Source organism: Psychrobacter sp. NPDC077938 (assembly GCF_044542635.1).
Classification (GTDB): Bacteria; Pseudomonadota; Gammaproteobacteria; order Pseudomonadales; family Moraxellaceae; genus Psychrobacter.
The window spans coordinates 212,595-386,687 of sequence record NZ_JBITUW010000004.1 but is presented as its reverse complement, the minus strand read 5'-3'; the positions used below and the strand labels follow the sequence as shown (position 1 = coordinate 386,687).

General features: G+C 43.2%; 112 protein-coding genes, 1 tRNA gene and 3 pseudogenes. 56 read left to right on the top strand and 60 right to left on the bottom strand.

Annotated features, from left to right (window positions below):
* The 9 genes from ACIGBM_RS09380 to ACIGBM_RS09340 all read left to right on the top strand — a co-directional run.
* Window positions 1–204 (top strand): TRAP transporter large permease subunit (locus ACIGBM_RS09380; protein ID WP_397477558.1); only part of this gene is annotated, 204 nt, incomplete at its 5' end.
* Between the two features lie 164 nt (window positions 205–368).
* Window positions 369–1,823 carry an aldehyde dehydrogenase family protein gene (locus tag ACIGBM_RS09375; protein ID WP_394123431.1) on the top strand — a complete coding sequence of 485 codons (1,455 nt, stop codon included), beginning with the start codon at window positions 369–371 and terminating at the stop codon, window positions 1,821–1,823.
* Window positions 1,824–1,986: 163 nt separating this feature from the next.
* On the top strand, window positions 1,987–3,033 hold the full coding sequence (locus tag ACIGBM_RS09370) for a TRAP transporter substrate-binding protein (protein WP_397477569.1): 1,047 nt from the start codon (window positions 1,987–1,989) through the stop codon (window positions 3,031–3,033).
* A gap of 295 nt (window positions 3,034–3,328) precedes the next feature.
* A complete protein-coding gene (gene mdlC / locus ACIGBM_RS09365; RefSeq protein WP_397477557.1) occupies window positions 3,329–4,936 on the top strand; it encodes a benzoylformate decarboxylase in 1,608 nt (535 codons plus the stop codon).
* Window positions 4,937–5,365: 429 nt separating this feature from the next.
* On the top strand, window positions 5,366–7,708 hold the full coding sequence (tynA, locus tag ACIGBM_RS09360; protein WP_397477556.1) for a primary-amine oxidase: 2,343 nt from the start codon (window positions 5,366–5,368) through the stop codon (window positions 7,706–7,708).
* Window positions 7,709–7,872: 164 nt separating this feature from the next.
* Window positions 7,873–9,297 (top strand): aldehyde dehydrogenase family protein, encoded by a 1,425-nt coding sequence (locus ACIGBM_RS09355; RefSeq protein WP_397477555.1) that lies wholly within the window; start codon window positions 7,873–7,875, stop codon window positions 9,295–9,297.
* Window positions 9,298–9,519: 222 nt separating this feature from the next.
* A complete protein-coding gene (locus tag ACIGBM_RS09350; protein WP_397477554.1) occupies window positions 9,520–9,669 on the top strand; it encodes a twin-arginine translocation signal domain-containing protein in 150 nt (49 codons plus the stop codon).
* Window positions 9,666–9,941, top strand: coding sequence for an NAD(P)-binding protein (locus ACIGBM_RS09345; RefSeq protein WP_397477553.1), 276 nt, complete (start codon window positions 9,666–9,668; stop codon window positions 9,939–9,941). The genes ACIGBM_RS09350 and ACIGBM_RS09345 overlap by 4 nt, the downstream gene beginning before the upstream one ends.
* Entirely contained in the window at window positions 9,880–11,181 is a 1,302-nt protein-coding gene (locus ACIGBM_RS09340) for a GMC family oxidoreductase (RefSeq protein WP_397477552.1), read from the top strand. The genes ACIGBM_RS09345 and ACIGBM_RS09340 overlap by 62 nt, the downstream gene beginning before the upstream one ends.
* Window positions 11,182–11,670: 489 nt before the next feature.
* On the opposite strand, the gene ACIGBM_RS09335 is transcribed toward ACIGBM_RS09340, so the two are convergent.
* The 3 genes from ACIGBM_RS09335 to ACIGBM_RS09325 all read right to left on the bottom strand — a co-directional run bounded on the left by ACIGBM_RS09335 (window position 11,671) and on the right by ACIGBM_RS09325 (window position 14,690).
* Window positions 11,671–12,492, bottom strand: coding sequence for an alpha/beta fold hydrolase (locus ACIGBM_RS09335; protein ID WP_298810055.1), 822 nt, complete (start codon window positions 12,490–12,492; stop codon window positions 11,671–11,673).
* 614 nt (window positions 12,493–13,106) lie between these two features.
* Complete coding sequence (locus tag ACIGBM_RS09330; protein ID WP_397477551.1) at window positions 13,107–14,366, bottom strand: type II toxin-antitoxin system HipA family toxin; 1,260 nt, start codon at window positions 14,364–14,366, stop codon at window positions 13,107–13,109.
* 18 nt (window positions 14,367–14,384) lie between these two features.
* Complete coding sequence (locus ACIGBM_RS09325; protein ID WP_397477550.1) at window positions 14,385–14,690, bottom strand: helix-turn-helix domain-containing protein; 306 nt, start codon at window positions 14,688–14,690, stop codon at window positions 14,385–14,387.
* A 155-nt stretch (window positions 14,691–14,845) separates the two neighbouring features.
* On the opposite strand from ACIGBM_RS09325, the gene ACIGBM_RS09320 reads away from it, so the two are divergent.
* The 12 genes from ACIGBM_RS09320 to ACIGBM_RS09265 all read left to right on the top strand — a co-directional run bounded on the left by ACIGBM_RS09320 (window position 14,846) and on the right by ACIGBM_RS09265 (window position 38,963).
* Window positions 14,846–16,636 (top strand): ShlB/FhaC/HecB family hemolysin secretion/activation protein, encoded by a 1,791-nt coding sequence (locus tag ACIGBM_RS09320; RefSeq protein WP_397477549.1) that lies wholly within the window; start codon window positions 14,846–14,848, stop codon window positions 16,634–16,636.
* 103 nt (window positions 16,637–16,739) lie between these two features.
* Window positions 16,740–28,670: a hemagglutinin repeat-containing protein gene (locus tag ACIGBM_RS09315; RefSeq protein ID WP_397477548.1), complete on the top strand. Its 11,931-nt coding sequence runs from the start codon at window positions 16,740–16,742 to the stop codon at window positions 28,668–28,670.
* Complete coding sequence (locus ACIGBM_RS09310) at window positions 28,670–29,257, top strand: hypothetical protein (protein ID WP_397477547.1); 588 nt, start codon at window positions 28,670–28,672, stop codon at window positions 29,255–29,257. Before ACIGBM_RS09315 ends, ACIGBM_RS09310 begins: the two co-directional genes overlap by 1 nt.
* A 37-nt stretch (window positions 29,258–29,294) precedes the next feature.
* Complete coding sequence (locus ACIGBM_RS09305; RefSeq protein WP_397477546.1) at window positions 29,295–29,873, top strand: hypothetical protein; 579 nt, start codon at window positions 29,295–29,297, stop codon at window positions 29,871–29,873.
* Window positions 29,874–30,778: 905 nt separating this feature from the next.
* Window positions 30,779–34,120 (top strand): glycosyltransferase family 2 protein, encoded by a 3,342-nt coding sequence (locus ACIGBM_RS09300; RefSeq protein ID WP_397477545.1) that lies wholly within the window; start codon window positions 30,779–30,781, stop codon window positions 34,118–34,120.
* Between the two features lies 1 nt (window position 34,121).
* Window positions 34,122–35,180 (top strand): GTP cyclohydrolase II RibA, encoded by a 1,059-nt coding sequence (gene ribA / locus ACIGBM_RS09295; protein WP_397477544.1) that lies wholly within the window; start codon window positions 34,122–34,124, stop codon window positions 35,178–35,180.
* Window positions 35,168–36,604 (top strand): asparagine synthetase B family protein, encoded by a 1,437-nt coding sequence (locus tag ACIGBM_RS09290; RefSeq protein WP_397477543.1) that lies wholly within the window; start codon window positions 35,168–35,170, stop codon window positions 36,602–36,604. Before ribA ends, ACIGBM_RS09290 begins: the two co-directional genes overlap by 13 nt.
* Window positions 36,601–37,281, top strand: a complete 681-nt coding sequence (locus tag ACIGBM_RS09285; RefSeq protein WP_397477542.1) for a hypothetical protein — start codon at window positions 36,601–36,603, stop codon at window positions 37,279–37,281. Before ACIGBM_RS09290 ends, ACIGBM_RS09285 begins: the two co-directional genes overlap by 4 nt.
* Before the next feature lie 184 nt (window positions 37,282–37,465).
* Window positions 37,466–37,621, top strand: coding sequence for a hypothetical protein (locus ACIGBM_RS09280; RefSeq protein WP_397477541.1), 156 nt, complete (start codon window positions 37,466–37,468; stop codon window positions 37,619–37,621).
* Window positions 37,599–38,108 carry a hypothetical protein gene (locus ACIGBM_RS09275; RefSeq protein WP_397477540.1) on the top strand — a complete coding sequence of 170 codons (510 nt, stop codon included), beginning with the start codon at window positions 37,599–37,601 and terminating at the stop codon, window positions 38,106–38,108. Before ACIGBM_RS09280 ends, ACIGBM_RS09275 begins: the two co-directional genes overlap by 23 nt.
* A gap of 118 nt (window positions 38,109–38,226) precedes the next feature.
* Window positions 38,227–38,409, top strand: coding sequence for a type II toxin-antitoxin system HicA family toxin (locus ACIGBM_RS09270; protein WP_397477568.1), 183 nt, complete (start codon window positions 38,227–38,229; stop codon window positions 38,407–38,409).
* Window positions 38,410–38,552: 143 nt separating this feature from the next.
* The gene (locus ACIGBM_RS09265; protein WP_397477539.1) at window positions 38,553–38,963 is read left to right on the top strand and encodes a type II toxin-antitoxin system HicB family antitoxin; all 411 of its coding nucleotides are present in this window, start codon (window positions 38,553–38,555) and stop codon (window positions 38,961–38,963) included.
* A gap of 92 nt (window positions 38,964–39,055) precedes the next feature.
* Here ACIGBM_RS09265 and ACIGBM_RS09260 read toward each other — a convergent pair whose 3' ends face one another.
* The 5 genes from ACIGBM_RS09260 to ACIGBM_RS09240 all read right to left on the bottom strand — a co-directional run bounded on the left by ACIGBM_RS09260 (window position 39,056) and on the right by ACIGBM_RS09240 (window position 41,705).
* Entirely contained in the window at window positions 39,056–39,535 is a 480-nt protein-coding gene (locus ACIGBM_RS09260; protein ID WP_397477538.1) for a hypothetical protein, read from the bottom strand.
* 201 nt (window positions 39,536–39,736) lie between these two features.
* A tRNA-Arg gene (locus ACIGBM_RS09255) sits at window positions 39,737–39,812 on the bottom strand.
* Window positions 39,813–39,885: 73 nt separating this feature from the next.
* Window positions 39,886–40,713 carry a hypothetical protein gene (locus ACIGBM_RS09250; protein ID WP_397477537.1) on the bottom strand — a complete coding sequence of 276 codons (828 nt, stop codon included), beginning with the start codon at window positions 40,711–40,713 and terminating at the stop codon, window positions 39,886–39,888.
* A gap of 66 nt (window positions 40,714–40,779) precedes the next feature.
* Window positions 40,780–41,304 carry a hypothetical protein gene (locus tag ACIGBM_RS09245; protein WP_397477536.1) on the bottom strand — a complete coding sequence of 175 codons (525 nt, stop codon included), beginning with the start codon at window positions 41,302–41,304 and terminating at the stop codon, window positions 40,780–40,782.
* Window positions 41,305–41,564: 260 nt separating this feature from the next.
* Window positions 41,565–41,705 (bottom strand): hypothetical protein, encoded by a 141-nt coding sequence (locus tag ACIGBM_RS09240; RefSeq protein ID WP_397477535.1) that lies wholly within the window; start codon window positions 41,703–41,705, stop codon window positions 41,565–41,567.
* Window positions 41,706–41,743: 38 nt separating this feature from the next.
* On the opposite strand from ACIGBM_RS09240, the gene ACIGBM_RS09235 reads away from it, so the two are divergent.
* From ACIGBM_RS09235 to recD, 3 genes are all read left to right on the top strand, one after another.
* A complete protein-coding gene (locus ACIGBM_RS09235; RefSeq protein WP_397477534.1) occupies window positions 41,744–46,264 on the top strand; it encodes an exodeoxyribonuclease V subunit gamma in 4,521 nt (1,506 codons plus the stop codon).
* Between the two features lie 248 nt (window positions 46,265–46,512).
* Entirely contained in the window at window positions 46,513–51,045 is a 4,533-nt protein-coding gene (locus ACIGBM_RS09230; protein WP_397477533.1) for a UvrD-helicase domain-containing protein, read from the top strand.
* Window positions 51,046–51,119: 74 nt separating this feature from the next.
* The gene (gene recD / locus ACIGBM_RS09225) at window positions 51,120–53,330 is read left to right on the top strand and encodes an exodeoxyribonuclease V subunit alpha (protein WP_397477532.1); all 2,211 of its coding nucleotides are present in this window, start codon (window positions 51,120–51,122) and stop codon (window positions 53,328–53,330) included.
* Between the two features lie 105 nt (window positions 53,331–53,435).
* On the opposite strand, the gene ACIGBM_RS09220 is transcribed toward recD, so the two are convergent.
* Both ACIGBM_RS09220 and ACIGBM_RS09215 read right to left on the bottom strand, forming a co-directional pair.
* Complete coding sequence (locus ACIGBM_RS09220) at window positions 53,436–53,999, bottom strand: hypoxanthine-guanine phosphoribosyltransferase (RefSeq protein WP_057760160.1); 564 nt, start codon at window positions 53,997–53,999, stop codon at window positions 53,436–53,438.
* A gap of 102 nt (window positions 54,000–54,101) precedes the next feature.
* Window positions 54,102–54,770, bottom strand: coding sequence for a hypothetical protein (locus ACIGBM_RS09215; RefSeq protein ID WP_238069025.1), 669 nt, complete (start codon window positions 54,768–54,770; stop codon window positions 54,102–54,104).
* Between the two features lie 302 nt (window positions 54,771–55,072).
* Between ACIGBM_RS09215 and ACIGBM_RS09210 the strand changes: the two genes are divergently transcribed.
* The 3 genes from ACIGBM_RS09210 to ACIGBM_RS09200 all read left to right on the top strand — a co-directional run bounded on the left by ACIGBM_RS09210 (window position 55,073) and on the right by ACIGBM_RS09200 (window position 58,272).
* A complete protein-coding gene (locus ACIGBM_RS09210) occupies window positions 55,073–56,755 on the top strand; it encodes a carbon starvation protein A (RefSeq protein ID WP_057760164.1) in 1,683 nt (560 codons plus the stop codon).
* 115 nt (window positions 56,756–56,870) lie between these two features.
* On the top strand, window positions 56,871–57,182 hold the full coding sequence (locus ACIGBM_RS09205; RefSeq protein WP_397477531.1) for a cory-CC-star protein: 312 nt from the start codon (window positions 56,871–56,873) through the stop codon (window positions 57,180–57,182).
* A gap of 73 nt (window positions 57,183–57,255) precedes the next feature.
* Entirely contained in the window at window positions 57,256–58,272 is a 1,017-nt protein-coding gene (locus ACIGBM_RS09200) for an ArsA family ATPase (RefSeq protein ID WP_397477530.1), read from the top strand.
* A gap of 25 nt (window positions 58,273–58,297) precedes the next feature.
* On the opposite strand, the gene ACIGBM_RS09195 is transcribed toward ACIGBM_RS09200, so the two are convergent.
* The 3 genes from ACIGBM_RS09195 to ACIGBM_RS09185 all read right to left on the bottom strand — a co-directional run bounded on the left by ACIGBM_RS09195 (window position 58,298) and on the right by ACIGBM_RS09185 (window position 62,676).
* On the bottom strand, window positions 58,298–59,974 hold the full coding sequence (locus ACIGBM_RS09195) for a DUF3482 domain-containing protein (RefSeq protein WP_397477529.1): 1,677 nt from the start codon (window positions 59,972–59,974) through the stop codon (window positions 58,298–58,300).
* Window positions 59,975–60,213: 239 nt separating this feature from the next.
* Window positions 60,214–61,197 carry a sterol desaturase family protein gene (locus tag ACIGBM_RS09190; protein WP_397477528.1) on the bottom strand — a complete coding sequence of 328 codons (984 nt, stop codon included), beginning with the start codon at window positions 61,195–61,197 and terminating at the stop codon, window positions 60,214–60,216.
* A 75-nt stretch (window positions 61,198–61,272) separates the two neighbouring features.
* Window positions 61,273–62,676 carry a DUF2868 domain-containing protein gene (locus ACIGBM_RS09185; RefSeq protein ID WP_397477527.1) on the bottom strand — a complete coding sequence of 468 codons (1,404 nt, stop codon included), beginning with the start codon at window positions 62,674–62,676 and terminating at the stop codon, window positions 61,273–61,275.
* A gap of 219 nt (window positions 62,677–62,895) precedes the next feature.
* Between ACIGBM_RS09185 and ACIGBM_RS09180 the strand changes: the two genes are divergently transcribed.
* Window positions 62,896–63,687, top strand: a complete 792-nt coding sequence (locus ACIGBM_RS09180) for an SDR family oxidoreductase (protein ID WP_397477526.1) — start codon at window positions 62,896–62,898, stop codon at window positions 63,685–63,687.
* 38 nt (window positions 63,688–63,725) lie between these two features.
* On the opposite strand, the gene ACIGBM_RS09175 is transcribed toward ACIGBM_RS09180, so the two are convergent.
* The 14 genes and pseudogenes from ACIGBM_RS09175 to ACIGBM_RS09110 all read right to left on the bottom strand — a co-directional run bounded on the left by ACIGBM_RS09175 (window position 63,726) and on the right by ACIGBM_RS09110 (window position 80,477).
* Window positions 63,726–65,252, bottom strand: a complete 1,527-nt coding sequence (locus ACIGBM_RS09175) for a bifunctional 2-methylcitrate dehydratase/aconitate hydratase (RefSeq protein ID WP_397477525.1) — start codon at window positions 65,250–65,252, stop codon at window positions 63,726–63,728.
* Between the two features lie 143 nt (window positions 65,253–65,395).
* Window positions 65,396–66,022: a GNAT family N-acetyltransferase gene (locus ACIGBM_RS09170; RefSeq protein WP_397477524.1), complete on the bottom strand. Its 627-nt coding sequence runs from the start codon at window positions 66,020–66,022 to the stop codon at window positions 65,396–65,398.
* A gap of 71 nt (window positions 66,023–66,093) precedes the next feature.
* The gene (locus tag ACIGBM_RS09165) at window positions 66,094–67,947 is read right to left on the bottom strand and encodes an ABC transporter ATP-binding protein (protein ID WP_397477523.1); all 1,854 of its coding nucleotides are present in this window, start codon (window positions 67,945–67,947) and stop codon (window positions 66,094–66,096) included.
* A 22-nt stretch (window positions 67,948–67,969) separates the two neighbouring features.
* Window positions 67,970–68,908 carry a 5'-nucleotidase gene (locus tag ACIGBM_RS09160; protein ID WP_397477522.1) on the bottom strand — a complete coding sequence of 313 codons (939 nt, stop codon included), beginning with the start codon at window positions 68,906–68,908 and terminating at the stop codon, window positions 67,970–67,972.
* A gap of 14 nt (window positions 68,909–68,922) precedes the next feature.
* Window positions 68,923–70,176: a 2-methylaconitate cis-trans isomerase PrpF gene (prpF, locus tag ACIGBM_RS09155; RefSeq protein WP_397477521.1), complete on the bottom strand. Its 1,254-nt coding sequence runs from the start codon at window positions 70,174–70,176 to the stop codon at window positions 68,923–68,925.
* Between the two features lie 80 nt (window positions 70,177–70,256).
* Entirely contained in the window at window positions 70,257–70,517 is a 261-nt protein-coding gene (locus tag ACIGBM_RS09150) for a Txe/YoeB family addiction module toxin (RefSeq protein ID WP_037025847.1), read from the bottom strand.
* A gap of 119 nt (window positions 70,518–70,636) precedes the next feature.
* Window positions 70,637–70,885: pseudogene (locus tag ACIGBM_RS09145) on the bottom strand (type II toxin-antitoxin system Phd/YefM family antitoxin); the annotation flags it as partial.
* 218 nt (window positions 70,886–71,103) lie between these two features.
* The gene (gene acnD / locus ACIGBM_RS09140; RefSeq protein WP_397477567.1) at window positions 71,104–73,737 is read right to left on the bottom strand and encodes a Fe/S-dependent 2-methylisocitrate dehydratase AcnD; all 2,634 of its coding nucleotides are present in this window, start codon (window positions 73,735–73,737) and stop codon (window positions 71,104–71,106) included.
* Window positions 73,738–73,869: 132 nt separating this feature from the next.
* Window positions 73,870–74,475, bottom strand: coding sequence for a hypothetical protein (locus tag ACIGBM_RS09135; RefSeq protein WP_397477520.1), 606 nt, complete (start codon window positions 74,473–74,475; stop codon window positions 73,870–73,872).
* A 145-nt stretch (window positions 74,476–74,620) separates the two neighbouring features.
* A complete protein-coding gene (gene prpC, locus ACIGBM_RS09130; protein WP_341609333.1) occupies window positions 74,621–75,748 on the bottom strand; it encodes a 2-methylcitrate synthase in 1,128 nt (375 codons plus the stop codon).
* A 96-nt stretch (window positions 75,749–75,844) separates the two neighbouring features.
* A complete protein-coding gene (locus tag ACIGBM_RS09125; protein ID WP_397477519.1) occupies window positions 75,845–76,501 on the bottom strand; it encodes a DUF2059 domain-containing protein in 657 nt (218 codons plus the stop codon).
* A 107-nt stretch (window positions 76,502–76,608) separates the two neighbouring features.
* The gene (gene prpB, locus ACIGBM_RS09120; RefSeq protein WP_114700000.1) at window positions 76,609–77,502 is read right to left on the bottom strand and encodes a methylisocitrate lyase; all 894 of its coding nucleotides are present in this window, start codon (window positions 77,500–77,502) and stop codon (window positions 76,609–76,611) included.
* A 372-nt stretch (window positions 77,503–77,874) separates the two neighbouring features.
* A complete protein-coding gene (locus ACIGBM_RS09115) occupies window positions 77,875–79,161 on the bottom strand; it encodes an NRAMP family divalent metal transporter (RefSeq protein WP_379544368.1) in 1,287 nt (428 codons plus the stop codon).
* Window positions 79,162–79,445: 284 nt separating this feature from the next.
* Window positions 79,446–80,477, bottom strand: coding sequence for a LysR family transcriptional regulator (locus tag ACIGBM_RS09110; RefSeq protein WP_296206942.1), 1,032 nt, complete (start codon window positions 80,475–80,477; stop codon window positions 79,446–79,448).
* A gap of 241 nt (window positions 80,478–80,718) precedes the next feature.
* On the opposite strand from ACIGBM_RS09110, the gene ACIGBM_RS09105 reads away from it, so the two are divergent.
* Together ACIGBM_RS09105 and ACIGBM_RS09100 are read left to right on the top strand one after the other, a co-directional pair.
* Window positions 80,719–81,669: a hypothetical protein gene (locus ACIGBM_RS09105; protein WP_397477518.1), complete on the top strand. Its 951-nt coding sequence runs from the start codon at window positions 80,719–80,721 to the stop codon at window positions 81,667–81,669.
* A 94-nt stretch (window positions 81,670–81,763) separates the two neighbouring features.
* Window positions 81,764–82,207 carry a hypothetical protein gene (locus ACIGBM_RS09100; protein WP_397477517.1) on the top strand — a complete coding sequence of 148 codons (444 nt, stop codon included), beginning with the start codon at window positions 81,764–81,766 and terminating at the stop codon, window positions 82,205–82,207.
* 107 nt (window positions 82,208–82,314) lie between these two features.
* On the opposite strand, the gene ACIGBM_RS09095 is transcribed toward ACIGBM_RS09100, so the two are convergent.
* Entirely contained in the window at window positions 82,315–83,226 is a 912-nt protein-coding gene (locus tag ACIGBM_RS09095) for a LysR family transcriptional regulator (protein WP_397477516.1), read from the bottom strand.
* Between the two features lie 157 nt (window positions 83,227–83,383).
* On the opposite strand from ACIGBM_RS09095, the gene ACIGBM_RS09090 reads away from it, so the two are divergent.
* Together ACIGBM_RS09090 and ACIGBM_RS09085 are read left to right on the top strand one after the other, a co-directional pair.
* Window positions 83,384–84,574, top strand: coding sequence for an MFS transporter (locus ACIGBM_RS09090; protein WP_397477515.1), 1,191 nt, complete (start codon window positions 83,384–83,386; stop codon window positions 84,572–84,574).
* 54 nt (window positions 84,575–84,628) lie between these two features.
* Window positions 84,629–85,768 carry an MFS transporter gene (locus ACIGBM_RS09085; RefSeq protein WP_397477514.1) on the top strand — a complete coding sequence of 380 codons (1,140 nt, stop codon included), beginning with the start codon at window positions 84,629–84,631 and terminating at the stop codon, window positions 85,766–85,768.
* A gap of 136 nt (window positions 85,769–85,904) precedes the next feature.
* Here ACIGBM_RS09085 and ACIGBM_RS09080 read toward each other — a convergent pair whose 3' ends face one another.
* The 7 genes from ACIGBM_RS09080 to ACIGBM_RS09050 all read right to left on the bottom strand — a co-directional run bounded on the left by ACIGBM_RS09080 (window position 85,905) and on the right by ACIGBM_RS09050 (window position 96,620).
* Window positions 85,905–87,071, bottom strand: coding sequence for a TauD/TfdA family dioxygenase (locus ACIGBM_RS09080; protein ID WP_397477513.1), 1,167 nt, complete (start codon window positions 87,069–87,071; stop codon window positions 85,905–85,907).
* Window positions 87,072–87,328: 257 nt separating this feature from the next.
* Window positions 87,329–90,109: a phosphoenolpyruvate carboxylase gene (gene ppc, locus ACIGBM_RS09075; protein ID WP_397477512.1), complete on the bottom strand. Its 2,781-nt coding sequence runs from the start codon at window positions 90,107–90,109 to the stop codon at window positions 87,329–87,331.
* Window positions 90,110–90,269: 160 nt separating this feature from the next.
* Window positions 90,270–91,727, bottom strand: a complete 1,458-nt coding sequence (locus tag ACIGBM_RS09070) for an alanine/glycine:cation symporter family protein (protein ID WP_397477511.1) — start codon at window positions 91,725–91,727, stop codon at window positions 90,270–90,272.
* A gap of 67 nt (window positions 91,728–91,794) precedes the next feature.
* Complete coding sequence (locus tag ACIGBM_RS09065; RefSeq protein ID WP_397477510.1) at window positions 91,795–93,282, bottom strand: aldehyde dehydrogenase; 1,488 nt, start codon at window positions 93,280–93,282, stop codon at window positions 91,795–91,797.
* A 52-nt stretch (window positions 93,283–93,334) separates the two neighbouring features.
* Window positions 93,335–94,198: a 4-hydroxy-tetrahydrodipicolinate synthase gene (gene dapA / locus ACIGBM_RS09060; protein ID WP_397477509.1), complete on the bottom strand. Its 864-nt coding sequence runs from the start codon at window positions 94,196–94,198 to the stop codon at window positions 93,335–93,337.
* 100 nt (window positions 94,199–94,298) lie between these two features.
* Window positions 94,299–95,561 carry an NAD(P)/FAD-dependent oxidoreductase gene (locus tag ACIGBM_RS09055; RefSeq protein WP_397477508.1) on the bottom strand — a complete coding sequence of 421 codons (1,263 nt, stop codon included), beginning with the start codon at window positions 95,559–95,561 and terminating at the stop codon, window positions 94,299–94,301.
* Window positions 95,562–95,630: 69 nt separating this feature from the next.
* On the bottom strand, window positions 95,631–96,620 hold the full coding sequence (locus ACIGBM_RS09050; RefSeq protein ID WP_397477507.1) for a proline racemase family protein: 990 nt from the start codon (window positions 96,618–96,620) through the stop codon (window positions 95,631–95,633).
* Between the two features lie 234 nt (window positions 96,621–96,854).
* On the opposite strand from ACIGBM_RS09050, the gene ACIGBM_RS09045 reads away from it, so the two are divergent.
* The gene (locus tag ACIGBM_RS09045; RefSeq protein ID WP_397477506.1) at window positions 96,855–97,652 is read left to right on the top strand and encodes a helix-turn-helix domain-containing protein; all 798 of its coding nucleotides are present in this window, start codon (window positions 96,855–96,857) and stop codon (window positions 97,650–97,652) included.
* Between the two features lie 43 nt (window positions 97,653–97,695).
* On the opposite strand, the gene ACIGBM_RS09040 is transcribed toward ACIGBM_RS09045, so the two are convergent.
* Window positions 97,696–98,961, bottom strand: a complete 1,266-nt coding sequence (locus ACIGBM_RS09040) for a tyrosine-type recombinase/integrase (RefSeq protein WP_397477505.1) — start codon at window positions 98,959–98,961, stop codon at window positions 97,696–97,698.
* A 1,316-nt stretch (window positions 98,962–100,277) separates the two neighbouring features.
* Window positions 100,278–100,778 carry a hypothetical protein gene (locus tag ACIGBM_RS09035; RefSeq protein WP_397477504.1) on the bottom strand — a complete coding sequence of 167 codons (501 nt, stop codon included), beginning with the start codon at window positions 100,776–100,778 and terminating at the stop codon, window positions 100,278–100,280.
* Between the two features lie 201 nt (window positions 100,779–100,979).
* Here ACIGBM_RS09035 and ACIGBM_RS09030 point away from each other — a divergent pair, with 201 nt between their 5' ends.
* On the top strand, window positions 100,980–101,648 hold the full coding sequence (locus tag ACIGBM_RS09030; RefSeq protein WP_397477503.1) for a hypothetical protein: 669 nt from the start codon (window positions 100,980–100,982) through the stop codon (window positions 101,646–101,648).
* 88 nt (window positions 101,649–101,736) lie between these two features.
* Here ACIGBM_RS09030 and ACIGBM_RS09025 read toward each other — a convergent pair whose 3' ends face one another.
* The 4 genes from ACIGBM_RS09025 to ACIGBM_RS09010 all read right to left on the bottom strand — a co-directional run bounded on the left by ACIGBM_RS09025 (window position 101,737) and on the right by ACIGBM_RS09010 (window position 105,830).
* Window positions 101,737–101,982, bottom strand: coding sequence for a hypothetical protein (locus ACIGBM_RS09025; RefSeq protein ID WP_397477502.1), 246 nt, complete (start codon window positions 101,980–101,982; stop codon window positions 101,737–101,739).
* A 74-nt stretch (window positions 101,983–102,056) separates the two neighbouring features.
* Window positions 102,057–102,800 (bottom strand): zinc-dependent peptidase, encoded by a 744-nt coding sequence (locus tag ACIGBM_RS09020; RefSeq protein ID WP_397477501.1) that lies wholly within the window; start codon window positions 102,798–102,800, stop codon window positions 102,057–102,059.
* A gap of 166 nt (window positions 102,801–102,966) precedes the next feature.
* Window positions 102,967–105,021, bottom strand: coding sequence for an autotransporter domain-containing protein (locus ACIGBM_RS09015; protein ID WP_397477500.1), 2,055 nt, complete (start codon window positions 105,019–105,021; stop codon window positions 102,967–102,969).
* Window positions 105,022–105,245: 224 nt separating this feature from the next.
* The gene (locus ACIGBM_RS09010; protein ID WP_397477499.1) at window positions 105,246–105,830 is read right to left on the bottom strand and encodes a TetR/AcrR family transcriptional regulator; all 585 of its coding nucleotides are present in this window, start codon (window positions 105,828–105,830) and stop codon (window positions 105,246–105,248) included.
* 119 nt (window positions 105,831–105,949) lie between these two features.
* On the opposite strand from ACIGBM_RS09010, the gene ACIGBM_RS09005 reads away from it, so the two are divergent.
* Together ACIGBM_RS09005 and ACIGBM_RS09000 are read left to right on the top strand one after the other, a co-directional pair.
* Window positions 105,950–107,389 (top strand): NAD(P)-binding protein, encoded by a 1,440-nt coding sequence (locus tag ACIGBM_RS09005; protein WP_397477498.1) that lies wholly within the window; start codon window positions 105,950–105,952, stop codon window positions 107,387–107,389.
* A gap of 38 nt (window positions 107,390–107,427) precedes the next feature.
* The gene (locus tag ACIGBM_RS09000) at window positions 107,428–108,528 is read left to right on the top strand and encodes a DUF2855 family protein (RefSeq protein ID WP_397477497.1); all 1,101 of its coding nucleotides are present in this window, start codon (window positions 107,428–107,430) and stop codon (window positions 108,526–108,528) included.
* A gap of 189 nt (window positions 108,529–108,717) precedes the next feature.
* Here ACIGBM_RS09000 and ACIGBM_RS08995 read toward each other — a convergent pair whose 3' ends face one another.
* Window positions 108,718–109,308 carry a GDSL-type esterase/lipase family protein gene (locus ACIGBM_RS08995; RefSeq protein ID WP_397477496.1) on the bottom strand — a complete coding sequence of 197 codons (591 nt, stop codon included), beginning with the start codon at window positions 109,306–109,308 and terminating at the stop codon, window positions 108,718–108,720.
* A 269-nt stretch (window positions 109,309–109,577) separates the two neighbouring features.
* Here ACIGBM_RS08995 and ACIGBM_RS08990 point away from each other — a divergent pair.
* From ACIGBM_RS08990 to ACIGBM_RS08960, 7 genes and pseudogenes are all read left to right on the top strand, one after another.
* Window positions 109,578–111,167: pseudogene (locus ACIGBM_RS08990) on the top strand (circularly permuted type 2 ATP-grasp protein); the annotation flags it as partial.
* A gap of 854 nt (window positions 111,168–112,021) precedes the next feature.
* On the top strand, window positions 112,022–112,807 hold the full coding sequence (locus ACIGBM_RS08985; RefSeq protein WP_201579743.1) for a transglutaminase family protein: 786 nt from the start codon (window positions 112,022–112,024) through the stop codon (window positions 112,805–112,807).
* 42 nt (window positions 112,808–112,849) lie between these two features.
* On the top strand, window positions 112,850–113,590 hold the full coding sequence (locus ACIGBM_RS08980; protein ID WP_160021730.1) for a peptidase: 741 nt from the start codon (window positions 112,850–112,852) through the stop codon (window positions 113,588–113,590).
* Window positions 113,591–114,198: 608 nt separating this feature from the next.
* A complete protein-coding gene (locus ACIGBM_RS08975; RefSeq protein ID WP_397477495.1) occupies window positions 114,199–117,594 on the top strand; it encodes a BRCT domain-containing protein in 3,396 nt (1,131 codons plus the stop codon).
* 70 nt (window positions 117,595–117,664) lie between these two features.
* On the top strand, window positions 117,665–125,347 hold the full coding sequence (locus tag ACIGBM_RS08970; protein WP_397477494.1) for a HEAT repeat domain-containing protein: 7,683 nt from the start codon (window positions 117,665–117,667) through the stop codon (window positions 125,345–125,347).
* Window positions 125,344–127,584, top strand: coding sequence for a hypothetical protein (locus ACIGBM_RS08965; RefSeq protein ID WP_397477493.1), 2,241 nt, complete (start codon window positions 125,344–125,346; stop codon window positions 127,582–127,584). The genes ACIGBM_RS08970 and ACIGBM_RS08965 overlap by 4 nt, the downstream gene beginning before the upstream one ends.
* A gap of 3 nt (window positions 127,585–127,587) precedes the next feature.
* Window positions 127,588–128,988, top strand: coding sequence for a reverse transcriptase family protein (locus ACIGBM_RS08960; protein WP_397477492.1), 1,401 nt, complete (start codon window positions 127,588–127,590; stop codon window positions 128,986–128,988).
* Window positions 128,989–129,087: 99 nt separating this feature from the next.
* Here the strand turns inward: ACIGBM_RS08960 and uvrA are convergent, their stop codons facing one another.
* The 5 genes from uvrA to yghU all read right to left on the bottom strand — a co-directional run bounded on the left by uvrA (window position 129,088) and on the right by yghU (window position 138,062).
* Window positions 129,088–131,655, bottom strand: a complete 2,568-nt coding sequence (uvrA, locus tag ACIGBM_RS08955) for an excinuclease ABC subunit UvrA (RefSeq protein WP_397477491.1) — start codon at window positions 131,653–131,655, stop codon at window positions 129,088–129,090.
* 232 nt (window positions 131,656–131,887) lie between these two features.
* Complete coding sequence (locus ACIGBM_RS08950; protein WP_201568938.1) at window positions 131,888–133,132, bottom strand: DUF819 domain-containing protein; 1,245 nt, start codon at window positions 133,130–133,132, stop codon at window positions 131,888–131,890.
* Between the two features lie 277 nt (window positions 133,133–133,409).
* Window positions 133,410–135,080, bottom strand: a complete 1,671-nt coding sequence (locus ACIGBM_RS08945) for a DEAD/DEAH box helicase (RefSeq protein WP_201568937.1) — start codon at window positions 135,078–135,080, stop codon at window positions 133,410–133,412.
* Between the two features lie 604 nt (window positions 135,081–135,684).
* Window positions 135,685–136,977: a DUF1176 domain-containing protein gene (locus ACIGBM_RS08940; protein WP_397477490.1), complete on the bottom strand. Its 1,293-nt coding sequence runs from the start codon at window positions 136,975–136,977 to the stop codon at window positions 135,685–135,687.
* A gap of 263 nt (window positions 136,978–137,240) precedes the next feature.
* Window positions 137,241–138,062: a glutathione-dependent disulfide-bond oxidoreductase gene (yghU, locus tag ACIGBM_RS08935; RefSeq protein WP_397477489.1), complete on the bottom strand. Its 822-nt coding sequence runs from the start codon at window positions 138,060–138,062 to the stop codon at window positions 137,241–137,243.
* Between the two features lie 340 nt (window positions 138,063–138,402).
* Between yghU and ACIGBM_RS08930 the strand changes: the two genes are divergently transcribed.
* A complete protein-coding gene (locus ACIGBM_RS08930; protein ID WP_397477488.1) occupies window positions 138,403–139,779 on the top strand; it encodes a DHA2 family efflux MFS transporter permease subunit in 1,377 nt (458 codons plus the stop codon).
* A 183-nt stretch (window positions 139,780–139,962) separates the two neighbouring features.
* On the opposite strand, the gene bfr (ACIGBM_RS08925) is transcribed toward ACIGBM_RS08930, so the two are convergent.
* The 3 genes from bfr (ACIGBM_RS08925) to ACIGBM_RS08915 all read right to left on the bottom strand — a co-directional run bounded on the left by bfr (ACIGBM_RS08925) (window position 139,963) and on the right by ACIGBM_RS08915 (window position 141,573).
* Entirely contained in the window at window positions 139,963–140,442 is a 480-nt protein-coding gene (gene bfr / locus ACIGBM_RS08925; protein WP_101205899.1) for a bacterioferritin, read from the bottom strand.
* A gap of 68 nt (window positions 140,443–140,510) precedes the next feature.
* Entirely contained in the window at window positions 140,511–140,999 is a 489-nt protein-coding gene (gene bfr, locus ACIGBM_RS08920) for a bacterioferritin (protein WP_057760257.1), read from the bottom strand.
* A gap of 382 nt (window positions 141,000–141,381) precedes the next feature.
* Window positions 141,382–141,573 (bottom strand): bacterioferritin-associated ferredoxin, encoded by a 192-nt coding sequence (locus ACIGBM_RS08915; RefSeq protein WP_101205900.1) that lies wholly within the window; start codon window positions 141,571–141,573, stop codon window positions 141,382–141,384.
* A gap of 387 nt (window positions 141,574–141,960) precedes the next feature.
* Here ACIGBM_RS08915 and ACIGBM_RS08910 point away from each other — a divergent pair, with 387 nt between their 5' ends.
* Window positions 141,961–142,290 (top strand): helix-turn-helix transcriptional regulator, encoded by a 330-nt coding sequence (locus ACIGBM_RS08910; protein WP_057760261.1) that lies wholly within the window; start codon window positions 141,961–141,963, stop codon window positions 142,288–142,290.
* A 159-nt stretch (window positions 142,291–142,449) separates the two neighbouring features.
* Here ACIGBM_RS08910 and ACIGBM_RS08905 read toward each other — a convergent pair whose 3' ends face one another.
* The 5 genes from ACIGBM_RS08905 to ACIGBM_RS08885 all read right to left on the bottom strand — a co-directional run bounded on the left by ACIGBM_RS08905 (window position 142,450) and on the right by ACIGBM_RS08885 (window position 147,816).
* Window positions 142,450–143,172, bottom strand: a complete 723-nt coding sequence (locus tag ACIGBM_RS08905) for a sulfate/molybdate ABC transporter ATP-binding protein (RefSeq protein WP_082624600.1) — start codon at window positions 143,170–143,172, stop codon at window positions 142,450–142,452.
* Between the two features lie 96 nt (window positions 143,173–143,268).
* Window positions 143,269–144,219, bottom strand: coding sequence for a sulfate ABC transporter permease subunit CysW (gene cysW, locus ACIGBM_RS08900; RefSeq protein WP_397477487.1), 951 nt, complete (start codon window positions 144,217–144,219; stop codon window positions 143,269–143,271).
* Window position 144,220: 1 nt separating this feature from the next.
* Window positions 144,221–145,105 carry a sulfate ABC transporter permease subunit CysT gene (gene cysT / locus ACIGBM_RS08895; protein ID WP_057760265.1) on the bottom strand — a complete coding sequence of 295 codons (885 nt, stop codon included), beginning with the start codon at window positions 145,103–145,105 and terminating at the stop codon, window positions 144,221–144,223.
* A gap of 223 nt (window positions 145,106–145,328) precedes the next feature.
* On the bottom strand, window positions 145,329–146,420 hold the full coding sequence (locus ACIGBM_RS08890; RefSeq protein ID WP_397477486.1) for a sulfate ABC transporter substrate-binding protein: 1,092 nt from the start codon (window positions 146,418–146,420) through the stop codon (window positions 145,329–145,331).
* Window positions 146,421–146,688: 268 nt separating this feature from the next.
* Window positions 146,689–147,816, bottom strand: coding sequence for a sulfate ABC transporter substrate-binding protein (locus ACIGBM_RS08885; RefSeq protein ID WP_397477485.1), 1,128 nt, complete (start codon window positions 147,814–147,816; stop codon window positions 146,689–146,691).
* Window positions 147,817–148,224: 408 nt separating this feature from the next.
* Between ACIGBM_RS08885 and ACIGBM_RS08880 the strand changes: the two genes are divergently transcribed.
* Window positions 148,225–148,719: a hypothetical protein gene (locus ACIGBM_RS08880; RefSeq protein WP_397477484.1), complete on the top strand. Its 495-nt coding sequence runs from the start codon at window positions 148,225–148,227 to the stop codon at window positions 148,717–148,719.
* Window positions 148,720–148,854: 135 nt separating this feature from the next.
* Here the strand turns inward: ACIGBM_RS08880 and sat are convergent, their stop codons facing one another.
* Window positions 148,855–150,117: a sulfate adenylyltransferase gene (gene sat / locus ACIGBM_RS08875; protein ID WP_397477483.1), complete on the bottom strand. Its 1,263-nt coding sequence runs from the start codon at window positions 150,115–150,117 to the stop codon at window positions 148,855–148,857.
* Between the two features lie 343 nt (window positions 150,118–150,460).
* Between sat and ACIGBM_RS08870 the strand changes: the two genes are divergently transcribed.
* From ACIGBM_RS08870 to ACIGBM_RS08845, 6 genes are all read left to right on the top strand, one after another.
* Window positions 150,461–152,152 carry a nitrite/sulfite reductase gene (locus tag ACIGBM_RS08870; RefSeq protein WP_397477482.1) on the top strand — a complete coding sequence of 564 codons (1,692 nt, stop codon included), beginning with the start codon at window positions 150,461–150,463 and terminating at the stop codon, window positions 152,150–152,152.
* Window positions 152,145–152,765, top strand: a complete 621-nt coding sequence (locus tag ACIGBM_RS08865; RefSeq protein ID WP_397477481.1) for a DUF934 domain-containing protein — start codon at window positions 152,145–152,147, stop codon at window positions 152,763–152,765. The genes ACIGBM_RS08870 and ACIGBM_RS08865 overlap by 8 nt, the downstream gene beginning before the upstream one ends.
* Before the next feature lie 84 nt (window positions 152,766–152,849).
* Window positions 152,850–153,488, top strand: a complete 639-nt coding sequence (locus tag ACIGBM_RS08860; RefSeq protein WP_397477480.1) for a phosphoadenosine phosphosulfate reductase family protein — start codon at window positions 152,850–152,852, stop codon at window positions 153,486–153,488.
* 393 nt (window positions 153,489–153,881) lie between these two features.
* Window positions 153,882–155,522 carry a siroheme synthase CysG gene (gene cysG, locus ACIGBM_RS08855; protein WP_397477479.1) on the top strand — a complete coding sequence of 547 codons (1,641 nt, stop codon included), beginning with the start codon at window positions 153,882–153,884 and terminating at the stop codon, window positions 155,520–155,522.
* Between the two features lie 152 nt (window positions 155,523–155,674).
* Window positions 155,675–157,291, top strand: coding sequence for an exonuclease SbcCD subunit D C-terminal domain-containing protein (locus ACIGBM_RS08850; RefSeq protein WP_397477478.1), 1,617 nt, complete (start codon window positions 155,675–155,677; stop codon window positions 157,289–157,291).
* A gap of 83 nt (window positions 157,292–157,374) precedes the next feature.
* On the top strand, window positions 157,375–161,265 hold the full coding sequence (locus ACIGBM_RS08845) for an AAA family ATPase (protein WP_397477477.1): 3,891 nt from the start codon (window positions 157,375–157,377) through the stop codon (window positions 161,263–161,265).
* A gap of 124 nt (window positions 161,266–161,389) precedes the next feature.
* On the opposite strand, the gene ACIGBM_RS08840 is transcribed toward ACIGBM_RS08845, so the two are convergent.
* Window positions 161,390–166,237, bottom strand: a complete 4,848-nt coding sequence (locus ACIGBM_RS08840) for an NAD-glutamate dehydrogenase (protein WP_397477476.1) — start codon at window positions 166,235–166,237, stop codon at window positions 161,390–161,392.
* A 458-nt stretch (window positions 166,238–166,695) separates the two neighbouring features.
* Here ACIGBM_RS08840 and purD point away from each other — a divergent pair, with 458 nt between their 5' ends.
* Window positions 166,696–168,012, top strand: a complete 1,317-nt coding sequence (gene purD, locus ACIGBM_RS08835; protein WP_397477566.1) for a phosphoribosylamine--glycine ligase — start codon at window positions 166,696–166,698, stop codon at window positions 168,010–168,012.
* Between the two features lie 449 nt (window positions 168,013–168,461).
* Window positions 168,462–169,856, top strand: coding sequence for an AarF/ABC1/UbiB kinase family protein (locus ACIGBM_RS08830; protein WP_201580206.1), 1,395 nt, complete (start codon window positions 168,462–168,464; stop codon window positions 169,854–169,856).
* Between the two features lie 134 nt (window positions 169,857–169,990).
* On the opposite strand, the gene ACIGBM_RS08825 is transcribed toward ACIGBM_RS08830, so the two are convergent.
* On the bottom strand, window positions 169,991–170,665 hold the full coding sequence (locus ACIGBM_RS08825) for an SAM-dependent methyltransferase (protein ID WP_397477475.1): 675 nt from the start codon (window positions 170,663–170,665) through the stop codon (window positions 169,991–169,993).
* A gap of 189 nt (window positions 170,666–170,854) precedes the next feature.
* On the opposite strand from ACIGBM_RS08825, the gene ACIGBM_RS08820 reads away from it, so the two are divergent.
* Window positions 170,855–171,046, top strand: a complete 192-nt coding sequence (locus ACIGBM_RS08820) for a DNA gyrase inhibitor YacG (protein ID WP_397477474.1) — start codon at window positions 170,855–170,857, stop codon at window positions 171,044–171,046.
* Window positions 171,047–171,086: 40 nt separating this feature from the next.
* Window positions 171,087–172,268, top strand: coding sequence for an aspartate aminotransferase family protein (locus ACIGBM_RS08815; RefSeq protein WP_397477473.1), 1,182 nt, complete (start codon window positions 171,087–171,089; stop codon window positions 172,266–172,268).
* 120 nt (window positions 172,269–172,388) lie between these two features.
* Here ACIGBM_RS08815 and ACIGBM_RS08810 read toward each other — a convergent pair whose 3' ends face one another.
* Both ACIGBM_RS08810 and ACIGBM_RS08805 read right to left on the bottom strand, forming a co-directional pair.
* Window positions 172,389–173,288: a LysR family transcriptional regulator gene (locus ACIGBM_RS08810; protein WP_057760292.1), complete on the bottom strand. Its 900-nt coding sequence runs from the start codon at window positions 173,286–173,288 to the stop codon at window positions 172,389–172,391.
* Between the two features lie 232 nt (window positions 173,289–173,520).
* Window positions 173,521–174,093, bottom strand: a pseudogene (locus ACIGBM_RS08805) (DNA polymerase III subunit gamma/tau); the annotation flags it as partial.

The following is a 174,093-nucleotide window of genomic DNA, read 5'->3' as shown; positions in this document are numbered from 1 at the left end:
TTTGGCATCATTGCGGTATTGACGGTGGAGCTTGGTTTGATTACGCCGCCGATGGGGATGAATATCTTTGTGATTAAGGCGATGGCACCGCACATTAAGCTGAGCGATATGTTCCGAGGGGTGGCACCATTCATTGTCTCTGATGTGATTCGCTTGGTTATCTTAGTGATGTTCCCTGCCATCTCGCTTGTGCTGCTCGGGTAGTGTTTGTCAGACAGTTAATAACACGCTCTATTACAAGTCTCATCGTTGAAGTGCACCGTATTATTCATGATGCCGCGTATTGATATACGCAACATCATGTAAAAGAATCTTCGTAAGAAAATAGTAGTACCCCTTAGATAAATAGTTTTTAACAAGGAATTGATATGTCTAACTACACAAATTTACATCATAATTACATAGCAGGCGAATGGCGTGATGGTACATCGAGTCATGAAATCGTAACAAGTAATCCGTTCACTGGTGAAGATATCGCCACGTTTAAAGCTGCCAGCCTAGATGATATTAACAAGTCTTATGAGGCACTAGAGCAAGCACAACAGGACTGGTGTCATACCAACCCTTATGCTGTAAGCCAGATTGTTGAGCAAGCGGCAAAAGTAATGAGTAACCGTCGAGACGAGTTGGTTGACTTGCTGGTGCGTGAGTCTGGTTCTACCGTGATGAAGGCCAATATTGAGATTGATGCCTGTATTGGGGTTATTAAAGTGGCCGCCGAGTACCCGTTTTTATTAGAAACTACGGTTGCACGCTCAGCCATTCCCAATAAGTTAAATCACATTATTCGTAAACCAGTAGGTGTGGTAACGGTTATTGGCCCCTTTAATTTTCCAATGTTTTTAGCCATGCGATCAGTAGTCACGGCCTTGGCAAGTGGCAACACCGTATTATTAAAGCCTGCCTCTACCACACCCATTACTGGCGGTATCTTGCTGGCCAAAATCTTCGAAGAGGCAGGTTTGCCCCCAGGTGTGTTGACAGTGGTTGTGCCAAAAACCTCTGAGATTGGCGATGCGCTATATACACATCCGATTCCTCGTGTGATTTCGTTCACTGGATCTACTGAGGTTGGTCAGCGCATAGGAGAGATGACGGGCCGCGAAATTAAGCGTTCTATTTTAGAGCTTGGTGGTAATAATGCCTTTGTAGTGCTTGACGATGCCGATATTGATTATGCAGCACGTTCTGCAGTCTTTGGTCGTTTCTTACACAGTGGTCAGATTTGTATGTCAGTGAACCGTATCATTGTTCATGAGTCTATCTTTGATGCGTTTGCCGAAAAGTTTGTCGAATATACAAAAGGATTGAACGTTGGTGACCCATCAAGACCTGATGTGTTGGTGGGGCCTTTGATTGATGAGCGCGAAGCTGTGCGGGTAGAGCAGGCCGTACAAAAAGCCGTGCAAGAAGGTGCTGAGATACTTCTTGAAGGTAAGCGTGACGGTGCGCTCGTTTATCCATATGTCCTAAAGGGCAGTAATGACGTTTATTCTGCACGTACAGAAATGTTTGGCCCTGTAGTGACCTTGATTTCACACAAAGGCGATGCTGATGCTTTACGCTTAGCAAACGATACCGATGCTGGATTGAGCGGTGCTGTGCATTCTGCAGATATCTCCCGAGCACAAAGGTTTGCGGCAGGATGGCGCACAGGCATGGTTCATATTAATGATCAAAGTGTCAATGATGAGCCGCGCGTTGCCTTTGGTGGTGAAAAAGCATCAGGGGTGGGCCGCTTCGGTCGTCACATTACCTTCGATGAGTTCACGACTTATCAATGGGTATCGGTACAAACTGAACAGCGTCCATATCCTGTTTAGTGATTTTTAATAATTGACTATCAATAAGTGATTTTGAACTTAAGAATGTAGGCATTAAGGTTCTTATTACCAATCATTCAGGCATATGAGAGCGGCATAGATTGGAAGCTATGCCTATTTATCTATCACAATAATTGTCTACCATCAAAAAAAGGAATTCATGATGAGTAAAACCTTTTCAATCAGCTTAGTGTTGGCGGCTCTAGTGGGTATGACGGCTTGTTCACAATCAGATGACAGCATCACTCAAAGTGCTCAAGAAGTCACCACTCTGCGCTTCTCACATTTTTGGCCAGCCACCTCGACCACAAACACAGAAATATTTGAATACTGGGCAAGAAAAGTAGAGGCAGAATCTAAAGGGAAAATTAAAATTGAGATATTTCCTTCTGCAACACTCAGTAAACCAAACGCAACCTATGATGCAGTTGCCAATGGTGTGGTTGATATTGGGTCTACGCTCCAAGGCTATACCAATGGCCGCTTTCCATTGACTCAAATTACTGAGTTACCAGGGCTGTCAAACTCGGCAACACAACTAAACTGTATGCTCCATAATCTATATGACGATGGTGTGATTGCAAGTGAATATGAAGACACTCATGTGTTGTTCATGATGGGTACCGGCCCTGGTGGTTTTCACACAGTTGACAAGCCGATTCGCACACCAGATGACTTAGCTGGAATGCGTATTCGAGGTCCTTCAGCAATAACGGGCAATATCATTGACGCGGCAGGTGGCACGCCAGTAGGATTGCCAGTGACTGATCTTTATACCTCTTTGCAGCGCGGTGTATTGGACGGCATAAGCTTGCCTTGGGATGCTATGGGTTCCTTTAAGTTGACAGAGATAACCAACACTCATACCAATATCCCTTTTTATAGCTCGCCGATTGTTGTGACTATGAATAAAGATAAATATGAAAGCTTGCCAGATGATCTTAAAAAAGTCATCGATAATAATTCGGGTGCGGCGATGGCCAAAATAGCGGGCAATGTGTTCGATGAAGATGACGCAAGGCATATGGCGGAAGCCAAAGCCAAGGGTGATTCAATCATAGATATTCCCAATCCACTAGAAAACCCTGAATGGAAAAAGCCTTTAGAAGCGGGCACACAAAAATATTTAACAGATCTTGCCAAGCTGGGTTTGGATGCTCAAACAGCCTATCAAAAAACTATAAAAGCCAGTGCCACTTGTCAGTCTTAATGGCTAGGTCGCTTGCTCCAATAGAAGGGTCTGTAAAGCAGTTAAATATTCAACAGACCTTAGGGCGTGTCCTCAATCTGAACAACAAATATGAAATTGGCTAAAAATGGCTAAATATTTGCCAAAATGCGTCAAATAGCTTGCTAATATCTCGATATTATCTGCACTACTTTCCTTGTTTGACTGCTATTTATCTTATTTTTATCGCCATTTTTAAAATGAGGATACGCCTTAGTATTAACAATTTTGACAATCAACGCTTAGCAATAAGCAATTAGTGACAAGGATGTTTTTTATGTCTTCTATCCAGCATACAGATACTGTGCAACAAGTGACGTTTCGTTTGATGCGTGAACTTAATATGACGACAGTATTTGGTAATCCCGGCTCTACTGAGCTTAATTTTTTGAATAACTTTCCTGAAGATTTTGAATACATATTAGCCTTACAAGAGTCATCTGTTGTGGCGATGGCCGACGGCTATGCTCAAGCATCTGGCAATGCCGCTTTTGTCAATCTGCACTCAGCAGTAGGGGTTGGCCATGCCTTAGGAAACATATTCACAGCATATCGAAATCACACACCTTTAGTCATAACGGCAGGCCAGCAATCTCGTAGCATCTTACCTTTTGCACCTTATCTTGGTGCAGATCACGCTGCCGACTTTCCAAAACCGTATGTTAAATGGAGCATCGAGCCTGCGCGTCCTGAGGATGTGCCATTGGCAATCGCTCAAGCGTATCATATTGCGATGCAGCATCCACGTGGTCCAACCTTTGTATCGATACCTTCTGATGATTGGGATAAAACGACCTGTATGCCTCATTACTCAAAAGTGATTGAGGGTACGATACCAACGCCCGCAGCCATTGATCAGCTGTTAGAGGTACTCAAAAATAGTCAAAATTTAGCCATAGTTGTTGGTGCAGATGTCGATAGGCAGGATGCATTTAATACTGCTGTTAAACTGGCTGAGCGGCTACAGGCACACGTTTGGGCAGCACCGTATTCGAGTCGAGCCAGTTTTCCAGAAGACCACACTCAGTTTGCAGGGTTTTTGCCTGCGCTTCCTGAGCAGCTGTCAAAAAAACTGTCTGGGTATGATGTAGTTCTGGTGATTGGCGCCCCTGTGTTTACGTTACACATTGCAGGAGATGTGACGATATTTGATTCAGCAGTCAAAATATATCAAATTACCGATGATCCAAAATATGCGGCATTTGCCTCTGCAACCACCACTTTATTTGGTTCAATCAACCACAGTATTAGTGCCATGTTGGATAAAATCCTTCCTCTATCTGACTCTCAGAGTGACAAATTTGTCACGCCGCTGCGTCCTGCTGCACCCAAGGTAACTGGAGCGACCCCCATTCCAGTGGAGTATGCCATTGATCTGCTGTCGCATGCACGACCATCTGACTCTATTATCGTCGAAGAAGCGCCTTCTCACCGGTCTGTCATTCAACGTTTTTTGCCCATTACACAAGCGCAGGGCTTTTTTACGATGTCTAGTGGTGGTCTTGGCTATGCGTTACCGGCATCAGTAGGAGTCGCGTTATCCACTAATAAACGGGTTGTGTGCTTAATTGGTGATGGATCTTCTATGTATTCTATTCAGGCTGTTTGGACGGCCGCGCAGTTGAATTTGCCTGTGACATTTATTGTGCTAAACAATTTTGGATATGGTGCCATGCATTCATTCGGTAAAATTATGAAGAGTCAGTCTGTACCAGGGCTTGACTTGCCCAATATTGACTTTGTGCAAGTGGCCAATAGTATGGGTTGTGAAGGTGCTTGTATTAAAGAGCACGAAAACCTACCCGAAGCAATTCATAAAGCGGTCAATGCATCGGGCTGTTATCTGTTAGAAGTCATTGTTGACCCAAATACAGGTGATATTTAGCGCCCCATTCTCAGATATGATCACCTATTGTTATATGTGGGCATATCTGAGTATCTATCAGTATTTTATGGGTATGGAAATTCTAATTTAGTTTGGCATTATCAAATATATTAGCGTTGCTATTATGGACAATAAAATCCCCCAAATCACTGATATACTACAACTTTATAGTGAACTATTGTTTAACTATGTAAATACTGTTACAGTATTATTTGAAAATTCTGATGAACTAAAGTTTTGTTTATAACGATTGTGTTCAGCATTATGAAGAGGGTTATTAACAGCCGTCTGTCAACGAGTAGAAAACCTACAATCATCGGTTAATAATACTGATGATAGAAACGTTAAATATAATATTAGCTATCAATATTTAGCGGCTATTACAAAAAATAAAGCCTATATCCATCCACAATAACAAGGAAGTTATCCATGAGACATTTTTGCTCACTCTCAAGCCATCAACAGAAAGTCAACGCTACAATCAGTAAAAACCCTCGCCAGCATACCTCATTGTCATCTACTCTAACAGCATTGGTCGCCAGCTTGGCTTTTATTTATAGTGGACAGGCACTGGCACATGGCGGAGAGGTACATATGGTGCCGATTGAGGCAGCTATGACCACAGCAGGGGCAGAGGTCAGCTACGACAGCTACGCTGATATGTATACCGTCACCAAAAACTCTACACGTGTACAAATCAAACCCAATAGCGCAACTGCCATGGTGAATGGAAAGCCTTTAAAGATCACTAACCCACTGGTCATGAAAGATGGACAAGCTTTGGTGCCTGACACCTTGGCCAATGAAATACTCCAATCCAATTTGGATCAAACATTCAAAATAGAGCAAAGCCCGCATCCCTTGAATGTATTGAGTAGTGACGAGATTAACGAAGTCACAGCCATTATTCGTAAAGCCAAACCTGAACAAAAAAACTCACGGTTTGCTGATATTCGTCTAAAGCAACCCGACAAAGATGCCGTGTGGCGTAACGTGATTGATAGAAAACCTTATACAAGCGACCGCGTGGCAACGTTTACCATCTTAAAAGGCAATACGGTCATTGAAGGGGAAGTCGATTTAAGCAAAAACACGCTGACAAGCTGGAAAGTTTTAGAGAACACTTTTGGCATGGTACTGGTCGATGACTTTATGGCCATACAAGACATCATTCAAACTAGCCCAGAGTATAAAGCCGCACTGAAAAAACATGGGGTAGACGATGTGACCAAAGTGGTGGGCACACCGTTGACCGTTGGGTATTTTGGGGGAGAAGATGGTCTGTTAGACAAGCAACAGAGGATTCTAAAAATTGTCTCTTACCTAGATGTCGGCGATGGTAACTATTGGGCACATCCGATCGAAAATTTAGTAGCCGTGGTCGATTTAGATAAGAGCAAGATTATTAAAATCGAAGAAGGTGGTGTTATTCCTGTACCGATGACCCCGCGCCCAATTGATGGTCGCGATAAAAAGGTTGTGACCAATAAACCATTGAACATTATTGAACCAGAAGGAAAAAACTATACCATCACTGGTCGAAACGTTGAGTGGAACAATTGGAAGTTCCATATCGGTCTAGACAGTCGTACAGGTTTACAGCTCAGTACCGTTACTTTTAAAGACAAAGGTGTAGACCGTAAAATCATGTATCAAGGCAATTTAGGTGGCATGGTAGTCCCTTATGGTGATCCTGATATGGGTTGGTATTTTAAATCTTATCTAGATTCTGGCGAATATGGTATGGGCACCTTAACTTCCCCACTAGAAAGAAATGTTGATGCACCAGAGAATGCGGTGCTCCTTGATGCGGTGCTTGCAGATTACGAAGGTAATCCTTATACCATTCCGAATGCCATTGCCGTGTTTGAACGTTATGCAGGCCCTGAGTTTAAACACCAAGAAATGGGACAAAAAAATGTCAGTACTGAGCGTCGTGAGCTAGTTGTACGCTGGATCAGCACCATCGGCAACTATGACTATATTTTTGACTGGGTACTTCAGCCAAACGGTACCATTGGTATCAATGCTGGCGCTACTGGTATCGAAGCGGTCAAAGGTGTTATTACCAAAACCATGCATGACCCAAGTGCTAAAGAAGACACACGTTATGGCACACTGATAGACCACAACATCGTTGGCACCACGCATCAGCATATCTATAATTTCCGCTTGGATATGGATGTTGATGGCGAGACCAACAACATCAAACGTATAGAGCCAGTAGTCGTACCCAATATGCGCAGTGGCCCGCGTACCAGTGCAATGGAGACTCGTGAGACGACAGTATTAACAGAAACTAAAGCGAAAGAAAATTTTGACCCTACTACTGTGCGTTTAATCAGTAATGCCAGTAAAGAAAACCGTATGGGCAATCCAGTTTCTTATCAAATGATTCCATTTGCAGGCGCCACTCATCCCATTGCGAAAGGTGCTAATTTTGCAGATGATGAATGGTTATTTAAGCGTCTCAATTTTATGGATAAACAAATTTGGGTGACAAAATATAATACGAATGAGTTATATCCAGAGGGTACTTATCCTAATCGTTCTGATAAAGATACGGGGCTAGGATCCTTCGTTGCAGATGACGAAAACATTCATAATAAAGATTTGGTGGTTTGGCTAACCACGGGTACTACTCATATAGCTCGGGCTGAAGAATGGCCTATTATGCCGACAGAATGGGTGAATATTTTGCTTAAACCATGGAACTTCTTTGATGAAACTCCTTCGTTAAATCTTAATCAAAGTAAAGATGAGAGCAAATAAATATTTTGGAACAGTAGTCCATTAGTGCAGCAATATCATTGCTGCACTAATGCTAATTATTTATAAGCACAGATACCCCAAGTAAATAATTTGACTCTATAGCCTAGTTTAAGTGTTTTCAGTCAATCCTATAAATAATATTTACGAGAATAAGAGTTAAAATAATGAGAGAATTTAATTTAATTATCGACGGTAAAAGTGTTGCTACTACCGATTGTTTTGATGTCATCAATCCTGCTGATAAATCTGTTATTGCCTGCTGTCCAAAGGCCAGTGTGGCTCAATTAGATAAAGCAGTCGCAGCAGCCAAAGCAGCGTTCCCTAGTTGGTCAGTACTCACCTATGCAGAACGCCGTGACTACTTAATGCAGCTTGCTGATGCGGTTGAAGCTCGTGCTGATATGCTTATGACGATGCTGACCAAAGAGCAGGGTAAACCCACAAAAGGTTTTGCCGATTTGGGTGCAGGCTTTGAGTTGGGTGGTGCATTGGCTTGGATACGTTCGACTGCTAGCATGGCGTTAGAACCAGAAACTATCCAAGACAATGACTTGGCTAAGATAGAGTTACATCGTAAGCCACTGGGCGTTGTGGGCTCGATTACCCCATGGAATTATCCCTTACTTATCGGCATTTGGCACATCATTCCTGCTTTGCTCACTGGTAATACCGTCGTCATGAAACCGTCTGAGATGACCCCATTGACCGTACTATGCTTTGGTGAGATTGCTAAAGATATTTTGCCAGCAGGCGTATTGAATGTGGTAACTGGCAAAGGTGATATTGGTGCGGCGATGTCTGCACATGTGGATATTCAAAAGATTGTATTTACAGGCTCAACCCCAACGGGCAAAGCCATTATGAAAAGCGCTGCCGTGACTTTAAAACGTTTGACGCTTGAGTTAGGTGGCAATGACGCTGGTATTGTACTGGCGGATGCTGATATTGAAGCCATCGCGGGTAAGATTTTTGCAACCTCTTTTATCAATAATGGCCAAACGTGTGCCGCCCTAAAACGACTATATGTGCATGAATCCGTGCATGATGAGTTGTGTGCAGCCTTGACCACGATTGCCAAAAGTATGAAGACAGGTAATGGGCTTGATGAAGACACCGACTTTGGACCTCTACAAAATGAGGCACAATTGAATATTGTCAAAGCCCTTGCTCAAGATGCCAAAGAGCGCGATGCAAACTTCTTATGTGGCGGTGAAGTAGTAGACGAGACCGGCTATTTTTATCCCATAACGTTGGTGAACAACATCAATGATGGCGCAAGATTGGTTGATGAAGAACAGTTTGGACCGATTCTACCGATTATTAAGTTTAGCGATATCGAAGAGGTGATTGCCAGTGCCAACCGCTTATCTGTTGGACTTGGTGGTTCAGTCTGGTCAACAGACATCGAAAAAGCACAGAGTATCGGCTCACGTTTAGACTGTGGCACTGTGTGGATCAATAATCATGCCATGGTTCAACCCGATGCACCATTCGGTGGTGTTAAAGACTCTGGGTTTGGTATTGAGTTTGGAGAAGCTGGTCTCAAAGAGTTTTCCTCTATACAGACGATGCAAGTTTTTAAATCTTAATAGATATTTATTACATAATAAGTATCTAGTGACCGCTAGTAAATGCAAAAAATATGGCCGAAGTAGAACAGGTAGTGATTACTTATCTTTAGATATGCTAAAAGCCCCAGATTACATGGTTATTAGTAGGAAAGATCAGTTATCTGAAGATGGTTAGTGATTTTAATTGAAATAGGCTCATCTAAAATAAAGGAATATAGCTGACAATAAAAAGGAGTTTTAATGTCTACTAAAAATAAATCAAAAGGTATTTCACGTCGCAATTTTTTAGGATATACCGCAGTTGTCTCAGGTGTACTTATGTTGTCTAAGGGTGCTATAGGTGCAAGTATTAATCCTATAGATAGCCATAGTAAAGAATTCGATATGTGATTATTGGCGCAGGTTCGGCAGGGTGTGTACTTGCGAATCGTTTAACTGAAGACGGTAGTCAGGTACTTATTATTGAAGCAGGAGGTCCCGATAACAGTGAAATGATATCAACACCTATGCGTTTAATTGAGCTATGGGGTACCGAATATGATTGGGACTATAAAACAATACCGCAAAAAAATGCACACTATCGTATCTTAAATTGGCCGCGTGGTAAAACGGTGGGTGGGTGGGTCGTCGTCGTTAAACGCTATGATTTATGTAAGAGGTAATGCGTCTGATTATGACCATTGGGCAAATGAATTAGGTTGTGATGGGTGGTCTTATAACGATGTACTACCATATTTCAAAAAGTCAGAAAATTACTCACGTGGTCCAAGTGTCTATCATGGCGGTGACGGGCTACTTCATGTTACTGCAGATTTTACTCCTCATCCAGTAACGAAAGCGATAGTTGATGCTGCTATAGAGTCTGGTATCTCTTTTAATGATGACAGCAATGGGGAGACACAAGAAGGGGTCAGTTATACTGATTTAAATACGAAAGATGGGAAGAGACACTCCACAGCAGTCGCTTTCTTACGGCCAGCTCTCAATCGTCCTAATTTATCATTAATAACTAACTCACGTGTCCATAAAGTAAATATAACAAAGGGTGTAGCAATAGGTGTTACATATCGTCAAGAAGGCACTATCAAAACAGTCAAAGCTAAAAAAGAAGTGATTGTATGTGGCGGTGCTATTGAATCTCCTCGTATTTTGATGCTATCAGGCATTGGGTCAAAATCAGAGTTAGAAAAGCTTGGTATTAATGTGGTTGTCGATAGCCCCGGTGTAGGTGAAAACCTCCACGATCATAACTTAAGCCCTGTAATATACGAAGGAAAGAAAGAGCTCCCGCCACCAAGTGACATGTCTATTCAAGTATTGCATGCTCATATGTTTGCAAAAACTCAGACAGTTCTACCAGGGGCCGATATGCAGCCACTTTTTTTCCATGTTCCTTATTACGCACTTGGTCAAGATAGTTCCGTTCAAAATGCATTCTCTCTAGTAGCTGCAGGAGTTAGACCGACCTCACGCGGTAGGATTACACTAAACAGTTCTAATCCTGATGATAAGATGAATATCGATCCAAATGTACTTGATACACAATATGATGTTGATACATTAGTGACTTCGATTAAACAAATGCGCAATATCGCAAACCAACCAGCCTTAAAAGAATGGCGTGGTCGAGAAATATATCCAGGTGAAGATGTTAAAACAGATGAACAAATTGCAGAGTATGTGCGTTCGTCAGTTGTAAGTTACCATCACCAGAATGGCACCTGTAAAATGGGAAGTGATGGTTTGGCAGTGGTGACACCACGATTAAAGGTTCGAGGTGTTAAAAGACTGCGTGTGGTAGATGCCTCTATTTTCCCGTTCGTCATGGCTGGTAATACAAATGCACCCACAATTATGGTAGCAGAGAAGGCAGCTGACATGATTAAAGAGGACAATACATAAACTATGTATGGAGTCAGATATCCAAATTGGACTCCATATTAATATTTTTCAGCCTTTAAAAATAAATCTAACCCCAATATTAAGCGCCTTACCTAGATAAAAGCATGTTATCGAAAAAGCCTTTCAAGTTATGAAGTATTAAGCTTGAAAGGCTTTATCAATTTTGGGCAATATGGCAATTAAGATAGTAAGCAATTAATGATTATAGTTGTTAAAAGGCAATAAAGAATCCTTGTGAGAGGTTGTCAAGGGTTTAAATGATTACTAATTATATCTTAACTGGTGTGCTTACTCAGAGTAAGCTGTGGGCTCAATAGTTTTTTACACCAAGCTATGCTTTGTGGAATTGTTGAAATTCCATTTCGTATACACGTCTACAGTTAGCTCTCTGTAATGGCGAACGGTACAATAAAAACGCTGCATCAAATAGTAATATAGTATTTCTGTTCGATGCAGCGCTATGCTATGTGTCTCTGTGTCACTCATGTTTTAGCTTAGAAACTGATTGATATGCTCACCAATTTCATCAGGTTTCTCATCAATCAACCAATGAGCAACATCTTTAATCCAGACAAGCTTTGCGTTTGGAATCGCTTCTGCCAGCTTTGGTGCATATTCCGGTTTTTGGAAAGGGTCTTTGTCGCCCCACATAATGAACGTCTGATGTGGAAGGTTGCTAAGTTCGTCAGTAATGGCCTGAGTATACTCTTTATTCAACCGTCTGAGATTGCGAAAGAAGGCATGCTTGCCATCTTCAGTTGACCAAGGCTCAAGATACATCTCAATAAGCTCATCAGTCATGACACTCTTATCATATACCCCTTTTGGTAGGAAGCCTCGCATCATGCTTAAAAAGTCCTCTAGACTCATCTCTGACTCAGCACCAGGTTCCTGTAGCGGCTCAAAATCTGGGATAGGCCATGAATCGAAGCAGATGCTATCTATCAAAATCAGCTTTCGAACTTTCTCTGGATAATTGACAGCTATCAACTGAGCAACGCCTCCACCAATATCATGTCCAACAATATCTGCTTGCCGCGCACCTAGGACATCCATGAGTTTTACAATCGTGTTGCTTTGTGCATTAATGGACACATCTGCGTTTTTTGGTTTTGCAGATTTCCCATAGTTGAGAAGGTCGGGGGCGATGACCCGATGTGTTTTTGCAAGTTGTGGAATAATATTTCGCCACATGAGGCTATTGGTTGGAATCCCGTGCAGCAGGATTATTGGACTACCTGAACCTTGTTCCAGAAATGCAATCTTATGCCCGTCAATGTATGTATAATTTTCTGTTATTTGAGTACTCATAGCATCCTCCTAAAGATGAATTTTAATAATCGTGAAATCGTTCTACGGAAAGGGGAGACAGATTTTTTCAGCTAAGATAAGGCAGTAACTAACCCAACGTTACAATAGTAATGTGAAGCAATTCTTCAGTAAGTATGCGGTCTTATTGATCAACGGCAACACGGCTATCAAAAATAGCACCAACTGTGTACGGAGCTTTATTTATAAGAAGCTTAGACTTATCCCGCTACTTCCTCTTCTCACTTATTCAAAAGCCTAATGAAATGGCTTTATTGAAATAACGCGACTGTATCAAAGACTGTTGTAATGAAGGTCGTACTGAAGTTAGATAAACCAACCTGATGAAAGTGTTATTAATAATACATTAATAACAAAAGCATTATGGCTTAAGCCGTTATGGGTTTGTAGCTCAACCGTTATTAATCGTTAACTACCGTGTATTAGAAGTAATAAAAAACCCCACAGCGTATAGGCTATAGGGTTTTTTATTACTTCTAATATTATTTGATGGTGCGCCCACCACGCAACGACCAAATTACTGTAAGTCTTTTAATTTAAGGGTTCTAGATATTAATATATTACTTTTAACAACAAATTTAACAACTTCCTATGGTCTATTGATTTGCCATCCGATTGAGATTGGCTTTTATATCACGAATGACCTGATTTGATAATTCTTTCTCGATGTTATTGTCTTTAATAACAGTCAAAAAATCTTCAGCAACTGATGCTACCTGATCAATAATAGCTTGTGCTTTGTTTTGCTTAATATCAGCAAGTTTAGCCAACTTTAATAAGTGTGAAAGGGTAGGATGCTGAGCTTCACCTGCTATGTCCATCTGATGATAACCATTTATACCTGAGTTATAAGCGAGATCATAGACAGGCGATAACGACCACCTGCCAGCCTTGTTCATCATAAAAGAGAAGTTTTTGCTATGATCGTCTTTATTGTTAAAGATGACATTAAACACCGCATGTCTAAAACCCTCTTCTACAGCAACTTGTGATTGGGTCAACATACGCACGCAGCGTAAATACTGCAGATAATCTAGTGATGGGATGCGAAAATCAATGTCTAATAAACCTGCTAGCGTATGAGTATGAACGCGTTGATTGCCCATGCGGTCGAAACGCTCAACCCCAAAAGCAGCATGTTTTTCACCGATATCAAAATAATGATGCGCAGGCATGTTTAGGCCTGCTTGCTTAGCCCTATCAGCATAAAGTGATTCTAATAGACAAACGCTTTTATGCTCAGATTGGGCAGGAAACTTAATCAGCCACGGCGCTGCGGATGGCTGTTCGCTTGTTAAGTCCGTAGTAATAAACTCGGTTGCTTCATCATATAGGACAAGTGCTTTTGGTCTTGCACCTTGTGGTGAGCCACCGATGACGATGAGCTCAGCCAATATGTCACTATCTTGTCCAGATAAAATCGATTGATTGGCAGCGGCCAGTTTGGCTAAAGTAAAATCAGTGATGTCGATATCAGCGCCTGACAGGTCTTGTTGTGGCTCAAAACTAAGTGCTCCCATTGCTGAATTACCAATATAAGCGAGGCGATCTAAAACATTGATTGACGTAGCATGAGACATTGTTTTTCGAAAGAATCTATCCATTAGCAGCATTCCCCAACCATCAGGCAAGCTGTCTGATAATAATCCGCATAGGTAATGGCTTGACGCATGAGCACCATAGTAAGGTGCTGATCGTAATGGCATCTCAATTGGTGACAGCTCCAGTCCATCAGCCAGCCACGCCGCATCATAGCCAAAGGTAGGGCGTCGTCCATCCATCGTTAATTTACCGATAAGACGTTTGTCTCCGAATCCTTGGTAGTAAATATTGACAATTGATATCGGTTGATACATTGAAATGGCTACCTTATATCAGCTTTTATTTGAGGCGCGCAAGCGTGGATTTTGTTTAGCGATAACATCCTCTATATTGGTAGGCACTACATCAAATAATTCAGAAAAGTGATTTACCATGCCAAGAGCCATAGCGAGCCTGATTATATTGTCTAGTGTACCGCCCTGACCCGACTCAATACGAGCAACAGTACTGATACCAGTACCAGCCTTATCTGCTAAAGCGGCTTGTGTTAAGTTTAATGTCAGTCGCTGCATTTTTAAGCGTTCACCTAAAATCTGAGAAATCTCACTTGGCGTATAAAAATCAAATCTTATGTTCATAATATAATCAATCATATAAGAGTATTAAAATACTATTTTAGCACTTAGTCATTCAAATATGAATGCTTGTTCTTATAAAGCTAATAATTAGAAAAAATACTTGCAATAAGTAACTGTTGTATACATAATTCTTTCACTATAAAAATGGTGGACTTATGTATACAAGTATTTTGAGAACAGATATAGCTGGCCACAATTTAAGCCTTTTAACGATTAGTATTATCAGCATTTGTATGGGTGTCAATGCCAATGCGATTACGCCTGAGCAGTATCAAGATCAGCGTAGTGAAGCCTTAAAACAGCAACAATTGGTTAAGCCCAATGTCAATATAAATACTGATACGTATCAACAAGCGCCTTCCACTTCTATAGTGCCTGCCAGTTCTCAGAACACTGATTCCGCTTCAACCCCTTGTTTCGATATTGATCATATTTACCTAACAGGTGAGCTGAGCGAAAAGTTCACTTTCGCACTCATGCCTTATATTAAAGGTAAATCATCCCTACTGGGTAGCTGTCTATCAGTCAATGATATCAACCAGCTGGTCACCAATGTACAGAACCGGATTATCGAAAAAGGTTACGTCACCACGCGCGTTTTGGTACAAAACCAAAACCTCAAATCTGGTCACTTAACGCTCACCCTCATTCCTGGTCGTATTGATCAAATTACCGCTGTCGATGTTCAAGCCAGTCGTCCTGTTTATATTGATAATAGCGGCAACCCCGCCAACTTTGCCCCTGCCATGCCAATGCAGTCTGGTGATTTGCTTAATGTCCGTGATATCGAGCAGTCACTAGAAAACTTTAAGCGCGTACCAACCGCTGACGCGGATTTCTCCATTGCACCTAGCAGTCGAATGACCGATCCTGGTTACAGTGATATCCAAGTTAAATGGCAGCAAAACAAACGCTGGCGTCTGTCTGCTTCTGTTGATGATTCAGGGCAGGAAAGTACAGGTGTCTATCAAGGTAATGTCACGCTATCACTAGACAATCCCACTTGGCACAATGATTTGTTATATCTCTCTTATAATCATGATCTTGATGGTGGTAATGACAAGAGTGATGGTAGCTGGGGCTATAACATCGGTTATGTATTGCCAATTGATAATACCCAATTAACACTGATCCATAGTGGCTATAACTATGATCAGACGGTTGCGGGTGCCAACCAAGACTATGTCTATAGCGGCGAGTCGTATAACACTGAAGCATTAGTCAGCCATTTGGTCCACCGTGATAGCCACAGCAAAACGTATTTAAAAGTAGGTGGTTACACCAAGCAACAAAGCAACTTTATTGATGATACGGAAGTGGAGGTACAGCGTCGCCGTACGGCAGGCTATAAAGCAGGTATTGGCTACGAGACCATCATTGGTAAAACCCAGTGGGTAGGTGATGTCATGTATCAGCGCGGCACAGGTGCCTTTGATGCGATCGATCCGCCTGAAGCGGTTTTTAATGAAGGCAGTGCGCGTGCTGGTATCGTAAAAGTAGGGGTTGATGTGAATCAACCTATGCAAATTGCAAATCAAGCTTTGAATTATCATGCCTCTTTCACTGGGCAATATGCGACTGAGGCATTGGTGCCGAACGAACGTTTGAGTATTGGCGGACGTTATAGTGTACGCGGGTTCGACGGTGAGCGCAGTTTAAGCGGCGATCATGGTGCGATTTTAAAGCAAGAGCTGAGTGCCTATTTAGGTGATAAGCCTCATGCCATTTATGCTGGTGTCGATGCAGGCTATGTAAAACTTGATAATGAAGCTCAAGATGATCTGCTGTTAGGCAATCATCTCGTTGGCGGCGTTGTGGGTGTCAAAGGTTATGTGACGCCGCTACGTACCAGCTACGACTTGTTTGCTGGCTATCCGCTAGCCCAGCCAGACGGTTTCAGTGACAAAGAGTGGGTCACTGGCTTTAGTTTAGGGTGGCAGTACTAACCCTTACTCACTAACTAGCATTATCATTTATACCATATCCAAGATTGGCCATGAACCTGCTTTAATAATCTATTCAATAAACACCCCCTCAAAGGACATCACAATGAACGCTCAATGCTACCGAGTTATTTTTAACAAAGCCCGTGGAATGCTCATGGTGGTGTCAGAGGCGGCACGCTCTCAAGGTAAAACCAGTAACCCTAGCGAGGGTGGTAGCTCAATCAGTCAAACTGCTGGTGGTTCACAGACAACGAATCACACTAATGGTTATTATCAAGGTGGTCAGCTGAATAGTTTGCGATCACATCTACTGCTAGCGCTTGGTATGGCAACCATCATCAGCACTAGTTTTAGCACAAATGCTCATGCCGATAGCACCAAAATAGTCGCTGATCGTAATGCCGCCGCTGCCCAGCAAGCGGCCATCTTAAAAGCATCAAATGGCACGGCACAAGTAAATATTCAGACGCCAAGTGCAGCTGGCGTCTCACGTAATGTCTTTAGTCAATTTGACGTTGGCTCTGATGGTGCCATTCTTAATAATAGCCGTACCAATGCTCAGACCCAGATTGCTGGTTGGGTAGAAGGCAATCCTTATTTAGCACGCGGTGAAGCGCGCGTTATCTTAAATGAAATCAATTCAAGCGATCCGAGCCGTCTAGGAGGCTATACTGAGATTGCTGGTGGCAAAGCTGAGTTGATTATTGCCAACCCTGCGGGCATCAGTTGTGCTGGTTGCGGCTTTATCAACGCCTCCCGTACCACACTGACGACTGGTCAAACCCTCATGGAGCAAGGCAAGCTCACTGGATTTGACGTGACAGGTGGTAAGGTTCGTATAGATGGTGATGGCTTAGATAATAGCAGTAGTGATTACACTCAAATCATTGCTAACACCACTGATATTAATGCCAGCGTTTATGCCAAAAACTTAGATGTCATCACTGGTAGCAATAAAGTCAGCTATGAAGCGGATGCCAAAGATACTGTCATTACTTCTAAGAGTGCGACCAATAGCACCAACCAAGCGACGGGTGTGGCACTGGATGTCTCAGCGCTGGGTGCGATGTATGCAGGGAAGATCCGTCTGATCGGTACAGAAAAGGGCATGGGTGTCACCAATGCGGGTAGTATTATCGCAAGCTCTGGCGGTCTACAATTAGACAGTAATGGCAATTTGATTAATTCAGGCAGCCTCGTTGCCAATCAAAACAAAATAGATATCAATACTCAAGGTTCTAGCATTGATAACTCAGGGACTATCGCAAGCAGTCGTGGCAGTATCGATCTTAAGAGTAGTGCTCTAACAAACAGCGGCGTTATGAGTAGTTATGATGCGTTAACCTCGCAGCAAACTGGCAATATAGATAACTCAGGTGAGATAGCCGCTGGCAGCTTTGATATACAGTCTGCAGCACTAAAAAATAGCGGTAAACTGCTGCAAACGGGTACTGGTAACTTGTCTATTACCGCCCAGCAACTTATCAATCAGCAAGGTGCTGTCATCGGTCAAGATCTATATGCGGATAACACCAATTCGCCTACTGACCCAACGACTACACCGCCAAGCACCGCTACTAATGGCAGCAGTATTGGATCAAGCACGGATGGTAGTTCGCAATCAACGGTGACGCCTGATCCATTGCCTATCATCACTCAAAACGGCCGTATTAATACGGGCAATCTGACCAACACGGGCAGCATTTATACAAATGGCGATATCAACGTGTCGGCAGATAGCGTCGCCAACCAAGATAAGTCCAGCTTAGTGGTCAGCACTCTGGATATCACTGATGATGGTAGTGTTTCGAATACGGACAGTCGCCTGCAGCTTGAGTCAATAGATTGGCAATTAACTGACTTTGATAATACTGAAGGTCAGGTTATCACCAACGCTGGCATTAATATCAGCACAAATAGCGATATCGATAATACCAAAGGAACGCTTGCCAGTAATGGCGATATTACACTAAACGCTAATGGTGACATCAATAATAATTCAGGTGTTATTCAAAGTGGTGCTAAGTTAACTACTGACAGTAATCATACTGATAACAGTAGTGGTAAGTTGATATCGCAAGAAGATTTGACGATCAACAGTCGTGGTGATTTAACGAATACTCAAGGTGCGATTAACAGTGCCAAAGATGCCGTCATTACCAGTATATCTCTGGATAATGACAACGGCCAAATTACCGCGCAAGGAAGTCTGACGACAAGTTCAGATAGCGTTAACAACAGTGGCCAGATCTATGGTAAAACTGACACACAACTAACCGCGACAGATACTATCAACAACAGTGGTACGATTGCCAGTGGCGGCAATGTTGATATGACGACTGGCAGTCTCACACAGACAGACAGTGGTAGCTTGGTCGCAGGGATGAGTGCTGATGGGACACTGCTAGATAACAGCGCAAATATTAATGTCCTAGCGAGCGGAGATATCACCAGTCAGGGCAACCATATTGCCACAGGTGATGTGAGCTTAAGCGGTGATGACATCAATCTGTCAGACAGCAATAGCCAAGGTAGCAGCATTAGTACAACTGCTCGTACTGGTATCAATACTACAAATGCTTCGATAACAGCGACAGATAAGCTTACTTTAAGCAGTACGAACGGCACTTTAGATAATACAGCAGGCGTTCTCAGTGGTGGTGTGTTAGAGATTGATGCCAACCGTTTGAATAATACCGATGGTAAGCTGACACAGACAGGTAAACAAGACCTGACACTTGCACTGGTAGATGGCATTGACAACACACGCGGTGAGATTGCGAGTAATTCAGATAGTTTAACACTGAACACAACGACGCTCGATAACAGTAGCGGAAAAATTGTTCACGCTGGTACAAATAGCAATGATGACAGTCGTTTAAGCATTAATGCAGATAGGGTGAATAACACGGAAGGTGAAATATTAAGTTTAGGTGCACAAACGTGGCAAGTCGCTAAAGATGTAGACAATACATCAGGGGTGATACAAGCCAATCGCTTCACTATTAGCGCACAAAATCTAGATAACACCGATGGGCGTATTGTCGCGGTTAATACCACCCAAGCCGCCGCACAAAATACAGCATCTAGTAATAATCAGTTACAGATACAAGAGAGCTTCACCAATGCAGGTACAGGGATTGTTGCGAGCGATACGGGTAGCCTTATAGTTACTGCTAGTGATATAGACAACAAAGGACAAATTTCAAGCGTCAATGATTTGAGTCTTAAAACTCGCACTTTGACCAACAGTGGCAGCCTATACAGCCAAGCTGACGTAGATATCAACAACCAAGGCGCGATGAGTAACACAGGCAGTATTGCCGCCCAAGGCAATACCACCGTGAATACAGGCAGCCTGGTGCAAAGTGCTGATGGACAGCTGATAGCAGGATTAACGCCAACAGGAGTGCTTAGCAATACAACGTCAAATTTAACCGTTAACAGCATAGAAAAACAAAGCAATGCGGGTACTAATATTGCCACAGGTAACGTTGAGTTAGAAGGTAGTGAGCTTGATTTGACGGATAGTCGTAATCAAAGTAACAACCTATCGATGACAGCGAGCGCGGGTGATATTCGCTTAGATAAAGCCAATACCAATGTGACAGGGTTGGCACGCTTAAATGCCAATGGCAATCTGAGTAATGATGGCGGCGTATTACAAGCAGGTCAGTTTGATTGGCAAGTTAATGAGCTATCAAATGTGGTAGGTACGATCAATCAAACAGGTAAACAGGCTTTTAACTTAGTAACAAATGGCACTATCAATAACCAAAAAGGCGTTATCGGTGGAAATGCTATTTCACTAAATATCGATAGCAAAAGTACGCTTGATAACACGGAAGGTATGATTGTTCATGGTGGAGACGGTTCGGCAAATGTGACAGCCAATCAGCTTAGTAACATACAGGGTACTATTGTCAGCACTCAAGCGTTAACCACTAAGGTATCTGGTGATTTAGATAATTCTGAGGGTGTGATACAAGGTGATACTCTCAATTTGAATGCTAAAACACTGACGAACAATAATGGTCAATTGGTTAGCCAAAACGGTGACCTAAATTTGAGTAGCGAATCAGTCAGTAATCAAGGAGACAAAGCCTATATCCAAAGTGGCAATAACCTGACGATTAATAGTGACCAGTTAACGAACAGTGACAGTGCCACGATCATGGCAAAAGGGTTTGCAGAGATCAATATCACCAATGCACTAGACAATAAGCGCAATGCGATTATTGCCAGTGATGAAAACATGATGCTGCAAGCTGGAACGCTTACTAATTCAGCTCAAATCGCCGCATTGGCTCAAGATTTAACCATTAATGCAACTAGCGTAGACAATCAGATAGGCGGCCAGATTAGTGCTGCTGATGATACTGCAATTGTTTCTAGTCAAGATATCAAAAACCAAGGGATTATAGCGGCCAGTAACCAGTTAGATATTCAAGCTGTTAGCACGATAAACAATAAAGAAGGTGTGCTATCGGGTGGTGCTATCACGCTGAATAGCAATGCTGATATAAATAACGAAAATGGGTTAATCGCACAAACGAATGCCGACCAAGCCCTCAGTATCAATGCTAAGGGCAATCTGAATAATAAAAACACCAATACTGTGAATAATCTGCAAACAGGTATTTTAGCGAATGGTACGGCAGATATTGATGTTGATAGCATTAATAACCAATCGGGCATTATTTCAGCCAAACAGCTCACGATTGATACCGCATCAGATGAGACTGTCAATAACGCACAAGGGTTATTGCAGGCAGCGGAAGCGTTAACGCTAACAGCGAATAAAAGTGATACCTTAGACAATCAAGGTGGTCAAATAGTAGCAGACACTATCAACTTGACGGTAGGTGATGCCAATCGTGGCCGTATTGATAATAACGTTGCAGGCAGCTTGATTCAGGCTGGTACTAATATTGACATAACTACAGGTGTATTAAACAACCAAAACACCAAACAGAGCAGTGAGGATAAGTCGCAAGGTGTTATCGCCAATGACACAATAAGTATTACTGCGAGCACGATAAATAATCAAAGCGGTCAGTTGCTGGCTAATAACAAAGTGATGCTCACCGCGGGTAATCAGATCAATAATCAAGCGGGCAGTATTCAAAGTAATGATATCTCGATTGTCGATACGGACGCTACGAATCGTCGGCTTGCAGTCAATAATGATAATGGTCGCATCGCCGCCAGTAACGATATCATGATCCGCTCAAAAGACTTTACGAATACCAATGGTGAGGTGCTTGCCAATGGACGTGCGGATATCAATATTGTTAATGATATCAGTTATGATAATACCAACACCATAAATGCCAATGAAGTCGTACTTACTACTCAAGGCAGTTTCACTAATAGTAGTCAGTTATCAGGACAAAACGCGTTAACTATCAATGCCCAAAGTATTAGCAACCAAAAAGATGCTGAGCTGACTAGCAATGGTACAACTGAGCTAAATGCCGCTACCAACATTGATAATCGTGGTTTGATCAATGGTGAGAAGACGTATCTGGATGCTGGTAATACAGTCAATAACTATAGCAATGGTCGTATCTACGGTGATCACGTTGCTATAGAGGCAACCACGCTTAATAACACACCAGATGTATTTACTAAAACTCAGGTAGATGAATGTGTCGCTGGGCCAGGGTGTTTGGTAGATATTACAACAGAATTCAATAATGTGCAGGGATGGAGCGATGCATTCATTGAGTTTTATAAGACTCAGTTTCCAGATGCTTATAATCAGCTATTAGTGGATAAAAAGACTTATTACAAAGTTACTTCAGATCCTGCTCCTGTAATCGCTGCTCGTCAGCGCTTAGATATAGGTGTTAGTACCCTTACTAACAATCCAAACGAAGCGCGCGCTGGTTTCTTTAATGAAGACTTTACAGGTCAGGCCAAAATCATCAGTAATGGTGAGCTACATATTGGTGGAAGCTTAGATGACAACCATCAAGCGGTAGGTAGTGCTACTACAGTGACTAATAAAGGTGCTTCTATTGAGTCTGTTGGTGATATGAGTATTGATACTAATACGCTTAACAATGTAAATGCAGATTTTGCTTTAAAACCTACCAAAGTGGAAACTTATAGAGAAGAAGATCAGCACGAGTATCAGTTAAATGGCAGTACAAATAGATATGATGAAAGTGAAATTCAAATATCTAAAGGAGGACATAACGGCAGTTGGGTGACCTATCTTACTACTCCTGAAAACGAGAATAATAGAGCTAAAAAATTCTATGAATGGAAATATGACGTGGTCACACTAGAGGACCAAGTGATGAGTAGCGATCCTTCACGTATCCTCTCTGGCGGCCAACTTAACTTGTTTGATACCAAACTTACTAATGACAAAAGCATTATCATTGCTAGAAAAATAAAGCAAAGGGCTGGTAGCTTAGTAAACGATACTCTACAACCTACAGGGTACAAAGCGACTGAGTATGAAAACAACGGTAGCCAAGAGTATTATATTAAAAGGAAGCGTAAGCACGACGGTTATGGTAGCAAATCAGATAAAACCTATACCAAAGGCGCAGAACTACCTTTCGTAGCATCCAAAGAGATAATAAATCTTCCTATTCTGTCAACTGGAGTTTATGCCGTTGCAATCGAAGGTGTTGCCGATATTGATAAGACGGAAATAGATAATAGTGAAGTGCGTGAACTTCGAAGTATCAGTGACGCCATCCAAACTCTCACCAATGACAAGCCAACTGCCAATGATGCAAATAGTGCTACCACAGTGGGCGCGTCAGGATTGGCAAACGCGGCTAAACTATTAGAAGGATTCGCCAAAGCAGATGACAGTACCCTAACTGATGCGCAAAAGCAGCAACTACAAGCGTTGCTTGACGCTCAAAAGCAAGGAAGCAAAGTTGATCAAGCTGCCATTGATGATCTGATCAATCATATCACTGATCAAATAGCGCAAACGGCTAGCGAAGAGATCCGTAGTAGTGACACCACTGTAAAATTACCTAACAGTAGCTTGTATGGTACTAATCCTGATAGCAATGCTGATTACCTAGTTGAGACCGATCCTGCATTTGCGAACTATAAAGACTGGCTGTCATCGGACTACATGCTAGAGCGACTACAACTTGATCCTAACATTACTCAAAAGCGTCTCGGTGATGGCTATTATGAGCAGCAGTATATTCGTGATCAAATCATGACATTAACGGGTCGCTACTATCTGGGTGACTATCGCAGCTTAGATGAGCAGTACAAAGGTCTGATGGATGCGGGTATTACCACTGCTCAAACCTTAAACCTGCGCCCCGGTATTGCGCTCACCGATAGTCAAGTTGCTCAGCTCACGACTGATATGGTATGGCTTGTACAGCAGCAGATCACTCTCGCTGATGGTAGCAGTCAACAAGTACTGGTGCCCAAAGTCTATACCCGCCAAGCGGTTGGACAAATTGACGGTACAGGCAGTCTAATCGCTGCTGATAGCATTGATATGCAGTTATCGGGTGACCTGACTAACCAAGGTAGTATCGTCGGTCATCAGAGCGTTAATATTAATGCTACTAACCTGACCAATGCCAATGGCGGTTTGATCAAAGGCGACTATGTCCAGATTGGCACGGCTAATGACCTAAACAATCTAAGCGGCACTCTGCAAGCGAATAAAGCTATGCAGCTTGACGTTGGTGGTGACTTAAATAATGAGAGCTTGACCTATACCACCAGCTCTGCCAAAGATATGAGTAGTAGTACCCGTACAGATATTAGACAAATTGCCAGCATTTATGTTGGCGATGGTCTCAAAGGACAAGTAGATGAAAAAGGTAATGCGTTAACGACCTTCATCGCTAATGTGGGTGGTGATACCACTTTTGCTGCTGGACGCTTTGACAACCAAGGTGGTAGTAGCCGCCTCGATACCAAAGGCGACGTTGCGCTTGATGCCGTTAATACCAGTTACCAGTCCAACAGCATTGGTGACGCCAATAACTACTTTAAGCAGGGCGAATCTATCGATGTCGGTAGCCAAATTAATGGTATTGGTAACGTGTTTATCACCTCCGGTAGTAACATTACTGGTACTGCCTCACAGATTAGCAGTAACGAAGGTACCGTCGGGCTACAAGCAGACAATGACATTACTCTCAAAGAAGGTCGTTATACCCAAAACTTAAGCACGGCTACCAAAACGATCAGCAAAGACTTTTTAAGTAAAGAAACCACTCAAGATCGCTATGACATGCAAAGCGATACTGCCATCAGTAGCAACATCGAGGGTAATACTGTTGTCATGCAAGCTGGGGCAGATATCAGCTTAACAGGCACCAACGCCATCAGTGATACAGGCACTGGTCTGACCGCTGGTGATGATGTCAATATCTTAGCCGCTGACAACACTTCAAGCGAAACCAAGTTCAGTCAAACCAAAAAATCAGGGTTGTTCGGCACAAGCGGTGGCATAGGCTTCACTATCGGCAAGCAGCAAACCGATGATAGCAATGCCAAAACAGCACTGACGCATACTGGCAGCAACATTGCTGCGATTGACGGTAACGTCACCATCAATGCTGGTGGTACGTACCAACAGACAGGCAGTAGTATTGTCGCGGGTTTGGGTGCAGATAGTAGTGAAAAGATCAATGACGCCCTTGATAACAGCAGTCGTGGCAACGTTGTCGTACGCGCCCAAGACATCAATATCGATAACGTCATGGATGTCTATACCAATCAAAGCGAGCAGAAGTTTAAGCAAAGTGGTCTGACCGTGTCCGTATCAAACAGCCTCATTGACAGCGCCAAGAGTATCGACAACCTCATTGATGCTGGTGGTAACACAGGTAGCACCCGTATGAAAGGCATGGCAGGCGTCGCTGCTGGTCTTAAGGCAAAAGCTTTAGCCAAGCAAGGATCAGATGTATTAAGTATGCTACAAGAAAGTGGCAAGCTACAAGACATAGGCAGCACTCGCATACAGGCCACCATTGGCTCATCAAAAAGTGAGTCAAATAGCAGCAGCTACACCGAGGTAAACCAAGGATCCAGCATCACCACCAACAATCTTGCCTTGATCGCTACAGGGGCAGGTACAGATAGCAATATCGACATCAATGGCAGTAATCTAAACGTCAATAAAGATGCCTTATTCCAAGCCGATAATGACCTGAATATCAATGGTGTCGCACAAAACAGCAATACTCGTAGTGATAATAAGAGCTCAAGTACCGCCATCGGTGCCTATGCAGCCACCAACCCAGCTAAAGGTGCTAGCTACGGCATCACTGCTAGTGCGAGTCGTGTCAAAGGCTATGCCAACAGCGACAGCACTACCTATGCCAACAGCCAAGTCAATGTCGGTGGCAACACGACCCTTGATATTAATAATGATCTAAACATCAAAGGTGGTGTACTGAATACAGATAAGATTCAAGGCGTTATCGGCGGCGACATGACTATCGAATCGCTACAAGACACAGCTACTTATGACAGCGACCAAAAGAACATGGGTTTTAGTGCAGATCTTGATCTTGCCAAAGGTACAGGCTCTAGTCTGTCGGTCAATGGCGGTAAGACTAACGTTGATTCTGACTACAAGGGTGTTGGTGAGCAATCAGGTATCTTTACCAATGAAGCTGATCTTACGGCAAATGGCAAAGGTAGCTTTACAGGTGCCGTTTTCACGACCTCAAAAGAAGCTCAAGCCAATGGCAAGAGCAACATCGTCTTTAAACAAGGCATTAGCTCACAAGATATTAAAAATACCACGAGTTATGAAGGTGAGGCACTATCAATTGGTCTAAGCATTGGTAATACCACAGGTAAACCACAAGCCACCATGAACGGCATTGGCTACGGCACAGATAGTGACAGTGATAGCAGTATCACCAAAGGTGGTGTCAGTGGCTACAATGATCCACAAGGCATACTCACCACTGACAACCGTGAAGCCCTTGGCGGTAAGCTTGAGAGTGTGTTTGATGCCAACCGAGTGAATGAGGAGCTTGGGGCGCAGACGCAGATTACACAGGAGTTTGGTAAGGAAGCACCTAAAGCAGTGGCTGAGTTTTCACAAAACCGTATTGATGATATTAGAGCCAATCCTAATCTGAGTGCAGATGAGAAGATGGCTGCCATTAGCAAATGGGATGAAGGCGGTATTTACCGAGTAGCGGCTCATACCGCTTTAGGTGCCTTGGGGACAGGTAGCGTAGAAGGGGCTTTAACCACAGGCGGTGTGGCGGCTGCTGCGCCTACTATCAACAATCTTGAAGCTAAAATGAGAGATGCACTTATTGCTCAAGGCATGGACGTGGATACCGCTAGTAATGCAACTAAAGGTATTACCAGTCTGGCATTAGCAGGAGCGGGGGTTGCTGCTGGACTGGATACAGCCAGTACTATTAATGGGGTCAATGTCGATGCGAATAATAGGCAGTTGCACTTTAGTGAAATGCAGAAGCTGAACGAATCAGCGAAAGCACTTGCTAAAAAATATGGAAGAGATGCTGAATATTGGAAAAGTCTTCTCTATGCAGTTACTTACTCAGAACTTGATAAAAAAGGAAATGATAGATTAGCAACGTTCAAAAAAGACTTTGCGAAACCAGCTTATAGTCAAAATGCCCAAGCATTTGAAAAAATCATTGAAAATGATATAGCGATAGCTAAGCAATCTTATAACTCATTGAAAGCTAAATATGGCAATGTAGAGTTAGAGAAAGACCGCCATACCTCTGTAAGCCAAAGCAAGCCGATTTATATGTTTAGTAGTAGTGGTTACTATAATGAAAATAGTATTTATGGCACTTATGGTGGCAGCTATCAAGGTAATAGAAACAACCAAAAAGACTTTAATAAAGTTACTAAAAATCTTAATAGTCAAATGTCAGACATAGCGACTCAGAATGATAGAATAAATCCAATTTATCTAGAACAGTATTACATTCCTTTAAGTGAGCTTAAAGCAGCGGGTGCTACTGGTATAGCTGTCGCAAAAAATATAGCTGGTGCTAAAGCAAAGCAACAATCGGCTAAAGAAGCTGCTGAAACCATCGCTCAGACCTGTAGCACAGGTGAATGTTTCACCGCAGGCACCTTGATTCACACTATTCACGGTTTAAAACCAATCGAAACGATCGATCGTGGCGAACTGGTTTGGTCGCGAGAAGAGTTTGGCAATAAATACGACTATCGCCCTGTTATTGCCACCAAAGTCACCCCGAATATACCTATTTACGAAGTTAAGATAAAGCATGATAATGGTTTAGAAGAAACCATCAATACCACAGAAGAACATCCGTTTTGGATTGATGGTGAAGGCTGGCGTAAAGCATCTATCTTAGAAGCTGGAATGAAGCTGTTAGATAAGCACGGAAGGTCGACAGCCACCGTAGTGAGTCAAACGGCTTTAGACAAAAAAGACACGGTTTATAACTTTGAAGTACAAGACTTTAGCACCTATCATATAGGTGAAATGGGTGTTTGGGTTCACAATGCGAATTGTTGTGACTTAACATCTATCATAGTGAATGGCAAACAAGCCAACGTTATCGGGACAGGTGGCAACAAGATCGTCTATTCCATAGACGAAAAAACAGTCATCGGTAAGCTAAAGTCTGGTAAGCCACTGTCAGCCATTCAAGACGAAGCAGCTAAGCTACAACAGCTTAAAGACCTAGGCTTTCCAGTGGTCAACGCTAGAATCACTACTCATGATGGCGCACCTGCGATGATAATGGACCGCTATGCGCAAGGGTCAAAAGATATTATTGCACGCAATAGTAGAACAGGAAATATTGAGGTAGTTGCTAATGCTAATACTAGCCTATTAAATGGAAATAGCGTTAGAGACTTGCAAGCCATCAGAACTCGTATGGTTGACAAAAAAATAAGCGTTAACGATTTGCAGTTTTTAATCAGCAAAGACGGTCATGTTGTTATTGCTGATCCTATAGATGTTTATACAAGAACAAAACCTTCAAAACCTAGCTTAAGAACCATTGATCTACTAATTATAGAGGCGAGAAAAAACTAATGGTAATCTCAGTTTATGATGAAAACATACCTAGTAATTCGATAGGTCTACTGGCAGGTTTAGTCGGGCGCAAACTTGTTAATATGATTAAATTTAACAATGTACCCGAACAAGAGCTTATCGATAACTACTATATGGAATCTGATGAGTTTTTCCCTCAGGCTTTGGGTCCTATGTTATTTTACTTTGAAGACGGCTTGGTTATTGGTGGCGGTAGTATTCCTAGTAAAAACAGTGTAGTAATGTGGGTAGAAAAGAAGGAAAACGGTAAACATCGCGAATGGCTACAGGAAGAAGATGAAAGAGCGATTCCCTTTTATGCAAAAGATTATGAAGAATGGGATATTTACTTAGATCAATTTGTAGAGTCTGTAACCATTATCAAAGAAATACCTGAAAGCGATAGTAAAAAATTGGGCTTACCGAATGAAAGGGGCGTACTCATTAAATTTGAGAATGGTTTAGATCTCATTATGTCACATGGATTACATGACTGCTCTGATAGCGAGTCTCTAATCAAACTCAAGGATATAAACCCTTACTTTGAAGGCCGATTGGAATTTATATCTATTGGGAAATTTGATTAGAATTTATATATGTTCTGATACAAAAAAAGAAAAGATAATGGCAACTTCAATTTATGATATGAATTTACCTAGTAACCTTACAGAATTGCTTGCTAGCTTAGTGGGGCGTAAACTTATCAATATTATTAAATTTAACGATGTGCCTGAACAAGAGCTTATCGACAACTACTTTATAGAACCTGAAGACTTTTTTAGTGATCCGCTAGGGCCGTACTTATTCTATTTTGAAGATGGATTGGTCATAGGTGGTGTTAGCGACTCTCGTAAAAATACAGTGCTAATGTGGGTCGAAAAAAAGGAAAATGGTGAGCACCGTGACTGGCTACAAGAGGAAGATGAAGACGCCATTCCTTTTTATGCTAAAGATTTTGATGAGTGGAGTATTTATCTCAATCAAGTAGTCAAATCAGTGACCATTATCAAAGAGACTTCTGAGACTTACTCTAAAATACTGGACTTACCAAGCGAGCGAGGGGTGTTGCTTGAATTTGAGAACGGCTCTGGACTTATTATGTCACATGGACTTAATAATAATACTGATGGTCCAACGCTTGCTAAACCTGATGGGATAGATCCTTATTTTGAGGGTAATCTGATTTATATCCCTGTTGCGTAATGTTGTATTTGTTTAGAGTATGATTATATAATTTAATATTTATTTGAGAGGAAAGCCACGATACAAATTTATGTATCGTGGCTTTTTCCATTTATAAACGCCAACAGCTAAATCAAACCCCAATATTAATCAAATCACCTAAGTAAAATACTAACTAGAGAAAGGTTGCTAACACTATGCCTAGTATAGTGTTGGCAATCTTTTTTACTTCTATCAAAATCAGTCATACCGTATATGAATTTATGATCTTGATATTCTTATACCCACACTAACGAAGTAGTTGGCATCTGACAAATATCAAGCCAGCCTATAAAGTGATTTTTCTATAGCGTTAAACTTAGTTAAAGATAGAGTGGATTTTGAGTATTAGTCAAGCTAGATAAGTCATTTTATTATACGAATGAAATGACTTATCTAGCTTGATAGTGGCGAATCCATATATCTGATCAGATAATAAAGAGCTACTTCCAATGCTCTTAACTTAAAGGCATCCGGTCAAGTAAGTCACGTCTGGATCTCCAGTCAGGCATGTACGTATCTAGTAAAGCTTTAGACCTGTCGTTTCTGCCGAATTTAACTGCGGAGCCTTACCCTTCACAGTCATTGTTCAGTTACCCTCGATTAATGCAAAATTAATTGATAAGTAAATAATAATTGTATATTGTTACGGTTTTTCAGGCACTGTGACGTTTGTAAGCCATTGCGCTACTCCCCGTCAGAAAGGGAGTATAAAATCACTAGTAACCTTTCTCATGTAGCTGTAACCCGTATTCGTACCAACCAATAATATGAAAGTAAAAATATTAAATAGTTCTGACCGAATTACTAACTTATTAATACAAGAAGCTTTATAACCTTACTACGCAAGTATAAAATCTAGTTGTGCATTAGCAATGGAGTATTGTGTGAACTCCCCACAAATAGCAGTGATTATTGCGACCAAAAACAGACCAAACCTACTAAAACAACGAGCTATAAACTCAGTATTAAATCAATCCATATCACCGAGCTATATTATTGTTGTAGACGATTCTGCTGAACAAATTCAGTGTCAGAACAAACTGATAGTCGAATCTATTCCATCAACTAATTGCCAAATTAAATATTTACTAAACCAGCGAACTGTCGGTGCTAGTGGAGCATGGAATACGGCAATAGAATACCTTAGCAACAAACAAAAGCAGGACTTCGGTTCACTATTTTTAGCATTTCTTGACGATGATGATGAATGGCATCCTAACTACTTAGAAAACTGCAAATCGTTAGCAATCAAAAAGCATTGTAATATGGTAGCAGCGGGATTTTACCGTTGTGAAGGTAATGAACAGCAGCCTATTAAATGTATACCTCCCGACTCAATAAATGAAGAACTGTTCTTGTGCGGAAATCCAGGTATTCAAGGCTCTAACCTATTCTTATCACTAGATATTATGTTGATGGCAGGCGGTTTTGATGAGCAACTATCAAGTTGCACTGATCGAGATTTATGCATACGCCTCTGTGAATTAGACGCAACACGCTACTGCAATATAAAAAAACCATTACTAAATCACTATGCCGATAGTGACCGTCAACGCCTTAGTACACCAAAATCACCAGCCAAGAATAATGGATTGGCAGTTTTCTGGCAGAAATACCATGGACGTATGAGCGCTGATCAAAGTAACGCGTTCCTTAAGCGCGCACAGCGCCTATTTTTCTGGCAACCAGAAACATTACCAAAATCAATACTAAAACAGGAATCTCAAATAGCATTAACTCTTGGCGTTGAATTAGGAAGTCTTTTATTTAACCAATTAGAGCAAGCTATTGAAAAAGTTCATCATTTAGGCCAAAAAAATCTGGTTAGCTTCAATATCGTTTTGACCGCAACTAAAAAATTAGATCAGATTGATTTGCGTGCGTTTATTGAACAGATGAATCAACTGGGAGTTACTTGCTATAATTTATGCCATCAGCAAACGTGTATTGAAACAGCCACAGCATTTGTTGCCAAAGAAAATATCGGTAATAGCGTATGGGTATTAAAAGATGGTGACTTTCAAAAGCAACGCTCTATTGAAAGCGAGAACGATTTATCAACAATACTGACGTATTTAGGCGCTCGTCATTTATGTACTAACCGCTGTAATGAGCTTCTCTTAAAACCGCATGCAACACTCGCTAATAGAATAAAACAATGCCGCATTGATGCAGCTAATGATCGTATCAGAAGACTATTTGGTATTTATGAGCTTCTACTACTTGGTGTGGGCTCTGAAGCTGTTGTTATGACAGATGGTCAGCGTATTTTTAAATGCATTGACTATTGGAAAACCCACATACCTGCTGAGCAAATCAAATTTTTAAAATGGTTCAGTTCAGAACAGTACAATCTACCTGGTTTGTATACCCTTGAAGAAGTTGTATTAGATGGAAGAACTGTGGTACTCACTTATCCCTTTGAAAATAGTACCCCTTATCAGGGTGGCAACTGCGAACAAGTGATTGACTTGCTACACAGTTGCAGCAAAGCAGGAATTGTATGTAATAACATGCACCCGAAAAACTTAATAAAAACCCAGAGTGAAGTGAAACTGATTGATTATGGCACGGATATTCGCCCATGGAATGAATTAGGGTTCGAACATATGGCTCGGAGGGCTTATCTAAGTATTCATCATGTGGATCATCCAAATCTCGGGCACTTAATGCGACAATCTCTGCATACAATAAATATCCCAGAAATGCAGGGCTATCAAGCATTTCGTCAAAGTTTAACTGGTATTGATTGTAACCTTAAACAAGCACAGGATGCGTGGTTGCCCCTTGGCCCACTAGAAAAACCATCCAAGCCATTTGCCCTAACTATTGGTGTGATTACCGGTGATGCACATAAATTATTGCCATTATTAAATAGTATTGCTGAACTTGCACAATGTGATTTTTTATCCAGTATAAACTCCATAGTACTATGCAACGGTTGCTCAGATACCTCTGTGAAAGAAACGCTTTCATTCAGCAAAAGGTCAGTGGGTGATATAAAAATAATAAGCGAAACACAACAGACAGAAGATGCTGCAAGCGGCCTATTTGGTTCCGACTTGGCAAAACGACCAAAAGGCCAAGTGGGAATTGCACATGCACGGAGCATGCTGCAAAAATATGTTGGTTTAAAATGTACAATGACTCCAAATAACTATGCTTGGATCCTTGATGACGATATGCGTTTAGATGCCCGAGCCAAACAGTTTCTAGCTTGGCTACCAGTGTTTAAGCAAGCAGATGTCGATATAGTGATCGGACAATACGAAGGCTCATCGCCTAATCCTCCATTAAATGGCCTACGTGGCCAATTGGTAGATCTGCTTCATAACTTACGCTGGCTTGATAAACTACCAAACAATATCGAACTGCCTGATCGCAGCCACGAAAATACAATACTTCGAGATAAGTATCCTGATTATTACTATGACTTATCTCGTAAACATACGGCTCATATCGAAGCACCATTTTGGCTTGAACCCGCCTACAAAGGTGAAAGTGTCACTGAAGCTCGCTCTCGATTGATTGCACATGCGCCTTTATTGGTCACGGGCTTCCCGCTCACTCGTGGTATTGTTCCAGCATGTTCAACATCTCCATTAGCTGCAGCAAAAGATACGGTAAACCGTGGAGGCAACACCTTTGTACTAAACGCTAAAGCCTTAATACAAACGCCTAACCTAATTTTTAAGATTAATGGCCGTGAAGCTCGCCGTTCAGACATGGTCTGGGCAATAGTCAATAAACATTACCATGGACTAACTATTAAAAGTGCGCCATTTCCTGTTCAACATACTGGGCGCATACAGCACGAACCAATTTTGAATTTAAGTAAAGTACAGGATGAAATCATGGGATCGGCATTGTATGCTGGTCTGCAAGAATTTCTACGAAACAACGAACGACATAACTTGGTCTTTACTGATATTGAGATTAGCCAAGTATGGAAAGCGACCAAATCAGAATGCAATACTCGTCTTTCACGTTTAAGGCTCAGTTTTTACCGAATCAATGGTTTAACGCAAGCTTTATCCAAATATCCAGAACTGAGCGAGTTGTATAAGTACTTGGCTAGCTCTTTTAACCCAGATGCTTTTACTAAATTAGAAACCCAAGTTAAACAAATGAACGAGTGCCATATTTACGAATTTTTAAATCAAATAGTGCCGCAGAGTGACCTCTTTGCAAAAGCACATCAGAAAACCCTTGAGAGAATAGAATAAAATGCCTTTTAAAAATTACTGCGAACTCCCAACACCACACGGCACATTTAGAATGTACGATACCGGCAACGAAATGTTACGAGTAGTCACCTTTGGTGATATCAATAAACTAGAAAGTAAACCAATACTGCGATTACATTCTTCTTGCCTAGCCTCTGAAGTATTTGAAGCAAGGGACTGTGACTGTGCCGACCAATTGCGCGAATCCATGAAAATAATGGCACACAATGGAAGTGGGATCATTTTCCACTTACATCAAGAAGGCCGTGGACAGGGCCTTTCTAATAAGATTCAAGCAGTATACAAAATGCAGAGTGAAGCTTTAGATGCAGCAGAGTCATTTGAGGCACTGGGTTTAGAACAAGACGTTCGCGATTATGCACCAGCTATAAATGTGCTAAAAGAAATGGCAATAAAACAAGTGCGCTTGGTATCAAACAACCCGCGTAAGCGACGCGCACTAGAACAAGCAGGAATCGAAGTAGAACTACTTAATACACACCCACAAATACGGCCTGAAAATATAGATTACTTGAAAAGTAAAAACGAAAAATTAGGGCACTGCCTGCCTTTAGGTTTCGAGTATGACAATATTAACTCTATTTTATTTTACCATTCAGACCAAACCTGGGGAGAGCTTTCCAACTTTTCAAAACATGCCATATATCTGCATAATAAAATTTGGCCGACAACAGAGCACTTTTACCAAGCACAAAAATTTAGAGACCATACATTGCAAGAGCGCATACGCTGTGCAGCAAGTCCTATGTTGGCTAAACAAATGGCTAAGCAGTTAGAATCACAACACCTACAACCTAACTGGCATAACATTAAGGAAGATATAATGCTGCAAGCACTTACAGCCAAATTTACTCAGAACCCCGAACTTGAAGCGCTATTATTATCAACCCAGCAATATCACATAGCCGAACATACACTCAATGACAGCTATTGGGGCGATGCAGAAGATGGTAGTGGCTTGAATCGGTTAGGTGAACTGTTAATGCAATTGCGTAATCAGCTACAGTTCAACAAAGAATCGCAACTATGTGCGGAATAGTCGTGCTTCACGGTGATACCGCCGAACAGAATATATCAGCTGCTTTAACTCGCCTTGCTCATCGAGGTCCTGATGACCAACACTATTGGATCAAGGGGAAATTAGCTATTGGGTTTGCACGTTTGGCAATTAATGATGAAAGCATTACAGGACGCCAACCTTACAAATCCAGCTGTATGATAGGAGCTTTTAATGGCGAGATTTACAATGCAGATTTACTTGAAAAACAATATAATCTTTTCCGTAATAGCGACTGCGATACACATGTAATCGCACCACTATTCGCTCAACTGGGTGAGCAGGTACTAAGCGAGTTAGACGGATTTTATTCAGGGGTTATCTATCAACTGGAGACAGATTCAATTCTATTGTTTCGCGACCATATGGGTAAAAAGCCACTGTTTTACGGTCACGCCGATAACAACCTATTTGTTGTCAGTGAACTTAAAGCCCTACAAAATATTGACTGGTTCGAGCAAGTGCCCCTTGGTATTAGTCAGCTTGACTTAGCCACGGGCACGCTTACCCAGATAGCACACCACCAACAGTTAACCAGTACAACATCTAATCTGCTTTCAGCAATGGAACAAGCAGTCATTAAACGCTTACCTAAACAGCCCTTCGGTGTTTTCCTGAGCGGAGGTCTAGATAGCTCGATTATTGCGGCTATAACTTGTCAGCATCGCCAAGATGTAACTTATTTTACTCTGGGAGATTCCGATAGTATTGATGTTGCTATGGTTGAAATGCTTGTTAAACACCTAGGATTAAAGCAAGTTATCTACATCCCATTACCAAGTGAGCAAAAGTTACCCGGATTGATTGATAAGGTACTTTACGCAACTGAAAGTTACAATCCATCGATCATTAGCAATGGTCTTGCGACCTATTTATTAGCTCAAGCAGTACAGAGGAAAGGCTTAAAGGTAGTACTAACCGGAGAGGGGGCAGATGAGCTATTTGCTGGTTACCATGAGCAACTATCCGAACAAGAGTGGCAAATTACTCGTACCAAGCTGATAACCGATATGCACTTTACGGAACTTCGTAGGCTTGATAAGTGCAGCATGGCACATAGTATTGAAGCTCGTTGTCCATTTTTAGATCGGACAGTAAAGAGAGTTGCCGATAACCTTGAGCATAAACAGTTCTATATTCCCGGTTACAACAAAATAGCACTTAGAGACGCCTTTAGGCACTTATTGCCTGCCGAGATCGCAAACCGAAAAAAGACCTCTTTTGATGTTGGTAGTGGCATCCGAAAGTTGGTAGTGGACCATTTAACCCGTAATGGTAATACAGAAATAGCAGAACTTAAGGAAATATGGCAAGGCACATTCACATACGATGTAGACGATCCTTACTTTTTTAGCTATACAACATTTGATTCTGCTATTGCTAAACGAGGAGCATCTCACAGATGACAGTGCATTTAGCTCAACAAATACTACTTGCTAAATTTAAGCAAGAGCCATTCCATAGTTTATACCTACTCAACAACGTACACCCTGCAACGATGGCATATGGCGGCACCTGTTCAGACAAAGCTCTAAGCTACTTAGATGCAACCAAAGCAGTTGGGTTAGATGCATACTTGCACTCTGCTCGCATTGGTGGACAAGATATCCACCGATTAGTAAGACTTGAAATAAACAACCAGCGCTATTTTGCAGATATTGGCAATGGGTGGCCATCCATTCAACTTATCCCAGCCGCAACCCCCATTTTATATGAGTGTTACGGTATGCGCTTTAGGACCACGATAGAAAACGGTGTGATCACAGTCTACCACCGAAAACGTAATGTAGAAAAAAAACAAATGGAAATTGATATTGCCGCAAAGTCTGAAACCGAAATCTATCACAGTATTGAAAACCGCTTTTCTGCCGATATTATCTATCCATTTAGTAGCCAGTTACGTTTCTCGATGGTTGTTGGTAAACGCTTTTTATTTATTCGCGATACCCAATTAGAAATTTACAGCAATAGTGGCTACGAGGAGGTGCTGAACATCAGTATGAATAACCTGCAAGACGTTATAGAGGAATATTTTGGCTATGATATTAAGCCACTCGAATCTCAATTTAGCAATAGAAACTAATTCTAAAATTTGATCTGATAGTTTCATTCCACATGTAATACTACTATCTCCCAAGTTGATGTGTACGGATTTGACGGCATAGGTCCCACGTCAGTGGGCCTATCTTCCTGAAGATACAATCATTGTCAGGGTAACGCAAACCACTGATAGCGGCAATTCAGTATGACCGATATAGTGGGTAGATATGCAGCGAGCCAGCTTACCGACCAGTGAGTATATTGGTTCGATTGTAAAAAGCCACAAAGTGGGCGAGCTTGAGCAAGCGATCGCGGATGTATTTGCACAAATGGTTGATGATTATTCTCTTAATGCGCTCAATGGTATTTTCAACTATATTTAACTATAGCGTGCCGTGCCAAGGTCGTCAGTCGGTCGTAGAGTGCTTTACTAAGCTAAACGGTCTGGTGGTATTCAGGCGTGATGATGACGGGCTATCTGATACACTGATGCGGATTATCTATGCCAATTGGCAAGCGCTGGCAAGTGAGCGCTGGCTGGGATTTTTGCAGTTTGTTCTTGATATGCTATACCCCAAACAAAATGAAATTATGAGGCTTTGGCACTCTAAATCCTTAGCGCACAAATATCCCTCATATCTGACCGATACCGTGCGTACAGATAGGTTTTTGACCAGTCGTATTCGTATTAAACTTGATGCAGTGGTAAATATCTGCGAGCTGTCAGAGCTTGCTCCTACATTATCACGGCTTGTGCCGTGGCAGGTTGTGCCAGAGATTGCGGTTAACCTACCATCAACTCAGAATATGGACGTCAAGGTTGCGGTGGCTGGCGAGGTTATCGCAGTAGCTGATTTTTCCCCTTTTTGAAATATTTAAGAATAAATTTGACATATCATAACCCTAGGGTTATATTTTACTTAATAATTAATAACCCTAGGGTTAGGGTTATTACAATAGAAATGAATTTTGATTATAGGAGGTTTTTATTAAGTCATCCGAGCTTATAGATATGCTCATAGCAGATGGATGGTATTGGGTCGCCACTAAGGGTAGTCATTTTCAGTACAAGCATAAAACTAAAAAGGGCAGGGTTACTGTCCCACACCCTAAAAAAGACCTACCGAAAGGTACTGTTAATAGTATTTTCAAACAAGTTGGATTGAAATGATCCAGTGGCTTTAGTAATAGTTAGCTTTGTTTGCAAACGAAGCTAACGTTTGACTACAGCTAATTTGTAAATGCTAATAAAAAATCTGTTTTGAAATAATCTATACCGTTGAATTAATAAAACCTATATAAAGGAGTCTAGCCATGTTTTATCCTATCGCAATCGAGAGAGGAGATAGTCATACAGCGCATGGTATCCGTGTACCTGATTTACCAGGATGCTTTTCTGCTGCTGATAACTATCAAGATGCTGTTGATATGGCGATTGAAGCTATCGAGCTGCATTTAGAGGGCTTGGTAGAAGACGGAGAACAAATCCCACTTCCTTCTGATATCGGTACTTATATGGATAGTCCAGAGTACAAAGGTGTAACTTGGGCTTTAGCGCCAGTCGATGTAAATCGTTATCTCGGAAAAACTGAAAAAATCAATGTAACTTTACCTAGTCGTCTGATTCATATGATTGATGAGAAAGTTGCAAGCAATAAAGAACGTTATAAGAGTAGAAGTAATTTTATTGCATTATTAGCAGAAAAGAATTTTTTTGCACATTGATATTAGTGTTCTAATAAAAAAGCCTCGCATTTGCGGGGCTTTTTTACATATTTTGAAAGTTTTAAAATAAATAAGAGAGTATTATAGAGTATTTACAATTCATTTAATGTAATGTTGTTTTTAATTTCATGATGCAGTCTTTCAATCGTTTTTTCTTCTTTTACTGTTCTAAATTTTACCCCAGTATCTATATATTTTAGTTCTTCATATACTATATTAATCATTTCTCGTCCAGCAAAATCACAAAGGTTAGTAAAGTAACTTTTGATATATCTATATGCCGCAACAGCTTCGTCGGTTGTTGTACCTACAGTTAAAAACTGCTTTTCCTCTTGATTGTCTAGATCTATAGGAACATAGATACTTTTTTGTGCTAAATCAACATGAACTTCTGGTAATCCAAGAGTCATGCTTAATCTATAAGCCATTTGCCAAAATAGGGAACCGTTTGGATGTTGTATTAGATATAGGTTATTGCCATCGCCATGGCGTGTAATCTTATTAGGTGGTGATTGTTTGGCAATAGATTTTACGCCAGCATCCGTCAACTGGTAGTCTTTTCTCTTTGTCATTACTTGGCCTTAAAGGCGTGGAGAGGTTTTAACAACAAAACCTAAGAGAATTTAATAACAAATAACGCTCTTGTTGAATATTTAACAACAGTGTAGTGGTGCTGCTAGGTAATGACAAGTGATGCAGGAAGACGTAATGTAAGTCAATTCGGGGGCTGTAGCGGATTGGGGTAATGCGAGGTTATGTCTGAATACAATAATTGGTGCGCCCACCAAGACTCGAACTCGGATCGATCGCTTAGGAGGCAACTGCTCTATCCTGTTGAGCTATAGGCGCATTATGGAGTGACATTGTAGAAAAAAGCAGTCATAAAAGCAATCAACAAAAGATAAATAAAGACAATTTATCCTTACTCACCATTGCTAAGCGCGTCAGTGACATCTACAGCATGATCACCTGATGCATTTTTTGCCTGTGAGGTTGGTTTAAATAAGTCATTTACACTGTTCTTATAACCACTGATATTTTGATAATCATATTTTTTTAGTATATCTTGACCTGTGCTCGATAGTAAAAAATTACGGAAGTTAATAGCAGTTGTATCGTCTGTCAGGATGACACCCTCAAGCGCTTGTTCATCTTTTAGCGCATAGTTAAAGGGATTTAGAGTGTGTATCTTTTTGTCATTATTATGCGTACGGGTATCATTATTATGCACACTGTTATCACTATTTTTATCAGATGCATCATTTATACCAGAACCCTCAGTACTTTTCTGACTTTGACCATTTCTATCTTGTGCACGTTGCAATTCTGACTGTAGGAGTGATACCTGTTCTGTAGATAGGCTATCGTCATTAGTAATAATCATATCTGTATCAAAGACATAGTCAGAGAGTTTATCTTTGGTAGAATCACTACTTGGTACTGTAAGAAGGTCGTTAGAGGGTACATAGCTCGCTAACACTTGCACGTGCGGATAACGAGATTCAAAGCTCACAATGATATCGTCCAAAGGTATCTGTAACTTCTCCTCTGCTCGAATGTATAAAACACTGTCAGCAATCTCTCTTGATTCATCACCTTTCGTACTAGGGTCTGCTTCACTTTCACTTGCCATGATTGGTAATGGGTCTGTGTTTTTTCGATTACTGGTCCACAACCAAATGAAGACCGCGATAAAGATTGTGAGCAGTAGCAAGATTAGCCCAGCCAGCAGTAGTTTGTAGTCTTTCATATATTACTGCTCTTTTATTATTAGTTGATTCATAGCAACGTTTATATACAGGGTGGTATCTAGCTTTTAGAGCTTTTGTTCTAGTACTTCATCGGTTAATTCAGCCAACATGTCTGCAAAGATATCCGTGTCTGCAGAAGGGGTGGATACTTGTTCTTCATTAACTTTACCACTTTCATCAGTATTACCATTGGTTTGGCGATTTATTAGAGAATCAGGTTGGTTGTTTAATACCTTGGCAGGCGTAGTAGTTTGATGCGCTGCTAACGGCGATTCACCAGTTAACAATCTGTCTTTTAACCATCTAAACCCATGTGCCTCCCACCATGCTTCAAAACGCGGCAACGTGCTACCACGTACCGCTACAGGGAGATCTAGCGTTCTCAATTTCTGCGCAAGGACAGGGTCGCTGATAGCTTGATGGATGCTCAAATAAAGTGAGCTACTATCATCGGTATAGGGTCGTCTGTTCTGCCATGATCTGTCATCAATTTTCATACGTGGCAGTTGCCACAACTCACCGCGATAATACACGACGTATAAGCGTTGTTTTGGATGGACAAAAATAGCATCAATGGGACGCAATGGCATAATATTAAGTAATCCCGTCAATAGAAAGTATTATTTAGATACAGGTTGTAAAGGGCAATTTAAAAACCGCAATGAGATTATTTCATTGTAAATATGAATGATAGTATAAAACGACACTAAATGTCGCAAGCTTATTATAATATCGATATTTACACTAGTAAACGATAACCATCAATGGCACACTGATAGCAAATTTGGCAAGTCAACGTTATCAATGGATATGTAGAATTTGCTACTATGATTGTTTTTGTTTATGGCCCTCATGCTAGCAGAAATGCATCATAGTAACGACCATCAAACATGGATTGATGAGTATCGATTTTTGTTTTGTCTTGACGTTTTATAGCGTTTTTGACATTGGATACAGACATCTCATCATAAGTGAAGCCTTTTTTATTCATCCTAATATCTCACCTTTATTGCAATCAGATTATTGTCTATGTTCACTATTACTCAGTCGCACCGTACCGAAAACCTCGTTGATCAATTGCTTGTACAATACCAGTCCAAGGATCAGCCTGTTTTTGAGCCCTTTATTGTCATTGTACCGTCAATGGTATTGGGTGATTGGTTGGACAAAACTATTGCTAGCCGTGCTGGTATTAGTACCTTGGTGCGTACTAAATTTTGGGGTCAGTATCAATGGACGCTGATGCAAGATGTATTAACCCGCCATAACGCGTACTTACTGGCGCAAAACCCTGAAGCGCAAACCTTGAATGTACCCGAAGTGGCGGTGTTGTCACCAACGGTGATGCAATGGCGATTGTTTGGGTATTTGACTTATTATCAGGAGTCGATTGTTGCAGATGAAAAGCATCCAGTTCATCCTTTGCTAGCGTCTTTGATTGATGACCCACAGGCAACTGCTCAACAAGACAGCTTACAACAGGATAAGGCGCAACAAGATGCTCGCATTTGGCAACTGGCAAGCGATTTGGCTAGGGTGTTTAACCGCTATTTGACTCATCGTGAGGATTGGTTGGCATTATGGTCGCAAAACAAGCCGTTGAGCGTAAGTGAGTTGATAGCGGATAAAGACGCCTTATCCCTGCGCTTTGATAAGTATGCGCGCGGCACACCTGAGTGGTTGGTCGAGCATTATGTTGAGTTAGAAATTGCCCAACGATTCTTATGGTCGCATTTGTTTGCCGATGTTCATCTACACCGTGTGGCACTAGAGCGTGCGTTTTGGTCAGCTTTAAAAGGTAACAAGGCGAATGAGCGTGCTCATTTGCCAACCATACTGCGTATTTTTACCATCCAGCAACTGCCACAGACCGAGCTTGATTTTCTACAGCGCTTGTCACAATACATGAATATCACGCTATTACATTACAATCCATCAAAGCTGTTTTGGGCGGATATCGTCGATAAATCTTGGTTACAGCGTCAGCAGATTATCAACCCTGAGAGTGTCTTTTTACGTGATTATGGTCATAGCTTGCTATCGCGTTTGGGTAAGCAGTCGCGCGATGCGTTTGCGATGCTTGCTAATTTATCAGGTAATGAGCAATACGACGATGCGCTGGTAGAGTGGCAAGATAATTTTGATAATGGTGTAGATGATGCGCTCGTTCAAGGCATGTATGAAAGTGTCTTCCCTGCTGAAGACGCTGTCAGTACTCAAGATGCGCAAGGTAACCTGAGCTTATTAAAACGTTTGCAAAATGATGTATTGATGCTTGATGAGCAATCTACCCAGCAGGCGACAGCCACTACAGTCTCACAAGCGGTAAGTAAGCAAATAGAGTCAAGCTTTGATGAAGCTAAGCCAGCAACGGCTTGGTATGAAGATGAAGCATTAGAGAATAAGCGCTTTGAGAAAGACCGTTTTTGGGCAATCTCTTCTCAAGATAATAGCCTAAGCATTCATTCATGTCATAGTTTGCAACGCCAGCTTGAAGTATTGCGTATTATGATTGGTCATTGGTTGAATGAACCTATTAAGTCTGGTGAGAAGAAACGCCATATCTCCGACATCGTTGTGCTGCTACCTGATGTTGAACGTCATCATGCATTGATTGGCTCTATCTTCGTCAATGGTAAGGGTCAAGACGGTTTGACTTTGCCTGCTAAAGTGACTGGTGTTGTTGACGCCGATATTCGCCAGTTATGGGAAGCGATTATCGGTTTTTATAAACTATTGGGTAGTCATAGCGCTCGTTTTGAAGCAGCTGAAGTCTTAGACTGGTTGATGTTACCGCCCTTGTTTGAAAGCTTTGGACTGACTCATGAGCAAATGAGCCGTGGCTGTGATTTACTGGTAGAGGCGGGCTTTATTCGCGGCTTTGACGAGCTGCATCTTAAGCAAACTTTAGACAGTAATGATTACGACTATCGCTTTAGCTTTGCACAGGCATTAGACAGATTAACTTTAGGTCTGGTCATGCCAGAGGCTGAGTTGAGCGACTGTTTATATGATCTAAATGACGATGAATGGCCAAGCACTGCGTTACCAGAAATGACCTTGCCGCTACCACAAGTCAGCCTAAATGATGCGTTGATTGTTGAAGCGCTTTGCCGCATTTATACTGGTTTGGTTGCACGACGTGATGATCATACACAAAAAATGAAAGCGGAAGATTGGCTCGATCAGATTGAGACACAAGTTATCCATCGCTACTTTGGTGATGTGGATCAAACGCGTACCATGCGCGCCATCTACAACGCGATGAATGGCTTTAAATCAAGTCTGCGAGCCAATCGTCACTATAGGCAGTACGCTAGTGGTGATATCGACAACAGAGAAGTAGAGCAGAGGCTGGCAGGTGTGGAGCAGTTGCCGCTCAAGCTGAGCTTTATGCTAGACAGTATCGAAAACGAGCTTGAAAGTCAGCAGGTCAGTGCGGAGCCGACGGGGGTGATTACCTTTGGTCGGTTTGGTGCACTAAGAAACGTGCCGTTTGAGCTGGTGGTGATGCTAAATATGGATCTCTCTGAGTTTCCTGGGCGTGACCGTGATAACCGCTATGATTTGATGAAAGCGACCAATGCACGCCGTGGTGACAGAGTTAGTGAAGATGACGACAACGGCGCATTTTTAGATGCGCTACTGTGTGCGCGCAGTGCTTGCTGGATGTTCTACAACGGCCAAAGCTTGACGGACACCCATGAGCATTTGCCAGCCAACCCAGTGAGTGAGCTATTGCAGTTTTTGCAAGGCGAGGTGCAATGGCAGGTGAACTCGCTTGAGACATTACCTGAGAATATTGATCCCACCACGGAAAGCCTTAAGCGCTATTTGCCTAAATTGATTAAGCAGTGGTTGGTGACTGAGCATCCTGCGTTGCCTTTTCATGAGAGTCTGTTTGAGACAGAAATCGAAGGCACTGATGTTTTTGAGCAAGCATCTCCTGATATTGATGACAATGCTAATGCCAACGTTAATGCCAACATTAATATCAATGCTCAGGATTCTAGCCCTGTCGATATGATTGATGAGCTGGATACTTTATTAAATACAGCCATGCGCAAAACCAAACTGGCTCAGAAAAAGCAATTTCCGCCTGCGCCGCTTTGGCAAGCGGTGTTTGACACATTAAAAGGTCGAATATCTAGTGAGCATAAAGAGTTGGTGGGCTTACCCACGAAGGCGCAGTATGAGTCAATCGCTCAGGTGCTTGGCAAAGGCTTGGGTCAGCTAGGTCAAGTAGACAATCAAACCTTGTCTGCATTGGTTGAACTGTTGGCGCTAGATACAGCTGTTGACGCTAGCGATGTCAATAACATGACAGAGGTGCTCATCCAAGTGTTATCCGACAGTATATTTAACATCGGAGAGATAGATATTGAAGGGGCATTGGCTTACCAAGTGCGCCATCCTGCCAAAGCATTCTTACGGTCTCAAAAGGTGCATGTGGTACAAGGTGAAGAAGCACTGTCGCATCAAGAGCCGCTATTTCTAAACAGTTTAACTACCTATCAAATCAAAGATCATTTGATTAAGCAGTTGGTCGCCGATGAGACTAAGACCAATGGCGGTGATACAACTGCTGAAACCACTACGCCAATCCTAATGTATCAAAAAATTATGCCAGCTGGTGTCGCTCGCCAAACTACATTACCCAATCAACAAAAGAAGCTACAACAGCAATGCTTGGAGTTTAAAGAGCAATTAATGGCTAATGGCTTTGATGAGAGCAGTATTCTCAACGAGAGTGGAGCAGATGTCGTTACAGTATTACAGCTACTGACGCCAACCGCCGAGCACCCTGTTCAGATAGAGCTAAAAAATATACTGAACAATACTGATAACGAGTCAGGCAATCAGACGAATATAGAGGGTATAGAAACACTGCTTAAGCTGCTGCCGAAAATCATTAAGATCAAAGGCTCAGTACCAATGTTAGCACCCATATCAATTATTCAGGCGGGTGTGCCTTATGCTGAGCAATCACCCAAGCAATGGTTAAACATACTGCCCAATTCTACCAGTCCTAGGCATTTACTCAAGTTTTGGTTGTCACATTTGTATTGGCAAGTGGCCAGACGTACCACTGCCGAGCAAGTGGTATTAAATGATGGCGTGAGTATTTGGCGCTTTAATAAGGCCAGCTCGCAGGTCAAAAAGTATGACAAAGTAATCGCATTTAAACTGAGCCCGATTGTGTATGAAGATGCAGTAATTGAGCTGATAAAATGGGCTGTTTTTGGTAAGTTGACGGGTCAAGTACCTATTACGTTACTGCCAGAATATGCACTTAATTACCTTGATAAGTATCTAAAGCCTGAAGAAGGTGACGGTAATAGCTATTGGCCAAAACGTGCCGACTTCTCCGACTGGTTAAGACCTAACTATAACTCAGACACGGTATACGATACTTGTTCGCAGCATGCCATTTGGCAATATGTACTACGTGACCAAGATGCGTTTAAGGCTTTGTCAGCAGCGTTGACTACATTAGCTCAGCCATTATACGCGCCGATGTTTAATGCGTTAACTAACTTAGATGGTTAGCCCATTATCTAGAGCAGCCTCTAATTAATTTTTGCTATCTTGTTCTAGGGCGTGTCTTCATTTCAAAAATGGTGATAAAAATGAGATAAATTGCCGTCAAACGAGGAAAATAGTGCAGATAATATCGGGATATTAACCAGCTGTTTGACGATGTTTGGCAAAATTTAGCTGTTTTTAGCCCATTTAGATAACTATCGAGTGAATTGAAGATACGCCCTAATAAATAATAATTAAAAGTATGCGCCCATATGACAGACTTTACCGACCCAACCAATACCATTGACTCGTCTACACAACCACATTTATTCGATGAATATTCAGATGAGCTGCCTTTATCTGCTGTGCCTGAACGTAAAAATGATGTCATACCGGCAGTTGACGTCGATCTAACGGGCAAGCACCTGATTGAAGCCTCAGCTGGTACCGGTAAGACTTGGACGTTGACCGGTATTGTACTGCGCCTACTGATCGAAGCACGACGTGCACCAGAGCAAATCATTGCCACGACCTTTACTCGAGCTGCCGCTGCCGAAATGCGTCAGCGTATCCACGATCGTTTGGTAGATTTCTATCAGTTATTACAATGGGTTAATAGCCTAAGTGCTGATACTAGCAACAAAGAGAGTCTCTATCCCAACATACTGCAAGTCATGCCTGAGGGTAATAAAGACGTACAAGCAGGCAGTAATTCAGACGCAAACATTGAGACAGGCATTAACGAGTTAAATCAAGACCTTGCTGCTGATAAGCAAGCGGCGGCAGAGAAACGTAAACAAGCAAAGAAAGATCGTGAAGATTGGCTGGTTAATCAGGCTAAATATGTGTGTTTAGACGGTATCATGCAAGATCCTATTAACTTGCATCTTGTCGGTTATTTGCTCGATCACGTGTACAGTTACCCAATGGCGGAAGCTATCAGGCGTACGGCACTGGTACTCACCACGTTGGATAAGCTATTTGTAGGCACGCTTGATAGCTTGGCGCAAAAATGGCTGACGGAGTACAGCAGCGAAACTGGTCACCAGCAGGGCATGGGGATTATTGAAGACAGCAGTATTGAACAGGTGACTGACAGTATTATCCATGATGAGCTGCGTCAGTTTCAAAGCCGTTTGTATTATGAGCAGCCTAAACTTTACGCGCTAATGGATCAGCAAGGTAAGCTGTCTGCAGTAGGCGATCATAAGAAATATGTGACTCGCTCGCTTAATTTTATCTCTGCGCCGATTGATGAGATAAGGATTGAGAAAGGCTTTGATTTTGATGCATACGAAAAGCTAATCAATGAGTTTTCTCAGTTAGATTTAGCCGATATCCAGCCTTATTTAAATCCTGATTATAGAAAGTCTCAAGGATTCCGTGGTGGTTCTAATTTAACCAAACAGTTTGATGCCATTATTGAGGTGCATCAAAAGATATCGGAATATCAGCTGACATTTAATAGCTATTTAAATGAGAGCGAGAATAAGATTCTGACATCATTGCAGGATTCTAGATATCCCGATGAAGATGGCAAAATTAAGAACTTTAATAAGAATAAAGAAAAAGAGCATCAGACACTTTTTGAGTTAGAGACCATTAGCAAGTTAATGGCTCTCTTAGACATGCTAGACAGTTTAAATCAGCATATTTTGTTGGTATTGGCCAATCTTAACCGTCATATTGTGCTGGCTGTGCGTAATAGACTACCAGTAATTTTAGAAGAGCGCGGCGAGACGACCTTTAGTTTGCAGATGGTACGCTTAAACCAAGCATTAACTGGTCGTCAAGGAGATAAGCTGGCGCGTTATATTCGTCATCACTATCCTGTGGCATTGATTGACGAGTCGCAAGATATCAATGGCGAGCAAGCCATTATGATTGAAAGCATTTATTTGCCAAAGAATAAGCGTAAACAGTCGGACAGTGACAAGCAATCAACCACTAACAAAACCAATCATGAGTTTCTGCTATTGGTTGGTGATCCCAAACAGGCTATTTATGGGTTTCGTGGTGGCGATGTAGCCAACTATAACTACATGAAAGCCCAGTTTGATAAAAGCGCCCTTTGGACACTTGATATCAATCGCCGTTCTAATGCCGGTGTGATTAACGCATTGAACTGTTGGTTTGGTATGGCGAGTGCAACAACTGCTGAGAATAAGCTGTCGCAACTAGGAACTGGCATTCATTACCAACATATTAAAGCAGCAAAACCGGAATATGAGCTATCTTGGTTTAATGCGTCAGATAGGCTAGATGATGTACTGGTGACAGAAGTGCTTTCTGCTCAGCCAGTGAGCTTATTACACCTGCCTTATGACAAGGACAAAGAGTTTGATTACGATGAGCATGAAATAACAGCTCGCCATATAGCTACTTTGCTTAATAGTGGTCAGACACTTAAAGGTAAGCCGATTCAGCCGAGTGATATTGGGGTGCTGGCACGTGCCAAAAAAGATCTGAAAAGGGTCGAAGATGAGCTGGTAAAACTTAATGTGCCGACCTTGACGACCAGTGACGTCAGTATTTTTGAGACTATTATGGCAGAAGATGTGGCAGCATTGCTGAGTGCCATGCTATACCCATATCGTCATGACATGATTAATCGGGTATTGACCAGCCACCTATATGGACTGAGTATCAAAAACATCAAAGCCATGATGACGGATCATGAGTCAGGCATTACCGAGGGTAGCCGTACGCCAAGCGCTCATTCAAACAGTTCTAATTTGAAAAATCTCTCCGCCCATGAAGCTACTGATACTAAAAAAAGCTATCAAGACTTTATTACCTATCTAAAAGAAGGTGCACAGCGTTGGCAGCACTTTGGTATCTTATCGGCGCTACATTATTTATTAGATAAAAGCCCTGTGCAGCCGCAAGGCGTTTGGCAAGCCCTAGCTGCTCATCCAGAAGGCGATCGCCATATCATGGACTTGCGGCATGTGATGGACATCTTGGCGCAGTATGGTCTAGGTATGGGTGAGCATGAGCTACTGGCGTGGTTCAGGCAGCATATAGATGCAGCGCCTAACAGTGACTGGGCTAAGCAATATCCGCTACCGACAGAGTCTGGTGTGCAATTGATGACTATTCATAAGTCAAAAGGGCTTGAGTTCCCTATTGTCTATGTATTGGGAATGGGTGATGCCAGTAGGAAGTCTGGTAATAAGGAAGACTATGGGTTGTACCTATATAACGCGCAACAAGCGCCTTCAGCGCTAGTGCGGCAGTCGATAGAAGTACAGCAGTCGACAGATAATCAATCGACGGGAAATCAGCGCCGCTTCTCACCATTGCAAGGCTCTGCCACGGATGAGGGTTACTATACGAATATCGAGACACAAGAAGGTTTTGATGAGATAAGACGGCTTGGCTATGTGGCATTTACTCGAGCCAGTGAGCAGCTTTATGTTGTGCTACGAGATCCGAGTAACAAAACAGGGTTTGAGCTAAAGCCAGTGTTTTATTGGTTTGAATCGCCAGAAGCAAAGTTCGAGCTACCTGACAGGCTCAAAGGTATTGTAGGCATGCTTAGAGGTCATAAAGTTAATGAGTTCTATGACAATAATTACGCAAACAACAATGCTAACTCAGCAGGTATAAATGACAGTGTTCAGATGGCTGCTACCAAGTCAAATGCTCATAAGCCTACGACAGAGGCTATTGAGTACGCGCCATTTGCTGAGGTGATGAAAACCAATTATTTTTACGGTTGGGCTAAGACCAGCTTTACCGCTTTGGCGCGGCAGCTAGATGAATCTACACAAGCAATGGCGATAGTGGATGAGCGTATTGATGATGCGATAGACATTGATATGACAGAGTCTTCTGTTTCAGACCTCTCTTCACTGAATAGTAAAGAGTCTCTCGAACAAGACAGTGAGCTAAGCCTCAAGTCAGAAGATGATATCCGCTTTACCTTTGTAAAAGGTGCCAATGCCGGTACGTTTTTGCATGAGATATTTGAACAGATTGATTTCACCAATAAAGCCCAGTGGCATCAGGTTATTGATAGAGCGATTAATAGCTATCAGTTGCCGCTGATATATAGCAGTGCTGAACAGCAGAGCCGCAGATCCCAAGGCAAAAAACAAAGAAATAATGATGGGTTTGATCTTGAGTCAATAGGTACAACCAAGCATGAGGCATTAGTTAATTGGATTGAAGAGGTGTTGCATGCGCCACTGTTGGCTTCCAATCAACCCTTGATTGCTCTTGATAAAGGTAAGCGATTTGCCGAGTTAGAGTTCAACATGGGATTGTCAGAGAATTTTAAAGCACAGGATATTAGTCAACTTTTTCAACAGTATTTACCTGACGAGACAGATAAACACGTTACTCTAGTGCCACAAAATAAAGCACATTTGTATCGTTATTTGCGTGGTGAGATTGACTTGGTGTATGAGCATGCTGGCAAGTATTATGTGGTCGATTATAAGAGTAACTTTCTAGGAAATAGCCTAAGCGATTACAATGAAGATACCCTCAAGAAAGCAATGTCCAAGGCGGGGTACTGGCTACAAGCAGCAATCTATCAGGTAGCATTGCATCGGTTCCTTGCTATGAGAATCAGTGATTATACGGGTAACGAAGATAAGTACTTAGGCGCTGTAGAGTACGTGTTCTTACGCGGTGTGTATGATCCAAATGCTAAAATCGCTGACACTACATCTCAAGATAATAATAAGCCTAGCAGTAACAATTTAGAGAATCATAACTGCTATGGATTGGTTACTTGGGATATTCCCATTGCATTCATTAAAGGTCTAGATGCCTTGTTTGGCCTGCCGGACTAATAAACCTTGTATAGCAACTAGGTAGATAAAAATTGTTATAGCAGTTAATCAGATTGATAAGAGATAAATATACGATGAGTAATAATAACAACAAGAGCAAGTCAGCCATTAGTTTACAAGAGAGCTGGGCCAGTAATCTCAGTGATTATATTTTGCTGCGCCGTCAGCAAACACATGTAGCATATGACGCAACAGATGCAAAGACAAACGATGAAAATAGAAGAATCGGTAAGTCAAAAGATAGCGATTTATTTACGGCTCTATTCGTTATTTTAGCGGCTCATTTGGAAGAGGGTCACACCGTATTAACGATTGATACAGCCGATCATGAAGCTCCCATGCAAGGTCAGATTAATGGGGAAATAGTCACGTTATATACATGGCAGCAGCAGTTATTACAGATACTGGCAACACCAATTTTTGCGCTGATTGATACTCAGATAAAAGCGCAACTAGACACGCAATCAAACGATGATACTACAACGGAGACATCGCTATTTGTATTACTAGATACTTTGTTTGGTCAGCGAGATTACCTGTGGGCGCAGCTAGCACTTAGTAATCATGAAAAAGAGACGTTGATCAAACGTTTTGATGCGATAACTACGTTATATCATCGCTTGAAAAATAGCGACTTAAATACTTTCGTTCATTCAATCCATGAGCATGCTTTATTTGCTAATGTTAATGCGAACACTAATTGTAACAACCATCAAAATAGCCTAAGCAAAGATAATCAACCAATTATTTATAACATAACCAAGAATAAAGAGACCCAAAGTTCGAAAATCACATTTTGGCTACACCGCACATGGCAGGCAGAGTTTAATTTAGCACAGCATATCAATCATATTTTGAATCAGCGGATAGTGCCTTTAGACATTACCACGCCTGAGAACTTAAATGACCAACAGATAGCCGCTATCAATGTGGCGAACAATAATGCATTTAGTATCATTACTGGTGGCCCAGGGACAGGTAAAACCTACACCGTTGCTCAATTGGTTATAGCGTTACAACAGGCGACAGAGAGTAGGGGAGACGAGTCTAAACATATTAGATTTAGTACAGACAGTGCTAGTCTAGCATTAGCAGCGCCAACAGGTAAGGCAGCCCAACGTATGCAAGAGTCTCTGCAGGCGGCTTTAGACGACGCAAATGTAGAGCTGCAGTTGCAAGAGGCGAAAACCATCCATCGTCTACTAGGTATCGGTAGAACGGGTAGACCGCGCTACGATGTCAACAACCCACTGGGTGAAGATATTATCATCGTTGATGAAGCATCTATGCTCGGAGTTGAGTTGGCTAATTACCTTGTGAGCGCGGTAAAGCCAGGTGCTAGGCTGATATTATTAGGCGATGCTAATCAGTTAGCAGCCGTCGATGCAGGAGCAGTATTGGCTGATCTCTGTCGCATTCCGCTATTGCAACCTATACATGCAGAGCTAACAGAGAGCCGCCGATTTAGCGCCGAGTCAGGTATCGGTAAACTGGCCACTCAAATCAATAAAGCAGAGACAGATCTTCAAGCTATTTGGCAATTATTAAGGCAAGACGCTGCTTTGAGTTTCCAATATGTTAATACGTTACAAGCAGAGTCCCTATCAAATAACAAGATAGAAAATAGCCTAAGCAAAGAAAAAATTATTTCAAAAATCTCCAATAATTACCAATCATACGTAAATAAAGTTAAGAATTTACTAAAAAATCCAATAGAAAAATCCGTGCCAGAATCAGTTAAAAATACTACCACTTCGTTAATGGAAGTATTTAATCAATTTAGAATCCTCACTGCTGGCCATAATGGTGAATGGGGCGACCGCTATATCAATAACTACCTTACTCAATGGTATCTTGCTGAGTTAAAGTTACCATTGGGTCAAAATATATGGTTCCATGGACGTCCTGTTATGGTGCTACAAAATAACTATGAGCTTGGGCTATTTAATGGGGATATTGGTTTCTGCTTACAAACATCAGATGAAAGGAGCCAATTAGAAGTGTTCTTTGAAAATAAGACACAAGGGATAGCTGTTAATTTGCTAAATGAAGAGGTGATAGCCACGGCATATGCAATGACCATTCATAAGTCACAAGGATCCGAATTTGATCATGTGGCTATTACTTTCGATAACAGCCATGCAAGATTGCTGAGCAAAGAGCTTATCTATACGGCAGTGACTCGTGCTAAGAAGCAGGTAACGATATATAGTACCAAGCACGCTTTAGAAAAAGCAGTTCAAACACCGACTGAACGCCATACAGGTTTGGCATTACAGTTTTAACGATTCATTCAAGTTGTTGTCGGCGCAATAAGTCAGCGCAATAAAAAAGCATCCAATTTGGATGCTTTTTTAGGATTTAACTATTCTAATCAATTAAGTCTAGAATTAAACTTTGTCTTCTTTGATTGCATAGATACCTGGTAGGTGACGCAAGTAACCATGGAAATCCATACCACAACCGTAAACATAGCGATCTGCAACATCAATACCCACAAAATCTACATCGAAATCTGCAACTTTGCGATCATGTTGCTTGTTAAGCAATACACAAGACTCAAGTGATAGAGGCTTTTCTTTGCTTAATTCTTCAACAACTGCTTTTAGGGTAATACCTTCGTCAAAGATGTCGTCAATTAACAATACGTGCTCACCTTCGATACTAACATCAGGCTTGAATTTCCAATCAAGCTCATTAGTACCTTCGTTATCACGATAACGGGTCGCATGGATATAATGCATACGATGGTAGAACGTAAGGTGTGTCAGTAGTTGACCAGCTGGAATCAATCCGCCGTTCATCACGACCATAACAATTGGGTTTAGACCAGCATAATGTAGATTGAGCTGAGCGGCCAAACGCTCATAAGCAGCAGCTACTTCGATACTGCTGATAAGGCACTCTGAGTTGCGTAAGGTTTTTTCAATTTCTTGGTTACTGATTTGGGTCATCGGGTGCGCCTTTGGTAAAAAGTGCCGCTTATTTTAGCAAATTTTAGTGAATTTGCCCAACGTCATATGACTTTTGGGACAAAATTAATCCAACTTTTGGGGTTATTCTGGCTTTTCTATAATAAATGGGCGGTAATAATTGGCCAATCTATTCAATGAATCATTTGGTAGGTCAGGTAATAGCTTATTAAGTGCCATACTCATGCCTTTATCAATTGCCGATTTGGCAACTGGAACTGACTTACGCTTGATCATGCCTAGCTTTAATGTCTCGGCATAACGACTGATGAAGTGGGTCAATGTTTCTTCGTTCATGGTTTCAAGTGCGGTTTTAAATTTGGCTCTATCTACATGTTCAGGCGTGATAGCAGCAAAACCTTCAGTGATGGTATTGGCATCTTTTTCTGATAGTTTAAAGCCGACACGTTTAACACCTTCATTATCAATAAAGGTTGCGTGATCTCTTAGAAAATGAAAACTTGGTAACACGTCTTTGTTGTTTTCTTTACCCAGTAAGATATTGAGCAAAGTATCTGTCGCGCGTTCAATCGTTCCAACAATTTTGCGCATAGAGGCTTGGCGCTCAGGGTTAGGAATAATATCTACCAAACCAACCAATAAATTATCAGTAAGATCGCGCGCTGTCTGATGCGTAAGAGCATCGCGATAAGGGTAGTACTCTACATTCTCATTTGAAGCAACGACTTGTTCGGCCTCACTGATTAAAGCTTTTAGTTTATCTGAGGGTACGAATCCAAAATAATGTGCCATTGCACTTCCTTTATTTGTTGTTTTTTATGTCTTACTTGCGTTATATTTATCACCAAATCGGTTATTATTCAAACAAAGTTTTAGTCTCAGGCTCATCAAACCAAATGCTGATTAGTGACATGCCCTAGTTATAAGATAAATGACTTTGTTGATTGGTAATAATTTTGCAAATCGCTAGAATTTACCTAAACGATAGATGAGCTGAGTCACTCATCGCACACTAATTTAGCATATTTTTCATATTTTAATTCAAAAAGCTTGAACTTATAAGGCTATTGACTACTTGTCTAGGGAGAGATGAGATGAATAGTGCTATCGTACTACTATTCGCCGTTGCCGCTATGCTCTGCGGCTACGTGTTTTATTCAAAATTTATCGCCACCAAAATTTTAGCATTGGACAACAGCCGTCCTACACCCGCACATACGATGAAAGATGGGATTGATTATGTTCCCACCAATAAGTATGTATTGTGGGGGCATCACTTTACGTCAGTAGCAGGGGCTGCACCAATTATCGGTCCTGCCATTGCGGTTATTTGGGGCTGGGTGCCTGCCATTATTTGGGTAGTGGTAGGTACTATCTTTATGGCTGGCGTACATGATATGTCTGCTATTTGGGCAAGTATGCGTAATAGAGGTCAGTCGATTGGCTCTATCGCTGGTACTGTCATGGGCACACGTGTCCGCAGCTTGATGATGGTTGTCATTTTCTTATTACTACTGATGGTTAATGCTGTATTTGGCGTAGCTATTGCCAATATGATGATCAAGACGCCATCTGCGGTATTGCCAGTGTGGGGTGCCTTAGTGGTTGCCTTTATCATCGGGCAGTGTATCTATCGCTACAATATGAATCTGGTCTGGGTTTCCATTATCGGGGTAACGGCCCTGTACGGGCTTATTTATCTTGGCCCTATGTTCCCGATTGTGTTACCTGAGACCGTGATGGGTTTGCCTGATAACGCGGTATGGATCTTGATCTTGTTCGCCTATGCAGCGATTGCGTCGTTGTTGCCCGTATGGATGCTGCTTCAACCTCGTGATTATATTAATGGCTTACAGTTATTTGTCGGTTTGATTCTACTATATGCCGCTATTTTTATTGGCACGCCTAATATTGTCGCGCCAGCGGTTAACACTGCATTACCAGCGGATACACCGTCACTTCTACCATTGTTGTTTGTGACAATTGCTTGTGGTGCCATATCAGGTTTCCATGGTTTGGTCGCAACAGGGACCACTTCTAAGCAAATTGATAAAGAAGAAGACGTTCGTTTCGTTGGTTACTTCGGTGCATTGGGTGAGGGTATGCTAGCACTTGGGGCAATTCTTGCAGCAACCGCAGGTTTTGCAACGCTTGGCGATTGGCAAGCGGTCTATCAAAAGTTCGGTGATGGCTCTATCGGTGCGTTCATCGACGGCGGTGCGACCATCTTGAATGCCGGCGTTGGTATCGACATGGTGCTATCACAGACGATGCTTACGGTAATGGCTGCATTGTTTGCTGGTACGACGATGGATACTGGCGTACGTTTACAACGTTATATTTTCCAAGAATTTGGTGAATTTTATAATTTACCCGTACTCAATAAGAGTGTCGTTGCAACGTTACTTGCTGTCGGAAGCTGTTTGTTATTAGCGTTCGGTGCTGGTGGTATCGATGGCGCGGGTGGTATGATTATTTGGCCGCTATTTGGTACAACCAACCAGTTAATGGCTGCCTTAACCTTGATGATCGTTACCATTATCTTGTTACGTAAGGGCAAGCCAGTTTGGTACACCTTAGCACCATTGTCGTTCTTGTTGGTTATGACTGTCTTTGCACTATTGATTCAGCTCAAAACTTTCTTTACTGATGGTAATTGGCTACTTATTATTATGGATATTATTATCTTAATCGCAACTATTTTAGTGACGTTTGAGAGTTTGTCTGTACTACGAAAAGAGTGGTCACTACATAAAGGTAAAAGCGGTGAGGTTTAAACGTTAAACCATATTGAGTGTCTGTTTAATAAAAAACGCTAGCAGCAATTGCTGGCGTTTTTTGTATCATATAGGCATGATGGATCATAAGAATTAAGTAAAATACGAGCACATTATGGAAAATAAAGACACATCAGATAATATAGAAAATGTTCAACCACTAGAGAACACTCAACCATGGTGGCAACGGTTTAAGAGTGGACTAAATGAGTTTTATCATGCGCCTTATCGTCAGACGATGGCACGCGCGGCACGTGATGAAGAAGATTTTTTTATGTTACTCATGTTTGCTGAGAGCTTGGGTATTGATAATCCCGCCAGCTTTTATACATTAGAGCTACAACCATTATTTTTAGAGAACTTTCATGAGTGGCATACACGTATGGGAATGGATAGATGTCCATTTGACCACGTCGGCTGCTGCTAACAGTAGTGGATTGATTATATAAAAAAGTAGCTAAGCATTTATTAGATAATGATACAAAATACGAGATAACGATATGGCATTACACCCTTTACATGGATTGGTAGAGCAGTTAGAGACACAACCGATTATATTTATCGGCGGCAAAGGTGGTGTAGGGAAGACTACCACAGCAGCAGCTCTAGCCAGCTACTATGCAAGCCAGCAGCAAAAAACCTTAATTGTCTCAACCGATCCGGCACATAGTTTGGGCGATGTATTGAATGTACGACTCAATAATGAGAAAACGGTGATATCACCTTATCTAGATGCGATTGAGTTAAATCCTGATGTGATTGTCGATGAACATTTTGCTCAAGTTGAACGTACAATTAAAGCTTATGCCAACCCAGATATGATGCCAAAAATTCGTGAGCATCTGAGGCTATCTAAGTCGGCACCTGGCGCTCAAGAAGCCGCGATGCTCGAATCCATGTGTCACCATTTAGTCGAAGCGGCAGATGCTGGGTATGAACACATCATCTTTGATACCGCACCGACAGGTCATACTTTGCGATTATTGGTATTACCAGAAATGATGGGGGCATGGACGGATGGGCTGCTTGCACAGCAGCGACGACAAGCCAAACTACGTTCGGTGGCGACGCATTTGGACAGTCACAATCAGAAAAACGGCGCTCAAAAGAACGATGTAGCCAATCCCTTTGCAGCAAAAAAATCAGATCGCTGGGAGCAAGCTGTTTCAGTATTAGAAAAGCGCAAGCAATTGTTCCGCCAAGCAGGATTGCTATTACATGACCGTACACAAACAGCGATTGTATTGGTGATGACCGCTGACGTCTTACCATTGGCTGAGACCAAGCGCGCTATCGAGCAATTAGAAGATAGTAAGCTCATGCCAGCAGCAATCGTCATCAATCAGCTGATATCAACTGCGCAGTCGGATGAGTTTTGGCGACGCCGCGCTGATCGTCAGCAGCATCTACTGCAGGATATCGAACAAAGCTTTACCAAGTACCCGCTGTATCCAATCTATCTGCAACAGACGGATGTACGTGGCACTGATGCATTAAGTGCGTTGTTAAGTGCATAGGGTGCATAGATAGTTAGCTAGTAATTTATGACTCACGCTTATACGACTGTAGTTTGCCTGACAGCGACCATGCCATGTCTGTGCGTAATAACTGAGCTTGTTCAGACTTGCCGCTGCTGAGCGATGACCATTGCGGTTTACCTCGGGCTTTTTTAAGCTCACTTGGTAATTTATGAGCCGGCCATACAGTAATTGGATTATTGTCTTCATCTGCATGGTCACTGTCGTCAGTTAGCGACGTTCCAAGACTGCTGTTTTCGCCTTTATATAATAACTGAGTGGCATCTGTAGCAGCATGACCACGATGACGTAAGGCAGTGAGAAGGTCTAATGCTCGCGTGGCTAATAGCGTCAACGTAGCAGGATCGATATATAAGCGTTTTACCCCAGTAATCCTATCGGCAATACTGCTGGTATTCGATAGCAACCCGCCTGCGATACCGCCTATTGCAGCACCCAACCCTAATGTAGTGCCTAGTGCTGCCGCATCAATGCCCAATCCGAGCAGCGCACCAGCAGCGGCACCAGACGTTGTACGGATGCCATAACTTTTGAGTAGTTCAGGGTCGAATGGGTCTTGTTGATAGGCTTGTAGCTCAAGCGGCGTTGCCGAGACAGCATTATCATAGAACTTGTAGAGGTTAAGTAAGTTATGCTGCATCGCACGCTCACTTTGCCTGACCGCTTCTTGCATTTGCTGTAACACAGGCAATGGGTCGTCATCTTCATTGATCTCGCGTACAAAGGCAGCAACATTCAATAAAAAATCAGCGATGATGATATTGGCCTCGTCATACAGCTGCGCCCAATCCTCCGTTCGACGTTGCATCAGCTGCTCAAGCATTTCAGAGTGAGTAAGCATGGTGGCTAGGTTTTTCCATAGACGCATCTCATCTTCAAACTCAAACGCGACCGAATCGAAACGCGTTGAAATATGCAGATTGCGTCTTGCCAGCATAGTCTGCCAGTCATCGATATTGGCATTCTGACTGTCTGTGAAATTAAAAACGGGCATCACAGGAATCGCAGCCCAAGACAAAATCGCTAGCTCATCTTTATATTTACCCAATACAGGCTCACGAGCATCTACCACGTAAATGGCCATATCACTTGTCAGCAACTGACGAATCACTTTGGCTTCTTGGCTATAATCATAGGGCAAGTCATAGCTGTCTGAACCTTGAGCAATATCCGCCGCCAAAAACTGCTGCAAGCGTTCAATACCATCACGGCGACTGGCGGTATTGTCCTCTAGCCAATCCATAAGCCCTGAAGCATCTTCCAGACCAGGTGTGTCGTATAGTGCAACTAAGACTTCGCCAGTTTGGCTATCTGTCAATTGAGCCTGCTCGACATGCCGTGTGGTCGCAGCTTCGTTTTTGACTTCACCAAAATATACGTCACGCAATAACGTGCGCAATATAGAGGTTTTGCCCGTATTGGTATGACCGACAACGGCTAATTTAAGCGGTTCACCACTGGCAATCGTTTTCTTTGTTACCCTTGACGCTGGTGCTGTCGTTGCTGATGTATCGGTTGATACAGGTTGATTATCCTGAGTAGCTATTGACTGAGCTACTGTGGATTTTGAGGTGTTGTCTGAAGGAATACTTGAAACATCAGGGGTCGGCTCATAAGCTTTGTCCGCAAAGAGACCTGCAGGCTTATTATTCTCACGATTATTGTTATTGTCATTATTCATAGTAACGTCTTATATTTATTGATGGCAAAAACACACAGTAGCCATTTATTGTAAAACAAATATGATTGAGTATCGGTTATGAATGCGTATTGTCATATCATAAATCGTAGTCCACGCATTTATAATCAGGCTTTAGTCAATTCTCTATAAATTGGATACAAGGAAGCCGAGTGAAAGCACTACAAGTAGTAGGCTAAGCGAGACTGACACCGTATCCAATTTATAGAGAATTGACTATATTAGACAGCACTAGGTGGACGCAGCAGTACCTTTAGCTTTTTCTTGAACCCTTTGGCACGAAAAAACCGCTGCCACATACGGTAAAAGACCCCAAATATCAGGCTAATAATATTATCGTGGCTAGTTTCACCAACGGCACCATATTTGACAGGGTTGTTGACCGTATCTTCTTCTACATAAGTGCCAAACCAGCGATCAAAAATAATGAGTACGCCGCCATAATTTTGGTCAATGTATTCGTCGTTGGTGCCATGATGGGCACGGTGGTTGGATGGGGTATCAAAGACATACTCAAACCATTTGGGAAATTTGCCCACGGTTTCAGTATGAATAAAGAATTGATAAATAAGATCAAGCGCGTAAAAGAAAAACACCCACACTGGATGTACACCAAGCAGCATCAGCGGCACAAAGAATAACCACCAACCCGTCACTGAGTACAGCAGGCTTTGACGCATGGCGGTGGACAGATTCATATGGTCATCTGAATGGTGCACGACATGCGCTGACCAAAACCAATTCATACGGTGTGACGCACGATGGAACCAGTAATAGCTAAACTCAACCGCAACGAATATAGGAATGGCGGTAAGCCATGTCACCTCAATAGTAAATAAGCGATATTGATATAACCATAAGCAGATAGGTATGACGATAAGCGCTTGGACAATCAATTCAAACCCTAAATAAGAGCCGCCTAAGCTAAAATTGGTCATCGCACGTCGCCAGCTAAAGCTTTTAGCATTGCCACGCTTGGACTGATACAGCCATTCTGCTAAAAATAATAAGAAAAATGGGCCGCCAGCCAGCGGTAGCAGCCACTCCTGCCAATACGCAGGTAGAATGCTTGCCAGCATTGGCTGCCACGACTCTGGCGCAGCCGTCAATATGCTTTGGTTTAATGCCTCTCGGTAACCATCCAATAATTGACCATACTGACCCAAGCTCATAAGGGAATTATCTAAGGAGATATCTGCTGCCATATTGGGCTCCTAGCCACTATAAAACATCCTTGTCACAATAAGTTTAGAGGGTAGTGCCATATTAATCATTAGAATTTATTGAGCGCTTGAGTCAACCAAGCCAATTTTTCGTGCAGAGAGCGCCGTTTGCCACTGCTGATAGCGAACGGTTTGTTTGTCTAGTGGCTCATCATCCGTACGCGTGTCAGTCAATCTTGTAGAATCGCTATTATCACCAAGCAGTTGTACGATAAGCCCATCTTTGGCGTGAGCAGCGATTTGATCGAGCTTACGTAGCGTACCGCGGTCGGGCAGTGCTTTGCTATGAATGCCAAGCAAGACCTGTACAGGATGGTTATCTAGATAGTTTTTAAGCCGTGCCATATCATCACGGTCATCAACGATACCAAAATTCTCAACCTCACTTAATTTTTCAAGACTATGGCTACTGCCATCAAGCCCTGACTGCCACCATTTGTCCTGATCTGCAGGGTATTCAAGTAGAGCAACTAATTTCTTGCCCGCACTGACCGTCGCTTTTGGGGCGATAGGGGCTAGTGCTTCTGTAAAGTCATCAGCATCCACCACGTGCCGCTGCCAAAAGTTTAGGATTTTTTGATAATACGGCTGTTTGATATCCAAACGCATTTTTTTGCGGCGGAACATCATTGCACAAAACGCCCATGCTATCGCTCGAGGGACAATGCCGTACATCAGCAAGCTACCAACCAACAATCCTGCCCACTGGCGTGCAACAGACAGCGGCATCGCCTCGGTGACAAGCCTGCTCTGTGCGATTGCCGTACTGTCTGGTACACCAAATCCCACCATACTAGGTAGCCAGCCTAATACCTGAGTCAAGCTCACCAACGCTTGATCAGAGAGTAGGGTTGACTCCCAGCTAAAGCTATACTGACGTACAACCAGCAAAAATATAATCGCAAGCAGCATCCCCGTCAATGTCGCGAGCCACAACTGATGGCTAAATCTGCCCAAATACCAGCGCATACCGCTGTGCTGCAACTGGCGTTCATACAGATCGACGGCCGCTTTGGTCACATCGTCCTTACCGCGTATGAGATAACTTGGACTGACAAAGCTCGCAAACCAACTGGGCGATTGCTGATCTCGATTGACAAGGGTCATGACAAGCCAGCCACCAAGCATAATGGTATGAAAACCAAGCAGACAGACCAACACATAAAAGAAATTCACAACATTGGACTGCAATAGGGTAAATAACCCTAGAAATCCGGAGATGCACCACACCACGCTCATAACAATCATGATGCCTTTTATACGGCCGTCAATCTTACCCAGTACACGCGCAAGCGCCCCGTTGCTGTCTATACGTGACGCTCGTCGATGCAGCTTTTGGATAGGCGTACCGTCCTCGCCCTGTAGCTTTTCCGTGATTAATAACGGGTCAGTGGCAAAAACGTGCTGATCGGTCTCTAAGGCACGTACCAGCTCGGTCAGTTGATCTTGGGGTGATAGCATAATGCGATAATATCCGTATGAAAGCGTCAATATAAGAAATAGGAAGCAAAAAATGCGCGTTCTAATCGTTATAGATTATTGTAGCGTATATAGAATAAGGATGACTTGTATTATTTTTATCATAGTAAACGCTTATAAAGTCAGCCAAAATGAATAAATGAAACCAAATCGTGTCAAAAAACGTATAAAAGAGACATATCAAAAAAAGGAAGGTGCCATATGAATAACGAAATGAATAATAAAACCTATCTTATCATCGGCGGAACAGGCGGCATTGGTCAAGCCATGGTACAGCAGCTAATACAAAAAACGACTGTGAGTCAGACGGACAGTCAAAATAAACATAGCCAGAGCACACAAGTATTTGCTACTTATCATCGAAATGAGCCAAACATTGAAGCAGAAAACCTGCACTGGCTACCAATGAATGTCAGTGATGAGGATAGTATTAAAAAAGCTGCCGATACAATCAAACAGATGGTCGGTCATGTAGACTGGGTAATCAATTGCGTAGGATTATTGCATACAGAGACAGCGCAGCCGGAAAAGGCCTTGCGACAGATGGAAACGGAGTTCTTTTTGCAAAACATGCAAATCAATGCGCTAGCCAGTTTGCTGATAGCTAAACACATCAAACCGTTGCTCGCCAAGGCTACTCGCAGCGCCAATCATCCTGCTATTTTTGCGACCGTATCAGCCCGCGTCGGTAGCATCACTGACAATCAACTAGGCGGCTGGTATAGCTATAGAATGAGTAAGGCGGCTCTTAATATGGGGATGAAAAACCTGAGTATTGAATGGGGCAGATCACTTAAAGATGTGTGTGTGGTGGTCATGCAACCCGGCACCGTCAATACCCAACTATCCGCGCCATTTCAAGGCAATGTCGTTGAGGGACATCTATTCTCGCCAGCGTATAGCGCGGAATGCTTATTGGAAGTACTCTCAGGTATGACTGCTACCCAGTCAGGCAGTTTTGTCGATTGGGCAGGAGAGTCAATACCTTGGTAGCCATCAAACTGACGCTAGCGTACTAGTAAGCCATCAATCTAATACGCTTCAAACAGCGCCATAAACTCATTAACAGGCGTCTGCTCCAGTCTTTCTTGATCGTCGCATAACTCAATGATCTGCTGACAGCGACTTTCGATAAAACGAGTGGCTAGACTGGCGTGGAACTTGGCTTCCAGTACAGGGATGCCCTCAGCGCGGCGGCGTTTATGCCCGATAGGATATTCAACAGCCACTTTTTCTGTACTGCTGCCATCGTTAAAAAATACTTGAATGGCATTAGCGATAGAGCGCTTGCTTGGGTCATGATAGTCTTTTGAATACTGCGCGTTTTCTTCTACAAACATCTTGCTGCGCAGCTCATCGATTGACAAATGCTGTTCGTGATAGTCATCCTCGTAGTTCTCTGCCATCAGATCGCCTGTCAACAACGGCACAGCCACCATATACTGCAAACAGTGATCTCGATCGGCTGGATTGGCAAGTGCGCCTTCTTTTGAGATGATGCGAATCGCTGAGTCATGGGTAGTTAGGACAATTCTCTCAATATCGTCGATTCTGTCTTCGATGTGTGGGTGCAGAATCACAGCGGCTTCACAAGCAGTCTGCGCGTGAAATTCAGCTGGAAAGCTTATTTTAAATAAGATGTTTTCCATCACGTAACTACCAAAATCCCGCTGGAATTTAAAGCGACGATCGTCTTCAGGCTTTGTCGCTAGATCCTTATTGGTATGGCTAAATAGCACATCATAGAATCCCCACTGCGGTGCGGTTAATGCGCCAGGAATACCCATTTCACCACGTGCCGTTATATCTACCAGACGTACCGCACGACTGGTTGCATCACCTGCCGCCCATGATTTTCGGCTGCCAGCATTGGGTGCATGCCGATAGGTGCGCAGTGCCTGACCATCGACGATAGCTTGTGAGATGGCTGCCATGATGCGCTCACGTGGCAGCTGATAAAGTTTTGCAACGACTGCTGTTGATGCTAACTTGACCAAAAAAACATGATCGAGCCCCACACGGTTGAATGAGTTTTCGAGTGCCAGTACGCCTTGAATTTCATGCGCCATGATCATGGCTTCAAGCACTGCTCTCATGGTTAATGGTGCTTGTCCTTGGCTGATATTTTTTTGACTAATATAGTCGGCGACTGCCAAGATACCACCCAGATTATCAGAAGGATGGCCCCATTCAGCAGCAAGCCACGTATCGTTATAGTCAAGCCAGCGCACCATACAGCCAATGTCGAAGGCGGCCTTGATGGGGTCTAGTCTATAGGAGGTGCCAGGGACGCGAGCGCCATGCGGCGTTATTTGATCGGGACAATCAGGCCCCAAGTGCTTGGTGCACTCAGGGAAGCGCAGCGCAAGTAAGCCACAGCCAAGCGTGTCCATTAGACAGTGGCGCGCGGTATTCCACGCATCAGTAGGGTTTGGGGACTGCTCGTCTATTGAATAGTTGAGAACGTAATCGGCGATTTTTTGAATTTCATCGTCATATTCTGGACGGATGTTGCTCTCTACCGTTGCATCATTTTTATTTGAATTGGTATTTGACATGGTTGGTTCCTCATCCTGAGTGTGCTACTTCCTTGACTGATTATCTCAGCCGTCCTTTTAAAGGAATCATTATTTAAAAGTAGCACACTCAATATGGAACAACCAATTTGAATTATGTTAAGAATTAAGATGTTAGCAGCGGTCTAAATCATTAAGTACAACAGACCTAAAACAAACAAAGCGGCCATGATAAACAGCAGGAAACTTAACACTTTAGTCGTGGTTGACGCAGTATCCGTGCTCTCTTTTTTGATTTTGTTTTTCTTAGCAACGTATAGCACCATTTTTACATGCTCGATATTGTCCTCGAGGTAGTGCTCGCCTTCAGGCACAAAACCTAACGACTCATAAAAACTAAGTAAGTAAACCTGTGCCGAGATGATAATCGGACGCTTTTTACCGTACTTTTTGCGGCACTGTGCAATAGCCTGATTCATCATTTGCCGTGCTAGACCATCACCTCTATGCTCTGATAGCACAAGCACTCTACCGATAGCAGGCATCGCAGTGTGGTTGGTCTTAATGGTAGGATCAGCTACTGATAGATTGGATTTTAGCTTATTAAACTCAGGTGGGATAATACGGCAATAGCCCACCAATGCTGCGTTTTGATGAGCGATTAGGTGCAAACAATCAAAATCCACTTCATCCATATCTTGATAGGCACAGTTTTGTTCGACGACAAACACTTGCGAGCGCGCCTTTAAAATATGGTACAAATCAACTGAGGTCAGCTCGTCAAAGGTTTTTAAAGAAAATTCACAAGTCATAGTGGGCTAGCTTCTGGCAATAGGCAGTAAAAGATTGGCATTATAACGATTTAGGCAGGCATTAACCATTCCTAACCGTTTAGGGTCTGGCTGATTTTGTCTAAGTTTAGGCTATCAGACATAGCGCTAAAGATTTCAAAGTACTTGCCGCGTTGGGCATAAAGTACTTCATGTGTACCTGTCTCAACCACTTCGCCATTTTCTATCACTACGAGATCGTCGGCATCGATAATTTGAGCGATATTGTGCGAGACCATAATGACGGTACGGTCTTTTTTGATCAAATCTAGGCTTTTTTTGACCTGCTGACTGGCGATAGCGTCTAGACTGGCTGTCGGCTCGTCCAAAAACACAATAGGTGGGTCTTTTAAAAACATCCTTGCGAGCGCAATACGCTGCTGTTGACCACCTGATAAGGACTTAGCAGTGCTCTCATAGCCATCAGCTAACCCTATGATCTGCTCGTGGATAGAGGCTTTTTTTGCAGCCACGATGATGTCATCTTCGCTAGCATTCATATCCCCATAGCGGATGTTTTCACTGATCGTACCCGAAAAAATATGATTACTCTGTAGTACTAGGCCGATGCGCTGACGCAACTCGTGGGTATCACAGTCAGCCAAATCATGCCCATCTAGGCAAATCGTGCCAGCGTCTGGGGCATAGAACTTGACCAATAGATTGATAATCGTGCTCTTTCCTGCGCCAGAAAGGCCAACCAACGCGGTGATACGATTGGGCTTGATAGTAAAGCTGACGTTTTTTAGCGCTTGCGTGCCATTAGGATAGGTAAAATCAACGTTTTTAAGCTCGATATGACCTTTGAGGTTTTCGCTACTGATGCCATCGATGTTTTCGACTTGTTTGTCATCTTCTAAAATATCAAAAAAACCTTCGGCATAGGTCAATGCATTATTTATCTGGTCGTAGATGCGGTGTAATTGACGGATAGGGGCGGCGACGTTCTGAAATAGCATGACATGAAACAAAATCATGCCAATGGTCATCTCGCCTTTTAGCACAAAATAAGCGGTGAGAAGGATGATAACCACCACACCAATCTGCTCGATAAAGGTTTTGATGGCATCATAAATAAAGCCAATACTACGAATGCGTAGTTGATTGTCGGTCATTTCTTTTTGAATGGCTAAGTGCTTCTCAGCCTCAATTGACTCACGGACAAAGGATTTCACCACGCTGATCGAATTAATTAAAGAGATCACCAAACCGCTTTTGGCTTCTCGAAACCCACGCATCTGCCGACGAAACCCTTGCAAACGCCGTGCTTGCTTTTGGCTGATAAAGAAGTAAATGGGTATGATAATAAGACCGACCATGCCAACCCAAAAATTGGTCGAAAACATAATGATAAGTGCCACAATTGCATTGGCAAATAGCGGTAGCATGTCGATAAAGAAATTTTGCACGAGGCTGGTTAAACTGCTGACCCCATAATCAATACGGGTTTGCAATTTACCACTGTCGTTTTCACTACTGGTATAAAACGCCATCCGATAGGTAAGGATGCGCTCAATGATTTTTTGAGACAAGTCACGAGATAAGTTGATACGAATCTTTTCACCAAAAAAACGCTGACCAAAAGAGATAAATATCGACAGGATCTCTTTAGTTAGCAAGACCGCGCTAATAATACCTAACATACGCAAACCTGCCTGCCATGGCTCGGCAAGCGTAGCAATTTCGGTCAAGGTATCGACGGTATAACGCAGTACAAACGCATTGACCTGAGCCGTAAAGGAGCCTAATACGGTCAGCGCCAAGGTAGCGATAATAAGCAAGCGATAAGGTTTAGCAAATACCGCCAGTTTTTTTAAGATATCCCACAGTAGTGCCCGCCGTTCTTTCTTTTCGACTGGAGCTTTCTTGTTTAACTGTACGCGGCGGGGTTGGGGAGATGTTGGCATGTATTTTTATAATTATTAGTAATTAGCTTTCATTATGTACTACTTTATTAGCGACTCCAAAAGGTATGTGAACCGAAGGTAAAATACTAGCAGATTTCAAGTGTAACTTTTGATCATCAAAGAAAATATGTGGTTTTAATATCTCAAGCACCTTAGACTTTTCAACTCCTCCCATAAAAAATGCCTCATTAGCAAGAATATCCCATTCTCTCATAGTATTAATTGCACGCTTATGTGAAGGTGCGTTTCTTGCTGTGACGATGGAAACTCTCAAAACTGGTTCATAATTAGGATTTTTAAGCTTGTAAGTAGTCTCAAGCTTTTGAATATAAGAAATGCGATCAAGAAAGTTTTTTAAAGGTCCTGGATTATGAGCTATATCTACTTTAGAAGACTCGTGAGAGTGGAAATCACCTAATTCATTAGATTTCTTATAAACTGTTTCTGCTTCATCGTCTATCAGCACCCCGTCAAAGTCGAAAGCAATCCTTAATTGCATGTCCTCAATATCATCAGAAATATTACCATGCAAGATTTGACCTGCTGGAAATCCTGCATCTACTGCTTGCTTAACATCTCCTTCATTGGCAGATAAAAATAACTCAATATCAAATGCTGGGATATATTTATAAGCTGATTGGCCTTGCAAAAAAACAGCCCGTGTAATTGACAGCTCATAGTGCTCAATAGAATTCATGACTCTCAACCCTGTGTCAGGATCGTTACGAGACAATAAAATTACTTCAACCAAAGGTTCATCTGAAATTTCATTCAACTTTAATAATATTCTGATGAATGGATAAGCAACGCCTGTGATAAGAGGAATATCTTGGTTTTCACGTTGATAATCCCTATATGCCTGCTCACCTTGTTCCCTAAATACCTTGTCTGACTCATCTAAATCAAACAAAGCACTTGAAGACAATCCAATTACTAACCTTCCTGTAAGGTCGTATGCCATTATAATTTCCTTAATTAAAAACTATCCGCTGGCACAAAAACTTCACCAACCATGATACGCCTTGCTGAGCGGCTCATCGATACTTTTTTGGCTTGCCAGCGTCCATCGACCAGTTCAGTCTTACCACCTACGAGTAATGTACCTGATGGATGGCCAAAACGTACCTCTGTCAGCTCGCCAGCGCCTGCTGCTTGATTGACGAGTGTGCCTTGTGTGGTTGCCGCAGCGGCGATAGCAACTGCTGCTGTACCCATCATGGCGTGATGCAATTGACCCATACTCATGGCACGTACGACTAAGTCAATCTCTTCTGTATCGACCGACTTACCACTAGAGGCGGTATAGCTCTGTGCTGCACCTACCCAAGCGACCTTAGGAATATGCTGGCTGGTCTGTGCCTCGCTCACGTCTTTGAATAATCTCATCGCAACGCCGCCTGTGGCACGGATTTTCTCAAGTTTGGCAAGTAGCTCACCATCGCTATTGATGTCGCCTTGTAATTCAGTACCCGTAAAGCCTAAATCTTCAGCTTTCATAAAGATGGTTGGGATACCTGCGCTGATAAAGGTGGCTTTGACGCTATCAGCATTTAGACCGCAGTCTGTCACATCGAAGTCATCAACCAAGTTACCAGTAGGGAACATATCACTTGTTGCATCAACCGGATCGATGAACTCAATTTTGACTTCAGCAGCTGGGAAAGTCACACCATCTAATTCAAAGTTGCCCGTTTCTTGAACCTGTACTTTATCATTCGCGTCTTTATAGACTGGCACATGAGCAATGATGGTTTTACCAATATTTTCTTGCCAGATACGCACTTCACAAATACCGCTTTCAGCATTGTCATCGATACTATTAGCAATTTTTTCGGCATCAACCAAACCCATATTAATGGCACAGGCACCAACGGCTGCGGTTAAGTTACCACAGTTACCCGCCCAATCAATCATAGGCTTGGCGATATTAACTTGTCCGAACAGATAATTCACATCGTGGTCTAGTCTGTCAGAGGCCGATAAAATTACCGTCTTTGAGGTACTAGAGCTACCATTGCCTAAACCATCAATCTGCTTACCGTAAGGATCTGGGCTGCCGATGACACGTAATAGGAAGTTATCACGTGATTCGCCAGCGACTTGGCAGCGCTCAGGTAAATCAGATAATTTAAAGAAAGTGCCCTTTGAGGTACCGCCACGCATATAGGTAGCAGGGACGGATAGTTGCGGGGCGAAAGAAGCTTTTGATTTAGTATTGGTTTGGGCCACTGTATTAAGTCCTTTTTATATCGTTATAAGATTGGGTATGCTGCCATCAGCAAGTAAATATGCATGATTAAGAGCGCTCGTTAATAATGATAGCGACAAGAGATAATCGTCAGGTAATTATCATCGACGGCATATACCAACCGATTGGCGTCATCGATGCGTCTTGACCAAAATCCGGATAGGTTTTCTTTTAGGGGTTCAGGTTTGCCAATGCCTTCAAACGGATTACGCTTACATTCGGTGATGAGTTTGTTAATACGTTTGAGTGTTTTTTTGTCTTGCGTTTGCCAGTACAGGTAGTCTTTCCACGCAGCGTCTGTCCATGCTAGTTGTTCACTCATTGTTAGACCCTTTGCCTTTGAACGGATTACAGCCTTTGAGTTCAAGCACTTTCAATATCGCCATCCGTATGCTCATTGTCGTCGCTGCGACCGTCACTTTTATCACTGCCTTCTGCTGTATCAATTAGCTCACGCGTCACAGTCTTGCCGGCTTTATATTGGGCAATAGATTCCGCTAAGTGCGCTGCATTGGCAGGAGATTTCAATAAATAGACGGTTTCCATCAGACTGTTATAATAATCAAGTGACATCACAACTGCATCATCAGCATCACGGCGGGTTACGATAGTGGCATTAGCATCATCGTTTACCGTATCTAGGACGGATTTTAGGTGCTTTCTGGCTTCTGAAAAACTAACGACTCTCATGGTTTACTCCTTTCATAATACGCTTCATGACTTGTACAATATATAGTACATATTACGCTATTGATCAAGTAAACTCAATATTTAGCTGCTATCTAGTACTTAGGAGTAAGTAACAAAACTCAGTGTATAGAACGCAAAAGCAAATAAAAGCCGATGTCATATAAGGCTATACAACATCGGCGTCTTCAGAGGAGTTGGTTAATCAGGACACATGACACTTATGCAATATCTAGCGTACCTTCGATAAACTCTTTAGCAAAGCGTTGTAGCATACCGCCAGCATTGTACATTTTGACTTCATCAGCAGTATCTAAGCGGCAGATAATAGGCGTCTCAGTGGTGCTACCATCAGTACGATGAATCACTAGAGTCATCAACCCGCCAGCCGAGACTTCACCTGTGACATCAAAGGTTTCTGTACCATCGATATTTAGCGTATGACGTGTCGTACCTTCTTCGAACTGTAAAGGTAGCGCTCCCATGCCCACTAAGTTTTGACGATGAATACGTTCAAAGTCTTCAGCGACAACGGCTTCCACACCAGCGAGGCGGACACCTTTGGCAGCCCAGTCACGGCTTGAGCCTTGACCATAGCCATCACCTGCGATGATGATCAGCGGCTGCTCACGGTTCATGTAGGTCTCAATCGCTTCCCACATACGCATGACTTGACCTTCTGGCTCAACGCGCGCCAATGAGCCTTGGACAACCTTACCATCTTCATCGCGTACCATTTCGTTCAATAGCTTAGGGTTGGCAAAGGTCGCACGTTGCGCGGTTAAATGGTCGCCGCGATGGGTCGCGTATGAGTTATAGTCTTCGGCAGGCAAGCCCATAGTGTCCAAATACTCGCCAGCGGCAGATGTGCCCAAAATAGCATTCGACGGTGACATATGGTCGGTTGTGATGTTATCACCCAATACTGCTAATGGACGCATACCTTTTAGTTTGTTCATCGCTGCCATTTGACCTTCCCAATACGGCGGACGGCGAATATACGTGGTCATTTCACGCCAGTCGTACAATGGGCTTAACGCTTTGCCCGTGTCTTTTTTAGCTTCATCAAACATTGGGATATATACGGCATTGTATTGCTCAGGCTTAACAGCAGAAGCAACAATGGCATCCACTTCATCATCATCAAACCAGATGTCTTTTAGATAGACGTCATTGCCGTCTTGGTCTTTGCCCAACGAGTCTTTTTCGATATCAAAACGGATGTTACCAGCGATAGCATATGCGATAACCAGTGGCGGCGATGCCAAAAATGCTTGCTTGGCATAGGGATGGATACGGCCGTCAAAGTTGCGGTTACCAGATAGCACTGCCGTGGTAAATAAATCATTGTCGATGATTTCTTGCTCGATGTCAGGGTCAAGTGCACCGCTCATACCGTTACACGTCGTACAGGCGAAGCCGACCACGTCAAAGCCGATCTCTTGCAATTCTGGCATCAGGCCTGCTTCTTCTAAGTACATTTTTACCGTTTTTGAGCCGGGCGCTAATGAAGATTTTACCCAAGGTTTACGTAATAATCCTTTGGCATTGGCATTGCGGGCGACGAGGCCTGCAGCTACCATGTTGCGTGGGTTTGAGGTATTGGTACAGCTGGTAATCGCCGCGATAATCACTGCGCCATCTGGCATGAGACCATCTTTTGGTTCAGGTAGCTTTTGCTCAGGCGCATGGGCGATGCCTTTGGCCACCAAATCATCGGTAGATACCCGCGCATGTGGACGCGATGGGCCTGCCATATTACGACCAACTGATGACAAGTCAAACTCAAGCACACGGGCGTATTCGACCTTTTCCATACCGTCAGCCCACAAGCCAGTTTGCTTGGCATACTGCTCAACCAATTTTATCTGAGGCTCAGAGCGACCAGTCAGACGTAGATAGTCAATGGTTTGCTCATCGATATAGAACATCGCAGCAGTGGCACCATATTCAGGCGTCATATTGGAGATAGAGGCGCGGTCACCGACACTTAGCTGGCGTGCACCATCACCGAAGAATTCGATATAGGTAGAGACCACACCTGCGTCGCGTAAGAACTCAGTCATCGCCAGTACGAGATCCGTACCAGTAATACCTTTTTGCAATTTTCCTGCTAATTTAACACCAACGTAATCAGGTAGGCGCATATATGATGGGTTACCTAGCATGACGCTTTCGGCTTCTAGACCGCCAACACCGATCGATATTACACCTAGTGCATCGACCATCGGCGTGTGGCTATCAGTACCAACCAATGTATCGGCAAAAGCGACTTCTTCACCCGCTTTATTGTGCACGACCTGTACGACAGGTGACATTTTTTCTAGGTTAATTTGATGCATAATGCCATTACCAGGCGGTACGACGTTTACATTGTCAAAGGCATACTGACACCAGTTGATAAAGTGAAAGCGGTCATCGTTGCGGCGCTCTTCAATCGCGCGGTTTTTCTCAAACGCGTCGTCTTCGAAGCCTGCATGCTCAACGGCCAATGAATGGTCAACGATAAGCTGGGTTGGCACGATAGGGTTTACCTTGGACGGATCACCGCCTTGCTCAGCAATAGCATCACGTAGACCAGCCAAATCAACAAAGGCTGTCTGACCCAAAATATCATGACAAACCACGCGGGCAGGGTACCAAGGAAAATCTAGATCTTGCTTGCCTTCGATATGCTGCTTTAGCGCATCGGTCAACTCTTCTGGTGGGCAACGGCGTACTAGGTTTTCACACAATACTTTTGAGCAAAATGGTAGTTTGTCATACGCGCCAGCTTCGATACTCTCGACAGCCTCGCGGGTGTCAAAGTAATAAAGGTCAGTACCGGGAAGTGGTTTTTTAAATTGTTCGTTCATTGGTTGTACTAGGGCGTTGTCCATAAGTCACCTTTAGCGGTTGGCTGGTTGGAATGGGAATTGAGTAATAAAGTTGAAATTTTTAAGAGTCGTAACGTATTGATGAATCGTAACTTGAAGGCTTCTGACTAATCAAATACTTGTGTGACTTCGAAAAATTTGGATTAAAGAATTATTCAAGAAAGCTATTTTATTAGTAACATCTATGTATTCATGAACTAACTTTTGAAAATAATGCATGTAAGATACTTTAGTGATCGGGTTGCTCATCCAACTAGCATAAATTAGAGCCTTTGTCTTGTTTGAGTGAGCTAATGAGCCGTACATAAAAACGTCTTGGATATCTTGTACTTTTAAAGAGTTTTCAAAAGAATGCGTTAGTGGTTGAGGCTGTACAGCTAAAGATAATATATTATTAATACGGAGTCTTAATTTCTCAAATTCATCAGATAAGTTGTGTAGATGATTTGATTCTTTATAGAGTCCTGACATATTCATTAAAGAGGTTTTCTCATTGTTTTGAATAAAGAATCTTAACGTTAGTACTACGGCTTCAACAGCTTCATCTTCGACTTTTGTTTCTTTAACATTAATATTAAAATCATTTTGCGCTTTACATCCCGAAATGGTCAGTGAATTTCCTGGATTTAGATACTTTTCAGTAAAACTGAAGTTTTTTATTTTATTCGCTTTTTGATTAAAAGTTTCTAATACAGTAATAGCTTCATGCAGGTTCATTTATTGTCCGTAAACATTTTAAAAGATATTCAATTTTAGTAGAAAAGTAATATAACTTAAGAACTGTAAGATTTTTGAATTAAGACTACCTTAGTCAATAATTTATAGAATTAACTAAGGTATATTCCTAGGTAACAAGATGAAATTAACGCGCACTCATATCTGGTACAGGACGCAGATCTTCACCAGTGTACTCTGCACTTGGGCGAATGATACGGTTGTTAGCACGTTGCTCAAACACGTGAGCTGCCCAACCAGTCAGACGTGAACAGACAAAGATAGGGGTGAATAGCTTGGTTGGGATACCCATGAAGTGATAGGCAGACGCATGGAAAAAGTCAGCATTACAGAATAGCTTCTTCTCACGCCACATGACTTCTTCACAGCGTACTGATACTGGGTATAGCACTTCATCACCAACGTCCGCAGCTAGCTTCTCAGCCCAGCCTTTAATTACGACGTTACGTGGATCTGACTCGCTATAGATCGCATGACCAAAGCCCATGATTTTGTCTTTACGAGCCAGCATACCCATCATTTCTTCTTCAGCTTCATCAGGTGAGCTAAAGCCTTCAATCATATCCATCGCCGCTTCATTCGCTCCGCCATGCAATGGACCGCGTAGTGAACCGATTGCACCAGTGATACAAGAATGAATGTCAGATAAGGTAGATGCACACACACGAGCGGTAAAGGTCGACGCGTTAAACTCATGCTCTGCATAAAGGATAAGCGAGACGTTCATTACTTTTTCGTGCAGCTCGTTTGGTTTTTCGCCTTTGAGCAAATGTAAGAAATGACCGCCAATGGTGGCATCATCTGTATCGGTCTCGATACGTACATTGTCGTGGGTAAAACGATACCAATAGTTGATAATCGACGGGAAGGCCGCTAGCATACGGTCAGTTTGATCGTTTTGCTGAGCAAAATCCGTTTCGGTCTCAAGGTTGCCGAGCATAGAGCAGCCAGTACGTAGCACGTCCATTGGATGCGCATCAGCTGGGATACGTTCAAGCACGTCTTTTAATGCTTGTGGTAGGCCGCGTAAGCTTTTGAGCTTAGTTTGATAGGCATCAAGCTCGCTTTGAGTAGGCAAGTTGCCGTATAACAGCAAATACGCTACTTCTTCAAAAATACATTTATCTGCCAGCTCTGATACATCATAACCGCGATAGGTCAGACCAGAGCCTGATTTGCCAACGGTAGATAGAGAGGTTTTACCGGCGACTTGTCCACGTAGACCTGCGCCTGAAAGTTCTTTCTGTGCTGCCATGTTTACATTCCTTTTGTTGGTAGCTTTTTTGAGTGAAAACGGTGTTTCTGATAATAAATTTATTGGTTAATGACTGACTATAATGCCAGTTTAGCGTTATGCAGGCTGTTCAGGCTGTGGACCGTCTAAATCGACGTTACAACGCTCAAATTCAGCTTCGATAGGGCCATCTAAGACTTCCATTGCACTGCCTTCGCCTTCTGCATTGTTGATCTTCATATATTTGGCACCCAGTGGTGACTCCATAAATGTCTGAATCTCAGTCATTTCTTCTGGAGTCGGGTCAGCCATTGGCGTTGCTACTTCTTCGCCATTCATGACGCGCAATTGCTCATTGCCAAAAGCAAGTAATTTTTTACCCACGTCCGACGTATAAAAGTCATTTAATTCTTTTAACTCTGCATCAGTAAACTGACTCTTATAAAAACGATCGACTTCCGCTTTACCCAAGTCTTTGTCTCGTGACTCAAGGCAGCTGACTTGCTCTGCACTGAGCGCGCCGCTATTGATAATTGGTGCAAACAATAGGCTGTTGACGGTATCTAACGTAATCGTCGTCATGATCAAGTCATTTTGAGCATCAGTCTCTGATGGCGCAGTTTCGCTTTCGCTAACAACAGTCTCGCTCGTATCACTGGTAGTATCGTCGACGTTTTCTGGTGTTTTATCACAGCCCGTCATGAACAACAGCGCCGCTAGCGTGCTACTAAGTAGTGACGTTTTAACAACAGTATTAGACGTAAAAAATGGCATAAATAACCTAAAGGTAAATAAAGACGGATTTTGAAACGATAAAGTCCACAGAGGTGGTTTATCGTTTCGGTGTTGCTAATTGCTAATTGGTAGTTATTAGTTATTAACTACTTATTATCAGCAAATAGCTTGTCTAGTGTCTGCTCAAACTCATGATAGTTCAAGAAATCATAGAGCTCCATGCGAGTCTGCATGGTATCGACGACTTTGTCTTGAGTGCCATCATCTAACAAATGCTGATAAACGTTCAATGCCGCTTTGTTCATAGCGCGGAAAGCGGATAGTGGATATAGCACCATCTCAACACCCACACTATACAACTGGTCAGTGGTATATAGATCTGTCTGACCAAACTCTGTCATGTTTGCCAGTACTGGAATATCGAGTACATCAGTGAACTTACGATACATCTCGATATCGGTTAGCGCTTCTGCAAAGATCATGTCTGCGCCAGCTTCTTGGAAGGCAACGGCGCGCTCGACAGCAGCGTCCAAGCCTTCTACAGACAATGCATCTGTACGTGCCATCACCACAAAGTCAGGGTCAGTTTTGGCATCTAGTGCTGCTTTCAGACGATCAACCATCTCTGAGATACTAACGATTTCTTTATTAGGGCGATGACCACAACGTTTTTGCGCCACTTGGTCTTCGATATGTACTGCCGCGACACCTGCTTTTTCCATTTTTCTGATGGTCTGGGCGATGTTAAACGCACCACCAAAGCCAGTATCGATATCAACCAATAATGGTGTATCAACGGCATCGGTGATACGGCGAGCATCTTCTAGTACATTATCAAGGCTGGTCATACCGAGATCAGGTAAACCAAATGAGGCATTGGCCACGCCAGCACCGGAGAGGTACAACGCTTGATGACCAACTTGGGTCGCCATCATCGCTGTATAGGCATTGATAGCGCCTGCAATCTGTAATGGTTGGTTGTTATCATTTTTTTGAGTGAGAGCACTGCGAAAGCGCGCGCCTGCTGAAGATGAAGTCATGTGATTGTCCTTACATGGAGGGAAAATATTCTAATGGTTGTAGCTGATTATACTCAATTATTCATGCCTGAAAAGTTTGGGTTATCAATTAATATTTAATTTAAATAATAATTAAATGTAGTATTTTTAATAGTATTCATGATTCAAATATCATTATGCAGTTATTGGTAATTTCTCACAATAAGTATTCATATTGCTTAAAATCACAGCTTTTAGAATATTCTATTTTTTACATTTAGTTACAATTACTAAAGCTGCCTTGCTTTATTGATATAGTTACACCCATTAAAAAGCCCTAATAGCTGAGCTATTAGGGCTTATGTTTTGCTTGAATAAGATTGTTAAGCGATGAGTTTTATATTAATCAAAAGCTTAAGCAAATAGACCTGCCATATTGGCCAAGAACAATAACGCGAAGCCTGCCAAGAATATTAGACCCGCGATAGACAGAGCATTCATACCTGCTGACAGTTTCTTATGCTTTTTAACCAATGAGTAGTTTAACCAACCGAAAATAGGCGCCGAGACGAACGCCGATATCATGGCAAACTTAAGCATAGCGCCTAGTTGTCCTGTGAAGAAAGTGATAATTACTAGACCACCACCGATGGCATAGGTCGTCCAAAAAGCGATCTGCTTTTTATTGATTTCGCTTTCACCTTTTAGCAGGCGCCAGCATTCAGCATTAGCACGTCCATAGCCATCAGCACAGGTGATGGTCGTGCCAAACATACACATAAAGGCGACGAAAGCGACCAGCAATCTCGACCATTCACCAATGGTTGCGGTATACATATTGATTAACTGGTTGATATAAGCACCGCCGACCAACTCAATCTCTTGTCCTGATCCATACTGGACAAACACACCTAACGATAAGAAGAACAAGGCCAATATCGCTGAAACTGCATAGCCAACATTGAAGTCTAACAAGCCTTGGCTATGCGTGGTGTGATCTGCTTTGACTTTGGCAGAGGTCCACATAGAGGTAATTGCAGCAAACTCAAGCGGTGCAGGCATCCAGCCCATGAGTGCTACGATAAAGCCCAACGTGGCTAAATTCCAAGGAGAAGCCGCCACAAAATCTACTGCCATAACGGTTGGCTTGCCAGCTGCAATAATAACCGCAGCAACGGTAGCCGTGGTAAGCGCAATCATAATCCACTTAGTCACACCATCGAGCAATTTATAATGCCCTGCAATCAGAAAGAACCAAGAGACCGCGACGATAATGAGAGATAACGCCATTGTCGACAGACCAAGTGAGGCTGGCAACATAAAGCCCAAAATTACGGCAGCGATAAGTGAAACCGCACCCGTACTAATAACCGCTGACAAGATAGAAAGAATAAAATATACCCAAAGATATACCTTTGAGCGTTTGGCATAGCCTGCAATCAAACTCTCGCCAGTATCGTAGACGTAGTCAGTTGCAAAGCGAAAAAACGGATACTTAAACACGTTGGCCAATACAATCATAATAGCCAATTGCCAGCCATAGATAGCACCCGCCTGTGTTGATGAAATCAAATGCGAACCACCAATGGCAGCAGTCGCCATCAAAATGCCTGGGCCAAAGATGCGCCAGCTAAAGCCCTCTTGTTGCGAGGCAACGCTATCGTCAGGGGCACTTGGGTTGTTGAGTTGTTGTGTGGACATGAATACCTCGAAATGGTTAAAACAGCAAATTATCACTTACCTGTGTCAGCTTGCCAATGATCAGAAAAGAACGTCCTATAAATCGTCTAAATATAAAACGATTTACATCGTATCGACTTTATCACACCAACACTGTCTAGGAGAATGATTATTCTAGTTATTATTACTATTTGTTTGCATTGCTATTCTTGTTAGTTAGCATACTTATAAAATAATATCAATATTTAAAATGAATTATTTTTGGCGGTTCTTTATAACACAATATTCATCGGATATCTGCCCATTTAGGCCTGTGACACAAAATTTTGCTGCCGATAAGTGATGCCGCGCTGTTCGTAGACGTGATAAATAGCTGTGAGCAAGTCAGGTATTTTGGGATGTACAAAGTCTTTGAGGGTGTGTAAATAAATAGGGGAGGTGACATTTTCATGAACCAAACGTTGGTAGCTGATCTGTTCCGTACGTACGGTTTGCAAGCTGGCAGGCACCAATGTAATGCCTTCGCCTGCCGCGACCAGTCCCAATGCTACCTGCAAATCACTGACTGTCGTGGTCATAAAAGGTGAGATGCCATACTGGGCAAAAAGATGTAGTAAAGGCTCAGTAATAGGCTCGCTAGCGCTAGATGATGCTTCATGAGTAGCAGCACGGTTGACTCTATTTGTAGATAACTTGTCGCTCGATTGGGTTCCTGTCTCTGTCGTCACCGTGGACGATACTGGCAAATGTGTTTGATGATATAAAATTAAGCGATTGTTCGCTAGGTCTATCAAGCGCTGCTTACGTACATTGGCAAGCGGATGTGATTTTGGCAATGCCACCACGTAGCGTTCATGACGTAGCAGAATCTGCTGAATCCATGGGTCTTGATGGGCAAATCGGCCAAAACCAATATCAATCTCACCAGACTTGAGTGCATCTATTTGTTGATATGAGCTAATGTCTTTTAAATTAACGTCGATATCAGGGCTGAACTGTTTAAGCGTGGCAATGATTTCAGGCAACAGGCCATATAGTACTGAGGGCACAAAACCTATATTTAAAACGCTGCTGGGTGCTGATAGGCGCTGAGTCATACTGGTTACAGTATCAATCTCGGTCAGTATCGTGCTTATTTTATCGTAGAAAAAACTGCCCGCTTCAGTCAAATGTAGTGGTCTGTGGTAGCGATCAATAAGCACCACGCCCATGTCAGTCTCTAACTGTTTTAGCAAGCGACTCAGGCTCGGCTGTGACAGTCCTGTCTTGGTGGCGGCAGCGCTAAAGCTGCGCAAATCTGCAACCGCGATAAACGCATTAAGCTGTTTTAAATCCATACTATTGAGCCTGTCATAGTCTATGTTGTCTTCATGATATTTGTTTTTACTTCTTATTTATCCTGTAGTTGAAGACAATTTGCACAAATATTCATGACATTAAAAAAATTGTGCTTGAAGATAATGGTATGAGCAACTATATTGAGTGCTGATAACACTGTTACACTCTAGCAAGAAAAATCAAAACTTCATCTTAGCAGTCATTTAATGCCAGTAGAACAAACTGGTTTGGTATTATTCTATGAGCGACGAAAAAGAAGACATCGGTACTGATTTTGACGAAAAATTGGCTAAAATCGTTCACCAGAAGTCGCGTAAGCGTAACAACAATGATATCTATGAACGTTTTATTAGTCGTGTTCATAGCTCTGAAGATAGTAACAGAAAAAATTCGAAACCATTGGAAGGCGCACAAAAACTTCCTGCTTTTGAACCATTAAGTACAGAAGAGTTACAGCTGTTTGAAGATCAAAATATCGACGAAGGATCAAAAGTAAATGCAACTTTTGATTTTTCAAATAAAAATGTATCACAAACTCATATACCGAGCATAGAGGATGACGACTATAGTAGTGTTAGTGATGTCGGCTCACATACTGCAGATTCAGAATACACAGAAAATAGTAACGATACGGACTTGCCTGCTGCTACCGCCCATTACAGTGAACCTACGACAGGTATCATGTCTAACAATGACTCTATAAATATTGAAGACTTAGTAGAATCAACCTCTGTTGAGGAAGTAGTAACCAAAAGCAAGGTAAAGAGTAGCAAAAAACCTATCGTTATTGGTATAGTTGTTGGCTCAATAGTATTGGCTACTATTATAGTGATGCTTATATTTTCAGGAATATTATCAACTTCTGCTGTTGACGATAAAGGTAACAGTGCTGATACTCATGTAGAGAAAGACAGTACACCAGTTATTGACACTGAGACAATAACACCTGTCGAAAGCCAAACAGTTACTGATGACGTTGACCTTATAAGTGAGCAACCAGCATCCATCCAGCAGAGTGCTTCAGGTAATAGCAGACCAGACATGCCAGCTGCTAATGAACTAGAGTTGAATCCTGAAAACTCTACAACAGGAGACGATGTTGCTGTTTCGGAAACTGAGGAAGCTGCTATTACCTATGATGATTTTAGGCAAGAGTCACAAACCACATTGTATAGAGAAACTAACGATTAGAATGGTGATGTTTCGTTTAGTTTAACCCATTAGACAACACATAGGATACACGGTCATGTACCGTTGATAACGTGAGTTGAACTGGTACGTAGCTATGAGTAATTTAAACAAAATTAGTAGCGGTAGTGCTACTAAATCAAAAAACATTAGACCACGCAGGCATTTTTTCTTTATCGCCAGCATGGTCTTTATTGTTCTACTAGCTATGTATCTATTTGACCGTACTGCTTCTACGCTATCTCAAGCATCGTTCACCAATAACGGTTTAACGGCAAGCAATATTGCGACAAAAAGCAGTTTTAATAACATTCCATCACAATCGTATAGCCAAAGCGACTATGTAATCTCTGATATTTATCAAGAGAATGATGTCATTAGTTATGATGACTTCAAACAAGAAGCACAAAATGTACTATTTCGTGATGAAGGACAGCTTAAACAAGCTACCTATAGCACACATGGTATTACGCCTACCATTAGCATTGAAGACTTTAGAGTAGAAGCGCATAAAACCTTATATCGTGAATCCAGTTATTAGGGCTGCTATTAGCGCTATAGTATTATATTGATAGCTATAAATCAGTAAGTGAATAATATTGAGCCCCATTTTTCTATAAACCAGACGAATGGGGCTTTTTTGTGGGCTCAGTGCTCCATGCTTTGCTGTATGTCATCTGTCGCGCTCAACGCAACCGCTACGAAAGCGGCAGCCGTTGCACTGTAATTGGTCTGCTTGTATTGGATATGCACGGGTATGTGTGTGCTGACGTTGTTTAGCATCATAAAGTGACAGCCATCGCTATACAGTTTGCGTACGCAATAAGGCGCAATTGCTACTCCTAAACCGGCCGCTACCTCGGTTACCAATGTCTGCATGTGCTTGGGTTGACTGATGATATTGGGCGAAAACCCAGCTTGTCTGCATAGCATGATGGTTTCATCAAATAGACCAACTGCTTCATCACGGTTAAAAATAATAAACCTATCATCTTTTAGCTGCGCCAAATCAATGGTTTTTTGATTGGCTAATGCATGGCTCTGGTTCACAATCGCCACCAATTTGTCGATATAAATACTGTGGCTAACAAAGTCATTAGCAATAGCGCTCGGCAATGGCCTAGAAAAAGCAATATCGATGCGATCATTATTAAACGCTTCTATCTGTTCGGTCACCGTCATCTCAAACAATGACACATGTACGTTCGGGAACTGCGCTTTATAACTGCGTACCAACGTGGCCATAAAGGTCAAACATGCTGAGCTTAGATGCGCAATATTGAGCGTGCCTACTTGTCCGTCATGTGCCCGTTTAACTTGTGTCTTTGCTTGCTCTGCTAAGCTCAAAATAACAGCAGCGTCTTTCAATAGTTGCTCGCCAGCGGGTGTAATAGTCACCTCACGAGAAGTACGGTTAAACAGCACAACGCCTAACTCTGTCTCTAACGATGAGATATGGCGACTGATGGCAGGTTGTACGGTATACAGCTCACGCGCCGCTTCCGAAAAACTCTGGTGCTTGGCCACGGCCATAAAGCTTTTGAGTGTTTTTATATCCATACCATCAATCCCTTTTATTAACATCTTTCATCAAAATCTTGCTCAGTCTTATTTTTTATCTATACAGTATTTGTATGGATTCAATCATATACTATCATTTTTGTTATGGTTTGATAGGCTCTATACTTGCGGCATGATTTATTGAGCCGAGATAGCAATGGATAAGCCAGTACCCGTACTGAACCAACCGTCAAGCCAGTCGTTAAGCAGATTTATTTTACTGTTAATGACTGCCGCGATTGCCGCAACCGCCGCCAACCTTTATTACAACCAGCCGATTTTACCGCTCATCGGTCATGAGTTTGATTTAAACAACGCGCAACTGGGTAGTATTCCGGCATTGACGCAGTTTGGTTATGCGTTTGCCTTGTTGTTTATCTCACCGTTGGGCGATTCGATTGCGCGTAGACGCCTGATTGGTATTCTGTCGTACTTATTAGTAGCGGCTTGTGTTTTTGCAGCAATATCACCCAGTTTACCCGTACTGCTGCTATCGGTGTTTTTGATTGGTGTCAGCGCCAATATTACCCAGCAGCTCATTCCGTTTGCTGCATCCATGGTATCTCCTGAAAACAAGGGCGCAACCCTTGGTACTCTGATGATGGGATTGACCATTGGTATTCTATTGTCCCGAACTTTAAGTGGATTTGTAGGAGAGCAATTCGGTTGGCGCAGCGTGTTTGTGATGTCTGCAGCACTTGCCGCTGTCTTTGGGGTATTACTGCGGATATTTTTGCCAACCAACACCCCGCATACCACGCTGCGTTACTTTCCGCTTATCAAAAGTAGCTTGTCACTATTTATAAAACACAAATCCCTGCAAAAATTCACCCTTGCAGGTGCATTTTGGTTTGCCTCATTCAACGTACTATGGGCAACGCTCGCGATTTATGTCAGCGATGCGCCTTTTAATTACAATGCACAGCAAGCAGGACTATTTGGTGTGATTGCGTTGGCAGGCGTGATAGGGGCTAAATCCTCTGGCAAATGGGTCAATAAGCTGGGCTCTAAAACCTTAGTGATGATGGCATTGGCACTGGCTGCCATAGGCTTTGCTATTACAGGATTGTTCGCAGGTAATTTGGTGTCGCTGATTGTCGGTATTATCTTAATCGACTTTGCTGTATTTAGTGCGCAAGTGGCCAATCAGGTTCGCGTCTTTAGTATCGATCCCGCCGCCCAAAGTCGCATCAACGGTATTTATATGTTGGGTTACTACACAGGCGGGGCACTGGGGTCTATGGGGGGTGTCAAAGGTTTTGCCCTATACCAATGGCCAGGAGTGGTGGTGGTCAGCATCGTCTTTATTATAATCAGTGCAATATTCAATGCATTCGCCAAAAAATAAGTGATATCAGTACAGTTATATCCGTAATAGATATCGAAACGACTAGGGACACATATGAACCAATTAAAAACCGCAGGTAGTTTTACCTTACTTTGTATTGCCAGTTTGACCATTATGGTTGGCACGTTACTGGCACCTGGCTTGGTCAGCATTTCGGCAGGCTTGGGTATTACCGGCAACAGCGTGCTATTAATCACTTTGCCGTCATTGGGTGCGGTGGTATTTGCGCCACTAGCTGGCAAGTTAATCGATAAATATGGCGCGTACAAACTCTTGATGATTGGTTTGTTTTTATACGGACTTGCAGGTGCCAGTGCTTATCTTCTACATGGACCAGCACAGGTGTTTAGCAATCGGTTTCTATTGGGTGGTATAACGGCAGTCGTCATGGCGAGCTGTACGGTACTAATCTCTACCTGGTATCAGGGGGAGGCTCGCTTAAAGATGATTGCCAAGCAAGGCATGTCCATTGAGCTGGGCGGGGTCATATTCTTATTTTTAGGTGGCTTGCTGGCCTCACAGTTTTGGGCATTACCGCTATCGATTTATTTGATTGCGTGGGTATTCTTAGCCATGCTACTACTGTTTGTACCACGGCATCATGCAACTGCTGTAAACCATGAGCAGATTACCAAGGACGATAGTAAAACCATCATTAGTGGCTTATCGCTAAAAAATGTGTATCTTATCTCAACCTTAGCGATGACCATATTTTTCACCTCAACCGTGTTATTGCCCATCACTATGCATGAGTTGAGCTATAACGAATCACAAATTGGTCAACTGCTGGCCTTTATCTCTTTGGTGGCGGTCGTTACTGCAGGCTTTATGCCAAAAATAATCAAATGGTTGAATGAACCTAAAGTATTGGCACTGGCATTTTTAGCGTTTGCGTTGTCGTATATTTGCTTTACGCAAGCCAGCTCCCTGCTATTAGTATTAGGCGCACTATTGATCGGCATTGGCTTTGGTTTTAGTATTCCGCTGTTGAACCATATGACCGTCGAGCTAAGCGCTGCTAAAGTACGTGGCCGTAACTTATCTTACTTTACGATGGCGGTGTTTTCGGGTCAGTTCTTCACATCATTTATGGAGTACATGCCGGGCGGTGCGCACAACGTGTTTATTATGTGCAGCGTGTTCAGTGTCATCATTAGCATGGTTTTATTTGTGAAAGGTCGTAAAGCTGCTTGATAGAGCGTTTATACTTTCCATAAGAAAACATGAAGGAAGTAGCTTAGAGTCATCAACAGACACTGAGCCAAACACTGTTGCTGTTGCTCTTTATATTACAATCACAATCACAGCATTAGCTAGCTTGCAGGTCGTGTTAAGCCAGTTGCTTTTTAAGCGTTATTAAACGGCTTTTAAATTCTGAGCGGTCAACATAACAGCCTTTGAGACGACGCTCACCGACGTTTTCATCAAATGCGTTACGCCCATGCAGGACTCGGCGGTTATCAAAAACCACCATTTGACCAGCTGCTAGTTTTAATTCAATTTTATAGCGACTGTCTTTTAATCGAGCCATCAGCTCTCGATAAGCAAGATAGTAGTCATGCATTACGTCACTTGGTAAATCGAAAACATCTGCAAGATGCGCGTTGTATTTGATTTCTACAATATTGCCAAAGTTGTCTAGATTGATGACAGGGTGGTGCTCACGGATATCATGGGCGCTGTCATGAAAACGAAAGGGGATGGCATATTCGGCCAGCAAGCGAAAATACTCCGGCTGCTCTTCTCGTAAACCTTCTAACACCTTTAATCCGTCTACGAAAGTAGATTCGCCACCTATGCTTTCATTACTCAAAAAATGCAAAAATTGATAGCCTGGAGGCAGTTCCTGATTGGGCAAGTCGGTATGCAACGGTAATGAGAGCGAGGTATAAGCTAAATTGATCGGCGACTTCTCTGATATCACATCAAAGGTCATACCGAAATTAGTCTGCCGCAGATAATCAACTCGCATGGCGGTCTGTACACCAGCTTCAGAGTCGTCTGGCATATTATCAATGATGGTAAGCCCATATTTATCTAGCGCACTCATCCACTCATATAAAGCGCTGTCACTGGTCATGATGCTCTGCTGGTCATACATGGGAATGTGGTCAATAAACGTGCTATCCCAGCTTTCATAAGGACTGCTATGATCCTTGGCCAATGCACTAGAATACCCAAACTCACGTAACCAACTCTGATCAAAGTGGCTGATATGCGCCTGTTCTGACCATTCAATCGTTAGCGTTGTCTCATCAAAAGAGACAGAGAGTGGATGGATATCTTTTGAGACACTCAGCAAATCAAAGCTACGCTCGCCAGTGTGCGGATGAAAAGCCGATGGGCAGTTATCACGCAGCCAGATATAGTGATACGTACTGTCGATACCATCATTCCAGCGTATTTGAATGGCGTGATCAATGAGCGCAACGGATTCTATTTGATAGTCAGTTGCTACTGCGATGTCTAGAGATGGTGTTGATTGAGGCGTTTCCATTGGAGCAGACCCTACATATACATGAAGTAAAAATATATTTTACGGTATCTTGTTCGGATCGGTTATTCAAACAATGAATTACGAATCACCTAATAGGCAATATCAATCAACGCAGTACTAAACTGCGATTGATATCTGGCGAGATATTTTTTTAAGCATTTTGAATAATATTAAGGCTTCGCGAACGAAGCCCTAATATTTGCGACAATTGGTATAAGCTTTTTATTTATCCGAAAGCTACTTAGCGAAAATCTACCTTAACCAGTATTTCGTAACCCTGCAGCTAGCGCATTGATACTACGGATTAATGGATCTTCTACATTAAGGTCGCCATGTGCCGAATCGTTCGGGGTGTCCTGTTGTCTGGCACGCTTTAACAGCTCAATCTGGATATAGTTAATAGGATCTAGATAAGCGTCTCGCCACTGCAGGGATGAAGCAAGATTCTGCTGATTGGACAATAAAGAGTCTTGCTCAATCAGAGAGTTGAGACCCGAATTGGTCAGCATGTATTCATCGGTGACCGCTGTCATGATTTTTTCGCGTAACGGCTCATCATCACATAGTTGGCTATAAGCCTCGGCAATATTCATATTGGCTTTGGTAAAAGCCATCTCGATATTACTGATAAACACGCTAAAGAAAGGCCAATGCTTATTCATCTCTTTCATCAATGCTTCGTCTTTTTTGACGCTATCTAGCGCACTACCAACGCCATACCAAGCAGGTAAGGTAAAACGTGCCAGTGACCAGCCAAATACCCAAGGAATCGCTCGCAAGGTGGTCTTACTTGGCAGGCCTTTTTTGCGATGGGCTGGACGTGAGCCAATATTTAATAACGAGATTTCTTGTACTGGGGTGACCTCGGAGTAGAATTTATAAAACCCTTCAGTATGATCGGTCAGCTCGCGATAGCGTTGTTCACCTGCGTCCGCTAAGCGTGCAAACAGCGCTTCATACTCTGGCAACTCAGTCGGTTGTACCACAAACCTTGTAGAGCAGGCTTTGAGTGTACCTGTAATAGCCATGGTCAGCTCAAACACAGCGGTATCTGTATTGGCATACTTGGCATAGAGCACTTCGCCTTGCTCAGTTACCTTAATCTGCCCATGCAGCGTGCCTGCTGGCTGTGCCGCAATGGCTTTGTGCGTTGATCCACCACCACGGCTCACAGAACCGCCTCGACCATGGAATAAACGTGTTTTTATACCATATTGCTCAGCAATGTTATTGATGGTTTGCTGTGCACTATAAAGCTGCCATGCAGAGGTGATAATACCGCCGTCTTTTGATGAGTCTGAATAACCCAGCATAATCTCTTGCGTGTTGTCCGTGTTTTGTAGCAGTCCACGATACAGTGGATTGTCTAACACGGCAGGCAAGATTTTATCGATATTTTTGAGATCTTCGATGGTCTCAAACAACGGCGCAACTGGCAAATCAGCAGACAACTGGCCTTCGTCATCAATTCTGCATAAGCCTGCAAACCGCATGAGCAGCAATACTTCTAGTAGCTGGCTAGCATTATTGGTCATCGAGATCACATAGCTACCAAAAGTAGCCTGTCCCACCAGTTTGCGTAGAGTAGCGACCGAATTCATCAGTGACAATTGCTCACGCGTTTTGTCTGTCAGGTTGTCAGTATAGATAAGCGGCGTGCCTGGTTTTTCTAGCAAGCGCGTCAACCACTCTTGACGTTCGGTTTCGCTTAGCGTCTGATAATCAGGCAGGTTGGAGGCACTAGCAAAGATATCGGCAATCACTTCGCCATGGTATGACGACTCTTGACGGATATCGAGCGCCGCCAAATGAAAGCCGCAAGTTTTGACCAAACGAATGACATCTAGCAGTAATCCTTCTGCGTGTGCCGTATCGTGTGTATTGACACTTTGACGGATAATGCGCAGGTCTTCTAGTAATTCTTCTGGATTGGCATAGGCATCTTTTTCAGCTTCGATATCCGTGCCTTTGCTTTGGATGCGGCGATTGGTTGCTTTGACTTTAGTCAGAATGATAGAGAGCAGGCGACGATATGGCTCATTGCTATAGTCATCGAGGTTATAGTCAAACACACGCTGATCGAGCTCATCATAACTTTTAATCTTGGCATATACGTCAGATGAAACGGTGACAATGGTGTCACTATGAATCAGCTGTCGACGCAGTTTTTTGAGTAGCACTTGATAGTGACGCAGTACAGTATCCGCATGCATCAATACAGCAAGTTCTGTGGTCTCAAAAGTCACAAAAGGATTGCCATCTCTATCACCACCAATCCATGAACCAAAGCTCATAAATGCAGGCAGTGGATAGTCTGTGAGCTCTGGATAGATATCGACAATGGCTTTTTTGATATTACGATACACTTTAGGAATGGCATTGAACAAACTGGCATTAAAGTAATGCAAGCCATTGTTAATCTCATCATATACCAACGGCTTACGGGTGCGTACTTCATCAGATGACCATAGTAGATCAATCGTTTGCGCAGTTTGCTCTTTGGCTTGCTCGTAGGCGAAGCTGTTTTCAGACACATTGTTTAGGGCGTCGCTATGCGTGAATAGACTTTGTAAGATATTCATCGTTGTACGGCGGCGCGCTTCGGTAGGATGCGCCGTAAATACAGGTGTAAACTTTAGCTGATCAATCAGCTCTTGCATTTGAGCGGGCTCGATATTGCGTTCACGACACTCAAGTAAGGTACGGCGAAATGACCCTTCCCAGCTTTGCTCAGATTGCATACGCTGCGCATGACGCTGCTCACGCAAGTAATTCTCTTCGCTTAGATTGGCTAGGAAAAAATAGATAGAAAAGCCGCGTATGACGTTTTTTAAGGTTTGATTATCCAAAGAAGCAATAAAATCGATAAGCTGCTGTTTATGTGCCTCATTCGGCTCACGGCGCTGTTGAATAAAGCCTTTGCGCAGCGTCTCAATCGTATCTAGCGTCTGCTTACCAGATTGGCGAGAAATAGCATCACCTAATAATGAACCCAACAAGCTGGTACGTTTACGTAGTACGTTGTTATCTAGTGTCATCTTCAACCTTCCTATCAAATGAGTGGATACAATACTATGGTTATCTTATACGTAATATCCTTATGGTTTTTTGCAATTTAACATAAATAGGTGAGGTCTGCTTGATGTTGATAGCAACTTTTTTACTAGTAGATACTGGCAGACCTCTGATGTACTACTATTAGAGCGATTTTTTATGACCATGCTCATTGCTATATTCTATCCAAAAGTCCGCATTATCCACTCTAGCCTTTCTAGGGTCAAAGACAGGATTTATACCTAATTTCATCTGCTCGTCGTAGTCTTTTAGAACTTTTAGAGCAACTTTGCTTAGCAGTAAGATGGCAATGAAATTCAAGTAGCACATACTGCCAAACCCTATATCACCTAACGCCCACATCATACCGATTGACTGAACACTACCAGTGAAACAAACGATTAAAAAGACCAGTTTGAGTGCATGTTTGAGAATGGGGTAGCGCAGTTTATTGTCCAAATAGACCAACGTAGTTTCGGCAATATAGTAATAAGCAACCAAGCAGGTGAAGGCGAATAAAAAGATAGCAATCGCAACAAAGCCACTTCCATACTGGTTAAAGACAGTAGATACAGCTGCTTGGGTAAATGCCGTGCCAGCTTCAATACCAGGCATATTATCAACTAGGGTTACACCTTCGGGGGTCACCACGTTATACATGCCAGTTGATAAAATCATCAACGCTGTTGCAGTACAGACAAGCACCGTATCGATGTAGATAGAGAAGCTTTGCACTAAGCCTTGTTTAGCAGGATGTGATACTTCGGCTGCCGCTGAGCTAAAGGTCGCCTCGCCAGCACCCGCAACGTTTGAGAAAACAGCACGGCGTACGCCCCAAGAGATTGCGGTCCCAACCATACCACCAAACACTGCATCCATACCAAAAGCGCTCTTAAAGATAAGTGCAAACATTGCAGGGATATTTTGAGCGTTAAATGCCAATACAATTACCATCATGAGGATATAACCGATTGCCATGACAGGTACGACTTTTCCTGCAAAATTAGCAATACGCTTCACACCACCAAATATAATGATACCTAATAGTACGACAAGGATAATTCCTGTTACAACGGGCGGTATATTAAATGCTGTATTAAAAGAGTCTGCAATGGTATTGGCCTGAACACCAGGCACTAACACGCCGTAAGATAGACAGGTCACGATAGCGACGATGATAGCAAAAGGTTTTAGCTTCAATCCTCTTTCAATATAGAACGGGGAGCCGCCACGATATTGATCACCGACCTTATGTTTGTATACCTGCGCTAAGGTAGACTCAATAAAAGCACTAGCGCCACCTAACACACCCATGAAAATCATCCAAAATACTGCCCCAGGGCCACCTGCTGCAATGGCTGTTGCAACCCCAGCAATATTACCCACACCAATACGTCCTGATAGCGCCATACAGAAAGCTTGGAAGGAACTAATCCCTGCTGATGAGCTTTGTTTGTCGAACAACAGCCTAATCATTTCTTTGAAATAACGGATTTGTACGGCGCGAGTCATAATCGTAAAATATATGCCGACGCCTAACGCAAGATAGACTAGGGCGTCACTCCAAATATACCCGACGATAGTATTGATGATATTTTCCATAACTTTACTTCCTTGTAATGTTTTTGGTTATGCTGACTTGGGCGTGGATAGCGGACAATGTCAGTTTTTAGTTCACCAACCAGATAGTTTTGGTTTGGGTATACTGGGACAACGCCTCTAAGCCATTGTCACGACCGCCGAAGCCAGATTGTTTATAACCACCAAAAGGTGTCGTAATATCGCCCTCAGAAAAACCATTAATCGAGACGGTACCAGCTTTAATAGCGGATGCCACGCGGAATGCGCGATGGATATTTTGTGTATAAAAGGAAGCGGCAAGCCCATAATTACTCTGATTGGCGAGCTGAATAGCTTCTTCTTCGGTTTCAAAACTTGTGACAGCTAAAAGTGGGCCAAAAACTTCTTCTTTAAACAGCGTCATATCCGGGCTGACATTATCAAAGATGGTAGGCTCGATATACCAGCCACTACCGAGTTCATCGTGGATACGTCCACCTGCGATCAAACGAGCACCCTCCGTTTTTGCAGTATTGAGATGCGATATTACCTTTTCAAAATGCGCCTTTTCGATCATTGGGCCAATAGCGACCTCGGGATCGTAAGGATGACCAACCTTCCAAGACTGAAGACCTTTTTTTAATAGCGTTAACAATGCTTCTTTTTGGCTAGAATGGACAAGTAGACGCGAACCACAGCTACAGTTTTCGCTCATATTCCAAAAAGCAGCGGATAAAATATGCTCGATGGTTTGTTCATTGATAATGGCATCCGCAAAAACGATTTGAGGGCTTTTGCCACCACACTCTAAGACCACTTCCTTGAGATTGCTTTGTGCAGAGTACTGTAGAAACAGTCGACCGACTTCGGTTGATCCTGTAAAAGAAACCATATCAACATCCATATGCTGACCGAGTGCCGCACCTACTTCTTCACCAAGCCCACAGACTAACTGCAACGCCGCTTTTGGCACGCCAGCCTCGTACGCCAATTGTGTTAATCGATATGCTGAGAGCGAGGTCAATTCAGCAGGTTTAACAATGACTGAGTTGCCGGTTATTAATGCGGGTGCAACTTTCCATGCATACATTTGTGCTGGGAAATTCCATGGTAGTACCGCACCCACTACACCGATAGGCTCTTGTACCACAAGGCCTAGTGCATCAGCACCAGTAGGAGCAACCTTGCCAAAAACTTTATCAGCCGTTTCGGCGTACCATTCAAAGGTTTCAATCGTAGCGGGCAGGTCAGTGTTGAGACATTCCGTAATAGGCTTGCCTGCATCGACGCAATCTAAGGCAGCTAACTCATCCATATGCTCATGCATTAACTGACACCAGCGCTGCATGATAGCTTTGCGCTCTGCAGGAGACATCCGTCGCCACTCACCATGTTCAAAAGCGTCTCGGGCTGCCGCGACCGCCGTATTAACATCTTGCCGACTCCCATTAGCAATGCTACCTATGCAGGTATTATCAATAGGGCTGTAGTTAGGAAGTGTTGTCTCGGATACTGGTGCTGTGGTATCTATTAAATGGCCTGCCCAAAGCTTTTGGTTGCTGGCGAGTTCGAAGACTTGCGCTGTGGTCATACTCATTAGATTGTCCTTTTCTATACAATGGTAGGAACGATAAGAATGGTGCGATGTATCAAGACAGAAGTGCTAAAAATGACTGAGTCTCTTCTTTTGACATATCAGTCAAAGGTAGTCGTACTGACCCAATATTGATGCTCCCGTTAATGCAGCCTGCTTTGGCTTTTTGGTTATAGTTTCCAGACTCCATAGAGTGGATAGCAGGATACATGGCTGTCATCAGCTCTTTAGCACGGTTCCAATCGCCTTTTTGTGTGGCTTCAAACAATGCGACTTGTTCCGCTGGAAATACGTTAGCCGCACCAGCGATCCAGCTCTTAGCACCCCAAAAGAAGAAATCTACTGGTTGGTCGTCACAACCACAAACCACTTCAAAGTTTTCAAAATCAGCCTGTAGCATACGTAATGCATGGCTAAAATCGCCACTGCTCTCCTTAATGCCTACAATGTTGGGATGTTTGGATAAATGCGCGACGGTTTCAAACTCAATGCTCACACCGACGCGTGCTGGAAAATTGTACATAATGATAGGTAGGTCAGTGGCATCAGCGACGGTTTCAAAATGCGCAATAATACCGTCTTGGTCTGGTAGGCTATACGGATTGGCTGATAACATTAAGCCGTCGTAGCCCAAGTTTTTGGCTTGGTGAGCAAGTTCGATAGAATGATTGGTCGATAAACTGTTGATACCTGCAATCAGAGTGACTTTGCCTTTGGCAGCGTCAGCGATAGTGGTCAAAACCAGTTCACGCTCTGCAGGCGAGAACGTGTAATATTCACCCGTTGTACCGCAAGCTACGATTCCGGTAACGCCTTTTTCTATGAATACATTGACCAGTTCGGTTAACTTTTGAGTATCAATATCTCCATTAACATCGAAAGGAGTAACGATAGGGACTAAAACGCCATGAATGTTCATATAAATATCCTTATTTGGAAGTAAAAGCCGTTAGTAAGCCATGAGCTGTTAGCGACGTTGTTGGTTCTATGAGTTGTCATAGAGATAAGATGTTCGATTATTATTTAAAAGACTTAAGTTTGAAGCGGTTTAGACGATAGGCAGTAGGATCTACCATGGCAGTATCGCCAAAATACAACGCTGCAATCATCTGTGCGCTTACGACAGCTTGGGTCAGACCTAGATGCTGATGACCAAAGTTTAAAAAGACTGAATTACGTCTATCTATGATGGGTAGTGAGTCTGCTGTAGAGGGTCTAAACCCCATCCATTGCGTATTGCTGTCACTATCTAATGGGGTCTTTAGCATTGCTTGAGCTTGTTTCAACAGCATATTCGCACGGTTCATATTTGCCGGCGCCTCAAGTCCTGCATACTCAACAGTGCCAGCCAAGCGCAGCCCTTTTTCCATTGGTGTCATAATAAAGCGGCGGTCCATGCTAGAAATAGGGATGTTGAGACGCTGACTTTCGTTAGGAAGCATCAAGTGATAGCCTCGCTCTGTATCCATTGGTACTGAGACGCCTGTTAGCTGTTTGGCTAAGGCCTTAGAATGAGCTCCTGCTGCGAGCATGACTTTGCTGGCATGAAGCTGCTTTTGTGTTGTCGTCAGACGAATACCATCAGTTATTACTTCCGCGCTCAGAACACGGCAATTTTCATAAATTTGACCACCAAGCGATCTAAAAATAGTACTTAATTTATGGGTAATGGCTTCTATATTGGTGATATGACCTGTCTCTGGAAAAAACAAAGCACCCAGTTGATTGTCTTTTAACGCAGGCTCAAGATCTGTCAGTGCTGACTGTGAGAGTAGGTTGTTAGAAACCCCTAAACTATTTAAGCGTTGACCGTGTTCAGTCAGCACTTTTAGGCTGTTGGGCGTCTCTGCAGTTAAGACAGATCCTTGTATTTGTACCCAAGAATGTAACTGCCACTCTTTGGCAAAATCTTGCCAAGCTTGAAGGCTCTGTGCATTTAATGCCAAAAGCGCTTGGTGACTGCGTGCAAATGGTTCGGTACGCATGTTAAGTAATAACTTAAATGCCCATGGTGCTAAGCGTGGAAGGTAGCGCCAATCTATCCGCAGAGGCCCTTCAGGGTTGAGTAGCATGGCAGGAACATGTCGTAAGATACTGGCATCAGCAATAGGGAAAACCTGTTCAGTGGCAATGTGACCTGCGTTGCCATAAGTTGCACCGCGAGCAATTTTATCGGCTTCCAAAATTGCAACTTTTACCCCACGAGACTGTAGGGTAACCGCAGCACATAGTCCGATAATGCCACCACCAATGATATGTATATCAAACACTTGTGTGTCCATGATAGTCTCGCTTTTCTGACCTTGCTGAGCAGTGATTGATTACTTCCTAAAAGCCATACAAACTAGTATTTATAAAGAAATACCCCATTTGAACGGATCGCTGTCTTGAACGATGAGAGAGGTCTCTGCACATACGTAGGCGTACCCTCGGATCGTGGGGATAATAGTATTGACAGGGTGGTTATGAAGAGAGCTATGATGACTAAGTACATCAATAGGCTGATAGCTGGCACTAAAGACACTGCCAATGATGCTTTGCTGATACCAAGTCTTACCAGGTGCGAGTACATTGTCTGCGGCTAAGCAAGCCAATTTGGCACTGGTTCCAGTACCACAAGGAGAGCGATCGTAGGCAGATCCAGGGCATAATACGAAGTTTTTGCTGTTAGTGCCGGCGAGATCGCTCTTGCCAAACAGTTCTATATGATCAATTTCGCCATTGTTAGCACCCGTCATTCCAGATTTATAAAGTGCTTCCTTAATCTGTATGCTAAATTGAGTAAGCGCCTTAACATTATTGGCTTCAATAGCTTGCTTATGATCGTTGACTAAGAAAAACCAATTACCACCCCAAGCGATATCTCCATAGATAGGACCGATATTGGGTACTTGAACTTCTACTTGTTTTTGGTAGCGATAAGAGGGGACATTCTGGACGCTACAACTACCATCATCATGCAAGGTTGCTTTAACTAGACCTACGCTTGTTTCTAGATAGTGATCACCAGCGGTTATTTTTTGTTGATAAGCTAGAGATGCAATAACGCCGATAGTGCCATGGCCACACATACCTAAATAGCCATGATTATTAAAGAAGATCACGCCAGCCGTGGCACGAGGATCGGAAGGCGGGCATAAAAGCGCTCCGACAAGCACATCATTACCACGAGGTTCTAGGATAATACTTTGACGTAAATGATCGAAATTCTGTTTGAAGTCCTGAAGTTTTTCTTGAATAGATTGCCCACTAAGCTCAGGAAATCCTTCATACACCATACGAGTAGGTTCACCGCCAGTATGCGAATCAATAATCTTAAGAGTGAAAAGCGTATCAAACATGACTGCCTACCTGATTCATCCGTGAGTTAATATATTGTTAGCGTTATTCATAAATGAACAAGGCGTAAATATAGAATGACGTTTTTCAGAAAAGCAGTCTTGATGTTTTTATATGAATAAATGCGCATTTCTGCACAGGTTATAAAGATGTTTAGGAGTATAAATATTGTGTAGCACCCTAAAATAATTGAAAAGCTCAACGACAAGCTTGAGATGCTATATGGGAATATACCGATGCGGCCGTTAGTATTAGAAGTACCTACAAAACAACTGTCAAAACACCTACAGACGTATCAACCAGCCAATTTTGATGAGTTTGTTGGCAATATATCGTTATTGATGCCTCTATTTGATACTATGAAAAATGTGGTATTTTTTGTTAAAGATGACCAAGCATGCTATCGATTAGTCAGTAAAACGCTCATTAGACGTAGCGGGCTTAAAAACAAAAAAGCACTAATAGGACTGACTGCAGAGCAAGTGTTTTTGAAGTCTCAAGGCAAGGATTATCTCAATCAGGATCTGAGAGTGTTAAGGGAAGGCAGGGAGATTATTGATAAACTAGAACTTCATAGCTATGCATCAGGACAGCTAGGATGGTGTATCACGCAAAAAATCCCCGTCTATGATGTAAAAAACCATATTGTAGCGATGGTAGGTATATCAGTAGATATTGATGAAGATAACGAGCGGATATTACGCAAACACGCTCGATTGGCAAGCGTAGATCAATACGTACGAGACAATCTTGATCAAAAAATCAATATTGGTCAATTGGCGAAGTTGGCAAATCTTAGTCAATCGCAATTGGAGCGTACCTTCAAAGCAGTGCTCAATATGTCACCCATTCAGTTTGTACAAAAAATGCGTCTAGAGCATGCCATTCGACTATTAGCGAATCATAAGCTAACAGTGACTCAAGTCTCCTTAAACTGTGGATACGGTGATCATAGCGCCTTTAGTCGACAGTTTAAGCAGTTTACTGGCATGTCCCCTGTGAACTTTCGTAAAATACATTTCAAAGAGCCATAAATAAAAGCAAAAAAAATATGGTTCTTGACTCTAAAATAACTCTCTAACGACTCCGAAGGTTATCTATATAATCTGCCCAATATTGCATCATCTGTACCCTAGTATCGATTTCATCAAGTCTGTTGTAAGCCCCGCCATGTGTATCTTTGATTCGATGACCTAGCTGTAATTCTGTAACGATATCTGAATAGCGTAACTCAGGCTGTTCCATGAGCAAAGTTTTAGCGGATGCTCGAAATCCATGCGCACACTGCACATCTTTGTATCCAAGCCGGTGGAATATCTGTACCAACGTCGCTTTACTAATATAAACATTGCTTGAACCGCGCATCGACGCAAATACATATACCTTATGCCCAGTAATTGACTGAATGTTTCGTAATCGCGTAATTACTTGCGTGGCTAAAGGAACAACTAAGTGCGAGACCATGTCGTCACGACCTTCGCCCTTAGTCGGGGAGAATGCCCATGTATTATTGTCCCAATCGATGTCATTCCAACGCATTGAGCGCAGATCGATGCTACGTACGAACACGTAAGGTAATAAGTTCATTGCCTCTAATGTGATCTTACTTGCACCTCTAAAATCAGACATATCCTTTAGAAGCGTCGCAAACTGATCTGGTTTGGTGATGGCTGGCAAGTGATTGCCTGAATTGGCAGGTGCAAGCTCACCACGGGTATCAATTGCCACATTTCTATCGCACAACCCTCGAGCAACAGCGAATGAAAACACTTTTTCAGTATACAGACGAGTGCTTGCACCAACGAAAGTTGCTTGGTTTTTATTGTTTTGAATCGACTCACACACACTCAGTATCATCTCGCTAGTGATATCGTCCATTCTTAAATCACCAATTTCTTGGCACATATATCCTAGACATAAATCCCAGAACTTAAGGGTTGACTCACTGTATGACGGTTTTTTAGATTTACTTTGAGTGCGGCCTGCTGTTTTGTGTTCTCGCCATGCTTTGGCAATCTCAGAAAATGGTGCATTTTTTAGGTGAGTATATTTATTGGTTTGTTCTTTTTGCTGGATAGCTTTTGGGTCAGAGCCTTTGGCAACCATATCAAGAATGGTGTCTGCTTTATACTTAACCTCATGGAGACTGACATCCTCAATCTTACCCAACATCATCCTAGGGCGTTTGCCCTCGATATGCGGATGGGAATAACGTAAGTAGTATTCCTTTTTGCCATTTGGATAAATACGCAGACTTAGGCCAGCCACACCTGAGATACTGACAGAATAATCTTTGTCTCGGCATTCGAGCTTATTGATATCGTTTGCAGTGTCGATAGCCATAATGTATATCCGTAATATGATAATTAAGGTTAATGATAGGTTTATGATTGATGACTTATAAAAAGTCTATTCTGTAGAAAAACACAGAAGTATTGGACACTGTCATGGACACTGGTATCCATTAGTATTTTTAGTAAAACCTTATAGAATAATAGTTTTAACACTTAATTATCCCCAAGTGAAACTTGGGGATAATTATAGCATAGTGACCAAATAGTGAGTAGGCCATACGCTGAATGGGTTACACGGCATTTGTACCAACTATTCCGATACATAATTAAATGCGATTATGGTGTCCATGATTGATTCGGTAAGGAGTTGAGTATATTTTTTATAAAATACATGCTCCTGTACTCGCACAGAATATAAAAAGTAAGGTTATAGTACTGTTCTGTGCAAATTTGGAATGCACCAATTTTGAGTGGTATATAGAAAATATATAACTACAGGTTAAATATATTAAAAAATATCAATAGGTAGCTCATTCCTCTTAAAAATGGCTTGATAACAATAGATAGAGGATGGCTGTTTGTGGGTAGATAAAATTTATCGCTACGTAAAAGAAAATAGAGTCGGTTCTAATGATTTAATAATCTGTTTATGATTTCAATTTAAAAGATTATACATGATGACTTGGGCATAGCGTTTGAAGGATAGATAAGATTAGAAATATTCGAAGGAGTTATAACATTTGGCTGAGTTTTTGCAATTTAATCTATTTTGGCAATATTAGAGGATATCTAACCATACAAATGATGGTTATCAAAAATAGGCTATTAGCATATCTATATTAAAGACTTAGCCGGCGGACACAGATAATAAATAAACTATCGTAGACGAGCAGCTGTGATCATCTCGAATAAAAAGATAAGAACATATTTGGACGTAGCCATTAGTATTTTAGCGAAGCATAGAATATTAATGGCCAATCATACAGAGCATTCAAACCTTAACGTCTAATAAAACGTTAAATGATTGACGTAATAATATGCTTGTCAGAGATGCTTAGCAGTAAAACTGATCAAGCGTGAACTATCACCCAAAAGATTCGGTTTAATTAACAGGAAAGAGTTAGTCGGTGAGAGTTAAACAGTTTGGTAAGATGTTTATATCCAACAGCATCAGAAATACATAATCGTTATGATTCTATATTTAGTAAGGCTTAAGCCTACTACTCAATAGACTTCATTTAACATAATATACATTATGCGAAAACAAACCAACGGTTTGAGCAGTTAAGCGAATAATAATTTATATTGTTTTTCATTTAAGATTTATCTTAGCCCAGATGTTTCTATATCACGTTTGATTATTTGTTAACGACAATTTTTAAGCAAATGTTTGCGCAAAGTTTTACCGTCTTTATCTAATATTACGTCTGCGACTTGGCAAGCAGCATTATCTTTATTACTGTCATCACATGATAACTCATAATAAATATCGCTACCTTGTGCCAAGCTAACCTGAACCAATCCTTGATCAGTTATTGAAAACTTTTTGTCTTGCGTATAGTCAGGATCTTGCGAGTTCCAAAGTACATCGTAATCTATATTGCAGGACATCTGAGTTTTATTAAAATACGCTTGCTCAAGTTGCATCGCTGCTTGCAAGTCAGCATCTGCATATTGTTGCAGCACTACAGGATGACTCATACCTTGGTCATCAATATCTTGTTGGTACATTTTCGTGATGGTCGCAATTTTGATATTAGCCATAGCCGCTTGTTTCTGATCTACTGTTGATACATCAGCTATGGCGTTACCGACAGTCATCAGTCCTATGGTCAATAGTAATGTCAGCGATTTATATGTTGGCATCTTATTCTCTGCTAGCTTTTGTCCTATAAGTGTTACGACTATTACATCATACCTATATTCGGACTCTGCTGTATTATCGTATCATTCAGGTTTACTTGCCAAAATATCGATTACATAGCGCTTTTATGGTATTTTTTACCGGTTCCCATGACAATTTATAGTGATGTTTCTTCCGCTAATAACTGTGCTAAGGATGATTTTATGATGACATTACCTGCTTTTTTTAAGAAAAAATATGCGACATTAGCCTCTAGCAGCCTTCTGTTACTCACGCTAGCTGCGACGGGTTGTCAGTCTGCTTCTGAGTCCAGTGAAGTCATTGTATCTCAGCCAACCAGTAGTTCATCAACACCTAGTAATGCTGATATCAGTCAGCAAACCCTTAAACAGCAAGCGTTACGTATACAGCGCGCACTGGCAAATAAGGACTTTTCTAGAATCACTAATGATATCCATCCAACACGTGGCGTTCGTTTTTCGATGTACGCTTATGTACGGCCTGAGTCAGATAAAGTCTTTAGCCGCGGGCAATTTGCACAGTATTTACAGCAGTCCAATATCCAATTTACTTGGGGCGAAAAAGATGGTACTGGCGATCTGTTGGTCACGCCGTTGCCTACTTATTTGGATACTTGGGTAGATGGCAAAAAGTTCAATAACGCTAGTATCAATGTTAATGAATTTAAAAGTAACGGCAACTCTATCAATAACTTAAAAGAAATATACCAAACATCAGATGTTGTAGAATTTTATTATAAAGGCACGGATGAGTATGATGGTATGGACTGGCGTGTATTACGCTTGGTATTTGATGAGTATCAAGGGAAGCGTTATCTGGTGGCCATTATTAATGATCAATGGACGGTTTAAGGCGTAGAAAACGATTACCCGACAACTTCTATAAGACTTGTTTAAATTGACAGCCTACTCTATCTGGTTATAAATGCTATATATTCAATTAAATATATATAGCAGCTTGTGCTACATGGTTTTTGATATGACTTTTAATGACAATACTTTTTACTAGCCCTCTAAAGACAGCATATTCGTAATAGCGCTGTAACCATACAAACGTCTGCGTATAGCGGCTTATAATCTCAACCAGTTCGCGTCCTTCGTCAGTTTTAAGCTCGGGACTTTGTGCGGTTTTTTTGATTAATTTTAGCGCTTGTTGTAGCTCGCTTAAGTTTTTATAGTTGATCACCTAAGCTTCCCTAATTCCAATATGCTTATGCTGTTTTAAATACAGCTTACTATCACCATCTCTATAAATATCATTTATAACGGCGTCTGACGAAAGAATTTCACCATAATCTCATAAATATCCGGATAAGCATCAACCAGCTTTTGCGGCGTTTCAAAAAATACTTCACTCAGAACCGCAAAAAACTCAGCAGGATTGGTTGCTCCATAACGATCAAGCCCTGACTTGCGATGTGTTTGAAAATCTTCAAAATCGCGGCTCATAATCTGTGTCCAGTTTGCAGGATCCATATCAGGTTGGATGGGCGGAAAGCCGTTGGCACGTCCGTTCATCATATCGAGCTTATGGACAAATTCATGAATGACAACGTTGTGTCCATCACGTTCGCCTGAGTGCTTGGCATCTTTCCATGAAAGAATAACAGGTCCCCGCAGCCATGCTTCTCCGCTACGGTGCTGAGTGCCTTCGTGGACGACACCAAACTCATCTACCGTGGTGCTGTCACTTTTGTACGAGCCAGGATAAATGATGATGGATGACCAGCCAGCATACCAATCGAGACTTAGGTTTAATATTGGCAGGCACGCTTGCAACGCAATAGACTGTCTGACAGCATTGGTAATCTCGAATCCTTGCGCACCAGTAAATGATTTATCAGCCAAAAACAATGTCGCGAGCTCGAATAAATGCGTCATCTCGTCAACACTTAATCTGTCGAGTATCACGATACGTTTAGCTGCCTCCATCCAATCGGCATGGGTAAACTCGCTATTATCTAGTATGCGCTGCTCGCGCCAGTCTTTTATGATGTCAAACATATATGCCACTCCTATTCTTTTAATATTTCGCACACATTGGTATTACTGAATCTGAGTACTGTAACGGTAATCAGTAATACGCACTCATAATTAATATATTGACATGCATAAGTAAAAAACGCTGCTCATAAATGAATTATTGAGCAGCGCAGTCTGACATTGAGATTTAAAATTGATATTGCAAGCCTAGTTGTACTGAGCTGTCTTTATCGTCACGTGCAAAGGTGGTATCGCCATTCAGATACGCATAAACGTTTTTATGAACCTTGTTGCTCACACTAAGCTCAAAACGTCCATAGTCGTCATCTTTATCTGCTTGAGTGAGGCTAACCTCTCTTGTTTGACCATCAGCTAAAGACGTTGTCGATAAACTGTCTGTTAAACCATCGTCGATAACATGCACGTAAGCGATTTTACCTTGAAGTTTGGCAGGCGTACCCATCAAATTAAAACCATACTGTAACTGGTAACCAAGCTCTGAATCCCATGCCTCGCTAGAGGTGCTATCAACCTTTAACGCAGTGCGAGAGTTTGCATTGCCGCTAGTATAGCCATCTATATCTGTATCACTGTAATTCAGACTCAAAAATGCACCATGCGCGACGTTTTTCTTAATAAGAAAATTATAGCCAAACTCATTGTATGCGCTAAACACATCGGCATCCGCATCACCGCGTTCGCTATTGTTGATAATATTGATGCCGTCATTACCATCCAGTTTTACAGTTCTATTAACGTCCAAGTCATGTTTAGATAAGCTCAGAGATGTGGTGTTCCACCAAGCCGTATCTTTTCCGCCCAGTAACGAGTAGGCTTGAATGCCATAGATCGTATCTTTTTTAATACCGTTTTCTACGGTGCTATTGTTTTGATTGGCCGCTTGTACACCTACGCCAACACGCCAGCTCGGCTGTACGGTATATTCGCCATATAGACCAATATTGGCACGAGTGCCCTCTTGCACTTCATCAGCATCCACGTAGCTTTGGGAGCCATCTACCCAAACCTGAGTACGCGACTCGGTATCAAAAGACTCCGCATCATCGAGAGTATGTAATGCCAAAGCATTGGCGCGCTCAAGAACCGCTGAGTGTGAGTCAGTAGCATTAATTTTTAACGCAGCGCCCATCGTGTTTTGAAGATTGAGCGCACTTTTGGTTGATGCGATGATATCAGCATTGGTTTGCTCCACAATCAACTTGCTGATGATACGAGAGTAGTCGCGCATTCTTTGGGCTATGCGTTCTTCACCAAAGGCCGCAGTAAGCACTTCTTCGTTATCTAATGCAGGGTTATGCCACGTATAGCCACCTGGAATATCTGGGTTTTCAGTTTGCGTGTAACCATCATAATCAGGCCCAAGCCCCCAGTTAGTAGCCTCAAATCCTACGACCTGCATGACACTATCAAAAGACTCCTGATCGCTACAGCAGCCAACGCCATAAGGCTCGTATGGCTCTGTCTCACCTGGCGCAATAATGGCTGGATTGACCTCTAGTGTAATACCAAGCTCTTTAGCAATACGCAGTGCATTTTCACGCAAACTTACATTGGCAGCCACTTCGTTGCCATCATTGTCATAAGCATTTCGCCCTGCATTGGCATACATTTTGTCGCCTGTAATCAGACTGTCTAGGTTAATCATACCCAACGCTGTTGATTTTTCCGCGTCCGTTAGTTGATCAACAAACGCCCTTGACCCATTGAGACCGCCCTCCTCTGCACCAAATGCCACAAATTGGATGTCATGCTCTGTCTCAATACCTGTCAGGTTTTTGGTCAACTCAGTTAAGACACCAGACCCAGAAGCATTATCGTCCAGTGCCTCTAGATTTGCATAGTTTGGATAGGCAACGGCAGAATCATAATGTGCGCCGACAAATAGCGTTCTGTTGGTATCAGCCCTGCCTTTTTGAGTCACGACAACGTTATTACTCGTTAACGTCTGACCTCTGAATAGACCACGAGGCGCTACGAAATCAAACGTTTGACGATTGACTTGGTTGTTACTGCCATCGATGGTCATGCGCTGCTGCATATAATCAGCGGCTTGGACTTCTTTATCGGAACCTGTATAACGACCAGCATAATCACGGGCGAGCGTCAGCGCCGTTTCTGTACCATAATCACCGTAGTTGGCCTCTGCAAATACTTGCGAGCCTGTAAGCAGTGTCAGCGCCGCAACCACTGAAATCTTAAGCGGTGATAAATTAGTATCCAAACTGCTTCTCCTTGGTTAAAGAACTATAAACGATACTGAAAAATAACCTAAAATAATGCAGTTTACAAGATAAAAGACATATGTTTGCTTACTTGATTTTTAAGTAAAGCGATGGATTATTTAAACGCTATGTACCTACCTGCGAGCAATATTTACGAATCGCTGTTTAATATTTATTGTCACCTTCATACTGCTGATTTACCGGGTTATTCGGGAAGGCTTTATTAATACTTAGCTTTGGTTAGGTCAAAGGCATCCAACTGTACTTCAACCACACGAAGTGCCATCGTCTTCCAGTCTAGCTCCAGTCCATCGGCGAACACCACATGGTGACTGATACTGACGTACCCATGTACGATTGCCCAGATATCTAACGCTATCTGCCGACGTTGCGTCACGCTAGCATCTTCTGATAAATAAGAACCCGCCACCCGAACCAACTTTGAAAATGCGCTATCTCTTGCTGCAATGGCCTCGATTGAGGGCTGATATCCTGCATCAGATTCCCCAAAAATCAGCCTATAATGCGCTTCATATTTCTCGCCTACATTGAGATACCCTAGGCACGCCTCTAGCACTTGCTCTTTACTTGCCTTGCCTTCTGGAATGACATCCATGGCTTCACGAACGAGATTAAACCCTTCTATGTACAGCGCATCTAGTATGCCTTGCTTACCTTGGAAGTGACTGTATATGCCGATGGTGGACAGTCCTGCCCGCTTGGATATAGCGCGTACACTCAAGGCGTCTCCGCCCCCTTCTAAGAAAAGCTCAGATGCGGCGTTTAGTATTTTGGTTCTGGCATCCATTAGATTCTCACTATGTCTTGACAATTATAACAGTGTTATTCTAGTATATAACACTGTTATGCACAAACGATTATGAATTGATTGTATTGATAAAAACTCAACTTAAGAGTAAGGACGCTATGAGTATTCAACAGCTAGAAACGGATTATCTAATTATTGGTAGTGGCGCGGTGGGCATGGCTTTTGCCGATGTGCTGCTCACAGAAACAGATGCTAATATTATTATCGTTGATAAACATCATAAGCCAGGCGGTCATTGGAACGATGCCTATTCGTTTGTCACCTTACATCAGCCGTCGTCTTTTTATGGCGTTAGCTCACGTGAGCTTTGCGGCGGTATGATTGATAAAATTGGTTTAAATAAAGGCTTGTCCGAGCTGGCATCAGGCGCAGAAGTCATGGCGTACTTCGATAAAGTCATGAAGCACACGTTTTTACCAAGTGGCCGCGTAAAGTACTTCCCGATGTGTGAGTACCAAGGCGACGGCAAGTTTTCATCGTTGCTGTCTGATGCCAGCTATGAAGTTAAGGTCAATAAGAAAATCATTGATGGTACTTATTTTAAAACTTCAGTACCAGCAACCCATACCCCAAACTTTGAGATTGCTAAAGGTGTTAAGTTTGGCCCGCTAAATGATTTGCCGAGTCTAACCAAACCCCGTGATGGCTACGTCATCATTGGTGGCGGAAAAACAGGTATAGATGCGGTTTTATGGCTATTAGAGAATCAAATTGATCCAGACTATATTACATGGATTATGCCAAGAGATGCTTGGCTAATCGATCGTAAAAACACCCAACCCTCTCGTGATTTTTTCACCCATACTATTGGAGCACAGGCCACTCAGGCAGAAGCGATTGCTGAAGCTGAAAACATCGAAGACCTGTTTAATCGATTAGAAAAAGGCGGCGTATTAATGCGTATTGATCCAAATGTACGCCCGCAAATGTTCCATGGCGCTACCATTAGTAGTGAAGAGCTTAAGCAATTACGCCGTGTTAAAAACATTGTGCGTAAAGGGCGCGTGACTCGCTTAGATACTGACAAGATTTATTTTGGTGAGGACAGCATTGCCACCACTCCCAATACCATGCATATCGATTGCTCAGCACGAGCGGTACCAGTGACAGAGACGTACGATGTGTTCAAAGGTGATACTGTGGTGGTGCAAACCGTACGTACCTATCAGCCTGTGTTCAGTGCCGCATTTATCGCCCACATCGAGGCCAATTACGATGACGAAACTGTCAAAAACGAGTTATGCCAAGTGGTGCCAATCCCAAATCATGATACGGACTTTTTAGTTGGGCTTGTTAAACAAATAAAAAACCAGATGCGTTGGTCAAAAGAGCCTGCGCTACGTGAGTGGATGATTAATAATCGCTTAGATGGCTTCACCAAATTGGTACGAGCCAGCGAAGACACCCCGCCTGAAGAGCTGGCTATTCTTAAGCGTTTAAAAGAAGCAGGACCAAAAGCCGCTGCAAACATGCCCAAGCTCATGGGTGAAGTCATGCAAATTACGGCAGCGCGTCAAGCCAAAACTGCTAATGCTTAACCTGATGACCCTAAAGTAAAATAAAAAAGGAAATAACCATGCAAGAATTTCAGACTAATAAAGCAAACCTGACTCAAGCTCGCCTGCAAGAGACGCCTATCCATAATCTTGGTGATGGCGAAGTACGTGTCAAAGTTGATCGCTTTGCTTTTACTGCCAATAATATTACTTATGCAGTCATGGGTGACCAATTACGCTATTGGCAGTTTTTCCCACCAAATGGCGATGAACCTGACAAATGGGGCATTATTCCAGTCTGGGGGTTTGGCGATGTGATCGAATCAAATAGTGATACATTACCTGTCGGTGAGCGCTTATTTGGTTATTTCCCGCCCGCCAATGAATTAATCATAACACCCAAGCGAGTCACGCAGAGCAGCCTGCTAGATGGTAGTGCCCATCGTGCCGAGCTACCACCCGGTTATAATTTATATCAGCGCGTCAATCATGAACGAGGCTATGACCGCGCTCATGACGATCAGCGCATGCTGTTGTTCGTATTGCACCTAACCTCATTCTGCTTACATGACCTATTGAAGAGTAATGATTGGTTTGGTGCAGAGCAAGTAGTGATTATCAGTGCCTCTAGTAAGACCAGTACAGGTTTAGCCTATGGCCTAGCTGATGATAGAGACGCACCGCATGTTATCGGCCTCACCTCAAACCGTCATATAGATTTTGTTAAGTCAATTGACGCTTATGATAGTGTGCTTAGCTATGACACGCTAGAGCATATTGATGCAAATAAGCCGACAGTTATTGTCGATATGTCGGCCAATACTGACGTGCTCAGCCGTCTACATAGACACTTAGGCGACAACATGCGCTACACCAGCAATGTCGGTATCACGCATTGGGATGAACCGCGCCATGTAGACGGTATCATTCAAGAACGTAGCCAACAGTTTTTTGCACCCAGTCACGTACAGCAATGCATGAAAGAATGGGGCCCTGAAGAATTTAATAAACGCTCTATGCGCTATATCATGCATAGCACTGCAAAAACTAGTGCGTGGTTAAAGATTCAAGAGCTTGATGGAGTCAATGGCTTACTAGAGGTTTATAAAGATATCTGCGAAGGTAAGATAGCCGCTGATGAAGGTTTGGTAGTCGTCATGGGTGATAATGAAAAAGACTAGGCTATAAAACTGGCTATAAAATTTATCGACTATTTGTCATTAGTAAAATGAAAATAAAAAAGTAGAGAGCCTAGTCAATCAGCTCTCTGCTTTTTTTGTGCGTTATACACTGACTACAGACATACGCCCTACTCACAGTTTTTAAGTTTAAAAGCTTTTAAACTTAAACACCTTGGTTTAAATTTCGGTTTAACGTACCCACCCTTCGTCTTTTAGATAATCATGCAGCCCTTCAGCGAACTGTCTATAGCCTGCAGCATTGGCATGAATTTTATCAGACTTTAGAGCCTCATCTGACAGTACAGTTGACCAGCCATCAGAATACAGAGGTATTCCTTCAGCTTCCGCAATATCTTCATACAGTGGATTATCACTGGCCTTACCAAACAAAGCACTGGTACTGAGATGCGGCTCAGCGATTAGGACAACATCAATATTATTGGATTGTAAGGTGTCGATAGTCGCGATGATATTGGCACGAGTGGTATCAGGCGCAATGCGCTGCAACACATCATTACCACCCACACCCAGTAAGACCAAATCTGGGTTTTGCTCAGTGATCTCATTCACTCGAGTAAGCACATCTTCAGACGTATCACCATTGACCCCCGCGTTAATGACGTTCCATTTGCTTAGCTCTGCTAGCACCGTAGGATACGCTGTTTCATCATTTGCACCGTAACCATAGGTCAATGAGTCCCCAAGTGCAACCACAGTACTACCAGCGGGCAAGGCCGTCTGTGTCGGTTCGCTACCACAGCCAGTCACATTAATAGTCATTGACAACCCTATACCTGCCAGCATTAAAAACCTACTACGTAGCTTCACGTCTTCTCTCCTCCTGTTTTTATTGAGTTAAACTTATTGGAATTAGGTTCAAGTTTTTAAAAATCTATTATTTAACTCTTGTTGTATATTGCTCAGTAACCGTTGTATAGTCCATACAGGAGATAGACTACCTGTTGGGCGCAGTACAAGTGCTACTCTACTTAGCATAGACAGTGTATTCATCATAAAGTATAACTTTACCAAGGATACGTGAGGTATTTATGAATAAAACAGCATCTCAAAGTCAGTCTAAGGATGGAAACCCAGCCAAAGAAAAATCTGCAAATCAAAGTCAAAGTCAGAGTCAATCCATCAAAGTGCCCAATGACAATACTAAAAGTCCCGCGTCAACACCGACCGAAGATACCTTAACAAAAGACACTTCAGAAAAACCTGAGAAAAAACCACAAAGTTTCGATGAATTGCAGATAAGTAAGGGTAAGTATCGCCCAGTGGCACAAGCTGTTGGTCATTGGCTTGATAACATCAACATGGATGCCCTCAATTATCTAAACGAACAAGCAGAAAATATCTTTTACCGTAAAGGGGTCACCTTTACCGTCTATAGTGATGCCAAAAACATCGAGCGTATGATTCCGTTTGATATCATTCCACGCATTATTGCAGCGAGCGAATGGAAACATATAGAAGCAGGCTGTAAACAGCGTATCACTGCTCTCAATGCATTCTTACATGATATCTACCATGACCAAGCCATCATGAAGGCAGATATTGTCCCTGCCAGCTACGTCTATGCCAGTGGCTGCTATGAGCCATGGATGATGGGCATTGAGCTCGACAAGCCTATCTATTCGCACATCAGCGGTATTGATTTGATTCGAGACGAGACAGGTAAGTTTTGTGTGTTAGAGGATAACTTGCGTACCCCCTCAGGCGTCTCATATATGCTTGAGAGTCGCAATATATCAGAGACACTATTAGCTGATATATTTTCTGACACGCCTATTATGGGCATCAGTGATTATCCTAGCCGTCTCAAAGCCTGTCTTGCCAGCTCAACATCCAAATATGATCCACAAGTCGTCATTTTAACGCCAGGTCGCTTTAATAGTGCCTATTATGAGCATGCCTTCTTAGCGCATGAGATGAATGTGCCACTCGTCCATGGTTATGATTTGGTCGTTGAGGACAGCAAAGTCTATATGCAAGGCATACGCGGCAAGGTACAAGTCGATGTGATCTACCGCCGCATTGATGATCCATATATTGATCCGTTAGCCTTTAAATCTGACTCCATATTGGGTGTATCAGGGCTAATGAGTGCTTATCGTGCTGGCAATGTGGTGATTGTTAACGCCCCAGGTACGGGCGTGGCCGATGATAAAAGTTTATATCCTTTTGTACCGGATATGATTAAATTCTACTTAAATGAAGAGCCTATCCTACCTAATATCGAGACATACCAGTGCCGTAAGCCTGACGAGCTCAAATATGTGCTCGACAATCTAGACAAGCTGGTGGTAAAAGAAACGCAAGGCTCAGGCGGCTACGGGATGCTTATTGGTCCAACGTCGACCAAAAAAGAAATCGAAGAATATCGCCTGCGCTTGCTTGAAAATCCCGCCGGCTTTATTGCCCAACCGACCATCTCACTATCTACCAACCCTACTGCCGTAAGCGATGGTATCGCACCGCGTCATATTGACTTGCGTCCCTTTATCCTCAGTCATGGTGATGGCACAGTAGATATTGTACCCGGTGGTCTGACACGAGTGGCCATGGTTGAAGGCTCTTTGGTCGTCAACTCATCACAAGGCGGCGGTATCAAAGACACTTGGATTATTGATGACAGTGATTTAGACAGCCAGCAAACCGACAAGTGCTCGCCTTTATCATCAATAGGGGTCAATGCTTCAGGGCACGCGAACTACTATGATCGCGTCCAACCCTTAGAAACAGGTTACGAGAGTTTAGATGATGCGCCCATGATACTGCTACTCTCTACCGCCAGTCACTTAATATGGCTAGGCCGATATAGTGAGCGTCTGTATTACTACGACGATGTGATGAAACAACTTATCAAAGGCGATCTCAAAAAATCACAGATCAGACATCTAATTAGTCACTTAGGGTTTGCCGTTGATGGTGAAGTGTCACTGACCACCATGAAAGCACAAATGATGGCTGATTTGGAACAAAACATCATACCCAATATCGTGCAATCGATTGAGGACAATGTCCAAGAGGCCAAAGGTGTCATTGGTAAAGATACCGCTGAGTTATATAACTTGATCAAGCGTTTATCAAGTGCTGGCACGTATCGAGCGGCGACCTTGCAGCTACACGCGTGTAACGCTGCGATGAAACAAGAGAATCCGACAGTGACTTGCTTCTGGCAATTAGGGCGTCACTTTGAGCAGCTTGAGCGTGCCGTCTTGTTAGGAGAAGATTCAACAGAGGTCAGTTTTGAATTCAGACACTGGATTAATGAGTTGCCGGAGAATACGCGCTGGCGTGAACTTATCCGCTTGACCAACCAGATGATCAGGTCAAAGAAATTTAGTGATTTTGCGCTGATTAGCAAGGAGTTCAATCTCATATTGCGTCAAGGTGTATAGAAGGTGTCTAGCCAAAAACCAATAACAACGGCTCATGAGACATATGGAATAAACAGAAGATAGAAAGATGCTATAAGGAAAATGCCATGAAACTTCAAATCAGTCACCAAACCAACTATTATTACGATGAGCTGGCGCAGCGCAGTGTACAGTATATACGCATGACCCCCATGCAAATGCCGCATCAGACCATTCATAAATGGGATGTGATGCTCCCTAAAGTGGCGACCAACCAAAAGGACGGCTTTGGTAATGCATGGCTCACGCTCAGTCGTAACGAGGCACATAACAACTTACAAATGCAGGCGTCGGGTATCGTTGAGATCAATACCGAAACCGAACGTTTAGAGGATATGGATCATGTTCCCTACTTGCTATTTACCGTACAAACCCCGTTGACCAAATGCTCACAAGAGATGCGAGAATTTGCAGCGCCATATCTAAAAACCCCTACTCATGACAGCTTAAAGGCAATGGCAAATGCCCTTATTATGAAAATGCCTTTTGTCAAAGACGTCACGCATGTGGGCACGACCGCTGCTGAAGCTTTTGCGACAAGTGCCGGTGTGTGCCAAGACCATACGCATGTATTTTTAAGTATCTTGCGCGATCAACAAATTCCAGCGCGTTATGTGTCCGGTTATCTGTATGACGATACCGAAAATCACATGGCCAGTCACGCATGGGCTGAGGTTTGGCTGGATGGTTACTGGTATACTTTCGATATCTCAAATCAGGCATTTACCCCAAACTCACATGTGTATGTGGCTATTGGGCGAGACTATCTAGATACGGCGCCTGTTCGCGGCGTGCGTATGGGCGGCGGTTACGAAAATCTTTACAGTTTGGTATTAGTCAAAAAGCTATCATAGCGTTTGCTATTTTTTATTACGTTTATTCATCAAGGGTATTTTATGACTTATTGTGCTGCCATTCGTCTAAAAGACGGTATGGTCTTTGCCAGTGACACGCGCACGAATGCCGGTGTTGATCACATATCGACATTCAGAAAGTTGTATCAATACGGCGTTGAGGGCGAGCGCTTTATGGTATTACAGACAGCTGGCAGCTTAGCGACATCGCAGGCAGTGTTCAATAAACTACAAAGCGACATTGACCAGCGTGCTGAGAGTAACCTCAATACAGTAGCGACGTTGTTTGATGCCGCGCAAATGGTTGGTGAATGTATGCGTGATGTTATGAACCATGCAAAAGCAGTCGCTAACTCTACTCGCGATGGGGCCTTTACCAGCTCGTTTATGCTTGGTGGTCAAATCAAAGGACAGCCACCTGAGCTATACCTGATCTATCCTGAAGGCAATTGCATCAAAGCCACTGAAGATACACCGTTTTTTCAGTTGGGCGAAAGTAAATATGGCAAACCTATTTTGGATCGTTCTGTCAGCTATAACACGGATGTAAGACACGCGGCACGTGCGCTGATGCTGTCATTTGATTCCACGATTCACTCAAATCTATCAGTCGGCATGCCGATAGATTTTGTACTTTATGACAATGACAGCCTAGCTCTGCCCAACGGCCGACGTATTGATGAGCGTGACGAGTACTTTAATACGATTCGTCATCAATGGTCAGATGCGTTACGTCGCACGTTAGTTGAATTGCCTAAATGTCCTGATGGTTATTGGGGATAAATAGTTCCGTATAAAATCATATTTTCTGCACTAAAAAGCCCTTTGTGATAGACAAAGGGCTTTTTTATTATTAACTAATAATCAGGCAATAAAAAACCGGAGTAGCGCTGAATAAACAGCCCTACTCCGGTTTTGGTTTAAAGACCTTGAATGCCATCATAATGATGTAGCACTCAATTGTTGTGTAATCTACCTCATGACCTGGTACATGGAAGACTCACTGGACTGCACCTAGATAAAGGCCCTAGTGCATTAGCTCAATCACGATTGCGTGATTGCGCCAGCGAGCTAATGACACTAGGGCCTTTATCTAGGTATTAGCAGGACTGAAACAGTCTTCCTTGGGTAAAATGTAATGGCTTGACTCGTGGACGACGCAACGTCGCCCCTCACCATAAACGGTGAAACGCTAAATCTCACAACTGGTTAAGTTTGCCTCATAACAGTTATTATTGTCAATATATAATTGCAAATAAAATTATGCGCGACGCTATATGTCGCAGCCCATATATTTCCTTACAAAAGTCCTTGATATTTTCTGTGAAACGCGCTTTTATGGTGCTACAAAATTACGCGCACTGACAAAATAAAAATTAAGGCAAATTTCTATGAGTCTGTCATTTTCACAAATTCAGCAAGCTTGGCAAGCCCAAGATCCAAGTTTGGTCGATAAATTATGTACATTGGCAACTCAAGCTGATGCGATTCCCGAGACGCCCATTCCTGAGCATGAGCTTACTTTTGATCGGTTTTTAGATAAGATATTTAGTCATCAGTTTCGGGAGCAACACCACGAAGTACAGTTTACAGAGCGCGTGGCAATGATTGCCAAACTGGAAGCAGACGAAGGCGTTTACCCCCTCCCAGATCGCTACAAAATTCACATAATACTGACCGCACTGTGGGAAGATGGCAGCGCGTATTCTAGAACTATTTTAAAACAAGCCATTACAGCTTTGCCAGTCAGCTACGGTGTGTGGAAAGGTTTAAAGCGTATTTATAAGCAAGCTGAATTTTCTCAAGATTATGAGATTTTTGGACAAATAGCTGCCAAGATTGATTTACAGCGTTTCAATCAAACCGCCAACTCTGCGGTCAGCCTAGCGACCAAAACCTATATGAGCCTTAGAGCATGGCGTTATTTGCGCCAGCTAGGACAGCAAATGCCAATTGGCTACATTGATGCCGCCGTTTCTGTACTCGCCAGCTATGACGAAACCATGACGGCAGGCAGCCTTGAACAAACGAACAGCTGGGTGCTCAATCACATCTGCTTCCACAACAGCCTTGATTATGGTGTCAATCGATTTAGCAGTCGCTCACCTCGCAAGCTCTTTGATGCCAAAGGTCGCGCGTTCTCTGAGTCATGGCAACGAGACCCTGAACCACTTATCCAGCTATTGGCTATCGCCAAAAATGAGGCTATCAGACAGTTCGCAACCGATAGCCTAAAACACGACTTTAAGACCCAATTACGTGATGTGAGTGGTGAAACGCTACAATATTTATCTGCCGGACAAGCGCACAGTAAAGCGCGGGATGAGATGATTGTTTGGCTATTAGAAAACTCACCGCATTTTGAAAAGTCTAAATTTCAAACATTGGGCTTGCATCAAGTCGTACTGAAACTGCTCCATTCACACTATCCTGCCGCCTATCAATATGCGATTGGCTATGCCAAAAGCTACGCTCAAGACTTATCGCTCACTGAGCTGATGCTACTAGCCATGTCAGATTATGAACCTGTTAGAGCATTTGCCATTAACAATATCTTGAGTCGTGACCCTGTTGCTGATATTGGTGTCAACGGTTGGGGTCAGCTATTAGATACCGAACATCACTATCAAACCGCGAGCAAACAACTTAGCAAACACTTTACGCGACGTGACTTGACCCCTGAGTGGTTTTTTGAACGATTGACTAGCGGCAGAACACACAGCGTAAAATTTGCGATAAAAAAACTACCTGAGCTCTATAGTGCCAAAGAGCTAGGGACTGAATACTTTATTCGCATTGCCCAGCAGTTAGATATACCAGAAGTACACGACTTCTCTGCTAATAACGACAGCGACTGCATGAACTTTGCGTTGGATCAGCTCAGACATTTGGATTTGAGCCAAGTAAATGCGGCAGTATGGCAAACACTGCTATTACATCCACTGTCTCAATCGACTATTACTGATTGGTTTGATGAAGATGTACTGTCAGCGGCGACGCTTGATATGAGCTATTGGCATGCACTTGCCTATGAGCCTGACTGGCAAGTGAGTGAATATATTGAACAATTAAAATCTGCCGACACTCCTATTAAAAACTGGCAAAAGCACTTGGCCTTTGATGATTATTTAGCAGAAAACGTGCGGGACTGGCTGTCTGATGTGCGTCGGTTTGCGCCGATAGATTTAGGTTTCGACTGGCTTATGAACCTTGCGCATAGCGAACAAGCACTCTATCGTGAATTTGCGATTGAACGCATTAACAAAGGGTTCTTGCCTGCCGACTTTATCGCATATCTCGACAGCAATGAAGTCGACTCTATTGACACCGCTTCCAGTAATGGCACTGACGATAAAGACTCAAATAGCGATGTTACTGCTAAAGTAGATTTAACCGGCCAACGCTATTTATTCACAGGCAAGATGCAAAGTATGACTCGTGGCGAGGCCGAAAAAGTTGTGAAAGCGGCTAATGGTGCCATCAGTGGTGCTGTCAACGGCAAGTTAGATTACTTAGTCATCGGTGATGATGGTTCACCGTTATACGGTAATGGCCGTAAAGGTAGCAAGCAAGTTAAAGCCGAAAGCTTAATCGCCGATGGTGCGCCGCTAAAGATTATTTCCGAAACCGCTTTTTTACAGATGCTGAGTGGTCAATCGAGAGAGGTATCTGAAGACGATACTTTTGCAGGTGCCAATGCACTTTGGCATATGGCAACAGATGATGCTACTGCACCTATCAGTGAGCTTGCGATCAGCTACCTCAGTCATCATCATGAACAGATTTGCATGGCATTGACAGACAGACCAGTCGATCCCGATGCGATTATCCCTTCTTCATTCTTTGATGCAGAGCGTGTCATTCCTTTACTGCAGCACCGTAACAGCCAGCTGCGAGCATTTGGCTTATTACTGAGTGAGTATGAAATGGCGACGTGGCAACCAACGCCAGCCCTATGGCTAATGATGGCAGAATCCCCCTATACGGATATCACTCAACTGCTAAAGCGTGCGCTATTGGACAAGCCATCCGTTGCCAATCGACGTTATCACATCCAGTCAGAACAACTGAATGCTAGCATGTTGAATGCTTTGATTGAAAGCAAAGCGCGAGTCGCTCGCCAAATCGGTATCACCTTGCTACAGCGTCATGCCAATTTCCAAGATGTGCAGTCTCTATATCGATTGACCCAAAGCACAGACCGCGAAGTACGCTATGCCGCCGTGGCCATGCTATGGAAACACTACAAGGCGCGTCACGTATCGCCAAACTGGCAGCCAACCAGTAGCGATAGTAAAGATAAAGATGCTGTACGAGACAAAGACAGCCGCGCACAACCAGTCATAACAGAGCAGTCAGATAAACGTTTGGCAAGCTTGCCTGCAGAGGTCGATCAGCTACTAATGCTACTACGTCGCGGTCTATTCGAGTTACCACCTGGCCGTCTAGGTGGTTCGCAAGAGCCCAGTACTAGTGACAGCAGTAAGTATAAGCAACAACGTTACTCAGATAAGCGCTCATCATCACAGTCATATGAGGCAGCTGAGTCAGGCAATATCACGCTAAAACCCATATCTGCGAGTCGTGCCAAATTGGCGTTGATTGAGACCTTTCGTGATGTGGCATTGGCCGACAGCACCTTTGCGGCACTCATTATGCCCACATTATTCACCTTTACGCACTCGGCAGGCAAGATGGAGCGTCATGCGTGTTTGGTTGCCGTCACACGGTTATTGCATCGCTATCCTGAGCTATCTAAAAATCTGCAGCCAGTAGCATCTGCTTGATGGCTTTTGCAAACAGATATAGATAAAAGATACTTAAAAAATATGACGTCACCTCAACTGAGATAACACCATGAAAACAATAACACTCCCCTATTGGGGTCAAATTATTGGCTTAGTCAGTAAGGCCAACAGTACTCAAGCGGCAACTCAAAAGACAACCAAGCAAGATGGGCGCAGTCTTTTTATTACTCGCCAGCAGCAAGCATCCACTACGGTCTTATACGTCCTCGATCAACAAGGTGAGCAATTTAGCTTATCGACAACTGCACTGCCTTGTGCGATGCAAGCCATCACCAAAATAGATGACAGCACTATTGTTATGATTGGTGATGATGGTCATCTTTACCAAACAGATTGGCAAGCCAAGAAAGTTAAGAAGACCAGTGCCAAATCCTTGCTCAATGCCCCTGAAAATAATAACAATGATATAGGCCGTGCCGTAGCAATGGCACCACTACAAGATGCACTGGCTATTCTATATCCAAAACATATCGTGGTATGGCCTTATCAGGACAGTCAAGCCAGCAGTACTGTCATCATTGAGCCTTATTCGCCTTCTATAGCAGCATCAAGTAAAGAGTCTGTATTGACAGCGCTAGCAACGTCAAGTGATGGCTCGTGGTTAGTCGTGGCAGATAAAACAGGAGATGTTAGTAGCTATCAATGGGCATCAGATGAAGCCCAGCTCACTCTAAGTAGCCGCAAACAGCTCCACCAAGGTAAAGTAAACGCGCTGTGTTTTGAGCCAGTCGGGCAGCACTTCTTCTCAGCAGGCGCAGATAAGTGCTTATACCGTACTCATGTCCAAGGCGATCTGCACCCTGTTGATAGAGCCAAGTCTAGCCAACACAGCGAAATGATCACGGCGCTTTGTGTCTCAGACACTCGGCTATTCACTGCCGCCGATGACAAGAGCGTCAAATCATGGGCATTTGATAAAGGTCAACCAAATAGCTGTAAAGAGGATCTGACCAAGGCTCGACAGATCGTCTTATCTTCTTACGCTGAACAACCAACGCTCATCGTAGTCAGTGCCGATCAAAGCTTACGTTTTATACCTATTGACCATACTCAAAGTACGTCACAGAATAGCACGTCAAAAAATAGCAAGCTATTGCCAGTCACTTATATCATCAAAGACGGCTATCAGAGAATCAGCCAGTTACTGACAGATACGTCAAACAATAATGATGTGTCATTTAAAGAAGGATTGGCGCTGCTACAGGCGCAAGCAGACAACCAAACGTTAGAGCTGGTTAAAAAATTACTTGCTGATAGCGACACACTTACGGCCAATCAAGCATTGCAATTGGTACAGTGGGTTGCCACTACTAATCTTGATAAAACTGCACAGGTTTTAGAGCAGCAACTAAGCTCGGCGCACAGTGCAAAAGTACGTCTTGCTGCTTTTCATGCCTTGGCCGACCGTGCAAGTACGGCGAAGCGCCCGCTGCATTATTTAGAAGAAGCCTTTAAAAACCGTTACTACGAGGAAGTGGTGGCCTCTGCGTTACAAGGTTACCTAAAGGTTGCAATGAAGGATGCCACCAGCCAGCGCCGCATCTTACCTATTTTAAGAGAAGCGCTGTCACACAGTTTTGCGAATATTCGCAAGCAAGCATTGGCCTCACTTGAGACCTTATTGCCAGAGAACAGTCCGCAAGCAGATTTGATGGCATTAGACTGCAATCAGTCGGACATTGTCCAATCAGGGTTAATTCGTCTGTATCAGCGCGGCATGCTAAATCACCTTGAAGTCTCGCGTCAGTTGATGCTGCTACAGAATCATCGTAATACAGAGATTAGGCAAACGGCATTTTATGTCTCATTACTGTCTCAACCCAAGTTGATAGAGGCGTTAAAACAGCAAGGCGACACGCAAACATTGCGTACCCTGACTGATTTTGATGACTTTCGCTTACTACGCGGCACGCTACTAGATAACGCTAGTAGTACAGCGGCGAATAATAATGTTAAACAATCCGATGAGGCGATCCGTTTAACCCTATCCACGCAAGATTTTATCTCGCAAGCAGATAGTACCCAAGCATCTAAGTCTAAAAATAAGGCTAAAACGGCCAAATCCAAAAAGCCTGCTACTGAATCCATAAGTCTAAGCAATGATACGTTAGAGCCCTTATTACAAAGCTTAAGCAATAGTCACGAAGATATCAGTTTCCGAGCGGCTTATGCGCTGGCTTGCCTACAAGACAAACGGGCGTTTGGCACCCTGATTAGTCTGATGAGCCATGATGACAGTGCCATCATCCGTGCTGGTGTCGCCACCGCGCTTGGTCATTTAAATATAGAAGATGCCAAAGCAGTCCTACCGACATTACTAGACGATAAGGACGCTGGCGTGCGCCAAGTCGCCATGCAAGCCTATGGCAAATTGGCAGACAATGCATTATCTTGGGCAGCGACGGGTTTTGCTTCTAAACATCAAGATATTCACGAGCAGTCTTTAGCACTGTTTTTAAAGCATGTTGCACCAGATAGCTCAAATAGTGGTGATAGCAGTGATAAAAGCGCTCAGATGTCGTCAGAGATGACAGACATACTGCTACAGGCATTGAACAACCCTTTTACCAGTATTCGGTTAGAAGTGGTTAAAGTTCTATTAAACCGCCAATTTAAGCAGTCATCTGACACTATTTCTAAAAACGTTTCTGACAGCGCCATCGTTGACATCATTGAGCTATTGCAGCAGAGCCTCTTTGAAGATGTGCATCAAGTGGCGATAGAAGAATGGCAACGACTGTTGCTGTCGATGACATCGAAGCATAAAACAAATAAAGTTGAAGAAACTGATAGTCAAAAGACCAATCAAGCTGTCCTGACCCTATTCTTTGCAGATACGTTTGCCGCTATTCGCAAACAAGCCTTTGACATCGCACTCAAACAAAGCAAGCATTTAGGGTTTGCTGACGTAATGTTAAACGCACTTGCCAGCCCTTATGCGGATACCAAGCAACTGGCCCTTACGACAGTGCAAGCCAAAGCCAATACGACTCAGCTGACACACCTGATGCCAGCTCTAGTGGCCATGCTCGCTGATGACAGTGTTGAGCTACGTAAACAAGCTTTGACGGTCGCTTTGGCGCTGACAGACTTACAGCCTACTATTTTAGCGGATTACAGTAGCCTAGATGATAGTAGCACCGATGATCAACCGAATCATCACGAAGCATTGATTACCGCGGCCCTAAGAAGCCCTTACCCTGATATCCAGCTAACAGTCGCGCAACTACTGGCCAGCCAATCACGCCTATATGCTGACGAAGAACAGGCGCAGCGGAGTGATGAACAAGCGTATCAAGTCTTTAAGCACTACTTAGAGTTGCCTATGCCCCCTCAAGGCAAGAAAAGTGACAGCTATACCCAGTGGCACAGTCATGTAAGCCAAGCGCTGTATGGCTTGTCTAAACTGGCATACCCATCAAAGCATGATGCACTAGGTTGGTATGCTAAATATCTACACCACCCTGACGCCGATTTTAAATCACTTGCGCCAAAGATTACGCAGATAGTCTCGCTTGAGGACGTTGATCAACTGGTGAAATGGCAAAAAGATGAGCGCGCCATTATCAGTCAATCAGCCAGTTTGTGTTTGGCTATTTTGGGTGATGCTCGCGGGCAGTATTTCCTTACTCATGACATAAGAGACGAAACAGACAACCTTAGTACGCTTGTTGCACCGATGACGCCTACGCATTGGCTACAAGCGCAGCACGGTTTAGGTATTACACATGCACGGCAATTACAGCCTTTATTTGAGTCAGAGTCCTATGCAGTAGCAGCCAGACTGTTATTGATATTTAATGACTTACAGAATGGCTTGCAAGGTGGCTGGCAAGTTCCTGAAACGACCGCTACCAGCACTGGACGACCCAACCGACTGATAGAAGCCCTAAGCTTTGCCGATAATGACACGGCAGTAGTCTATGCCAATATACTCGCTCGTTACCCGAATGACGTACAACACCCTAATAACCAGCAAGCACTATCGTCAGCGTGGCAGTACCTAAGTGATTACTTGTCACGTCAATTAAACAGTGTTTTATCTTCTCACTCTGAAGTCATCACAATGATGGCAGATGCCATGCCAAACACGGTAGATAAAGGTGCTGTTAAAGGACAGTCGAATAATACGGCCTCTATCCGAGCAAGTATCCTGACAACCGTCAGTACCGAAAACTTACAACAGCTCGCCAACCTCAGTCGACATCAGCAGCCATTGGTACGCGCGCAAACCATTAGTGTCATTTGTAACTTATCTGAATTACTCGCCCATGACTACTATGACGATGAGGACGATGTTTTTGATACATTACAAAAATGGCAACGCAGTTTGCAGGCATTGTTAAGTGCGCACCCAGTTACAGCCACCGTTAATATGGCAGGCAATGCACAAACAGTCGATAGCTCTTCTACTGATAAGCAAGACAGTTCTGAGGTGCATTATCCATACCAGTCTCTTGCCTTTGGCGCTTGGATTGGCGTCATACGCGCAGGCGATGATTATTATGCGAATAGCAGCACCACAGACCAAGCCATTCGAGGGCTAATGTGGCTTGCTGCTCAATCATCGCAGCTTAACACCAATAACAACACTAATAACAATGAGGACTGGCGAGATAGTACCAGTCGCGTGTTGTTGCCACTACTGAATCACAGTAGTTTTGACACTCGTGAGTTGGCTTGGTCATGCTTGTATAAGCTAAACATGCCTGCCAAAAAGCTGGCTGACTATGCCATGAGCACGCCCTACCGTGATATGGTCAAACGCGGCTTGGATCTATTGCTAAATACCGCAAATAACAATGCCGTACAGCAGCAAAGCAAACCATCGGATACAGCTACTGTCAGTAGTAGCGCTGATCAACAACTCATTGATTTGTTAAAAACCAATAATCACACCTTAGCAGAAGAGACCTATCAGCTGTTAAAAGGCCGACTAGGCCATCTGCCAGCCAGCTTGCTTGGGCTACAGACTTATTGTCAGTCGTTACTGCCTCAGATCGTTGCTGAATGGAAACAAGTCATCGTCACGCCCTTTGCAAACAGTCAATCGCCGTCAGTGCAGCGCCAAGACAAACTGACGTTTTTGCTGCATGCTGTGAAGAGTGATGATTGGAATGCAAAATATCAAGCACTGAGTCAACTGGTTGAGTTTTATGACGTACTCTTTGCGGACAGCACACTATTTGATGACTTGTTTGATTTTGCTGAAGACGCTCAGTCCAGTAATGAGAGATATCGTAGCTGGAAATTACTTACTGAGGCACTCACGTCGTACCAATTCATCAATAAGAACACTTTAGAGGGTCATTTAAAGAGTAGCTTTAATATTGCGACTGCTGAACAGGTCGCCAATGAGGCTCACTTACGATTATTAGCCTTACTTGATGATCCACATATCAACAAACCTAAGCAGTTTATTTATTGGGATATCGCTGACCTACGTAACACGAATCTCGTGGCGCCATTACTACAGCGTTTAGAAAGTCTGTTTGAGCACACGCCGCAAAAAAATAAAGAAGAGCGTAAATATTTATTTGATACTTTGGTGAAAATCAGTGGTTACGATCAAAAAATTGAGGATTATTTGGACGAACGTGAAGACACGCGCTGGTTACAACGTCAGCACCCTAGAGACTCGCAAGTCTTGTTGTCACTGTTTACTACGCTTATGAGTCATAGTGATTATGCGCATGCCGCACAGCTATTGCCGTCACTTGCATGGGTGAAATCGGACGACAGCGATCTATCCTCACGCATTGATACCGCTTTAGCACTCGCTTACGAGCAAATGCCAGCTAAGCATACTTTTAAATTGGTCGAGGCACTGGCATATCGAGCCAAAAGGCGGCAAGGCAGCATTGCTTCATTACAAAACGCTCTACGCAATAAAGACGCCGATGTACAATTTGCCGCGGCTGAAGGACTCGCTAAATGCGGTCATGCTGATGGGGTCAATATCTTGATGGCCACTATCGATTATAACCCTGATGCTGAGTTCCGCAGCTGCAGTGTGTTAGCCATTGGCGAGCTACTAGGCAGCAATAACAATCAAAATGCTGACTCGCCTAATGCTAGCTCGCCTGCGGACAACGCTGATAAAAACTTACAGGTTCATACCTTATACAAAGCCTATGATAAGTTAATCAAACTGGCCGAGGACGACGAGCACTACTTACAAGACGTGGCCAGTGAAGCCTTAGGTCGCCTTGCACAAGGTGGTGACTTTGAGCATAGTTCGCATATTTTTGAGCTATTAAAATCGCACTTGTCAGACCCCGCAGTCCATTTCACCAATCCCGCCATTGTCCATTGGTTAAATGGACTGCGCTGGCTCAACACAACGCCTGCTTGGGAACAAATTCGCAGCTATATCCGCACTCATATCGATAAAGCCATATTTTTCCGTCCGCAAAGGCATGCGGTATGGCTACTGCAGATGAATGATAACGATGCCAATAAAGCATTAATTTTAGATATCTTAAAGCAAAACAACCTAGATCGTGCTGTGCTCATGGCGGCTTATACTGCGGCACAGAAAACCTGGGGCAGTCTCGCGTCGCAGATTTATCCTTATGATTGGGCAGCCATTCAAAGCCATAATAATGACTTTATAGAAGAGACTGAGCATTTAAGTCTAAAGCGTATCATTGATAATAGCAGCATCGATGAGCTGGCAGCATTTATCACCCAGCATGGCGCGCACTTACCATCCGACATCTTGATGGCACTGCAAAATGCCATTATGGCCAAGCAAGACATGCCAACATCGCAGCTTACCGCGTTGATTACCAGTAGTAACACACTGACACAGCATATTGGACTGTGCTATCTGACCCAATACCCGACCAACTATCTTGATAAAGAGATGGTTACGACGTTGCAGCAGCGTTTTGACACTGCAAGCGAGCAATGGCACACGCTTATCGATACCATCAACCGCAGTCCAACGACCATCAATAATAGTCAGTGGATTAGCATGGTTGAGCAAGTGGGTACCACCATCTCGCAACTGGTGTGGCTAATCATGCGTCATATAGCCATTACAACTGCCAAAGGAACTGTCGACAAAGCGGCTACTAAGCAAATCGCGGCAATGCTTGATTGGCTCAATGATGCTCGTCAACCATTGACCATCACCTCTATTCCACTGCTCTCTACGACTGTTAGCAGTTGGTGGCAGCAAGCGCTGTTAGGACTACTGGCCAGACCAGTCGCTGACGATAAGGTGTTATCAAATATAGTGCCAACATTGAGCAGCGTATCAACTACGGTTCAATCACCGCTCACTTATGACAACCGAACCTTACTATCAACGCTACTAACTCGTATTGAACAAAGCGATACATCTACCCAAAAATCCATAATAACGGTAGTAAAGAATGCGCTCAAACATAAGGGCTCGTCTACCGAGATACCAATCAATCAACAGCTGCTACAGTGGATCAGAGCAAAAGACGCTGATGCACTCTATCATTGTGCAAATAATGACAACATGGAGCTGACGGTTCGTATCCGTGCTATCGAAGCGCTTGGGCAGCTACATGATCCAAATATTGAACAGTGGCTGACGACGCTTATGGCACATGAAAACTCAGACATTCAGAAGCTTGCTTATAAAGTACTACGCCGCTGGCAACGTGCCATGATACGAGCACAGCAAAAGCGTCCGTTGGCATATAGTCAGGACAGCAGTCAAAAAAGCAATCAGGGTGAAGGAGACAGTCAATGACTATAGACAATCAATTAGACCAAGCATCAGAAACAGAGTCAGAAGTAGCAAACACTGATGGCCTGATGATGCAATTGGACTACGCCGCACCCAGCCAAATCAGTCAAGTTAACGAATCGTCAGACTCACTATCGGAGGCGCAAACAAGCGAACACACTCAGCATGTGGCACTATTTGCTCAGCTGAATCGATCGGAGGTTAACTTCCACGGTAAGGTCAAGTCTCCCCTTGTCTTTCGTGACAGTTTGCTAGCCTTATTTGATGTGGTCAGCAGCGATTACCGTTATGTGCCAAAAGACCGCTCAGCGTACACGGTATTTATGCAGATGCGCCGTGCCAGCAGCAATAAGAACCTATTTACTGCGCAGCGTGATTATTTCACGTGGCTATTCGATAACGACCCATTAGCTTTTTGTATTTTGGACCCGATTATTCAGGTGCATGAGCAAGGTGTTAGCTTTGAGGTATTTAGCCGTGATGAAGGCTGCTATGCTCAATTGACCTTGACCAATGAGATTTTTGAGCAAAGTACCAAACCTACCCTTGGTACGACAAGCATTGATTATAGTGCGGCCTTGTTTAACGGTATTGAGAAAATACGCGATCATCAACAAACGATATTAGACATTGGTCATGAAGCGGTCGGTTTACAGTTGCTCGAAGCCAAACCAGAGACAGCTGAAGCAGATACTGATAGTACAGTAACTACGCCCACCGTAAAAAAACAAATCATAGAAAAACGTATCAATGTACCCAAAAGCTGGATCAGAGCACTGCTGCAAGTACAGTCTGCAGGTCAATTGCCACAAGACACCATCCATCTCGATCCAATCGCACTGTATAACGTGCTGTTTAAGCTGCGTATGCATGCTGACGTCAAAGGCAAACGCCGCGGATTGCTGATTGAGCTTAGACCTCAGCAGCTGCCAGTGATTATATTGGAGCCGTTTGACATCACTGTCACAAGCCAAGTCAGCCAACAGCAAAAGCCTTATCAGGGTCAACAAGCAAAGCTCATTCGCTTATGGGGTCGCCGTCGTCTCAGCCTATTAAAACGCCTGTTGCCGCATGCTGATAGTGTTTCCGTCTCTTTATTGGGTCAAGGCATGCCAAGCTATTGGACCGTGACGGGCAAAGGATTTCACTTCACCTTTGCCATGACAGGCTTTAGCCAAGCCAATTGGTCACAGTCATTAAACTTTGACTTGTTACTACCCAAGCGCCCATTGCGTAATACATTAGCTGCCAGTGAAGGCTTATCAGACAGTAGTAACGCAACTTTAAATGACAGCAATAATGATAGTAACGCTAAGCATAATGGTTTGTCTGTATTAATTAAAACACTGGAAAATACCCCTAGTACTTTGAAAGGTTTGGTAAAGTCGCTATCAGCAAATGCTTCATTAACGTCTGTGCCTGTTTCTCACTCACAAGTACAGCAATGGTTACTGTCAGGTACTCAGCAAGGCTTAATTCGCTATGAGATGGCGACGCAGCTGTATCACTACAGACCTTTGAGCCAAGTGCCGCTCGATATGGCACAGTTCGCTTATCACAATGAGGCAGAAAAGCAGGCTTTTGATTTGATTAGCCGTACGGATGCCGTGCAGAAATTCTCTGTTGAGACAGTCGCTGTCAAAGGTATTACCATTCGTGCAGATATTCATGTCGAAGAAGACAGACGTACTTACCACAGTCAGCTGCAATTGGGCGACGAAGGACTGGTGACCAAAGCAGAATGCAGCTGTCCGCAGTACTTGCAGCATCGTCTCACTCATGGTGTGTGCGCGCATCTTATCGCGCTGCGTCTTAGGTACAATCAATACGACCCGAATAACACAAGTAATGACAGCTGGCATGACACTCGTGTCTTGAGTAAACGCGTACCGAGTAAGCGCTTACATCAACCTAAGAATAAACAAGAAAGCGTACAAGTAGCAGGCTATAACTCGTTAATGACATTATCTTCTGCACCAACACTTGATTTGACGGCCTTAGCACAACCAGCCGCCCAGTCACATGCAACTGCGACTGCAAGCGATAAGACACAAGAGACCGCTATTGCTTATGTTTACATCACCATTGCCCATAAGAAGATCACCATTGAACAAACAATAGGTGACAAGGATACGCGCCAGCAGCTGGTGTTCAATCAGCCTGCTCAAGCCAAAGCCGCATTTTTACAACATATTGCCAGATTTGAAGCCAAAGGCTTTATCGAAAACCAAGGGATGTAATGTATGACAACACACATAGCCAACAATAACGATTACATCAGCCCTGAGCCAATACTCACTCCTTTTGTGCGTCAGTGGCAGCAACTATGGCAAGATATTGAGCAGGCGGGCGGACGTTACCAATATGTTCAGCAGCAGCTAGTCAGTCAAGGCTTTATGGTCGATCGTCAACCTGTCGACAATATGAGCCCAAAAGAACGGGATCGCTATAAAAAATCCTTAAAAAAGGAAGCAGCTGAAGAAAGAAGTCTCAAAAAAGCTGCTTGGCAAGCATACAAAGCGCATCACATGGTTTATCTTGGCCGCCATGTATATTGGACGGACGATACCAGTACCGATAAATGGGATATCAAAGACGCGGCCAATCGGCTGATTGAAAACAAACTGCCACTGCTGCGTAAACATAATGAGTTAGCAGAAGCGGTTAACCTTAGCATCCCGCAGTTAAAAGGATTGTGCTATCAAAGAGAGGTTGCCACCAATCTGTCTTATTCGCATTTTACTATTGCCAAGCGCAATGGGACAGCACGTCAAATATGGTCGCCGAGACCACGTTTGAAGTTTGTACAACGCTGGATTTTGCATAATATTTTGAATAACTTAACGACGCATGGTGCCGCCCATGGCTTTGTACGCGGAAAATCCATCGTGACCAACGCGGCAGTACATAGCAATAGTGAGCTGCTTATTAAGCTAGATGTCAAAGATTTCTTTCCTAGCGTGAGCTGGCGCCGTGTCAAAGGGGTCTTTCGTCATGCTGGCTACCCAGAACAAATTGCGACATTACTGGCATTACTCTGTACAGAGTCGCCCAGACAGGTGGTGCAGCAAGATGGTGTTACCTATTATGTGGCGTTGGGCGATAGAGCTTTGCCGCAAGGTGCGCCTACCAGTCCGGCATTAACGAACATCGTTTGCCTAAATCTGGACCGCCGCTTGACAGGATTGGCAGAAAAGTTGGGCCTACGTTATAGTCGTTATGCCGATGATTTAACGTTTAGTTTGCCAGTATCCAGTCAGAAATCTACCTCTGCAAAGAGCGATTCAGACACTAAGCACAACAAGCTGATCGGGCAACTGCTCGGTTCAGTCCATAAGATATTACGTGAAGAAGGTTTTGCGTTGAATAATGATAAAACGCGCGTGATTCGTAAAGACAATCAGCATAACGTTACTGGCATGGTGGTCAATGGTAGCGGCGTGCCAAGGGTATCTCGTCAGATTAAGCGCATGTTACGAGCAGCCATTCATAACTTAGAGTCAGGCGGCACATTACGCGCTGATGAGACTTTAAATACGTTGTCAGGATATGCCGCTTGGATAGCCTCGGCAGAGCCAGAGCTAGGACACAGTTATCTAGCTAGAATTGAACGTTTACAAGTGCAGCAAGAGACACCTGCATAGATATTTATCTATATTTATAAAAAAACGAGTATTAGAAAAATTCTATTTCTAATACTCGTTTTTACATCAGTAACATGTACTGATGTAAATATAGCGCCATTACACCAATAAAAACGCTGCAGTACGACTGTCTTTTGATTGGGCAACGTCATATGGCGTACCTTGAGCGACGATTACCCCGCCCTCATCCCCTGCTCCTGGCCCAATATCTATAATCCAGTCACTATTGCTCGCCACTTGCATGTCATGTTCAACCATGATGACAGTATTGCCCGCATCGACGAGACCATTTAACTGCGTCATGAGCATAGACACGTCAGCAGGATGTAGGCCGGTGGTTGGCTCATCTAATATGTATAACGTGTCGCCTCGCTGCGTGCGTTGCAGCTCAGTGGCAAGTTTAATGCGCTGTGCTTCGCCGCCCGATAATTCGGTAGCTGGCTGGCCCAGACGTAAGTAGCCAAGTCCAACTTGTAGCAACGCCTCTAATGCACGCAAAATAGGCGCCTCATCAGCAAAAAACTCATGTGCCGCTTCAACCGTTAAGTTTAATACTTCAGCGATGTTTTTGTCTCGATAAGTGATTGCCAGCGTTTCCTCGTCATAGCGTTGACCATGACAAACCTGACAAGGTGCATAGACGCTTGGTAAAAACAACAGCTCAACACTAACAAACCCTAAGCCTTCGCAATTTGGGCAGCGGCCTTTGGTCGTGTTAAATGAGAACCTGCCAGCATTATAGCCATGAGATTTGGCTTGCTTAGTCGCCGCAAAAATCTTACGCACATCATCAAACAAGCCAGTATAGGTTGCCAAATTAGAGCGCGGTGTACGTCCAATTGCTTTTTGATTGATATTAATAAGACGTCGGACATGCTCCATACCAGCGACAATTTCACCGCTGGTTACCGACTCAAGCTCCTGCTCAAGTAAGTCCGCCTCACCGACAGGCGCTTCTGTAGCTGTTTTTTGACCCAATGCTTCATTAATAAGCTCTACCAACGCTTGACTGACGAGACTTGATTTTCCCGAGCCCGAGACCCCTGTGACGCTGGTCATCACCCCAAGCGGAAACTCAACATCTAATCCTGTAATATTATTTCGCTCAATGTTGGCAAGCTTAAGCCAGGCTGCCGGCTGCCTTGTATTAGATTTTGACTGTGCGTTAGACGTCGCATTGGCAAATAGATATTGACCAGTATGCGACTGTTCAATCTCACGAAGTCCATCTACAGGGCCACTATAGACAATCTCGCCGCCATGCGTGCCTGCCTTTGGCCCGACATCGACTACCCAATCAGCATGTTTGATGACACTCACGTCATGCTCAACGACAAACACAGAATTACCAGCGGCGATTAGCTCATCCAGTGCACCTAGTAGTGCCTGAGTATCAGCAGGGTGCAGACCTGCTGATGGCTCATCAAGGACATAGACTACGCCAAATAGCTGCGAGCGAATTTGAGTGGCTAATCGTAATCGTTGTAGTTCACCAGGAGAGAGTGTCGGTGTGGTACGCTCAAGTGAGAGATAGCCTAACCCTAATCTTGTCAGCGCTTCAACACGAGAGAGAATATCACTGGCGATACGCTGGGCAACGATGGCTTTTTCACGGTTTGGTGTGTTATCGGCTACCTTGGTACGAGCGGTTGTTTCTAATTTTTCTGCCATTTCAGTCAGTGTTAACTGTGACAGTTCACCGATATCCAATCCTGCAAACTTAACCGATAGCGATTCTTTCTTTAGTTTTTTACCATGACATTCTGGGCACTCAGATATCTGCATAAACTGCGAGACGCGTTTTTTAGTACGCGGGCTCTGAGTGGTAGCAAAAGAGTGCAAAATGAAGTTTTTAGCACTGGTAAAAGTACCCATGTAGTTTGGTTTTTCGCCTTTTTCTATCGCATCACGCGTTTGCTCAATGTTGTATTCAGGATAGACAGGCACTGTTGGCGTATCATCCGTAAACAAAATCCAATCACGCGTTTTTTTCGGCAATGTATGCCATGGTTTATCAATATCATAGCCCAATGTAGTCAATATACGGCTGAGGTTTTGACCTTGCCATGCTGGTGGCCATGCTGCAATCGCACGCTCACGGATGGTCTTGGTATTGTCTGGTACCAGCAGCTCTTCAGTGACCTCAAATATGCGGCCGATACCTGAACAAGTCGGACAAGCGCCATCTGGGGTGTTGGGGGAGAATGCGTCAGCGTATAGAATCTCTTGATCAGCGGGATACTCTCCTGCGCGTGAGTACAACATACGCAGACCGTTGGATATCGTCGTCACGCTACCCACGGACGAGCGCACTGAAGGCGTACCTCGCTTCTGCTGCAAGGCGACTGCTGGTGGTAACCCTTCTATAGAATCAACATCTGGCTCATCAACTTGATCAATGAGTCGTCTCGCATAAGGCGATACAGAATCAAGATAGCGGCGTTGTGACTCGGCAAACAACGTACCAAATGCCAATGAGGACTTCCCTGAGCCTGAGATACCGGTAAAGACCACTAATGCATTGCGAGGTAAATCAACATCAACGTTCTTTAAGTTATGTACACGTGCGCCTCTGACCTGAATATTGTCTTGATCAGGGTTATAAAGGGCATTTCTCACTGTGTTTGTTTTACTTGTTTTTTCTTCTAGTTTTTTTGAGTTTGCCATAGCGTTATTGTTCCTATGAATCGTTGTTTATTCCTAACGTGCTTAGTTTTCTTTATTTAATTAATAGAAAGGTTAACACGTACTCATGCGTGGCCATGGCTGGGCTTACGTATCAATAGCATAGATAGACAAAATGATAACTCAAGTCACCCAATCATTAATAATAAAAAACCCGCATCAACGCGGGTTTTGTTTAGCAAGAAATGCTATTAAAAGAGTGGTAACTTAGACATTAAGACACAACCAAGCGCATCAGTTGGGTGCTGATATAACCACCAAATGTCCCTACTGCGTAACCTAAAATACCCAAAAACACTCCGACAGGCGCCAGTGATGGATGAAAGGCAGTAGCGACAATCGGGGCTGACGATGCACCGCCTGTATTGGCATTAGAGCCAACTGCCAAAAAGAAAAATGGCGCACGAATGATTCTAGCGACAGCAAATATGATAACGACATGGATGCTCATCCATAGTAAACCGATAAGCAATAGTCGCCACTGTGAGACGATACCAGCCAGATTGATTTGCATACCGATTGCGGCGATTAATACAAAGATAAATACTGTGCCGATTTTTGAGGCGCCAACATGATCTAACCTGCGAATCTTAGTGAATGAAAATATAACGCCTATTAGGGTAATAATTACCACCATCCAAAAGAACGAACTGGCAAAGCTATACTGAACGGCCCAGCTATAAGGCGCAAAGAACTCTGCAATCTGGCCACCGATAAAGTGTGCGACCCCGACCATGGCAAAGCATAAGCCAAACATCACCATCAAATCATTGATGGTTGCTGGGCGGGCATGATCACGCTCATAACTCTCGACTGCTTTGACTACTTTATCAATACTACTGGTATCAGCGCGCAAAAAGCGGTCTATCTTGTCGCTGTGTTTTGCCATGACCAAGATAGCTAGCAGCCACAGTGATGCATTGGTGGTATCGACCAAAATCATCATACCAAACAAATCATCACTGACTCCAAATAGCTCCTTCATCGCTGCTTGGTTAGCCGCGCCGCCTATCCAGCTGCCCGCTACGGCCGAGAACCCACGCCATAACGTATCATCGGTAAACATCGCAGGCGATATCCACTTAGCGACTCCCAAACTGATCGGACCACTGATGACGATAGCAATACTGGCAGCAAAAAACATCGCAATCGCTTTCCAGCCTAAGCCCAATATTTTAGGTACATCCATGGATAAGGTCATCAACAGCAAACTTGCTGGCAGCAAATAAGTCGCAGTAAAGCCATAAATCTGCGAACCAACGCCATCGGCAAACACGCCTAAACTATTTAGAGTTGCTGGTATAAAGCAGCAAAGCACAATACCAGGCAATATGGCATAAAACCGACGCCAAAACTTACCCGGCAAGCCTTGGGTATAAAAAACCAGACCAATAATGGCCATGATAATGCCAAAGGCTAATGGCAAATTATCGATTGCTAAGTTTGAGGTGGCTTGCATCAAGGCGCTCCAAGATTTACAACGGGCAAAAGTAAATCAGTATAGACAAGGCAAAAAACTCCTGCAAGCAGCCATCGACTATTAGCTAGGATTTGCTAAGTAGTATTTGACGGAATGAATAGCAAGGGAACGGCTAGACACGTAACGTCATACGCCCGTTATTGAGCAATATAAAGCAGGTAAACGCAAAAAAGCCAGATAACAAGTATCTGGCTTTTTTAGTGCTATCTTTAGACGATTAATAAATCAATGATTTAAATCGTCAAATATAGCTGTATTACGAGTTGTTACCACGGTTGCCGCCGTTTGGACGACCTTGGCCACGGCTGTCAGAACGACCAGCTGGACGACCTTGGCTGCCGCTTGGACGACCACGACCAGTTGCAGCACGCTCACCACGTGGAACGCCATTGCTATCACCGCGGCTTGGGCCACCAGTGCGCTTGCCTTGATACGGCTTGCCACCTGAACGCTCATTTGGTTTGCCTGACGTGTCACGTGGCTTACCTTGATAACCGCTGTCGTTGCTAGCGCGTTGACCAGTTGGAGCGCTGTCGCTTGAACGACCACGACCTTGACCACCACCGCTAGATTTACCAGCATAGCCACCGCCTGAACGACCACGGCCTTGACCGCCACCGCCATTAGAACGACCGCGACCACGGCCACGACCATTACCTTTGTTTTCGCTAGGTACGTAAGTTTTCTTAGGCTCCATACCTTCGATGATACATACTTCCATTTTGCGATCTAGATAACGGTTGATAGCGTTAAGCTGTGGACGATCATCCATGCTACATAGGCTGATAGCAACACCAGTACGACCAGCACGACCACAACGACCGATACGATGGACGTAATCTTCAGTCTGACGTGGCAAGTCATAGTTGATAACGTGCGAGATAGCTGGGATGTCTAGACCACGTGCAGCAACGTCAGTCGCTACTAGAATTTTTACTTTACCATTACGCAAGTCTTGAACGATACGGTTACGCTTGCTCTGTGGCAAGTCACCATGTAGGAAGCTTGCTTTATGGCCCGCTTCTTGTAGCTGCTTAGCCAATTTCTCAGTGCTACGTTTGGTAGCAGCAAAGATAATGATTTGTTCCATATCTTGCTGGCAAACGATTTTGTCAAGTAAACGGTTTTTGTGATCAAAATCATCACAGTAGTACACTTTTTCTTCGATGTGTGCAGATTCTACTTTGATTGATACGCGCTCAGGATTTTTAGTGAAGCTGGCAGCGATTTTACCTACTGGGCCATCCCAAGTTGCTGAACACATGATCGTTTGACGATCGATTGGCGCTGCACGAAGGATGTCACTAATATCATCAGCAAAACCCATGTCTAGCATACGGTCAGCTTCATCAAGTACCAATACTTCTAGGTTTGACAAATCAACGCGACCCGCATTGATATGGTCAAGTAGACGACCAGGAGTTGCAACGATTACTTGAACGCCCTTTTTCAAAGCAGTGATCTGACCGTTGTATGGTGCGCCGCCAACTAGTGGTACACAAAATAGACCACGCATGTCTTTAGAATAAGTGCGAACGCTGTCATGTACTTGCTGAGCAAGTTCACGCGTTGGCGTTAGGATAAGTGCTTTGGTTAGTTTGTCAAAGCTAGTGGCACGGCTCAAACGGTCAAGTACAGGGATAACAAAAGCCGCTGTTTTACCACTACCCGTTTGCGCTGACAATAAAAGGTCACGACCGGCTAGAGCAAAAGGAATGGCTTGTTCTTGAATAGGGGTTGGGTTGGTATAGCCACTGCGATCAAGCGCAGTAAGAATTGGCTTAGCAATGCCAAGATCAGTAAAAGTGATTTTGTTTTCTTCAGTGGCGTCAGTAGCAGCCGCTTGAGTACTGTTATCAGTATTTGGAGTGTCAGTGCTTTCGATGATGCCGTTTTCAGCGGCGATTGCAGATAAGATGTCAGTCATAAGAATCCTTGGTAAGTATAAGTTGCTGTAAATTCAGCAAACTTGATGCATACCACTGATAACCGTTCACCACGCTGCTCTTATTAGCATTACCGAGCAATATAAAATTGTCGATAATTAGAAACCAAGCCAATAGAGCTTAGCGTCTTTATAATAAATGCGTTCGTGCTGTCTGACGTATTTTGGTGGTAGTGCCGAGTGTCTTATCCTTGCTTGATATACGCTCATTATCAATGCTTTGTCCAAAGCAGATAAAGGCAAACAGCAACCAATCTAGACCCTAGTTATAGGCCAGTAGATAAGATATGAGTCAAAAATAACGGATATTTTTAAAGGTTATTTAAGTACACAAAATCATCGGCAACAATTACTTATGGTCATCCTAGACCCAAAATCGCAGGCGATGTTATCAATCTCATAATTCACGAAAGCCTAAGCTAACGTGGCGACGCAGTATAGCATAATAAAAAAATATATGTACCTATTTCTTCAATTACTGAGTAAATAAGCACTAACAGTGTTGATAATAAACAAGTTTAGGTGTTTTATTTAATACCTAAAGCAAAATTTGATAGCTAAAGTAAATAAGCTACTGGCTACTTATCTATCGTACTACTTTGACTTCTGTGACATAGGTAGGTAGCTGCCACGCCCCGCCCGCCTCAATTAAGCGGCAAAGTCCTGTAGTGCTTTCATGACTTTTCTCAAATGCACGGCCCGTCCATAGCCAATCGGTTTTGCTCATGCAATCACCGATGCCGCGTCCTTTTTGCACAGAGGTAAGCTTGCCTTTATCGTAGCCAGTAGCATTGGTCGTTACCAATTTTGGCTTATAAGGTTTACTATCATTAATCACCCAAACCCCTGCTCCAGCGTTATAAGCGCCTGTCCAGCACTCATGCTGCGCCAACAGCTGCGAGCCATTTAGACGACTGATACGCCAAGGTGATTTGTCTGAGAGATTGGGACAAACGCTGTCTGCATCTTTCATTGTGCCTTTTACCAACGATGCCAACTGAGAGGACCTCATCACAAACTTTTTGTCATTACCATCGTCCGCTTTGGCACTTGGCACGACAAACCGCAGTACTGGCGCTGCTTTGGGAGGCAATATACCGCCACTAGATTTAACAGCATCGTCATTTTTAATAAAAGCACTGGATGTACCAACGCGACCTTGGAACTCATCGGCTCTGAGCATGGCAGCACTGGCACCTTTGTCAGAGAGCTGCCAACGTGAGTTGCGCAAGGCCAATGTAATCTTGCTAGATTTGGTCAAAGCCTCTAATAATGCAGTTACCTGCGCTTGAGTAAGCTCAGCATTACCTGCAGCAGCTGAATACGGTTTAGTCTCGCCATAGTCTTTGTCATTAATAAACAACGAGATGCGATGACGGTTACCGAGCTGCATTAGGGCTTTAGACGAGCTGTCCTTTGCCCCGCCAAGCTTTACTTTACCATCCACGCCAGCATTCGCACCTGCACGGCGTACGAGCAATATAGAAACCGGGAACTCACTGTTATTCTCTGCTTGATAGCCTGCCAGCCGGCACGTACGCGTATTATCACAAGCGACTTGCCAATCTTGGCTAGTAAACTCAGTCGATGTACTGGCCATACTGGTGGTACTAAATAAAGCTGTGCTAAGCGCTGCAAGTACAGGCAGTAATATTTTATTTTTTATCATATAGGTGGGTTGTTCTTTTATTTTTTTAGGTATGTTTTCTGAATAATGCTCTACAGTGATGTTTTTGGGATTTTTATTAGACTGGGCACTGTCTTTATAGCTATAGTCATCAGACTTATTATCGTCATAGGTAATGCCTGACCTATTAACACCAGTTAAATCAGCGCCTTTTGATAGCGACATATCGTTTATATAATTATTGTCTTTCATAATCATCACCTTTCAGTAGAAGAAGTATAAACACCTGTCTATTGTAATGGTGCTCGGCTATCTTAACGCACTAGTGTTTCTATCTGTTGTACTAATGTATCATTGTGTAAAGACAAAAGGAAGACATAGCATACAAATATTCATTTTTATGAATATAAATAAAAAGGCTGATAAGCTATTTGCTTATCAGCCTTGCTGCTGTGTTTAAGGTTTATTTGTGCTTAAACTGTACTGTTAGATCTAAACTGTATTGAGTACTTAGTTTAATCGATTGGTTTTAGCTCTAGCGCTACTGCACGTTTAACCGCAGGACGTTCAGCGATTTTCTTAGCCCAACGCTGTAAGTGTTTGTAGTCTTCTACTTGTAAAAACTCTGCTGCATCATAGAGCTTACCCAGTGCCAACTGACCATACCAAGACCAGACAATCATATCCGCAATGTTGTAATCAGATTCATCATTGCCGCATAGGTACTCATGATCTTTTAGATGCGTGTCTAATACATCGAGCTGACGCTTGGTTTCCATCGTATAGCGGTTGATTGGATACTCTAAAGGTTCAGGCGCATACGCATAAAAGTGCCCAAAGCCGCCACCTAAGAAAGGCGCGCTACCCATTTGCCACATAATCCAAGACAGACAATCTGCTCGCGCTTTGCCAGTAGCCAGCGGCAGGAACTTATCAAACTTTTCTGCTAGATACATTAAGATTGCGCCCGACTCAAACAGTGCTATCGGCCCCTCTACTGTATCAGTAGAATAATCGACCAAGGCTGGAATCTTTGAATTGGGGTTTATCTCCACAAACCCTGAGCCAAACTGCTCACCTTTAGAGATGTCGATTTTGTAGGCATCATATGCTGCCCCATCAATACCAAGTTCTGCCAACTCTTCTAGTAGTATGTTGACCTTGACACCATTTGGCGTATTTAACGAGTACAGCTGTAACGGAGCATTGCCAACAGGCAGCTCTTTATCATAGCGAGCTCCAGACGTTGGACTATTAATACTAGCAAATTTGCCGCCATTATCTTTATCTTGCGTCCAAACTTTTGGTGGTACGTATTTATTATTATCTTGACTCATAATTTATCCTCGGTTTGTATTTATGACTGCCGCGAAGGTTTACTATAACGAGAACTCATAACGATATTAAAGTCCTCTCTTGTAATCAATGTTATGTTTCTACTGCTAAAGTAAAGACAGATACGCTATTAGCACTGAGAAACTTCTTTGTCTTGTTTCGTCTCTTTGCCTTTTTTAGCAACCCTTTGCATCATTGCTCTTATATTAGTTATCTTATATCAGTTACTTTGAGTCACTTTTATTATGAGCTAGGCTTTCTTATACTACTCAGCTTGCATAGTGATCTGCTCGCAAATCCGCTATTTTCTTATTCCATAACGAGACGTTCAATGGGACTCACATGGTAACGCTCACCCCAACTCAAGAGAAATACCTACCTTACGTACTAGCAGTCGCGCTGTTCATGCAGATTTTGGACGCCACTATTTTAAACACGTCCTTACCGCAAATGGCACAGGCACTGGGTGAGTCACCACTAAAAATGCAGTGGGCCGTCATCAGCTATGCATTAACCTTGGCGATTTTTATCCCTATCAGTGGTTTTTTAGCGGATAAATATGGCACACGCCGCGTATTTTTATCCGCGGTCATCATTTTTTGTGTTGGCTCATTACTGTGCGCGGCGTCGCAAACGCTAGATTTTTTGGTTGCTTCACGTGTGGTACAGGGTATTGGTGGCGCGATGATGACGCCTGTCGCTCGTTTGATATTGGTTAAGTCTTATCCGCGCAATAAGCTACTCACTGTGATGAATTTTGCTGTGATACCTGCTTTGGTTGCACCGCTGGTCGGTCCAGTATTGGGTGGCTATATCGTGCAATATGCCAGCTGGCATTGGATATTTTTGATCAATATACCGATGGGCGTGGCAGGTTTTATCATGGGCAAAAAACTGGTGCCAGCGCTATATGAAGATACTAAGCGCCTTGACTGGACAGGGTTTGTATTGTTTGCCGCCGCTGCTTGCGGGTTCACACTGGCTGTTGAGTTTGGTTCACAGACAGGTCGCGGGGTTTATGGGTTGTTGCTTGGGTTAGGCGCAAGTCTATTGATCGGTGCGTACGTCTGGCATGCCAAACGGCGAGCAGATCCCCTGTTTCCACTCAGCTTGTTTGATATTCGCACCTTTCGAATCGGTATTACAGGCAATTTGTTTACGCGGCTTGGTATCAGTGCCGTGCCCTTTTTACTGCCTTTATTACTACAAGTGGTGTTTGAATACTCGCCTTCGCAGGCAGGTTGGCTGCTTGCTCCGATTGCGGTGGGTGCTATAGGTATCAAACCTTGGGTTAGCAAAATTATTCAGCGGTTTAGCTATCGTAAAGTACTGGTCTACAATACCTTGTTTATGGGCTCACTTATCATTGTACTAGCGCAGTTTAATGATGCCTCGCAGTGGCTATGGTTTATACCTATCCTGACCATCATGGGTGCCTGCAACTCTATGCAGTTTAGTGCGATGAACACGATTACGATTGGCGATTTACAGGGCACACAAACTAGTAGCGGTAATAGCTTAATGGCGGTCAATCAGCAATTAGCGATTAGCTTCGGTATTGCGTTCGGTGCTGCTGTGTTGAATCTATTACGTGAGCGTCTACAGATGGATACGTTAGTAGCGTTCCAAACCACTTATTGGATATTGGGCATTTTGACCATTCTCTCAGGGCTGTATTTTTTACGTCTGAAACCTGAAGATGGCCGCGGTTTGTACTAGGGCGTGTCTTCAATCGAGACAAGCTTTCTATTGAGTGAGACTTTACGTACAACACGTCTCTATTCTGTATAGTCGAAATATTAGAAATGTCTTATCTGTAAACAGAAAAAAGCCAGTATGCGATTGGATTATCAATCTTATACTGGCTTTTTTTATAAGGATTTACATTAATAATTAATACTATTATGCGTCATCATCATTCATTTGCGATTGGATGTAGCGCTCTACACCAATGCTCTCAATCAAGTCCTGCTGCGTCTCTAACCAGTCTTCATACTCTTCATTGCCATCTTTTAGCGTGACTAATAGCTGGCGAGAGACATAGTCAGACTTTGTCTCACATAAGGTAACGGCATCAGTAATAATATCGAACTTTTGTCTCTCAAGACGTAGGTTGCACTCAATGATTTCTGGTACATCTTCGCCGACCAATACCTTGCCCAGTTCCTGCAAGTTTGGCAAACCGCCTAACAATAAAATACGAGCGATTAGGTCGTCTGACCATTTCATCTCAGCAATAGATTGCTTATATAATGAGTCATTAAGCGCTTCTAGCCCCCAATGACGTGCAATACGTGCATGCAAAAAATACTGGTTGATGGCAATCAGTGACTGCCCAAGTACCTTATTTAACGCGCGAATAACTTCTTTATCCCCTGTCATTACCTTTCTCCCTTAATCTCTGTTATTTATGCTAAATACTGTGAATGCTATTCATACGTAGGATGATATCAGACAATATTAGGAGTGACTTCAGCCATTTGGCTTTGTAGGTAATTCGGTAGACCAATCATGTCGATGAGACGAAGCTGCTGCTCAAGCCAATGCGCATGATCTTCTTCGGTGTCTTTTAATTGCTCAACCAGCATCTCACGCGTGACATAGTCATGCTCTGCTTCGCAAAGTGCGATACCTTCTTTTAGATGCTTTTGTACTTGGTACTCTAAATCTAGGTCAAACTGCAACATCTCAGGGACAGTCGCACCGATATGGATAGCGTCGACCGACATCTTTGGCGTGCCACTCAACATCAAGATACGGCGAATGATGTTCTGTGCGTGTAGCGTTTCGTCTTCCATTTCATGATGGATACGATCGTATAACTTGCCATAGTGCCACTCAGCATACATCTCTGAATGGATAAAATATTGGTCACGAGCGGCAAGCTCACCACCTAGTAAGAAATTCAAATAATCAATGACTTTCTGGCTACCTATCATAACGCGTACTCCCCTATTTATTTTTACCGATCACCATACATCCACAATTTATTATATAAGAATAGCATAATTGGCGAACTGACCAGTAAAAATCAAAATCAATAAAATGGCTTCTAATCTCAGATAAATATAGTAGCATACAGGCGCAGTATAGGGTGTAACGTTATGAACTAAGAATAAGATGCTAATTGAGAATCATAATTAGCTACAACTGGCATGAGACTATTTAATATAGTTCGTGTTGGTGTATGACTGAGGTTATACGGACGCTTGCACCCTGCTCCTTATGTATAATAAATAGAGTTAGATGCAAAATACTGAATATAATTTATCGTGTTAGGTCTTATTGCACTAAATAATGAGAATGTGTGATTAACAGTGTTTAAACGGCGTACGCTAGATTATCGAGTTTTGCATGGTGTTCGTCTAGGTAGTCATTGACCATCGGCTCGCAGCAGCCACAGCACGTTGCTACATCGAGCGTATCTTTTAGACCATCGAGCGTATCAACACCTGCAGCAATAGCTGCTTTGATTTGCTTTTCTTTTACGTTGTTGCAGATACATACGTACATGGATTGGCTCCTCGGAATACCACTATTCGATAATGACGGCATACGACACTTATATAAAACCTTTGTGATAAGTGTCATTGATAAACGGATAATTTACTGTTTTCTAGTAATTAAAAATTAGTCGTTGAAATCACGTTTATCGCTTGCAGTATAATAACGATAATTATTATCATTTTCAATCACATTCGATATATTTATTCGTTGAAACAGTATCCTTATATTACAGGCAGTTCATTTATGTAGGTGGATATAAGTGTGCGTGTAACCGAATATTGTCAAAGGTAGTGAATTGACGATGAACTGTAAATTTGTTTATTTTTTAATCGATTTTGTAGATAACTGCTGTTATATTGAACCCCTATTAACGAAGCCCATTGGAATTCACCTATGTCTGATAATAACTTTACGATACGACCTATCGATTTATTCAAAGTCCTATCTGATCCGACACGTCTAAAAATATTTCAAATTCTTTTTAAAAAAGAAGCACGTTGCGTGGGTGATTTGGTAGATATGCTTGACCAGCCACAACCAACGATATCACGCCACCTAAACCATTTGAAAAAATTGGGTATTTTGAGCTGTGTACGTGACGGTACTTGGATGTGGTATGAGGTCGCTGATGATTTACCAGATTGGTGTCAAGATATCTTAGACATCACCTACGAGCAGATCACTCCTAGAGGCACTAGTAGAGATGTATCGGATCTTGCTTAGATACTACTGTCCGCTTGGATTTTTGGTTCTTTGACTGTGCTTTATAAAAAGCGTTTAAGACAATAAATCTGCGGCAATGCGCCAGACCAAAAAAGACCTACTTTCGTAGGTCTTTTTTTTGCTCAACTATTGATATCTAAAACTCTCTAGGTCAAATACTTATACAAGATCTAAGAAGTCGCTGATAAAGGCATTAGCTGGCTGGTGTATCAGCTCCTCTGACGTGCCTACCTGCTCTACTCGGCCCTGATTCATCACGACGATCTCATCTGATACCGCACGTGCCTCTTCTTGATCATGCGTCACCATGATACTGGTGATACCAAGCTCGTGGTGGATGTTCTTTAACCATGTACGCAGTTCTTTACGGACTTTGGCATCTAGTGCACCAAACGGCTCATCTAGCAGCAACAGCTTCGGTTTGACAGCTAGTGCACGTGCTAGCGCTATGCGCTGACGCTGACCACCTGATAGCTGATGTGGATAAGCATTGGCAACTTGTGGTAGCTGTACGAGGTCTAAGAGCTCTGCCACGCGCTTATTGATATCAGCTTTGCTCGGACGCTCGTTTTTTGGCAACAAGGTCAATCCAAACGCCACATTATCCGCGATGTTCTTATGGCGAAATAGCGCGTAATGCTGAAACATAAAGCCAATATGGCGCTTTTGGACTGGAGTATTGGTCACATCTAGCTCATCGAACAATACCTGCCCAGAGTCGGCATACTCTAGACCCGCGATAATACGTAGCAAAGTGGTCTTACCGCAGCCTGACGGGCCTAGTAACGTCGTCAGCTTCCCAGTTGGCACAGTGATATTGATATTGTCTAAAGCCGTAAAATTGCCGAATTTTTTATTAACGTTGCGAATCTCAATGCTCATAATCGTATCTCTTATTATATCTTTTGTCGTATCGTGGCAAGTAGCTGAGTAGCGACTGCATCCGTAGTATTAACATCATTTATCAGATAATGGCAGTTATACCTTGCCAGTACTGTCCGCACTCGTCGATTCAGTGGCGGTCGTTGCGTTAGCACTTACTGGCAGCTCAGGTGCGCTGGCAAACCGCTCAGACTTGGCAAATTTACGTTCTTGTATCTTGGTCATGACTTGTTGAATCAGTAGCGTCACCAAGGCCAATGCAGCCAATATGCTCGATAAGGCAAACGCAGCGGTAAAGTTATAATCGTTATAGGCAATCTCAACCAATAGCGGCATGGTGTTGGTCTCGCCGCGAATGTGACCGGAAACCACACTGACCGCACCAAACTCACCCATCGCACGGGCATTGGTCAGAATCAAACCGTATAGCAGCGCCCATTTGATGTTAGGCAGTGTCACATGCCAAAACGTCTGCCAACCAGTCGCACCTAAGGTGAGCGCTGCTTGCTCTTCAGAGTCGCCTTGAGTCTGCATCAATGGGATCAGCTCACGTGCAACAAAAGGAAAGGTCACAAACAACGTCGCCAAAATGATACCAGGCACCGCATAAATTACTTGGAAACCCATACTTTCAAGCCAGCCACCAATAGTAGAGTTCAGTCCAAACAGCAGCACAAACATCAAACCTGCAACCACTGGCGATACCGAAAATGGTAAATCTAGCAAAGTGGTGACCAGCTGCTTACCTTTAAACTGGTAACGCGTGACCAACCATGCAATTGCGATGCCCATTACCATATTAATCGGTAAGACAATGCCTGCCGTGATAAGCGTAAGCTTGATGGCTTGCAAAGCTTCAGGGTCTACTAATGAAGCAATATACAACTGCCAACCATTTTTAAAGGCTTCATAAAACACAGCCAGTAATGGAATGACCAACATGACAATCATGAATAGCACCGCAATGGCAATAAAGGTGCGACGTATCCATGGGGTATCTTTGGTCGCGGCGTTGCTTTGGTAGTCGTAGCTATTAGATATTTGCATATTAGCGAGCTCCTACACGGCGCGACAGTTTCCACTGCATGATATTAATGGTCAGCAAGATGACAAATGATATGAGTAGCATAAATAGTGCAACCGCAGAAGCACCTTGAATATCAAACTGCTCAAGCTTACTGATAATGATGAGCGGCAAAATCTCAGACTGCATCGGAATATTACCCGCGATAAAGATAACCGAGCCATACTCGCCAGTGGCACGGGCAAACATCATACCTGCACCCATCAACAAGGCTGGCAATAACTCCGGCAAAATCACTTTACGAAAAGTCGTCAAACGATTAGCACCCAATACCGCAGCCGCTTCTTCAAACTCAACTGATAGCTCAGCAAGTACGGGCTGCACCGCACGGACGATAAAGGGAAAGCTCACCACAACCAGTGCTAGCCAAATACCTATTGGCGTAAAGGCTACTTGAATATCGAACTTGGCAAACCATTGACCAATCAAGCCATTAGGCGCATACAAAGTGGCAAGCGAGATACCTGTAACGGCGGTTGGTAGTGCAAATGGCAAATCGACTAAGGCATTAATCAGTGACTTACCCCAAAACTCATAGCGGACAAGTACCCATGCAACCAGTGTGCCAAATACCATATTGGTCAGCATCGCCAAAAACGACATCCATAAGCTCAGCTTGATAGCGGCAGTGACTTGCGGCTGGGTAATAGTTTCCCAAAAGCCAGTCCAACCCATCTGCGTTGTGGTATAGGCCATCATGGCAAACGGTAGTACCACCAATAACGACAAGCTAAAGACAGTAATACCCATGCTCAGACCGAACCCGGGTAGCACATTGCGCTGACGCAAACGGGTCAGCCAACCTTTTTTGTTGCCGGGCTTACTGGCAGAAGAAGATGTTGCACTCATAGTGATGTCCTATTGCCTAACTGATGGTACTTAGCGAGGGTGCTCACTGTAAGACCATTATTACCATTGTTATCAAAATTATTATTGGTCGGCTTATGATATAAAGGACATAGTGCGTACGACCATGTCCTTTATGGGGTGCTTCATGACTGACTGTACGATTAATCGAGTTAATCTGTTTCAGTGTTTAGCGCAGTAGCTGCTCTAACTACTCAGCAAGCGATTACTGAGGCGCGTTAATTGCCAATTGGTCAAACACACCGCCATCACTGAAGTAAGTGCTCATGATCTCATCCCATGTGCCAAAGGCATCATTCGGGCGGAAAGTCTCAACTGGCGGTAATTTGTCACCATTTTTGTCAAGCACGCTCTTAACGCTAGGACGTAGATATAGATCGGCCGCTAGCTGCTGAGCAGGCTCACTCCATAAGTAATCAAGGTACGCTTTGGCAGCGTCTGTAGTGCCTTTTTTATCTGTTACCGTCTTCACAACTGCCACAGGGCTTTCTGATTTAATTGAGTATTTTGGATAAACGATGTCTACTTGACCCGCGCCAAAATCAGTGGCTGCAAGGTTAGCTTCGTTTTCAAACGTGACCAACACATCACCAATACCGCGCTGTACGAAAGTCGTCGTTGCTGCACGTCCGCCATTTTCATAGACTTTGACATTTTTTAGCATGTCTTTTACGTAGCCTTTAGCTTTTGTTTCATCTTTATTAAAAGCATGTAGACCATAACCGTATGCACCTAAGAACGCGTAACGACCGTTACCTGTCACTTTTGGATTGGCCATGACAATCTCAACACCGTCTTTGGTCAAATCTTCCCAGTCTTTGATATTTTTTGGATTGTCTTTACGTACCAAAAATACGATCGTACTAGTAAACGGAACCGCGTTGTCTGGGAATTTACTTTCCCAATCTGACTCAACCAAGCCTTTTTTCTCAAGCAGCTCAATATCAGAGCCTTGGTTCATGGTGGCAACATCGGCTTGTAGACCGTTGGCAACAGACAGTGCTTGCTTACTTGAGCCGCCATGTGACTGTTTGATTAGGATATTGCTGTCTGGGTTTTCAGCTTTGTAGTGCTCAACAAACAATGGGTTGTAGTCTTTATAGAAGTCACGTGCCACATCGTATGAGACATTAAGTAGCTCGATATTTTGCCCTTCTGTCGTCGCTGAACCATCAGCTGCGGCCTCAGTAGTCTCACTGTTGCTACAGCCAGCTAGACCCAATGTCAAAGCAACGCCAGCAATACTCAAGGCACTAAGAGTTTTACTTTTCTGCTGATAACGAGCTACGTCTGTCATAAATACCTCAAAGATGTCTGTTGTGTAATGCAAGTATGCTAACAGCGCCATCTTATTATGTTTAATGATGAATATGCGTATGTTATTGCCAAAAGGGAATAACCAGTAAACAAAGCCAGATATATCAATAAGTTGTTAAAAGAATCTATATGTATAACGGACTGTTTGTTTATTGATGGTTTTAATACTGGCATGTGCCCTATCTATCTTGTCCGCGTTTCATTGAAAGCAGCTAAGATAGATAGTTTTATAAATCAAGAATTAACGACTACTTCGTGGTTGCCAGCTGATCAAAGCGGCCACCATCTACAAAGAAAGCATCCATAATCTCTGCCCATGAGCCAAACACAGTCACAGGTTCAAACGTTTCAATATCAGGCAAAGTATCTTTGTGAGCAGCTAGGATTTGCTCATCACTTGGACGCATATACATTTTTGCCATGAGCTCTTGGGCAGGCTTATCCCATAAGCCTTTTAGATAAGTACCAGCCGCTTCCGTCTTACCAGATTTCTCAGTCACTGCCGTTACGACCGCTACTGGGTTGGCAATCGTAATCGAATAGCTCGGATATACGATATCAACGTTACCCTTTGCAAATTGCTGTGCAGCCAAATGTGCTTCGTTTTCGGTCGTGATCAGCACATCACCTAGACCACGCTGGGTAAAGCTAGTCGTTGCGGCGCGTGCACCATTGTCATAAGTGACCACGTTGGCCAGCAACTTCTTAATAAAGTTATTGGTTTTTACAGGATTTTCATTACTGCTTTCTTTGAATTGGTGCAAGCCATAACCGTAGGCACCCAAAAAGGCATAACGCGCCGTGCCACTGGTTTTCGGGTTCGGGATGACCACATCGATATCATTACGGGCCAAATCTGACCAGTCTTTAATATTTTTTGGATTACCAGCGCGAACCAGTAGCACCATGGTGCTGGTGTACGGCACGGCATTGTTAGGTAGTGCTTGCTGCCAGTCAGCAGCGACCAAGCCTTTTTCCACCAACAGATTCATATCGCTCTCTTGGTTAAAGGTCACCACATCCGCTTGCAAACCGTTGGCAACAGAAAGCGCCTGTTTACTAGAGCCGCCATGCGATTGATTGATATTTACTTTACTATTTGGGTGAGATTTCTGATAGTCGGTACTGAATAAGGTGTTGTAGTCTTTATAAAAGTCGCGCGACACATCATAGGAGACGTTGAGTAGATTGACATCTTGCGTCCCGCCACTGGCACTATTTGCCGCGTCATCTTGCGTCGCTTCTGTTGGACTGCAGCCTGTCATTATCATCGCTGCTGCGAGCATGCCGCTGGTGGCAAGTACACGCGCTTTTACAGGCTTATTATTAGTTGATTGAATGCTAGCAATGCTGATTTGTTGGAATTTTTTTTGCATGATGCTCTCGATAAAAGTATTAGAAGCGTTTTGTCAAAATCTTGACCATCATCACAGAGCCTACAATCTTTTGAGTTCGGTTGTCGGGATGATGCAAGCTATGCTAGCAGCATAAATAGCAAACGCTTAGTGACGAATTAGCTTATCGACTAGTGAAGTTGGCATAAGTGATAGGAGCAATCGTTTTGCAGCATCAAGCATAAAAGGAGGTACATAACTGCTGGCAGGTTTATTAAGTAGACTATAATTTGGGTAGGCTGTACCATTATTCGTACGTCATAAAGTTTGCTGTATCAATAATACTTTTATCATCTCGCTACTATTCAAATATTACCCTCTTACTTGACCAAAGGCCCTTATATGAATACTTCATACCGTCAATTTCGTTCTATTGTAGGGCTAATAATAATGACCTCTACCCTAGCTGCTTTAACAGGCTGTAATAGTATGTCGCCCACTATGAATAGCGATAGCCACAGCGCTGTTAAAATAGTCACTAGTGAAACACTAGCCATGCCAGTGAGTAACAACAATATTCTTGGAGACAAGGTTTCAGCGGATTATGCTTCTGCCGACTACGACAAACGTGCGCAAGGCTATGATTGGGTTGGCGTGATGGTACGAGCAGATGGTGATCGACAGATTGACATTAAAGTTCGCTCACGCAGCGATATCAAAAAACCTACTTGTCATTTCGATGGTAAGGCAACACTTATGGGGCAAGATACTGCTCATGGTATGATTTTTCAGGCAAAGGTAAATGACAGCACGGCTTTTTTTCAGTTTAAGGATGACACCCTCATCATCGACAGCCCAGACAAATATGCACTGAACTATTTTTGCTCAGGTGGTGGCTCACTTGCTGGAGAATATAAAAAGCTGGCAGTAGGTTTGGAGATTTAATAGACAGCGCTAACATGCGTTAGGGCGTGTTTTTTATTTTAAAATAGTGATAAAAACAAAAAGGTGCCAGACCATAAGTCTGACACCTTTTTTACGACTGGCTTAGTACGAGTTATTTATACTGACGATCTGCCCTTATACCGCAGATGCACCCGTTAGTTTCACCTCAGCACGCTCTTCTTTTGCGATGCCGGCATAGTAGTCACGCAAAATCTGTAGTACTTCTGGGCGACTAAAGTTATCTGGTACATCTTCGTCTTCTGATAGCGCTTTACGCAGCTTAGTACCTGACACTTTAACGTGCTCAGAGGCGTCATGCGGGCAAGTCTTATCAGAGGCCATCGCATTACAAGCATTACACCAGAACGTCCAGCCAATTTTGAGCGGTTGGGTGATAAGGTCATCTTTACCAACATGTTCAAAAATAGTTTGCGCATCAAACGCACCATAGTAATCGCCGACACCAGCATGATCACGACCAACAATCAGATGACTACAGCCGTAGTTTTGACGGAATAGCGCATGTAATAATGCCTCACGTGGACCAGCATAGCGCATATCCAACGGATAGCCTGCTTGTATAACGGTATCTTGTCTAAAATAGTTATCGATCAAGGTCTTGATGGCTTCTTGACGAACTTCTGCAGGGATGTCGCCAGGTTTCAATGCGCCCAATAATGAATGAATCAACACACCATCACAGATCTCAATCGCAATCTTAGCCAGATACTCATGTGAGCGGTGCATTGGATTACGCGTTTGGAATGCAGCCACTGTTTTCCAGCCTTTAGCATCCAAGATTGCGCGTGTTTCTGCTGGCGTTTTGTAGATTTCTGGATATAACGTTGGGAACTCACCTTCACTCAATACTTCGACACTACCGGCAATATTGATGGCTTCTTGGTTCAATACTTGCTGTACGCCTGGATGCTCTGAATCCGTGGTCGTAAATACTTGCTGACACTCATGTTCTTTATCGATGGTATAGGTTTCTTCTACCGTCAAGATACCCATGACTTCACCATCTTGAGCGACCAATGCTACTTTGTCGCCTTGGCTCAAACTATCTGCCGTCTCTTTTGGCGCAGACAAGGTGATAGGGATTGGCCAAAACAAACCTGCGTTTTCACCGCTTTGCAAGCGCATGTTGTCTACCACACCCTGCCAGTCCGCTTGATTCATAAAACCATTTAACGGAGTGAAACCGCCGATACCGAACATGATTAAATCACCGCGCTCACGTGAGCTTAGGGTGATGGTCGGCAATGTGCTGGCAAGCTCTAATGCTTGATCGCGTGCTGCACCGTTTAATAATAGTGGCTTAAGCTCTGCACTACCGTGTGGAGGAACCAGCTTTGATTTGAATTGTGATTGGGTTGGGCTTTGAGTTTGAGACATATAGTTATTAAAACCTCTTATAAAAAGAATGGTTGGAAGAGATGAGCAAAAATGCAAAAGCGATTAAATGTACAAAACTGAGAAGAAAGCCGTCGCTAGATAATAAGTAGCGTACTAACGATTGGGCATTAAATTTGTTACGCATAGGCTACCTAACTTTCATTATGAAAATTTATGCTGTGTTTGGATATGGATATGTCTGAAAGGAATTTATGTTTCTGGGTACAAGCTTATATGATGTATAGCTGAATTATTTACATTGCGAACGGCAATAAAACCTATTACACACGCAAATCATTTTCGTCGCTGATTTTAAGATTAAAAACAAAACTGAGATTACGTCATGTATCAATATAATTACGCTGACCAGACTTTGGTAGAGGAACGAGTTGCCCAATTTCGCGACCAAACCGAGCGGTTTTTGGCAGGTGAGCTGCCAGAAGAGCAGTTTTTGCCATTGCGGTTGCAAAACGGCCTGTACATCCAGCGTTATGCGCCGATGTTGCGTATCGCCATTCCTTACGGTTTGCTTGCCAGCTACCAGTTGCGCAAACTGGCCGAGATTACTCGCAAGTATGATAAAGGCTATGGACACTTCACGACCCGTACCAATATTCAGCTGAACTGGCCAAAGCTAGAAGATGTGCCAGATATTTTGGCTGAACTAGCCTCAGTACAGATGCATGCCATCCAAACCTCAGGTAACTGTATTCGTAATACCACCACCGATCCATATGCTGGTATCCATAAAGAAGAAATCGCTGATCCACGTCCTTATTGTGAAATTATTCGTCAGTGGTCAACCTTCCATCCTGAGTTTGCTTTTTTGCCGCGTAAATTTAAGATTGCTGTGATCGGTACCAATGATGACCGCGCGGCAACCCAAGTACATGATGTCGGTCTACACGTAAAGACCAATGATGAAGGTGAGATTGGTTTTGAAGTATTGGTTGGTGGCGGTCTAGGACGTATTCCTGTCCTTGGTAAAGTCATCAATAAATTCTTGCCGCGTCAGCATTTGCTGAGTTATTTGGACGCCATCTTGCGTGTCTATAACTTGCACGGTCGCCGTGACAAAGGCAGCAAATACAGATCACGTATCAAAATTTTGGTCGAAAGCATGGGCGGTCCAGCCTTTGCTAAACTGGTCAATGCCGAGTGGGAAGCTCATACCAAAGATGGTCCACTTACTTTGACTGATGAGAACTTTGCAACAGCGACTGGTTTCTTTAGTGAGCCTGACTATGCATCGTTTGACGCATTACAAGTACAGTCTGAGCTACAACAGCAACTGAGCGCTGATAAAGATTTTGCCAACTGGTACAACCAAAACACCGTAGCGCACAAAATAGCGGGCTATCGTGCCGTAGTAATTTCGCTCAAAGCAGGCTTGGTCGATGGCAAATATGTACCATCCGGTGACGTCAGTGAATCACAAATGGACGCACTGGCTGACCTGTCTGACAAATATAGCTTTGGTGAGCTGCGCGGTACTTATCAGCAGAATCTAGTATTTGCTGATGTGCAGACCAATAAGCTTTATGAGTTATGGCAGCAGCTATCAGAATTGCATTTAGCGCGCGCAAACATCAATACCCTAACAGATATGATTGTCTGCCCAGGTTGGGATTACTGCTCGCTTGCCAATGCAACGACGCACAACATCGCTGAACAAATCGAAAAACAGTTCGATGACCTAGACTATCTATACGACTTGGGTGAGATTCGCCTGAACATGTCTGGCTGTATCAATGCTTGTGCGCACCATCATACAGGCGATATTGGTATCTTGGGTGTCGATAAAAAAGGCGAACATTGGTATCAAATTAGCCTTGGCGGCAACTCTAGCGACGACGCCAAACTTGGCAAAATCTTAGGAAAATCTGTGCCTGCTCTTGAGGTTGCTAACACCATACAGCAGATCGTTGATGTCTATGTGGACTTACGTGCCAGCACTGATAACGATGTAGAAAGCTTTGGTCAATTGGTTGAGCGCGTTGGTATTGATCCATTTAAGGAGAAGGTCTATGGCTAATCACCATATTTTGGACAGTCATGGCGTCGATATTGGCAGTCAAGATACATGGCATGTACTTACTACTGATGCACTACCAGAGAGCATCGTATCGACTAACATTACGTTGCTTGAGCTACTACAAAAACAAGAAAAACCTGACGTCATTGTGCCACTTGTTGATCTATTAGATACGACAGGCGCACAGGCTGGTGGTCTGATCAAAGAAGTCTATGAGCTGATCGTACAGCACAGTAGCCGACTTGGATTGTGGATTACTGCCGATACTGATGCTGATGCATTAGAGGGGCTTAGTGAGTTCTTATCAACGCATGCACTTATCGTAATTGATGTGCCGAAATTCGCTGATGGCCGTCACTTTAGCTTTGCACGTACGCTGCGCCAAATCGGTTACACAGGCGAGATTCGAGTGGCTGGTGCGTTTGGCCGCGATCAAATTGCTTATATGCTACGCACGGGCGTTGATAGCTTTGTCTTGAGCGAGCATGACCTAGAAGCCGATTCTAAATTTGGTATTGAGCAAGCCTTTACTGCCCTTGCCAGTAGCTATGATGGCCGAAGTGCTTCAGATTTACCGATGTTTGCACAATCGTCAGAGCCTTCAGTCGCATAGTTTTAGCACTGACCATTAATTTTATAGTAATACCCAATATTTTTAATAAACCCTTTTATATTAACAACAATTAAGGAACGTATTATGAGCCAATTACACCCAAACCTAGACCTTGACCAAGCCAACCAAGACCTGCAAGGTAAGTCACCTGAGCAAATCGTTGAGTGGGCACTGACTCAAGCAAAAAACCCAATCATCACGACGAACTTCCGTCCATATGAGTCGGCTATATTGCATTTGGTTGCTAAACAGCGTTCTGATATCACGGTATTGTGGGTAGACTCAGGCTACAACACTGATGCTACTTATCAGTTTGCCAACAAGCTTATCCATGACTTGAACCTAAATGTCGTTACCTACATTCCTAAGCAAACGGCTGCACACCGTGACGCGACGATGAATGGCATCCCAGGTATCGATAACCCACAGCATGACGAGTTTACTGAGCAAGTTAAACTTGAGCCGTTCCGCCGTGCATTAGATGAGCTAAAGCCAGACGTGTGGTTCAATGCTATTCGTAAAGACCAAACTGAGTTCCGCCAAGGTCTTGATGTACTTAGCTTGTCAAAAGACGGCGTGCTAAAAGTAGCGCCATTGTTTGAAAAAACAGATGCTGATCTAGACGTATACTTAGATGAGCACAACTTGCCAAACGAGCATGACTACTTTGATCCAACGAAAGTAGAAGAAAGCCGTGAGTGTGGCTTACATACTCAGCTATAGTAAGCCTCTGACTGTAGCTACTACTTTCTGAACACTAGCTATATAAATAAAAAATCCCGCTTGGCTCTTAATAGAGTCGTTAAGCGGGATTTTTTTGTGGCTGTTCTATCTATAGTCGAATAAACCTAAAATGGATACAAGTCAGTCGACTGCAGATCGTACAAATAGTACCTCTAGGGAGAGTAACGCTGTAGCCTTCTACTAGTTCTCTGACTATATATCGAAAACTTACCGCTATTCCTATTATTAGCGAAAACAGGTATTAATATCTCAAAAACGAATATACTAATGCCAATTCACTAGGTGAGAGTATGCTTGTGATACCTCATAATGGCGGCATTCCTTATATCTTTTCTACCTTTTATAATAAACAATTAAATATATGGTGACATTATGAACACCTTCCCGCTATTTTTTAAATTAGAAGACCGTAAAGTGCTTATCGTGGGCGGCGGCGAAGTGGCACTGCGTAAAGCGGACTTGCTTAGTCGTGCAGGTTCCTGTATCACTATACTTGCACCAGATATCAGCCATGAGCTACAAGCCTTGCTAACTGACGATAAGCACCAGTTTATCTATGAAAATTATAATAAAACCTATATGGCAGGCGCACGGGTAATCATTGCCGCGACTGACGATGAAACACTTAATCACCAGATTCATGCAGATGCGACTGAGCTAAACATTCCAGTCAATGTGGTCGACACGCCGCACTTATGTGACTTTATCTTTCCAGCGATTATCGATCGCAATCCTATCGTGATTGGTATTTCATCAAACGGTAAAGCGCCGGTATTGGCACGTCTATTACGGGCACGACTTGAGACGTTAATCCCGCAAGGCTATGGCAAATTGGCCAAGCTGGCTGGTGAATTTCGCAGTGAGGTAAAAGCCAAGATACCGACCCTCACTGGACGTCGTCAGTTTTGGGAGCGTGCGTTTGAAGGTCAGGTCAGTCAGCTGATGTTTGCCGGTAATGAAACTGAAGCCACTGCTCAACTGCAAGCCGATTTGGATAGTACCGCAGCGGCTATCAGTAAGAAAAGCGATGATGCAAATGCGGTAAAAGAGTCAGACACGATTACTCCTACTCTATCTTATGAATCAGAAAAAGCCTTACCAGCCGTTGGTGAAGTCTATATTGTGGGCGCAGGCCCGGGTGATCCAGAGCTTTTGACATTTAAAGCCTTGCGTCTAATGCAGCAAGCAGATGTGGTGTTCTACGATGCACTGGTCTCACCGCAGGTGTTGGACTTATGTCGCCGTGATGCTGATAAAGTATTCGTCGGTAAAAAACGCAGCAATCATACAGTTGCGCAGTTGGGTATCAATGAGCTACTTGTCAACCATGCCAAACAAGGTCGCCGTGTCGTGCGCTTAAAAGGTGGCGATCCATTTATCTTTGGTCGCGGTGGCGAAGAGATAGAAAGCCTACGAGCGCATAATGTGCCTTACCAAGTCGTACCAGGTATCACTGCAGCCAATGCCGCTGCTAGCTATGCAGGCATTCCTTTAACTCATCGTGATCATTCACAATCAGTGCGTTTTGTGACGGGATTTTTGAAAGCTGGTGCACCCAACAGTAATTTTGAGAACTTTTTAAATACTGATGAGACAGTCGTATTTTACATGGGTCTGCACTCGCTGGCACGTTTGACTGAAGGCTTGGTTGACGCTGGACGCAGTAGCGAGACGCCAATTGCTATCGTCTCTAATGCGAGTATGCCCAATCAGCAGGTATTGACAGGTACGCTTGCAACGATTGTTGCCAAACAAGAGCAAGCACAATTGCCAACGCCTGCCCTCCTCATTATGGGCGACGTGGTCAGCTTGCATCATGATTTGGCTTGGTATAATCTGCAAAATCAGCAGCACAGTCAAAACAGCGATGATATAGCTAAAAATTGGTTGCGTGAAGGGTCGAGAGGTAAAGCAGTAAAACAACCAATAGACCAACAAGCGCACGCCCTATCGATGGTCGCAAATCTTGCAACGCAGCAAGGAGATGGTCTGGAGCAACTGATTATTGACTAACGCTTACCTTTAATCTGCAAAACGCTTAGTCTTGAATAAAAAGAAAACCCTACCAGTATATTATTGGTAGGGTTTTCTTTTGGCAACAGCGCAAATCTCAACGATTCTTGCTAGAATGAATACTTTCTACTGCTCACACTTATAGTCTACTTATGCCCATACCCGATGCTAGCTTGCCTTCTTCTTTAACCACGCAAATGAAACCTTTGACCATACTCCATACTTCAGACTGGCATTTGGGGCGACGTCTATATGGACGCCTTCGTTATGAAGAGTTTGAGTCGTTTCTGCAGTGGTTACAAGACGCTATTAGCGCACAGAAGGTAGATATATTAATCGTCGCTGGTGATATTTTCGATACCATGACACCAAGTAATAAAGCCCAAGCGCTGTATTATGAGTTTTTGGGTAAGGTCTCACGATCGTGCTGTCAGCATGTGGTTATTGTCGCAGGCAATCACGACTCACCAACATTTTTGGACGCGCCAAGCAATGTGCTTAAATTTTTGAACGTACATGTGATTGGCACTGCTTGTGATGACTTGGATGACGAAGTATTGGTCTTGGGTGATGATGACAACAACCCTCATTGTATTATCGCCGCTGTGCCCTATCTGCGCGATCGGGATGTGCGTAGCAGTAGCGCTGGCGAGTCCGCAGATAGCAAAGACGCCAACGTTATCGCTGGTATTTGCGAGCATTATGACAATGTTGCAGATATTGCGAAGGCTAAGCAAGCCGACTTAATCAAAACGCATCAGCGATATATTCCTATCGTTGCCACAGGACATCTATTCGCGTCTGGTGGTAAAACAACCGAAGATGATGGTGTACGCGAGCTCTATGTCGGCTCACTAGGTAAAATCTCCGCCGATATGTTCAATGATGGCTTCGATTACGTTGCACTTGGGCATTTGCACGTACCGCAGCGTGTTGGCGGTCGTGAGAGTATTCGCTACTCAGGCTCACCTATTGCGATGGGTTTTGGAGAGGCCAAACAGCAAAAGCAAGTATTACTGGTACAGTTTGGTGCTGCAGAACATTTTAATAATGGTATCTCAGAGTTGAATGTCGCACCTGATAGTATTACTCCTCATGCTATCCGTACAGCTGCTGACATTGAAGTCGCCCAAGTGAAAAAATCAGTAGATAAATTAGTAGAAAAATCCGCTAAAAAATTGGCGAGTCAGGAACTGCCTTTCATGGATGACTTGTTTGGCTTTGATGAGCCTTCAGATGATGAATATGTGGCACAATCTACTGCCGTAGAAAATATTCCTGTTAAGCAAAATACAAACAATCAACCAACCTCGACTGATGCCACTACTATCAATAAAATACTGTATCGCGATGACGCTAATCAGATGCAAGTAGTCTCCCTGCCCATCCCAAAATTCCAACAGCTGGCGCAAATATCTGGTGACTTAACCACGATTGATCAAACCATTCAAGCGCTTACGCAATCGGACTCTATTTGGCTAGAGATTGTCTATACAGGGGATGAGATTGTCAGTGATTTGCGTGAGCAAGTACAAGCAATGGTAGAAGGGTTACCCTGTGAAGTGCTTAAGATAAAAAACACTCGTACTTATAACAAAGTGCTTAATCAGCAGCAGACTTCCGAGAACTTGCAGGACTTAAATGAGATGGAAGTGTTTGAGCGCTGTTTGACGATCAATGACATACCTGACTCACAAAAAGACTCATTGCGCGATGCCTATGGCCAGATACTTTATAACTTACGTCATGAAGACAAACAGGCGGAATGATATAAGCGACATATCATGACCACACTTCCTTATCTTCCTCAATTTTTCGCAGTTGCGGCTATTACTAATATTAAGAATTATCCATGCGCCTAATCGAACTCAGACTAAAAAACCTCAACTCCCTAAAAGGTGAATGGCATATTGATTTTGCTGATACTGCCTTTACCAATGAAGGCATCTTTGCTATCACAGGACAGACTGGTGCTGGCAAGACAACCATATTGGATGCTATTTGCTTAGCGCTATATGGTGAGACGCCAAGGATTAATAGTATCAGTAAGAGCAGCAATGAGGTGATGACGAGACAGACGGCAGAGTGTTTCGCTGAAGTAGTGATTGACTTAAATGGCGAGCAGTATCGCTGCCGCTGGGGACAGCGCCGTGCTTACAATAAAGCAGACGGCAATCTGCAAGATGCGACTCACGAAATTGCTAAGATAAACGTTGATGACTCGTCAAAAGAGGATGATCTGCTAGAGAGCACCTTAAAACATACCAAAAACAAGATCATTGAACTGACTCGGATGGATTTTCAGCAGTTCACTCGCTCTATATTACTAGCTCAGGGCAGTTTTTCAGCATTTCTAAAGGCAAAGGCTGATGAACGCGCAGATATTTTAGAGAAAATTACGGGCACTGATATTTACGCGACTATATCAACACAGGTTCATGATAAGAAACGTACTGAGGAAGAAATTCTTAATAAGCTGCAATACGGTTTAGACGGGTTGATGCTCTTAAATACCGATGAAGAAAATCAGTTAAAAGCCGATTTACAGTCGTATCAAAGTGCCCAAAGTGAACAGCAGCAGACCATTCAAGATTTGGCCGAAAAGATAAAGTGGCTAGATAGCGTGACAGAGTCAAAAGAAAAACTGAATATTTATCAAAGTGACTTGGTGCAGGCTCAGCAAGCGCAGCAAGACTTTATCCCTAGTGCTAAACGCTTAACCGCTGCTAATAAAGCATTGGAGATTGACAGTCAGTTTGGTGAGTTATCATCTACCCGCAAGCATGTTAGCGAATTAAATCGAGAAAAAGCGCAGCTTGAGTATGACTTACCTAAGCAGCAAGCACTTACACAAAGCGCTCGCACACAGCTAGAGAAGCAACTAACACAGCGCCAAGATGCAGAAAACACAATGCAAATCGCACGGCCGAAAATTCAGAAAGCACGTGACCTCGACAACGAAATTGCCCAGCAGCGTCTCGCTTTAAACGATATACGTATCAGACATGACACACTTCAGGCAGAAACTGAGCAACTGCTTGAAAATATTGCTGCGCAAAAAAGCACCGCCACAGAAAAAGAAAATCAACATGCGCAATTGACCGAAAAACTTACCGGTACGGATAATTTAAGCTATTTAGACGGCGATATTGCCATTTTTGATGAAAAGTGCAGTCGCCTAAAAGCGGTAATACATCAAAATTCAGTGCTTTCGCAAGACAAGATACGCCAAACACGTGAATTAGAAGAATACAAAACCGCATTGGTAGTACAACAGCAACGCCAACAAGCACAAAGTGATAAAAATGAAGCCACCCAAAAGCAATTAATCGCACTAAAAAAAGCACAAAGCGAGCTGATTCAAGCGCAATCGGTCACACAGATGCGTGAGACACAAGAGCAGATAGACAGCACTAGCCAGCAGCTCGATCAGCTGCGCTTTCATGACCAGCAGCGCCGTGACCTTAACGCACAAGTGATACAAATCGTGAGTCACATCGAGCAGCTAGAGAGTGAAGTCAATGGCTATGAAAAATTGATTACAACGAAAAAAGCAAGCCTCAAAAATACGCAAGAAAAGCGCCAAGACAAATTGAATCAGCTACAACTACAACAAAAGGTCACGGCGCTAGAGAACTATATTGCCGATTTACAAGACGGTACACCTTGTCCTCTATGCGGCGCGCTTGAGCACCCTTACGCTCAAAATCACCCACACCTTTTACCCGATGACGAAAACTCCCAATTAGCTCAGTATGTTAGTGTTTTAGATGAACAAATTACCGAGCTGAATAAAAGTATCACTGCCCAGCAGATTGAGCAGGCAAGTAAACAAAGCACGCTTGCGAGTAAAAAAAATCAGCAAGCCGAACTCACTGCGCAAATACAGCAGCATGATACCGCCATAACAGAACTGCTGTATGTCATCAGCCAGCAGATGAATGATGAAAACTTAGCTGACAGTACTATTGCCAACTTGATACAACCGTTACTGGCGTTGGGTAGTGATAACGATATCGTGCCAGTGCTTACCGCCAGCAAAACCAAATTAGCGACATATAAAGACCGTATCAAAGATTCGTTAGCACTCTACGACAGACTTCTTGAAGATATGAGCCGTTTGCGTAAGACGCTAGAGACGGCGTCACAAGACCAGCAAGTACTAGCAAATGATATCACTGAGCAGAGATACAAAATCACCATTACCGAAAGTAATGTAACGGGTATTGATAATAAAATCACAGAGAACTTTGCTGAACTACAAACGCTCATTACCGCTATTTTGCAGCGTATTGACCCTTATGCTGCCAGTAGCTATCCGACAGAGGCGCTGAGCACCTTGCAACGTGCGCCCGATAACCTACAGTTGTTATCGGCTAGCATTAAACAACAGAAAATTCTGAGCAATGCAGATTATGATAGTTATCTTGAAGAACTACGTCAGCAGCGCCGCGCCCTCGTACAGCTAAAAGACGCTTTCGCTGAAGATAAGGACAAACAGCAGACAATACAGACCGACCTTGAACGCATAAAAGCATATATTGAGAATAAAGAAGCACAGCTCAAAAAAGATACCGATTCGCTTAACAGTCTAATGCAAGCGAAGAATAAACAAATAGCTGCACTAACCCAGTTTCAAGACGAACGCGCAGAGGTTTTTGAGGCGGCTGACTTAGAAGCAGCTGAGCGTACGCTTAGAGACATTCTAGAGCAAGCACAAGAAGCGCACAGTGTTGCCCAACGACAACTGGATAAAGAGACGTATAATTTGCAACAGCTCATAAAGCAGCAAGAAAACTTAGCCCATCGTATCGAAGCAGCTACGCAAACCTTAGAAACGCAACATACCGCATTTAATAACGCACTTGCCACCTCCAGCTTTGATACGGACGCAGAATTTTTGGCGGCGCGCTTACCCATAGATGAGCGTAACGCACTTAGACAGCAGCAGCAGCATATCGATTACGCGCTAAAACAAGCGCAGTCTTTATTGGAAGAAACCAAAAAAGCACTTGCAGATAAACAAGCTAATCCGCTAACGGTAGACGATAGAGAAACGCTTGTCCAACAGCAATCACAAGCTCAAGATGAGTTTAACAAACGAATTGAGTCAATCGGTGCAATCAGTCAGCGCCTAAAAGACAATGAAGATAAGAAAACCACCCAACAGGCGCAGATTAATGCCATTAATGCCCAAAAAGATAAACTGCAAGTTTGGCAACAACTGCACAAATTGATTGGCTCATCTGATGGCAAAAAGTTCCGTACTTTTGCTCAAGGGCTTACTTTTGACCTTATGGTCACTCACGCCAATACACAGCTGCAAAAAATGAGCGATCGCTATTTGCTGGCTCGTGATGATAACAGTCCACTTGAGCTAAATGTGATTGATAACTATCAAGGTGGTGAAATTCGTAGTACTAAAAACCTCTCAGGCGGCGAAGGTTTTATCATTAGCCTAGCGTTAGCATTAGGACTCTCACAGATGGCCAGTCAAAATATTCGGGTAGATTCGCTATTTTTGGATGAAGGGTTTGGTACATTGGATGAGGAATCTTTAGACATTGCGCTTGATACGCTGACCAATCTACAGCAAGAAGGTAAATTAATCGGGGTGATATCCCATGTTCAGGCGCTAAAAGATCGCATTTTAACCCAAATTAAAGTCGAAAAGCTCTCGGGTGGATTTAGCCGAATTAGTGGTCAAGGGTGTCATAAGATTTTCAGTGAAAAAGCATCATAAGTTAGGTTAGTAATTTCAATAATGTTTACTTTCAATTAATCCATTTTGTTTAAACAATAAAAAACCACCGAACATGAAGAACGGTGGTTTTTTTGTGAGACAGTTTCGGGTTGATATTACTTCATTATTTAGTAACTAAACCACTAAGCTCACTCATCAATACGGACAACGTTGAAAGACCGATTTGACCTTCTTCATCGTTGCTATGCAGCTCATCTAACTTGTTCATCTCTGTGGTGACTGCTGCAAGCTGATCGACGTGTCTTGCTCTCCATTCACTAAATGCTTGCTTAGCATCTGGTTTTGAGAGTACCGCATCCATCAATAGACGCAAGCTGCGTGACAGCTCGTTCACTAACGCATGGCGAGCACGGCGATCCCAATAGTCTTGCTGTGGTAGGCTCGCAATATTTTCCATCATCCAGTCTAATTGCAATACTTGATAAGCTTCAAAGTATAAAGTTGCAATCTCATCAACAGGACGCTCGTATTGCTCAGCAAGCAATGCAGCATCAAGTGCATCGACATGGTACGGTAGCATCGCAAATAGCGTAGCGTCATTATCAGACAGCTCTTTTTGCATCAAGCGCTTGGTATCTTCTTGCAGATATTGAGCAAATTGCTGCTCGATAAAACCACTTGGCTTGGTCAGTTTTTCTACACTTTCACTAAAGCGGCTAATCATATCAGCGACTTGCAAATTTTGACCAAAGGCGTTGATGAACCAGACCACACCGCGCTCCAGTGAATCACGTAGACGTAGCTCAAGGTTCAGCAGTAACGTCGCCTCAACTTGATTGTCTAGGGCTTCAAGTGCTTTCCAAGCGCGCGATACGTTGAATACATCACGGCTAATCGCATAACCACGTACGATAGTGGCTAGTGATTGATCGGTTTCCTCAAAGAGACGGAATAGCGCTTCAATACCTAAACGGTTGACCACACTGTTGGTCAAGTAAGTACTGATAATCTCGCGATGCAAACGGTGCTCAGTCATCTCATCGAAGAAGCGTGAAGCAAGTTCATCTGGGAAGTACTTACGTAGCTCATTGATAAAGTACGGATCATCTGGTAAATCAGACAATAATAGATTGTCATAAACCCACATCTTGCCATAAGCCAAGACCACTGCCAGCTCAGGATTGGTCAGACCAGTATCCGCTTTTTGACGCTTCGCAATTTCTTCATCTGATGGTAGATACTCAATCGCACGATCCAGACGCCCTTCACTCTCTAGCATCTGAATAAAGCGCTGATGATCACTCAGATTGGCTGCTGCGCGGATATGGCTCAGCTCAATCGCTTGTGGTTGCAAGTAGTTTTGACGTAATACCAGTTCTGCTACGGTGTCAGTCATACTCTCAAGCAGCTCATTACGTTGCTTCAGTGTCATGTCGCCTTGCTCGACCACTTTGCCAAGTAGGATTTTGATATTGACTTCATGATCCGAACAGTTAACACCGCCTGAGTTATCGATTGCATCTGTATAGATACGTCCGCCCGTTTGAGCGTACTCGATACGACCTTGTTGGGTTAGACCTAAGTTACCACCTTCACCAACGACGGCTGCACGTAGCTCATTACCATCGATACGCAGCGAATCATTCGCACGGTCGCCCACGTCAGCATGCGTTTCGTTTGCACTTTTGACATAAGTACCGATACCACCATTCCAGATAAGATCGACGGGTGCTCGTAGTAACGCACTGATCAAATCATTCGGTGCAAGGCTGTCTTCACTAATATCAAAGAGCGATTTCATTTCAGGACTGATAGCGATGGTTTTGTCTTGACGTGAGAATATACCACCACCTTGACTGATCAATGATGCTTCATAATCTGCCCATGATGAGCGTGGTAATTCAAACAAACGTGCGCGCTCAGCATATGAGGCCGCCGTATCTGGATTAGGATCAATAAAGATATGCAAATGGTTAAAGGCAGCAACGAGCTTAGTATGCGTTGATAGCAACATGCCATTACCGAATACATCCCCACTCATGTCACCAATACCGACAACGGTAAAGTCATCACGGTTTTGGATGTCCATACCGCGCATACGGAAGTGACGTTTAACCGACTCCCAACCACCGCGAGCAGTGATACCCATTGCTTTATGGTCATAACCTACTGAACCACCTGAAGCAAAGGCATCATCTAGCCAGAAGTTGTACTCTGCTGCTAGCGCGTTGGCTATATCAGAGAAGGTAGCTGTACCTTTGTCTGCTGCAACAACCAAGTACGGGTCGTCTTCATCATGACGTACCGTGTTGGCTGGCGGGACGATGTTGCCATCTACAATATTGTCTGTGACATCAAGCATGCCGCGTAAGAATGTTTGATAGCAAGCGATACCTTCTGCTTGGAACGCCTCACGACCATCAGCCATGCTCTTGGTTTTTACAATGAAGCCGCCTTTAGAACCTACAGGGACGATTACTGCGTTTTTGACCATCTGCGCTTTGACAAGGCCAAGTACTTCGGTACGGAAATCTTCCATACGATCGGACCAGCGCAGACCACCACGAGCGACTTTGCCGCCACGTAAGTGCACAGCTTCGACGCGTGGTGAATACACAAATATCTCAAACATTGGCTTTGGTTTAGGCAAGTTTGGAATGTCTGCTGCCAAGAACTTAAATGACAGACGATCTTTGCGTTGACCATCGCTATCGACTTGATAGAAGTTGGTGCGCACCATTGCATTGATCAAATCTAAGTACCAGCGCAAGATACGATCTTCATCTAGGCTATCGACATCTGCTAACGCCGCTGTGATTTGCTCTTGAATGGTAGCAGCCTTTTCTTGACGCGTATCGAGGCTATACTTAGGATTCATGCGTGCATCAAACAAACTACCTAACGCGACACTGATATCACTGTTTTTGACCACAGTTTGCTGAATATAAGCACTAGAGAATGGCGCACGTGCTTGCAGCATATAGCGAGACAGTGCACGCAATACGACGACATCATAAGTATCGAGCTTGGTCGTTAGTACCAATTCATTGAATGAATCGCTTTCAACGCGACCTGCCCAGATTTGTTTTAGACTGTCTTCGAACTGACCACGCACGACTTGCATATTGACCGTATCAACATGCTCAAGGGTCAGCTCATACTCTTGCATCCAGATAGGCTGCTCTGGCAAGTCAAACTCATAAGTCTGTGCTGAGATAACTGACACACCAAAGTTTTCAAGTATTGGTAGCACTTTTGACAAGATAACCGGCTGCTCGCGACCGTATAACTTTAGGTGGAGCTGGTTACGTGCATCGCCTGTCGACTGGTATAAGTGCCAAAGCATTGGTTGCTCTGCGGTCAGTCCTGCCAGACGCTTCGTGTCTTCGACTGCGGTACGAGCATCAAAACGCTCTTGGTAGGCAGCAGGGATATAGTTTAAGAAGCGACGATTTAAAGCATTGGCTTGTTGCTCACCCACATTGTCGAGGAGCATTTTTTGATAATTATCATCCCATGATTGCATGAGTGCTGATAATTTGGCTTCAAGTGTAGCGATATTGACGTCATTTACCTGACCAGGCACGGTACGTACGTGGACGTGCACACGAGCATGTGCTGATTCGTTGAACTCAGTGGTAAATCCTGAAGACATACCGTTATAGGCGTCTTTTAGGACGTTTTGTACTTTAATACGTAGCTCGGTGTTGAACTTATCACGCGGGATATAGACCAAGCACGAGACAAAACGCTGATAATGGTCGATACGACTAAATAGACGTAAGCTCTTTTTGTCTTGTAGTTGAGTAATGCCTGAAACAATTGGGTATAGCTCTTCGACGCTGGCTTGGAACAAATCATCACGCGGTAAGGTATTAATCACATGCATCATCTTATGATGAGCATGACCGTCACGTGGCAAGTCTGCCATCGCCATGATTTTATTGGCTTTTTCTCGCAATAGCGGTATTTGCTGTACAGTCAGCTGATAGGCTTGTGACGTAAGCAAACCGATAAAGCGGTATTCACCAATTAGGTTACCGTTATCGTCGAACTTATGAATGCCCAAAAAGTCCATATATACTGAACGATGCACAGGTGATACACGGCTTGATTTAGACAGCATTAACACGCGTGGCTCAGTTAATAATTGCTTTAAGCCTCTAGGCAACTGGCTAAAGCTTTCTGATAGCTTGTCTTTCTCAGAACCACGTAATAGACCCAGACCACTGTTACCAATCGCAAATAAATCTAAATCGGTCGACTCAGAAGTCACTTCGATAGACTGACCACCTTCCAAGCGGTATTCACGATAACCTAAGAATATAAAGTGATCGTCTAAGATCCAATCTAAAAACGCTTGGATTTCTTGTTGTGAGTAGAATACTTCTGGTAGCGGCTTAGTTGAAAGCTCAGTTTTGATGTCGTTTAGCTGTGCACGCATCTGTTTCCAGTCACCAACGACTGTATCAAGCGTGTCAATTTTTGACATAAGCATCTGTTGCAGCGCTTCCAAGTCTTCGTTGTCTTGGTAAGCAATTTCACAATGAATCAATGACATATGTGAGGTGGCACTTTCATGTGCGCCTTCGATATGCGTAATATCACCATTGTCATCACGCTCAACACTGATAATGATGTTGTAAGTACGATGAACATCGATACCTTCAGCTTCTAGGCTCATTAAAATCGTATCAACTAAGAATGGTCTATCATAAGCTGCGATTTGAATGACAGTGTGCGAGCTGTGAAAGTGCTGCTCTTCTGCTGCTGGGTTTAGTACTGTCAGCTGCGGCTTGCTGCCGTCGTAAGCTTTGAGTAGTGTAAAGTGATGTAGCGCCATGCCCGCCAAGTCAGCATTACTAATCGCCTCTGCAGTTTCTTGATGCAGCGGCTGATAATAGCTATGAATAAAATGATCAAATAGCGATTTGTCTTTTTGTACATAACTGGTAGCAATATCGCTTATCTGGCTAATGCGCTCTTTTGCGATACTGAGGGAGTTTGGCATTTCCTGCGTCCTTTTTTTATAGATTTGGTTTAACATTTATTTATTTAAGTTTATCGATTTAGATTGACTACTGTTACTGCATATTCATCATTGGTGCAACGGTGCAGTATTTCCATTCACGCGACTTATTTTATTTTTATAACAGTTAGAAATTTTCTCCTTTTTTGCTCTTATTTTTTATTAATATGTAGCCATCAGAATTTAATACTACCAATATAGTGAAGTGTAACGCACATAAGGCGCGAGCTAAAGTGTACAACATCATTTCATGAATCAGCGATGTGTCGATAACCTTTACTAATGAGACAATGCGGTTTTGGACATCGATATGGATGTTTCGGTGCTGGCAGGCGGATACTCATGGTAATTGAAGGCGTTTTTTTGTTAGAATATGCCAACATATTTAAGAGCGTACGACTCGCTCACTATTAACTTTAATGCTAAGGGCAAAAGGTATGATGAATATTTTGGTGGTTGGCTCAGGTGGTCGCGAACACGCATTGGCATGGCAATGTGCAAAAGATGACAATGTAAAAAATGTCTACATCGCTCCTGGCAATGCTGGCACCGCCCTTGAGCCTAAATGCCAAAACGTTACGCTAGAGTCTACCGACGCTGACGCAGGCGAGCATAGTGCTGTTATCGCCTTTTGTCAAAATAACGATATCGACATGGTAATTGTTGGTCCAGAAGCGCCTTTGGTTACGGGTATTGTTGATGCTTGTCGTGATGTAGGTATCAAAGCATGGGGCCCAACAGCTTACTGTGCACAGTTAGAAGGCTCAAAAACTTTTGCTAAAGAGTTCATGGAGCAAAACAATATCCCAACCGCTGCTTATCAAGGTTTTACCGACGCAGTCGCTGCAAAAGCCTATGTCGATGAGCAAGGCGCGCCTATCGTTATCAAAGCAGATGGTCTTGCTGCAGGTAAAGGTGTGATCGTCGCTGAAACGATCGAACAAGCACATGAAGCTATCGACGATATGCTAGCGGACAACAAGTTCGGTGATGCTGGCAGCCGCGTGGTTATCGAGCAGTTTTTACAGGGTGAAGAAGCCAGCTTTATCTGTATGATTGATGGTGACAACATCTTGCCAATGGCAACCAGCCAAGATCACAAACGTGCTTTTGAAGGTGATACTGGTCCAAACACTGGCGGTATGGGTGCCTACTCCCCTGCTCCAGTTGTTACCAGCGATGTTCATAACAAAGTTATGCAGCAAGTGATTCAACCAGTAGTCGATGCTATGAAAAATGCAGGCCATCCTTATACTGGATTCTTATACGCTGGTCTTATGATTGATAAGGCAGGCGATCCGTATGTCATCGAGTTCAATTGCCGCTTTGGTGATCCAGAAACGCAGCCTATTTTAATGCGTTTGCAGTCATCAATGGTGGATTTGGTCGCACAAGGTTTGGCAGGTCAGTTACCTAGTGAAGCCAAATGGGATGCGCGCCCTGCTCTAGGTATTGTCGTCGCATCAAAAGGCTACCCTGAAACTTCGTCTAAAGGCGATGTGATTGCTGGCTTGCCAGAACTAGATCCTAATAATGACAATGCTGTTAAAGTTTTCCATGCGGGCACGGCATTTTCTAACGATAATGATAAAGAAGTCGTCACAAATGGCGGACGCGTCTTATGTGTAACTGCGCTAGCAGATAGTATTTCTGATGCTCAACAAGCAGCATTAGCAGTCACTGCTGCTATTAGCTTCGATGGTGCGCAATATCGCCGTGATATTGGTCACCATGCCATCACTCGCGAAAATGCTTAGCAGCTAAGGCATACTAAAAAACATATTGAGTAACGTCTTGGGCAATATTTTAGATAATGCGAAGGTTTTGCTCAATATGTTTGATTAATAGTATTTCTGTATTTTATAGCTCTACATCATTATTTGACCTAGCATCATGCTAGGTCTTATTTTTTATTATCTTTTTGATACTGACCTATTGGCTATAAATAGATTTCACTAAGTTTTAATAGTCAGTAGACTTGCTAGAAAATTCTAGCTATTTATTAATCATACTCAAATTAGTAAGCACCTATTTATCAATAGTTACCGCTAGATATTGGCTTACAAAGTAACTATCAATGGCCAGCTCAGGCTCATAAAACCAACGCGCTTTATATGATACAATTTTGTACCTGTGCATCACGTCTCCCTTGTATTGTAGGTTTCGAACCCGCAAATCAATACCAATTGGATGAATGATTATACTTATGGCAAATGATACGTCTAAACCTTTTAGCAACAAGCAATCAATCGATAGCCTAAAAACCTCAGGGTTTGATCGTCGTATGTCGATTGCAAAAACTTCTTTGAATATTGGTCGTCGTTGGGCGGGTAATAGCGTGTCTGGTATGTTCTTAAATAAAGAAGCACGTACTGCACGTAATCAGGCGTTTATGGAAACGCAGGCAAATTATCTGGCCTCAGAGCTAGGTAAATTGAAAGGTTCGGTCGTCAAGATTGGTCAAATGCTAGCGATTTATGGTGAGCATATACTGCCGCCAGAGATCACACGCGCTTTGCAAACTCTTAATGATGACACGGCGACATTGACTTGGCCGACGATTGAGCAAACATTACGCCAGTTACTGGGCAACAAACTAAACGAGCTAGACATTGATCCTGTTCCCATTGGAACTGCTTCTCTTGCCCAAGTTCATCGTGCGACCGTGCTCGCCACTGGCGAACAAGTTGTGTTAAAAATTCAGTATCCAGGTGTGGCAGATGCTATCAACTCTGATCTTGCCTTGTTCAAACGATTGTTAAAAGTAAGTAATATCGTTCCTCAAACACGCGCACTCGATGCTTGGTTTGAGGAAATACGTGACCTACTCCATCACGAAGTTGATTATGAAGCGGAAGCGGCTACGACAGAGCGTTTTTATGAGCGTTTAATTGATGATCCGCGCTATATCGTGCCTAAGATTAATCGCACTTATTCTAAAAAACGTCTGCTATGTATGTCATACGAGCCAGGTATCACTGTGGTCTCGGAAGCATTGCAATTACTACCTCATGAACGCCGAAATGCCATTGGTCAAGCGGCCATTGAAATCATGATGCAAGAGATTTTTGTATGGGGTGAGATGCAGACCGATCCCAACTTTGGTAATTATCTGGTGCGTGTGAGCGAAAACGAAGAAGATATCGATAGATTAGTTTTGCTAGATTTTGGAGCGATTCGTCAGTTTGATGGCAACTTGTTAACGATTGCCCGTGGTCTACTACGCGCAGGATATCGCCATGATCAGCAAGCAATGAGCCTTGCTATGAAAGGATATGACTTTTTCGATAGCATGAGTAATAAAGTACGTTCAGATATTGCCTCGTTATTTTTACTTGCTACCGAGCCTTTTAGTGATCCTGAGAAAAACACCAATATCCCTAGCGAATGTTTAGATGAGCAGGATCGCTATATTTGGGCCAACAGTAAACTACATTCACGCCTATCTACTACGGCCACACGTGCAATGCAGTCCTTTGAATTTAATCTGCCACCAAAAGAATTCATGTTTATTAGCCGCAAGTTTATTGGTGCATATACCTTTTTAACTGTTTTAGATGCGCATACCAACTCTAATAGTCTTGTAAAACCTTATTTATAAACCGTGCAAATTTTGAGCCGTCTTTTAGTGACGGCTTTTCAATTTTTCGATTTTACCTGCTTAGGCTATTTTATATCTAGTATTACTAACTTTACTGTATATTACTGACATAAGCCCTATATTTACTTAGGCTATTATTCTTCGCTTATAGCACTTACCTGCCAATCGTCAAATCTTGTTTTATACCACTTCGGCTTACGAATACTTAGCTCCCAACACACTTCTTGTCGGGCAAGGTATTTCACTTCGAAATGAGTGCGCTGACTGGTCGCTGGTACTCGAGAACGTGTTGATGGTAGGCACCACACTTTAGTTGCTTGGTGTTCTGCATTGTCCATATAGGATTCGATATTAGTCACTAATATCACTTCTCCTCCCACCTGCAAGCGTGATAGTAGAAACTCAAAAAAAGGCATGTTCAACCATTGCTGATTTGGATTGTGCTGTTCGGGATTGGGATAAAGAATGAAGATTTTAGCCAAGCTGTTTGGTTTAATGGCATGCACTGTCCATGCAATCGCATCCGCATGAATCGCATCTAGGTTTGATAAATTTTGTATAGTGGCTAATTTTGAGAATGCTTCAAATTTATTACGCGTGCGTTCAATGGCTATCAGATGCCTATCAGGATTTTGTGCGGCAAAGCTAAGTGCATGCTTACCCTTCCCTGCCCCAATCTCTAGCATCAACGGTTTTTCATTTTTATTGTCATTGATGATATTTGGAATAATAAAGTCACGCGGTGCTGATAGTTTTTGTGGTTGAAAGGCACGCTCTTGCTGATGCGTGAGATCAATATTGTCGGTCATCTATTATCCTTAAAGCATTTGTCTTTTGTCATTATTCGGCCCCATGCTATTATATAGTCAATCCAATTGAATAGTAATACAGCGATAGCAAGTACGCCTCGTTTCGTCGTAATTTAAATGACGGATGCGTTTTATGCTTGTGTCGTATGCAACCTATACTAATAACATTTAGGACATTGCTCTTTTCTTATGACTGACTCTACTGCAAATACACTCCCAAAGACCTACCCTTGTCCACGTTGCGGTACTCAGACGGCCTGGCAAGACAATAAATATAAGCCGTTTTGTAGCAGTCGCTGCAAGCTGATCGACTTAGGTGCTTGGGCGAACGAAGACTACACCTTACCTGCAGAAACCACGCCTTTTTCTGACGAGCTATAACCCACACTCTTACTCAATTATTATACCAAGGATGCTTTACATGTCTGCTACTTACCTGATGCCCACTTATAATCGTCAACCAATCAGCTTTACACGCGGTGCAGGCAGTTGGCTCTATACCAAAGATGACACGCCTTACTTAGATGCCTTGACTGGTATTGCGGTATGCGGCTTAGGACACTGTCATCCACAAGTCACTGACGCGATTCAGCAGCAAGCAGGTACGTTAATTCATACGAGCAACTTGTTTGGCATTGATTGGCAAGAGCGTGCTGGAGAGATACTGTGTACCGCCGCCCAAATGGACAGTGTGTTTTTTGCCAATAGCGGCGCCGAAGCCAATGAAGCTGCATTAAAACTGGCACGTTTATACGCGTACAAGCAAGGTTTTAAACGTCCAAAAGTTATCGTAATGGAGCAGTCGTTCCATGGTCGTACGTTATTATCTTTATCAGCTACTGCAAATCCAAAAGCACGTGAAGGGTTTTATACGCTAGATGAGGACTTTATTCGTGTGCCATTTGGCGATATCGACGCTATCAAACAAGCTGCTCAAGAACATGATGATATCTGCGCTATCTTCGTAGAGCCAATCCAAGGCGAAGGTGGCTTGAATACTGCAGCCAATGGCTTCACTTATCTTGAAGAGTTACAAGCGGAATGTGACGCTCATAACTGGTTATTTATGCTGGATGAAGTGCAAACAGGTAATGGCCGTACGGGTAAATACTTTGCTTATCAACACAGCAATGCTCGTCCTGATGTGTTGACGACAGCCAAAGGTCTAGGTAATGGCTTCCCAGTCGGTGCGTGCATGGTACGCGGCCGTGCCAATGGTCTGTTTGGTGCTGGTAGCCATGGGTCTACTTATGGTGGTACGCCATTGGCCAGCCGCGTAGTACATAGCGTATACGACGTGCTAGCAAATAGTAATATCATGGAAAACGCAGTGACTGAGGGTTTATTCATTAGAGAAAGTATCGTTGATACATTTGGCCAACATGGCGTTAGTAGTCGCGGTGCAGGTATGATGATTGGTATCGCGCTACCTGAAGATATGGATTGTAGCCAACTGGTAGATCGTGCCCGTGATGAGCAAAAGCTGATTATTAATGTGACGGGTGGTCATGTTGTGCGTTTGCTACCGCCGCTTAACATGAGCCGTGATGAAAGCACACAAGTCGCTGAGCGTTTAATCAATCTACTAAAGCCATCATTTTAAAGCATGCTTCAACGTTAATAATAGACAATAAAAAAGCCTATAGATGATTCATTATCTATAGGCTTTTTGCTAACTGCTTATTGCTAACTAAAAACGTTTCGTGCGTAGTGAGAACAACACTTAATTCGCATGGAAGTATTTTTTCAGTACTTCTAGGCAACGAGTGATTTTAGCTGGCTGTTGGTCTCGATTTAAAGTGACCGCATATAGCACAAAGCTTGGTAATTGATAGCCAGTCAACACTTCTACCAGCTCACCGCTCTCAAGCTCTTTTTTGACGTCCATTTCTAACATTCTAACCAAACCGTGACCTTCTTTAGCCAACGTCGTTGCCATGAATACATTATTGGTATAGATACGTGAGTTCATTTTGACACGCGTTTTTTTGCCAGTTTCAGTCTGAATCATATCAATCTGATTTGCATCTTTCATGATTTCAATACAGATTAATTGATGCTCAGCCAAATCTTTAGGCGTATTTAGCTTACTGTGCTGACGTAGATACTGAGGTGAAGCAACCAACAGTTGGCGCACATCAGTCAATGGATGACTGCTCAGACTAGAATCATTAATCGATGGACTCATGCGAATCGCAATATCAATACGCTCGTCAATCATATCAATATAATGATTGTCAGCTAGATAAGTGACGCTTAAATCATCATGTGCCGCCATCCAAGTAGAGAGTGCTGGCAGTATGTGATTGACACCAAGCTCAGGAGTCGTCGATACACGCAAGCTACCTGCTAGCTCATCACGCAATTGATTGACTTTGATACGCCCTTGCTCAGCTGCACTGACGACATCTTTTGCCGCTTCATAAAAGCTCTCACCAGCTTCTGTTAAGCTTAGCTTACGAGTTGAGCGATGGAGCAACACCACGCCAAGCTCGTTCTCTAGCGAACGAATTTGCTGACTGACTGCACTGGTTGTAATACCTAGCTCACGTGCTGAGCCACTAAAAGAGCCATGTCCGACCACACTGGCGAACACAGCCATACCGCGTAAATTATCCAACATATTCTCACCTAAACGTCATTTCAGTTTTTAATATAACTTAACCATTATAACGACTTTGGATTCATCTTATCGTTATCAAATGGTTCTCTCTTGTTTGATAAATATATTTTGACCCGTAATAAAAACAAAAATATCAAGGTGATATATGGCTATCACCTTGATATTTAATATAAAACTACGTTCAATATATAAATATACTTTTAGATATTTTGAGCAATTAATGCTCCAAATTTCAATACAGCTGCACTTTACCCATTTTCCCCTCACCGCGTTCAGTTAAATACTGCATTACTGGTGTTTTTAGTAATTTGGTTTCAGCAACGGTTTTCGCTTGCTCTAAACGTTTCTTCTGTCGGCGCTCTGGGGTTTTATCTTCGGTCTGCATGATACTACTATCAATTTTCAAGTCAATGTCAGCTTGCGTAAATTGCTGTTGTAGCTTAGATGACAATTGCTGAAAAGTGACCTGCAAATGCTTACTATCGACACTAGTCAAAAACGTGGCTTTACCATTGCATTGTCCAGTCATTGTACCTTGCCGTGCTAGTGCTAGCTCATCTTGTGCCAATACCTCGCTTTCACGAGCAGTTTGTAACCAGTAGTCCCATTTTTTTGGGTTCCACTCACCTGTCATTTCTTGAGGTGGACAACGCAGCAATGTGCGTGGATCTTCATCAGAGTGTGCTGTTAACTGAGAATCATTTGCGCCAGGCTCAACAACTGGTTCAGGCTCAACAACTGGTTCAGGCTCAACAACTGGTTCAGGCTCAACAACTGGTTCAGGCTCAACAACTGGTTCAGGCTC

Coding starts and splice junctions, on each gene's coding strand:
- ACIGBM_RS09325 (WP_397477550.1), bottom strand. CDS start 14,690: ATGAACATAAGATTTGATTTTTATACGCCAAGTGAGATTTCTCAGATT.
- ACIGBM_RS08995 (WP_397477496.1), bottom strand. CDS start 109,308: ATGACTATTAATGTGACTGGCTGTGGTAGCGAACCGACACAGACGGCC.
- ACIGBM_RS09235 (WP_397477534.1), top strand. CDS start 41,744: ATGTTCACTATTACTCAGTCGCACCGTACCGAAAACCTCGTTGATCAA.
- ACIGBM_RS09065 (WP_397477510.1), bottom strand. CDS start 93,282: ATGAGTATGACCACAGCGCAAGTCTTCGAACTCGCCAGCAACCAAAAG.
- ACIGBM_RS08810 (WP_057760292.1), bottom strand. CDS start 173,288: ATGTTGGATAATTTACGCGGTATGGCTGTGTTCGCCAGTGTGGTCGGA.
- ACIGBM_RS08820 (WP_397477474.1), top strand. CDS start 170,855: ATGACTGACTCTACTGCAAATACACTCCCAAAGACCTACCCTTGTCCA.
- ACIGBM_RS09230 (WP_397477533.1), top strand. CDS start 46,513: ATGACAGACTTTACCGACCCAACCAATACCATTGACTCGTCTACACAA.
- ACIGBM_RS08975 (WP_397477495.1), top strand. CDS start 114,199: ATGAGTCTGTCATTTTCACAAATTCAGCAAGCTTGGCAAGCCCAAGAT.
- ACIGBM_RS09330 (WP_397477551.1), bottom strand. CDS start 14,366: ATGTATCAACCGATATCAATTGTCAATATTTACTACCAAGGATTCGGA.
- dapA (WP_397477509.1), bottom strand. CDS start 94,198: ATGAACATTCATGGCGTTTTAGTCCCTATCGTTACTCCTTTCGATGTT.
- ACIGBM_RS09335 (WP_298810055.1), bottom strand. CDS start 12,492: ATGAGTACTCAAATAACAGAAAATTATACATACATTGACGGGCATAAG.
- ACIGBM_RS09260 (WP_397477538.1), bottom strand. CDS start 39,535: ATGACAAAGAGAAAAGACTACCAGTTGACGGATGCTGGCGTAAAATCT.
- ACIGBM_RS08870 (WP_397477482.1), top strand. CDS start 150,461: ATGTATCAATATAATTACGCTGACCAGACTTTGGTAGAGGAACGAGTT.
- ACIGBM_RS08830 (WP_201580206.1), top strand. CDS start 168,462: ATGGCAAATGATACGTCTAAACCTTTTAGCAACAAGCAATCAATCGAT.
- ACIGBM_RS08845 (WP_397477477.1), top strand. CDS start 157,375: ATGCGCCTAATCGAACTCAGACTAAAAAACCTCAACTCCCTAAAAGGT.
- ACIGBM_RS09170 (WP_397477524.1), bottom strand. CDS start 66,022: ATGACTTGTGAATTTTCTTTAAAAACCTTTGACGAGCTGACCTCAGTT.
- uvrA (WP_397477491.1), bottom strand. CDS start 131,655: ATGGCAAACTCAAAAAAACTAGAAGAAAAAACAAGTAAAACAAACACA.
- ACIGBM_RS09005 (WP_397477498.1), top strand. CDS start 105,950: ATGAGTATTCAACAGCTAGAAACGGATTATCTAATTATTGGTAGTGGC.
- ACIGBM_RS09100 (WP_397477517.1), top strand. CDS start 81,764: ATGAGTAATTTAAACAAAATTAGTAGCGGTAGTGCTACTAAATCAAAA.
- ACIGBM_RS08980 (WP_160021730.1), top strand. CDS start 112,850: ATGACTTATTGTGCTGCCATTCGTCTAAAAGACGGTATGGTCTTTGCC.
- ACIGBM_RS09110 (WP_296206942.1), bottom strand. CDS start 80,477: ATGGATTTAAAACAGCTTAATGCGTTTATCGCGGTTGCAGATTTGCGC.
- ACIGBM_RS09350 (WP_397477554.1), top strand. CDS start 9,520: ATGTCTACTAAAAATAAATCAAAAGGTATTTCACGTCGCAATTTTTTA.
- ACIGBM_RS09135 (WP_397477520.1), bottom strand. CDS start 74,475: ATGAACCTGCATGAAGCTATTACTGTATTAGAAACTTTTAATCAAAAA.
- ACIGBM_RS08850 (WP_397477478.1), top strand. CDS start 155,675: ATGCCCATACCCGATGCTAGCTTGCCTTCTTCTTTAACCACGCAAATG.
- ACIGBM_RS09275 (WP_397477540.1), top strand. CDS start 37,599: ATGGTATTTTCAACTATATTTAACTATAGCGTGCCGTGCCAAGGTCGT.
- ppc (WP_397477512.1), bottom strand. CDS start 90,109: ATGACACTAGATAACAACGTACTACGTAAACGTACCAGCTTGTTGGGT.
- ACIGBM_RS09125 (WP_397477519.1), bottom strand. CDS start 76,501: ATGCCATTTTTTACGTCTAATACTGTTGTTAAAACGTCACTACTTAGT.
- ACIGBM_RS09180 (WP_397477526.1), top strand. CDS start 62,896: ATGAATAACGAAATGAATAATAAAACCTATCTTATCATCGGCGGAACA.
- ACIGBM_RS08890 (WP_397477486.1), bottom strand. CDS start 146,420: ATGACAGACGTAGCTCGTTATCAGCAGAAAAGTAAAACTCTTAGTGCC.
- ACIGBM_RS08880 (WP_397477484.1), top strand. CDS start 148,225: ATGACCTCTACCCTAGCTGCTTTAACAGGCTGTAATAGTATGTCGCCC.
- ACIGBM_RS09315 (WP_397477548.1), top strand. CDS start 16,740: ATGAACGCTCAATGCTACCGAGTTATTTTTAACAAAGCCCGTGGAATG.
- ACIGBM_RS08905 (WP_082624600.1), bottom strand. CDS start 143,172: ATGAGCATTGAGATTCGCAACGTTAATAAAAAATTCGGCAATTTTACG.
- prpB (WP_114700000.1), bottom strand. CDS start 77,502: ATGACTTCATCTTCAGCAGGCGCGCGCTTTCGCAGTGCTCTCACTCAA.
- ACIGBM_RS09030 (WP_397477503.1), top strand. CDS start 100,980: ATGATGACATTACCTGCTTTTTTTAAGAAAAAATATGCGACATTAGCC.
- ACIGBM_RS09040 (WP_397477505.1), bottom strand. CDS start 98,961: ATGGCTATCGACACTGCAAACGATATCAATAAGCTCGAATGCCGAGAC.
- ACIGBM_RS09245 (WP_397477536.1), bottom strand. CDS start 41,304: ATGCCATTGCGTCCCATTGATGCTATTTTTGTCCATCCAAAACAACGC.
- ACIGBM_RS09290 (WP_397477543.1), top strand. CDS start 35,168: ATGTGCGGAATAGTCGTGCTTCACGGTGATACCGCCGAACAGAATATA.
- sat (WP_397477483.1), bottom strand. CDS start 150,117: ATGTCTCAAACTCAAAGCCCAACCCAATCACAATTCAAATCAAAGCTG.
- ACIGBM_RS08910 (WP_057760261.1), top strand. CDS start 141,961: ATGTCTGATAATAACTTTACGATACGACCTATCGATTTATTCAAAGTC.
- ACIGBM_RS09070 (WP_397477511.1), bottom strand. CDS start 91,727: ATGGAAAATATCATCAATACTATCGTCGGGTATATTTGGAGTGACGCC.
- ACIGBM_RS09085 (WP_397477514.1), top strand. CDS start 84,629: ATGAACCAATTAAAAACCGCAGGTAGTTTTACCTTACTTTGTATTGCC.
- ACIGBM_RS09020 (WP_397477501.1), bottom strand. CDS start 102,800: ATGTTTGACATCATAAAAGACTGGCGCGAGCAGCGCATACTAGATAAT.
- ACIGBM_RS09010 (WP_397477499.1), bottom strand. CDS start 105,830: ATGGATGCCAGAACCAAAATACTAAACGCCGCATCTGAGCTTTTCTTA.
- ACIGBM_RS09035 (WP_397477504.1), bottom strand. CDS start 100,778: ATGCCAACATATAAATCGCTGACATTACTATTGACCATAGGACTGATG.
- ACIGBM_RS08815 (WP_397477473.1), top strand. CDS start 171,087: ATGTCTGCTACTTACCTGATGCCCACTTATAATCGTCAACCAATCAGC.
- ACIGBM_RS09370 (WP_397477569.1), top strand. CDS start 1,987: ATGAGTAAAACCTTTTCAATCAGCTTAGTGTTGGCGGCTCTAGTGGGT.
- ACIGBM_RS08825 (WP_397477475.1), bottom strand. CDS start 170,665: ATGACCGACAATATTGATCTCACGCATCAGCAAGAGCGTGCCTTTCAA.
- ACIGBM_RS08970 (WP_397477494.1), top strand. CDS start 117,665: ATGAAAACAATAACACTCCCCTATTGGGGTCAAATTATTGGCTTAGTC.
- ACIGBM_RS08960 (WP_397477492.1), top strand. CDS start 127,588: ATGACAACACACATAGCCAACAATAACGATTACATCAGCCCTGAGCCA.
- ACIGBM_RS09310 (WP_397477547.1), top strand. CDS start 28,670: ATGGTAATCTCAGTTTATGATGAAAACATACCTAGTAATTCGATAGGT.
- ACIGBM_RS08945 (WP_201568937.1), bottom strand. CDS start 135,080: ATGACTGACATCTTATCTGCAATCGCCGCTGAAAACGGCATCATCGAA.
- prpC (WP_341609333.1), bottom strand. CDS start 75,748: ATGGCAGCACAGAAAGAACTTTCAGGCGCAGGTCTACGTGGACAAGTC.
- ACIGBM_RS08915 (WP_101205900.1), bottom strand. CDS start 141,573: ATGTACGTATGTATCTGCAACAACGTAAAAGAAAAGCAAATCAAAGCA.
- ACIGBM_RS08840 (WP_397477476.1), bottom strand. CDS start 166,237: ATGCCAAACTCCCTCAGTATCGCAAAAGAGCGCATTAGCCAGATAAGC.
- ACIGBM_RS09055 (WP_397477508.1), bottom strand. CDS start 95,561: ATGGACACACAAGTGTTTGATATACATATCATTGGTGGTGGCATTATC.
- ACIGBM_RS09160 (WP_397477522.1), bottom strand. CDS start 68,908: ATGGCATACGACCTTACAGGAAGGTTAGTAATTGGATTGTCTTCAAGT.
- ACIGBM_RS09240 (WP_397477535.1), bottom strand. CDS start 41,705: ATGAATAAAAAAGGCTTCACTTATGATGAGATGTCTGTATCCAATGTC.
- yghU (WP_397477489.1), bottom strand. CDS start 138,062: ATGAGTCAAGATAATAATAAATACGTACCACCAAAAGTTTGGACGCAA.
- ACIGBM_RS09265 (WP_397477539.1), top strand. CDS start 38,553: ATGTTTTATCCTATCGCAATCGAGAGAGGAGATAGTCATACAGCGCAT.
- ACIGBM_RS09175 (WP_397477525.1), bottom strand. CDS start 65,252: ATGTCAAATACCAATTCAAATAAAAATGATGCAACGGTAGAGAGCAAC.
- ACIGBM_RS08940 (WP_397477490.1), bottom strand. CDS start 136,977: ATGAAAGACAATAATTATATAAACGATATGTCGCTATCAAAAGGCGCT.
- ACIGBM_RS09090 (WP_397477515.1), top strand. CDS start 83,384: ATGGATAAGCCAGTACCCGTACTGAACCAACCGTCAAGCCAGTCGTTA.
- cysW (WP_397477487.1), bottom strand. CDS start 144,219: ATGCAAATATCTAATAGCTACGACTACCAAAGCAACGCCGCGACCAAA.
- ACIGBM_RS09250 (WP_397477537.1), bottom strand. CDS start 40,713: ATGAAAGACTACAAACTACTGCTGGCTGGGCTAATCTTGCTACTGCTC.
- purD (WP_397477566.1), top strand. CDS start 166,696: ATGAATATTTTGGTGGTTGGCTCAGGTGGTCGCGAACACGCATTGGCA.
- ACIGBM_RS09115 (WP_379544368.1), bottom strand. CDS start 79,161: ATGTCCACACAACAACTCAACAACCCAAGTGCCCCTGACGATAGCGTT.
- ACIGBM_RS08965 (WP_397477493.1), top strand. CDS start 125,344: ATGACTATAGACAATCAATTAGACCAAGCATCAGAAACAGAGTCAGAA.
- mdlC (WP_397477557.1), top strand. CDS start 3,329: ATGTCTTCTATCCAGCATACAGATACTGTGCAACAAGTGACGTTTCGT.
- ACIGBM_RS09045 (WP_397477506.1), top strand. CDS start 96,855: ATGCGGCCGTTAGTATTAGAAGTACCTACAAAACAACTGTCAAAACAC.
- ribA (WP_397477544.1), top strand. CDS start 34,122: ATGCCTTTTAAAAATTACTGCGAACTCCCAACACCACACGGCACATTT.
- ACIGBM_RS09215 (WP_238069025.1), bottom strand. CDS start 54,770: ATGGCACATTATTTTGGATTCGTACCCTCAGATAAACTAAAAGCTTTA.
- ACIGBM_RS09165 (WP_397477523.1), bottom strand. CDS start 67,947: ATGCCAACATCTCCCCAACCCCGCCGCGTACAGTTAAACAAGAAAGCT.
- ACIGBM_RS09095 (WP_397477516.1), bottom strand. CDS start 83,226: ATGGATATAAAAACACTCAAAAGCTTTATGGCCGTGGCCAAGCACCAG.
- ACIGBM_RS09305 (WP_397477546.1), top strand. CDS start 29,295: ATGGCAACTTCAATTTATGATATGAATTTACCTAGTAACCTTACAGAA.
- ACIGBM_RS09280 (WP_397477541.1), top strand. CDS start 37,466: ATGCAGCGAGCCAGCTTACCGACCAGTGAGTATATTGGTTCGATTGTA.
- ACIGBM_RS08865 (WP_397477481.1), top strand. CDS start 152,145: ATGGCTAATCACCATATTTTGGACAGTCATGGCGTCGATATTGGCAGT.
- ACIGBM_RS08930 (WP_397477488.1), top strand. CDS start 138,403: ATGGTAACGCTCACCCCAACTCAAGAGAAATACCTACCTTACGTACTA.
- ACIGBM_RS09150 (WP_037025847.1), bottom strand. CDS start 70,517: ATGAGTGAACAACTAGCATGGACAGACGCTGCGTGGAAAGACTACCTG.
- ACIGBM_RS09185 (WP_397477527.1), bottom strand. CDS start 62,676: ATGCTATCACCCCAAGATCAACTGACCGAGCTGGTACGTGCCTTAGAG.
- cysT (WP_057760265.1), bottom strand. CDS start 145,105: ATGAGTGCAACATCTTCTTCTGCCAGTAAGCCCGGCAACAAAAAAGGT.
- ACIGBM_RS09210 (WP_057760164.1), top strand. CDS start 55,073: ATGAATAGTGCTATCGTACTACTATTCGCCGTTGCCGCTATGCTCTGC.
- acnD (WP_397477567.1), bottom strand. CDS start 73,737: ATGAACGAACAATTTAAAAAACCACTTCCCGGTACTGACCTTTATTAC.
- ACIGBM_RS08950 (WP_201568938.1), bottom strand. CDS start 133,132: ATGCAAGCCACCTCAAACTTAGCAATCGATAATTTGCCATTAGCCTTT.
- ACIGBM_RS09320 (WP_397477549.1), top strand. CDS start 14,846: ATGTATACAAGTATTTTGAGAACAGATATAGCTGGCCACAATTTAAGC.
- tynA (WP_397477556.1), top strand. CDS start 5,366: ATGAGACATTTTTGCTCACTCTCAAGCCATCAACAGAAAGTCAACGCT.
- ACIGBM_RS09050 (WP_397477507.1), bottom strand. CDS start 96,620: ATGTTTGATACGCTTTTCACTCTTAAGATTATTGATTCGCATACTGGC.
- ACIGBM_RS09205 (WP_397477531.1), top strand. CDS start 56,871: ATGGAAAATAAAGACACATCAGATAATATAGAAAATGTTCAACCACTA.
- ACIGBM_RS09195 (WP_397477529.1), bottom strand. CDS start 59,974: ATGAATAATGACAATAACAATAATCGTGAGAATAATAAGCCTGCAGGT.
- ACIGBM_RS09375 (WP_394123431.1), top strand. CDS start 369: ATGTCTAACTACACAAATTTACATCATAATTACATAGCAGGCGAATGG.
- ACIGBM_RS09220 (WP_057760160.1), bottom strand. CDS start 53,999: ATGACCCAAATCAGTAACCAAGAAATTGAAAAAACCTTACGCAACTCA.
- ACIGBM_RS09190 (WP_397477528.1), bottom strand. CDS start 61,197: ATGGCAGCAGATATCTCCTTAGATAATTCCCTTATGAGCTTGGGTCAG.
- recD (WP_397477532.1), top strand. CDS start 51,120: ATGAGTAATAATAACAACAAGAGCAAGTCAGCCATTAGTTTACAAGAG.
- ACIGBM_RS09355 (WP_397477555.1), top strand. CDS start 7,873: ATGAGAGAATTTAATTTAATTATCGACGGTAAAAGTGTTGCTACTACC.
- ACIGBM_RS08985 (WP_201579743.1), top strand. CDS start 112,022: ATGAAACTTCAAATCAGTCACCAAACCAACTATTATTACGATGAGCTG.
- ACIGBM_RS09200 (WP_397477530.1), top strand. CDS start 57,256: ATGGCATTACACCCTTTACATGGATTGGTAGAGCAGTTAGAGACACAA.
- ACIGBM_RS09105 (WP_397477518.1), top strand. CDS start 80,719: ATGAGCGACGAAAAAGAAGACATCGGTACTGATTTTGACGAAAAATTG.
- ACIGBM_RS09000 (WP_397477497.1), top strand. CDS start 107,428: ATGCAAGAATTTCAGACTAATAAAGCAAACCTGACTCAAGCTCGCCTG.
- ACIGBM_RS08885 (WP_397477485.1), bottom strand. CDS start 147,816: ATGCAAAAAAAATTCCAACAAATCAGCATTGCTAGCATTCAATCAACT.
- ACIGBM_RS09285 (WP_397477542.1), top strand. CDS start 36,601: ATGACAGTGCATTTAGCTCAACAAATACTACTTGCTAAATTTAAGCAA.
- cysG (WP_397477479.1), top strand. CDS start 153,882: ATGAACACCTTCCCGCTATTTTTTAAATTAGAAGACCGTAAAGTGCTT.
- ACIGBM_RS08860 (WP_397477480.1), top strand. CDS start 152,850: ATGAGCCAATTACACCCAAACCTAGACCTTGACCAAGCCAACCAAGAC.
- ACIGBM_RS09080 (WP_397477513.1), bottom strand. CDS start 87,071: ATGGAAACGCCTCAATCAACACCATCTCTAGACATCGCAGTAGCAACT.
- bfr (WP_057760257.1), bottom strand. CDS start 140,999: ATGATAGGTAGCCAGAAAGTCATTGATTATTTGAATTTCTTACTAGGT.
- bfr (WP_101205899.1), bottom strand. CDS start 140,442: ATGACAGGGGATAAAGAAGTTATTCGCGCGTTAAATAAGGTACTTGGG.